Annotated in this window: 191 protein-coding genes and 2 tRNA genes (2 of these 193 running past the window's edge); 112 read left to right on the top strand and 81 right to left on the bottom strand. The window is 72.0% G+C overall.

The annotated features are described in order from the left end of the window. The 3 genes from WMF45_RS20620 to WMF45_RS20630 form a co-directional block, all read right to left on the bottom strand. Positions 1 to 878 carry the 5' portion of a hypothetical protein gene (locus WMF45_RS20620; RefSeq protein WP_437718589.1) on the bottom strand. 877 nt of this gene lie to the left of the window's left edge, so 878 of the gene's 1755 nt are visible here — the first part of the coding sequence; it begins with the start codon at positions 876 to 878; the stop codon falls past the left edge of the window. 108 nt (positions 879 to 986) lie between these two features. Then, entirely contained in the window at positions 987 to 4892 is a 3906-nt protein-coding gene (locus tag WMF45_RS20625) for a serine/threonine-protein kinase (RefSeq protein WP_437718590.1), read from the bottom strand. Positions 4893 to 5116: 224 nt separating this feature from the next. Next, positions 5117 to 6610, bottom strand: coding sequence for a hypothetical protein (locus tag WMF45_RS20630; RefSeq protein WP_437718591.1), 1494 nt, complete (start codon positions 6608 to 6610; stop codon positions 5117 to 5119). Between the two features lie 356 nt (positions 6611 to 6966). Here WMF45_RS20630 and WMF45_RS20635 point away from each other — a divergent pair, with 356 nt between their 5' ends. Next, complete coding sequence (locus WMF45_RS20635; protein ID WP_437553977.1) at positions 6967 to 7701, top strand: hypothetical protein; 735 nt, start codon at positions 6967 to 6969, stop codon at positions 7699 to 7701. A gap of 31 nt (positions 7702 to 7732) precedes the next feature. On the opposite strand, the gene WMF45_RS20640 is transcribed toward WMF45_RS20635, so the two are convergent. The 3 genes from WMF45_RS20640 to WMF45_RS20650 form a co-directional block, all read right to left on the bottom strand. After that, positions 7733 to 8695 (bottom strand): outer membrane protein assembly factor BamB family protein, encoded by a 963-nt coding sequence (locus tag WMF45_RS20640; protein WP_437718592.1) that lies wholly within the window; start codon positions 8693 to 8695, stop codon positions 7733 to 7735. Between the two features lie 265 nt (positions 8696 to 8960). Next, complete coding sequence (locus WMF45_RS20645) at positions 8961 to 9551, bottom strand: Uma2 family endonuclease (protein ID WP_437718593.1); 591 nt, start codon at positions 9549 to 9551, stop codon at positions 8961 to 8963. A 98-nt stretch (positions 9552 to 9649) separates the two neighbouring features. Beyond that, positions 9650 to 10276, bottom strand: a complete 627-nt coding sequence (locus tag WMF45_RS20650) for a CDP-alcohol phosphatidyltransferase family protein (protein WP_437718594.1) — start codon at positions 10274 to 10276, stop codon at positions 9650 to 9652. A 222-nt stretch (positions 10277 to 10498) separates the two neighbouring features. On the opposite strand from WMF45_RS20650, the gene WMF45_RS20655 reads away from it, so the two are divergent. Beyond that, positions 10499 to 12925, top strand: coding sequence for a PQQ-binding-like beta-propeller repeat protein (locus tag WMF45_RS20655; protein ID WP_437718595.1), 2427 nt, complete (start codon positions 10499 to 10501; stop codon positions 12923 to 12925). A 21-nt stretch (positions 12926 to 12946) separates the two neighbouring features. On the opposite strand, the gene WMF45_RS20660 is transcribed toward WMF45_RS20655, so the two are convergent. Together WMF45_RS20660 and WMF45_RS20665 are read right to left on the bottom strand one after the other, a co-directional pair. After that, positions 12947 to 13315, bottom strand: a complete 369-nt coding sequence (locus tag WMF45_RS20660; RefSeq protein WP_437719559.1) for a septal ring lytic transglycosylase RlpA family protein — start codon at positions 13313 to 13315, stop codon at positions 12947 to 12949. Positions 13316 to 13506: 191 nt separating this feature from the next. Next, positions 13507 to 14058 carry a hypothetical protein gene (locus WMF45_RS20665; protein WP_437718596.1) on the bottom strand — a complete coding sequence of 184 codons (552 nt, stop codon included), beginning with the start codon at positions 14056 to 14058 and terminating at the stop codon, positions 13507 to 13509. A 315-nt stretch (positions 14059 to 14373) separates the two neighbouring features. Between WMF45_RS20665 and WMF45_RS20670 the strand changes: the two genes are divergently transcribed. The 3 genes from WMF45_RS20670 to WMF45_RS20680 are packed head-to-tail and all read left to right on the top strand — an operon-like array spanning position 14374 to position 18440. Beyond that, a complete protein-coding gene (locus WMF45_RS20670) occupies positions 14374 to 15015 on the top strand; it encodes an RNA polymerase sigma factor (protein WP_437718597.1) in 642 nt (213 codons plus the stop codon). A 60-nt stretch (positions 15016 to 15075) separates the two neighbouring features. Beyond that, positions 15076 to 15948 (top strand): hypothetical protein, encoded by an 873-nt coding sequence (locus WMF45_RS20675; RefSeq protein WP_437718598.1) that lies wholly within the window; start codon positions 15076 to 15078, stop codon positions 15946 to 15948. Further along, positions 15936 to 18440: a hypothetical protein gene (locus tag WMF45_RS20680; RefSeq protein ID WP_437718599.1), complete on the top strand. Its 2505-nt coding sequence runs from the start codon at positions 15936 to 15938 to the stop codon at positions 18438 to 18440. The genes WMF45_RS20675 and WMF45_RS20680 overlap by 13 nt, the downstream gene beginning before the upstream one ends. Here the strand turns inward: WMF45_RS20680 and WMF45_RS20685 are convergent, their stop codons facing one another. Together WMF45_RS20685 and WMF45_RS20690 are read right to left on the bottom strand one after the other, a co-directional pair. Then, positions 18441 to 19229, bottom strand: a complete 789-nt coding sequence (locus WMF45_RS20685; RefSeq protein ID WP_437718600.1) for a sigma factor-like helix-turn-helix DNA-binding protein — start codon at positions 19227 to 19229, stop codon at positions 18441 to 18443. It abuts the gene before it with no gap. Positions 19230 to 19471: 242 nt separating this feature from the next. Then, positions 19472 to 19990 carry a MerR family transcriptional regulator gene (locus WMF45_RS20690; protein ID WP_437300694.1) on the bottom strand — a complete coding sequence of 173 codons (519 nt, stop codon included), beginning with the start codon at positions 19988 to 19990 and terminating at the stop codon, positions 19472 to 19474. Between the two features lie 455 nt (positions 19991 to 20445). Here WMF45_RS20690 and WMF45_RS20695 point away from each other — a divergent pair, with 455 nt between their 5' ends. Genes WMF45_RS20695 through WMF45_RS20705 form a run of 3 tightly spaced genes read left to right on the top strand, consistent with a single transcriptional unit; the run spans position 20446 to position 25021 of the window. Continuing rightward, on the top strand, positions 20446 to 21237 hold the full coding sequence (locus tag WMF45_RS20695; protein ID WP_437553997.1) for an alpha/beta fold hydrolase: 792 nt from the start codon (positions 20446 to 20448) through the stop codon (positions 21235 to 21237). Continuing rightward, a complete protein-coding gene (locus tag WMF45_RS20700; protein WP_437718601.1) occupies positions 21234 to 23924 on the top strand; it encodes an ABC transporter substrate-binding protein in 2691 nt (896 codons plus the stop codon). Before WMF45_RS20695 ends, WMF45_RS20700 begins: the two co-directional genes overlap by 4 nt. Beyond that, the gene (locus WMF45_RS20705) at positions 23921 to 25021 is read left to right on the top strand and encodes an ABC transporter permease (protein WP_437718602.1); all 1101 of its coding nucleotides are present in this window, start codon (positions 23921 to 23923) and stop codon (positions 25019 to 25021) included. Before WMF45_RS20700 ends, WMF45_RS20705 begins: the two co-directional genes overlap by 4 nt. Positions 25022 to 25036: 15 nt before the next feature. Here the strand turns inward: WMF45_RS20705 and WMF45_RS20710 are convergent, their stop codons facing one another. The 3 genes from WMF45_RS20710 to WMF45_RS20720 all read right to left on the bottom strand — a co-directional run bounded on the left by WMF45_RS20710 (position 25037) and on the right by WMF45_RS20720 (position 31458). Then, positions 25037 to 28072, bottom strand: a complete 3036-nt coding sequence (locus WMF45_RS20710) for a response regulator (RefSeq protein ID WP_437718603.1) — start codon at positions 28070 to 28072, stop codon at positions 25037 to 25039. A 181-nt stretch (positions 28073 to 28253) separates the two neighbouring features. Then, positions 28254 to 29930, bottom strand: coding sequence for a protein kinase domain-containing protein (locus tag WMF45_RS20715; RefSeq protein ID WP_437718604.1), 1677 nt, complete (start codon positions 29928 to 29930; stop codon positions 28254 to 28256). Between the two features lie 313 nt (positions 29931 to 30243). Further along, on the bottom strand, positions 30244 to 31458 hold the full coding sequence (locus WMF45_RS20720; RefSeq protein ID WP_437718605.1) for an SPFH domain-containing protein: 1215 nt from the start codon (positions 31456 to 31458) through the stop codon (positions 30244 to 30246). A gap of 359 nt (positions 31459 to 31817) precedes the next feature. Here WMF45_RS20720 and WMF45_RS20725 point away from each other — a divergent pair, with 359 nt between their 5' ends. Beyond that, the gene (locus WMF45_RS20725) at positions 31818 to 32936 is read left to right on the top strand and encodes a hypothetical protein (protein WP_437718606.1); all 1119 of its coding nucleotides are present in this window, start codon (positions 31818 to 31820) and stop codon (positions 32934 to 32936) included. A gap of 14 nt (positions 32937 to 32950) precedes the next feature. After that, the gene (gene nikR, locus WMF45_RS20730) at positions 32951 to 33373 is read left to right on the top strand and encodes a nickel-responsive transcriptional regulator NikR (RefSeq protein ID WP_437718607.1); all 423 of its coding nucleotides are present in this window, start codon (positions 32951 to 32953) and stop codon (positions 33371 to 33373) included. 47 nt (positions 33374 to 33420) lie between these two features. Here nikR and WMF45_RS20735 read toward each other — a convergent pair whose 3' ends face one another. Beyond that, positions 33421 to 34248, bottom strand: a complete 828-nt coding sequence (locus WMF45_RS20735) for an SPOR domain-containing protein (protein ID WP_437718608.1) — start codon at positions 34246 to 34248, stop codon at positions 33421 to 33423. A gap of 321 nt (positions 34249 to 34569) precedes the next feature. On the opposite strand from WMF45_RS20735, the gene WMF45_RS20740 reads away from it, so the two are divergent. The 9 genes from WMF45_RS20740 to WMF45_RS20780 all read left to right on the top strand — a co-directional run bounded on the left by WMF45_RS20740 (position 34570) and on the right by WMF45_RS20780 (position 47043). Continuing rightward, positions 34570 to 35193, top strand: a complete 624-nt coding sequence (locus tag WMF45_RS20740) for an RNA polymerase sigma factor (RefSeq protein ID WP_437718609.1) — start codon at positions 34570 to 34572, stop codon at positions 35191 to 35193. Next, on the top strand, positions 35190 to 36461 hold the full coding sequence (locus WMF45_RS20745) for a tetratricopeptide repeat protein (RefSeq protein WP_437718610.1): 1272 nt from the start codon (positions 35190 to 35192) through the stop codon (positions 36459 to 36461). Before WMF45_RS20740 ends, WMF45_RS20745 begins: the two co-directional genes overlap by 4 nt. Continuing rightward, on the top strand, positions 36462 to 37604 hold the full coding sequence (locus WMF45_RS20750; protein WP_437718611.1) for a hypothetical protein: 1143 nt from the start codon (positions 36462 to 36464) through the stop codon (positions 37602 to 37604). Between the two features lie 79 nt (positions 37605 to 37683). Continuing rightward, positions 37684 to 38184, top strand: a complete 501-nt coding sequence (locus WMF45_RS20755; RefSeq protein WP_437718612.1) for a hypothetical protein — start codon at positions 37684 to 37686, stop codon at positions 38182 to 38184. A 198-nt stretch (positions 38185 to 38382) separates the two neighbouring features. Then, entirely contained in the window at positions 38383 to 40389 is a 2007-nt protein-coding gene (locus WMF45_RS20760; RefSeq protein WP_437718613.1) for a potassium transporter Kup, read from the top strand. An 83-nt stretch (positions 40390 to 40472) separates the two neighbouring features. Then, positions 40473 to 41876, top strand: a complete 1404-nt coding sequence (locus WMF45_RS20765; RefSeq protein WP_437718614.1) for a hypothetical protein — start codon at positions 40473 to 40475, stop codon at positions 41874 to 41876. A gap of 251 nt (positions 41877 to 42127) precedes the next feature. Further along, on the top strand, positions 42128 to 42805 hold the full coding sequence (locus WMF45_RS20770; protein ID WP_437718615.1) for a putative quinol monooxygenase: 678 nt from the start codon (positions 42128 to 42130) through the stop codon (positions 42803 to 42805). 7 nt (positions 42806 to 42812) lie between these two features. After that, complete coding sequence (locus tag WMF45_RS20775; RefSeq protein ID WP_437718616.1) at positions 42813 to 44051, top strand: hypothetical protein; 1239 nt, start codon at positions 42813 to 42815, stop codon at positions 44049 to 44051. Next, positions 44044 to 47043, top strand: a complete 3000-nt coding sequence (locus WMF45_RS20780; RefSeq protein WP_437718617.1) for a tetratricopeptide repeat protein — start codon at positions 44044 to 44046, stop codon at positions 47041 to 47043. The genes WMF45_RS20775 and WMF45_RS20780 overlap by 8 nt, the downstream gene beginning before the upstream one ends. Positions 47044 to 47273: 230 nt before the next feature. On the opposite strand, the gene WMF45_RS20785 is transcribed toward WMF45_RS20780, so the two are convergent. Both WMF45_RS20785 and WMF45_RS20790 read right to left on the bottom strand, forming a co-directional pair. Further along, positions 47274 to 48062, bottom strand: a complete 789-nt coding sequence (locus WMF45_RS20785) for a formylglycine-generating enzyme family protein (protein ID WP_437718618.1) — start codon at positions 48060 to 48062, stop codon at positions 47274 to 47276. Next, positions 48053 to 49351 (bottom strand): protein kinase domain-containing protein, encoded by a 1299-nt coding sequence (locus WMF45_RS20790; protein ID WP_437718619.1) that lies wholly within the window; start codon positions 49349 to 49351, stop codon positions 48053 to 48055. Before WMF45_RS20790 ends, WMF45_RS20785 begins: the two co-directional genes overlap by 10 nt. Positions 49352 to 50269: 918 nt before the next feature. Between WMF45_RS20790 and WMF45_RS20795 the strand changes: the two genes are divergently transcribed. Next, positions 50270 to 53608 carry a DNRLRE domain-containing protein gene (locus WMF45_RS20795; RefSeq protein WP_437718620.1) on the top strand — a complete coding sequence of 1113 codons (3339 nt, stop codon included), beginning with the start codon at positions 50270 to 50272 and terminating at the stop codon, positions 53606 to 53608. A gap of 34 nt (positions 53609 to 53642) precedes the next feature. Here the strand turns inward: WMF45_RS20795 and WMF45_RS20800 are convergent, their stop codons facing one another. Beyond that, positions 53643 to 54653 (bottom strand): helix-turn-helix transcriptional regulator, encoded by a 1011-nt coding sequence (locus tag WMF45_RS20800; RefSeq protein ID WP_437718621.1) that lies wholly within the window; start codon positions 54651 to 54653, stop codon positions 53643 to 53645. A gap of 186 nt (positions 54654 to 54839) precedes the next feature. On the opposite strand from WMF45_RS20800, the gene WMF45_RS20805 reads away from it, so the two are divergent. After that, the gene (locus WMF45_RS20805; protein WP_437718622.1) at positions 54840 to 55793 is read left to right on the top strand and encodes an SDR family oxidoreductase; all 954 of its coding nucleotides are present in this window, start codon (positions 54840 to 54842) and stop codon (positions 55791 to 55793) included. Between the two features lie 34 nt (positions 55794 to 55827). Here WMF45_RS20805 and WMF45_RS20810 read toward each other — a convergent pair whose 3' ends face one another. The 3 genes from WMF45_RS20810 to WMF45_RS20820 are packed head-to-tail and all read right to left on the bottom strand — an operon-like array spanning position 55828 to position 58503. Next, on the bottom strand, positions 55828 to 56265 hold the full coding sequence (locus WMF45_RS20810) for a 23S rRNA (pseudouridine(1915)-N(3))-methyltransferase RlmH (RefSeq protein ID WP_437718623.1): 438 nt from the start codon (positions 56263 to 56265) through the stop codon (positions 55828 to 55830). Positions 56266 to 56272: 7 nt separating this feature from the next. Beyond that, on the bottom strand, positions 56273 to 57166 hold the full coding sequence (rsfS, locus tag WMF45_RS20815; protein ID WP_437718624.1) for a ribosome silencing factor: 894 nt from the start codon (positions 57164 to 57166) through the stop codon (positions 56273 to 56275). Positions 57167 to 57222: 56 nt separating this feature from the next. Further along, positions 57223 to 58503: a glutamate-5-semialdehyde dehydrogenase gene (locus WMF45_RS20820; RefSeq protein WP_437718625.1), complete on the bottom strand. Its 1281-nt coding sequence runs from the start codon at positions 58501 to 58503 to the stop codon at positions 57223 to 57225. Positions 58504 to 58573: 70 nt separating this feature from the next. On the opposite strand from WMF45_RS20820, the gene WMF45_RS20825 reads away from it, so the two are divergent. The 13 genes from WMF45_RS20825 (at position 58574) to WMF45_RS20885 (ending at position 70343) form a co-directional block, all read left to right on the top strand. Further along, positions 58574 to 58963, top strand: coding sequence for a hypothetical protein (locus tag WMF45_RS20825; protein WP_437718626.1), 390 nt, complete (start codon positions 58574 to 58576; stop codon positions 58961 to 58963). Next, the gene (locus tag WMF45_RS20830; protein WP_437718627.1) at positions 58960 to 59259 is read left to right on the top strand and encodes a hypothetical protein; all 300 of its coding nucleotides are present in this window, start codon (positions 58960 to 58962) and stop codon (positions 59257 to 59259) included. Before WMF45_RS20825 ends, WMF45_RS20830 begins: the two co-directional genes overlap by 4 nt. A gap of 69 nt (positions 59260 to 59328) precedes the next feature. Then, positions 59329 to 60903: a glutamine-hydrolyzing GMP synthase gene (gene guaA, locus WMF45_RS20835; protein WP_437718628.1), complete on the top strand. Its 1575-nt coding sequence runs from the start codon at positions 59329 to 59331 to the stop codon at positions 60901 to 60903. Between the two features lie 2 nt (positions 60904 to 60905). Then, positions 60906 to 61223, top strand: coding sequence for a PEGA domain-containing protein (locus tag WMF45_RS20840; protein WP_437300722.1), 318 nt, complete (start codon positions 60906 to 60908; stop codon positions 61221 to 61223). A 217-nt stretch (positions 61224 to 61440) separates the two neighbouring features. Continuing rightward, positions 61441 to 61818: a hypothetical protein gene (locus WMF45_RS20845; RefSeq protein WP_437554044.1), complete on the top strand. Its 378-nt coding sequence runs from the start codon at positions 61441 to 61443 to the stop codon at positions 61816 to 61818. Next, positions 61815 to 62645, top strand: a complete 831-nt coding sequence (locus WMF45_RS20850) for an RNA polymerase sigma factor (RefSeq protein WP_437718629.1) — start codon at positions 61815 to 61817, stop codon at positions 62643 to 62645. The genes WMF45_RS20845 and WMF45_RS20850 overlap by 4 nt, the downstream gene beginning before the upstream one ends. A 238-nt stretch (positions 62646 to 62883) precedes the next feature. Further along, entirely contained in the window at positions 62884 to 63054 is a 171-nt protein-coding gene (locus tag WMF45_RS20855) for a hypothetical protein (RefSeq protein WP_012236312.1), read from the top strand. A gap of 314 nt (positions 63055 to 63368) precedes the next feature. Then, positions 63369 to 65096 (top strand): serine/threonine-protein kinase, encoded by a 1728-nt coding sequence (locus WMF45_RS20860; protein ID WP_437718630.1) that lies wholly within the window; start codon positions 63369 to 63371, stop codon positions 65094 to 65096. 142 nt (positions 65097 to 65238) lie between these two features. Next, on the top strand, positions 65239 to 66141 hold the full coding sequence (locus WMF45_RS20865; RefSeq protein ID WP_437718631.1) for a hypothetical protein: 903 nt from the start codon (positions 65239 to 65241) through the stop codon (positions 66139 to 66141). Between the two features lie 152 nt (positions 66142 to 66293). Beyond that, a complete protein-coding gene (locus tag WMF45_RS20870; RefSeq protein WP_437718632.1) occupies positions 66294 to 67667 on the top strand; it encodes a 3-deoxy-7-phosphoheptulonate synthase class II in 1374 nt (457 codons plus the stop codon). Between the two features lie 212 nt (positions 67668 to 67879). Then, positions 67880 to 68452 (top strand): hypothetical protein, encoded by a 573-nt coding sequence (locus WMF45_RS20875; RefSeq protein ID WP_437718633.1) that lies wholly within the window; start codon positions 67880 to 67882, stop codon positions 68450 to 68452. 443 nt (positions 68453 to 68895) lie between these two features. After that, positions 68896 to 69219 carry a ribosome-binding factor A gene (locus tag WMF45_RS20880; RefSeq protein WP_437718634.1) on the top strand — a complete coding sequence of 108 codons (324 nt, stop codon included), beginning with the start codon at positions 68896 to 68898 and terminating at the stop codon, positions 69217 to 69219. Further along, entirely contained in the window at positions 69216 to 70343 is a 1128-nt protein-coding gene (locus tag WMF45_RS20885) for an RtcB family protein (RefSeq protein ID WP_437718635.1), read from the top strand. The genes WMF45_RS20880 and WMF45_RS20885 overlap by 4 nt, the downstream gene beginning before the upstream one ends. A gap of 9 nt (positions 70344 to 70352) precedes the next feature. Here the strand turns inward: WMF45_RS20885 and WMF45_RS20890 are convergent, their stop codons facing one another. Further along, complete coding sequence (locus WMF45_RS20890; protein WP_437718636.1) at positions 70353 to 72989, bottom strand: S8 family serine peptidase; 2637 nt, start codon at positions 72987 to 72989, stop codon at positions 70353 to 70355. Positions 72990 to 73400: 411 nt separating this feature from the next. Here WMF45_RS20890 and WMF45_RS20895 point away from each other — a divergent pair, with 411 nt between their 5' ends. The 4 genes from WMF45_RS20895 to WMF45_RS20910 all read left to right on the top strand — a co-directional run bounded on the left by WMF45_RS20895 (position 73401) and on the right by WMF45_RS20910 (position 77612). Further along, positions 73401 to 74051, top strand: coding sequence for a class I SAM-dependent methyltransferase (locus WMF45_RS20895; RefSeq protein ID WP_437718637.1), 651 nt, complete (start codon positions 73401 to 73403; stop codon positions 74049 to 74051). Next, complete coding sequence (locus tag WMF45_RS20900; RefSeq protein ID WP_437718638.1) at positions 74048 to 75019, top strand: NAD-dependent epimerase/dehydratase family protein; 972 nt, start codon at positions 74048 to 74050, stop codon at positions 75017 to 75019. Before WMF45_RS20895 ends, WMF45_RS20900 begins: the two co-directional genes overlap by 4 nt. A 57-nt stretch (positions 75020 to 75076) precedes the next feature. Continuing rightward, a complete protein-coding gene (locus WMF45_RS20905) occupies positions 75077 to 75751 on the top strand; it encodes a glutathione S-transferase family protein (protein ID WP_437718639.1) in 675 nt (224 codons plus the stop codon). Positions 75752 to 75866: 115 nt separating this feature from the next. Then, a complete protein-coding gene (locus tag WMF45_RS20910; protein ID WP_437718640.1) occupies positions 75867 to 77612 on the top strand; it encodes a cation:proton antiporter in 1746 nt (581 codons plus the stop codon). A gap of 59 nt (positions 77613 to 77671) precedes the next feature. On the opposite strand, the gene WMF45_RS20915 is transcribed toward WMF45_RS20910, so the two are convergent. Continuing rightward, positions 77672 to 78610, bottom strand: a complete 939-nt coding sequence (locus WMF45_RS20915; RefSeq protein ID WP_437718641.1) for a DMT family transporter — start codon at positions 78608 to 78610, stop codon at positions 77672 to 77674. Between the two features lie 289 nt (positions 78611 to 78899). On the opposite strand from WMF45_RS20915, the gene WMF45_RS20920 reads away from it, so the two are divergent. Further along, on the top strand, positions 78900 to 79790 hold the full coding sequence (locus tag WMF45_RS20920; protein ID WP_437718642.1) for an MlaE family ABC transporter permease: 891 nt from the start codon (positions 78900 to 78902) through the stop codon (positions 79788 to 79790). Between the two features lie 15 nt (positions 79791 to 79805). Beyond that, positions 79806 to 80663 (top strand): MlaE family ABC transporter permease, encoded by an 858-nt coding sequence (locus tag WMF45_RS20925; RefSeq protein ID WP_437718643.1) that lies wholly within the window; start codon positions 79806 to 79808, stop codon positions 80661 to 80663. A 31-nt stretch (positions 80664 to 80694) separates the two neighbouring features. On the opposite strand, the gene WMF45_RS20930 is transcribed toward WMF45_RS20925, so the two are convergent. Further along, positions 80695 to 81435 (bottom strand): ABC transporter ATP-binding protein, encoded by a 741-nt coding sequence (locus tag WMF45_RS20930; protein ID WP_272099386.1) that lies wholly within the window; start codon positions 81433 to 81435, stop codon positions 80695 to 80697. A gap of 200 nt (positions 81436 to 81635) precedes the next feature. Between WMF45_RS20930 and WMF45_RS20935 the strand changes: the two genes are divergently transcribed. Continuing rightward, positions 81636 to 82658, top strand: a complete 1023-nt coding sequence (locus WMF45_RS20935) for an MlaD family protein (protein ID WP_437718644.1) — start codon at positions 81636 to 81638, stop codon at positions 82656 to 82658. Positions 82659 to 82779: 121 nt separating this feature from the next. Here WMF45_RS20935 and WMF45_RS20940 read toward each other — a convergent pair whose 3' ends face one another. Continuing rightward, positions 82780 to 82995 carry an acetyl-CoA carboxylase biotin carboxyl carrier protein subunit gene (locus tag WMF45_RS20940; protein WP_437718645.1) on the bottom strand — a complete coding sequence of 72 codons (216 nt, stop codon included), beginning with the start codon at positions 82993 to 82995 and terminating at the stop codon, positions 82780 to 82782. 521 nt (positions 82996 to 83516) lie between these two features. Here WMF45_RS20940 and WMF45_RS20945 point away from each other — a divergent pair. Genes WMF45_RS20945 through WMF45_RS20955 form a run of 3 tightly spaced genes read left to right on the top strand, consistent with a single transcriptional unit; the run spans position 83517 to position 85826 of the window. Beyond that, complete coding sequence (locus WMF45_RS20945) at positions 83517 to 84281, top strand: hypothetical protein (protein ID WP_437554078.1); 765 nt, start codon at positions 83517 to 83519, stop codon at positions 84279 to 84281. Positions 84282 to 84300: 19 nt separating this feature from the next. Next, entirely contained in the window at positions 84301 to 85083 is a 783-nt protein-coding gene (gene pyrF, locus WMF45_RS20950; RefSeq protein ID WP_437718646.1) for an orotidine-5'-phosphate decarboxylase, read from the top strand. After that, the gene (locus tag WMF45_RS20955; RefSeq protein WP_437718647.1) at positions 85080 to 85826 is read left to right on the top strand and encodes a TrmH family RNA methyltransferase; all 747 of its coding nucleotides are present in this window, start codon (positions 85080 to 85082) and stop codon (positions 85824 to 85826) included. Before pyrF ends, WMF45_RS20955 begins: the two co-directional genes overlap by 4 nt. Before the next feature lie 476 nt (positions 85827 to 86302). Here WMF45_RS20955 and WMF45_RS20960 read toward each other — a convergent pair whose 3' ends face one another. After that, on the bottom strand, positions 86303 to 87475 hold the full coding sequence (locus tag WMF45_RS20960) for a cysteine desulfurase family protein (RefSeq protein WP_437718648.1): 1173 nt from the start codon (positions 87473 to 87475) through the stop codon (positions 86303 to 86305). Beyond that, complete coding sequence (locus WMF45_RS20965; RefSeq protein WP_437718649.1) at positions 87475 to 88746, bottom strand: hybrid sensor histidine kinase/response regulator; 1272 nt, start codon at positions 88744 to 88746, stop codon at positions 87475 to 87477. The genes WMF45_RS20960 and WMF45_RS20965 overlap by 1 nt, the downstream gene beginning before the upstream one ends. A gap of 409 nt (positions 88747 to 89155) precedes the next feature. Between WMF45_RS20965 and lnt the strand changes: the two genes are divergently transcribed. Next, the gene (lnt, locus tag WMF45_RS20970; RefSeq protein WP_437718650.1) at positions 89156 to 90871 is read left to right on the top strand and encodes an apolipoprotein N-acyltransferase; all 1716 of its coding nucleotides are present in this window, start codon (positions 89156 to 89158) and stop codon (positions 90869 to 90871) included. Positions 90872 to 91065: 194 nt separating this feature from the next. On the opposite strand, the gene WMF45_RS20975 is transcribed toward lnt, so the two are convergent. The 3 genes from WMF45_RS20975 to coaE form a co-directional block, all read right to left on the bottom strand. Continuing rightward, positions 91066 to 91716 carry a DUF72 domain-containing protein gene (locus tag WMF45_RS20975; RefSeq protein WP_437554090.1) on the bottom strand — a complete coding sequence of 217 codons (651 nt, stop codon included), beginning with the start codon at positions 91714 to 91716 and terminating at the stop codon, positions 91066 to 91068. 127 nt (positions 91717 to 91843) lie between these two features. Beyond that, complete coding sequence (locus WMF45_RS20980; RefSeq protein WP_437718651.1) at positions 91844 to 93400, bottom strand: ribonuclease H-like domain-containing protein; 1557 nt, start codon at positions 93398 to 93400, stop codon at positions 91844 to 91846. A 65-nt stretch (positions 93401 to 93465) separates the two neighbouring features. Continuing rightward, entirely contained in the window at positions 93466 to 94116 is a 651-nt protein-coding gene (gene coaE, locus WMF45_RS20985) for a dephospho-CoA kinase (protein WP_437718652.1), read from the bottom strand. A gap of 297 nt (positions 94117 to 94413) precedes the next feature. Here coaE and WMF45_RS20990 point away from each other — a divergent pair, with 297 nt between their 5' ends. After that, on the top strand, positions 94414 to 96420 hold the full coding sequence (locus tag WMF45_RS20990; protein ID WP_437718653.1) for an EAL domain-containing protein: 2007 nt from the start codon (positions 94414 to 94416) through the stop codon (positions 96418 to 96420). Positions 96421 to 96474: 54 nt separating this feature from the next. Here WMF45_RS20990 and WMF45_RS20995 read toward each other — a convergent pair whose 3' ends face one another. Both WMF45_RS20995 and WMF45_RS21000 read right to left on the bottom strand, forming a co-directional pair. Continuing rightward, positions 96475 to 97158 (bottom strand): cysteine hydrolase family protein, encoded by a 684-nt coding sequence (locus tag WMF45_RS20995; protein ID WP_437718654.1) that lies wholly within the window; start codon positions 97156 to 97158, stop codon positions 96475 to 96477. Positions 97159 to 97224: 66 nt separating this feature from the next. Next, a complete protein-coding gene (locus WMF45_RS21000) occupies positions 97225 to 98607 on the bottom strand; it encodes a nicotinate phosphoribosyltransferase (RefSeq protein WP_437718655.1) in 1383 nt (460 codons plus the stop codon). 146 nt (positions 98608 to 98753) lie between these two features. Between WMF45_RS21000 and WMF45_RS21005 the strand changes: the two genes are divergently transcribed. Continuing rightward, on the top strand, positions 98754 to 99617 hold the full coding sequence (locus WMF45_RS21005; RefSeq protein ID WP_437718656.1) for a bifunctional 5,10-methylenetetrahydrofolate dehydrogenase/5,10-methenyltetrahydrofolate cyclohydrolase: 864 nt from the start codon (positions 98754 to 98756) through the stop codon (positions 99615 to 99617). Positions 99618 to 99619: 2 nt separating this feature from the next. Then, a complete protein-coding gene (locus tag WMF45_RS21010; RefSeq protein WP_437718657.1) occupies positions 99620 to 100372 on the top strand; it encodes a class I SAM-dependent methyltransferase in 753 nt (250 codons plus the stop codon). 42 nt (positions 100373 to 100414) lie between these two features. Here the strand turns inward: WMF45_RS21010 and WMF45_RS21015 are convergent, their stop codons facing one another. After that, on the bottom strand, positions 100415 to 101053 hold the full coding sequence (locus WMF45_RS21015; protein ID WP_437718658.1) for an ATP-binding cassette domain-containing protein: 639 nt from the start codon (positions 101051 to 101053) through the stop codon (positions 100415 to 100417). Next, positions 101050 to 102330: a hypothetical protein gene (locus WMF45_RS21020; RefSeq protein WP_437718659.1), complete on the bottom strand. Its 1281-nt coding sequence runs from the start codon at positions 102328 to 102330 to the stop codon at positions 101050 to 101052. The genes WMF45_RS21015 and WMF45_RS21020 overlap by 4 nt, the downstream gene beginning before the upstream one ends. A 124-nt stretch (positions 102331 to 102454) precedes the next feature. Between WMF45_RS21020 and WMF45_RS21025 the strand changes: the two genes are divergently transcribed. From WMF45_RS21025 to WMF45_RS21035, 3 genes are all read left to right on the top strand, one after another. Then, positions 102455 to 103549 carry a DUF72 domain-containing protein gene (locus tag WMF45_RS21025; RefSeq protein ID WP_437718660.1) on the top strand — a complete coding sequence of 365 codons (1095 nt, stop codon included), beginning with the start codon at positions 102455 to 102457 and terminating at the stop codon, positions 103547 to 103549. A gap of 243 nt (positions 103550 to 103792) precedes the next feature. Beyond that, positions 103793 to 105358 (top strand): phytoene desaturase family protein, encoded by a 1566-nt coding sequence (locus WMF45_RS21030; protein WP_437718661.1) that lies wholly within the window; start codon positions 103793 to 103795, stop codon positions 105356 to 105358. Beyond that, positions 105355 to 105651 carry a hypothetical protein gene (locus WMF45_RS21035; RefSeq protein WP_437718662.1) on the top strand — a complete coding sequence of 99 codons (297 nt, stop codon included), beginning with the start codon at positions 105355 to 105357 and terminating at the stop codon, positions 105649 to 105651. Before WMF45_RS21030 ends, WMF45_RS21035 begins: the two co-directional genes overlap by 4 nt. Positions 105652 to 105694: 43 nt before the next feature. On the opposite strand, the gene WMF45_RS21040 is transcribed toward WMF45_RS21035, so the two are convergent. After that, entirely contained in the window at positions 105695 to 106621 is a 927-nt protein-coding gene (locus tag WMF45_RS21040; RefSeq protein ID WP_437718663.1) for a nucleotidyltransferase family protein, read from the bottom strand. Between the two features lie 86 nt (positions 106622 to 106707). Further along, entirely contained in the window at positions 106708 to 108258 is a 1551-nt protein-coding gene (locus WMF45_RS21045) for a protein kinase domain-containing protein (RefSeq protein WP_437718664.1), read from the bottom strand. A 133-nt stretch (positions 108259 to 108391) separates the two neighbouring features. On the opposite strand from WMF45_RS21045, the gene WMF45_RS21050 reads away from it, so the two are divergent. From WMF45_RS21050 to gyrA, 5 genes are all read left to right on the top strand, one after another. Beyond that, entirely contained in the window at positions 108392 to 109066 is a 675-nt protein-coding gene (locus WMF45_RS21050; RefSeq protein ID WP_437718665.1) for a hypothetical protein, read from the top strand. Between the two features lie 79 nt (positions 109067 to 109145). Next, positions 109146 to 109379, top strand: a complete 234-nt coding sequence (locus tag WMF45_RS21055) for a hypothetical protein (RefSeq protein ID WP_044965251.1) — start codon at positions 109146 to 109148, stop codon at positions 109377 to 109379. Next, positions 109376 to 109792: an HNH endonuclease gene (locus tag WMF45_RS21060; RefSeq protein ID WP_437718666.1), complete on the top strand. Its 417-nt coding sequence runs from the start codon at positions 109376 to 109378 to the stop codon at positions 109790 to 109792. Before WMF45_RS21055 ends, WMF45_RS21060 begins: the two co-directional genes overlap by 4 nt. Positions 109793 to 110015: 223 nt before the next feature. Then, complete coding sequence (locus tag WMF45_RS21065) at positions 110016 to 110588, top strand: hypothetical protein (protein WP_437718667.1); 573 nt, start codon at positions 110016 to 110018, stop codon at positions 110586 to 110588. Between the two features lie 427 nt (positions 110589 to 111015). After that, positions 111016 to 113664 carry a DNA gyrase subunit A gene (gene gyrA / locus WMF45_RS21070; RefSeq protein ID WP_437718668.1) on the top strand — a complete coding sequence of 883 codons (2649 nt, stop codon included), beginning with the start codon at positions 111016 to 111018 and terminating at the stop codon, positions 113662 to 113664. Positions 113665 to 113683: 19 nt separating this feature from the next. On the opposite strand, the gene WMF45_RS21075 is transcribed toward gyrA, so the two are convergent. The 4 genes from WMF45_RS21075 to WMF45_RS21090 all read right to left on the bottom strand — a co-directional run bounded on the left by WMF45_RS21075 (position 113684) and on the right by WMF45_RS21090 (position 118189). After that, positions 113684 to 114268: a gamma-glutamylcyclotransferase gene (locus tag WMF45_RS21075; RefSeq protein WP_437718669.1), complete on the bottom strand. Its 585-nt coding sequence runs from the start codon at positions 114266 to 114268 to the stop codon at positions 113684 to 113686. Positions 114269 to 114311: 43 nt separating this feature from the next. Continuing rightward, the gene (locus WMF45_RS21080; RefSeq protein WP_437718670.1) at positions 114312 to 115508 is read right to left on the bottom strand and encodes a saccharopine dehydrogenase family protein; all 1197 of its coding nucleotides are present in this window, start codon (positions 115506 to 115508) and stop codon (positions 114312 to 114314) included. 38 nt (positions 115509 to 115546) lie between these two features. Next, on the bottom strand, positions 115547 to 117007 hold the full coding sequence (locus tag WMF45_RS21085) for an amidase (RefSeq protein WP_437718671.1): 1461 nt from the start codon (positions 117005 to 117007) through the stop codon (positions 115547 to 115549). Between the two features lie 147 nt (positions 117008 to 117154). Further along, positions 117155 to 118189 (bottom strand): hypothetical protein, encoded by a 1035-nt coding sequence (locus WMF45_RS21090; RefSeq protein WP_437718672.1) that lies wholly within the window; start codon positions 118187 to 118189, stop codon positions 117155 to 117157. A 412-nt stretch (positions 118190 to 118601) separates the two neighbouring features. On the opposite strand from WMF45_RS21090, the gene WMF45_RS21095 reads away from it, so the two are divergent. The 9 genes from WMF45_RS21095 (at position 118602) to WMF45_RS21135 (ending at position 128949) form a co-directional block, all read left to right on the top strand. Continuing rightward, positions 118602 to 118832 carry a hypothetical protein gene (locus WMF45_RS21095; RefSeq protein ID WP_437718673.1) on the top strand — a complete coding sequence of 77 codons (231 nt, stop codon included), beginning with the start codon at positions 118602 to 118604 and terminating at the stop codon, positions 118830 to 118832. A gap of 106 nt (positions 118833 to 118938) precedes the next feature. Continuing rightward, a complete protein-coding gene (locus WMF45_RS21100) occupies positions 118939 to 119379 on the top strand; it encodes a hypothetical protein (RefSeq protein WP_437718674.1) in 441 nt (146 codons plus the stop codon). 93 nt (positions 119380 to 119472) lie between these two features. Beyond that, positions 119473 to 121182: a biosynthetic-type acetolactate synthase large subunit gene (gene ilvB / locus WMF45_RS21105; RefSeq protein ID WP_437718675.1), complete on the top strand. Its 1710-nt coding sequence runs from the start codon at positions 119473 to 119475 to the stop codon at positions 121180 to 121182. Between the two features lie 137 nt (positions 121183 to 121319). Continuing rightward, a complete protein-coding gene (gene ilvN, locus WMF45_RS21110; protein WP_437718676.1) occupies positions 121320 to 121868 on the top strand; it encodes an acetolactate synthase small subunit in 549 nt (182 codons plus the stop codon). A gap of 93 nt (positions 121869 to 121961) precedes the next feature. Next, positions 121962 to 122975 carry a ketol-acid reductoisomerase gene (ilvC, locus tag WMF45_RS21115; RefSeq protein ID WP_012236362.1) on the top strand — a complete coding sequence of 338 codons (1014 nt, stop codon included), beginning with the start codon at positions 121962 to 121964 and terminating at the stop codon, positions 122973 to 122975. A gap of 34 nt (positions 122976 to 123009) precedes the next feature. Further along, positions 123010 to 124704 (top strand): 2-isopropylmalate synthase, encoded by a 1695-nt coding sequence (locus WMF45_RS21120; RefSeq protein ID WP_437718677.1) that lies wholly within the window; start codon positions 123010 to 123012, stop codon positions 124702 to 124704. Between the two features lie 83 nt (positions 124705 to 124787). Then, positions 124788 to 126434, top strand: a complete 1647-nt coding sequence (cimA, locus tag WMF45_RS21125; RefSeq protein WP_437718678.1) for a citramalate synthase — start codon at positions 124788 to 124790, stop codon at positions 126432 to 126434. Further along, positions 126431 to 127495, top strand: coding sequence for a 3-isopropylmalate dehydrogenase (gene leuB / locus WMF45_RS21130; RefSeq protein ID WP_437554146.1), 1065 nt, complete (start codon positions 126431 to 126433; stop codon positions 127493 to 127495). The genes cimA and leuB overlap by 4 nt, the downstream gene beginning before the upstream one ends. A 920-nt stretch (positions 127496 to 128415) precedes the next feature. Further along, a complete protein-coding gene (locus WMF45_RS21135; protein WP_437718679.1) occupies positions 128416 to 128949 on the top strand; it encodes a hypothetical protein in 534 nt (177 codons plus the stop codon). Between the two features lie 364 nt (positions 128950 to 129313). On the opposite strand, the gene WMF45_RS21140 is transcribed toward WMF45_RS21135, so the two are convergent. After that, positions 129314 to 130969: a serine/threonine-protein kinase gene (locus WMF45_RS21140; RefSeq protein WP_437718680.1), complete on the bottom strand. Its 1656-nt coding sequence runs from the start codon at positions 130967 to 130969 to the stop codon at positions 129314 to 129316. Positions 130970 to 131389: 420 nt separating this feature from the next. Between WMF45_RS21140 and dusB the strand changes: the two genes are divergently transcribed. Then, positions 131390 to 132376, top strand: a complete 987-nt coding sequence (dusB, locus tag WMF45_RS21145) for a tRNA dihydrouridine synthase DusB (RefSeq protein ID WP_437718681.1) — start codon at positions 131390 to 131392, stop codon at positions 132374 to 132376. Positions 132377 to 132418: 42 nt separating this feature from the next. Here dusB and WMF45_RS21150 read toward each other — a convergent pair whose 3' ends face one another. The 6 genes from WMF45_RS21150 to WMF45_RS21175 all read right to left on the bottom strand — a co-directional run bounded on the left by WMF45_RS21150 (position 132419) and on the right by WMF45_RS21175 (position 137329). After that, complete coding sequence (locus tag WMF45_RS21150; RefSeq protein ID WP_437718682.1) at positions 132419 to 133924, bottom strand: HAD-IG family 5'-nucleotidase; 1506 nt, start codon at positions 133922 to 133924, stop codon at positions 132419 to 132421. 185 nt (positions 133925 to 134109) lie between these two features. Beyond that, on the bottom strand, positions 134110 to 134673 hold the full coding sequence (locus WMF45_RS21155) for an STAS domain-containing protein (protein WP_437718683.1): 564 nt from the start codon (positions 134671 to 134673) through the stop codon (positions 134110 to 134112). Positions 134674 to 134680: 7 nt separating this feature from the next. Next, positions 134681 to 135247 carry a SpoIIE family protein phosphatase gene (locus tag WMF45_RS21160; RefSeq protein WP_437718684.1) on the bottom strand — a complete coding sequence of 189 codons (567 nt, stop codon included), beginning with the start codon at positions 135245 to 135247 and terminating at the stop codon, positions 134681 to 134683. Continuing rightward, entirely contained in the window at positions 135244 to 135819 is a 576-nt protein-coding gene (locus WMF45_RS21165; RefSeq protein ID WP_437554160.1) for an ATP-binding protein, read from the bottom strand. Before WMF45_RS21165 ends, WMF45_RS21160 begins: the two co-directional genes overlap by 4 nt. A gap of 293 nt (positions 135820 to 136112) precedes the next feature. Then, entirely contained in the window at positions 136113 to 136712 is a 600-nt protein-coding gene (locus tag WMF45_RS21170) for a hypothetical protein (protein ID WP_437718685.1), read from the bottom strand. Between the two features lie 344 nt (positions 136713 to 137056). Beyond that, positions 137057 to 137329 carry a hypothetical protein gene (locus WMF45_RS21175; protein ID WP_437718686.1) on the bottom strand — a complete coding sequence of 91 codons (273 nt, stop codon included), beginning with the start codon at positions 137327 to 137329 and terminating at the stop codon, positions 137057 to 137059. 124 nt (positions 137330 to 137453) lie between these two features. Between WMF45_RS21175 and WMF45_RS21180 the strand changes: the two genes are divergently transcribed. The 5 genes from WMF45_RS21180 to WMF45_RS21200 all read left to right on the top strand — a co-directional run bounded on the left by WMF45_RS21180 (position 137454) and on the right by WMF45_RS21200 (position 141573). Beyond that, on the top strand, positions 137454 to 138200 hold the full coding sequence (locus tag WMF45_RS21180) for a nucleotidyltransferase family protein (RefSeq protein ID WP_437718687.1): 747 nt from the start codon (positions 137454 to 137456) through the stop codon (positions 138198 to 138200). Further along, on the top strand, positions 138197 to 139192 hold the full coding sequence (locus WMF45_RS21185) for a GHMP family kinase ATP-binding protein (protein WP_437718688.1): 996 nt from the start codon (positions 138197 to 138199) through the stop codon (positions 139190 to 139192). The genes WMF45_RS21180 and WMF45_RS21185 overlap by 4 nt, the downstream gene beginning before the upstream one ends. A gap of 63 nt (positions 139193 to 139255) precedes the next feature. Further along, positions 139256 to 139876: a D-sedoheptulose-7-phosphate isomerase gene (locus WMF45_RS21190; protein ID WP_437718689.1), complete on the top strand. Its 621-nt coding sequence runs from the start codon at positions 139256 to 139258 to the stop codon at positions 139874 to 139876. 7 nt (positions 139877 to 139883) lie between these two features. After that, entirely contained in the window at positions 139884 to 140498 is a 615-nt protein-coding gene (locus WMF45_RS21195; protein WP_437718690.1) for a D-glycero-alpha-D-manno-heptose-1,7-bisphosphate 7-phosphatase, read from the top strand. Positions 140499 to 140571: 73 nt separating this feature from the next. Continuing rightward, positions 140572 to 141573, top strand: coding sequence for an AAA family ATPase (locus tag WMF45_RS21200; protein ID WP_437718691.1), 1002 nt, complete (start codon positions 140572 to 140574; stop codon positions 141571 to 141573). Here WMF45_RS21200 and dnaE read toward each other — a convergent pair. After that, positions 141566 to 145204, bottom strand: a complete 3639-nt coding sequence (gene dnaE / locus WMF45_RS21205; protein WP_437718692.1) for a DNA polymerase III subunit alpha — start codon at positions 145202 to 145204, stop codon at positions 141566 to 141568. The two genes, WMF45_RS21200 and dnaE, sit on opposite strands and share 8 nt — an antisense overlap. 244 nt (positions 145205 to 145448) lie before the next feature. On the opposite strand from dnaE, the gene WMF45_RS21210 reads away from it, so the two are divergent. The 6 genes from WMF45_RS21210 to WMF45_RS21235 all read left to right on the top strand — a co-directional run bounded on the left by WMF45_RS21210 (position 145449) and on the right by WMF45_RS21235 (position 150569). Next, on the top strand, positions 145449 to 146522 hold the full coding sequence (locus tag WMF45_RS21210; RefSeq protein ID WP_437718693.1) for a hypothetical protein: 1074 nt from the start codon (positions 145449 to 145451) through the stop codon (positions 146520 to 146522). A gap of 466 nt (positions 146523 to 146988) precedes the next feature. Continuing rightward, entirely contained in the window at positions 146989 to 147612 is a 624-nt protein-coding gene (locus WMF45_RS21215; RefSeq protein ID WP_437718694.1) for an OmpA family protein, read from the top strand. Between the two features lie 186 nt (positions 147613 to 147798). Next, complete coding sequence (locus tag WMF45_RS21220) at positions 147799 to 148248, top strand: c-type cytochrome (RefSeq protein WP_437718695.1); 450 nt, start codon at positions 147799 to 147801, stop codon at positions 148246 to 148248. A gap of 6 nt (positions 148249 to 148254) precedes the next feature. Continuing rightward, on the top strand, positions 148255 to 148698 hold the full coding sequence (locus WMF45_RS21225) for a hypothetical protein (protein WP_437718696.1): 444 nt from the start codon (positions 148255 to 148257) through the stop codon (positions 148696 to 148698). Between the two features lie 506 nt (positions 148699 to 149204). Then, positions 149205 to 149384: a hypothetical protein gene (locus WMF45_RS21230; RefSeq protein ID WP_012236385.1), complete on the top strand. Its 180-nt coding sequence runs from the start codon at positions 149205 to 149207 to the stop codon at positions 149382 to 149384. A gap of 93 nt (positions 149385 to 149477) precedes the next feature. Then, positions 149478 to 150569: a TIGR04552 family protein gene (locus tag WMF45_RS21235; protein ID WP_437718697.1), complete on the top strand. Its 1092-nt coding sequence runs from the start codon at positions 149478 to 149480 to the stop codon at positions 150567 to 150569. A 399-nt stretch (positions 150570 to 150968) separates the two neighbouring features. Here WMF45_RS21235 and WMF45_RS21240 read toward each other — a convergent pair whose 3' ends face one another. After that, complete coding sequence (locus WMF45_RS21240; protein ID WP_272099495.1) at positions 150969 to 151709, bottom strand: Crp/Fnr family transcriptional regulator; 741 nt, start codon at positions 151707 to 151709, stop codon at positions 150969 to 150971. Positions 151710 to 151941: 232 nt separating this feature from the next. Between WMF45_RS21240 and WMF45_RS21245 the strand changes: the two genes are divergently transcribed. From WMF45_RS21245 to WMF45_RS21290, 10 genes are all read left to right on the top strand, one after another. Continuing rightward, positions 151942 to 152454 (top strand): DUF507 family protein, encoded by a 513-nt coding sequence (locus tag WMF45_RS21245; RefSeq protein WP_012236388.1) that lies wholly within the window; start codon positions 151942 to 151944, stop codon positions 152452 to 152454. Between the two features lie 205 nt (positions 152455 to 152659). After that, positions 152660 to 152977, top strand: coding sequence for a hypothetical protein (locus tag WMF45_RS21250; RefSeq protein WP_012236389.1), 318 nt, complete (start codon positions 152660 to 152662; stop codon positions 152975 to 152977). A gap of 23 nt (positions 152978 to 153000) precedes the next feature. Beyond that, positions 153001 to 154047: an SDR family oxidoreductase gene (locus WMF45_RS21255; RefSeq protein ID WP_437718698.1), complete on the top strand. Its 1047-nt coding sequence runs from the start codon at positions 153001 to 153003 to the stop codon at positions 154045 to 154047. Between the two features lie 26 nt (positions 154048 to 154073). Then, positions 154074 to 154943: a YicC/YloC family endoribonuclease gene (locus WMF45_RS21260; protein ID WP_437719560.1), complete on the top strand. Its 870-nt coding sequence runs from the start codon at positions 154074 to 154076 to the stop codon at positions 154941 to 154943. A 9-nt stretch (positions 154944 to 154952) separates the two neighbouring features. Further along, a complete protein-coding gene (gene gmk, locus WMF45_RS21265) occupies positions 154953 to 155591 on the top strand; it encodes a guanylate kinase (RefSeq protein ID WP_437718699.1) in 639 nt (212 codons plus the stop codon). Next, positions 155588 to 156475: an S-methyl-5'-thioadenosine phosphorylase gene (mtnP, locus tag WMF45_RS21270; RefSeq protein ID WP_437718700.1), complete on the top strand. Its 888-nt coding sequence runs from the start codon at positions 155588 to 155590 to the stop codon at positions 156473 to 156475. Before gmk ends, mtnP begins: the two co-directional genes overlap by 4 nt. A gap of 190 nt (positions 156476 to 156665) precedes the next feature. Next, positions 156666 to 157592, top strand: coding sequence for a PfkB family carbohydrate kinase (locus tag WMF45_RS21275; protein WP_437718701.1), 927 nt, complete (start codon positions 156666 to 156668; stop codon positions 157590 to 157592). A 97-nt stretch (positions 157593 to 157689) separates the two neighbouring features. Next, positions 157690 to 158337, top strand: a complete 648-nt coding sequence (locus WMF45_RS21280; RefSeq protein ID WP_437718702.1) for a hypothetical protein — start codon at positions 157690 to 157692, stop codon at positions 158335 to 158337. Positions 158338 to 158475: 138 nt separating this feature from the next. Then, entirely contained in the window at positions 158476 to 160119 is a 1644-nt protein-coding gene (locus WMF45_RS21285) for a serine/threonine protein kinase (RefSeq protein ID WP_437718703.1), read from the top strand. 389 nt (positions 160120 to 160508) lie between these two features. After that, complete coding sequence (locus WMF45_RS21290) at positions 160509 to 161171, top strand: hypothetical protein (protein WP_437718704.1); 663 nt, start codon at positions 160509 to 160511, stop codon at positions 161169 to 161171. Between the two features lie 80 nt (positions 161172 to 161251). On the opposite strand, the gene proS is transcribed toward WMF45_RS21290, so the two are convergent. Further along, positions 161252 to 162808, bottom strand: coding sequence for a proline--tRNA ligase (gene proS / locus WMF45_RS21295; RefSeq protein ID WP_437718705.1), 1557 nt, complete (start codon positions 162806 to 162808; stop codon positions 161252 to 161254). Positions 162809 to 163077: 269 nt separating this feature from the next. Here proS and WMF45_RS21300 point away from each other — a divergent pair, with 269 nt between their 5' ends. Both WMF45_RS21300 and WMF45_RS21305 read left to right on the top strand, forming a co-directional pair. Beyond that, a complete protein-coding gene (locus tag WMF45_RS21300; protein ID WP_437718706.1) occupies positions 163078 to 163974 on the top strand; it encodes an isoaspartyl peptidase/L-asparaginase in 897 nt (298 codons plus the stop codon). Positions 163975 to 163990: 16 nt separating this feature from the next. Then, a complete protein-coding gene (locus WMF45_RS21305) occupies positions 163991 to 165505 on the top strand; it encodes a phytoene desaturase family protein (RefSeq protein WP_437718707.1) in 1515 nt (504 codons plus the stop codon). 9 nt (positions 165506 to 165514) lie between these two features. Here the strand turns inward: WMF45_RS21305 and WMF45_RS21310 are convergent, their stop codons facing one another. Next, complete coding sequence (locus WMF45_RS21310) at positions 165515 to 167089, bottom strand: sigma 54-interacting transcriptional regulator (RefSeq protein WP_437718708.1); 1575 nt, start codon at positions 167087 to 167089, stop codon at positions 165515 to 165517. A gap of 417 nt (positions 167090 to 167506) precedes the next feature. Further along, a complete protein-coding gene (locus WMF45_RS21315) occupies positions 167507 to 168433 on the bottom strand; it encodes a hypothetical protein (RefSeq protein ID WP_437718709.1) in 927 nt (308 codons plus the stop codon). 471 nt (positions 168434 to 168904) lie between these two features. On the opposite strand from WMF45_RS21315, the gene WMF45_RS21320 reads away from it, so the two are divergent. Both WMF45_RS21320 and murJ read left to right on the top strand, forming a co-directional pair. Then, complete coding sequence (locus WMF45_RS21320) at positions 168905 to 170446, top strand: alkaline phosphatase family protein (protein WP_437718710.1); 1542 nt, start codon at positions 168905 to 168907, stop codon at positions 170444 to 170446. A gap of 60 nt (positions 170447 to 170506) precedes the next feature. Continuing rightward, a complete protein-coding gene (gene murJ / locus WMF45_RS21325) occupies positions 170507 to 172162 on the top strand; it encodes a murein biosynthesis integral membrane protein MurJ (RefSeq protein WP_437718711.1) in 1656 nt (551 codons plus the stop codon). Here murJ and WMF45_RS21330 read toward each other — a convergent pair. Continuing rightward, entirely contained in the window at positions 172131 to 172751 is a 621-nt protein-coding gene (locus WMF45_RS21330) for a protein-tyrosine phosphatase family protein (protein ID WP_437718712.1), read from the bottom strand. The genes murJ and WMF45_RS21330 overlap by 32 nt on opposite strands. 163 nt (positions 172752 to 172914) lie before the next feature. Here WMF45_RS21330 and WMF45_RS21335 point away from each other — a divergent pair, with 163 nt between their 5' ends. After that, a complete protein-coding gene (locus WMF45_RS21335) occupies positions 172915 to 174606 on the top strand; it encodes a L,D-transpeptidase (RefSeq protein ID WP_437718713.1) in 1692 nt (563 codons plus the stop codon). 59 nt (positions 174607 to 174665) lie between these two features. Here the strand turns inward: WMF45_RS21335 and WMF45_RS21340 are convergent. From WMF45_RS21340 to WMF45_RS21385, 10 genes are all read right to left on the bottom strand, one after another. Further along, positions 174666 to 174742 (bottom strand) — tRNA-Met (locus WMF45_RS21340). Positions 174743 to 174877: 135 nt separating this feature from the next. Next, positions 174878 to 176266 (bottom strand): TonB family protein, encoded by a 1389-nt coding sequence (locus tag WMF45_RS21345; protein ID WP_437718714.1) that lies wholly within the window; start codon positions 176264 to 176266, stop codon positions 174878 to 174880. A gap of 67 nt (positions 176267 to 176333) precedes the next feature. Continuing rightward, positions 176334 to 177128, bottom strand: coding sequence for a TatD family hydrolase (locus WMF45_RS21350; protein WP_437718715.1), 795 nt, complete (start codon positions 177126 to 177128; stop codon positions 176334 to 176336). A gap of 8 nt (positions 177129 to 177136) precedes the next feature. Next, positions 177137 to 179539, bottom strand: coding sequence for a PrkA family serine protein kinase (locus WMF45_RS21355; protein WP_437718716.1), 2403 nt, complete (start codon positions 179537 to 179539; stop codon positions 177137 to 177139). A gap of 24 nt (positions 179540 to 179563) precedes the next feature. Continuing rightward, on the bottom strand, positions 179564 to 180085 hold the full coding sequence (locus tag WMF45_RS21360) for a hypothetical protein (protein WP_437718717.1): 522 nt from the start codon (positions 180083 to 180085) through the stop codon (positions 179564 to 179566). Between the two features lie 153 nt (positions 180086 to 180238). Beyond that, complete coding sequence (locus WMF45_RS21365) at positions 180239 to 181510, bottom strand: serine/threonine-protein kinase (protein WP_437718718.1); 1272 nt, start codon at positions 181508 to 181510, stop codon at positions 180239 to 180241. Between the two features lie 13 nt (positions 181511 to 181523). After that, on the bottom strand, positions 181524 to 182279 hold the full coding sequence (locus WMF45_RS21370) for a zinc ribbon domain-containing protein (RefSeq protein WP_437718719.1): 756 nt from the start codon (positions 182277 to 182279) through the stop codon (positions 181524 to 181526). 35 nt (positions 182280 to 182314) lie between these two features. Further along, positions 182315 to 182388: transfer RNA gene (locus WMF45_RS21375), tRNA-Ile, on the bottom strand. A 351-nt stretch (positions 182389 to 182739) separates the two neighbouring features. After that, entirely contained in the window at positions 182740 to 183729 is a 990-nt protein-coding gene (locus tag WMF45_RS21380) for a formylglycine-generating enzyme family protein (RefSeq protein ID WP_437718720.1), read from the bottom strand. Between the two features lies 1 nt (position 183730). Beyond that, the gene (locus tag WMF45_RS21385) at positions 183731 to 184789 is read right to left on the bottom strand and encodes a formylglycine-generating enzyme family protein (protein ID WP_437718721.1); all 1059 of its coding nucleotides are present in this window, start codon (positions 184787 to 184789) and stop codon (positions 183731 to 183733) included. Between the two features lie 251 nt (positions 184790 to 185040). Here WMF45_RS21385 and uvrA point away from each other — a divergent pair, with 251 nt between their 5' ends. Beyond that, a complete protein-coding gene (gene uvrA / locus WMF45_RS21390) occupies positions 185041 to 188010 on the top strand; it encodes an excinuclease ABC subunit UvrA (protein WP_437718722.1) in 2970 nt (989 codons plus the stop codon). 126 nt (positions 188011 to 188136) lie between these two features. Here uvrA and WMF45_RS21395 read toward each other — a convergent pair whose 3' ends face one another. Continuing rightward, the gene (locus tag WMF45_RS21395; protein WP_012236416.1) at positions 188137 to 188499 is read right to left on the bottom strand and encodes a TraR/DksA family transcriptional regulator; all 363 of its coding nucleotides are present in this window, start codon (positions 188497 to 188499) and stop codon (positions 188137 to 188139) included. A 517-nt stretch (positions 188500 to 189016) separates the two neighbouring features. Here WMF45_RS21395 and WMF45_RS21400 point away from each other — a divergent pair. Together WMF45_RS21400 and WMF45_RS21405 are read left to right on the top strand one after the other, a co-directional pair. Continuing rightward, positions 189017 to 189934, top strand: a complete 918-nt coding sequence (locus WMF45_RS21400; RefSeq protein ID WP_437718723.1) for an NUDIX hydrolase — start codon at positions 189017 to 189019, stop codon at positions 189932 to 189934. Between the two features lie 3 nt (positions 189935 to 189937). Further along, positions 189938 to 190525: a response regulator gene (locus tag WMF45_RS21405; RefSeq protein WP_012236418.1), complete on the top strand. Its 588-nt coding sequence runs from the start codon at positions 189938 to 189940 to the stop codon at positions 190523 to 190525. A 55-nt stretch (positions 190526 to 190580) separates the two neighbouring features. Here the strand turns inward: WMF45_RS21405 and WMF45_RS21410 are convergent, their stop codons facing one another. Further along, the gene (locus WMF45_RS21410) at positions 190581 to 192419 is read right to left on the bottom strand and encodes an N-acetylmuramoyl-L-alanine amidase (protein WP_437718724.1); all 1839 of its coding nucleotides are present in this window, start codon (positions 192417 to 192419) and stop codon (positions 190581 to 190583) included. A 192-nt stretch (positions 192420 to 192611) separates the two neighbouring features. Here WMF45_RS21410 and WMF45_RS21415 point away from each other — a divergent pair, with 192 nt between their 5' ends. The 3 genes from WMF45_RS21415 to WMF45_RS21425 all read left to right on the top strand — a co-directional run bounded on the left by WMF45_RS21415 (position 192612) and on the right by WMF45_RS21425 (position 195896). Next, positions 192612 to 193028 carry a YbjN domain-containing protein gene (locus WMF45_RS21415; protein ID WP_437718725.1) on the top strand — a complete coding sequence of 139 codons (417 nt, stop codon included), beginning with the start codon at positions 192612 to 192614 and terminating at the stop codon, positions 193026 to 193028. A 351-nt stretch (positions 193029 to 193379) separates the two neighbouring features. After that, a complete protein-coding gene (locus tag WMF45_RS21420; RefSeq protein ID WP_437718726.1) occupies positions 193380 to 194444 on the top strand; it encodes a hypothetical protein in 1065 nt (354 codons plus the stop codon). 90 nt (positions 194445 to 194534) lie between these two features. Beyond that, the gene (locus WMF45_RS21425) at positions 194535 to 195896 is read left to right on the top strand and encodes a hypothetical protein (protein WP_437718727.1); all 1362 of its coding nucleotides are present in this window, start codon (positions 194535 to 194537) and stop codon (positions 195894 to 195896) included. Between the two features lie 36 nt (positions 195897 to 195932). Here WMF45_RS21425 and WMF45_RS21430 read toward each other — a convergent pair whose 3' ends face one another. Then, positions 195933 to 197384 (bottom strand): sigma 54-interacting transcriptional regulator, encoded by a 1452-nt coding sequence (locus WMF45_RS21430; protein WP_437718728.1) that lies wholly within the window; start codon positions 197382 to 197384, stop codon positions 195933 to 195935. 148 nt (positions 197385 to 197532) lie between these two features. On the opposite strand from WMF45_RS21430, the gene WMF45_RS21435 reads away from it, so the two are divergent. Both WMF45_RS21435 and WMF45_RS21440 read left to right on the top strand, forming a co-directional pair. After that, positions 197533 to 198312, top strand: a complete 780-nt coding sequence (locus WMF45_RS21435; protein WP_437718729.1) for a hypothetical protein — start codon at positions 197533 to 197535, stop codon at positions 198310 to 198312. A 53-nt stretch (positions 198313 to 198365) separates the two neighbouring features. Beyond that, positions 198366 to 199601: a Stp1/IreP family PP2C-type Ser/Thr phosphatase gene (locus tag WMF45_RS21440; RefSeq protein ID WP_437718730.1), complete on the top strand. Its 1236-nt coding sequence runs from the start codon at positions 198366 to 198368 to the stop codon at positions 199599 to 199601. Positions 199602 to 199709: 108 nt separating this feature from the next. Here WMF45_RS21440 and WMF45_RS21445 read toward each other — a convergent pair whose 3' ends face one another. Together WMF45_RS21445 and WMF45_RS21450 are read right to left on the bottom strand one after the other, a co-directional pair. Further along, the gene (locus tag WMF45_RS21445) at positions 199710 to 200042 is read right to left on the bottom strand and encodes an FKBP-type peptidyl-prolyl cis-trans isomerase (protein WP_272099563.1); all 333 of its coding nucleotides are present in this window, start codon (positions 200040 to 200042) and stop codon (positions 199710 to 199712) included. A gap of 116 nt (positions 200043 to 200158) precedes the next feature. Then, complete coding sequence (locus WMF45_RS21450) at positions 200159 to 201256, bottom strand: M48 family metalloprotease (RefSeq protein ID WP_437718731.1); 1098 nt, start codon at positions 201254 to 201256, stop codon at positions 200159 to 200161. A 144-nt stretch (positions 201257 to 201400) separates the two neighbouring features. On the opposite strand from WMF45_RS21450, the gene WMF45_RS21455 reads away from it, so the two are divergent. Beyond that, positions 201401 to 201964 carry a hypothetical protein gene (locus WMF45_RS21455; RefSeq protein WP_437718732.1) on the top strand — a complete coding sequence of 188 codons (564 nt, stop codon included), beginning with the start codon at positions 201401 to 201403 and terminating at the stop codon, positions 201962 to 201964. Between the two features lie 117 nt (positions 201965 to 202081). Here WMF45_RS21455 and WMF45_RS21460 read toward each other — a convergent pair whose 3' ends face one another. Beyond that, entirely contained in the window at positions 202082 to 203137 is a 1056-nt protein-coding gene (locus WMF45_RS21460) for a hypothetical protein (RefSeq protein WP_437718733.1), read from the bottom strand. Positions 203138 to 203316: 179 nt separating this feature from the next. Here WMF45_RS21460 and WMF45_RS21465 point away from each other — a divergent pair, with 179 nt between their 5' ends. From WMF45_RS21465 to WMF45_RS21480, 4 genes are all read left to right on the top strand, one after another. Next, positions 203317 to 204738, top strand: coding sequence for a protein kinase domain-containing protein (locus tag WMF45_RS21465; RefSeq protein WP_437718734.1), 1422 nt, complete (start codon positions 203317 to 203319; stop codon positions 204736 to 204738). Between the two features lie 198 nt (positions 204739 to 204936). Next, complete coding sequence (gene pdhA, locus WMF45_RS21470) at positions 204937 to 205914, top strand: pyruvate dehydrogenase (acetyl-transferring) E1 component subunit alpha (RefSeq protein ID WP_437554259.1); 978 nt, start codon at positions 204937 to 204939, stop codon at positions 205912 to 205914. Beyond that, a complete protein-coding gene (locus WMF45_RS21475) occupies positions 205911 to 206894 on the top strand; it encodes a pyruvate dehydrogenase complex E1 component subunit beta (protein WP_437718735.1) in 984 nt (327 codons plus the stop codon). The genes pdhA and WMF45_RS21475 overlap by 4 nt, the downstream gene beginning before the upstream one ends. A 39-nt stretch (positions 206895 to 206933) precedes the next feature. Next, complete coding sequence (locus WMF45_RS21480; RefSeq protein ID WP_437718736.1) at positions 206934 to 208250, top strand: pyruvate dehydrogenase complex dihydrolipoamide acetyltransferase; 1317 nt, start codon at positions 206934 to 206936, stop codon at positions 208248 to 208250. A gap of 1 nt (position 208251) precedes the next feature. On the opposite strand, the gene fxsT is transcribed toward WMF45_RS21480, so the two are convergent. The 3 genes from fxsT to WMF45_RS21495 form a co-directional block, all read right to left on the bottom strand. Continuing rightward, a complete protein-coding gene (gene fxsT, locus WMF45_RS21485; protein ID WP_437718737.1) occupies positions 208252 to 211122 on the bottom strand; it encodes an FxSxx-COOH system tetratricopeptide repeat protein in 2871 nt (956 codons plus the stop codon). Positions 211123 to 211269: 147 nt separating this feature from the next. Continuing rightward, the gene (locus tag WMF45_RS21490; RefSeq protein ID WP_437718738.1) at positions 211270 to 212346 is read right to left on the bottom strand and encodes an ATP/GTP-binding protein; all 1077 of its coding nucleotides are present in this window, start codon (positions 212344 to 212346) and stop codon (positions 211270 to 211272) included. A gap of 26 nt (positions 212347 to 212372) precedes the next feature. Next, entirely contained in the window at positions 212373 to 213875 is a 1503-nt protein-coding gene (locus WMF45_RS21495) for an SIR2 family protein (RefSeq protein WP_437718739.1), read from the bottom strand. A gap of 236 nt (positions 213876 to 214111) precedes the next feature. Between WMF45_RS21495 and WMF45_RS21500 the strand changes: the two genes are divergently transcribed. Together WMF45_RS21500 and WMF45_RS21505 are read left to right on the top strand one after the other, a co-directional pair. Further along, complete coding sequence (locus WMF45_RS21500) at positions 214112 to 215077, top strand: formylglycine-generating enzyme family protein (protein ID WP_437718740.1); 966 nt, start codon at positions 214112 to 214114, stop codon at positions 215075 to 215077. A 139-nt stretch (positions 215078 to 215216) separates the two neighbouring features. Next, positions 215217 to 216161 (top strand): metallophosphoesterase family protein, encoded by a 945-nt coding sequence (locus tag WMF45_RS21505; RefSeq protein WP_437718741.1) that lies wholly within the window; start codon positions 215217 to 215219, stop codon positions 216159 to 216161. A 176-nt stretch (positions 216162 to 216337) separates the two neighbouring features. Here the strand turns inward: WMF45_RS21505 and WMF45_RS21510 are convergent, their stop codons facing one another. Next, positions 216338 to 216544 (bottom strand): cold-shock protein, encoded by a 207-nt coding sequence (locus WMF45_RS21510; RefSeq protein ID WP_012236438.1) that lies wholly within the window; start codon positions 216542 to 216544, stop codon positions 216338 to 216340. Between the two features lie 912 nt (positions 216545 to 217456). On the opposite strand from WMF45_RS21510, the gene WMF45_RS21515 reads away from it, so the two are divergent. Together WMF45_RS21515 and def are read left to right on the top strand one after the other, a co-directional pair. Beyond that, positions 217457 to 219667, top strand: a complete 2211-nt coding sequence (locus WMF45_RS21515; protein ID WP_437718742.1) for an ATPase, T2SS/T4P/T4SS family — start codon at positions 217457 to 217459, stop codon at positions 219665 to 219667. A gap of 123 nt (positions 219668 to 219790) precedes the next feature. Next, positions 219791 to 220303: a peptide deformylase gene (gene def, locus WMF45_RS21520; RefSeq protein ID WP_437300843.1), complete on the top strand. Its 513-nt coding sequence runs from the start codon at positions 219791 to 219793 to the stop codon at positions 220301 to 220303. Positions 220304 to 220321: 18 nt separating this feature from the next. Here def and ribD read toward each other — a convergent pair whose 3' ends face one another. From ribD to WMF45_RS21565, 9 genes are all read right to left on the bottom strand, one after another. Further along, positions 220322 to 221467 (bottom strand): bifunctional diaminohydroxyphosphoribosylaminopyrimidine deaminase/5-amino-6-(5-phosphoribosylamino)uracil reductase RibD, encoded by a 1146-nt coding sequence (gene ribD / locus WMF45_RS21525; RefSeq protein WP_437718743.1) that lies wholly within the window; start codon positions 221465 to 221467, stop codon positions 220322 to 220324. Between the two features lie 16 nt (positions 221468 to 221483). Beyond that, positions 221484 to 221945 carry a transcriptional regulator NrdR gene (gene nrdR, locus WMF45_RS21530; protein WP_012236442.1) on the bottom strand — a complete coding sequence of 154 codons (462 nt, stop codon included), beginning with the start codon at positions 221943 to 221945 and terminating at the stop codon, positions 221484 to 221486. Positions 221946 to 221969: 24 nt separating this feature from the next. Then, positions 221970 to 223214, bottom strand: coding sequence for a beta-ketoacyl-ACP synthase II (gene fabF, locus WMF45_RS21535; RefSeq protein WP_437718744.1), 1245 nt, complete (start codon positions 223212 to 223214; stop codon positions 221970 to 221972). Between the two features lie 127 nt (positions 223215 to 223341). Continuing rightward, a complete protein-coding gene (gene acpP, locus WMF45_RS21540) occupies positions 223342 to 223596 on the bottom strand; it encodes an acyl carrier protein (RefSeq protein WP_012236444.1) in 255 nt (84 codons plus the stop codon). 146 nt (positions 223597 to 223742) lie between these two features. Continuing rightward, a complete protein-coding gene (locus WMF45_RS21545; RefSeq protein ID WP_437554280.1) occupies positions 223743 to 224489 on the bottom strand; it encodes a 3-oxoacyl-ACP reductase family protein in 747 nt (248 codons plus the stop codon). A 6-nt stretch (positions 224490 to 224495) separates the two neighbouring features. Next, entirely contained in the window at positions 224496 to 225437 is a 942-nt protein-coding gene (gene fabD / locus WMF45_RS21550; protein ID WP_437718745.1) for an ACP S-malonyltransferase, read from the bottom strand. A 159-nt stretch (positions 225438 to 225596) separates the two neighbouring features. Further along, on the bottom strand, positions 225597 to 226592 hold the full coding sequence (locus WMF45_RS21555; RefSeq protein ID WP_437718746.1) for a beta-ketoacyl-ACP synthase III: 996 nt from the start codon (positions 226590 to 226592) through the stop codon (positions 225597 to 225599). Between the two features lie 88 nt (positions 226593 to 226680). Continuing rightward, positions 226681 to 226875, bottom strand: a complete 195-nt coding sequence (gene rpmF, locus WMF45_RS21560) for a 50S ribosomal protein L32 (protein WP_012236448.1) — start codon at positions 226873 to 226875, stop codon at positions 226681 to 226683. Positions 226876 to 226879: 4 nt separating this feature from the next. Next, complete coding sequence (locus WMF45_RS21565; RefSeq protein WP_437718747.1) at positions 226880 to 227617, bottom strand: YceD family protein; 738 nt, start codon at positions 227615 to 227617, stop codon at positions 226880 to 226882. A gap of 107 nt (positions 227618 to 227724) precedes the next feature. Between WMF45_RS21565 and WMF45_RS21570 the strand changes: the two genes are divergently transcribed. The 3 genes from WMF45_RS21570 to WMF45_RS21580 all read left to right on the top strand — a co-directional run. Further along, entirely contained in the window at positions 227725 to 229068 is a 1344-nt protein-coding gene (locus WMF45_RS21570; RefSeq protein WP_437718748.1) for a hypothetical protein, read from the top strand. A gap of 165 nt (positions 229069 to 229233) precedes the next feature. Further along, positions 229234 to 229797 (top strand): bifunctional pyr operon transcriptional regulator/uracil phosphoribosyltransferase PyrR, encoded by a 564-nt coding sequence (pyrR, locus tag WMF45_RS21575; protein ID WP_437554289.1) that lies wholly within the window; start codon positions 229234 to 229236, stop codon positions 229795 to 229797. 8 nt (positions 229798 to 229805) lie between these two features. After that, positions 229806 to 230686, top strand: the 5' portion of a protein-coding gene (locus tag WMF45_RS21580) for an aspartate carbamoyltransferase catalytic subunit (protein ID WP_272099608.1). The gene runs 85 nt beyond the window's last position; 881 of the gene's 966 nt are visible here — the first part of the coding sequence; its start codon is at positions 229806 to 229808; its stop codon lies off the right edge, out of view.

Here is a 230686-nt window from a genome sequence, read left to right on the forward strand (position 1 = left end):
CAGACCGCGCGCCAGCGATCCGCGCCGACCCGGGGCCGCTTTCCATCGCGCCCGGTCCGCGGCTCGAACAGGCCGACGATCACCGGCACGCGGTGTCGTACCAGCTCCCCGCCCGCCAGGTGCTCGATCGTCACCTCCAGCGCGTACTCCAGGGCGACCTCGCGGAGGCTGAAGGACGGCGCGAGATCGCCCGGCAAGGAGATGCGGAAAGGCACCTCCGTTCCCTCGGCGATGCCTGTGACATCCTGGAAGAACACGTTCGGGCAGCTCTCGTACGAACCGCCGCGCGCGTTCACCTGCTCCACCCCGTTGCCGACCAGCGCGACGCGGAGCCCGAAGGGGTAGCGCCGCGGGAGACCCCCGAAGGCGACGGCCCCGGTCACGATCGCGCCCGGGGTGAGGGTCCGGCCCGGCAGCGACACCTCGACGAAGGCGCCGCGCCCCCGGTGGCTCGCGTCGATGAACGGCCCGTCTTCCGGCCGCTGAGCGGACCTGGGCCGGACGAGCACCTCCTGGCTCTCCCGCGCGTCGAGCCACCACGGAATGGAGACGTGCGCGCGGACCTCGCACCGGCACGCCTGGAAGGCGCCGGCGAACGTCGGCGGGAGATCACCGGGCAGCGCGAACGAGACCCGGTAGCGGTGAATCCCCTCGCCGAGCCGCCCTTCCCCGGCCACCTCCTCGCTGAGGAGGAGCAGGTCACGAACCTCGAAGGTCCCCTCGCCCGGAACCAGCCGCTCGTGCGTGTGCCGCAGGGCCACGCGCACGAAGTTGATGGGCGTCTTCGCGGCGCTTTCGAGCGAGAGCCCGACGTCGAACGCCTCGCCCGGATGAACGACCCTGGGGAGGCGCAGCGTGATGAAAGGGCGGCTCCTCATCGCCACCTCGCAGTGTAAACGACCTGGCCGACCGCTCTCCGATGGAGCATCGCCCCGCCCGCTCGTTCGCGGTCCGAAGGCCGCGCGTGGAGCGACGAGCGCGCTCGTCTACTCCGCCGCCTCGCCCAGCCACGCCCGCGCGAGCTCGAGCGTGCGCGCGTTGTCGACGGCCCGCTCCAGGAAGTGCGCCCGGAACGCGCCGTCGCTGATCTTCTCGGCGCGCGCGAGCAGGCGATCGCGCGCCTCGGCGATCGCCTGCGCGGCCTCGGGGCCGCGCCCGCAGACCGACAGCGCCTCGGCGTAGACCAGGCGCACCACCGACTCGCCCTCCTCCACGCCCACCTCGTCGAGCAGCGCGCGCGCACGCTCGGCGGCGGCGAGCGCGTCGCCAGGGCTGCCGAGGTGGAGCAGCGCGCGCCCGAGCACCGCGACGGCGTAGGCGCGCATCGGCGGGGCCCGCTCGAGGATCGCGTCCGCGGCCCGCGCCTCGCGCGCCGCCGCCTCGGGATCACCCCCGAGGAGCAGGATGCTCGCGAGGTAGACGCGCGCGCAGCCCTCCATCCGCACGTCGCCGTGGCGCTCCAGCATCGCGCACGCGGTCTCCTCGACCGACCTCGCCTCGTCGAGCCGGCCTCGGTACGAGAGCACCAGGCCGAGGTTCTGGAGGACGTACGCCGTGGTGCCGCGCAGCTCCATGCGCTCCGACTCGGCGAGCGCCTGGCGCAGCGCCGCCTCGGCCTCCTCGAGCTGACCCACCTGGCCGTACGAGTAGCCGAGGTTCATGCGCGCCATGCACGCCCGCCGCACGTCGCCGGCCTGCTCGAACGCCGCGAGCGCCGCTGCGATGCCTGCGAGGCTCGCGCCGGGGTCGCCGCCCGCGTGCGCGCGGATCGCGCGCGCCTCGTGGAGGTTCGCCACGGCCTCGAGATCCGGCGCCGGGGCGCCCTCGATCGCGCGCTCCGCGCCCTCGAGCAACGCGTCGGCCAGCGCATAGCGACCGCCGAAGATCAGCATGAGCGCGGCGGAGCTCAGGCAGGCGCTCTTGGCGGAGCTCCCGTCCTCGAGGGGCGCAGGCGTGTCGCGCGCGACGGCGGCCCAGCGCTCGACGCGCTCGAGGCCGCCCGTGGCGCCGGCGGCGATGATGATCCGGGTCAGCGCGGCGAACCAGGCGGCGGATCCCTCCGCGAGGTGCTCCGCGGAGGCCGCGGCGCGCTCCTCTGCGAGCGCGAGATCGCCGCGCCAGAAGTGCGCCTGGCTCTCGAGCAGGCGGAGCTCGCCCACGGTGGCGGGCGCCGGATCACACGCGACGCCGCGCGCCGCGCGCGCCAGCACCGCGCCGAGGTCGTTGCCCCGCAGCGCCTGCCGCGCCGCCGCGAGGTACGCCGTTGCCGCGCGCGCGGGCTCGCCGCCGCGCTCGAAGTGCTCGGCGAGCGCCATGGGATCGGCCTCGCCGCGCAGCGCGAGGAAGCCGCCCGCGAGCGCGTGGCCGAGCCGCCGATCGCCCTCGGTCAGCATGCCGTAGGCGGCCTCGCGGATGAGCGCGTGGCGGAACCGGAGCGCGGCGTCGCCGGCCGCGCTCCGCGGCCCGATGCGCACGATCGCCTCGTGCCGCACGAGCTCGTCGACCTCGCGCGCGACCTCCGACCGGCCCACGAGCGCGGCGACCCCCGCCTCGGAGAACGCCTCGCCGAAGACGCTCGCGGCGCGCAGCACGCGGCGCGCCTCCGGGTCGAGCGCGTCGAGCCCGGCCTGCACCATCGCGAGCACCGTCTCCGGCGGCGCCGCGGTCCGGCCGCGGGCGGCGGCGCGGATCTGCTCCTCCAGATAAAACACGTTGCCGTCGGCGCGCTCGACGAGCGTCCTCACGAGCTCCGCGCTCGCCCGGGCGCCGAGCGCCTCCCGCACGAGCCGCTCCCCGCCCGACGGCGCGAGCGGAGAGAGGCGGACCTCCCGGACGAGGTGAGGCCCCCAGAGCCCCGGGAAGAGCTCGTGCACGCCGGGCCGCGCCAGCGCGAGCACCGCGAACCGCCTGCCCTTCAGGTTGCGCAGCGCGGCCTCGACGAGCGTCACGGTCGGCAGATCGCCCCAGTGCAGGTCGTCGAGCACGAGGAGCACCGGCTGCGCGGCGCACTCGGCGTCGAGGAAATCCTCCCACGCGAGGCGCAGCTGGTCGCTCATCAGGAGCGGGTGCCGCCGGGCCACCCTGAGCTGCACGTCGTCGTCGTCCGGGAACGGCGCGCCCGCGAGCTCGCCGAGGAACGGCGCGACGCGCGCGGCCGCCGCGGCGCCGCAGCGGCGCTCGACGCGCGCGCGGATCTTGCGCCGCTTCGAGTCGATCGGCTCGCCGTCGCGCAGGCCCAGCCCGCGGCGGAGCGCGCGCTGGAGCAGCCCGAAGGCGGAGCCGGCGCTCATCGGATCCGCCTGGCCGAGCCACACCGCGAGGGGCTCGCTGCGCGACCGGAGCGCGCGGACGAGCTCGTAACAGAGGCGCGATTTGCCCGACCCCACCGCGCCAGTCACCAGCACCGCGCCCGGGGCCGCCCCCCGGACGCAGGCGTCGATCTCGGCCTCGATCAGCCCGAGCTCGCGCTCGCGCCCGACGTAGGGCGCCGGCCGGCCGAGGAGCGAGGGCTGCGTCTCGGGCTCCTCGCGCGCGCCGTGGAGCCAGCACCCCGACGCGTCCCGGGTGGCGTCGAACCGCGCGCCGAGCAGGCCCGCTGTCGTGTCGTCGATGCGGATGGCCGCCGGATGGTGGAGCTCGCGGCTGCCCTGGACGAGCTGCACGAGGCGATCGATCACCGCGCCGACCGGCAGCCGCGCGGCGACCTCGGCCCGGCCAATGACGAGCGAGAGGCGGGCGCCGCCGAGCAGCTCCCTGAGCGAGAGGGCGCAGCGGGCCGCCTGCGCCGCGAGGTCGGTCGGCGCGGCCGATCCCGAGAGCGTCACGAGCAGCCACCGCGCCTCCAGGAGCTCGATCCGGCCGCGGTGGCGCTCGACGATCTCGCGGATCGCCCGCGCCCTCGCCTCGTCCTCGACGTCGGAGAGCGTCGCCTCCGCGTCGGCGTGGCCCTCCCGGGCGAGGAGGAGGCACATGACCTTCCGCTCGCTGGTCGTGATCTCGCGGCCGCGCTGCGCCGGCGGGTGGGACGACGGGGGCTGCAGCGACGGCGGGCCCGCGTCGATGCGTGAATCCAGCGCCTCCGAGGCGAGCGCCGCCGCGACGACGCCCGCGTCGCGCGGCCGCGACTCCCGCGCCTTCGACAGCATCCGCGCGACGAGCCGATCGAGCCAGGCCGGGACGTCGTCGCGGAGCTCCCTGAGCCGCGGCGGCTCCTCGAGGAGGACCTTCATGAGGACCGAGAGCGGGTCGCTGCCGCCGAACGCGGCGCGCCCGGTGAGGCACTCGAAGAGCACGCTGCCGAGCGCGAACACGTCGGCGCGCGCGTCGATCTGCGGCTCGCCGCGGGCCTGCTCCGGGGCCATGTACTGGGGCGTGCCGCGGATGTCGCCGAGCGTCGGGAACTCCTCCTCGTCATCCCCGGAGAAGCGCGCGACGCCGAAGTCGATGAGCCGGACGCGCTGGAGGTCGCCGCCCTCGAGGATGAGGTTGCCCGGCTTCACGTCGCAGTGCACGAACCCCAGCTGGTGGACGGCGGCGAGCGTCTCGGCGATGCGCGCTGCGAGCGTGAGGCCCTCGGCGAGCGTGAGCGGGCCACGATCGAGCCGCTCCGAGAGGGTCTCGCCATCGAGCCACTCCATCGCGAGGTAGAGCCGCCCCCCGCCCGTCGCTCCGTGCGCGACGTAACGGGCGACGCCGGGGATCGCGAGCGTCGCGAGGGCGAGGTGCTCGCGCGCGAGGGCGCTCAGCGACGCGGTCGCGGCTGTCTGGAGGAGCTTGAGCGCGACGAGCTCACCGGAGCGGAGGTCGCGCGCGCGGTACACGCGCGCCGTCGCGCCCGAGGCGGCGTGCTCCTCGATCTCGAACCGGTCGTCGACGACCTCTCCTGACTGCATCGAGCTGACGCGCTCCTGGCGGGCGCTCTGCCTCTATTGCACAGCGTGCCAGCGGCGCGCGCCGTCCGTCCACTGTCACTTCGCTCGACGCCGCGCGGCGTGCGCGCCGGCTCACCGCGGCCGATCCCCTGGCCGAGCCACCTTGCAGGGACGCATGTCGCGGCGCAGGCGCTCGCGTCGGCGCGGTGCACACGCTGGCGCACCCGCGCGCCTCGCCGGCTCACCTACCTGTCGCGCTGCGCGCCCGCGTCAGGGGGCGCTTGGCCTGCCTCCGCGCCGCCCGCGCTCCGCCGCAGCACCACGTAGCGGAGGTGCGGGAGGCCGCTCACCGCCACGGGAGCGAACGTTTCGCCAGCGCCGGGCAGGCGCGCGACGCGCTGCTCCACCCCGCGCGCGAACCGCGACGCGGGCCACGGCGACGCGGGCGCCTCGCCCTCGGCGAGCAGCAGCACCAGCGCGTCCACCCGGCGCGCGTCGAGCAGCGCCCCGGGGATCCGCTTCGTTGTGTGCCCGCCGGGCAGCGCCGCGATCGCCGGATCCGTGACGCCCGCGAGATCGACGAGGGTCGCGCCCGTCGCCGCCCCGAGCCAGCCGATGTCGAGCGCCGCGACGACCTCCGCCCCGGCGAGCGCGCCGCGGAGCTCCTCGACGACACGCAGCCGGTCGCTTCCCACCCGCGCGGCGGTCGGCCCGACCCGGACCATCACGAAGAGCTCCCCCGCGAGCGCGAGCGCGAGCCGGAGCGCCGTGGCGCGCGCGTCGGCCACCGAGGCGACGTGGGCCGCCGCGAGCACCACGGCGGGGAGCGCCGGGACGACGAGCCGCGAGAGCGGCATCCAGTCGCCGCCCGCCGCCGCGACCGCGAGGAAGTGCACAGCGACCGCCGCGAGCAGCCCGCGCGGCCACGCGGGGAGCGCGCGCCACGCGGCCGGCGCGATCAGCGCCGCAGGCCCGGTCAGGAGGAAGCACGCGAGCGCGTACCGGGCCCCGAGCGCCGCGTCGGGCGCCTTCGCGAGCGCGGCGAGCGGCGCGGCCCGCCCGAAGATCGAGAGGCGCGCCAGGGCCACGGCGACGAAGGGGAGGCCCGCGAGCGCGAGCGCGGCGAGCGCGCGGGCCCACGCGGGCCGCGGCGGGGCGCCCCCTTCGGCGTCGCGACGCGGAGCCGCCTGGGCCGAGAGCGCGACGACGAGCGCGAACGGCAGGAGCTCCGGCCGGAGCGCCGCCGCGGCCCCGGCGCAGGCCGCGCCGCCGAGCGCGCGGCCGAGCGCCGGCAACGCGACGGCGAGCGCCCCGAGCGCCGCGACGACGCCCGTCTCCATGCCCGCCACGCTCCAGGCGGCGAGCGGCGCCGACGCCGGCACGAGCGCGAGCGCCGCGAACCGCACGGGCCGGGCGGACGCCCGATCGATCGCGAGCGCCAGGACGCCGGCGGCGAACGTCCACGCGAGGGCGCCGAGCGCCTTCGCGGCCGCGAGCGCGGCGAGCGGCCCGCCGGCCGCGAACGGCGCCAGCACGAACGCCCACCCGAGCGGCGTCACGCCGTCGGTCACCGGCCCGGCCGCGTTGAAGCGGTAGCCCAGCCCCCGGGCGAGGTGGTGCGCATAACGCGCCGTGATCAGGGCGTCGTCGACCGTGAACCCCGAGAGCGCTAGCGCCGGGAGCAGCGCCGAGAGCGCGCCGGCGAGCGCAACGAGCAGCGAACGCTCCCGTCCCGTCACGCCGCCTGTGCGTCCGCGCGGCACTCCGATGGACGCGAGGCGCTGACGCCCGCGCTGGACCGGAGCCCACGCCGCTCCGCGCGATCTCCATCGAGGACGCACCGGCAGCGGAGCAAGCGCTCAGGGTGTACGGCGATCAGCACGCAGCGATCCTGTGACAGGCGCACGAAGGACGCAATTGCGCTCGTCTGCTCGCAATCGTGCGAGCAGGCGAGATGCGAGGCGCGACCACGCGGACACGTGCGCGCGAACGTCGCGAACACCTGGGCTCGCCGCGGCGCGCACGCCTCGGACAATGGCGGCGGCGTTGCGCCTCGTGGCAGCCATGCGCCCTCGTGGACGGTATAGTTCCCCGCATGGCACTTCCCGCCGCGCTCCTGGCCGCCGTCGAGCGGCATTCGTGTTTTACCGGCTGCTATCGCAGCGAATCGGAAGTCCAGGTCTGCATCGATCCCGCGCAGGCGCTCGTGCCGACGGTGCCTGTCTGTTGCAGCGATTGCCTGAACTTCCACCCGGCGGCGCTCGTGAGCCTCTTGCCCCTCGGCATGACGTCGTACGCGCTCGCGAACGCGCTGACGACACACGTGCGCTCGCTGCGCGGGTACAAGTGGGCGACCGGCGGCTACCACACCGCGGGCACCGGCTTCTGGCTCAACGCCGCCTACTACGGCAATGGCCTCTTCCTGGTCGACGCCGCGCGCAACCGCAACGCGAGGACGGACGTCGACATGCTGATCGAGGCCTTCCAGCACGGCATCGTCCAGCCGGAGGACCCGCGCATGCTCGATCCGGCGCTCTACACGATCGAGCTCGCGTACATCAACATGTCGCGACCCATCCTGCCGGTCCGCAGCAAGCAGGATCTCCTGACGTCGCCGCAGCGCAGCGCCACGCCGAGGCAGGGGTTCTCGCGCGTGTCGATCGTGGAGTTCCAGCCGCTCGCCGTCGCGGGGACGTCCCCTTCCGCGCAGCCGGCGAAGCCGGCGCCGCAGCCCCGCGAGCTCAAGCTCGGCGACACGTGCCCGACGTGCGGCGCCGCCGTGATGGAGCGACCGCTGTTCTCGGGCACGTTCGTGGGCTGCCTCTGCTGAGGGCGCGCCGCGGGCCACGCCGGCGACCGGCTCACGGCGACGGCGGCGTGGTCGCGCGCCACGCGGTCTCTCCGGTCGCCGGGTCGACCGCGCGCAGCGCGGCGCCGCTCACCGCGGCGCCGCTGATGACGTAGACGTAGGGGCCGGACGCCTTCGCCGCCGTGAGCCGGTCGCCCAGGTAGGCCGCGGCGCGCTCGTACCGCGCGGCCCCGGACACCGGGTCGAGGGCGATGATCCGCGGCTCGGTGCCGTTCACCACGTCGACGCCGACGACGACGGCGGCGCCGCCGCTCGCGACGAGGAACAGGTCGGGCCGCCCGCCGGAGAGCGGCGCGCGCGCGGCGAGCTCCTTCTTCCAGAGCGACTCGCTGCCGCGCCGCCCCTCGGCGGTGAGCCGCGGCGGGCCGTCGGCCGGCGCGGTGAGCACGACCTCCACGCCGCCGGCCTGGACCACCTGGGGGTTCTTCTTGCGCTCCCAGAAGTGCCCCGTGATCGCCGACGGCTGCGGCGCCGTCGGGCAGTCGTCCGCCGCGCCCCCTTCGAGCTTGATCCCGGTCGCCGTGCCGTCCTTCATCACCACGGTCGCGCAGCCGTCGCCCCCCGCGATCTCGTCGGGGATCCCGGGCAGGTTCGCCACCCAGCGCTCCTTGCCGGTGCGGGCGTCGAGCGCGCGCAGCGCGGCGTCGCCCCCGCCCGCGAGCACGGTGTTCACGTCGGCGCAGGCGAGCGCGTCCGGCTCCTCGATCTCCTGCGAGGCCCAGATCCCCTGCCCGCTGCGCCCGTCGACGGCCACCACGCGCCCGCGGGTCTTGCCGTCCTGCCACAGCACCGGGTCGGGCGCGTCGTCGCCGTTCGCGTCCACGAAGCAGAGGGCGTCGAGCTGGGTGGACAGCGGGCGCGCGCGCGGCGCGGGCTCCTGCGGCGGCTCGACGCGCGCGAAGAACATCACCGCGAAGCCGATCCCGACCACGGCCATCGCCGCGGCGAGGAGCACCTTCGTCGCCCGGGATGGCCCCGGCGCGGGCGCGCCCCGCGGCGCAGCCGCGCCTGCGACGCCGGGGGCATCAGCGCCGCAGCGCGGGCATGCGATCCCATCACGACTCGCCTCCAGCGAGGCACCACAGCTCCTGCAGGGCCGCATCCGGACAGTCTATCGCCGCCGGGTGCCCGTGATCGAGAGCGACCGTGCGCCGCGCTCCTCGCCGCGGGGACGAAGGGGGAGGCTCGGAGCGCGCCGCCCTCGCGAGCGCGGCGGCCTGCTACTTCGCCCAGAGCACCGAGAGATCGAGCTCGATGGCCTCGAAGGGCACGACCCGGACCCGCGCCGCGTCGCGGTGGACGGGGCCGGGCTCCCAACCCCTGCCCGCGACGAGCGAGAAGACCTCGAGGGTGCGCCGGATCGGATCGACGAGCCACGCGTGGAGCACGCCTTCGCGCGCATAGAGGGGCATCTTCTCCGTGCGATCGACGTCCTCGGTCGACGGGCTCAAGACCTCGCAGATCCAGTCGGGAGCGAGCGGGAAGAAGGCCGTCTCGGGCAGCTCGGGCATGCGCTCGATCCGCCAGCCGGCGAGGTCGGGTACGAGCACGTCGAACTCACCAGGCGTGCGCGGGTCGGGGAGGTGCAGCTCAGGCTCGACCAGGAGGGTCCAGCCGCCGGGCCCGCCTTCGCCCAGGTCAAAGGGGCCGGACAGCTTCCCCCCGAGCCGGGACGCGGCCCGCGCATGCCGCGGCGCCGGGCGGGGGAACACGTGCAGGGTGCCGCGGACGAGCTCCGCCACCTTGTTCGACGGGACGGCTTCGAGCTCCGCGTACGTGGCGCGGGGCTGCTTCTCGGCGGGCTGGCCCATGACCGGAGCGTGCCTGGGCGCCCAGGGAGAGGCAAGGCGTGTGGCGCGCCGAACCTGGACGCTCGCGCGGCGCCGCGCGCCTGCCCCTCCCTCACACGTTACGGCTTCGGGATCCTCAACGTGCCGCTGACCATGGCGCTGCCGCTCACGACATAGACCAGACTGAGCGGGTGGAACGCCCAGGGTCCGAGCGCGATGGCCCCGAGCCACAGCTGCTCGTGCACGCGCTCCTTGGCGAAGAGCACCCCGAAGAGCAGCACGATGAGCAGGCTCGTGGGGATCGGCGTCCCCTCGTAGTAGCGCACCTTTCCTCGCTCGTCCGACAGCTCGGCCGCCGTCACGTTGTACCGCGCGAGGCGGCTGATCCCGCAGGCGACGAAGTAGACGAGGGCGGCGGCGTCCCACGGCCCGCGCAGGCCGAGCGCGTAGCCGAGCACCGCGGGCGCGACGCCGAACGAGACAACGTCGGCGAGGGAGTCGAGATCGGCCCCGAGCGGCGAGTGCTTGCGACGCCAGCGCGCGATCGTGCCGTCGAGGATGTCGCACGCCAGCGCGAACGGCAGGAGCCCGAACGCCACCCAGATATAGATGCGCTCGCGCTCGGCCACGTAGTTGAGGCAAAGCAGGATGCTCAGCGTGCCGCTCGCCGCGTTCGCCAGCGTGACGAAGTCGGCGAGCGCGAACGACCGGAGCATCGAGAAATGGGGCGGTCTCTCGGCAGGCATGGCGCTCGGGGTGCGCAGTGTCGCACGTCCGGTTCGATTGCCAACCATTCTGCGCGGCGCGCATCGCCGTTCTCGGGGCGTCCTCGCGTCGCAGGGCGCCTCGGGCCGCGGCGCGCCCGGCGCCGGCGCCGTCTAGCCAGGTGGCACGTGCTTGTCCACTCCGCGGCGATCCGCGCACAAAACTTAGGACCAGGCCGCGCGCTGCCTACCATCCGTCGGCGGATGCCCGGACTGTCACTTGTCGCCGACAACACCCGTTGCTCACCGGAGCCTGAGCGCACGTCGCTGCACGATGTGCTCGACTTCGTCCTGGAGGGGGCGCGCAACGCGTCTCCTCCGCTCGATGGAGCGGCGCTGCCGCTACGCGCCGAGGCCGAGGCGCTGCCGCTGCTCTGCGAGCTCGCAGAGGCCGCGGCGGAGCTCGCCTCCGGACGCCGCGCGCGCGCGGTCGTGCGCCTGTGCCTCGAGCCCGACCCCTGGGAGCTCGGGCTGGAGCGCGTGGGCCGCGACCTCCTCGTCACCGTCTTCCAGGGCGGGGACGTGCCCGAGGTCGCCCTGCACGAGCGGCGCTTCGACGGCGAAGCGCTCTGCGCGCGCCTCCTCGCGGCCATCGACCGGCTCGCCTCGCGCAGGGGCCCTGGCGCGCGCCGCGACGCCGCCTTCGCCGACAACGACGCGGATCTCGGCGGGCTCGGCGAGCAGCGGCTCCCGGCCGCGCGGCGGTGCCTCGCGGCCTCCCTGCCGTTCTCGCCCGACGAGGCGGGAGGAGAGCCCGCGATCGTGGGCGTCGAGCCGACCGGCGAGATCCCGATCGCCATCGCGGCCGAGGCGCTCCTGCGCACGTCGCAGGGCGCGGCGCTCACGCAGCCGGCCGTGCTCCGGGCCGACCTCTTCTCGCTCCTCTTCCGGGGCAAGATCCGCGTGCTCGTGGGCGAGGAAGCGCGGGAGCTGCCCGACGTCTTCGTCTTTCCGTTCGCCGAGCAGCTCGCGTCGCTGTCGCTCGAGTCGCTCGACGCGTGGGCGCGGCGCCAGCCCTACCACCGGCGGCTGACCGTCGGCGGCGCGATCCTCGGCGTCCGGCTGCACAGCGAGGGGGCGCTGTCGCTCACGCTCGGCGTGCCCCGCGTGGGCCGCGTCCCCTCCGCGGATCCCCGCGCGCCCGGCCCTGGCCGCGTACCCTCGTTCGCGGCCGCCGAGGAGCGGGCGCAGACCTGGACCTTCCCGGCCGTCGACGTGGCGGCGCTCGCCCAGGGCGTTGTCGCGTTCGGGCGGGCGCTCGCGCGCAGCCTGGTGCGCCGCGATCGCGGGCAGACGTCGAACCTGCGCCTGTTCGAGTTCCGGGGGCGCGTCCGCGCGCTCGCCGAGCGGCTCCGCGAGCTCACGCGCAACGACGCGAAGATCAACGTGGCCCCGGAGACGTACCGCGCCTTCGCGGCGGCGGCGCGCCCGCAGGCCGCGGCCGAGGACACGTTCGGGCGGACGCGCCTGCGCTTCACGGCCCGGTGGATCGCGGCGATCCCGTCGATCGATCTCCGCGCCACCTTCCTCTGCGGCGACGTGCTCGTGGTGGGCTCTACGCGCGAGCTGACGTGCATCGATCGGCGCACCGGCGAGTGCCTGTGGCGCAAGCCTGCGCCGCGCGCGGTCTCGGTGATGACGCCGGTCGGCCTCGGGCGGCTCCTGCCCGACGGCACGCTGCAGCTGCACGATCTGTCGAGCGGCGAGGTCGCCTGGTCGACGCGGCTCTCGCCGCGCGTGGGCGCGAACGCCTCGGGCGCGGTGGTGAGCGGCCCCGGGCTGCCGCGGATGCTCATCGTGAGCGAGGGGACGCGCCACCTCGCGGCCGTGGACCTCTACTCGGGCGAGGTGCGCTGGCGCTACGCCGCGCGGCGCGGCGAGAACTTCCGGCTCCGCCGCGCGGGCAAGCTCGTCCTCGTGGGCAGCGGCGAGCCGGCCCTCGCGGCGCTCGACGTGCTGAGCGGCGAGGTCGTGTGGCGCTTCTGCGACCGGCTCCCGTTCGCGTCGCCGGTGGCGGTCGATCAGGACGCGCTCTTCGCGCTGGCGGGCGACGGCGCCTTCGTCGGCCGCGGCGGGGCGCGGCTGCACCACCTCGACCCGTGGTCCGGCGAGGCGAGGTGGACGGTCGATCTGCCGAAGCACGTGGCGCCGGTCGGCGCGCCGCTGCTCGGGCCCGAGACGGTGTGCGTGGTGACCCACGGGCGGCGCGGCACGGGGCTCGTCGGGATCGATCGCCGCACCGGGGCGACGCGCTTCGATCTGACCGCGTGCGCGTCGACGGCCTCGTGCCTCATGGTGGACGATGTGGTCGTCGTGAACAGCGAGGCAGGCGAGATCGTCGGGGTCGGCGCGCACGACGGCGCGGTCCGGTACCGGCACGTCATCGCGGGCGGCGTCGAGGGCGACAGGCCGCGGCGCCTCGAGCCGGTGCTCCGCTCGGGCGCGCTGTTCGTGCCGCAGAGCGAGGTGCACGTCGTCCGGCCGCGCGACGGCGCGCTGCTCGGCAAGGTGCCGACGGACCTCATCCCGGATCTCCTGCGGGTCGACGAGCGGTGCGACGTCTACGTGGCCGAGGAGAGCGGCCACCTCGCGGCCTTCTCCGCGGCCCCGCGGCTCAGCCTCGTCCAGTAGCGGTGGCCGCGGCGGCGCGCGTCAGCGCGGCCGCCGCGCCGGCTTCCAGATGAGCTCGAGCGTCACCTGGGTGACGCCGTCCTCGATGAGCCCGATCCGCTCGGCGGCCTTGCGCGAAAGATCGATGATCCTGCCGCGCTTGAACGGGCCGCGGTCGTTGATCCGCACGCGCACGCGGCGGCCGTCCCGGCGGACCACGTCGACAACGGCGCCGAAGGGCAGCGTCCGGTGCGCGGCCGTGAGCGCGCGCGGGTTGTAGCGTTCGCCGCTCGCGGTGCGGCGGCCGTTGAACTTGTCGGCGTAGTAGGTGGCGCGCCCGCCCTGGATCGGCGTCCCCTTCGCCGCGCTCCGCGCGCTCGCGGGCGCGATCGGCGTGGAGACGCCGTCGATGTCCTCCGGATCGTCGTCCTCGGCCTGGTGCCGCGGGGGCGCCGGCGGGGTGCTCGGCGCGACGCCGATCGCGCTCGGCGCGTCGGCTCCGGTGCGGGGCGCTGCAGGCTGGTGAGCGGAGCAGGCGGGGGTGAAAGAGAGGAGGAGGAAGGCGAGCGTCCTCGCCACGCCGCGGCGTCCACCGGGCGTCATCACGTCGCCTCGGGCGCGGCGCGATCGGCCGACGAGGGGTCGATGTCGGCCGCGGGCGAGGTCACCGCGGCGACCAGGGCCAGGGCCGAGGGCTCGCCGCTCCCCGCCCCGTCCGCGGACGGCGCCGCCTGGGGCCTGGCCTTCGCCCGAACGAACCCGGCCAGCTCGCGGAACGGCACGCCGGTCGGGCAGATCCTCTCCTTCTCGGCGAGCACCTCCTCCGGCACGTGCGCGAGCGCGAGCGCCGCGGCGTCGAAGTCCGGCATGCTCCGCGACGACGCGAGCACCACGGTCATGAGGCCGCGGTAAGCCCCCCTGGAGGCCGCGATGCGCTCGGCCTCCCCGAGATCGCAGCGCCCGCACGCGATGCAGCGGGAGAAGCGGGGCAGGGCCGCGCGCTCGGCGGGCGAGAGCGGCGGCAGGCCATCGGCGTCGTAGTTCTCGCGGAAGAGCGCGAGCCCGCTCGGACCGTCGTCGAACAGACGGCGCACCGCGACCTTGAGGAGCGACCACGCGAGGACCGCGAGGGCCAGGGCACGACCGGAGAGCACGATCCGTCCATAACCCGAAACAGGCCCGCGCGCCGAGCCGATGCGCGCGGGGTCTCCAGATCGGCGCCGGGCGCGTGAACCCGCGTTAACAGCGCCTCGGGCACGCGCAGGTCCGGGGCGACCCGCCGCCGCTGCGATGACCCCTGCGACGCGCGCTCGTCGCCCGAGCTCCGCGGCTCCGGAGATCGCGTGCCGCGCCTGCGCTCCGCGAAAGATCGCGCGACGACGGCCGCCGCCGCGCGAGGACGCCGCGCGGGGGCGCGACGACTCCGCGCATCGGTCCTCGCTGGCACGTCGGGTGCACAGGAGCGAGGCATGCCCAACGACTTGCTTCTCTGCGACAACGGACGCTCCGAAGACCTCGGCGACCTCGCCGAAGGTGCGCTGGTGGAGGCGATGATCGCGGGGGACGAGCGCGCCTGGCGCGCCTTCCACGCCCGCTACGATCGGCTCGTCCACCGCTGCATCAGCGGCGTGATCGCCCGCTTCTCCGCTGTGGTCGCGCAGGACGACATCCGCGACATCCACGCCACGCTGCTCGTGCAGCTGCTCTCGAACGACATGCGCAAGCTGAGGACCTTCGACGCAGGCCGCGGCGCGCGGCTGAGCTCCTGGATCGGCACGCTCGCCGTCCACTGCGCGTACGACCATCTGCGCTCGAGGAGGCGCGCGCCGCGCTGTGCCCCGCTCGACGACGCGGCGGTCGAGCTCCCCTGCGAGCGCCCGTCGCCGCAGGAGCAGGCCGAGCGCCGCGAGCGCGCCGCGCTCGTGGGGCGGGTGCTCCACGCGTTCTCCAACAAGGACCGCGAGTTCGTCGCGCTCTACTTCGCCGAGGGCCTGCCCCCGGAGCAGATCGCGGCGCGGATGGGGATCAGCGTGAAGACGGTGTACTCGAAGCGCCACAAGATCCAGAGCCGCCTGGAGGCGATGCTGTCCAGCGTCAGCCTCGCGGCGTGACGTTTCCCTCCCCCGAAGGGGGCTCGGCGGCCGTCGGCCCTGTGGTATGAGCCGGAGAGGATGGCTCGCCCGCCCCGCACCTCCTCCGCGCTCCCGCTCATCGCGGCCGCCGCCCCGCTGCTCGGCGCGTGCGGCGGCGGCGACGGAGATGCCCCCGCGATCCCCCTCGCCGACGAGCGCGGCGGCGGCGCGCGCGTCGCCGAGATCGTCGGTGACGCCGGGTGGCTCGACCCGGAGGACGAAGAGAGCCGGCGCTGCGCCGCGCCGCCCGCTCGCCGCGCCCACGTCACCGGCGCCACCCTCGTCGCCATCGACAGCTTCGACGAGACCGGTGAGGGCGCGCGCGGCAACCACTACGTGCAAGACAGCGCCGACAAGCCGGTCCCCTACTCGGGGATGACGGTCTTCCAGCCCGCGTTCGACCCCCCGGATCTGCGGCTCATCCCCGGTGACGTTGTCGACGTGCTCGGCGAGCTCACCGAGTTCCTCGGCCCCTCCGCCGGCCGCTTCGGCGGCTGCCGCACCTTGCCCGAAATCGGCGGGACCATGAGCTTCCGCTTCGAGGACCACCCCGCCGTCCCGATCCGCGTGCCGCTCGACGACCTGAAGGGCTATGCGTCGGCGCGCCCGTACATCGGCATGCTCGTGCGGGTCGAGGGCGTCAGGATCGCCGGCGACCCCTCGAGCCGCGACGGCCGCTACGCGGCGTCGATCGACGTCGGGGCCGGCGTGCGCCCCGCCGACGTCCCGCGCCTCTCGAACGAGCTCTACGATCTCGAGCGCGAGGGGCCGCCCCTCGCGGACGGCGCTTCCTTCCGGTCCGTCACCGGCGTGCTCACCTACTTCTACGGCTTCAAGATCGCCCCGCGATGCCCGGCCGATTTCCAGCTGGAAGGCGCGCCGCTGCCCTCCGACGACGCATGCGCTCCCTGAGGCCCACGCTCCTCTCGCCGCTCGTCCTGCTCGCGGCCTGCGGCGGCGCGGCGCCCGGCGGCCCGCCGGCGCCGGGGCACGCCCTCGCCTCGACGCCCGAGGGCAGCGTCGGGCGCATCGAGGTGCGCCACCTCGACGCCCGGCCGCGGCTCGCGCTGGTCTCGCGCGACGGCGATCCCGCGCCCGCGCTCGTCGTCTCGGTCGCGACCGATCTCGGCTCGGTCGCGACGACGGCGCTCGCCAGCGTGGTCGAGGCGCGCCTGCTCGCCGCCGGCTTCGACGTGGACGCGCGCATCGACCGCGGCGCCTTCCGCGTGCGCCTGCTCGTCAGGGACGCGGCGCGCGTCGCGCCGTTCCTGGGCGCGCTGTCGGCGGCGTTCGCGCAGCCCATCGCGGCGGGAAGCCCGGAGGTCGCCCGGGCCGCGGAGCGGACGCAGGCGCTCCGATCGAGCCCGCTCGACGCGCCGGAGCTCTCGCCGATCGCGGCGTGCACCGGCCAGCTGGGCCTCGCGGGCGCCGAGCACGTGGTCGATCTGGCGACGCCCGCGGGCGCGCGGGAGCTCGAGGGGTGGCGCGCCGCCGCGCTGCACGCCGGGCGCACCTCGATCGCCGCCGTCGGCCCGGCCGCGTTCTGCGAGGAGGCGGCGCGCGCGGCGGAGGGCATCGACGCCTGGCCGGCAGGCGGCCCGACCACGGACCCCTGGCCGGCGGCGGACACGGTCGGCGTGTACACGACGAACCAGCTCGGAGGGCGCGCCGCCCGCGTGACCGTCGCCGCGCGCGTCGCGAGCCCCCAGGCGGCCGTCGCCGCGGCGGAGCGGCTCGGCGCGCCTGGGTCCCCGCTCCGCGCGCGCCTCTCGGCGCTCCCCTCCCCGTTTCGCGCCGTCGAGGTGCTCGGGGTCGCCCGCCCGCGCGGCGGCTGCGTGAGCGTGACCATCGAGGCCGCCGATCTGCCCACGGCCCCGCCCGTCGAGGCCTCGGCGGCGCTCGCGGCCGCGGTGGCGCGGCAGGAGATCCGCCGCGGCCTCTCGGCGCCGCCGAACCCCGACGTCGCCACGCGTCAGGTCCTCACCGCGCAGGACCCTCGCGACGCCGGCGCGCGCGCCTCGTGGTGGGCGCTCTCGGGGAGCGCCCCGGGCGCGCCGCCGGAGCGGTGGGCGACGGCGCTCGGCCTCCCTCCGAGCGCCGATCCGCCGAAGCCCGCGCCGCCGGGCGATGCCGGCGCTCGGCGGTTCGAGGCCGAGCTCTCGCGCGCGCTCGCGCCGGGAGCCCAGCCCTCCCTGGACCGGCGGGCGCTGGTCGAGCGCGGGCAAGGCGAGGTCTGGGTCCTGCTCGGGAGCCCGTGCGGCGTCGCCGAGGAAGGGCTGTACGACGCCGGCGCGACGGCGCTCGCCGCGCTCGCCGCCGTGCAGACCCGGCGGCGCGAGCTCGACGTCACGATCGAGCCGTGGGTCACGGCGGATGCCGTCGGCGTGATCGCGCACGCGCCGTTCCGCGACGAGCGCGAGACCCCGGCCGAGCTCGGGCGCCGCGTGGCGAACGCCGCCGCGCGCACGGTCGCGGCGACAACGCTGGGCCCCGAGGCGCTGACGCAGGCGCGCGCCGCGGCGCTCCAGCACCTGGAGCACCTCTCCGGAGGGCGGGCCGCGGCGCTCGAGGCCTTCGCCTCCGCGATCGCGCCCGACCACCCGTCCTGGATCGAGCCGTTCGGCGTCTGGGACCGGGTGGCGAGCGGCGCGCTCGAGACCGTGCAGCTCCGCTGGCAGGCCCTCGCGACCGGCCCGCTCCGGCTCGCCGTCCTCGCGAACGCCGACGCTTCCCAGGCGGCCGCCGCGGCGGAGGCCGCCGAGCGCTGGCTCGCGCCGCGGCTCACCCCGCGCGGGTGCGGCTCACCGGACGGCGCGGTGGTGCCCCGGCTCGGTCACCACGACGCCCGCCTGCCGGCCGGGGCGGCCCTGTCGCAGGCCGTCGTCGGCGCGCGGCTCCCTGCGGCGCGCGAGGCCTCTCCCACGGCGCGCGAGCTCGCCGAGCTCACGGTATCGGCCCTCAACGGCGAAGGCGGCCTGCTCGCGGCCGCGCTCTCTCCCGCGGCGAGCACGACGTCCCCGGCTCCAGCCAGCGCGGCGCCGGCGAAGCGGCCGCTCGCGGCCCGCGCGAGCGCGCGCGTCCTCGGCGGGACACGCGCCGCGGCGCTCGCCGTCGAGATCAGGGCAGAGGCCGGCGAGGTGAGCGAGGCATCGGCCCGCGTGAAGGAGCTCCTCGCCGGCCTGGCGCAGCGGGTGACCGACGCCGATCTCGGCCGCGCCGAGGCCCACCTCGCCCGGCGGGAGCGGGACGCGCTCGCGGAGCCGAGGCGCCGTCTCATCCACCTGTTCAACGGCCGCCCTTCCCGCGCGGCCGCCACGAAAATCACGCTGGCCGCGTGGCGCGCCTTCCTGGCGGGCGCGCTCGGCGCGGACGCGATGGTGACCGTCGAGGCCCGGCCCGACTGATCACTCCCCGCCGTCGAAGTCGCCGGCGTCCTCGAGCTCGGCCGGCCGCCCAGCGCGGGGCGCCTCGGGGCCCTCGTCGTCGGCGTCGGCATCGGCATCGCCGTCGCCGTCCGCGCCCGTGGCCTCGTCCTCGTCGACCTCGTCCTCGTCCTCGTCGTCATCCGGCTGGGTCAGCACGGGGAGCCGGCGCTTGCCGACCGGCCCCTCGTCGACGTAATCGCGCAGCGCCGACATGTCCTTCAGCGCCTCTAGCTTCGCGAGCGCCTTGACCTCGACCTGGCGGATGCGCTCGCGGGTCAGGTTCATGATCGCCCCGACGTCCTCGAGCGTCGTGCCGCCGCGATCCGCGACGTCGAGCGCGCACGTCTCGTTCATGTCCCAGACCTCGAGATCGGGGAAGTTCAGCTTGATCGCGCCCGTCCTGGCCGAGACGTCGAGATAGAGGTGGTGCTGGCACGAGACGTACGGGCACGGCCTCGGACCGTCGACGCACTCGGCGCGGGCCCGCGGCTTGTAGTAATCGGTCTCGGGGTAGAGCATCCGGCCGATCTCGAGCTCGCGCTTGGTCATGCGCTTGACGCTGATCGTCCGCGCCCGGATCTCGCGCTTCCGCCGCGACCTGCGCTGCTCGCGCGTGATGGCGTCCCCCGACTCCGCGGGGTCGACCTGGAGCGCGAGCGCGCCCTCCACGACGGGCTCGGTCGAGCCCGCTGGGTCGCGATCGCCCTCCGCCGCATCCGCACCGTCCAGGCCGAAGATCTCGAGCTCGCTGTCAGACACCGTCGCCATGCGCTGCCTCCGTTTGGTAGCGTCTCCGCTCTCAAGCGCGCGCGTCTCTCCCCGTACGTCCGAGTCCCAGCTCGAACGCAGAGGGATCCGCTCCTAAAGCCCGACGTAAAGCCGGATGCCGTCCCTAAAAAATTGCGACGAAACGAGCCGATGCCCGTCCCGTCGATCGCATCAAACCCAGGCGGGGCCGCGCCCGCGGCCCCATGTACTTCACGACGACGAAAGCCCCGCGACTCGGCCCCTCAAGAGGAAGCCGCCTGTTTCGTGAGCCGCGCTTGCGCCATCAAGCGCTCTTCTATCAACGCCAGCTTGGAGACGAGCTCCCTCGCGAGCGACTCTGCGCTCGCGAGGTCCTGGGCTATCGCCCTGCCGCTCGTCTCGCTCCGCCTCTCCTTGGCGGCATCCCTGAGCGCATTGAAGACCTTGGTCATCGTGCGCTCGAGCTCCTCGATATCACCTCTCACGAACAGGAATTCACGCTGGATCTCTTCGATGGTGTAGTCCTGGGCCATCATCTCTTTGATGCGCTGAACCTGGCGGACTACCGTGGCCGGATACATCCCCTGCGAGCCCTGGTGCTTGCCCTTGCGCCCTACCCGCACACTTCGCGGGAGCAAGCCGAGCTGCACGTACTTCCGGAGCGTCGCCTCGCTGAACTTGATGCCATGAGCCGCGAACAGCTCGAGGATATCGCTCGAAGTGATCCCCTGGGCGTGCTCCCGCTCGATGCGATCAAGCACCTCCTCAGGGATCCTCTGCACCGGTCCTCCCATCGATCGCCGGAGGCCCTACCCAACCGACGCGGGCGACTCTATTCCACTGAATGGAATACAGTCAATTGACGCGACTACGATTATTGTGTGGCTGTCGCGAGACGCGGTGCTTTGCCGGGGTTCTTGACAACCCTCGGACATTTTTCGTCCGTAGGAGCGACGCGTCGGCCCGCCCGGCACGACGCGGGTCGGGGGCCGGGGTGGGAAAAAAACGACGCGCGGTTCAATGGGTGCGAGCAGGGAGGCGCCCGACACCCAGCGGGCCTCGTGGAGCGGCATGCCCCGTACCCTGACACACATCGGTCCTTTCAGACAAAAGGGCTGATAGTCTCGCCGCCACCATGGCCAAAGCCCTCGCCAGCGAGGGTCGGGGCTCGGCCTCTCCCGCCGCCCCCCGACCCGTCGAACGCGTCATCAGGGATGTCACCGCCCGGGGTGTCAGGATGCGGGTCCTGGTCGCCGGCGCGGGCAACGGCCCGGCGCTGCTGCTGATCCACAGCTTCCTCGTCAGCCACCTGGAGTTCGACGACGTGATCGACACGCTGGCCCAGCGGTTCCACGTCATCGCCCCGGACCTGCCGGGCTTCGGCGAGAGCGAGAAGCCGAGCCCGGCGCGGTACGCTTACGGCATCGAGACGTTCTCCGAGGCCGTGGCCGACCTCATCGCCGCCTTCGGCGTCGGCCGCGCGCACCTCGTCGGCCACGCGATGGGCGCCGCCGTCGCGATCACGCTGGCCGCCAACCACCCGGAGCTCGTGCAGCGGCTCGTCCTGGAGGACGCGCTCTGTTACCCGTTCCCGATGAGCTTCAAGATGAAGCTCCCGCTCCTGCCGGTCGTGGGTGGCATCGTCTTCAAGCAGCTCCACGGCCGCGGCACGTTCCGGTCGTACTTCCGCGACGACGTGTTCCGGGCGGACGCGGCCGTGCCACTGTCGCGCGTCGACCGGCACTACGATCTCTTCAACGCCCCCTCGGCGCGCGAGAGCGCGCACGCGGTGATGCGCGCGGTGCTCGACGCGCGCCCCGTCGTGGCGCGCCTTACCCGGATCACGGCGCCGACGCTCGTCGTGTGGGGGCGCGACGATCGCATCTTCCCGGCGGCGAGCGCGCAGCGGCTCGCCCGCGAGATCTCCGGCGCGATGCTCGAGATCATGGACGCCGGGCACTCGCCCCACGAGGAGCGGCCGGGGGAGTTCGTCGCGCTCGTGACGCAGTTCCTCGAAGGGAAGCGGTGACGGCGACGGCGCGCTGGGCTCGGCTCTCGCGCGGCGCGGCACGAGCGGCCGGGCGCGCGGGGCGCGCCGTCCTCGGCGAGGACGCGGCGCGGCGGTTCCTGGGGGACCGCTCGGCGCTGCTCGGCCTCGGGATCGTCGCGCTGCTCTCGCTGTTCGCCGCCGTGGGGCCGGCCGTCATCCCCCACGACCCGAACGTGAGCGACTTCACCCTGGCCCGCGACGCCTCCGGCGCGCCGCCCGGGCCGTCGGCCGCCCACTGGCTCGGGACGGACCCGCTCTTCCGCGACCTGCTCGCGCGCCTCGCCCACGGCGCGCGGCTCTCCCTCGCCATCGCGCTCTCGTCCACGGCCCTCGCCACGGGGCTCGGCGCGCTCGTCGGCGTCACGGCCGGCATGGCCGCCGGCACGCGGGCGGACGCGCTCGACGGCGCGCTCATGCGGCTCGTCGATGTGATCCTCGCCCTGCCGTACCTCCTGTTCGTGACCGCGATCGGCGTCGCCGTGGGGCGCGCGGACGTGGGGACGATCCTGCTCGTGCTCGGCCTCACGGGGTGGACCGGGGCGGCGCGGGTCGTCCGGGCCAAGACGGCGGAGCTCGCGCAGCGCGATTTCGTGGCCTCGGCGCGCGCGCTCGGCGCGGGGCCGCTGCACATCGTCCGGCGGCACGTCCTGCCGAACGTGGGCGGGACCCTGCTCGCCCTCGCGACCATCAGCGCCGGGCAGATGATCCTCGCGGAGGCCGCCCTCGGCTACCTGGGCGTCGGCGCGCAGCCGCCGACCGCGACGTGGGGCCGCATGCTGCACGAGGCCGAGCCGTACCTCGGGGTAAGGCCGCTCCTTGTGGCCGCGCCGGGCTTCGCCATCGTGCTCGCCGTGCTCGGCTTCCACCGCGCGAGCGAGGGGCTCCGCGACGCGCTCGATCCGGCCGGCGCGGCGCTCCCGCGCGGCCGTCGCCTGCCGGTCGATCTGCTCGTCGCGGGCGCGGCGCTGCTCCTGCTCTCGGGCGGCTCGGCGGGCGGCGTCCGCGCGCCCCTCGGCGGCGAGCCGGCGCCCGCCGCGCCCGTGCGCGGCGGGACGCTGCGCCTCGCGACCACGGTCAACGCGCGCGCGCTCGATCCGGCGATCGCGTACGACGAGCTCTCGAGCACCGTCGCGGAGCTCGTCTTCGCCCGCCTCGTCACGTGGGATGAGGGCGGCCGCATCACGCCCGATCTCGCGCGCGCGATCGAGGTTTCGCGCGGCGGGCGGACGTACGTCTTCACGCTGCGCGAGGGCGTGCGGTTCCACGACGGCGCGGAGCTCCGCGCCGCCGACGTGAAGCGCTCGATCGAGCGGACGCTCCACCCGAGGACGCCGAGCCCGGGCGCGAGCCAGTACGACATGATCGAGGGCTTCGCCGAGTACCACGCGGGCGCGGCGCCGCACCTCGCCGGCGTGCGGGTGCTCGGCGATCACGCCGTCGCGATCGATCTGCGCGCGCCGGACGCGACGTTCCTGCCCCTCATGACGCTCGCGTTCATGGCGCCGGTGTGCCCCTCGTCCGGGGCCACGGTCGACGCGGCGAGCCCGCCGCCGCCGTGCGGCGCCGGCCCGTTCCGCGTCGCGCGGTGGGACCAGGACGGCAGCATCGGGCTCGCCCGCCACGAGGGGTACTTCCGGCCGGGCCTGCCGTACCTCGACGCCATCGCGTGGCAGACGGGCGTGCGCGCGACGACCCAGCGCTACAAGTTCGAGCAGGGCGAGCTCGACGTCCTGCGCGATCTGACGGCGATCGACGCGGCGGCCTACCGCGCCGCGCCCGGGTGGGAGGGGCAGAGGCGCTGGGTGACGCGGAACAGGACCAACGCCGTCTTCCTCAACACCGAGCTCGCGCCGTTCGACCAGCTCGCCGTCCGGCGCGCTGTCGCGTTCGCCCTCGACCCCACCGTGCTGGAGAAGGTACGCCCCGATCTGCTCGCGCTCGACCGGGTGCTGCCGCCGTCGATCCCGGGCCCCCCGCGCGACGCGCCGATGCGGCAGCACGACCTCCCGCGCGCGCTCGCGCAGATGGCCGAGGCCGGCTACCCGTACGACCCGGCGACCGGGAAGGGCGGCTACCCGGGCGTCATCGACTACATCGCGGTCCCGGACACGCTGGAGCAGGCGATCGGCGAGATCGTCCAGCAGCAGCTCGCCAGGATCGGCCTCCGCGTCCGCCTGCGGCTCGTCAGCTGGGCGACCTACCTCGCCGAGGCCTCGCGGCGCCGCGCCGTCCCCATGGGCTGGGTCGGGTGGCAGGCCGATTTCCCCGACCCGGCGAGCGTCTTCGAGCCGACGCTCTCCACGCGCGCCATCCGCGACGAGGGCTCGCAGAACTACGCCTTTTTCAGCGACGAGGAGCTCGATCGCACGCTCGACGCCGCCCACGCCGAGCAGGATGGCGCGCGGCGCCTCGCGCTCTACGACCGCGCCGAGCGCATCGTCCGCGATCGCGCGCCCTGGGTGCCCACCTACACGGCGCGGCAGCTCGAGCTCTGGCACCCCTACGTGCGCGGCCACGAGGGCGCCGCCGCGCTCACGTCCCGCCTCCACGAGGTCTGGCTCGACCCATCCGCGCGGGCCGCGGCCGGCGGAGGGCCGCGCGCGGCCGCGCCACGAACCGCGACGCCGCTCCGCGCGCTGCTCGCGCGCGCGGCCCTTCCCCGATGAGCACCACGCGCGCGCGCCGTGCCTCCACGCCCCGCCCGGGCCGCGCCTCCGCGGTGGGCACCGCGATCGCGCGCCTGCTCCGGCGCCTCGGCTGGGCCGCGATCGTCATCGCGGGGGTCACCGCCGTCTCGTTCGGGATAGCGTACCTCCTGCCGGGAGACGCCGGGCGGATGCTCGTCGGACCGCAGGCCTCGGCGGCGGACCTCGAGCGCGCGCGGGCCATCCACGGGCTGGATCGCCCGGTCCCCGTGCAGTTCGCGCGGTTCGTCCGGCGGCTCGTCCACCTCGGCCCCGCGGGGGTCGACGACGGCGGAGCCGCGGGCGCGCGCGCCGATCCGGAGCACCGCAGCTGCGCGGCGGGGCCGCTCGGCCTGCACGTCGACCTCGGCTACAGCTTCCATTACCGCAAGCCGGTCGTGGATCTGCTCGAGGCGAAGGTGCCGCGCTCCGTCGAGCTCGCGCTGGCCGCCCTGCTGGTGCAGCTCCTGCTCGGCCTCTCGCTCGGGATCGTCGCGGCGGTCCGCCGCGGGACGGCCTGGGAGGACGCGGCGCTCGGCGCCACCCTGCTCGGCGCGAGCGCGCCGACCTTCGTGATCGGCCCCGCGCTCCAGTACGTGCTCGCCTACAAGCTCCAGCTCTTGCCCTACGACGGGTACGGCGTCACGGCGGCCGATCACCTGCGCTCCCTCGTCCTGCCGGCGCTGACGCTCGGCGTGTTCGGCAGCGCCCTCTACGCGCGCATCGTCCGCGAGGAGCTCCGGACGCTGCTCCGCCAGGACTTCATCCGCACCGCGCGCGCCAAGGGCGCATCTCGCCTGCGCGCGCTCGTCGTCCATGCGCTGCGCAACGCGCTCTTGCCGCTCGCCACGCTCGCCGCGCTCGACCTCGGGGCGCTGGCGGGCGGCGCGATCGTCACGGAGAAGCTCTTCCGCTGGCCCGGCGTGGGGAGCATGGCGGTCGAGGCGCTCCAGAACCGGGACGGCCCGCTCATCGTCGGGACGGTGCTCTTCTCCGCGGCCGCCATCGTGCTCGCCACCGTGGCGCTCGATGTCGCGGCCCTGGCCCTCGATCCCCGGCTCAGGTCGCGATCGCGCTGAGCGCGGACCGCACGCTCACGGCATGCCGGCGAGCGCGCGGCACTCGGCGCCGAGCGAGGACTCGGGCGAGGAGAGCTCGGCGCACTTGCGGAACGAGGCCCGCCCACCGCGCCCGGCCGCCTGCTCTGCGGCGCCGCGCAGGTGCCACGCCGCGGCGCTCCCCGGGGAGGCGGCGGTGAGCTGCTGCGCGAGCTGCACCGCCTTGCCGGTCTGCCCCGACTCCAGCGCGCGCATCACGCGCGTCGAGAGGGGCCCGCCCTCGTCCGGCGCGGCAGGCGCGGACGCGGCAGGCGCGGACGCGGGCGGGGCAGCCGAGGGCTCCGGCTCCCGCGCCGGTGCGGCGGCCTGGCCCGCGGTCGCCGCCGCGCTCGGCGGCGCCGCGGGGGTGGTCGGCGCGTGCGAAGCGCGCTCGGAAGGCGCTCCGGCCGGCGCGGGGCTCGCCGCGGCAGGCTTCGCCCGCGCGCTCGCCGAGGCCGGCGCGGCCGGCTGGCCCGCCGGGGCGTCGGCGGGGGTCGCTGCGGAGAGCCCCGCCGCGGCGGCGGCCGCCGGCTCTCCTTCCGGCTCCGACGCGGCCAGAGCCGCTGCGGGCACCGCCGCGGAGTGCTGCGCCGCCGGTCCGTCCTCCGGCAAGGGCGCATGGACCGGGGCCGCTGGCACGGGGCGCCCCGTCTGGCCGACCAGCCACACGCCGGCGGCCCCGAGCGCGAGCGCGGTGACCAGGCCGGCGACGATCCGCGCGGTGCGGGCCCGGCGCTCCTCGTGGCGGGGCCCGAAGAGCGTGGCCTCGACCGCGCCGGCGGTCGTATCGGCGTCCTCGGCCGAGGGATGCTCCCGCGCCGCCATCCCCTCCGGCGCGTCCACCCCGCCGCCGAGGAAGAAGCGCTCGCTCTCGCTGATCGGCCCGCGGTCGCCAGGAGCCGCGTCGTCCGGCGCCGCCGCGAGGCTCGCCGCCGGGGCGGCGTCCGGCACCGGCAGCGGCGGCGGGGAGGCCTCGATCGGGCGCGTCTCCCCGGCCTTCGCTTCGACGGGCTGCGGCGCATGCGCACGCTCCGGCGCGCGCGGGATGGCGACAGGCGGCGGCGCGTCGCTCGGCGGGCGGGGGCGCAGCGTGGGGCTCGTCGACGCCGCCGGGGTGCGCTCCTCTCCGGCGGGCAGCGCGCCGCCCGCTGCCGCCGGAAGCGCAGGCGGCGCTGCCGCAGGCGCGGGCGGCGCCGCGGGCTCGGGAGGCGCCGCTGCGGGCGCCTCGGGGGGCGTGGAGCGAACGCGCTGCTCGGCGGAAGCGGCCGCGGGCCTGTCGCTCTTCGTGGAGCGCTGCTTCTGGGCGAAGCTGCGCGGCGTCACGAGCGGTCGCGTGAGCGGGGCCTCATCGCTGCTCGCGAGCGTGGTGTCCTTGTCGAGATCGACCTCGGCGCGCGGCCGCGCAATCCGGGCGGCCTCGGCAGGCGATGCGGCGTTCCGCGGCGGCTCCGACGGCGCGCGACCCCCCGCGGCCCCGGGCCGCACCGCGGTGTTCCGCGGCGGCTCCGACGGCGCGCGGCCCCCCGCGGCCCCGGGCCGCACCGCGGCGTTCCGCGGTGGATCCGACGGCGCGCGGCCCCCTGTCACGCCGGCGCGCGCCGCCGCGGCCGAGACGGTGCTCCGCGGCGGCTCCGACGGCGCGCGGCCACCCGCCGCGCCGGAGCGCGCCGTCGCGGCCGAGACGGCGCTCCGCGGCGGCTCCGACGGCGCGCGCGCCCCCTCCGGCGCGGAGCGCGCCACGGCGGCGCTCGCGCTGGCCGCTCGGCCGACCGCCCCCGGCCCGTGCACCGCGCTGCGGGTCGTCACGGGGCGCCCGGGGGACTCCGCGTCGGGGTCCCCCGCCGGCGCGTGCAGCTCGTGACCGGGCCGGGAGCGCGGGAGCACCGCCGGAGAGACCCGGTTCGAGAGCGGCGCCGGGACCACGGCGGCGTCCTCGAGGTCGTCGGAGCCGGCGTTCCCCGGGCTCCCCTCGGGGTAGTTGGAGTTGGAGCGCCGCGCGCTCGACGGCGACGAGAGCGGCGAGAACTCGTCGTGGAACGCCGCCTCCGGCTCGCTCGGCACCACGTCGTCGGGGGGGAGCGCCGCGGCGGGCACCAGCAGCCCCTCGAAGTAGAGCTTCGAGATGGTCGAGAGCGTCGAGAGATCCTCGAACGGGGACGCGTCGACCACCTGCATCAGCGTGCGCTTGCCGTCGAACAGGCGCAGGATCCCGTTCAGCTCGTCGGGGATCTCGTTCAGCCGCTCCAGGAGCTCCTCGCTGTCGACCTCGAAGACGGTCGCGAGCGACGGCAGCGCCTCGAGGAGCCGGCCCCACTCGTCGACGCGGCGCATGCCCTCCATGAGCAGGCCCTGCGTCGACGTCTCGATCCCGTCGGGGTTGTCGACCTTGCAGAACTCGACCTCGAACGTCCCCTCGTTCCACAGGAGCGCGCGGTAGACGGCCTCCTCGCCGCAGAGCCGGCCGAGCGTCGCGTCGACGACCTTGCCCTCGCGGAAGTAGACCTGCGCCTCGTTGTCCGCGTGCGACAGGTGGACGATCCCGCTCTTCCGGCTCACCTCGAACGTCTGCAGCAGATCCACGACGTTCATGTCGAGGATCGATCCGGAGAACCTGGTCCGCCCCGTCGTCGAGAAGTGGCGCGTCGTGATCCCCTCGCGCGTCCGCCGCGCGAGGAGCAGCGTCACGCGCGCGATGAGCTCGCGCACGAAGATCGGCTTGGTCAGGTAGTCCTCGACGCCGAGCTCCAGCCCGCGGATCTTGTCCTCGATGGACCTCTGGCTCGTGAGGAAGACGACCGGGATCGAGGCCCAGTCGGCGTGCTCCTTCATCTTGCGGACGAGGGCATACCCGTCCACGTTGGGGAGGCGCGTGTCGCTGAGGACGAGGTCCGGCGTGGAGACCTCGAGCTTCGCGAGAGCGTCCGCTCCGTCCTTCGCGGTGGTCACGCTGTAACCGGCCTTTTTCAGGCTGACCTCGAGGACCCGAACGCTTCGCGGATCCGCGTCGACCAGGAGGAGCTGTTGCTTGGCCACTAGAGGTTTCCGCCTCGCGAAGGATGGCGAGCCCGAACGGACGCTGTCAAGCGCTCCGCCCTGAGCGTCGCCGCTGCCGTCGATCGCTTGTCCCGCGGCCGCGGGCCCGGTGCTCGACGTCGTCCATCGTGCACACAGGACGGCTGCGAAGGCCAGGTTTCGTCGCGCGCCGATCGGGCGATCAGCGCTTCCAGGGATCGACGATATCGCCGGTTGCTTGCGGCCTTACCATGGAGGCCGTGGGCACCGCGGTCGCCGACGGACGGGCCGTCGCCGCCGTCGGCTTCGCCGGGATCGGGGCGGCTGTGCCCTGGGTGCGGGGCGGCTCCTGCGCGGTCGGCGCGGGCGCCGCCGTCGCGGCCGCGGTCGCGGCGGGCGGCTCGTCGATCGCCCTGGCGGGCGCCGTCTCCGCCGGGAGGGCGCCGCCGGGAGCCTCGACGGCGGCGACCTCGGGCGGCTCCTCGGGCGCCGAGGCGCGCAAGGCGCGGACGCCGAGGGCGATGACGATGGGCACGAGGACCGCCGCGAGCGCGATCGCCACGCGCGCGGCCATCGAGAGCGGCTCGGACGGCTCCGCGGGCGCCTGGACCGGGGCGAGCATCTCCTCGGTCGCGCGCGGCCGCATCGACTCGGTCGCGCGCGGCCGTATCGACTCGTACGCGCGCGGCCGCACCGACTCGTGGCGAGGCAGCTCGCCCGGGGGCGCGACCGAGGTCACGCGGCCCGGCGGATCGAGGGCGAGCTCGATGGCCTCGACGAGGTCCGCCATCGAGGAGAAGCGCTCCTCGGGGTTCTTCGCGAGGCAGCGCATGACGATCGGGCCGAACGCGCCGAGCGCGGTGGCGTCGGGCATCACCTGCTCGAGCGGCTCGGGCGACATGTACATGTGCTTGGTCAGCACGCCCATGTACGTGTCCGCCTCGAAGGGGACGCGCCCCGCGAAGCACTCGTACATGAGGACGCCGAGCGCATAGATGTCGGCGCGGGCGTCGATCCGCTTCCCCTCCGCCTGCTCCGGGCTCATGTAGTGCGGCGTCCCGAACACCATGCCGATGCGCGTGAGCCGCTTGCCGCCGGTCACCTTCGCCACGCCGAAATCGAGCAGCTTGACGAACTCCTGTTCGCCGTTGCGGACGAGGTACACGTTGTCGGGCTTCAGGTCGCGGTGGATGACGCCCGCCGAGTGCGCGGCCCCGAGCGCGGCGGCGCACTGGAGCATGATCTGCCCGACCCTGTCGGCCGGCAGCGTCTTCTCGGTGCGCAGCAGCGACGCGAGGGAGGTCCCGGAGAGGAACTCCATGACGAAGAACGGCAGCTCTGCCTGCCCCGTCTCGACCTCGATCGCGCCGAAGTCGCTCACCGCGACGATGTTGGGGTGGCCGATCGCCGCGGCCGCCTTGGCCTCCTGGATGAAGCGGGCGACGAGCTCGGCGTCCTGCGCGATGTCGTGCCGGAGCACCTTCAGGGCGAAGAGGCGGCCGAGCGACTTGTGGCGCACCTCGTACACCGTCCCCATCCCCCCTTCACCCACGACCGCCTGCACCTCGTAGCGGCCGTCGATGGTGCGCCCGAGCATCGGATCGGCCGATGGATTCCAGTCGGGCGCGTCGGCGAGCGGGTCGCCGTCGAACGGGCAGAAGCGGGAGTCGCCGGAGAAGGTCTGCTTGCAGGTCGGGCAGCGCCGCGCGCGCGGGGTCTGCTTCTTCCCCCGGCGCGCCGGCCCGTCGAAGCGCGCCGGCAACGGCGGGATCGCCGGGCGCGCATCGACGTGCGCTGGCAGTGGTTCCGCGCGCGGCGGCACGTCGCTGCGGAACGGCAACTCGCTGCGCGGCGGCGCGTCGCTGCGCGCTGGCGACACGTCGCTACGCCCTGCTGGTGGCACGTCACTGCGCGCTGGCGGCACATCGCTGTGCGCCGGAGGCTGAGCAAATGATTCGTCTCCGTGCAGCCGCGGGATGTCTTCCCGATGGAACAGCTCGGCAGCATCGGACTCGCCGGCGGTCATCTCGGGCTGAGCATCCCCGGCCATGCGGAGCGTCACTGGCACCCCATCGAGTCTAGCCGAAAGCGCGCTCAGTGGTTCGGATCAGATGGCGCCAGTTTGGCGACCGCCGTGGAGCGCCCCCCCCGCGGGTCGCCGCGTGCGGCGGCCGGCGCCGCCTGGTAAGGACTCAGATCTCTTCGAGAATCTTCGCCTTGCGGGCCTGGAACTCCTCGTCGGTGATGAGGCCCTTGCTCTTGAGCTCCCCGAGGCGCTCCAGGCGCTGCTCGATCGACGGCGCTGCGGCGGGGGCAGCCTGCGGCGCGCCCGGGTAGCCCTGCGGCGCGCCCGGGTAGCCCTGCGGCGCGCCCGGGTAGCCCTGCGGCGCCCCCGGCTGCTGCATGTGGGGCGGCACGAACTGGGGCTGACCCTGCGCGGCGAGCGCTGGGTTCATCGCCTGCGCCAGGCCGGCGCCGATCGCCACCTGGGCGCCCAGCCCCGCGACGCCGCTGCCGTCGCCGCCCTGCGCCATGCCCTGGCCGGCGCCCATCATCGCCTGGCCGGCGGCGTAGTTCTGCCAGTTGCCCGCCAGCTGCTGCACGTACCGCGCGTCCTGCTGGAACCGCTGATCGAGCTCGAACTGCTTCGCGCGGGCGGTGTCCTGCGCGATGCCGATGCCGCGGCGCGCGTCGCCGCGCCCCTTGTTCGCCTCGCGGAGGAGCTTCTGCTCCTCGGCGGAGAAGTTGATGTTGAAGTTGCCGATCTCGAGGATCTTGCAGCCGATCTCCTCGAGGTTCGGCGCGGATTGCACGATGCGGGCGCCGAGCTCCATGCTCATGCCGCCGAGGTTGAGCAGGCTCTTCTGCTGCTGCGCGCAGACCTGGCCGATCACGGTCTTCACGCTCATGAAGAACTTGCCCTTGATCCAGCTCAGGACGACGTCGTTGTCGCCGCTGCCGCCGCACTGCCCGTGGTACCCGACGACGAACCGGACCGGATCGACCACGACCAGCGAGAACTCACCGAAGATGCGCGGCGTCACGAACTCGTAGAGGACGGGGTCCTCCATCGACTCCAGCGGACCGCCGAACGGCACGCCGCGGACCGGCTGCGTCTTGACGAAGAAGATCTCGGCGATGAAGACGTCCCCGCCCGTGAACTTGTTGACGAGGTTGTTCAGGAACGGGATGTTCTGGGTCTGGAGGGTGTGGCGCCCTGTGGGCAGGTAACCCATGTACCTGCCGTCCTTGAAGAAGAGGGCACACTCATCGCTGTCGACCGTCAGCTGCGACCAGAAGGGGATGTTCTGGTCCGGGTGCTTGTAAACGATGAGATGCTTCGCCGCGTCCGGGCGCGCGATCATCATCTCGCGGACGCCGCTCTTCACGAAATCGAAAATCCCCATGTCGCGCTCCTCTTCGGTGTGCTGGGTGTGACGGACCTGCCGGTCCCCTGCCCCCCGGGACCTCGGGCTTCATTCCGGCAGACGGCGCGCAGGGCCCGCGCCGTTCGTTCTCCGTTGACGATCGCCGCGCCTTTCAGGCACACAGCGGCCTCAGGATAATCCGCAGATCGCAGGGCAGCAATGCCCGCCGGGGAGGACCGTATGCCCGTTGCTCCGCTTGCTCTGCTAGCTCTGGTCGAGCCGCTGGTGCCATCCGAGTCACCCGCGTGGCCCGCGTCCTCCGGGATCCCGAGCTCCGCCGTTCGGCAGCCGAAGGGCTCGTCCTCCTGGCACCGGGCCTCGCTGGCGAGGGCGTTGCGATGACCGCGCCGATCGACATCGGCGTCCTCTCGGCGCCCGCGCAGAAGCTGGCGCAGCCGGGCGCGCCGCAGAAGCTCAGGGAGATGGCGGCGCGGGGCATCGCCCCCGGGCTCAAACCGGGCGAGGTCGTGACGGTGCTCGTGCTGCTCGCGTCGCGCGAGGAGGAGCCGGCCCGCGAGACCGCGGAGAAGACGCTGGCGGCGCTCCCCGAGCCGCTGCTCCAGGGGGCGCTCGGCGCGGATCTGCAGCCGCCGGTCATCGATCGGCTGGCCCGCGCGTACGCGGATCGCCTCCCGGTCGTCGAGAGGCTCCTCGCGATGCCGGGCGTCGCCGCGGAGACGCTCGAGGAGCTCGCGCGGACCGGGGGCGAGGCGGTGACGGAGCTCATCGCCGTCAACGAGGAGCGGCTGCTCAGGAACCCGCGCGTCATCGAGAAGCTCTACCTCAACAAGAACACGCGGATGTCGACCGCCGACCGCCTCGTCGATCTCGCGTCCCGCAACGGGGTCGAGCTCACGGGCATCCCGGCGTGGCGCGAGGTCAGCGTCGCGATCAAGGACGAGCTCATCGCGGAGCCGTCGCCCGAGCCCACGCCGGACGACGTGCTGTTCAGCGAGACGCAGGCGCTCGCGGAGTCGCTCGCCGCGGACGAGCCGGTCGACACCCACGTCGAGGACGAGGAGGGCAAGGAGGAGCTCAAGGAGCAGTACGTCCCGCTCTACAAGCGGCTCGCCGACATGACGATGTCCCAGCGGATCCGGCGGGCGATGCTCGGCTCGCGCGAGGAGCGCATGCTGCTCGTGCGCGACTCGAACCGCCTCGTGGCCAGCGCCGCCGTGCGCAGCCCGCAGATGCAGGAGGAGGAGGTCGTCCTCATCAGCCGCAACCGGAACATCTCGGACGAGGTGCTGCGGATCATCTCGACGACGCCCGAGTGGCTGAAGAGCTACACGGTGAAGCGGAACCTCGTCGAGAACCCGAGGACGCCGGTGCTCGTCGCGACGCGGCTGGTCCAGCACCTGCGCGAGTCCGATCTCCGGGGCATCGCGAAGAGCAAGAACGTCACGTCGCCGGTGAAGGACGCCGCGAGGCGGCACCTCGAGCGGCGCAAGAGCTGAACGGGGGACGAGCGATGAGCGACCTTGTCCGCTTCGGCGTGGCGATGGATCGCGCGCTGCTGGCCGAGTTCGATCGGCGCATCACCGCGCAGGGCTACGAGAACCGCTCGGAGGCGCTGCGCGATCTGGTCCGCGCGGACCTGACGCGCGCCGCGCTGGACGAGGGGGCCGAGGTGGCGGCCACGCTGACGCTCGTCTACGAGCCCGAGGTGCGGGAGCTCGTGCTGCGGATCTCCGAGCTGGAGGAGCGGCGCGCGGGGTCTCTGGTCTCCAGCCTGCTGGTCCGCCTCGACGCGACCCGGCTGCTCCAGGTGATGGTGCTGAAGGGCCGCGGGCAGGAGCTGTCCGAGCTCGCCGGACAGCTCGCCGGGGCCAAGGGGGTGCTGTCCTGCGCGCTCACGCCGGCCGCGGCGCTCCCGGGGGCGGCGCGCCGGTAGCGGGGGGCGCATACGCCGATGGAGGAGGGCTCTCCAGAGCCCCTGATTTACGCGTCGTCGCCGGAGCTGTCGGCCACTTTGACCGTGGTCTTGGGCGGGTCGACGATGAACGTCACGAGGCGCTCCTTGGCCTCGAACTCCTGCCGGTAGATCACGGCCGAGCGCTTGTACTTGAAGGGGCCCACGCGCACCCGGTGCCAGAGCCCGCGGCCCTTGACGTACGCCGGCTCGACGTACGCCTTGTGCCCGCGCCGGCGCAGGGCCGCCGCGAAGTTCTCGGCGTCGGTGGGGTCCTTGAACGAGCTCACCTGGAGCTGGTAGCTGCCAGGCCCTCCCCGCTCGGTCTCGGGCCCCTCCTCGCGCGACACGTGGCGAGCCATCGCCGTGAGCGTGTCGTTCGGCGCGGCCTCGCCGCCGGAGGGCCCGAGCACGTGCTGCGCCGGCAGCGGGACCACGGGCAGCCGGTCCGCGGCAGGCGGCGGGAGGGGCTCCGCGGCAGGCGCCTCGGCGGAGGTGGCCGCCTTGGCCGCCCGCGGATCGCGCACGGCCTCGAGCGCGGTCGTCGGGTGCTCCGCGTCCGAGAGGACCGCGGGGAAGGTCACGTCCTCCCCGATCGTGGCAGGGCGCGGGGCCGGCTTCACGCCGGCCGGGTGGGTGCGCGCGACCAGATCGCCGAGCGGATCGGCGGTGACCGGCCGCTCGCGGTGCGGGGCGCGCAGGAGCGCCACCGCCGCGAAGACGATGCACGCCCCGCCGAGCGAGGCCAGCACCAGCGCGCCCGCGCGCGACGGGCGAGCCCCGGGATCCTCTTCCTGGATCTCCTCGAGGTTCCGCACCGCCCCGGTGTCCATGCTCTCGCCCTTGCTGCGCCTCATGCGTCCTCCTCGCCCCGTCTACCCTGCCCGGCCGGCGACCCACAACTTTCGTGTGCTACTTTATCCTACATCTCCCGGATGGGTCCGGTCTCTGGACGAGCGCTCTCGGGTGAGCGCGCGCTTCGGCGGGGCCGGGCAGCCTCGCATGCGTGGCGCGCGCGGAGAAAGTTCTCGGCTGGCGCCGGGCGCGCCCTGGCCGGCCGATCCCCGCGAGCTTCGTCCGCTGTGAGCCGTCTCGCGGCGCTGCCGTGACTCAAGGGGGCCGATCGGGTCACGAGGCGGCAGGAGGCGTTCGGTCATTCCCAGCGGAGCCCCACGGTCATGGTGATGCGCGCCGGCGCGCTCGCGCCCCCGCGAAGGCTCGGCGTGGTCGCGTATGCGAGCGACGAGGCGCTCGTGGAGGGCCTCCGCGCGAGGCATCCTGCCGCGCTCTCCGCCTTCCACGAGCGCTTCTCCGGGCACGTGCTCCGCGTCCTCGGCCGGCTGCTCGGCGGCAGCCGCGACCTCTCCGACGCGCATCACGACGCCTTCGTCCGCGCGCTGTCCTCCCTCGACACCCTGCGCGATCCGGCGGCGCTGAAGGCGTGGATCACCTCGGTCGCCGTGTTCACGGCGCGGACCTGCATCCAGCGGCGCGCGCGCCGGAGATGGCTCCTCTTCTTCGCCCCCGACGAGCTCCCACCCCTCGTGGAGCCCCCGTATGCAGGTGAAGCCCGCGAGGCGCTGCGCGCGACCTATCGCGCGCTGGAGCGGCTCCCGGCCGACGAGCGCATCGCGTTCGCGCTGCGGCGCATCGAGGGCATGGATCTCCAGGAGGTCGCCGGCGCGTGCGGCGTCTCGCTCGCGACCATCAAGCGAAGGCTGGCCCGCGCGGAGGTCCACTTCCTCGAGGCGGCGCGGGACCAACCCGCCCTCGAGGAGTGGCTGAGGGGAAGCGCGTCATGAGCGATCGTCCCTCGCTCGATCGCCTCCGTGAGCTCCGCCGGGCCCAGGACGAGCAGCTCGGGGCGCAGGATCTCGATGGGGCGCGCCTGCGGTTCCTGGAGATCGCGGCCGGCGGATCCGCCCGTCCCGCGGCTGCTCGCCTCGGCCCCCCGCGTCCCCGGTGGATCGCGCCCGCGGCCCTCGTGGCGCTGGCGGGAGCGTGTGCGGCGCTGCTCCTCGTCGTGCTCCCCTCGTCGCGATCGCTCTCGTTCGCGGTCGGCTCGGCGCAAGGTCAGGTCGGGGCGTGGATCGCCGCCGGCGCGGATGCTCCTCTGGCGGTCGCCTTCTCGGACGGCACGTCCCTCGCGCTGGACGCGAACGCCCGGGCGCGCGTGGTGGCCGCCGACGCGCGTGGCGCGCGCGTGCTGCTGGAAGGCGGCCGGCTCACGGCGGCGGTGACCCACACCGCGACGAGCGCCTGGAACTTCGACGTCGGCCCGTTCGACGTGCAGGTGACCGGCACGCGCTTCGAGCTGAGCTGGTCCCCGGCGAGCGAGCAGCTCAAGCTGGTGCTACGGGAAGGATCGGTCGCCGTGTCGGGGCCGCTCGTGGGGGGGCGGCGCGCCGTCGCTGCGGGAGAGACGCTCGAGGTCTTCTGCAAAGAGCAGCGCTTCGAGCTCACGCGCGGGGAGCAGCGCTCCGCCGCCCCACCGCCGCCGTCCGCCGCGCGCATCGATCAGGCGGCCTCCGAGCCGGCCCCCGCGGCGACCGGCGCCAGCGAGCGACCGATGGTCGCGAAGGCCGCGGACGCCGCCCCGCGCCGGCCGAGCTGGCGCGATCTCGTGGCCGACGACAGGTACCACGAGGCCATGACGGCGGCCGAGGCCGAGGGCTTCGACGGGCTCGTCGCCCGCGCGAACGCGGCGGATCTGCTGACGCTCGCGGACGTCGCGCGCTTCTCCGGGAAGCCGGATCGCGCCGCGGCGGCGCTCACCGCGGCGCGGAGCCGGTTCGCGGGCTCGGGCGAGGCGGCGAAGGCCGCCTTCCACCTCGGCCGGATGGCGTTCGACCAGCGGCGATCGTACGCCGAGGCCGAGCGCTGGTTCCTCGTGTACCTCGAAGAGCAACCGGGCGGCTCCTTTGCGCAGGAGGCGCTCGGGAGGGTCATCGAATGCCGGGAGTCGATGGGGTCGGCCAGCGAGGCCCGCGAGGCCGCGCGCCGCTACCTGGCGCGGTATCCGGCGGGGCCCCACGCCGCACACGCCAGGGATCTGCTCGAGGGGGAGTGAATGCCGCCTCGAAGGCCGGCTCGCGCGGCGCACGGCGGAGCCTGGGCGCTCGGGCTCTGCCTCCTCGTCGCACGTGAAGCGCGCGCGGCGCCGCCGGAGCCGCCGCCGGAGCCTCCACGCACGAAGGTCGTCCTGATCGCCGATCGCCGGTCGGACCGCATCATGGCCCGGGTCTATGCCGAGCTCGCCACGCTCGGATTCACCGTGGTGGTCGAGAGGGGCGGCGCCGAGCCGCCCTCCCAGGGGCCCCTCGAGACGAGCGCGCGCGAGGCCGGAGCGGCGGCGGAGATCCGGGTGACGGAGGTGCCGGGCGGCGTCGAGGTCTCGATCGCTCGTGGTGCGACGGGTCAATCGGTCCACAGCGCCGTGATGGCCGACGATCCAGCCACGGTCGCGGTTCGCGCGGTGGAGCTCCTGCGCGCGAGCCTCCTGGATGTGCGCTCGCCCCGTCCGTCGCAGGGCGAGGTCGAAGCCGATCCCGAGGCTCGCGCCGTCGTCGACATGCAAGAGCCGCCGCCGGCCAGGCCCGCGCCCGTCGCCGCCGCGCGCCCGCGAGCCGACGGCACCTCCCGCCCGCCCCCTCCCCCGGCCCCCGGGCCAGGCGCAATCCGAAGCACACCGATGACGTTCGGCGTCGGGGCGGCGCCGGCGATCCTGTGGAGCGCAGGCGGCGTGCCCGCCACCCCGATGCTGGACGTGTCGGGGTACGCGATGATCCGGTCTCGTCTGGGGCTCTCCGCCTTCGTCCAGATCCCGCTCGCCAGCGCGAGCCGTGAGGGCAAAGAGGGCACGCGGCACACGCGCATAGCGCTCGCCGCCCTGGGGATGCGCGTCCCGCTCGGCCCCACCGACGCCGCGTGGCTGCCATCGGCCGGCGCAGGGCTCGCCGCCGCCTGGCTGCACATCGAGGGCGAAGGCCGCTCGCCCCGGTACGCCGGCAGGTCGGAGGACGCGTACGCGGTCGCGGCGTACCTGCGCGCAGGGCTCTCGTTCGCGCCGACTCCACACCTGCGGATCAGCGAGCACCTGCTCGCCGGGATCGCGGTGCCGCGCCTCGTGATCGACGCCGCTGGTCGCGCGACCGACACGTGGGGTCGCCCGTTCCTGGGCGCGTCTCTCGGCGTGGAGGTCGTGTTGCCGTGAGCCGAAATGGGCAGCTGCCGTGACCTCAGCGCAGACCATCTTGACGCCGGGCGCGTCGGCGCGCGGCGTGGAGGACCCAATGAAGATCACGGCTACGAAGCTCTGGACTCTGGGCTTGTCGGCGGCCTTCGCGCCCGCACAGGCGGCGTGCGGCGACCGCCATGTCGATCCGATCGTGGAAGTCCACCTGGCGACCACCATCGAGGTACCCACCGAAGGGCCGTGGGCTGCCTGCATTTCCTCCGGGGACGAGGGCAACTTCGCCCTCCCCCACGTCTGTCCGGATCCCGAACCGAGCGGAGAAGAGCGCAGGTGCAGGGTGGCGTACGTGGCCGAGCGACAAGACGATGGATCGACGTGGTGCGATGTGGCGGCGCAATGCAACTATGAGTGCGAAACGGCGGAGGACTGCCCGCGACCGCCGAGCGGAACCGCCACGCCGGTGTGCAACTCGGTCTGCGAGCTGCCCTGCGACGCGAACACCACGTGCCCGAGCGGCATGGAGTGCTGGCACATGTTCCACGGGCCTGGCCTCCGGGACGAACAGGGCTTCTGCATGTGGAAGTACGAATGTGACTGAAGGCGGAGGTCGGCGAACCTGGCCAATCCATCTCGGTCTGCCCGCGGACCCACGCGGCGACGCGCAACCGCGATGACGGCTCCGGTCTCGCGACGAGGGCTTCCCCTCAACGCATCATTCATCATGCGCCGGCCCGCGCGAGCCGCCGCGGAGGATTCGATCCATCGGAACGCCACCGACGCGCTATGACTCCGCCCCATGGACAACCCCGACACCACGGCGCGCGCTCCCGGCGCTCGGCCTGCTCTCCGCGCAGCGGCGGATCCCGCGGCGCCCCGAGACGGCTCGTCGGAGGCCGGCGCGGCTCGGCGTGACGCGGACGCGACGCACGGCCACCACGGCGGCAAGGCAGCGCTCGCCCTGGCCGCGCTCGGGGTCGTCTTCGGCGACATCGGCACGAGCCCGCTCTACGCGCTCAAGGAGTGCGTGAGCGCGACGCACGGCGTCCCGCCGACGCCCGCCAACGTCCTCGGGCTGCTCTCGCTCCTCTTCTGGTCGCTGATGATGGTGGTCACGGTCAAGTACGTCACCTTCATCACGCGGGCCGACAACGACGGCGAGGGCGGCATCCTCGCCCTGCTCGCGCTGGTGCCGGAGCGGCTGCGCGCCAGCGGGACGCAGGGCGTCGGGTGGCTCGCCGGGCTCGTGGTGCTCGGCGCCGCGCTCCTCTACGGCGACGGCGTCATCACGCCCGCCATTTCGGTGCTGAGCGCCATGGAGGGGCTCGAGGTGGCGACGAGCGGGCTCAAGCCGTTCGTCGTGCCGCTCACCTGCGCGATCCTCGTCGGGCTCTTCAGCGTGCAGCGCTGGGGGACGGCGCGCGTCGGCAAGGTCTTCGGCCCCATCATGGTCCTCTGGTTCACCGCGCTCGCCTTGCTCGGGCTCGTGTTCATCGCCAGGAACCCGGCGGTGCTCGCCGCGCTGAACCCCGTGTACGCGGCGCGCTTCTTCGCCGCTCACGGCTTCCACGGGTTCGCGATCCTGGGGTCGGTCGTCCTCGTCATCACGGGGGGCGAGGCGCTCTACGCGGACATGGGGCACTTCGGACGCGGCCCGATCCGGCTCGCCTGGTACGCCGCCGCGCTCCCGGCGCTCGTGCTCAACTACTTCGGCCAGGGGGCGCTTCTGCTGCAGGAGCCCGAGGCCGCCGCGAACCCGTTCTTCGCGATGGTGCCGAAGGGCCCCCTCACCTACGCGCTGGTCGCGCTGGCCGCCATGGCCACCGTGATCGCGTCGCAGGCGCTGATCTCGGGCGCCTACTCGCTCACGCACCAGGCGATCCAGCTCGGGTACCTGCCGCGGACCCAGGTGCGCCACACGTCGAGCGAGGCCGCGGGGCAGATCTACATCCCCCTGACGAACTGGGCCCTCGCGGCCGGGTGCCTCGCGCTCGTGCTGATCTTCCAGCAGTCGAGCCGGCTGGCCGCGGCGTACGGCATCGCGGTGACCGGCACGATGGGGATCACGTCGATCGTCTTCTTCGTCGTGATGCGGCACACGTGGCGCGCCCCGCTCGCGAAGGCGCTGCCGCTGCTGATCCTGTTCCTCTCGTTCGATCTGCCGTTCTTCGGGGCCAACCTGATCAAGTTCTTCGACGGCGGGTACGTGCCGGCGGTCATCGCCGCGGTCCTGTTCACCATGATGGTGATCTGGAAGCGAGGCCGCGCGATCCTCGCCGAGCGCTTCACGCGGGCGGCCCCTTCGGTCGACGCCTTCGTGCGCGATCTCGACGCGAAATGCAGCGCGCGGGTCCCCGGCACGGCGGTGTTCCTGAGCGCGCGCGCGGGCAAGACACCTTACGCGCTGACGCACCACCTCAAGCACAACAAGGTGCTGCACGAGACGGTGGTGATCTTGACCGTGGTGACGGAGCACGTCCCGCGGGTCGCCGACAGGGAGCGCCTCGACGTGACGAGCCTCGACAAGGGGGTTCACCAGGTCGTCATCCGCTCGGGCTTCATGCAGTCGACCGACGTGCCGGCCCTCTTGCGGCGGGCCGCGGCGGCGCACGCGCTGCCCATCGATTTCGCGGACGTGGCGTATTACCTCGGCCGCGAGACCATCCTCGCCACCGACAGGGGCCGGATGGGCAGGATCACGGAGACGATCTTCGCGGTGATGGCGCGGAACGCCGGCGCCGTGCCCGACTACTTCAGGCTGCCGCCGGAGCGGGTGGTGGAGATCGGCGTGCAGGTCGACCTGTAGCGCTCGGTGGAGATCGGCGCGCGGCGCGATCGGCCCACCTCCGCTGGGCTTTCGCGCGCTCGAGGCGCTATGACTCGGCCCTCATGAAGATCCCTCTCCTGGGCCGTGTCCTTCCCGCGCTCGGCCTGTCGCTCCTCGGCTGCGCGGAAGGGCCGTGGACGCTCACGGTCGAGGTCGTGCCGGGGCACGAGGCGACCGCGTTCCAGGAAGATCCACCCGTCGCCCGGATCGAGGTGACCGCGACGGCGGCCGAGGGAGACGTCACCGTGTCGGCGGCGGCGGCGCCGGGCGGCGAGCTCGATTTCGGCGAGATCCCGGCGGAGCGGGCATACACGTTCGAGGTGCGCGGCCTCGACGCGGGCGGCGCGACCGTGGTGCGGGGGCGCTCCGCGGCGGGCATCTACCTCGCCGCGGTGACGGGCGACGTGCTGCCGCTCTTCGCCCAGCGGGCCGGCCGGTGGGCGCGGCCGCCGGGCGAGCTCGCGGCGTCGCGCGTCGGCGCGCCCGGGGCGGCGCTCGCGGAGCGCTACCTGATCCTCACGGGCGGGGCCGCGGCCGGGGGCGCCGCGGCGGGTGGCGTCGACCCGGCGCGGCTCGACGCATACGACCTCGCGGCGTGGGGCGGGAGCGCCTCCAGCGGCGCGCTGCCGCGGGCGGCGCGCTCGCTCGTGGTGCGGGGAGACCTGCTGCTCACGCTGGACGAAGAGGGCGCGAGCTGGACCGACGTCGCGGCGGGGCAGAGCGCCGAGGCGTCGCTGCCCGCGGGGCTCGGCTCGTTCGCGGAGGTGGCGGGCGGCCGGACGGTCGAGGCCTCGGACGGGCGCTCGTTCGTGGTCGGCGCGACGCGCGCGGGCGCGGCTACGGGGGCGGCGGGCGCGCCTTCGGACAAGGTGCTCGTCGTCGGCGCGGACGGGGCGCTCTCGGTGGCGAAGCTCCGCCACGCGCGGGCCGGCGCCGCGGCCGTATGGGTGGAAGGCCTGGGCCTGGTCGTCGCTGGCGGGAGCGCGGAGGGCGAGGGGCTGGAGCTGCTCGGCGACGGCGCGACCGAGTTCTCGCCGAGGCCGTTTCCGCCGGACGCCTCCGACGGCGCGGGCGCCGCGGTGACCGGTCCCGGGGAGATCACGCTCGTCGGCGGGGTCCAGGGCGGCACCGCGGCGCCGACGCGGCGGCTCGCGCCGGGGTGCGCCGCGACCTGCGCGGCCGTGGAGGTCGAGGGCGCCGCGCTGACCGCGGCCATCGGGGGCGTCGCCGCGTTCGCGCTGCCCGGCGGGCGCATCCTCGCGGTGGGCTCCGAGGCCGGCGAGGACGGGCTGACGCGGAGCTTCCTCGTCGACGTCGCCGCGGCGCAGGTCGAGGAGCTGCCGCTGCGGGAGCCGCGGCGCGGCGCGGCCGTGGTGCCCGCGCCGAACGGGACGCTCGCGCTGCTCGGCGGGGTCCACGCGGACGGGACGCCGGCGCTGACGATCGAGACGTTCTTCCCGGAGTGAGCGGTCCGCCGGAGGGTGTCGACAGCCTCCGGGTCGTTTTTTCTCGACGGAGGCCGTCGACACTCTCCGCGTCGAGATTTCCTTGGGGTTTTGGAGGCAGCCATTTCACCGATGGGTTTCGCCGGGAGATCGGGTGCAGCCCTCCGTCGGCCGTACGGCGCCTCCGAGGACAGCCACCGACGGATCGCAAGATCCTCCAAGTCGGCCGCCCCCGCCGGCGCGTAGCTTCCGCGAGGTCGGAAGGAGGACTCATGATCGGTGGTATCAAGCGCGCGCAGGCCAAGGCGGGTTCCGAGGCGGAGTTCGAGGCGATCTTCAGGACCCACGCGGCTGCGGTCCGAGCCCAGGAGCCGGGTACGCTCAGCTACGACCTGTTCAGGGACGGCGCGCCCGGGCGCTATGTGGTCCTGGACCGCTATCAAGACGGAGAGGCTCTGGCGGCCCACTGCGGCTCGCCCCATGGAGCCGCCTTGTTTCCGCGCATGCGTGCGCTGCTGGAGCGCCTGGAGGTGAGCTACTATCCGGGACACGAGCTTGGGGACACGCGATATACGGCCCTCGCCCTGACGCGCGCTCCCCTGGACACGGCGTTCCGTCTGGCCGCGGACATCCGCCTCCTGCCCCGCTGGGGCACGCGCTTCTGCCAGGGATTGCGACAGGAGGGGGAGCGCTGGATCGTGAGCTCCCCCCAGGGAGACGTGCGCTTCGGCTACGAGGCAGACCCGTCCGCGGGCGTCGTCTGGCACTGCGTGGATCCAGGCAGCGGAGAGCTGCGGATGCCCATGCGCATCGTGCGGCACGGCCCCGGGAGCCTGCTCCTCTTCACCATACAGCGGCCGCCGGGGTGTTCCGAGGCGGCGTTCGGCGAGCAGAGAGAATGGGTAGATCAGGAGCTGACTCAGCTGCGAGATCTGGTCGAGGGGTCTTAGAGACTACTTGGACCGAGCTGGCGAGCGCGCTTGGACCGAGCTGGCGAGCCCGCCGGCGCACTGCCGCGCGGAGCTCGCCGCCGACCGCCTCACGACGATCCTCGAGGGACCGCGGACCGCTCCTGTGATCGCGGCCCTCCGGCGGTTCGCCGCGCGGGCGGACAGCGGCATCAGCCTGCTCGCCGGCAACCACGATCCCGAGACCCTCCTGCCCGACGTGCGCGCCGGGTTCGAGAAGGCCATCGGCCGCGAAGGCTCGGTCCGCTATCCCGACGACGCGCCGCTCGCTGCCGGCCTCGGCGACCGCTGGCCCGTGTGGGGCCACGCGGTCGGCAACGGCGCGGGCTCGGTGTGGATCGTCCATGGCGACCGATGGGACCCGCACAACGCCGTGCACCGCGACGCGCTCCGCCGGGCCGTCGCCGCGGGCCGCCCGGTCGAGCTGCCCGTCGGCTCGCAGCTCGTCTACCGCGTGCTCAACCAGCTTCAGCCAGAGAACCGCTGGATCCCTGAGCTCAAGCCGGAGCTCCCCGTCGTCTTCCCCCTGCTGCTCTATCTCGACCCCCGCGTGACGCTCCCCTTTCTCCAGGAGCACTGGGGCCGCAGCGAGCGGCTCCTGTCCGGCTTCGTCGACGGGCGCCTGCGTCTGGGCCCACTCCTGGGCCCTGATGCCGGCGCGGCCCCGCCGGCGGCAGACGACCTGCCCCAGGTCCTCTCTGCGCTGATCGCCGAGGGCTTGCTCGGCGAGGCCCCGAACGCTCCCGGCGCGCAGCTCGCGGATCTCCGCAATCACCTCCGCCATGGCGCCGCACCGGCCGCGGGCGGCATGCTCGCCGCGCACGGAGGCGCGGGCCGTGCGCTGCTTCGTGCGTGGCTCATCGGGGTCCGCGGTCTGCTCCGGTGGTCCCCTGCGTCGCTGGAGGCGGACGATGGCGTGCTGGAGCCCGCGCGCCGGTGGCTCCCCGAAGGCCTCGTCGCGCTCGTCGCCGGGCACACGCACGGGCCCCGCCGCAGCACCGCCGGCGCGCCCGCCTACTTCAACAGCGGCACATGGATCCCCGTCGGGCGCCTGCCGGAGCACGAGATGGAGCGCTCCATCGACGAGATCGAGGCGGGGCGCTGGGAAGCCGACGCGCCGCGCACGTGGGTGATGATCACCTGCGACGATGGGCCCCCGCAGGTCGCGCTCTGGCGCTGCGACAAGGACGGCGCGCCATCACCTGTCGACGCGGCGCCGCATGCTTGAGGCCGAGATCCGGATCGAGGCCTCGGGGCCGTCGTGGCGCGTGGAGCTCGACGGCCCTGTAGGCCGCCGCAGCAAGGTCGTGCCGCCGCTCGTGGACGCCGATCTTGCCGCCGTGGAGGATCTCATCCCCGCCGCCCGCACCTGGACGGGCCTGGTGCAGCGGCTGCCTCCGAATCCGAGCGCGCCGTGGCGCGTGGGGCTCCGCGCGATCGAGCAGATCGGGCGCCTGATCCGCGATCGCCTCTTCGGCTGGGACGGCGCGTCTGCCTGGCTCATGCAGATGGAGAAGAAGGCGCGCGATCAGGGCAGGCTGCTCCGGTTCGTGATCGAGCTGGACGAGAGCGCGCCGGGCCTATGCGATATCCCGCTGGAGATCGCCTTTGACGGTACCGCCTTTCTCTTCAAGAACCGCCGCTGCCCGGCCGTGCGCTGCGACCCGGGCCTCGAGTGGGTCTCCGGTGCGCGGCTCGCCCGAGGGGACCGGCTGCTGGTCGTCACGGCGCACGAGGACCAGCGCTCGCCCACGCGCGACGAGCTGCGCACCCATGCGCAGGCCGTCCGGGAGGTCGCCGCGCGCGCCGGGCTCCGCACCGACTGGATCGAGGACGCCTCGCCGAAGGCCCTCGAGCAGGCGCTCACCGCGCGCAGCGCGCCGCCAGTGGACGCCCTCTACGTCGCCTGCCACGGCCGCGAGGATCACGATCACCGCGGCCGGCTGGCGCTCCGCGGCGGCGACGTCACGGGCACGCAGCTCGCCGAGTGGCTGGCCGACCACGCCTCACGGGTGCGCCCGGTAAAGGCGTCGATCCTCTGCGCCTGCTCCTCGGCCAGCCCGGGCGCGGACCTGGGCAATATCGGCATGGCTCACTGGCTCCTCCGGCGCGGCCAGGTGTTCGTGACCATGGGCTACCGGGCGCCCGTGCAGGTGGTCTGGGCGCTGTCGTTCACGGAGCGGATGTTCGAGGCGCTGGCGGACGGCGCCTCGCTCGAGGAGGCGTTCGCGGAGGCGCACGCGCGGCAGCCCAACGAGGAGCCGCAATGGCCGTTGCCGCTCCTGTTCGCGCGCCGGTGGGAGGGCGGGCCGGCCTCGGTCCGGCTCGAAGCGATGGCCTTCACGCGCGAAGCGAAGGCGCCGCTCACGTCGCGCCTGCCTCCTCGCGCTCCGCGGCCGTACTTCACGGCGCGCGAGGAGGAGCTGCGCCAGCTCGAGACCTGGCTGCGCGCGCCCGGCAGGGCGGTGATCACCGCGGTGGCTGGTGAAGGCGGGATCGGCAAGACCGAGCTCGCCACGTGCCTGGCTCACCGCGCCGCGAAGGCAGATCTGCCCGTGCTCTGGCTGGAGCGCCCGGACCGGGATCTCCGCGTCTCGGCCATCGTGCTGCTCGAGGCGGTCGATCCGGCGTTCCGCGCCAGCCCCGAGATGTCCACAGAGCAGCTGCTCGCGCGCGCCCGCGAGCAGCTCCGGCCGCACCGCGGCCTGCTCGTGCTGGACGACGTGACCAGCGGGAGCGACGCGAGCGCGCTGGTGCCGGGCGGCGGGTGGAACGTGCTGCTGACGACGCGGAGTTCTGGCCTGCTCGCGGGCGTGGCGGAGATCGCGCTGCAGCCGCTGGAGACGCGAGATGCGGTGCGGCTGCTCTTGCGGGTGGCGCGGGGCGAAGAAATGCCGCCCGAGGGCGAAGCCGAGGCGGCGGGGGCGCTGGTGGAGCGGCTCGGGCGGCTGCCGCTCGCGATCGAGGTGGCCGGCGGGACGCTGCGCGGCGAGGCGCTGAGCGCAACAGCATACCTCGAGGACCTGCGAGGGCGCGTGGGGTCCGCGGCGACGGACCTGGCGCACGTCGAGGCGGTGAGCACGCGCTCGCTGGAGGCGCTCGGTGACGATGCGCGGCGGACGCTGCAAGCGCTGGCGGTGCTGCCGGCGCCGGGGGAGCGGCTGGAGATGCTGGCGACGACGCTCGGAGAGCTGGAGCCGGCGGTCGCGCGGCGGCTGGACCGCCTGGTGCGGCGGCACCTGGCGAGCTTCGCGCCGGAGACGGGGCGGTACCAGCTGCACCCGCTGATGCGCGAGGCGATGCGCGCGGAGGCGAGGGCCGACGCAGCGCTGTGGGATGCGCTCCTGCGAGGGGTTGCGAGGGCGATGCAGAGGGTCGCGGCGGGGCTGGATCAGACATTGATGGGTTCCGTCGAGCGAGCGATCGAGCGATGGCGGGCGGAGCGCAATCTGTTCGATGCGATCGAGCTCGAGGAGTGGGCAGGCGGGGTGCACGGTGCCGATGCGCTCGCCTGGGCCGTGGCGTTCGTGGACCAGTTCCGGCAGTTCGACTGGACCGTGGGAGCCCGGCGAGAGGTTCTCGATACCGCCGAACAGATGGCGGCCTTAGGCGCAGACCAAGTGCACGCCTCGGTGCTGAGAAGGCGCGGCGACCTGCGGCGCAGGCAGGACGACCTCGCGGGCGCAGCGCTCGATTATCAGCGTGCTCTGCGACTCTTCGAAGCCATCGAAGATCGGCTTGGACAGGCCAACGTCCTCCACGCACGCGGCAACCTGCGGCGCAGACAGGACGACCTCGCGGGCGCAGCGCTCGACTACCAGCGCGCTCTCGAGCTCTTCGAGGCCGTCGAGTCCCGGCTCGGACAGGCCAATGTTCTCCACGCATGCGGCAACCTGCGGCACTTTCAAGCCGACTTCGCGGGCGCAGCGCTCGACTACCAGCGCGCTCTCGAGCTCTTCGAGACCGTCGAAGACCGGCTCGGACAGGCCAATGTCCTCCAAGTGCGCGGCGACATGACCAGGGAACAGGGCGACATCGAGGCGGCTCTGCCGCTCTACATGCAAGCGCTTAGACTTTACGAGCTGGTCGAGGATGCCGTCGGGCTCTCCAACGTCCTCGCCGAGGTTGCCCGCGTGCACGCCTCGGCAGACCGCCCCGAGTTCGGCAGACCGCCCCGAGGAGGCGCGCGCTGCTGCCGAGCAGGCGCTGCACGTCGTTGACCGTGCCCAAAACGACTACGCCCTGAATCTCGCCAGCGCCATCCTCACGCACCTCTCGAACCAGCACGGTTGACGCACGACAGGGACGGGAGCGCTGACTCGCAGACGTCAACCCCGGACATTTGAGCCTCTCGGCGCTCGTTCGATCCTCCTCGCGCACCTCTTCCCCGGCGCGGCCCGTCGGCGCGGACAGCAACCGGCGCGACGGTCCCTCGCGGGCGGCGCCGCCGTCAGCGGGCGGGCTGCCCGCCCGCCGGCTTCGCGCTGTGGGCTTGCATCGAGCCGCGGACGCAGCGGAAGCCGACGTCGGCGTTCTTCGCGCTGGCGAACATGAAGTGGCGCGCCGCGGCCCGCAGCCGGTTCTTCGCGACCACCCGCCACGAACCGCCGCGGAGCACGCGCCCGTAGCCGATGGAAGGCCCGACCGGATTGCTCACCGGCCCCTCGACGGCCTGGTAATCGCCGTACCAGTCCCAGCACCACTCCCAGACGTTGCCCGCCATATCGAGGATCCCGAACGGCGATGCCCCCTTCGGGTAGTACCCCACGGGGCTGGGTCCGGCCCGCATGGCGAGCACCGGGCTCTTGATGCGCGCGTCGCTCCAGGCGAGCTGGTCCGATGGCGGCTCATCACCCCACGGATACATGCGTCCGCGGGTCCCCCGCGCCGCGTACTCCCACTCTGCCTCTGTGGGGAGCCGATAGCCGTTCGCCTCGCGATTCCAGATCACGCCCTCTCCTTCGAGCTGGTATGCGGGCCCGAACCCTCGTAGCGCCGACAGACGGTTGCAGAACTCGATCGCGTCCCACCAGTTGACGTTGTTCACCGGGAGCTCGTCGCTCGCGGGAAGCCCCGGGTTCGTGCCCATCACCTCGCGGTAGAGCCGCTGCGTCGTCGGATAGACGCCCATCCTGAACGCCGCGACCAGCACCTGCCGCCGCGGGCGCTCATCGGGCCTCGCCGACACGTCTTCGTCCGCGCTGCCCATCCAGAAACGCCCGCCCACGATCACCGCCATCTCGATCTTGGGCGCGCTCCCGGCGCGGCCGGCGTCATCCTCGGCGTCCTCATCCCGAGGCCGTACACGTCGGCTCGCACGTCGGCGTCCTGCGGCCGGTCCATCGACTCGGGCGCGCTGTACACGTACGTGCCGAGCGCGCCCGTCCGCGTCCCGCCGGTCGTGTCCGCGGCCGCGACCAGGTCGAAGTCCGTGAGCCTCGGCTCGCCCGACGGCTCGAGCAGGATGTTCGCCGGCTTCACGTCGCGGTGCACGAGGCCCTTCGCGTGCGCCGCGCGGAGGGCGTCGCCGACGCGCAGGACGAGGGGGATCACCTGCGCCGCCGGGAGGCGCTGCTGGAGGACCGCCTGGTGCAGGTCGCCGCCGCCGACGAACTCCATGACGAAGAAGTGGAAGCCGCCGTCCTCGCCGTGCGGCTCGATCACGCGCACGACGCCGGGGTGATCGAGCCCCGCCATGCGCTGGGCCCCCCGGAAGAAGCGCTCGCGCCGGAGCGCGTCCTCCGCGAGGCTCGAGTGCAGCACCTTGATGGCGACGACGTGGCCCTGCTCGTCGTCGCGCGCGCGCCACACGTTGGCGAAGCCGCCTCGCCCGGCGCGATCGAGGAGCAGGTACCTGCCGCGCTGCCCCAGCCTGTCGCCGGCGCGGAGCTGGCCTCCCTCGCGCAGCTGCCGCCGGAGCTCCAGGACCTCGCGCTGCGCCTCGGCCGTGTCGCCGCCTGCGAGCTGCAGCGCCCCGAGCCGCACGCGCGCTCGCTCCAGCTCCTGGGCGAGCCTGCGGGTCTCGGCGTCCGGGTAGATCGGCCTGTGGCTCTGCGCGCGCGGGCGCCTCTTGTCGCTCTTCTCGTTCTTCTCGAGCGCGGCGCGGATGCCGAGCGCCACGTCGGTCCAGGCCTCGTCGCGATCGGCCCGGCCCTGGATGGGGCGCTCGTTATCCGGCAACGCCGCGAGGCGACCGAACGGCGCGCCCTTCCAGTCGCACGCCCTGAGCAGGATCGGGATGACGCGCGCCGAGCCGGCCGCGTGGCGGGCCATCGCGCGCTCCATCTCGACGTCCCAGCAGGACGGTGACGCGATGAAATCCGCGCTCACGAGCAGCAAGATGAGCTGCGCCGCCTCGAGGCGCTCGCGCACCTCTTCCTCCCATCGGGCGCCGGCCTCGAGCTCCCGGTCGTGCCACGCCCGCAGGATCCCCTGTCGCTGCATGGGCGCCAGGTGGGACACGAGCTCCCGGAGAGCAGATTCATCCCTGCGCGCGTAGGAGATGAATACGTCGATGGGTTTCTGCACGGACGTCCGCGGTGCCAGCCGGGAAGGCGCGTGATGCGGCGAGTCGCCCAGGGGAATCTACCAGGAAGAGCAAACGACCTCTTGGAAGTCAAGCCCATCGTCGCGCCCGCGGGGTTGTCTCTCGCGGGTCCGCGCGGCTCACACGTCTCGCACCGTTCCCGCGCCTCGCACGATTCTCGCGGGTTCGTACGGCTCGCCCCGACCTGAGCCCCTGGAATTGACTCTCAACGTAACCGCCCTGGCCTGGCCGACGACACTCTTTGCGACCTGCGCGACCTGCCTTCTCGCGCACCGAGCGGCAGCGCCCCACGGCTCGTGTCTCCGCGTGTTGCCCTCCAGGTGTCATGCAGTTCCTGGCGGGCGATCAAGCCGTGAACCTGCCTATTCAAACGACAACCGACCATCCGATCGGCCATCGATCGCCCATCGATCGCCCATCGATCGGCCATTGTTCGGCCATCGATCGGCCATTGTTCGGCCGGTCGGACTCGCACGCGGCTCATCTGCCGCTGCCTTGATGACAGCTTCGCAAAATGTTGCGAGCGATGCAGACGCGACGCAGTCGATGCAGACCGCGCAAACAATGCAATTCGCAAAATTTTTCGGTTGATGCGGGCGCGACGCAGCCGTTGCGGACCACGCAAACAATTGCAAATACGCAACGATGAACCAGCGGCCGGGTGCCGGCATCCCATGTCCGAAACACGGAATCGTCGTCTTCACGTCTTGACATGCATGCGTGAGCCGCGGACCATGGATGGATATTTGTCTTGGGCTTTTGCAGCGACTCACGCCGCACCTCGCCTCGTACCCAGCGCTCATGACCGTGGGGCTACACGACTCTGGCCTTGCGCGCGGCGAAGCCTTGCGCGGCGAACCACAACACCTGTCACGGAGAACCTTTGCATGAGAGATAGAATGAAAATACTCAGCGCCCTGTGCGCTGGTCTGGCGAGCGCCCTCGCGGCCTCATGCGGCGCCGATCCCGGCGGCGCGGGCGACGACGGTGACGAGAGCGTGGCGCGCGCCGCGCAGGAACTATCGACCGAAGGACAGGTGTGCACCACCGTCCAGCGCGGCGCCGGACCAGCGGGCGCGGCCGACGTCGTGCTCTGGCAGAACGCGCCGACGTGGAACGACGGCGCGAACGTGGCGCTCAGCTCGGGGACGAGCGCGAGCGGCGGGATCCGGCGCAGCTTGCTCCGGTTCGACCTCTCCGGCCTTCCATCGAACGCCGAGGTCGTGTCGGCGAACCTGTCGCTCTCGCAGATCTACAAGGCGGACACCAGCACGGTCCGCGTCCACCGCGTCACGAGCGCCTGGGCGGAGTCCACCGCGACCTGGGGGAGCTTCGGAGAGTCCTTCGATCCAGCGATCGTCGCGTCGTTCACCGGCGGCGGTGCGGCCGGCGTCCGCTCCTCCGACCTCACCGCGCTCGCGCGCTCGTGGGTGAGCGGCGAGGCCGAGAACCACGGCGTCCTCATCGAGGAAGATCCGGTCGTGAGGAGCGAGTTCAAGAGCAGCGAGCGGCCGGAGATCGCGAGCCGCCCGAAGCTCGACGTCTGCTACGTCACGTGCGACGACGGGATCCAGAACGGCAGCGAGAACGGCGTCGATTGCGGCGGCCCGTGCGCGCCCTGCGGCGGCGCGTCGTTCGAGGGGCCGCCGGGCGGGAGCCCCGTCGACCTCGAGGGCACCGGCGCGACCTATGGCTGGTCGGTCGGTGACCTCGACGAGCTGCCGGAGGCCGTCGCGCGGAAGGGCACGAACGAGCCGTGCACGACCGGCGAGGACTGCCAGTTCGACCAGCACTGCGACAACCCCGCGCAGGGCGCGTGCGCCCACGATCCTTGCGCGACGGGCGACTCGCTGCTGTCGACGTGCAGCGGCTGCGTCACGAAGGTCTGCGACGCCAACCCGAACTGCTGCACGCAGACGGCCGTACCGAGCGATTGCGCGCACGACGCCTGCGTGGCGGCTCCCGGCGCCGCGACCAACATGAACACGACCTGCGGCGACGCGTGCATCGCGACCATCTGCGCGAACCATCCGCGCTGCTGCGACATCACGTGCAGCACGACGGCGCAGTGCGCTGCGATGATCGGCACGGGCAGCACCTGCGTCTTCCCAGGCCGCTGCACCGCGCCCGGCGGCGTATGTCCCCCGGGAACTATCTTGCAAGGCGGCAGGTGCACGGGGGTCTGGAGCGCGACCTGCGCGGGTTATGTCGAAACGGAGTGCGCCCCCAAGACGTGCAGCGGAAGCACGCCACGATGGGACGCGAGCTGCGTCGCCCTGGCCGGGTCGTTGTGCGGCTCCAGCTGCGAGACCGATCCGGGCTGCGCGCACGACAAGTGTTACACCGGCGAGCGGCTGAACGCGGGCTGCAACTCGTGCGTGGCGCAGGTCTGCGATGTGTCGCCGAGCTGCTGCGCGCCGGGCGGTGCGTGGACACAGAGCTGCGTCGATCTCGTGGAGAGCGTCTGCGGAGAGACCTGCCCGGAGCAGGGCAGCTGCAATGCCTACCTGCCGGGCGAGACGAACCCCGAATGCTCCCTCCCGGACCTCACGATCGGCGTGCCCTGCGGCGGGACGATCCCCGTCTGCAACCGCGGCACCACGCAGGCGCCCGCGGGTATCGCCATCCACCGGTATGCTTCCACAGCAAACCAGCTGCCGTCCTCCGCCCCGAGCCGGGTCCTGAACGCGTGCAACCCGACCGGCGGTACCCTCGCGTGCACGACGACGGAGCCGATCGAGCCGGGCGAGTGCATCAGCGTGGCGGGCTGCACCGGCGTCGCCGACGGCATGGAGCTCATCGTGAATCCGCCGGGCGCGGGGCAGATCGCCGAGTGCCAGTGCGGCAACAACGGGAGCGTCTATCAATCGGGCGAGTGCGGGTCGCCCGCCTGCACCGCCACGGCCAGCACCACGCAGGTCAGGCCGGTCACCCTGTTCGTGGCGCTCGATCGATCCACCTCGATGCGGCAGACGCTGTCGGGCGTGGACGTGAGCGCGGATCGATGGATTCCGGCCACGAACGCGCTCAAGTCCTTCTTCCAGGATCCGGCGTCGGCGGGGCTCGGTGTCGCGTTCCGGTTCTGGCCGCTCGACAACCCGGGCCCTTGCAACGACACCCCTTCGTGTCCGCCTGCCGGCGGCGGCGGCTGCGCGCTGCCGCTCGTCCCGTTCAACGGCGCCGCGGCCGACAGGTTGACCGCGGCGTCTGCGGCGATGGGGGACCAGCAAGAGATCAAGCTCCTGCAGGCCTTCCTCAACTTCCCGACGCCCAACGGCGAAACGCCGATGTACCCGGCGCTGGACGGCGCCACGACCTGGGCGAACAACTACAAGGACGCCCATCCCGAGGAGGAGGTCGCGGTCGTTTTCCTCACCGACGGCGTCCCGTCGAGCTGCAACACCATCCCCAACGCCATCGGAAACCTGGCGCGAAACGCCTTCGTGAACCACGGCGTCCGCGTGCACGCGGTGGGCTTCGGCAACTCGAACGCGGAGATCATCAACCTCATCGCGGCTCAAGGCGGAGGACAGGCGTTCAACCTCAGCGCCGGCTCGACGCTGCAAGGGAACCTCCTCGATGCGCTGGTCTCGATCCGCGGAGAGGCGCAGCCCTGCGACGTCGCCGTCCCCCCCGCGGGCGTCTCGGATCCCACGTCGGTGTCCGTCGTCTACGAGAACGCCGCCGGCGTGGAGACGACGCTCACGCCCCGGGCCGGTATCGCCAGCTGCGGCGCGGGGGGCTGGTACTTCGATTCCGGAAACACGAACGTGAAGCTCTGCCCGGAGACCTGCTCCATCGTCCGCGAGAACCCCGGGGGCAAGGTCCAGGTGACCGTCCCGTGCGCTGACGAGACCCTCTCGCCCATCACCACGAGCTGGGAGCGTTACCACGGCGTCTGCCCGCCGGGGACCAAGGCCCGGTGGGAATACCTCACGTACAGCACGACCACGCCGGGCGACTCGAGCGTCGAGTTCTTCGTGCGATCGGCCGACGACACCGCCGATCTCGGCGCAGCGGCCGTGACGCTCGCCGCGACCGCCCACACGACGCCGGCCGATACCCAGGTGTGCGACGACACCTCGACGCCGCCGTGCGCCGTCGATCTCGGCGCGCTGCCTGGGGCGCAAGCCGATTACCTCGAGCTCCAGGTGACGCTGAATCCGACGAGCGACGGCGCCGGCGGAGTCCAGGTGCAGGACTGGGAGATCGGGTATTCGTGTCCTGACGTGGAATGAGCCTGGGCACGTTCGCGATCCCTCCGGTGCCGGCTCACCTCTTCCTGCCCCCACGCTGAGGCGCCGCCGCGCGGCGCGCCCCGTAAACCGCTCGTAGATCCTTCGCGATCTCCCGGAGCCGCGACCGCAGCGCCGCCGGATCGAGCACCTCGACGCCCCTGCCCAGCCCGACGATCTGCGAGATCGCGATCGACTCCCGCTCGAAGTCGACCGTCACGACGCTCGTCCCGTCGCGCCCGCACTGTTCCCGCCCCCACCGCTCGTGCTCGCCGCCGGGCCGGACCCGCCGGAGCGCCTCTTCGCCCTCCCCGGTCACGCGCAACGTCACCACGTAGCTCGCCCTCTGCTCCGCGAACCGCCGGCTCAAGGCCTTCCAGCACGCCGCCAGGTCGAACCCCTCCGGCCTGGCAAACACCGCGTCGAGGAGCCGCGCGCCCGCCACCCGCGCTCCGCGGAAGATGCTCGGCCCCCGCTCCGTCCCGGCGACGAGATACCAGCGGTCGGCCTTGATCACGAGCCCATACGGCTCCACCACCCGCTCGCTCGCCTCCCCGTCGAAGTCCCTGTACGCGAGCCACACCTTGCGATCCTGCCAGACCCCCTCCCGCAGGACGTCGAGGTGCGGCACCACCTCCCTGCCCTGGAACCACCCCGACGCGTCCACGTGGAGCCGCTGCCGCGCGTGCTCGGCCAGCGACCGGTGCACGGCCGGCAGCGCCGCCGACAGCTTGATCAGCCCGCTCTCCAGCGCCGCCGAGAGCCCGATGTCGGCCAGCGCCCCGGGCGCGGCGACCGCCGCGAGCGCCTGCACCTCGGGCTGCGTCAGCCCGGTCAGGCTCGTCTGCCACCCCTCCGCCAGCGCGATCCCGCCGCTCGGGCCGCGCTGCGCATAGACGGGCACGCCCGCGGACGACAGCGCGTCGAGGTCTCGGTAGATCGTCCGCGCCGAGACCTCCAGGCGGCGCGCCAGGTCCTCGGCCGTCAGCTGCCGGCTCTTCGCCCGCTGGAGGAGCAACATCAAGCTGAGCAGCCGATCCGCGCGCATGACCGTCCGTGGCTCCCGACCCCGAAATGACCTGCTCGAGAGGCTACGCGCAATTCATGACAGGAGACGTCAGGAATTGTCCCGTAGCGTCGCAGGACGATCGGAGCAGGCCGGAATGCAAGGGCGCGCGCGTCGCAGGAGCCCGCGCGCCCGCCGAGCCGCCGGTCCCCAAGGAGGAGACACGATATGAGACCGCTCGAAGGACAGATCGCCCTCGTCGCCGGAGCCACGCGCGGCGCGGGGCGCGCCATCGCATGCTCGCTCGGCGAGGCCGGCGCCACGGTCTATTGCACAGGACGCAGCGTCCGTGGCCGGCCCGCCACCGGCCAGCGCCCCGAGACCATCGAGGAGACCGCCGAGCTCGTGGGCGCGGCGGGAGGGCGCGGCGTCGCCGCGCAGGTCGACCACACCGTCGACGAGCAGGTCGAGGCGCTCTGCGCCCGGATCCGGCAGGAGCAAGGCAGGCTCGACGTCCTGGTCAACGATGTGTGGGGCGGCGATGAGCTCACCGAGTTCGGCCAGCCGTTCTGGAAGCTCTCCCTGCCCAGCGGGAAGGTCCTGCTCGAGCGGGCCGTCACCTCGCACATCATCACGAGCCGCCACGCGGTGCCGCTCATGCTCGAGCGCGATCGCGGCCTCATCGTCGAGATCACCGACGGCGACCACTTCGGCTACCGCGGCAACCTCTTCTACGACCTGGCGAAGATGTCGGTCATCCGCCTGGCCTTCGCCATGGCCTGGGAGCTGCGCCGCCACCCCGCCATGACGGCGCTCGCGGTGACGCCCGGCTTCCTGCGCTCGGAGGCCATGCTCGACCACTTCGGCGTCACCGAGGCGAACTGGCGAGACGCCGCCGAGAAGGACCCGCACTTCATCGAATCGGAGACGCCGTTCTACGTCGGCCGCGCCGTCGCGGCGCTCGCCGCCGATCCGCGCGTCGCGACGAAGGCCGGCCGCGTGTTCAGCTCGTGGGATCTCGCGAGGGAGTACGGGTTCACCGACGCCGACGGCCGGAGGCCCCACTGGGGCGAGTACTTCGAGCGGCACCTCGGCCGGTACAACAGAGCCGGCGAGGCGGCCTACGCGAGCTGGTTCAACGGCCCGATGGAGCTCGCGTGCCCCGACTGGCCCAGGGAGTGAACGGCGCGGCGGCCGCAGGGGCGGCGCGGCCGCCTCAGTGGGCGTAGGGCTCGCCGCGCAGCAGGGTCATCGCGCGGTAGAGCTGCTCGATCAGCACGAGCCGCGCGAGGCGGTGCGGGAACGTGAGCGGCGACAGGCTCCACCGGTCGTCCGCCGCTGCGGACACGTCGGGCGGCAGCCCGTCCGCGCCCCCGATCAGGAACGCCACGACCCCCTTGCCGCGCGAGCCCCAGCGCTCGACGCCGGCCGCGAACGCCTCGCTGCCGAGCGCCTTGCCGCCCACCTCCATGGCGATGACGTTCGCCCCCGCCGACGCGCGCGCAAGGAGCGGCCCGACCTTCGCCGGCGGGCCGTCCTGGATCTCGATCTCGTCGCACGCCACGTAGCGGCGGATGCGGCCGAGGTACTCGTCCATCGCCGCGCGCAGCGGCTTGTCTTTCACGCGCCCCACGGCGGCGACGACGAGTCGCACGGCGCCCTCAGCTCGGATCGAACCGCGGGGCGGGCTGCGCCCCCGGCGGCAGGCTCTCCTCCGGGACCGGGACGCGCCCCGCGTCGATCCAGAGCCCCTCGATGTCGTAGAGGCGGCGCGTCTCCTCCTGGAACACGTGCACCACCACGTCGCCGAAATCGATGAGCACCCAGGTCGCCGCGGCGAGGCCCTCCATCGAGAGCGGCGCGAGCTTCTGCTTGCGCACCGCCTCCTCCAGCCCCGTCGCGATCGCGTGGACGTGCCTGTCGGAGCGGCCGGTCATGATCACGAGGTAGTCCGCGTAGTCGACGCGCCCCACGACCTCCAGGATCTCGACGCCGATCGCCTTCTTGTCGAGCCCCGCCGCGGCCAGCGTCAGCGCGAGCTCACGCGCGGGGGCCGAAGGCTCGGGGACGGGCGGCGGCGTGCTCCGGCGCGAGCCGGCGCGCTTCGGGCCCGCGAGCGGCGACTTGGCGCGCGCCGGCGACCGCCCCGCGAGCGGCAGCACCGCCTTCGCGCCGCCCTCGCCGCCGCCACGCGCGACCCGCGGGGCCGGCGCGTCGCCGTCGTCGCGCGCCGGACGCCGCGCCCTCGAGGCCGGCCGATCCGCCGGGATCGGCCGCGCGGCGCGCTCCAGCGGCTCCGCCTCGCCGGCCGCGCGGCGCGCGCGGACCACCTTCTTCGCGCCGGGCTCGGCGACGCCCGCGTGGGAGGCGCGGATCCGGGGCGACGCCGGCCGCTTCGTCTTCGCGGCGGACGACGCTCGACCGGCCGCGCCCGCCTTGGCCGTGGTCGCCTTCTTCCGCGCCGGCGCGCGCGGCTCCGCGCCCTCGCTCGCCGAAGGCCCCGACTTCGCCCGCGGCTTCCTGCTCCCCTCGCCTGCGTCCTTCTTGCTCGCCAACGTTCTCTCGCTTTCTTGCGCCCGGTCGATGACCGGCGCCACTCGTCTCGCCCGCGTCAGCGGGTCTGGCCCTCGCCGTACGCGATCCACTTGAGCGTCGTCAGGCTCGCGAGCCCCATCGGGCCGTAGGCGTGGAGCTTCGTCGTGGAGATGCCGATCTCCGCGCCGAGGCCGAGCTCGCCGCCATCGTTGAACCGGGACGACGCGTTCACGAGCACGCAGCTCGCGTCGACCTCGCGCAGGAACCGCTGCGCGTTGTCGTAGCGGGGCGTGCAGATCACCTCGGTGTGCATCGAGCCGTAGCGGCCGATGTGCTCGATCGCCTCGTCGAGCGACCTCACGACCCGGACCGCGAGGATGGGCGCGAGGAACTCCCGCCCGTAGTCGTCCTCCGCGGCCTTGCGCGCCGACGGCACGAGCGCGCAGGTGGCGGCGTCGCCGCGCAGCTCGAGCCCGCGCTCCGAGAGGGCGGCCACGCGCCCGAGCAGCGGCGCGGCGACGCTCTCGTGGACGAGCAGGCACTCCAGCGCGTTGCAGACGCCGGGGCGCTGGAGCTTGCCGTTGTCGACGAGGCGGTAAGCCATCTCGACGTCGCAGCCGGCGTCGGCATAGAGGTGGTTCACGCCCTTGTAGTGCTGGATCACGGGGACGCGCGCGTTCTCGGCCACGAACCGGATGAGCCCCTCGCCGCCGCGCGGGATGGCCAGATCGATCATGCCGGTCAGCCCGAGCAGGACCCGCGTGGCCTCGCGGTCGAGCGAGGGGACCCTCTGCACGGCGTCGGCCGGCAGCCCGACCGAGCGCAGCGCGTCCGAGATCAGCTCGCCGAGGGCCGCGTTCGAGCGCGCCGCCTCCTTGCCGCCCCGGAGGATCGCGGCGTTGCCGCTCTTCAGGCAGAGCACGGCGGCGTCGACGGTCACGTTGGGGCGCGACTCGTAGATCATCGCGATCACGCCGAGCGGGACGCGCACCTGCCCGACGAGGAGCCCGTTCGGCCGCCGCTCCATCCCGACGACTTGCCCGACCGGATCGCTGGCGGCGGCGACCTCGAGCACCGCCCCGGCGATCGCCGCGAGCCGCGCCTCGTCGAGCACGAGCCGGTCGACGAGCGCCTCGGACACGCCGGCGGCGCGCGCCGCGGCCACGTCCTCGGCGTTCGCGACCAGCACCGGGGAGCGCTTGCCCTCGCCGGCCTCGGCGCGCAGCCGCTCGGCGATGGCGCGCAGCGCGCGGTCCTTCTGGGCCCGGTCCAGCGGGGCGAGGGCGCGGGCAGCCGTCCGGGCGCGCTGGCAGAGCGCGCGAAGCGTGCCCTCTAGATCGATGTTGCTCTGTTCCACAGCGGGAACCTAGCTCGCCTCCCTGCGCGGGCCAACCGTTCTCCTGCGCGTCCATGCTAGCGTACCCGCCGTGTCCGGCGATCTCCGAAGCTCGAGCCAGGCGTCGTTCGCACCCCGCTCCCGAGACGCCCGCCGCGCCCCCACGGGGAGCGCCGCTGCCCGCCCGCGGCGCGGCGCGGCGCTGCTCGCGGGGGCGCTCCTCGCCGTGATCGCGCCGGCGTGCCGCGGCTCGGACGCAGGCGCGGACGCGCCCGCCACGGCGAGCACGGGCATCCCCCTCGCGGCGCCGGGCGCGCTGGGGGCGCCGCTCGACGCGCCGCCGGCGGCCCCCTCCGTCCCCTCCTCGCCGTTCGCCGATCCGGAGGGGCTCCAGGTCCCGCCCGATCCCGCCGGCCCTCCCGAAATACCGCCGTATCGTGCTCCTCCCGGGAACACCGGGGGGAGCGGAGTGGAGCTATGAAACGCGCCCGCAACGCCTCGCCGATCGCCGCGCTCGCCGCGATCCTCGCCGCGCACCTCGCCGCTGCGTGCTCCTCCGCCGCGCCGAAGCCGCTCCCGCCCGGTCCGCCGCCCGAGTACGAGCGCCCGCGCGCGTACGACGGAGGCGTCGGCGACGCGCCGGCCGCGCCGCCGGATGAGCCGGACGCGCCCGACGCGACGCCGGGCGCGCCGCTGCTCGCCCCGTCGCCGGGCGCGCCGCCCGCGTCCACGCAGCCGCCGCCCACCACGCCGCCGCCGCCGCCCACGCAGCCGTAGCGCCGGGCGCCGCGAGCGGGCGTGCGGCGAGCGCCTCGGCCGCGCGACTCTGGCGGATCCAACCCCGCCATGCTAGCGGCAGCCATGCTCTCACCCCGGCGGGACTTCGTCGTCATCCTCGATTTCGGCTCTCAGTACACGCAGCTCATCGCCCGGCGCGTGCGCGAGTCTGGCGTCTACTGCGAGATCCACCGCTTCGACGTGCCCGTCGCCGAGCTGCGCCGGCTCGCCCCGCGGGCGCTCATCCTCTCGGGCGGCCCCGCCAGCGTGTACGGAGACAACGCGCCCCGCTGTTCCCGCGAGGTGCTGGAGCTCGGCGTCCCGACGCTGGGCATCTGCTACGGGCTCCAGCTCATGGCGTATCACCTCGGCGGCAAGGTCGAGCGCGCGCACACGGGGGGCGAGTACGGCCCCGCGGCGGTGCGCGTCGAGCGCCCGACGGGCATCTTCTCGCGCTTCGCCGAGGGCGACTCCATCGACGTGTGGATGAGCCACGGCGATCGGCTCACCGCGATGCCGGAGGGGTTCGTGTCGCTCGGCATCACGGCCGGCAGCCCGCTCTGCGCCGTCGCCCGCGAGCGCGACAAGCTCTACGGCCTCCAGTTCCACCCCGAGGTCGTCCACACGCCGCGCGGCAAGGAGATCCTCCAGTCCTTCCTGTTCGACGTCGCCGGCCTCTCGCCGACCTGGACGCCCGCGTCGTTCGTCGAGGAGGCGATCGCCGCGGTCCGCGAGAAGGCCGGGCCGAGCGACCGCGTCATCCTGGGCCTCTCGGGCGGGGTCGACTCGTCGGTCGCCGCCGTGCTCTGCCAGCGCGCCCTCGGCGACCGGCTGACGTGCATCTTCGTCGACAACGGCCTGCTTCGCGAGGGCGAGGCGGAGAGCGTCGAGCGGACCTTTCGCGGCCACTTCCACCTGAACCTCGACGCCGTCGACGCGTCGGCGCGGTTCCTCGAGGGGCTGCGCGGCGTCGTGGATCCCGAGCAGAAGCGCAAGGTGATCGGCCGCATCTTCATCGAGGTGTTCGAGGAGGAGGCGAAGCGGGTCCAGGGCGCGAAGTGGCTCGTCCAGGGCACGCTCTACCCCGACGTGATCGAGAGCGTCTCGTTCAAGGGGCCGAGCGCCGTCATCAAGAGCCACCACAACGTCGGCGGCCTGCCCGAGCGGATGAACCTCGGCCTGATCGAGCCCCTGCGGGAGCTCTTCAAGGACGAGGTGCGGGCCGCCGGCGAGGCGCTCGGCATGCCGCGGGACATCCTGTACCGCCAGCCGTTCCCCGGCCCGGGGCTCGCGGTGCGGTGCCTCGGCGAGGTGACGCCGGAGAAGCTCCGCGTGCTCAGGGCGGCCGACGCCATCTTCGACCAGGAGATCCGCGCCGCCGGGCTCTACGAGTCGCTCTGGCAGAGCTTCTGCGTGCTCCTCCCGGTGCGCTCCGTGGGCGTGATGGGCGACGAGCGCACCTACGACGAGGCGATCGCGCTCCGCGCGGTGCACTCGACCGACGGGATGACGGCCGACTGGGCGCGGCTGCCCTACGACCTCATCGCCCGGGTCAGCTCGCGCATCATCAACGAGGTGCGCGGCGTGAACCGCGTTGTGCTCGACGTGTCCTCGAAGCCGCCCTCGACGATCGAGTGGGAGTGACGATGGCCAGCGCGAGCGCGAAGCGGACGCGCGCCACGGCGGCGCTCCTGATGCTCGGGCTGTCGGCGTGCGTCGCGCGGGCTCCGGCGACGGTCTCGCTGCGGGTGAAGGGGAACGTGCCCGACGCGTCGGTCACCATCGACGATCAGTACATCGGCGCGCTCGCTTACGTCGCCGCCCACGGCGTCGCGCTGCCGCCCGGCGCGCACCGGATCACCGTGGAGAAGGCCGGCTACTTCGCCTGGGACCGGCTGGTCGAGGCCAGGAGCGGCGCCCCGCCGATCCACCTCCAGGTGCAGCTCACGCCCGTGCCGGATTGACGATCTCGCTGGGCCGGCGCCGGCCGGCCCTGGCGCAGCCGCACCCTCACCGGGGCGCACGCGCGAGAGCACAGGACGAAATCATCTCCACGCGGTCTCCGTAATCCATGGGGTGGATGCACGCGGCATCCATACCGATCTCCACTTTACGGGGGACCGAATCATGCCGAATCGGAGCAGTCCGAAGGCGCGCGTGACGAAGACGCGCGCGCCTTCGATGAACAAATCAGCTCGGCGCGCCCGCCGGTGCGCCACCCTCGAGGTGTGCGGCCCCGAGAGCTGTCGTCCGGGAGGCCGCCTGTTTCACGCCCTGTGCGATCTCGCCGATCGCTTCCTGCAACGCCGGGGAGATCCGCGGGCGATGCAGCTGGGCACCGTGCTGTTTTATGTCGCGTTCCACAGCGCTCGAGCCGCCGAGGACGACGACTTCCGCCTCTCCCTCCGGACCTCTCTGGACATGCTCGTGGAGCTCGAGCCGGTCGAGCGCTGGCTCCGGCCGCCGCCGGCGTTCGATGTGCCATCCGGACGGCCTGCGCCGCGCCCCTACCCCACCTGCGCCGGCGCGGAGATCCCGGCGCCACGAGGCTCCGGATGACGCCGCCGCGCTCCTCGCCGTCCGCGCCGCCGTCAGCGCCGCCGTCCGCGCCGGCGCGCCCGTCGTTCGAGACGGTCTACGCCGTGGGCTTGCCGTTCCTTCATCACGCGCTCCGCTGGCTGGGTGTCTCGGTGAACGATCTGGACGACATGCTCCAGGAGGTCTTCCTCGCGGCCTATCGTGGCCTGGCCAGCTACGAGCCATGGCGCTTCCACGCGGCCCCTGCGGGCGGGCTCGCCGCGGCAGGACCGCCACCCCTTCGCATCACGCCCGAGGCGGCGCTGCATCGATGGCTGTTCGGCATCGCATGGAGAAAGACGAGCCACTATCACGCGCGCGCTCACCGTCGTCGCGAGATCCCCTCCGGGGCCGGCGTGTCCTGGCCGTTCGACGGGCGCGCCCCGGCGCCGACGCCCGAGCAGTCGCTTGCGGGCGCGGACCGCGCCGAGATCGTGACGGCGCTGCTCCTGAAGATCGCGCCCGAGCGGCGCGTGATCCTCGTCATGTACGATCTCCTCGGCGTCGCGGTTGCCGACATCGCCGGCGAGCTCTCGCTCAACGAGAACACGGTCCGCTCCCGCCTGCGCCTCGCTCGCGAGGACTTCCGCGCCGCCGTCGCGCGCCAGTCGGCCGAGCGCCGCAGCGCCCTGTGCGCCCTCACCGCGTCGGAGCGCCCCCTCCACACGAGCGCCGCAACCATGCTCCACACCGTGCGCGCGTTCCCTCCCGTCTCCGCGCCCGCTGCACGCGCGCTCTGGCGCCGCCTCCAGCAGCGGATCGACGAGCGCGCTGCCATTGCCAGGACCGCCCCGCCGGCCCCGTGGTAAGGACCAGCGAGCCAGCGCCACCAACGCACGAACGATAGGGACAGAACACAACACACACGGCGCCGCACACACCCACGCGACCACGCGACGGCAGACGACAGAGACGTCACAGACGTCACAGACGTCACAGACGGCAAGACGAGAACGAAAAATACGAAGCGGGCGAACCCACTGACAGCTTGACGCCCCCGCACGTTTGTGTAGTCTCCGCCGCCCTCGCAGAGAAAGTCCTACGATCATGGCCAATACTCCGAAGTGGAATGTCCGTCTGCGTCACGAATGGCTCGCCACCCCGCTCAAGAAGAAGCGCCTGAAGCGCTGCCAGAAGGCGCGGATCGGCCTGCTCGATGCGGAGCAGCGCAAGGCTGCCAAGCAGAAGCCCGTCCAGGTCGAGCAGCCCGCGAGCTGACCGGCTGACCACCGTTACGCACCGCGCGACATTTGCCAGCCCGGCCGCGCGAACACCTCGACATCACGTGCCGATCGCGGTTCCGCAGGTCGGCGCCCTCGCGCGGCGCGATCCGTGGTAGCGTCGCCTCGCGGTGTTCGCCCGCGCGTTGGCGACGACTCGTCGATCCTCGCCTCTGGTGAGGTTCGACCCGGATCCATGGGAGCGAGGCCCTGAGCGTGTCGGATTCGAGCTTTTCGCCCGGTCGCTCGGGCACCCCTGCCGTGCCTTCGTCTCGCTCCGCAGGCGAGGAGGGCGACGGACCCACCCGCGTCATGAGCGACACGGAGCGGCAGGCCGCGCTTGCCGCCGTGCGCGGAGCGCAGGCCGCGGCCGCCGCCGCTGCGGTCACCTCCACGACCGCGGAGACGGTTCGCCCTCCGCCTCCCCCGCCCCCCGCGGGGGGCCCCCCTCCCTCCGCGTCGGGCGCGGCGGCGCACGAGCTGGCCGCCGAGACGGTCCGCCCCGCTGCGCTCCCCAAGGGGCTCGCAGCGGCGGCTGCGCACGACGCGACAGCCGACACGGTCCGTCCACCCGCTCCTCCCACGGGGAGCGCGGCGAGCCCTGCAGAGAGCGCGGCGGACGGCCAGCCGGCGGAGGCGGACCCGCTCGTCGGCACCACGGTGGCGGGCGCGTACCGCGTCATCCGCCTGCTCGGCGAAGGCGGCATGGGCCGCGTCTACGAGACGCACCACACCCGCATCCCGGGCAAGCGGTTCGCGCTGAAGACGCTCCACCCCGAGCTCGCCCAGCAGCCCACCGTCCTCGCGCGGTTCCAGCGCGAGGCCGAAGCCGCAGCGTCGATCCGGAGCCCGCACGTCGTCGAGATCTTCGACGTGAACCGGCTGAGCGACGGCCGGCCGTGCATCATCGCCGAGTACCTGGATGGCAAGGGCCTCGACGAGCTCCTCGCAGGGTCGGGAGGGCGGCTGCCTGCCGGCGCCGCGGTGCGGATCGCGCGCGAGGTGTGCGACGGCATCGCGGCCGCGCACGCCGCGGGCATCGTGCACCGGGACATCAAGCCGGAGAACATCTTCCTCACGGGCGACCCTGCGAGTCCGACCGTCAAGGTCCTCGATTTCGGGATCTCGAAGACCTCCGCGCCGTCCACGCTCACGAGGACCGGCATGGTGCTCGGAACGCCGGCGTACATGGCCCCGGAGCAGGCGAAGGGGGACGAGATCGACCCTCGAGCCGACATCTACGCCGTGGGGGCGGTCCTCTACCACGCGCTCACCGGGCAGCGCCCCTTCGAGCGCAGCGATCCGACGGCAGTGCTCCTCGCGGTCATGACGGAGGAGCCGCCGCCTCCGCGATCGCTGAACCCGGACATCCCGCCGGGCCTGGAGGCCGTCGTCCAGCGCGCCATGGCGAAGCAGAGAGAGGACCGCCACGCCTCGATGGGCGAGCTCGCCGGCGAGCTCGCGCCCTACGAGGAAGCGGCCGCACCCGGGCCGCCCAGCGCTCGCGCGTCGCTCGCGCGCGCGTCCGTCGCGCTCGGGCGGCCTTACGCGCTCTCGCACGCCTTCGGCCTGCCCGGCTCGGCCTCGTCCGAGGCGTACCTGACGCGGCAGATGGTCTTCCTCGCGGTGAGCCTCGGCCTCGGGTGGCTCGGCGCGGGCCTCGTCAGCTGCCTCGCCGGCTTCGCGCGCGCGGCGCGCGGCGACGCCGCCGCGCTGTCGGGCCAGGGCGCCACCCTGCTCACGCTCGGGATCCTGTGCGCCCTGTTCGGCGTCGGGCTTCTCGGCGGCTTCTTTATCTTTCGCCGTGTCTGGCGGGACGACGCCCGGATGAGCGCGCTCGCGCCTCGGCTCACGACGCCCGTCGTGCTCGCCCTCGTGGCCTACGGGACCGCGTCGCTGCTCGTGCGGCTCGTCGAGGCCGTGCTCCTCCAGCGCGCCATCGGCATCGCATGGCCGGTCTGGGACGCGCTGCTCTTCCTCATCAGCGTGCTCGCCGCGGGCGCTGCCGCCCTGTTCCAGTGGCGAGGACAGCGGCGATGAGCCCGCGGCCAGGCCGCCGGACGCGGGCCATGGGCCCGGGCGTGTATTAGGGGAGCAGGCTATGCCAGCGCAGGCATCTGGGACGAGCGCCCGCCAGGCCAGCACCCCCGACAGAGCGGGCACACAGGCGGGAACAACCACCGTGCTCGGCGCAGGCGGCAACGCCTCGGGCTCGCGCGCCTCCCTGCTGGCGCGGACGCCGCCCGCGGCGCTCTGGCTGGTCACGGGCGCGGCTGCGCTCGTGGCCGTCGTGTTCGCCGCGGCGCTGCTGCGCGACGGCGTCTCGCTCTCCCGTCTCGAGGCGGCCTCGCTCGCCGAGCGCGCGCCGCCGTCGAGCTCCGGCCTCCGGCGTCCGGTCGCGCCGCGCCCCTCCGATGCTGTCCCCGCCGACGAGCTCGCCACAGCGGCCGCGGGCGGCGTGCTCGCGCTGGAGGCGCTCGCCTCGCGCTACCCGAAGGATCCGGCGATCTTCCGCGCGCTGATGCTGCGCCACGCGCTCCCGCCGCCTTACCATGCCGCCGCGCTCGCCGCGGCGAAGCGGTTGCTGGAGCTCGATCCGGGGGCGGCGGCCGACGACGACGTGAAGCGCATCGTCTCGAGCGCCGCCGGCGGACCGCCCGAGGCGGCCTCGGCCGCGCTCGACCTGATGGCGAGCGGCATGGGGAGCCACGGGGCGGATCTGCTCTACGAGCTCGCGGTGGGCAGCTCCGCGCTGAAGGAGCGCGCCGCGAAGCGGCTCGCGGAGGCCGCGGTCCTGGGGCGGGCGACGCCCGCGCTGCGCATCGCCCACGAGCTCCGGATCGCGCCCTCCTGCAAGGCGAGGCAGGCCTTGCTGGCGCGCGCGACGACCGATGGCGATCGGCGCGCCGTCGATGTCCTCACGCCGCTCGTCACCAGCAAGGGCAAGGGCTGCGGCTTTCTGGGCATGAGCCGTTGCGCGGCGGCGTGCGCCTCGATCGCGGGAGAGATCAAGGCCGCGATCCAGGCGATCGAGGCGCGCACCGGGCCATCGCCCGGGGCGGCCGACTCGCCCGCGAGCCGATGACCGCGCCCGCGAGCCGATGACCGCGCCTGCGACCCGATCACCGCGCCTGCGAGCCGATCACCGCGCCTGCGAGCCCATCGTCTCACGCTCGAATCGATGACGTTGACCGAGGGTTGCGCAGGTGGGAGCCTTGCCATAATAGGGCTCAACTCATGTACGTTCCTGCTCAACCCTGGTCGCCGGATTCATGGCGTGAACGGTTCAACGCTGCGCCGCTCCCCTATGACGATCCCGACGCCGTCCAGGCGGCCGTCGAGAAGCTCCGGGCGCTACCGCCGCTCGTGACCTCGTGGGAGGTCGAGCGACTCAAAGGCTATCTGGCCGAAGCGCAGCTCGGCCGCCGGTTCGTGCTCCAGGGGGGAGACTGCGCGGAGACGCTCGACGACTGCCGCCCGAACATCGTCACGAACAAGCTCAAGATCCTGCTCCAGATGTCGCTCGTGCTGGTGCACGGCGCCCGCCGGCCGGTGGTGCGCCTCGGGCGCTTTGCCGGGCAGTACGCCAAGCCGCGCTCCAGCCCCGTCGAGACGCGCGATGGCGTGAGCTTGCCCAGCTATTTCGGGGATCTCATCAATCGCGCTCCCTTCGACGCCACCGCCCGGCGCCCCGAACCAAACCTGATGATCGCGGGATACCAGCACGCGGCGATCACCCTGAATTTCATCCGTTCCCTGTCGGAGGGCGGCTTCGCCGATCTGCATCACCCGGAGTACTGGGACCTGAGCTTCCTCGAGCGGGCGGATCTGCCCGGGGAGCTGCGCGAGCGATACCAGCGGATGACGGAGCAGGTCGGGGAGGCCCTTCGGTTCATGGAGGCGCTCGCGGAGGTGCCGGTCGGGGAGCTCTCGCGGGTCGAGTTCTTCACGAGCCATGAAGGGCTCAACCTGCACTACGAGTCCGCGCAGACGCGGAAGGTCGCGCGCCGGCCTGGCTTCTACGACCTGACGACCCACCTGCCCTGGATCGGCGAGCGCACGCGGCAGCCGGACGGCGCGCACGTCGAGTTCTTCAGCGGCGTGGAGAACCCGCTGGGCATCAAGCTCGGCCCGAAGACGCTCCGCGACGACGTGATCCGCCTCCTCGACCGGCTCAACCCGGCGGACGAGCCGGGCAAGATCGTGCTCATCGTGCGCATGGGCGCGGGCCGCGTGCGCGACGGGCTCCCGCCGCTCATCGAGGCGGTGCGGTCCGCGGGGCGCAAGGTGCTCTGGATGTCCGACCCGATGCACGGCAATACCCAGACGACGTCCAGCGGGATCAAGACACGGAATTTCGAGGATATCCTCACCGAGATCGAGGCGAGCTTCGAGGTGCACGAATCCATGGGATCCCACCTCGGCGGGGTCCACTTCGAGCTCACGGGCGACGATGTCACCGAGTGCGTCGGGGCGGGGCTCACGGAGTCCGATCTCGACCAGCGCTACGCCAGCCTGTGCGATCCGAGGCTGAACTACCGCCAGTCGCTCGAGATGGCGTTCCGCATCGCCCACCGCATGGCGGAGGCCTCCCGGCGCGCGAAGGGCTGAGTCGAGGGCAGGAGTCTCCTGCTGGCGTTCCGTCGAGGCTGCCCAATGAACACCCGCAGGGGGTATTCGCCATGCAGACCATCTCGACGGAACAGGGTGAGAGCCGACAGGGCGGAGAGCAAGCCGCGACGGATGCCTCGCACGAGTGTCCGCAGCGCTCCGGCGCCGGCCCTACGCTGCTCGAACATTTGCTGCCTGAGGCCGATATCGTCATGAACCACGCGATCGTGGTGATGGCGCCACCGGAGGTGACGTACGCCACGCTGAAGAGGGTGGATTTCGCGAGGAGCCGCTCTCTCTTGCTGCGCGCGGTCTTCGCGCTCCGCCTGGCCGCCGTGCGGCGCGCCCGGCGCAGGCTCCGCCTCGCGCCGCTCCCGGCGCGCGTGCGGATGTCGCTCCAGAACATCGAGGATTACGGCCAGTCGAGGCTTGCCGAAAAGGAGGGATCCGAGATCGTCATCGGCTCGATCGCGCGCCTGTTCAACGTGGAGAGCCTGTTCACGAGGCGGACCGCCGCCGAGTTCAAGTCGTTCGACTGCGCCGGTCACTTCAAGGCGGCGGCGAGCTTCGTCGTGATGCCCTACGGACACCGCCGGACGCTGCTCGCGTACGAGACGCGCATCCGCGCGACCGACACGCGGACGAGGCGGCGGCTGTTCCTCCTGGACGCGCTGACGGCGCCGCTCGGGAGGCTCGTCATGCGCCGGATGCTCCGCGTCGTCGCCAGGGTCGCCAAGTACCAGTGCGCGGCGCCGGCGCATCATCATCGCCAGCAGGCCATCTAGCGCGATCACTGGCGATCCGTCAGTTCAAGGCGTTCGATTGCCCCGGGCACATCAAGATGGCGGGGGGCTACATCGTTCAGGCCACGTAGTCCCCTCGGCGTGCCGGGCGCGGGCCCCCGGCCGCGCGCCGGCCACGAGCAGGCGCGCGCGGCTCGCGCCGCCGGGAGCGCTGCCGGGGCGCGCCTTGCGCCGCGGCCCTCGCTCGTGCACCCTGCGCGGCGAAGGAGGCCCGCCATGCACCCCATTGCATCGACGAGCCTCGGCCTGACGCGCCGCTGAGCGCGCCGACCAGGACGAGGCTCACATCCCCGAGCTCATCTCGCGTGTCGCTGGAACTGCGCGGCCGACGCGTAGGTGCGTCGCCGCGCCCTCGGGAGCATGGCATGGGCAAAGATCGATCGCGGAGCCGCGAACGCGCGCGCTCCGTCGTGGATGCAGGTTCGTTGTTCGGTGGGACGGCGGCGCGGAGCGCGCAGCGCAAGGAGCGCCAGCTCTGCCGTCAGGTGCAGGAGGCGGTGAGCGACGCGCTCGCCGCGCTCCGCGACGACGTCCTCCAGGACGTCTGGGTGATGGGTGTGGAGCCGGCGCCCGACGCCAGCCGGCTCGCGGTGCTCGTGCAGGTCAGGCCTGGCACGCCGCCGGAGGTGGCGGCGACGCGGCTGGAGAAGGTGGCGGGCTACGTGCGCGCGGAGGTCGCGGGGGCGATCACCCGCAAACGCGCGCCGACGCTCGCGTTTCAGGTGCTGCCGCCGGAGGGAGAGCCGTGAGCGCGCGCATCTCCGCGTGGCTCCCGGACGGCGCGAGCGCGGCGCTCGGCGCGTCGCTCTCGCGGCTCGCGCGCACCGACGACGTCGCGCACATCGCGGTCATGCCCGATGCGCACGTGGCCGACGACGTGTGCGTCGGCACGGTGACCGCCACGACACGTCGCCTCTTGCCGGCGGCGGTCGGCGGCGACATCGGCTGCGGCATGGTCGCGCTGCGGCTCCGCGCGGACGCCGATCTGCTCGCGGATCGCGATCGCGCGGCGCAGCTCCTCTCCGGGCTGTGCCGCCGCGTTCCGCACCTGCTGCGCCCGGCCACCGGCGCCCCGCCGCTGCCCGGCGATCTCGCCGAGGCGCGGCTCGGCGCGCCTCGCCTCGAGGCGATGAAGCACCGCGAGGGCCGGATGGAGCTGGGTACGCTCGGCCGGGGCAACCATTTCCTGGAGGTGCAGCGCGACGAGGAGGGCGCGCTGTGGCTGCTCCTCCACAGCGGCTCGCGCGCCATGGGCCCGGCGATCCGGCAGCACCACGAGGCGCTCGCGGCGCGGGATCCGTCGGGCGTCCGCTTCCTCGACGCCGACAGCGAGGCCGGGCGCGCGTACCTCGATGACGCAGCCTGGGCGGCGAGGTACGCGCGGGCGAGCCGCGCGCGGATGGTCAGCGAGGCCCTTTCGCTCTTCGCCGAGCTGTTCGGCGTCGACGCCGACGCGTCGTCGCGCGTCGAGATCGATCACAACCACGTCCGGCGCGAGGAGCACGGCGGACGCGCGCTGTGGGTGCACCGCAAGGGCGCCATGGGGCTCGCCGACGGGGAGCCCGGCGTCGTGCCCGGGTCGATGGGGAGCCCGAGCTTCCACGTCGAGGGGCGCGGCCACCCCGAGGCGCTCGGCTCGTCAGCGCACGGCGCCGGGCGCGCGCTGCCGCGGGGCGAGGCGCGCCGCCGCATCGGCGCGCGGCAGCTGCTGCGCGAGGCCGAGGGCGTGTGGTTCGATCACCGCATCGCGGACCGGCTGCGCGAGGAGGCGCCCTCGGCCTACAAGGACATCGGCGCGGTCATGCGGGCGCAACGCGACCTCGTGCGCGTCGTCCGCCGGCTCTGGCCGGTGCTCGTCTACAAGGCGCCATGAGCGGACCCGTCACGGCCGGTCGAGGGTGACGACGGGCGACGTCCACGTCTCCCAGTGCGCCTCGTTGTCCGGATCGCCGAGCGCCCGGAGCGCGCGGAGCTTGATCAGGTAATCCCCGTCCGGGACGACGGTGAGCCTCCCGTCGAGCTTCGTCGTGCCCTTCCATCCATACCGCGTGACCGCCGTCGCGGACGCGCTCTGACCGACGTGGGACAGCATCAGCGCGCGCCCCCACGGCTTCGCCGTGGCGGCGTCGACGATGTCCAGCGTCAGGATCTCCGCGCCGTGATCGAGGTGGACGACCACATACGGCGTGTCGTCCGACGCCAGCGTGTAGACCGCGCCGCGCGGCTGCTGGGTCAGGCGCGTCCCGCTCAGCTTGCCGAGCCACGGAGCCCCGAAACCCGACGGCTTGAGGAGGGGCAGGCTCTGGTAATCGCCCTTGAAGCCCGCATACGGCACCCGCAGCAGGCCGTCGGCCGCGCCGCCCCGCGGCGTGAACACGAGGTAGCCGCCGAACAGGCCGCCTTCCGCGAGCGCGTCGCTCGCCGTGACGGTGACGGAGACGGTCGCGCTCCCCGCGGCGGGCACCGTCACGCTCGGGGCGCTGAAATCGACGCGCGCGGCGCCGGTCGTGGCGCTCGCCGGCGCCCAGTGGTCGCCCCCGGTCGCGCACGCCGCGGGCGCGTGCGACAGGTCGTAGGTGACGTCGTGTCCGCTCGAGTTCTCGAGCGTCAGCGTGCGCGCGGCGGGGCCGGCCTCGCTCTCTCCCAGCGAGAGCTTTCCGGGGCTGATCACGGTGGTCGCGCGGATCGCCCGGTCGACGCGGATCACCCCTGCGCCCTGCCGGTGCGCGCTCTCCGGCACGCCGGCGCCCAGATCGCCGCTCCACGGCGCGGGGACCGCGGTGTTCTGGAGGACGTCGCGCACGCGCGCCGCGGACAGCTCCGGGCGCGCGGCGAGCAGGAGCGCGACGGCCCCGGCCACGTGCGGCGCCGCCATCGACGTCCCGCTGAGCGTGTCGTACGAACCTTGCTCGACAGGCACCGTCGAGTAGATCGTGCCGCCGGGCGCGGCGAGATCCGGCTTGAAGGACAGCGCCGCGCTCAGGCCGTGCGAGCTGAAGCGGGAGACGAGGCCCGCGGTGCTGTTCCGCGCGGCCACGGCCCGGTGGGTCCAGCTGTGGGTCACGGGCCCCGCGTCGAGGCGCGCGTTGAGGAGCTCGCCGTCGGCCTGCGCGATCCCCACGACCGGGATGGTGATCGGAACGTCGCCCTCCACGGACGGGCTCATCGCCCCGGACCGGTCGTTGTAGAACAGGACGGCGACGGCGCCCGCGGCCTGCGCGTGCGCGGCCTTCTGGTGGAACGAGCAGCCGCCGCGCCGGACGAGCGCGATCTGGCGCGCCAGGCTGCCGGCGGGGAGCTCGGCGCACGCGTCGCCGGCGCTGGTGGTCGTCCCCGTGCGCGCGAGGGCGGCGCTCCCCGAGAGCGGCGCGGGCGGGCTCCCGGCGCCGCGGGTGTAGCCGATCACGGCGTTGCCCGGCGCGACGGTGAACGACAGGGTGGTGACGCGCGTGCTGTCGACGGAGGCAGTGCCGATGACCGCCTCACCCACGCCGGGCGCGCCCGCGGCCCAGAGCCCCTTCTCACCGCTGTTGCCGATCGACGCGACGACCACGACACCGCGCTCGACGAGCGCGCTCGCCGCCGTCGCCGTCGGGTAGTCAGGCCACTGGAACGGCGTTCCGATGCTGATGTTGATGACGTGCATGCCGTCGCTGGCAGCCCGCTCCATCGCCTTGAGGATGATGTCGGCGCGCGAGCCGCCGCGGCAGCCGAACACGCGGTAAGCGCCGAAGGTCACGTCCGGGGCCACGCCCTGCACGACCCCGTTCGCCCCGATGATGCCCGCGACGTGCGTGCCATGACCCAGGCAATCGTCCGGCTCTCCGTCGGGCACGGGCGGCTTGGTCGCGTCACCGGCGACGAAATCGTCGCCGACGAAATCGTAGCCAAACGCCACGCGGCAGCCCGGGCCGAAGCAGCCTCCGAGATCGGGGTGATGGTAGTCGATGCCGCTGTCGATCACGCCGACGCGGATGTCCTCGCCGGTCACGCCGAGCTCTCGGCGCACGACGTCGGCGCCCGACATCTCGCCTGCGACGGCGAGGTCCGGGTCGACCGTCGGCGCGGCGCGCGTGGTGTCGAGCTCCACCGGCACCACGGGATAGACGGCCTTGACCCCGGGCATGTCCACGAGCGCAGCCGAGCTCTCCGCTGCGACCCGGACGGAGAGGCCGTTCCAGAGCTCCTCGAACGAGAATCGTTGTTTGTACCGGAGCCCGCGCGCCGCGGCAGCTCGCCGGAAGAGCTCCTGCTCCTCCTCGATAAGGCCCTTGACGCGGGCGCCCCCGATGCCCCTCGCGGCCGGTGCTCGCTCGAACTCCACGAACCAGAGCTCCGTGGCCTCCTCCGGCGCGAACGTCGCTTCGCCTGGCTCCGAGTCGTCCGGAGGGACAGTGTCCTGGCCCGCCTCCTTGTCTCCAGTCTCTCCGCTGCACCCTGAAATGGCGAACCAGAGAGATGCCAGAACGAGCCGACAACCACCGCACCTCACACGCCCCTTCCCGCGCGCTCCGATCATCGATTCAGCTATGTTCGATGACGCGAATCGGTCAAGCGTGAGCGGTGCGAGAACGGAGGGCGGCGCGCGCCACGGATCGTCATTGTCGCAGACCATGGAAGAGTGGTTGTTTCAGACCAGCCGCCCTTTCGGGTCGGGCATAACGAGAGTTGCGCTGTGCGGCCCTGCCACGCGCGGCGGCGCGGCGGCGCGGCGGCGCGGCGGCCACGGAGCCCAGGGCGCCCTCGAGAGGTCGTTATCTCGCGATGTCGTCGCTGTCCTGCCATGCCGCGACGTACGAGCTCGTCGCGCTCGGGACGCCGCATCGGCCTCCGGCGGCGCGGGTACGGCCCCGGACGTTGCCGGTCCTCGAGCGCTCGACTAGCGTGGCGCGGCTCTCCGGCGCGGGCGGCGCCGGGGCTCGGATGCACGATGACGGTCCTCGAGCGCGCCTTGTTCTCCTTGCACCATCGCCTGGTCCACGTGCCGCGCGTGGGCCGCGTCGCGCGGGCGCTCGCCGCGCAGGTGGGCCCCGCGGCGTCGCTGCTCGACGTGGGCGCGGGCGACGGCACGGTCGCGCTGGAGGTCGCGCGCCTGGTCGGGGCGCTCCGCGTCGTCGGCGTGGACGTGAAGACACGTCCCGGGGCGGCGCTGCCGGTCATCGGCTATGACGGCGAGCGCCTCCCCTTCCCTGACGCGGCGTTCGAGGCGGTGCTCCTCTCCGACGTGCTGCACCACGCTGCGCGCCCCGGCGCGCTGCTCGCCGAGGCGCTCCGGGTCGCGTCGCGCGTCGTCGCGCTCAAGGATCACTTCCGGTTCGGCCCGGGCTCGGAGCGCGTGCTGCTCTGGATGGATCTCGCCGGCAACGCCGCGCCGGGCGTCGAGGTCCGGGGCACGTACTTCACGCCGGGCGAGCTCGTCGCGCTCGTGCGCGGCGCGGGCGGCCGCATCACCCGCCTCGAGTGGCCGCTCCGGATCCACGATCTGCCGTTCCGCCTCGTGACCCAGGATCGCCTCCAGTTCGCGGCGCGGATCGAGCGCCTGGCCGCGGGAAGCGCGGGAATCACGCGAGGCGCGCGATGACGGAGCTCAGGTCGTTCGTCGTCGGCGGCGCAGGGTTCATCGGGAGCCACCTTACCGATCGCCTGGTCGAGCGCGGCCCCGTGACGATCTACGATAACCTCTCTGTCGGGCGCCGCGCGTTCGTGGCGTCGCACCTCGCCTCCGGGCGCGCGACGCTCGTCGAGGCCGACGCCCTCGACCTGGAGCGGCTCACCGAGGCCATGGCGGGCCACGACCTCGTCGTCCACCTCGCGGCGAACCCCGAGGCGCGCTGGGGGCTCGAGCGGACGCGGCTCGACCTCGATCAGGGCACCATCGCGACGTACAACGTGCTCGAGGCGATGCGACGGACGGCCGTCAGACAGCTGATCTTCTCGTCCTCCGGGACGGTCTACGGCGACACCGCGCGTCGGTGCGCGGAGGGCGATCTCGGCGCCCTGCCCATCTCGCTCTACGGCGCGAGCAAGCTCGCGGGCGAGGCGCTCATCAGCGCCTACGTCGAGTGCTTCGGCCTCACGGCGTGGATCTACCGCTTCGGCAACGTCGTCGGGCCGCGCGGGACGCACGGCGCGGCGCTCGATTTCCTGAAGAAGCTGCGCGAGCGGCGGACGGAGCTCGAGGTGCTCGGCGACGGGCGCCAGTCGAAGCCGTACCTCGATGTCCGGGACTGCGCGGAGGGGATCCTGTTCGGCTTCGACCAGGCCAGGGAGCGGCTCAACATCCACAACCTCGCGCCCGAGGACGCGACGAGCGTCTCGCGCATCGCGGAGCTGTGCGTGGCGGCGTCGCCCTATCCGGACGCGGTGATCCGGTATCAGGGAGGCGAGCGCGGCTGGCCTGGCGACGTGCCGCGATCGCGGATGGATCCTGGCAAGCTGGCGGCGCTGGGCTTCCGGGTGCGCCACACGAGCGACGAGGCGGTCCGGATCGCGGTGGAGGCGCTGGCGAGCGAGGTGTTCGGGGGCGAGCTGGCGCGACGAGCGCAGTGAGCGCGCCGTCGACGCGGCCGCCGCCGCGCGGGTCGGCCGCGGTGGTAGAGTCCGCGCATGTCTGAGCTCACCCTCTACCTCGGGAACAGGACCTATTCATCGTGGTCGCTCCGGGCCTGGCTCGTCCTGAAGCAGGCTGGCGCCGATTTCGAAGAGGTGGTGATCCCTCTCCAGGGGCCCGGCACGCGCACCCTGGAGATCCAGCGTTACTCTCCGTCGGGCAAGGTGCCGGCCTTGCAGCACGGGGCGCTCACGATCTGGGAGTCGCTCGCGATCGCCGAGTACGCGGCGGAGCTCTTCCCCGCGGCGACGCTCTGGCCGGAGGCGCGCGACGCGCGCGCCGTCGCGCGATCCGTGAGCGCCGAGATGGCGAGCAGCTTCACCGCGCTCCGCACCGCGCTGCCGATGAACGTGCGGCGGAAGATCCAGGGCGTGGCGCTCACCGACGCGGCGTCGCAGGACATCGCGCGCGTCCAGGCGATATGGAACGACTGCCGATCGCGCTTTGGCCAGGGAGGCGAGTTCCTGTTCGGGCGCTTCAGCGTGGCGGACGCCATGTACGCGCCGGTCGCGACGCGGTTCGACACGTACGGCGTCGAGCTCGACGCGGTCTCCCGGCGCTACGTGGCGTCGATCCTCGGGCTGCCCGCGATGCAGGCGTGGATCGCGAAGGCCAAGGAGGAGCCGCACATCATCGAGGAGTACGAGGCCATCGGCGTCGTGGGCGTGTAACACGTGAACAAGTAACACGTAAGTAGAGGCGAGCGCGGCCCACGCCGCGCTCGGGATCATCGACGGCGCCGCACCGCGAGGCGGCGGCCGGCGACGGAAAGCGCTGGACGGGGACATGCCGCACGAACTCGATCTTATCCTCACGATCACGGGCGGGCTCACCGGAGCCCTGGCGCTCGGCTTCGTCACCCAGCGCCTAAGGCTGTCCCCCATCGTGGGCTACCTGCTGGCCGGCATCCTCGTCGGCCCCTTCACCCCGGGGTTCGTGGCGGACAAGCGGCTCGCGGACCAGCTCGCGGAGATCGGGGTCATCCTGCTGATGTTCGGGGTCGGCCTGCAGTTCCACGTCCGCGAGCTCCTCGCCGTGCGCAAGGTCGCCGTGCCCGGCGCCCTCATCCAGATCGCGGTCGCCACGGCGCTCGGCGCCCTGGTCGGCCGCGCCGCGGGCTGGACGTGGGGCGCGGCGGTCGTCTTCGGCGTCGCCATCTCGGTGGCGAGCACCGTCGTGCTCACGCGGGTCCTCAGCGACAACGACGTCCTGCACACCCCCGCTGGCCACCTCGCCATCGGCTGGCTCGTGCTCGAGGACGTCTTCACCGTGCTGGTGCTCGTGCTGCTCCCCGCCGTGATGGGCGAAGCCGCGGGCGCGGGCGCGGCGGGCGTCGCCGTGTCCGTGGGGATCGCGGTCCTGAAGCTCTCCGGGCTCGTGGCGTTCATCTTCATCGTCGGACAGCGCGTCATCCCCGGGCTGCTGGGGTACGTGGCGAAGACCGGCTCGCGGGAGCTCTTCACGCTGACGGTGCTCGTCGTCGCGCTCGGCGTCGCCGTGGGCTCCGCCATGCTCTTCGGATCGTCGATGGCGCTCGGCGCCTTCCTCGGCGGCCTGGTCGTCGGCCAGTCCGACTTCAGCTCGCGCGCCGCGTCGGAGGCGCTCCCGATGCGCGACGCGTTCGCCGTGCTGTTCTTCGTCTCGGTGGGGATGCACCTCGACCCGGCGCAGCTCGCCGTGGGCTGGCAGCTGGCCGCGGGGACGCTCGCGGTCGTGCTGATCGGCAAGCCGCTCGCGGCGCTCGCGGTGACGGTGCTGCTCCGCCGCCCCCTCCAGACCGCCTTCGCCGTGGCCCTCTCGCTCGCGCAGATCGGGGAGTTCTCGTTCATCCTCGCGGCGCTCGGCAAGAAGCTCGGCGTCCTGCCGGTCGAGGCCGAGCAGACGCTCGTCGTCGCCGCCATCGTGTCGATCACGCTGAACCCGGTGCTCTTCGGCTTCCGCGATCGCCTCGCGCGGTCGACGTCCGCGCTCTTCCAGCAGCGCGACGCCGCCCTCGCGGAGGCCGAGGCCGCTTCGCTGGACGAGCACGCCCACCGCACCGTCGTGGTGGGCTACGGCCCTGTCGGGAAGACGCTGACGCGGCTGCTCCGTGAGAACGGCATCGCGCCGACCGTCGTCGAGCTGAACCTCGACACGGTGAAGCAGCTGCAGGACCAGGGCATCCGCGCGATCTACGGCGACGCCACGCAGCGGGAGATCCTCGAGCGGGCCGGGGTCGGGACGGCGGACAGCCTGCTGTTCACGGCGGCCGGCGCGCCCGGGGACGGGGTGATCGAGCAGGCGAAGGGCGTGAACCCGCGGCTGTTCGTCCTCGCCCGCGCCTTCTACCTGCGCGAGGTGACCGCGCTGAAGAAGGCGGGCGCGGACGTCGTGGTGACCGGCGAGGCGGAGGTCGCCTTCTCGATGACCGAGCGCCTCCTCGTGCGGCTGGGCGCGACGTCCGAGCAGCTCGAGCGCGAGCGCGATCGCGTCCGGAGCGAGCTCTTCGGCAGCGGCTCACCGGGGCCTCGCCCCGCCGCGCACGACGCCTGACCTCGCGGCGGGCATGCGCCGCGCCCCGTGGCCCCGGCGCTCCCGAGCGGGGCGCAGGTTCACTTCAACTTGCCGAGCCAGCTCACCCCGCCCACGACCAGCGTGAGCCCGACGACCTGCTGCCACGTGGCCGGCTCGCCCAGGATGACCCACGAGAAAGCGATCGTGAGCACCGGGCCCAGCGTCGAGAACGTCGCCGCGCGGCCCGCGCCGAGCCGCCGGATGGCGGCGGCGAGCAGCACGATGGGCAGCACCGTGCTGATCGTCGCCATCGCCGCCGCGTACCCCCATACCGACGCCGGGAGCTCGCCCAGCCTGACCGGGCTCCCCGCCGCCGCGTAGTGCGCGAGCACCATCAGGCACGATGCCGCCCCGCAGTACGCGGCGAGGCGCGTCGAGCCGACCCTGGAGGCGAGCTTGCCCACGCCGAGGTAATAGAGCGCGTAGGTCACCGAGCTCGCGAACACCCACGCTCCGCCGATGGCGACGGCCCGCACGTCCCCGGATTGCTCGAGATCGTGCCAGACGGCCGCCCCGAGCCCGAGATAACACACGGCGAGCGCTCCCCAGGCCTTGCCGTGCACCGGCTGCTTCAGCCACACCGCGCCGATCAGGAGGACGAGCGTCGGATACACGAACAGGATCAGCCGCTCGAGGCCGGTGCTGATGTACGTGAGCCCGATGAAGTCGAACAGGCTGGAGAGGTAATATCCGATGAACCCGACGATCAGCACACCTCCCCAGAGGCGAGGCGTCAGGGGCCCTTCGGCAGCGCCGCGCTCCCTCCGGGCGAGCCACAGGAAGAACGGCAGCGCGATGCCCATCCGCAGCGCGAGCAGCGTCACCGCGTCGACGGGGTGCGCGGCGTAGGCGAGCTTCACGAAGATCGCCTTGAGCGCGAACGTCGCCGCCGAGAGGACGGCGAACGTCCGGCCGTCGTCGAGGAGGCCAGTCCGGATCTCGCCCGTCAACGCGCCCACGCTCTCATGAGGGGACATCCCATCTGCTTCTCTGCTCTTCACCAGGCTCGCTCCACCAGGGGATCGGACATCGTCGCCGACAGCCCGCCTCCGGGCCGGCGCGCTCCTCCGCGGGAGGCGCGCCGGCATGGCGCGCCGGAGCGCGCGTTTGCCACCGCACGAGGCTGCCTCGGGGTGAGGCGGGCACATTTCACGTAGAGGACGATCTCCTGCTTGGGTAGCGGTCTCGACCACTCGGGCGCTGGCCTCCCGGGACGCCAGATCGCGCCGCGCTCCCCGGGAGCCTTGGGCTAAGCTCCCGTCTCCCATGACGTCTCCTGCTGGCCCAGGCACCGCCGCGCGCGCTCAGGGCGGCGGCGCGCTCGCCTCGTCCGGCGCGCCGCCCGCGCCCCCCGTGAAGCGGCCGCGCGCGCCGATCGCGCAGGAGCCCTCCGGCGTCCAACAGCTCGGCGGCTCGTTCCTCGAGATCGCCGCCACGGTGGGCGGCATGGCCGTGCTCGCGGGCAAGATCGCGGCGCGCGTGGCCACGCTCCGCGTCGACGGCGCCGAGTTCATGCGCAACCTCTACCGGATGGGCGTCAAGTCGATGCCCATCGTCGTCGTGACCGCCCTCTTCACCGGCGCGATCATGGTCATCCAGGCGGCGCCGCTGGTCGAGCGCTTCGGCGCGCACGGCCTGCTCGGCTGGGGCGCCGGCTTCGGCACGCTCCGCGAGATCGCCCCGCTGCTCACGGCGCTCATGATCAACGGCCGCGTCGGCGCCAACAACACCGCCGAGCTCGGCACCATGGTCGTCACCGAGCAGATCGACGCCCTCCGCGTCCTCGCGATCGACCCGGTGAGCTTCCTCATCGCCCCGCGCTTCCTCGCGATGGTGCTGACGCTGCTCCTCTCGGTGATCTTCGCCGACGCGCTCGCCCTGCTCGGCGCCGCGCTGACCGGCGACCTCCTCCTCGGCGTCGCCCCGGCCGTCTTCTACAACGGCCTCACGAGCGGGCTCCTCGACATCGGCGACGTCATGAGCGGCCTCGTCAAGAGCGTCGTCTTCGGCGTCGTGCTCGCGCTCTCGAGCTGCCAGTACGGCCTCGGCGTGACCGGCGGCGCGCCCGGCGTCGGCCGCGCCGTCAACGCGACCGTCGTCGCCTCGGCCGCCGGCATCTTCATCCTCGACTACTTCGTCTCCTTCACGCTCGACTGATCGGCGGCGCCGCGCATGCCCTCCCCGGACAAGAGCTCCTCCGACCGCCCGAGCGCCGGCCCGCCCTCGAGCGAGCTCAGGGATCTCGCGCCGGAGGCGTCCGGCGTCGCCGCGATCGGCGCCGCCGCGCTGTCCCTCTTCCAGTCGGCGCGCGAGCTCTACTCGGTATTTGTGAGGACGCTTTACTACTGCGCGAAGGGGCGCCGCGAGCCGGGCGCGGTGCTCCAGCAGATGTACGAGATCGGCAACAAATCGCTGTTCTTCCTGACGGTCGTGATGGGCTTCATCGGGATGATCATGGTCTTCCAGGCCGGCCAGCAGGCGAAGCGGGTCATCCCGGATCTGACCATGCTCGGCGCGACGTACCTCGAGCTGCTCGTCCGCGATCTCGCCGCGTCGATCGCCGCGCTGATGCTCGCCACGCGGGTCGGCGCGGGCATCGCCGCCGAGATCGGCTCGATGGTGGTGACCGAGCAGGTCGACGCGCTCCGCATGTGCGCGGCCGATCCGATCGACTACCTCATCAAGCCGCGGTTCATCGCGAGCCTCCTCATGACCACGTGCCTCATCGTCTGGAGCGCCGCGGTCTCCTTCACCACCGGGATGGTCACCGCGTACAGCATGTTCGATGTCAGCCCCGAGACGTTCATGAACGTCAGCCTCGTCGACGCGGGTGATCTCGCGACCGGCCTCGCGAAGTGCGTGGCCTACGGCGCCGCGATCCCGGTGGTCTCCGGCCACTCCGGGCTGTCGACCTTCGGCGGCAGCGAGGGCGTGGGCTGGGCGACGACGCGCGCGGTCGTGAACTCCTCGCTCGCGGTCATCGTGCTCAACATGCTGATCTCGGCGGCCGCTTTCATGATCTTCCGCTAGGCGAGCGGCGCCGCCGCGCCGCGCCCGCGCCTCACTCGATCGGCCCCTCGGCGCTGCCGGTGATGAACTGCTGCACGACCGGATCCGGCGAGCCCTGGAACGCCGCGCGATCTCCGAGCAGGCGCACCAGACCTTGATAGAGCATGACGATGCGGTCGGCGATCGTGAAGATGCTCACGAGGTCGTGGCTCACGACGATGCTCGTCACGCCGAGCGTGTCGCTGAGCTCGCGGATCAGCTTGTCGACGCGCCGCGCGCTCACCGGATCGAGGCTCGTGGTCGGCTCGTCGAAGAGCACGTAGCGCGGGTCGAGCGTGAGCGCGCGGGCGATGGCGACGCGCTTGCGCATCCCGTCGCCGAGCTCCGGCGGGAAGCGGTCCCCGAACTCGCGCATATGCACCTGCTCGAGCCGCCGCCGCGCCTCCGCGAGCGCCTCCTTCGGCCTGAGCCCCTTGTGCTTGCGGAGCGGGAGCGCGACGTTCTCGGCGCACGTCATCGAGTCGAACAGCGTCGAGTGCTGGAACACCATCGCGCACTTCATCCTCACCGGGTACATCCGGGCCTCGTCGAAGCGGCTCACTTCCTCTCCGTCCAGCCAGATCTCCCCGCCGTCCGGATAGAGCAGCCCCACGAGGTGCTTGATGAGCACGCTCTTCCCGACCCCCGACTGCCCGATGATGAAGAACACCTCGCCGTCCTCGACGTCGAACGAGACATCCTTGAGGACATCTTTGGGGCCAAAGGATTTTCGGACATTTCGGAACGAAATCATCGGGACCTGGCAATTCCGGGAAGACTCGAGAGAAGCGAGACAGGCGAGAGAAGCGAGAGAAGAAGCGAGAAGCGCGGTTGCGTCAAAGCAATGGCTGCGCGAAGCGTCACGCGGCCCGCTCTAATATCGCGCTGCGGCAGGTGGATCCTGGCCTATTTCCCTCACCCGGCCGCCGCCAGATCGGAGAAGATAACGAACTCATGGCAAGCCCGCGATCGATCGAGGTCAAGGTCGGGATCCTCATCCTGACGGCGCTCGGGCTCCTCGCCACGTTCATCCTCGTGATGGGCGGGGTCAACTTCCAGCCGAAGTACTCGATCTACGTCGAGTTCGACAACCCGGGCGGCCTCCAGACCGGGGCGCCGGTGAAGATCGCCGGCGTGGAGGTCGGCAAGCTGAGCGAGATCCAGTTCAGCGGCGGCAAGCTCGGCAAGGACGGCAAGCGCGAGCCGCTCGTGCGGATCCAGCTGCGCCTCGAGGAACGCTACCAGCAGAGCATCCACGACAACGCCACGTTTTACGTCACCACGCAGGGCGTGCTCGGCGAGCAGTTCCTCGCCATCGAGCCGGGCTCGACCGATCGGCCGGTGATCCCGCCGAACGCCGTCGTCCGGGGGCTCGATCCGCCGCGCCTCGACATGCTGCTCGCCGAGGGCTACGAGCTCCTGCACGCGACGGTCTCGGCGATGCGCGAGCACCGCGAAGAGGTCGGTGAGGCGTTCGACGGGCTCCGGAAGACGCTGAAGGGCACCGGCGACTTCATGCACCGAAACCAGGATCGGCTCGATCGCATCGCCGAGAACGTCGAGCAGATGAGCGTCGACGGCACCGATCTCGTGAAAGACGCCCGGCAGCGGTACGTGAACAACCCGCAGATCGACCGCATCCTCGCGAACACCGATCAGCTGACCGGGACGGCCGCGCGCGATCTGCCGCCGCTCATGGCGGACGCGCGCGAGACGCTGGCGAACGCGCGCCGCCTCTCGACGACCGTCGGCGGCGAGACCGAGCAGGTCAAGATCAGGAAGACGCTCGACGACATCGCCGAGATCGCGGGCAGGGCGAGGGCCGCGACCGCCGACGCCCAGGCGGTCCTCGCCCACGTGAAGCGCGGCAAGGGGACCGTCGGCGCGCTCGTGATGGATGAGCAACTGTTCGACGACCTGCAGGAGCTCGCGCGAGACCTCAAGCACAACCCCTGGAAGTTCTTCTGGCGCGAGTGATCGGCGCCGCGCGCGTCCTGCGAGGGCGCGCGACCGCGCCCCGCGCGCCGGGCGGATGACCCGGGCGTGAGCGCGATGTACGTCCGTGGGCCGTCGGGTCCCCGCCGGCGCTGACGGCCGCTCAGGCCAGCTTGACCAGCGGGGCGCCTTCCGTGACGGCGGCCCCCTCGGTGATGAGGATCTCCTCGACCGTGCCCTCTTCCTCGGCCTCGACGGGCATCTCCATCTTCATGGACTCGAGGATGACGACGACGGTCCCCTCTTCGACCCTGTCGCCCAGCTTGACCTCGATCTTCCAGACCGTACCGGTGATGTGCGCCTTGATGAGCTTCGCCATGGGCGCCCGACGCTACCGGAGAGCCACCGAGAATCCAACGGGGCCGTGGTGAGCGACGGGTGCCCGTCCTCGGGCGGTCCCTTCTCCATCATGCCCTGGGCGCCCTCCGCACCGGACCAGTTCGTCCGGCGACGGCGCAGGCGCGCGCTGACAACCGGGGGGAACGGAGGTGAACCAAGGAGGACCAAGGAGAAGAGAACCGAGGGCACCCGAGATGACCGCGGTGACCGAGGTGACTGAGGTGACCGAGGTGACCGAGGTGAAGACGTGGAGGTGAGGTGGAAGGGACGGAGCGCAACGATTTCCGCTGGTACCTGCGGTGCACCACGGCGATACTCTGGCTGGCGGCTCCGCGGCCCCTCGACATCACGAGGGTCGTGGCGTTCGCGAATAATTGCGTCAAAGCCGCTCTGCGGGTCAGAATCGTCCTGCTCGGTGGCCCTCCGAGGGCGACCTGCAGGTCCCCGCACCGCCCCTTGGTAGCCAAACCGCACGCGCTCGATTGAAGGAGCCACGAGGTCATGTCGGAACAGAAGGAAAGCTCGGTCCTGTTCTCGCTCAAGGAGCTGATGAACCTCGAGGAGGATCGCATCAAGAGCGAAGAGGCCCAGAAGGCCGCCGCCGCCGCCGCCGCCGAGAAGGCGCGCGTCGAGGCGGAGCGCGCCGCGCGCGATGCCGAGGAGCAGCGCATCCGCACCGAGGAGGAGCGTCGTCGCAACGAGGAGCGCCGGTCCCGCGAGGAGGCGGCGCGGCTCGAGGCGATCCGGCAGGCCGAGATCGAGAAGGCGCGCGTCGAGGCCGAGCAGAAGGCGCGGCTCGAGGCGATGGCCGCGCAGCAGCACCACGAGCGCTCGCTCGCTGCGCTGCAGCAGGACGAAGGGAAGAAGAAGCTGCGCAAGCTCCTCATCGGCGGCGCCATCGCGAGCGTGCTGGTGATCGGCATCGTCACGGTCGTCGCCGTCGACTCGGCGCAGAAGAACGAGGCGCGCATCCAGGCCGAGGCCGCGAGGGCCCGCGAGCTCGAGGAGGCGAACAAGCGCCTCGAGGCGCAGTTCAAGGAGTCCGAGGGCAAGATGGCCGGGCTGCGCGATCAGCTCGCGACCGCCAAGGACGAGGCGACGCGCCTCGCCCTGCAGAAGCAGCTCGAGGCCGAGCAGCAGAAGCAGGAGCAGCTGCGCCGCGGCGGCGGCGGACGCCCGGCCGCGGGCGGCGCGCCAGCGAGCGGCGGCGGCGCCAAGGCGCCCTGCAACTGCGCCCCTGGCGATCCGCTCTGCAGCTGCCTCTGACGCGGAACGGGGTCCCTGAATGGCTAACCACAGCTCCGTCAGGCAGAGAACGAGCCTCGGCAGCGGCTCGCTCGACGAGGCGCGCCGCAGGCTCGTCTTCCCGCTCGACTACGCGAACCTCGACGAGGCCAGGGCGGCGGCGACCCGCATCGCCCCCTCGATCGGCGTGCTCAAGGTCGGTCTGGAGCTGTTCGTCCGCGAGGGGCCGAGGGCGGTCGAGATGGGCAAGTCGCTCGGGCTCGACGTCTTCCTCGATCTGAAGCTGCACGACATCCCCGAGACGGTGGCGCGGGCGGTGGCGGGCGCCGCCGCGCTCGGGGTCCGGTACCTGACGGTGCACGCGGCAGGCGGCGTCGAGATGCTGAGGCGCGCGGCCAGCGAGGCGGCGCGCTCTCAGGACATGATCCTGCTCGCCGTCACCGTGCTCACGTCGCTCGACGACGGCGATCTCGCCGCGCAGGGCGTGCAGGGGAGCGCGTCCGAGCACGTGGTCCGGCTGGCGCAGCTCGCGCGCGGCGCGGGCGTCCACGGGTTCGTCGCCTCGCCGCACGAGGTCCCCGCGCTGCGGGAGGCGCTCGGGCGGGGCGAGCTCATCGTGACGCCGGGCATCCGCCTCGGTGCAGGCGAAGGCAGCGCACAAGGCGATGATCAGAAGCGCATCGCCACGCCCTCGGCCGCGATATCGGCCGGCGCAGATCTCCTCGTGGTCGGCCGGCCGATCCGCGACGCGGCCGATCCGCTCGCCACGGCGCGCTCGATCGTCCAGGAGATCGCGCACACTCTCCATCCTCCGCGCCCGTGAGCCGCCTCGTTTACGGTCTCCAGCCGGTTCGTGAGGCGATCCGCGCGCACGGCGCGCACGTCGGATGGGTCCTCGTCCAGCGCGACGGCGGCCCGAAGCTCGACGCGCTCGCGCGCCTCGCGGAGGGCCAGGGCATCCCGACCGAGCGCGCGCCCCGCAACGAGCTCGATCGCCGCAGCGCCGGCGGGCGCCATCAGGGGGCCGTGGCCTCGGCGCCCGAGCTCCGGATCGTCGGTGTCGACGAGATCCCGGTCGTCGAGGAGGGCCAGCCCGGCGCCGGCACGATCACGATGGCGCTCGACGGCGTCATGGACCCGCAGAACTTCGGCGCGGTGATCCGCAGCGCTGTCGCCCTGGGCGCCCGGGCCATCCTGTGGCCCGAGCACAGCTCGGCGCCGCTCACCCCGGCGACCTTCCGGGCGTCCGCGGGCGCGATCGAGCACGCGAGGCTGTGCCGCGTCCCCTCGTTGCCCGACGCCCTCGAGGCGCTCGCCGCCCGAGGCGTCGCCGCGATAGCGCTCGACGCCCAGGGTCCGGTGGAGCTCGGCGAGCTGCCCCTGACCGGCCCTGTCGCGATCGTCATCGGCGCCGAGGACAAGGGCACGCGCCGCTCGGTCCGCCGCGTCTGCCAGCACGTCGCCCGGCTCCCCATGACCGGCCCCATCTCCTCGCTGAACGCCTCGGTCGCAGGGGCGATCGCGCTCTACGAAGTCGTCCGGCAGCGCCGCGCATCGAACGCGTAGCCGGACAGCGCGCTCGGCCTCTCGCGGCGCGCCGCCCAGGTCCGGTCACCGGCACGCTCGCGCGCCGCGACGTGGCCTGGCAGCACCACCGCGCGTCGAGCGCGAGCTCATCCGAGAGCTGGCCTGGACGGCCCTCGATCGATGCGTCCGGAGCCGGCGTATTCGCGCGCCGCGAGGTCGCCGGGCAGCGCCGCAGGTCGACTTGTTACATCAACAAAATTTACAATAAATTCAAATAGATACAAGCAAAACCTGAAGCAGAATCGAGCACCCTGTCGAACGCTGAACAGGCTCACAGCGAGACGACCGATTCGATCCATTCAATGGATCGACCTAAAGAATCCACAGCCCCCCCAAAAAGCTCAATCGCTACGAATAGATACCCCTGTGGACTCATCCTTCTCTGCGCGCTTATCCGGAATGGCTCGAGGGATGGTTCAAGAATCGACGGGTTCCCGGTAAGCGACGGGATCGGCTCAGCTTCCGGCTCGAAGCGATCGCAGGCGGGAGAGCACGCGGGCCACGCGGCGCGTGGCCTCGACGAGGTCGGCCTCGGTCGTGTCCTCGCCGATCGAGAAGCGCACGGCGGACGCTGCGCGCTCTGGCCCGAGCATCGCCGTGAGGACGGGGGAAGGCTCGGCGGTCCCGGCGCTGCAGGCCGATCCGCTGGACACGGCGACGCCCTCCAGGTCGAGCGCGGCGCAGAGCTCGTCGCCGCGCCAGCCGGGCCAGGAGAGGTTCGTGATGTGGGGAGCGCGGTCGTCGTCCCCGTTGCGGATCGGCGCGGCGCCGGCCGCGCGCCCGATCTCGACGAGCTCGGCCTCGAGGCGATCGCGGAGCGGCGCGAGCGCTGCGTAGCGGGCAGGACCGCCGATCGCGCGCCGGGCGGCCACGGCAAAGCCAGCCGCGGCGAGCGGGTCCTGCGTCCCGGGCCGCAGCCCGCGCTCCTGAGCGCCTCCGAGCAGGACGGGCCGGAGCCGGATGCCCGGCCGGACCGCGAGGGCGCCGATCCCCTTCGGCCCGCGGATCTTGTGGGCCGCGATCGACGCGAGATCCGCCCCGGCCCACGCCTCCGGCGGGAGGCGTCCCACCGCCTGGACGGCGTCCACATGGAGGCGCGCCCCGCGGGCGTGGACGATCGCCGCCGCCTCGGCGATCGGCTGGATGATCCCCGTCTCGTGGTTCACCGCCTGGAGGCTCACGAGCCGCACGGGCGCGACGGCCGCCGCTCGATCCAAGGCGGCAGCGATCGCCTCCGGCGCGACCCGGCCGGACGGCTCGGGATCGATCCACGCGACGTGTATGCCGCGGCCGGCGAGCGCCTCGGCGGCGCGGGTCACCGACGGGTGCTCGATCCGCGAGACGACGAGCGCCCCGGATCGCTCGTCGAACGCGTGGCAGAGCGCGAGGTTGTTGGCCTCGGTGCCGCCCGAGGTGAGGATCACGTCGCGCGCGTCGAAGCCCGTCAGCCGGGCGACCGCCTCCCGCGCCTGCTCGATGAACGCGCGCGCCCGACGCCCGGGTCCGTGGACGCTCGCGGGGTTGGCCCAGGCCACCTCCGCCGCGGACTGCATCGCGGCCAGGACCTCGGGGTGCGGCGGCGTCGTGGCGTTCCAGTCGAGGTAGATGGCGCGAGCGGCCGGGTGCATCAGATGGACGACGAGGGATCGGGAGGCGACGAGGGCGGGCCGAGCCGTCCGGGGGAGCTGCCGTCGTCCTGGAAGGGCGCTCGCCGGGCGACCGTCAGGTAGAACGCGGCCCCGGTCAGCGTCTCCCCCTCGATGATCTCGTTGCCGGGAGACGCGACGCGCACGTCGCCGCCGAGCCCACGGGCGGTGCGCCGCGCGATCGCGAGCCCGACGCCGACGCCGCCGTAGGCGCGCGTGGCCGAGCCGTCGACCTGATAGAACGGCTCGAAGATGCGCGACTGGCGGTCCGCCTTGACCCCGGGCCCGCTGTCGGCGACGCAGAGCTCGTAGTGCCCCGACTGGAGCACGGTGACCCGCACGCCCGCGGTGCCGCCGGCCGGCGTGAACTTCGCCGCGTTCTCGAACAGCTGGATCATCGCCCGCTGCAGGCGTCCTGCGTCGCCCCACGCGGGGAGCGGGCCGCGCGGCAGATCCTCGACGAGCTGGACCTTCCCCTCGGCGAAGCGGTCGGCGACCTGGGCGAGGGCGCGCCGGGTGGTGTCGAGGAAGTCGTACTCGGAGTGCATGAAGCGCATCCGGCCCGTCTCGATGCCGGTGACGTCGAGGAGGTTGTCGATGAGCGAGCGGAGCCTGCGGACGCAGTCCTCCATCGCGAGGAGCGCCTTCTTCTGCGCCTTGTTGAGCGGGCCGAGCTCCTCATCGGCGAGCAGCTTCACGTACCCGACGATCGGGGTCATCGGGGTCGCGAGCTCGTGGGAGATGTTGCGGTAGAACTCGGTGCGCGCGGCGTCGAGCTCGCGGAGCCGGGCGTTGGCGCGCGAGAGCTCGGCCACCTTCTGCTCCAGATGAGCGACGATGCGCTGGCTCTGCTCGCGCAGCCGGAGCGGCCCCTGGGACGCGGGGAGCTCCTCGCGCGCGCCGCTGAGGTAGCGGGCGATGATCGACGGGAAGGAGCGCGCGTCGATCGGCTTCTGGAGGAAGCCGTCACAGCCGACGGCGAGGCTCGTGTCCCGGTCGCCCTCCGCGGTGATCGCCACGATGGGGACGCCGGCGAGCGACGCCTCGCCGCGCAGGCGCAGGGTGACCTCGAACCCATCGAGGCCTGGGATGTTCAGGTCGACGAGGACGAGGTCGGGGTGCTGCGTACAGGCGAGACGTACCCCCTCGAGCCCGTCGGCGGCCTCTAGGACCTCGTAGCCCGCGTTCTGGAGCAGCTTGCGGACGAGCAGGCGGTTCGCGGGATCGTCCTCGATGTGAAGGATCTTCGACATGGGCTCTGCGTGCGCATAGTAGTCGCGATCGTGGGGGTTCAGGCACGTTCTGCGCGAACTTCCACCGCCTGCCCAGGCTGCGCGGGCGCGCCCAGCGCCGGGGTCGTCCGCCCGGAGCGCTCGTTTGCGGTGCGGGTTGCCTGGCGCGCGCCGAGCGGGTTGCCTGGCTCGCGCCGAGCGGGTTGCCTGGCTCGCGCCGAGCGGGTTGCCTGGCTCGCGCCGAGCGGGTTGCCTGGCTCGCGCCGAGCGGGTTGCCTGGCTCGCGCCGAGCGGGTTGCCTGGCTCGCGCCGAGCGGGTTGACGGAGCGACAGCGTCCCTTCAATACGGGGCCGCCATGCTCGGCCCTTCCAGGTTCCACCGCGCCGCCGTCACGACGGCGCGCTGCCTTCCCTTCCCCGGGCGCTCCCGATGACGACCGCGCACCAGCAAGAGAGCGAGGCTGCCGTCGCAGACGCCGAGGGTGGAGAGACCGCCAGCCTCCCTCTACCGGACGCGCCGCGCAGCGCGGGGGACCCCCCGGCGAGCGCGGGAAGAGCAGCGCGCGCGCTGCCCGCGCGCCTCGCCTATGCGCTCGCGGCCCTCAGCGGGCTCTTCTACTTTCTCGGGTTTCCTGGGATGGATCTCTGGCCGATCTCGTTCTTCGGCCTCGTCCCGCTGATCGTCGCGCTGCGCGGACAGACGCCCGGGCGCGCGGCGCTGCTCGGCTGGATCGCCGGCTTCGTCATGACGATGACCGGCTTCTACTGGCTGCTCGAGATGCTGCGGGTGTTCAGCGGATTCCCCACGATCCTCTGCGCGCTCTTCATGGCCATCCTCTGCGGCTACCAGGCCGGGAGGATCGCGCTGTGCGGCTGGCTCTACGGGCGGGCCGAGGCGCGCGGATGGCCGGGCTCGGTGGCCTTCGCGCTCGCGTTCGTGACGAGCGAGCTCGTCTTTCCGCTCCTCTTCCCCTGGTACTACGGCGCCTCGGTCCACAACGCGCCGGTGATGGGCCAGGTCGCGGATCTCGGCGGCCCCTACCTCGTCGGCCTGGTGCTTGTCGCCGCGAACCTCGCGATCGCCGAGCTCGTGACGCACCGGCTGGATCGCGCGAGCCCCGCGCCGGGCGAAGCCGGCCGAGACGCCGGCCCGCCGCGACGCGGTCGCCCGCTGAACCGCGCGGTCCTCGCGGTGGGGGTCGCCGCCCCCGCGCTCGCCGCCGTGTATGGCGTCCTCCGGATCCGCGCCGTGGACGCGGCCGCCGCCGCGGCCGAGCCGATCAAGATCGGGATCGTCCAGCCGAACCTCGCGCTCTTCGACCGGCGGAACGCGCTCAAGATCCACGTGAGCCGGACCCGGGAGCTCGCTCAGCAGGGCGCGGAGCTCGTCGTGTGGAGCGAGGCGGGCGTGCCGCAAGCCTTCCGCGAGTCCGCCTACCAGCGCGAGGTCCAGCGGTCGCTCACGAGCCGCCTCGGCGTCCCCACGGTGGTCGGCACCGTCATCCACCGGCTACCGGCTGACCGGAACGAGCGCGGCGTGAGCTTCAACACGGCGCTCATGGCCGGCAAGGACGGCGAGATCCTCGGTCGATACGACAAGCAATACCTGCTCGCGTTCGGCGAGTACCTCCCGTTCGGCGAGATGTTCCCGTACCTCTACAAGCTGTCGCCGAACTCGGGCCGCTTCAGCGCCGGCACGTCGCTCGCTCCGCTCGAGTGGGACGGCCACAGGCTCGCGACGATGATCTGTTACGAGGACATCCTGCCGCACTTCGTGAACAAGCTGGTCGCCCAGGGCGACCCCGACCTCCTCGTCAACCTCACGAACGACGCCTGGTTCGGCGACTCGACGGAGCCGTGGATCCACCTCGCGCTCGCGAAGATGCGCTCCATCGAGCACCGCCGCTACCTCGTGCGCGCGACGAACAGCGGCGTCTCCGCGATCGTCGACCCGGTCGGGCGGGTCGTCGCGCACAGCGACACGTTCAAGGAGCAGTCGCTCCTCGGCGAGGCCCGTTTCATGCGCGCGCAGACCGTCTACGGGACCGTGAAGGACATCCCGTGGTACCTCGCCGCGCTCGCGAGCGCCGCCATGGCGCTGTTCACGCGGCCGAAGCGCTGGCGGCTCGGGCGCGGCGAAGGCTGAGCCGCCCCGCATTCGCGTGGCACACGCCGACGCCGCCCGCGGGCGGCGCGGCGGACGCTCGATCGACCCAAGAGCGGCGGTCGCCCGCACAGGAGACGGGCCCAGCTCGGCGTTTTCTGCGCGGAAGCGTACTCACGTACGCTGAGCACAGAAAACGTCGAGATGGGCCCGTATCCGAAGCGGGCGACCGCCGCTCAGAGCTTCATCGCCTTTTTGAAGCGCTTCGCGTCGGCGAACATGTCGACGTTCGTGAACACGTACGTCGCGTCGTCGTGCTTCGCGCCGCGCGCGATCTCCGCGAGCCGCTCGATCGCCGGATCCTCGTAGCGCGACTTGTGCCCCGCGGGACCGTGCAGGCGGTAGTAGGCCACCTTCAGCCGCGAGAGCCCCGCGTTCAGCGGATCGCGCGCGGCGAGCGCGCCGACCTCCTGGGTGAGCTCGTCGCACTCGTCCGGATCCCACCCGGGCGGAGGCTCGAAGACGACGCGCTCGAAGCGCTTCTTCACGTTGACGAGGAATTCGCGCAGGATGGCCTTGTTCGCGCGCGTCGGCGTGAACTCCGGGGGGCCGACGAAGACGGCGAGCTTCGCCTCGAGCTCATCCGCGACCGCCTCGATGCTCTTGAGCGCCGTCTCGATGACCTTGCCGTCCCTAAAACCCTCCTGCCCGATCTCGCGCGGACCGAGCAGGGCGAAGCGAAAGCCGCCTGGAGCTTCGCGCCGCCAGCGCCGGATCGTTCCAGGTCCCGGGAGGGACACATGGGTCTCCTGCACCTCCACGAACATGAACTCGCGGAAATAGCGCGTCGCTGGGACGGGAAAACCGGCGCAGCCGACGGTAATCATCGCCCCCACCCTAGCCCACGCGCGCGCTGGCGAGAAGCCAGACCGATGGATTTCTCGATCGGCTCGCCCGGACGCCCGAACGATGACGCTGGGGCGCGAGGACGTGGTGGACGAAGTGCATGCCCGCTCACTCCTCCCTCCCCCTCGCGTCCCCCTCGCGCCGCGGCGCCGCTGGCTCGGAGCACGGGCGCTCAGGAGCGCCGTCGACCGCGCCCGCGCCAGCGCCAGCGGCTTGCCCGAACGGCAGCGCGAGCGCCGCGGCGCTGCGATCGACCTTGCGCTGCAGGCGGGCCCGGCGGCGGGCCTGCGCGGGCTCGGGCTCCGCGGTCCCCTGGTCGGCCAGCTCGAGGGCGCGGGCGAAGGAGCGCACGTGGTGCTCGTAGAGCTTCGCAAGCTCGAGGCGCACCGAGGGATCGTCTATCTCGGCCGCGAGGACCTCGTAGTCCGCGAGCGCTCGCGCCTTGTCCCCGCGCGCCTTCGCGATGTCGCCGCGCGCCCGCCGCGCGACCGCGCCGCCGCCGCGCTCGACGGCCGCGTCCGCGAGCTCGGCCGCGCGCTCGAGCGCGCCCGCCCGCCGGAGCGTCGCGGCCGCCCCGGCGAGATCGCCGGCGGCGAGGCTGCCGAGCGGCTCGCCGTAGAGGCCGACCAGCGCGACCATCGCGAGCACGTCGGCGGCGTTGTGCTCGACGACCCCGATCAGCGCCTCCTCATCGCCGGTGCGCAGGAAGTGGGCGTAACACGCGACGATCTCGCCGCCGGGCACGTCGCCGACGCGCACCCGACCGAGCACGTCGTGCTCGAGGGCGATGAGGGTGCGGCTCTTCAGGCGGGCCTTGTGGATGCGGCGCGCGACGTGGACGAGATCGAGGTGCGGCAGCTCCGGCGGCGGCGGCAGGCGGTTCATCACGTACCGCGCGCGCAGGAGCGGCATGTCGAACGCCTTGCCGTTGTACGTGACGATCATCGAGGCGCCGGCGAGGCGCTCGGCGAGGCGGCGCAGGATGGGCTCCTCCTCGCCGAGGCGGCGCAGGAGGAGCTGCTCCATGACGAAGCCGTCGGACGAAGGCTCGCCGAGCGGCCCCGCGCTGTCCGCCCCGGGGTCGAACCAGGCGAGGCCGATCAGGAACGGCACGGTGCCCGTGCCGCCCGCGAGGCCCGTGGTCTCCGTATCGAGGAACAGCGCCCGCCGCACGTCGCAGCCGGCGAGCCCCGGATCGAGCGAGAGGAGCGCGAGCATGGCCGGATCGGCGTCGCGCGCGGCGACGAGCGGCGCGCGGCCGACGCGGGCCGCCGCGAGCGAGCGGGTGCGGCTCGCATAGAGCGGCCCCCCGGGCGTCTGCTCGACATGGAAGGGGAGCTCGCCGCGCGCGGGATCGGCCCTGGGGGTCGGCGGCGCGCCCCGGGCGACGATGCGGGAAATGCGCTCGCGCAGATCGTCGAGCGACGGTCGAGCGACGCCCGTCGGGGGCGATGCAGACGCCGCGGCAGGCGCCACCGCGGCCGGCGCCGCGTCGGTCGGAGCCGGCGCCGCGGCCGGCGGTGCGAGAGGAGCTCCGGAGGGGCCGACGCCGTCCACGGCGGGACCGCGATCCTGCGACGCCTGCGCGGGGGCGAGCGGCGCAGCGCCGCGCCGCTCCGCCGGGAGCGGTCCGAGCCGCGCGAGCTTCGACTTGAACGACGTCATCGGCCGGTCGCGAGGTTTCCACGCCGGGCACTGCGCATCAAGTCAGTGGTCCAGCGGAGGCCGCGTCAGGGATCCTGGCCCGACCCCTGGCGCGCGGCGCTGGGACCGACGCCGAGCTTCGCCCGGATCGAGGCGAGCACCTCGTCGGCTTGCCGCTCGGTCTCGGCGCGATCGCCGGAGTTCTCGATGACGTAGTCGGCCACCGCGACCTTGCTGGCGAGCGGGAGCTGCGCGGCGAGCCGGGCGCGTACGTGGTGTTCGGCCGCGCCGTCCCGCGCCATCGCGCGGGCGATCTGGACCGCCTCGGGCACAGCGACCACGACGAGCGGGCGGAACGCATCGGCGACCCCGTTCTCGACGAGGAGCGCCGCCTCGTAGCAGGCCAGCGGCTCGCCCTGCGCCTGGAGCTCGGCGGCGCGCTCCAGCGTGAGCGCCGTGATGCGCGGGTGCACGATCGCGTTCAGCTGGCGGCGCTTGTCCGGATCCGCGAACACCACCGCGGCGACGCGCGCGCGATCGAGCGAGCCGTCCGGCGAGACCACCTCCGGGCCCAGGGCGCGCACCACCGCGTCGAGCCCCTCGGTTCCCTTCGCCACCACCTCGCGGGCGAGCGCGTCGGCGTCGATGACCGGAAGCCCCCGCGCGCGAAAATGAGCCGCCACCGTGCTCTTGCCGGATCCCAGGCCGCCGGTGAGCCCGAACAGGACGATCCCCATGGCCGCCTCAACCCCCTACCTGGAGCGGCCAGCCCGCCTCTCCGCTGCCTGATCTCGACCCAGCATCACAACGCATTGCGTCAGAACCTACCTTTGTCGCCTCTGCGGTCGAGCGCGGCCGGCGCCGGGAGAAGGTGCGACCTGCGCCGGCGCCCACGTCTGCCCGGAGCGCCTGCTCGCCTCGTGACCACCACGACCCGAGCCTACCTCCAAGGGGGGTCTGCGACCGTCGAGTTTCCTCGCCGTCGGCGCTTAAGAAGTCCGCTTCTCCGGGAATGCAACTACCATAACGGGGTGGTGGCAAAGATCGATGACCGGCCGGAGTCGAGCCTGCACGCCGCGTTCGATCGCTCGGACGCGCACCGTGGCTCGCCGGACAAGCAAGTCGCCGCGTGGCTGTCCGAGCTCGACGTCGGCGTGATCGAAGTCGACGCCGAGCAGCGCGTGGTGCGCGTGAACGGGGCAGCGGAGCGGCTGACCGGCTGGTCGATCGTCGAGGCGCGCGGCGCGCTGCTCGATCGCGTGCTCCGGCTGATCCCGGCGGCGGGGACGACGAGCGGAGATCCGGACATCGACGTCGGAGAGATGACCGAGCTGTTCGACGAGGGCGCGCCGGCGAAGGCCGCTCCGCAGCCCGCGCTCACGCCGCGGCGCGAGCCGGTGGCGCCGCTCGCGCCCGTGATCATCGACGAGGGCGCGCTGCGCACGCCGGGCGCGCCGCTCGCCGGCCCCGAGGCGGCCACGGCTCCTCGACCGACGTCCGCGCGGTACACCGCCCTGCTCGAGCGCCGCGACGGCTCGGTCATCCCCGTCGTCCACACGATCGGCACGCTCACGGGGCGACCCACGCGCGAGAGCCAGCGCGACTCGAGGCCGCCGCCGCCCGCCCCCGGGCAGCTCATCCTCTTCCGCGAGCTCGGCGCGCCGGGGCCCTTGCCGATCCACCCGGCCAAGCCCCGCTACGACGCGCTGACGCGGCTCCTCGATCGGTACGCGATCATCGATCGCATCGAGGAGGCGCTGAACGACTGCAGGGCGAACAACACGCCGTACGCGCTCTGCTACATCGACCTGGATCGCTTCCGGCTCGTGAACGCCACGTGCGGGCACGAGGCGGGCGACGATCTGCTCCAGTGGGTCGCGACGCGCGTGCACGAGATCGTCGGCCCGAAGGACGCGGCCGGGCGGATCGGCGGCGACGAGTTCGTCCTCTTGCTCGCGGACAAGAACGAGCGGGAAGCGGAGCGGATCGCGCGCGACCTGCAGATCTGCCTGCTCGAGTTCCGGTTCGGGTGGGCGGAGAAGACGTTCTCGATCGGCGCGAGCATCGGGCTCGTGGTGCTGACCCCGCACTTCGAGCGGGCCGTCGACGTGCTCGGCGCCGCCGATCACGCGTGCCGCATCGCGAAGGAGAACGGGCGCGGGAGGCTGCAGGTCTACCTCGACGACCAGCAGATGACGACGAGCCGGCGCTCGATGCAGTGGGTCGCGAGCCTGCAGCGCCACCTCGCCGAGGGGCGGCTCCGGCTCTACTCGCAGGGCATCCACCCGCTCATCAAGCCGGGCGCGGCGCACACGCCCCGCGGCGCGCACTTCGAGGTGCTCGTGCGGCAGCTCGGCGAGGACGGCCGGTTCTACTCGCCGGTCGGCATCATCCAGGCGGCGGAGCAGAGCGGCCTGATCCACGTGATCGATCGCTACGTCGCGCGCCAGGCGTTCCGGCTCATCGGCGCGCTGCCGCAGCACGCGCTGAGGCGCCTCGACACGTGCTCGATCAACCTGTCGGGCGTGTCGCTGCTGCGCGAGGGCCTGCTCGACTTCATCGTCGAGCAGCTGCACCGGGCGCAGGTGCCGCCGAGCAAGATCTGCTTCGAGATCACCGAGACGGCGGCGCTCGCCAACCTCGGCGAGGTGCTGTGGTTCATGCAGGAGCTCGGCGCCATGGGGTGCCGGTTCGCGATCGACGACTTCGGCAGCGGGCACGCGTCGTACGGCTACCTGGAGAGCCTGCCGGTCGACTACGTCAAGATCGACGGCATGTTCGTGCGCGATCTGAAGGACAACTCGCTCCACCGCGCGATCGTGGAGTCGGTGCACCGCATCGGCGACACGCTCGGCATCAAGACCGTCGCCGAGCAGGTGGAGAACCAGGAGATCGCCGAGCTGCTCACGTCGATGGGCATCCACTACGCGCAGGGGTGGCACTTCGACAAGCCGCAGCCGCTCGTGGACCTCTGCGGGTCCCTGCGCGCCCAGGGCGAGCCGAGCATCCCGGACACGACCGGCTCGCCGGAAGGCCGCTGACGCGATCGCGGCAGGAGCCCGCGCGGGCTCGCCGCGCGATCCGCTGGATCCTGCCTAGAAAAGAAGCGCTGACGACGTCGTGAGCGCGACGCCGGCGGCCTGCATCTCGGCGAGCGCGGCGGCGACCCCGGCGTCGGTGATGCCGGCGACGGCGTCGGTCAGGAGCACCGTGCTGTAGCCGCGCTGGGCGAGGCCGAGGGCGGCGGCGCGGACGCAGTAGTCGGTCGCCACGCCGTAGACCACGAGCTCCGGCGCATCGCCGAGCGCCGCGGCGAGCTCGCGCAGGAACGCCTCGGCGAGCGGGTTCGCGAAGAGGCTGTAGACCTCCTTCTCGAAGTAGACGGCGTGGCTCCTGCGCGCCGCGAGCTCGCGCACCGCCGCGTCGATGGGCGCGCGCTCCACGTTGGGGAGGAAGCGGTAGCGCGGCGGCAGCGTCCCCTCGACCTTCAGCCAGCCAGGCGTCCCCTTCACGCAGTGGTCAGGGAAGCCCGGCTTGCCGCCCTCGGGGGCCGGCGTGTCGTTCGACGCGAACTCCCACGCGTCCCACGCGTGCGAGTCGACCGAGCCGACGATCGGGATCCCGTGCGCGACGGCGTGCTCGGTGAGCCTCCGGAACAGCGCGTTCGGCGAGCCCTTCACGTACAGCGCGCCGGTCTCCTCACAGAAGTCCCGCTGGACGTCGACGTCGATGAACACCCTCGGGGGCGAAGATTGTCGGGGCCATTTACCGCTCGCCATGTCGTCGTCTCCTGTCGTGGGGGGCGCGCGGCCTCTCGCGGCCGCGCTCGCCAGGGGTCTCGCTCGCTACCGCTGTCCTGCGCCAGAGACGACGCGGGCGCGCACGGTCTCCACGAGCGCGCCGAGCCGCGGCGACACGTCGGCCGCGAAGGGCGCGCCCTGCTCGGGCTCGTCGTCGATGGAGAGGAGCGCGTCCGGGAGCCCGGCGAGCTGCGCGCGCGCGCGCAGCCGGACGGCGTCGAGCCCCTCGGGCGGCGCGACCCGGGCGCCGCGCGCCATCACGGGCGCGAGCAGCGGCTCGGCGTCGGGGCTCATCGGCTCGCCCTCGAGCGCGATCACGTCGCGGGCGAGCTTCCCCGATCGATCGCGGAAGCGGTGCACCTGGTGCGCGCCGGGCAGGGTCGCCTTCCCTTCCGAGAACTTCGCGATGGGCGTGCGCTCTGCTCCCGCGCCCCGCTCGACGTCGCCGATCTCCACGAGCTTGTAGACGCCGCCCAGCGCCGGGGCGTCGATCGACGTCACGAGGTCCGTCCCGACGCCGTAGAGGTCGATGGGCGCCCCGACGCGCCGGAGCTCGGTGATGCGGTGCTCGTTCAGATCGCCGGAGGCGACGATCTTCGCCGACCTGCAGCCTGCGTCGTCGAGGATCCTCCGCACGGCCACGCTGAGCGCGGCGAGGTCGCCGGAGTCGAGCCGGACCCCCTTCAGCTTGTCGCGCGCGATCGCCGCGGCGCGCGCCGCGCCGACGAGCGTGTCGTAGGTGTCGACGAGCAGGATCGCCGCGCTCGGGAAGACGGCGACGTAGGCCTCGAACGCGGCCTGCTCCGTCGGGTGAGCCATGGTCCACATGTGCGCGGCCGTCCCGAGCACAGGGATGCCGAAGCGCATCCCGGCCTCGACGTTGGAGGTGCCGACACAGCCGACCGCGTACGCGGCCCGCGCAGCGTCGATCGCCGCCTCCGGGTGCGCCCTGCGGCTGCCGAACTCGATGACCCCCGCGTCGCCGGCGGCCAGGACGATGCGCGCGGCCTTCGACGCGATCGCGGTGGCGTGGTTGATGGCGGACAGGGCGAACGTCTCGATGAGCTGCGCCTCGATGAGCGGCGCCGTGACGCGCAGGACCGGCTCGTTCGCGAAGAACGCGGTCCCCTCGGGGATGGCCCAGACGTCGCCGTGGAAGCGGAAGTCCCGCAGGTAGCCGCAGAACGCCGGCGTCATCGCGTCCGCGAGGGCGGGCAGCGCGCTCAGGTAGGCGATCTGCTCCTCGGTGAAGCGGAGCTCCTCGAGGTAGCGCACGACCCGCGCGAGGCCCATCGCGACAAGGAAGCGCCGGTGCCGGGGCAGCCGCCGCACGAAGAGCTCGCACGTCGCGACGCGCGAGGCCATGCCGCGGTGGAAATAGCCCGCCGCCATGGTCAGCTGGTAGAGATCGGTGTGCAGCGCGTCCACAGATCATGGCTAGAGACGCTGGACGTACGGGTCAACCGGAAGATCGCGTGGCGTGAGGCGGTGTGCCGGCCATCCTCCCGATCGCTCCCCGGGCCGCTGCGGGCAGCGCCCCCGCGACGGCCGCGGCTGGACTAAGCTCCGCGGCCATGGCGGCGAAGATCCTGGACGGCAAGGCGATCGCGCAGAAGGTCCGCGACGAGGTGCGGGAGGGGGCGGCGCGCTTCGTGGCCGCCCACGGTCGGCCCCCCGGCCTCGAGGTGGTGCTCGTCGGTGAGGACCCGGCCAGCGTGACGCACACGCGGAGCAAGGAGCGGATGTCGAACGAGGTCGGCATTCGAGGACGGCTCCGCACGCTCGCGGCCGCGACGACCGAGGCCGAGCTGCTCGCGTGCGTCGCGGAGCTCGACGCGGACGACACCGTCGACGGGATCCTCGTCCAGCTGCCGCTGCCGGCGCACATCCGCGCGCACGCCGTGCTCGACGCCATCGATCCCGCGAAGGACGTCGACGGCCTCCACCCGGTGAACGCAGGGCTGCTCGCGATGGGCCGCCCGGGCGGCATCGCGCCGTGCACGCCGGTCGGCTGCATGCGCCTGCTCGCGGAGGCGGGCGTCGAGCTCGCCGGCGCCCGCGCGGTGGTGGTGGGACGGAGCAACCTCGTCGGCAGGCCGATGGCGCAGCTGCTGCTCGCGCGGAACGCGACGGTCGCGATCGCCCACACGCGCACGCGCCATCTGAAGGCGCTCTGCCGCGAGGCGGACGTCCTCGTGGCGGCGGCGGGCAAGGCGAAGCTCATCGGCGGCGACTGGATCAAGGAAGGGGCCACGGTGATCGACGTCGGCATGAACCGCGACGACGCGGGCAAGCTGGTGGGCGACGTCGATTTCGACGCCGTCAGGGAGCGGGCCGCCTGGATCACGCCGGTGCCCGGCGGCGTCGGCCCCATGACGATCGCGTCGCTGCTCGAGACGACGCTGCGCGCCGCGGAAGCGCGCGTCGCGAAGCGGTAACGATGGCCGTGACGAGGGGGCTCGCTCCCGCGCCGCAGCCTGACGCCTCCGCGGAGGCCGCCTCCGCGGCCGAGCGCGCGGCGGCGTTCGTCGCGCGCGAGACGGCCGTCGCCTGCCCGCCGTTCGTCCCCGAGGTCAGGCTCCACCTGGCGACCGAGGTCACGCCGCTCTGGCACGCGACCGAGGCGGCGCTCGCGCGCGCGGGCGTGCCGCCGCCGTACTGGGCGTTCGCGTGGGCGGGCGGGCAGGCGCTCGCGCGGTACCTCCTCGATCATCCCGAGACGGTCTCGGGCAAGCGCGTCCTCGACCTCGCCTCCGGCGGCGGCGTCGTCGCGATCGCCGCGGTGCTCGCCGGCGCCGCGCGCGTGAGCGCCGCCGACATCGATCCGTTCGCCGCGGCGGCGCTCCGGCTGAACGCGGCCCTGAACGGCGTCACCGTCGACGTGACCACCGAGGATCTCACGGCGAGCGCCGCGACGCCCGCGTGGGACGTCATCGTGGCGGGCGACGTCTGCTACGAGCGCGCGATGGTCGACCGCGTGCTCCCGTGGCTGCGCCAAGAGGCCGCGCGCGCCACCGCGGTGATCGTCGGCGATCCCGGGCGCGCCTATTGCCCCGCGGAGGCGGTCGAGGAGCTCGCGCTGTACCAGGTCCCCACGTCGCTCGATCTCGAAGGTCGCGAGCAGCGCGAGACGCGGGTGCTGCGGCTGCTGCCGCACCCTTGGGGCCGCGAGGAGGGGCAGCCCGGCCGGTAGGCGGCGTCCGGAGGCGCGGCGCCTCACGGGCCGAGGCGCCGCCTACTCCGCGCCGAGCCGCCCTCCGTTCAGCCGGCGCACGTGCCCCCCGATCGCCGCGGCGAAGGCCGCGTCGTTGGTCGTGAGGAGCGTCGCCTTCCCCTCCGCGCGGCGCTGCTCGATGAGCTCCAGCACCGCGCGCGCCCCCTCGGCGTCCAGCCCGTTGGTCGGCTCGTCGATCACGAGCAGCCAAGGATCGCCCACCAGCGCCGCGAGCAGGAGCGCGCGCTTGCGCTGACCGAACGACAGCCCGGAGAGCCGCTGTTGGTAGAAGGCGGCCGCGCCGAGCCGCTCGATCGACGCGCGCCACGCGCCGTCGAGCGGCGGCGCCTGCTTGAGCGCACGCACGAGGGCGCAGAGCTCCGCGACCTGGAGATCGGGCAGCGCATCGGTCGCGTCGGGCGCGTAGCCGAGCCGGCGCCGCGCCGAGGCCGCGGCGCCGTGGACGGCCTCCCCCGAGAGCGTCACGGCGCCGCGATCGGGCTCCAGCAACCCGACGACGACCCGCAGCAAGGTCGACTTGCCGGCGCCGTTCTCGCCCATCACGACCGCCACCGCCGAAGGTCCGCAGCGGAGGTCGACGCCCGAGAGCACGTCCCTGCCCGAGAGCCGCTTGTGGATCCCCGTCGCCTCCAGCGTCACAGCGCCCTCCCCTCTCCTGCCGCCGCGCCGCGCCCGCGGCCTGGCGAGAGCCAGCGCGCACCGGCGGGCCCCGCGAGCAGCGCGGCCGCCGGAGCGAAGGCCGCGAGCGCGAGATCTCCCAGCGTCCACGCGGCCGCGATCGACGCCGCGATCGCCGCGAGCACCGAGAGCAGCACCCGGCTGCTGTCGCGGCCGTCTTGACGAACGGACCACCGGACGCAGCCGAGCGCGATCGCGGCGAGGAGCAGCCCCGCGAGCCCCGCGCCACCGACCAGGCGCAGCGTCACCGAGGGGGCCGCGCCGGTGAGCGCGCCGACCACCGCGCCGTGTCCGAGCGCGAGCGCGACGAGCGGCGCGGCCACCGCTGCGGCGACGGCGCCCGCGCGGAGCCCGGCCGCCGTGCCGCACGCGTCGAGGAGCCACGCGAGCCGCCGCTCTTCGCGCAGGACCGGACCGGAGAGGCCAGCGCCCGCGCAGAGCGCGACCGGCGCGAGCACGACGAGCGACGCCGCGGCGAGCGGCCCGCCCTCGATCCGCCCGCTGTTCCGGGCCCAGGCCGCCGCGGCGAGCGCGCCGATCGCCGCGAGCGCGAGGCCTCGCACGAGCACCGCGCGGTGGCCACGGACGATCGCCGCCAGGTAGGCGAGCGCGAGCGCGACGAGGGCGGGCGCCGCCGATGGGATCATCGAGCGCTCGCGGCCGGCGGGGATCTCTGGCGCGCGGGCGACGGCCGCGCGCAGCCCGACGGCCAGCGCGGGCGCGGCGCACGCGAGCAGCACCGACGCCGGGGCCCCGAGCGCGATGGCGCCCGCGAGCAGCGCGAGGGCCGAGAGCTCGCGCGCGCCGCGCGGACGGGCGAGGAGCATGCAGCGCGCCGCGAGCGCCGCGGCGCCGGCGGCGCAGCCGGCGAGCGCGCCAGCGCCGACCGCCCAGAGCGCCACCCACGGGAGCTCCGCGACGGCGAGGAGCAGCGCGTGAGCCGAGAGCAGCTCGCGGCGCGGGACCGGCAGCGCGCGGAGAAAGAACGTCGCCGGAGCGCGGAGCAGCGCGCGCGCCGCCGGCGTCCCGACGAGCAACCATGCCCCCCACAGCGCGACCCGGAACAGGGGCGACTCACCCGCGATGCCCGTGAGCTGCGAGGGGTGCATCCCGTTGCCGCCGAACACGACCGCCGCGACGAGGCCCATGCCCATGTACAGCGGCATGGCGCGCGCGAAAGCGTCCTTCCCGGCCGTCGAGACCAGGACGCGCACGACGAGGGCGAAGCGGCGCAGCACGTCACGTGCTTCTACCGCACGGCCGGCCGGATGCTCCCCTCGGAAGCGCATGGCCAGCGCGACGGTCGCCCCCGCCCGCGCGGCCGGTGTCGCGGAGCGCGCCGGAAGCAGTAGACTCGACCGGGTGAGCCGCTCCCCTGGGCGCCGTGGCCCCGACCCATCGCAGCTCTCGCTGTTCGGTTCAGCGCCGGAGCCCGCCGCTGCCGAGGCGGCGCGCGAGCGCGACGCGATGGCGGCGGTCTACGACGACGCCGCCCGCCTGGCGGCGCGGCTGCCACCGGGGCTCCACCTCGGCACGAGCTCGTGGAGCTTCCCCGGCTGGCAGGGCCTCGTCTACGCCGCGCGGCACAGCACCGAGGAGCTCGCGCGCGACGGCCTCGCCGAGTACGCCCGGCACCCGCTGCTCACGACGGTCGGAATCGACCGCAGCTTCTACGCCCCCGTCCCCGACAGCGACTTCCGCCGTTACGCAGCGCAGCTGCCGGAGGGCTTCCGCTGCGTATCGAAGGCGCTGCACGCCGTCGTGTCCCAGACGCTCGAGCGATCGCAGACGCCGCCGGCCGAGGACGAGGGACGCGGCGCGAGCCCTCCTCGCCTCGATCCAAACCCGGATTTCCTCTCGGTGGCGCTCTTCCTCTCGCGCGTCGCCGCGCCGCTGCTCACGGTGTTCCGGGCGCACGCGGGGCCGGTGCTGCTCGAGCTGCCCCCGGTCGGCCCGCCCCACCGGCTCCCGCCGCGCGCGTTCTTCGAGCGGCTCGACGCGTTCCTCGGCGCGCTGCCGCGCGAGCTCTCCTGCGCGGTCGAGCTCAGGGAGCGCGCCTATTTCACCGGCGAGTACCGGGAGATCCTCGGCGCGCACGGCGTCGCCCACGCGTACAGCTACTGGCGCAACATGCCGTCTCCCGGGGCCCAGGCCGAGGTGGTGCCCGTCTCGAACGCCCCGTTCGCGGTCGTCCGGCTCTCGCTCAAGCCCGGCCGCCGCTACGAGGCGGAGAAGCGCCGGTTCCACCCGTTCAACCGGGTGGTCGAGCCGGATCCCGAGATGCGCGCGGAGGTCGCGCGGATCCTCTGCGAGGCCGCGGCGCTGCGCATCGAGAGCTTCACGCTCGTGAACAACAAGGCCGAGGGCTCGGCGCCCCTGACCGTGCGCGCCGTCGCCGAGGAGGTCGCCGCGGCGTGGCGCGCGCCCGCGTCGCCGACGACGACCGCCGGCGGGTGAGCCCGACCAGGGCAGGACGGAGCGGGCCGGCGCGACGCGCGCGCGCCAGCGCCGCGGAGACGACAGGCTGGAAAGGGTCGCCGTGCGGGCGGCCTCGGGGCCGGCGCGGCGCGCCCCTCCCGGCCACCGCGCGCGAAAAGCGCTCTCCTCGCCGTACCATCCGTGCAACACCTCGTGCGCCATGGCCCGAGCGCCAGCGCGCCGGCCGCGGCAGAGGACGCGCACAGCGCTTGGAGGTGCCCAATGAAACGCAGTGAAGCTCCGGCCCGCGCCGATGTGGTCATCGTCGGCGCCGGCCACAACGGTCTCGTCGCCGCCGTCCTCCTTGCCCGCCGCGGGCTCGACGTGGTGGTGCTCGAGGAGAAGGACGCGGTCGGCGGCGCGGTGAAGACCGAGCACCCCTTCCGGAAGGCGCCGGGCCTCGGCGTCTCGAGCGGCGCCTACCTGCTCGGGCTCGCCCCCCCCGAGCTGCTCCGCGAGGTCGGCGTCGCCCTCCCCCTGCGGCGGCGCGATCCGCACTATTTCCTCCCGACCACGGACCGGCGCTACCTGCTCTTCGGCTCGGATCAGGCCGCGATGAAGCGGCAGTTCCTGGAGTTCTTCTCCCAGGCGGACTGGGACGCGAACAGCGCGCTCCAGGCCGAGCTCGCCGCGCTCCGGGACGACATCGCCCCGACGTGGCTCGAGGAGCCGCTCTCCATCGAGGAGACGGCGGAGCGTTACGTGCGGCCCGCCCTCCGGCAGACGTTCGTGGCGCTCTGCCGGGGCACGATCTCCGACTACCTCGCCCGGTTCGGCTGGAAGAGCGATCTCCTCCAGGCGATGTACGCCGTGACCGACGCCTTCTCGGGGCTCGCGGGCGGCTTCGAGTCGCCCGGCACCGGCATGAACTTCCTCATCCACAACATGTGCCGCCTCCCCGGCGCCGACGGGACCTGGATGATCGTCGAGGGCGGAATGGGCACGATCTCCCGCCTCTTCGCCGAGAAGGCGAGGGCCGAGGGCGCGACGATCGTCACCGGCGCCCGCGTCGCGCGGATCGAGTCGTCCGGGGGCGCCGTCTCCGGCGTGCTCCTCGAGGACGGCGCGCGCATCGCCGCGAAGGTGGTCGTCTCGAACGCCGATCCGTACCGCACCCGCGCGCTCGCCGGCGAGGCGGCGATCGGGGCCTCGCTCTCGGCGCGGCTCGACGCGCTCGCGAAGGACGGCTCGACGCTCAAGGTCAACATGGCGCTGACCGGCCTGCCCAAGTTCATGTGCCTCCCGGAGGACCGCGGGCAGTTCGGGCCGACCATCCACCTCCTGCCGGACGAGGACGTCGTGATGGACACGCTGCGGCAGGCCCACCGCGACGCGATGAGCGGGCGCCTCCCGGAGTTCCCCGCGATCGAGTGGTACTTCCACACGCCGATCGACCCGAGCCTGCGCGACGCGGAGGGCCACCACAACGCGGCGCTCTTCGTGCAGTGGGTGCCCTACGCGCTCGCGGGCGGCGAGACGTGGGACCAGGCCGCGCCGCGCTACGTGAAGCACCTCCTCGCGATCTGCGATCGCTTCGCGCCTGGGATGAGCGACCTCGTGCTGGAGACGTTCACGCTGGCGCCGCCGGACATCGAGCGGCACTTCGGGATCACGAAGGGGCACATCCACCACATCGACAACAGCTTCGGCTTCGCCGATCGCGTCCCCTACCGGTTCGGGCTCGCCGGGCTTTACTCGTGCAGCGCGGGGACGCACCCGGCCGGGTCGGTCATCGGCGCGGCGGGGCACAACGCCGCGAAGGCCGCGCTCGCCGACCTCGGGAAATGAAGTTGCACCTCGCGGCGATGGGAGCGCTCGCCGTGGCGGCGGGGTGCAGCAGGGAGCCGCCTGCTCCGGACGGCTCGCCGGGCGCGCCGACGATCAGCGAGGCGGAGGTGATCCTGCACGAGTACCTGGAGCGACATCATCCATCCATCCGACCTGGCACTCCGGAGTACGGCGTCTTCATCAAGGACGTCCTCTGGGGTGTCTACCCCGAGCTGTCCGAGCACCGGAAAGTGGATGAGATCCGCAGGTTTGCGGCCGACTACGTGAATCGCCCCGACGCACCGGCGCGGTGAAGCTCGCCCCTCCCTGCTCGCAGGGACTTTTCCACCCACGTGCTCACACGGCCGCGCGCGCGACCGTCCCCTTCGTCGTCACCACCGCCCGATCGAGCGGCGCTCGGGCCAGCGCGCCCGGCCACACCACGCACCCGCGCAGCGCGCCGGCCCCCTCGACCCGCGCCCCCGCGCCGACCACGCTGCCCGCCACGTCAACGCCCTCCGCGACGAACGCCCCCGGGCCGACGTAGCTCCGGTGGCCGTGCTGCGAGAGCCAGCGCGCGTTCGCCGCGAGGTATGCGGCCGTCGCGCCGATGTCGTGCCACACGGCGGGCGCCGCGAACGTCGCGAGCGAGCGCCCCTCGCGCAGCCACGGCAGGTACACGTCGCCCACCATGCACCCGAGCGGCGGCAGCCTTCGCCGGAGCGCCTCGCCGACCATGTGGACGCCCACGAAATCGCCGCCCGCGACCTCGTCGCCGAAGCGCTCGCCGCGGAGCCGCACCACCTCGCCCCGCGCGCCGACGCCCACCGTCCCCTCCCCGGCCGGCCGCGGCGCGACCGCGAGCGTCGCGCCCGCGCCGTGATGGCCGTGCGCCGCCGAGAGCGCCGCCACATCGAGATCGATCAGGATGTCGCCGTTCCAGAGGACCACGTCGCCCTCGCCGAGCGCGCCCGCCGCGTTCGCGAGGCCCCCGGCGGTGCCGAGGGGCTCCGGCTCGTGCAGCACCTCGACGGGCATCGGGAACGCCGCGAGCAGATCGCGCGAGAATCGCTCCGCGAGGTGGGACTTGTTCACCGCGACGCGGACGACACCGCCCGCGGCGAGCCGCTCGGCGATGTGCGCGATGAGCGGCCGATCGCCGAGCCACAGGAGCGGCTTCGGCATCTCGTCCGTGAGCGGGCGGAGCCGGGTCCCGAGCCCCGCCGCGAGGATCATGGCAGAGGCCATGGCCGCGAGGATCGCCCCTTCACGCTGAACGTTCAAGAAATCGAGGTCGCTACGGCGCGACCGCGCAGCCGCGCGACCGAGCCAGCGGAGATCGCGGCCATCGGCCCGCTCCCTCGTTCAGCTCACTCCCCCCGCTCGGGAAGCTCCCGCGCCGCGCGCTCGAGCAGCTCGTGCCCCGTAGCGTCCCCCTCCTCGATGTGCGCGGCGCCGATGCGGAGGGTCATCCGGAAGGGCGTCGTGGCCGCTCGCCGGAAGCGGTGCTGGCGCACCTTCTCGCCGAGCACCTTCGCGAACGCGGACGCCCGCGTCCGGCCGATCCCGGGGCAGACGATCGCGAGGGTGTCGCGGCGGTAGCGCCCGAGCAGCCCGCCTTCCGGCACGTAGATCCTGACGATGCGCGCGAGATCGCCGAGGATGCGATCGACCCCGGCTCGGCCCTGCGCCTCCTCGACGCCCTGGAGCCCCTCCACGCTGAGCAGCAGCAGCGAGAGCCGCCTCGTCCGCTGCTCCTTGGCGCGCTGCACCTCCTTCTTCAGGAAGGCCCGGAGCCGCTCCTCGTGGACGACCGCGGCGAGGTCCTCGTCGCGCTGGCGTGGCTCGCCGGCCTTGGGCCCTGGCTCCGGGGGCTTTGGCCCGGGGTCCGACGGCGAGCTGGCGCGCCGATCGTCGGCGGCGCGCCGGTCGTCCGCCTCGACCCCGCGGGTCTCGACCCCGCGGCGGGACGACGGCGGCGGGTTCGTGGGCCGCTCGGCCGGGGGCGGCGTCGACGGGGCGGGCGCGCCGAGCGCCTCCGCCATCAGCGTGACGGCCGCCGTGGCGCGCTCGAAGCGGTCCTTCGGGTCGATCGCGGTCGCCTGCTGGAACCACGCGTCGAAGGCGGGCGGCAGCCGGATGCTGCTGCGGCGCCGCGCGGCGCGGGCGCTCGGAGGCTCGGGCAACCCCGCCACCATCCGCTGGAGGAGCGCGTAGACCGACGGCAGGACGTTGGCCTCGGTCAGCCAGTACGGGCTGCCCACGAGCAGCGCGAAGGCGACATGCGCGAGCGCATGGATGTCGGTCTTCGGCCCGACGGCGACGTCGCCGCGGATCTGCTCGGGCGCCATGTAGAGGGGCGTCCCGACCATCGCCGTGCGGTCCGCCATGCTGCGGTGCGCCACGACCTTCGCCAGCCCAAAATCAAGGACCTTCACGCAGGGGGAGCCGTCATCCCGCCTCGTCAGGAAGAGGTTCGCCGGCTTGAGGTCCCGGTGGACGATGGCGGCCGCGTGCATCTTGTCGAGCGCGCGCGCGACCTGGCCCAGGTAGAGCACCACCTCGGCCGGCGGCAGCGGGCCGCGGCGCGCCGACAGGCTCGCGAGCTCCTCGCCCTGGAGCAGGTCCATGACGAGGAACGGCATCCCCGAGTCGGCGTCGATGCCGGCATCGGAGATGTGAACGATGTGGTCGCTCTCGATCCCGCCCGTGATCTTGGCTTCCTGGGCGAACCGGGCGCGCTGGGCCGGGTCCTGGATGGATCCGGGGAGCATCACCTTGAGCGCTCGGCGGCGGTCCGTGACCACGTCCACGACCTCGTACACCGCCCCCATCCCGCCCGTCTTGATGGGGCGCACGACGCGGTACCGCCCATGGAAAGGCGTGTCGGGTCGGAGCTGCGCGAGGCTCGGCGGATCCATAGGGTGATCGCGGCCCTGGGAGCATAGATCGGACCGGCCTTGTCCGGTCGCCGTTCGCGCCCCCGAGGTGGGGTGGACAGCTGGTGTGCCGGAAAACTCGACGCCTCCGGCGGCCGCGTGGTAGCTCCGCCGGGTGGGTTCGTCTGCGCTCGCCGTCCTCTCCGCCGCGAGGCGGAGCTCCGCGTCCTGGGCCGCGGCCGCGTTGCTCGGTCTCGGCGCCGTAACCCTCATCACAGCGCCGAGCTGCGGCAACGACGCTGTGGGCGTCGACGCCTGCCGGCGGATCGAGCAGGCCCGGTGCGAGGCGGCCTCCGTGTGCCCGGAGTGGATCGGCTCCGGGGACGCCGAAGAGCGGGTGAACACCTGCGTCGAGTTCTATTGGGACCAGTGCCTGCACGGCATCGAGAACGGCGCCGGCGGTGGCCAGACCGTGGAAGAGCCGACGACCTTCCAGGTCGATGCCTGCGTTGCCGCCGTCGGCGAGGCGCGCGCCTGCGCCAGCGCCAAGGTCGCGTCCATGGCGGCGTGCTCTGCGGCGCCGCTCGCCGCGGGCGTGGACCGCGCGATCACCCCCTGCAAGGTGATCACCGCGCAGGCGGAGGCGCTCGAGGCCTGCGCGTTCGTCGCCGCCCCGAACAGCGGCGGCGCCGGCAGCGGCAGCTCTGGCAACGCGAGCAGCGGCGGCTCCGGCGGCGGCAGCGCGGGCAATGGCGGCGGCAGCGATGTCTCCGGCGGCAGCGGCGGCTCCGGCGGCGGCAGCGCGGGCAGCGGCGGCAGCGCGGGCAGCGGCGGCAACGGCGGGCCCTAATACAGCTGCGGGAAGCTCGCTCGGACTGACTGATCGCCGACGTCGCACCAACCTGCTAGGTTCAGGGAGGACTTCGACGATGGCTACGCCGGCAACAGTCCACGTTGATGTGGAGCTCCCCTCCGATCTCGCACAGCTCCGCCTCCCGGCGGGGGTCGATCGAAGGCTGCAGGCGCTCCTGGACAAGCAGGATCGCGGGGAGAAGCTATCGGCGGATGAGGCCATCGAAGCCGAGGGGCTCGTCGATCTCGCCGAGCTGCTCAGCTTGCTGCGCCTCCGCGCATCGCGGAAGGAGCCTGCGCTGACGCGATGAGCGGCGACGGCGTGCCCGCGGCGCTTCAGCGTCGCGTCCGCAAGCGTGCTGCCGATCGATGCGAGTATTGCCGGCTCTCCCAGGTCAGCCAGGAGGCCACGTTCCATGTCGATCACATCCAGCCACGGCACGCAGGTGGCCTGACCGCCCTGGAGAACCTGGCGCTCGCCTGTGTTTCGTGCTCCCTGCGCAAGGGAGCGCGGACCCAGGGAGAGGACCCGACAACGGGCGACCACGCGAGCCTCTTCCACCCTCGCTGGGGTCGCTGGGAAGACCACTTCGACGTCACGGGCGAGCTGTTGATCGCCGGGAAGACACCGACAGGCCGCGCCACGGTCGCGCTCCTCCGGATGAATCGGCCTCTCGTCATCGAGATTCGACGTGAAGAGGCGTTGCGGGGTCGGTTCCCGTAGAGGGCGGGCGCCCGCAGCTTCCGCGAGCTCATCACCGCCTCGCGAGCGCGAGCGGCGCATCCGGCAGCTCGCCCGCGAGCGCCGCCGCCAGCGTCTCCTCTCGCGGGCCTCGCTCGGCCGCGCGCCGTGCGCGCGCAGCTGGGCCGCGTTTCATGTGGCGCCGTTCCCCGGCTTGGACTAGTGCCCCCTGCCGATGGGCCGAGCTCGAGCTGGTTTCGGAACCTTGTTCGCCGCGGATCGCGCGCGCGGGCGCTCCCCACGACCCCGGGCCGGCCGGTGCGCCCTGGCGCTCGCCGTCCTCGCGCTCACGGCCTGCGCCGACGGGTCCAACAGCGACGACGACCTGCAGCTCGGGACGTCGGTGACCATCGACCCGCTCGCCTTCCTGGGCGACGTCCAGTGCTCGGGCTCGGACGAGCCGGAAGCCATCCGCAGCTACGTCGCCACGCTCACCGACAACAGCGCGGAGGGCGGGCCGTCCCCCCTCGCCTCGTCGCCGCCGATCTCCTGTGCGTGGAGCGTGTCGTTCACCTCCGTCGTCGAGGGGCACGAGTACACGGTCAGGATCGACGGCTACGGGGGGGAGCTCGCCGATGAGCTCACGCCCAAAGGTGGCGAGACCTCCGGGAACCCCGAAATGCTGCTCCCCAACGGTGACAAGGCCCACCCGACCTGGACGTGGGCGTGCCCCGGCCCCGACCCCGACGCCCCGGGCGGCGCCGGCTCGATCGTGGCGGAGAAGGACGTTGAAATCGTCGTCCGGACCTGCGCCCAGCCCACCCGCGTCGAGCCCTGACCCTTCCGGCGCTCCCGTTGCGCCGCCTCACGCTCCCGCCGCGCCGTCCAGCGCCCCCGCCCAGGACGCCCCCGCGCTCCCGCCGCGCTGTCCGGCCCCCCTGATGCGCCCTCGCGGCGTCCGCCGAGGAGCCGGCGGCAGACCGCGATCCGCGCCCGCGCGCGCGGGCAGGAACGCCCTCTGAGGCCGGCAAACCCTTTGCGCCGGCCTGCCCCTTGGAGTACCTGAACGCATCCGTCGCATCCCCTGAACAGCGTGGGTCATAGGGCGGGCGGCGAAGGCCGGACTCCACCTCGTCGCTCATCGTTCGAGGCCAGGGCCGCTTCTGCTGCTCCGCTCGACGCTCGAGCCGCGCTGGGATGGGCCTCTACGACGGGGGCCGAGCGCGCGCCGCGCCCGCCCCCCGCGCCTCGGGTGCAGGTCCCCCATGGAAGAGACGTCGAACATCCAGCAGAAGGTTCCGGTCAGCATCCAGGACGAGCTCCGGACGAGCTACCTCGACTACGCGATGAGCGTGATCATCGGCCGCGCGATCCCGGACGTGCGCGACGGCCTGAAGCCGGTGCACCGCCGGATCCTCTACTCGATGAACGAGCAGAAGATCGGCCCCACCGGCTCGCACAAGAAGTGCGCGCGCGTCGTCGGAGACGTCCTCGGCAAGTACCACCCGCACGGCGATCTCGCGGTCTACGACGCGCTCGTCCGGATGGGGCAGACCTTCAGCCTGCGCTACCCGCTCATCGACGGGCAGGGCAACTACGGCTCGGTCGACGGCGACTCGCCCGCGGCCATGCGGTACACGGAGTCGCGCCTGTCGCGGATGGCCGTCGAGCTGCTCGCCGATCTCGACAAGGACACCGTCGACTTCGTCCCGAACTACGACGACTCGGAGCTCGAGCCGAGCGTCCTGCCGGCGAAGTTCCCGCAGCTCCTGGTGAACGGCTCCGGCGGCATCGCCGTCGGCATGGCGACGAACATCCCGCCGCACAACCTCGGCGAGATCATCGACGCGACGATCGCCATCATCCGCAACCCCGACATCACCCTGGAGGAGCTGCTCCACCTCGTCCCGGGCCCCGATTTCCCGACCGGCGGCCTCATCTACGGCAAGAGCGGGATCGTGCAGGCGTACACGACGGGCCGCGGCTCGATCACGATGCGCGGGCGCCACCAGGTCGAGAAGACGATGAAGGGCGACCGCGAGCAGATCGTCTTCACCGAGATCCCCTACCAGGTGAACAAGGCCCGGCTGGTCGCGAAGATCGCCGAGTGCATGAAGGAGAAGCGCATCGAGGGGATCAGCGAGGTGCGCGACGAGAGCGACCGCGAGGGGATGCGGATCGTCATCGAGCTGAAGAAGGACATCTTCCCGCAGGTGGTCGTCAACCAGCTCTACCGGTTGACGGATCTCCAGGCGACGTTCGGCGTCATCAACCTGTCCATCGCGAACGGCCGCCCCGCGGTGCTGAGCCTGAAGGACACGCTCTCGCACTTCATCGAGCACCGGCGCGAGGTCGTGACGCGGCGCTGTCGGTTCGAGCTCCGGCAGGCCGAGGCGCAGCGCGAGCTCGTCGAGGGGCTCGGGATGGCGACGAGCGACATCGATCGCATCGTCGCGACGATCCGGGCCTCGAGCGATCCGGACGACGCGCGGGAGAACCTGCAGAAGCTGCCGCTCCGGGGGCTCGGCGAGTTCCTCCGGCGCGCCGGCCGGCCGGAGCCCGAGTGCGCCGAGGCCGACACGCGCGGCGACTACTTCCTGTCGGAGCGGCAGGCCAAGGCGATCCTCGAGATGCGGCTGTCGCGCCTGACCGGCCTCGAGCGGGAGAAGCTCGCGAAGGAGTACGGCGAGCTGTCGCAGACCATCGAGCGGCTCCGGGCGATCCTGGCCGACATGGGGCTGCTCATGAACGTGATCGTGATGGAGCTCGAGGAGATCAAGGAGCGCTTCGGCGACAAGCGGCGCACCGAGATCGTGCCGGCCGAGGCCGAGATCCAGATGGAGGACCTGATCCAGGAAGAGGACATGGTCGTGACCATCTCGCATGCCGGCTACCTGAAGCGGACGCCGACCTCGACGTACCGGGCGCAGCGCCGCGGCGGCAAGGGGATGGTCGGGATGGAGGCGCGCGAGGAGGACTGGGTGAGCCAGCTCTTCGTGGCATCGACGCACTCGTACGTCTTCTTCTTCAGCGACAAGGGCAAGGTCTTCGTCAAGAAGGTCTACGAGATCCCGCAGGCGCCTCGGAACGCGAAGGGCCGGGCGATCGTGAACTTCGTCGGGATGGAGCCGGGGGAGAAGGTCGCGGCGATCACGCCGGTGCCGAGCTTCGACGGCGAGACGTTCGTTGTGACGCTGACCCGCCGCGGGCAGATCAAGAAGACGGCGCTCAACGAGTACGAGAACTACCGGGACAAGGGGATCATCGGCGTGCGGATCGAGGAGGGCGATCAGCTCTTCACGGCGGCGCTCACCGACGGCAAGCGTGAGCTCGTGATCGCGACGCGGAGCGGGATGAGCATCCGCTTCCCCGAGGACCAGGTGCGCCCGACGGGCCGCGCGACGATGGGCGTGAAGGGCATCGAGCTCGACGAGGGCGACGTGGTGGTGGGCCTCGGCGTGAGCGGCGACGGGCGCGACCGGGTGCTCGCGGTGTGCGAGCGCGGGTACGGCAAGCAGACGCCGCTCGAGGAGTTCCGGCTCCAGAGCCGCGGCGGCAAGGGCGTCATCCTCATCGACGCGAGCGAGCGGAACGGGCCGGTCGTGGGCGTCGCCATGGTGAGCCCGAGCGACGAGGTGCTGATCGTGACCGATCGCGGGCAGATGATCCGCACCAAGACGAGCGAGATCCGCGAGACGGGGCGCAACGCGCAGGGCGTGCGGATCATGCACGTCGGCCAGGACGAGCGGGTCGTCGCCGTCGAGGCCTTCGCGGCGGACGCGGCCGAGGCCGAGGAGGGCGGGTCGACGCCGCCGGGCGCGGGCGCGGACGGGACCAACGGGGTCGCGGATCACGCGGGCGGGAACGAGAGCAGCGAGGTCAGCGAGGTCAGCGAGGTCAGCGAGGTCAACTAGAGGTCGACCGGGCGGGGATCTAGGGGCCTACGGTGGTTGTCGGGTCGACCGGTCGGGGAGCTCGATGGCCGACGAGGGCCGCCAGCTCGGTCACGTGCTCGTCGTGGGCGCCCATCGCGACGAGCGCGTCGGCGAGCTGAAGGACATACTCGACGTTCGAGCCGCTCGGGCCGTGCGATGCAAGCACCTGAGCGGCAATCTCCGGGAGCGGCGCAGCGCCCAGGTAGTCGGGGTTATCCGGCGTGGCCAGGTACACGATGGCCGACCGGGCCGTGATCTCCGCGCGCGCCGCCGCCCCGTCCGCCAGGTGGAGCGGCACGTCGTGGCGCGCATAGCCGCCCTTCTCGCGGTGATCCAGCGCGCGAAGCACCTCGTCGAGCTCGGCCACGGCAACGCGATAGGCCATCCCCCAGCAGCGCGCGCCAGGTGACGGAATCAGCGTGACCACCCGCCCGGGCGCCCCGGGGACGCCCCGATGATCGGTGGACCCCTGCCAGAAGCGGCGGGCCCACCCCGTGATGTACCCGGGCACCATCTGCTCGAAGCGGAAGGCAGGCCGCCAGATCAACGAGCCGTAACCGAAGATCCACGTCTCGCGGTGCACGGGGCGATTGTACCAAACCGCGCCGGCCGTCAGCCGCCGCAGCTCACCCCTCGAGCAGCTCGAACCGGATCCCCGCCGCCTGAAGCCGCTCGATGAGCCGCTCCCCCATCGCGACGACCGGCGTGATGACCCCGGCGCGCGCCGGCAGCCGCTCGCGGTCGAACGCCATGCAGAGCGCCGACTCTGCCACCATCTTGGCCGTCTCCGAGTAACCGGGATCGCCGCCGCTCACCCGCGTCAACACCTTGCGCGACGCGCTCTTCCCCTGGAAGGTCACCTGGAACCAGCTGCGCGCCCGCTCCTCCGCGCTCGGCCCCTCCCCCGGACTCCGCACCTTGCGGAGCAGCTCCCGCGTCGGTCCCACCTTGGCCAGCGCCGTGACCGCGCCGAAGCCGGCGATCCCCATCACGAGCTGCAGCCCGGACTTGACCTGCACGTTGTGGCTGTACTGGAAGTCGGGGCCGTAGGCGTCGAGCTCCCGCGCGCTCCGCAGCACGACGAGCGGATCGATGCTGGGCATCGGACAGAGCCATGCGCGCAGCCCCTTCTCGTAGCGGATGCGCGTCTTGAGCCCCCGCACCCTGCGCGCCCCGTGCGCGTCCTCGCCGCGCGCGGCGCCCTTCCTGGGGCCCGGGCGCGCCATGATCTCGAGCAGCGACTGCCAGGTGCCGCCGGAGAAGCTGCCGTGCGCGCGCACGATGCCCTCCACCACGATCGGCTCGCCCGCGGGGAGCTTCGTCACCGTGAAGAGCACCCCGAGGTCGTGCGGGATGCTGTCGAAGCCGCAGCAGTTGACGATCCTCACGCCCCGCGCGCGGGCAGCCTCGTGGTGGCGCTCGATGAGGCGGTCGACGAACCCGGGCTCGCCGGTGAGATCCGCGTAGTCGGTGCCCGCGCGGATGCACGCCTCGACGAGCGGCTCGCCGAGCGCCGTGTAAGGACCGACCGTCGTGATGACGACGCGCGCCTGTCGGGCCATGCGCTCGAGCGACGCCGCGTCGTCCGACGCCGCCTCGATGACGCCCAGCGAGGAGCACGCCGGATCGATCGCCTCCATCGCCGCCTTCACCTCGGCGAGGCGCCCCGCGTTCCGGCCAGCGATCGCCCAGCGGATGGGCCGCTCTTCTGCGCCGCGGGCAGAGGCGTCCTTGCCCTTGGTGGCGAGATACTCGGCGACGAGGCGACCGGTGAAGCCGGTCGCTCCGAAGACGATCACGTCGTACGCGCGGTCGCTGGTCATGGGGGGCAGCCTTGATACCACGACCGCGGGCGGGAACGTCAGCGCCGGCACCACGAGAGCGACGGCGGCACCCAGCCGCCGAACGAGCGCTCCAGGTGCTCCGCCACGGCGATCGTCACGTGATCGTTGCCGTGGATCGCCGCCACCTGGACGCCGAGCGGCAGCCCCTCGCCGTTGAGGCCCAGCGGCACCTGCGTCGCCGGCATCTCCATGACGTTGAGCACCGCGGTGTAGGTCCACTGGAAGGGCGGCAGGAGCGGCGCGTAGTGCCGCGGCGCGGGGCTCGGATACGACGGGTAGAGCATCACGCCCCGCTCGCCGATGCGCGACACGAGCTCGGCGCGCAGCGCCTTGCCGAGCTCCAGGGCTCGCTCGACGCGCGCCGGCAGCAGCCCGCCGACGTCCTCCAGCAACGCGAGCCCCAGCGCCGGCAGCGTGTGCGGCGAGCGGCGGACCGACCAGCGGGCGAGCTCGCGCGGCAGGCTGACCGGGCGGCCATCACCGAGCAACGCCCGGAACGTGACGCCACCGGACGTGCCCACCATCGCCGTCCAGATGTCGAGCGCCCGCGCGAAGAGGTCGACCTTCGCCTCGATCACCGTCGCCCCGCAGGCGGCGAGCGCCTCCGCCGCCCTCCGCTGCGCGGCCACGAGATCGGCGCTCACCCTGCGCACACCGTCGTGCTCGACGGAGAGCACCGTCAGCGTGCCGAGATCGACCGAGGCCGGATCGCCGAGCGGCAGCGGCGCACAGCCCGGATCGCGCGCGTCGGGGCCGGCGAGGATGCGGAGCACCGGCATCAGATCCTCGGCGCGCCGAGCGATCGGCCCCGTCGTCATGAAGCGGAGCCCCCGCTCGCCCGGCAGCGGGAACTGGCCCGAGGTCGGCACGAGCCCGCCGGTCGGCTTGTGGCCGAAGACGCCGTTGAAGAACGCGGGCATGCGGATGGATCCGCCGATGTCCGAGCCGAGCCCGAGCGGCGCGCCGCCCGCGCCGACCACCGCGGCCTCCCCTCCCGAGCTGCCGCCCGCGGTGCGCGCCGGGTCGTAGGGGTTGTTCGTCCGGCCGTAGAGCCGGTTGTTCGTCTCCATCCACATGCAGAGCTCCGACACGTTGGTGACGCCGAGCGGGATGAAGCCGGCCGCGCGCAGGCGCGTCACCGTCACGGCGTCCTCCTCCGCGCGCACGCCAGCGCGGGCGACGAGTCCCGCGGAGTTCGGCATGCCGGCGACGGCGAAGCTCTCCTTGATGGAGCACGGGACGCCGAGGAACGGCGGCGCGCCCGCGGCCCCGCCCTGTTCGAGGAGGGCATCGGCCGCGCGCGCCTCGGCGCGGGCGGCCTCGAACCGGTCCGCCACCATCGCGTTGAGCGTCGGGTTCACGCGCTCGATGTGCCGGATATGGGCCTCCACGACCTCGGCCGACGTCACGGCGCGTTCGCGGATCAGCGCGGCGAGCCGGGTCGCGGAGAGCAGGAGCAGCGGATCTCGTGACAGCATGCGTGCGACCGAGGATCAGGCTCGGGACGACGACCCAGGTCAAGGGTCCGCCACCCCGGATCCGTCGATCGCCCCCCGCCCCATCCCGGGCGCGAGCCGCGCGCGGCCCTCGCCGGGCGTCCCTTGGACGCCGGAGGCGCGAGCCGCCTACTCCTCCGTGGCCTGCTGCGCGCCTGCCGCCTGCCCCGCGCCCGCGGCCTGCTCCGTACCCGTGCGCTGCACCGGCGCGGCGGCGACCGCGCGCGCCCGCGCTCGCTGCGGGAAGGCCCACCTCACCGCCCCGGTGACCAGCCAGTCGACCGCCCCCCGGTCATCGACCTGGACGCCGGGATCGACGTACACCTGCACCCGTTCGCTGAGCTCTGCGCCGACCTCCAGCACGCTCGTCGACACGACGCGGTGCGCGCCGCGGTGGTCGATCGAGAACGCCTGGTCCGGGCTCACCCAGAACCCGTGCGGCAGCTCGATGATCGCGAATTCCCTGATCGTCGACTTCTGGATGGCGTTCCGCTCCGGGTCGCCGCCGAACGACACCGCGTGCTGCAGCTGGGCCCCGAGCCGCGCGGGCCGCGCCACGCGGAAGTACGCCTGGACGAGGGGCGCCACCTGGTTCTTTCCCGCGCCGAGCGCGCGCTTCGTCGCCGAGTCGAGGAGGAGATCCGTGCCCAGGACCAGCGCGAACCGCGGCGTGCCGACCACGCGGACGAGCGGCCGGATCAGGATGTCGCCGAGCCCCACGTCGCGCTGGCCCTCGATGTCGCCCGCGTACGCGAGCGGCAGGTCTGCGCGCAGCGAGAACGTCCTGGTGAAGGCGTAGTCCCCGCGGAGCACCGCTGCGTTGAAGAAGCCGTTCTTGCCGCTGGAGTAATCGTTCCGGAGCTCGAGGAACGTGCTGAAGTTGGCGGCCGCCCTCGGTTGCGTCCGGGGCGCTGCAGCGGCGGGCCGCTCCGGTGCAGCAGGTGGCTGCGCAGGCGGCGCGGGTGGAAGCGACGGCCGCGCGGGCTGTGCACCGGCGAGCCCCGTGGGATCCACTGGTTGCGCAGGATCGGCGCGGGCCGCCGCGGCGCCGCTCAGCGCGAGGAGCCCGACCGTACCGAGAGAGGCCACGCGGCGGCGCTTCAGACCCCAGGGCGAGACCGTTCGATCGGCAGGGCGCGCCTGCGCGACGCGATGCGCTTGCATGCCAGGTTCATGGGTGTGTCGCGCGATCTGGCGGCAGTCAGTTCAAGACAGCAGTCTGCACTTCGGAGGCGCATGAGCCGACGTCCGGTGTTTGCGCACCTCTCTCCCGGCGCCCCAGCATCCTGGCCGCGCCCTCGCTGGCGCGCGCTCCACGCGACGCGCTCTGCGCGCCTCGCTCGACTCGTCCTGCATCGCGCTCGAGCGACGCAGCCGTGCACATCGAGCACAGTGCATCTCCGTTCGAGCCACCGCAGATCGAGCTCCCGGACAGCACCGGTCCGTGCTGAACATCACGCGGCTCACGTGCGCGCGCTCGAACAAAAAACTGCACGAAATGCCGCAGAAACAAGCGATCTGTAAAGAAACAACTTGACGCGACGCAGCAGCTCTGTAGGGTAGAAGCATCTACGCCATGCAGAAGTCGATGTGCACCGCCAGCGCCCACGCCTCCGGCGATGGGACCCTCGCTGAGAAGGTTGTGCACCACGCTTCGTTGGCGTCCTCGACGGCGCGTTCGTTCGTCGTCGTCGAAGGCGGCATGTCCGTCGGGCTCCTAGCGGGCCTAGCCATTCCTGCGCTCATCAGCCTAGTTGACGTCGTCGGGCTGATTCGCGTCGGGAACGGTTGCGGGCCGCCGCTCTGAGCTGAAACAGCATGGAGATAGGCCCCCGCACCGAGATGGTCCGGGGGCTTTCGTTTTTTTCGGCCTGAGGGTTCACGGAGAGCAGCCGTCGTCGAAGGAGGATCAGGTGAGCAAGGAACATTCGAGGAAAAATCGGGAGGACGCCTCGATCGAGGCCGTCGGCCAGCGCATCGCGGAGCTCGCCGAGCTCGTCGCCGCGGGATGTGGGGTGCCCGTCGCGTCGAGCGCCGTGCGAGAGGAGTTCGAGGCGCTCGTCGACGAGATCCGCGCCCGAGCCAGCGGGGGTGCCGTCCGCGCGCCCCAGCGTTCCTCGACGCACCTCAAGGGCGCGCACCCGCACGGCGACGCCGCGGAGGCCTCGTTCGAGTTCCATGCTGACCCGCCCTCCGCGCGCTCCAACGTGGACCAGCGCGCCAAGCCGGCGAGCGCGCCGGGCAGCTCGCGTGTCGTGTCGCTCGACGACGCGCGCAGGGTGCTCGACGCGATCCGCCGCGAGGAGAGCAGCGGCGGCGGCCCTCGGGAGGATCTGCAGCGCGCGATCGCCTAAGTTGCTGAGCCTCTGAGAAACGGCGGAACCCCGCGGCCAAGGCGCCCCCATGGGCCCCACCTTCACCCGCATGACTCGATGGAGTCGGGAATTATGAAACGAACCGGTGCACAGATTATCTGGGAAGTCCTCGTCCGCGAAGGCGTGGACGTGGTCTTTGGCTATCCGGGCGGCGCGATCATGCCCGCCTACGACACGATCCTCGGTTACCCGATCCGCCATGTGCTCGTCCGGCACGAGCAGGGCGCAGCGCACATGGCAGACGGGTACGCCCGCGCCTCGGGCAAGGTCGGCGTGTGCGTCGCCACCTCGGGGCCGGGCGCGACGAACCTCGTCACCGGGATCGCGACGGCGATGCTCGACTCCTCGCCGATCGTCTGTATCACCGGGCAGGTGCCGTCCAAGCTGCTCGGGACCGACGCGTTCCAGGAGACGGACATCACGGGCGTCACCCTGCCCATCACCAAGCACAACTACCTCGTGACCGACGTCCGGGACATCGCCCCTGCCCTCCGCGAGGCGTTCTACATCGCGCGCTCGGGCCGCCCGGGCCCTGTGCTCGTGGACATCACCAAGGACGCCCAGCAGGCGTCGATCGACTTCGAGCCGCCGAAGGGCGAGGTCCGCTTGCCCGGCTACCGCCCCTCGCAGCACGCCGTCCAGACGGACATCGAGAAGGCGATCGACCTCATCGACGAGGCCGAGCGGCCGCTCATCCTGGCCGGTCAGGGCATCGTCAGGGCCGAGGCGACGCGCGAGCTCCTCGCCTTCGTGGAGAAGACGGGGATCCCCGTCGCCTCCACGCTGCTCGGCCTCGGCGGCTTCCCGGCGACGCACCCCCTCAGCCTCGGCATGATGGGGATGCACGGCGAGGCGTGGGTGAACACCGCCATCCAGGAGGCCGACCTCCTCATCGCGCTCGGGATGCGCTTCGACGACCGCGTGACCGGCAACCTCAAGACCTACGCCGTCAAGGCGAAGAAGATCCACGTCGAGATCGACCGGTCAGAGATCAACAAGAATGTCAAGGTCGATGTCGGCCTGATCGGCGACGTCCGGGACACGCTGCTGTCGCTCATCCCCGGGTGCAAGCAGCGCAACCGGGGCCCGTGGGTCGAGCGCATCAACCTGCTGAAGGGCGACTCGGCGGTCCGTGACATTCAACAATTGCCGTACAACGACAAATTGTACGCCGCGCACGTGATGCACGACCTCTGGCGGCTCACCGACGGCAAGGCGCTTGTGGTAACCGACGTCGGCCAGCACCAGATGTGGGAAGCGCAGTACTACAAGCACGATCACCCGCGGAAGCTCATCACCTCCGGCGGGCTCGGCACGATGGGCTTCTCCCTGCCGGCGGCGATCGGCGCGCGCTTCGCGAAGCCGGAGGACGAGATCTGGGTCGTCGTGGGCGACGGCGGCTTCCAGATGACCGCGTGCGAGCTCTCGACCTGCGCGCAGGAGGGGCTGAAGGTCCACGTGGCCGTCATCAACAACGGCTACCTCGGCATGGTGCGGCAGTGGCAGGAGTTCTTCTACAACCGGCGCTACTCGGCGACCCCGATGCGCAGCCCGGATTTCGTGAAGCTCGCCGAGGCCCACGGGCTGACCGGCATCCGCGTCACGAAGCGCGAGGAGATCGCCGCGGCCGTGGAGCGCGCCCGCGCCACGCCGGGCACCGTGGTCGTCGACTTCCGCGTGGAGCAGGAGGATAGCGTCTATCCGATGGTCCCCGCCGGCGCCGACCTGAACGACATGATCCGGCGCCCGAGCCCCATCGTGGAGACCGGGGAGGACCCGTGAACGCGCCAGCAGACCCACGCGCCCTGGGCGCGCGCTCCAGCGTGAGCGTGCGCCCGTCGGACGGGCGGGGCGCGCCCGAGCGCGCCGCGGCCGGAGCCGGGCGCACCACAGACAAGAGGGACTTTCAAGAGGCATCCATGGATCGACCCATCCTGCGCACGTTCATCGCCTACGTCGAAGACCGCCCCGGCGTGCTCAACCGCGTCGCGTCCCTCTTCCGGCGGCGCGCCTACAACATCGAGTCGCTGAGCGTCGGGCGCACCCACATCGCCGGGATCTCGCGCCTGACCCTGGTCCTCGAGGCGGACGAGGACGGGGCGCGGCGCCTGGAGGCGAACCTCTACAAGCTGGTCAACACCCTCTGGGTCCGGGACGTCACCCACACCGCCTCGGTCGCGCGCGACCTCGCGCTCATCAAGGTGAAGGCGGACGCGACGAGCCGGGCGCAGGTGCTCCAGCTCTGCGAGGTGTTCCGCGCGCGCACCGTCGATGTCGCCCCCGAGGCGCTGACCATCGAGATCACCGGGACCGGCGACAAGATCGAGGGCCTGCTCGAGGTGCTCCGCCCGTTCGGGATCATCGAGATGGTGCGGACAGGGATGATCGTGATGACCCGCGGCGCCGAGGAGGCAGAGGCCAGGTTCGACTCGATCCCCGCGCGCACGGCCGAGAACGGCGCCACCTGACGTTGCAAGACGGTGTAAATAGCGCGCGCGAGACGTGAATGACGTGAAGGACGGGAGCCGCGAGGTGCGGGTCCCGGTTGTAAGGAGAGAGAGATGGCTAAGATTTTTTACGATAACGACGCGGATCTTTCGCTCATCCAGAGCAAGAAGGTCGCGATCGTCGGCTATGGCTCCCAGGGGCACGCGCACGCGCTGAACCTGCGCGACAGCGGCGTCACGGTGATCGTCGCCCTGCCCGAGGGCAGCAAGAGCCGGCCCAAGGCGCAGGCCGCGGGGCTGCAGGTAGCCACGGTGTCCGAGGCCGCGAAGGCCGCCGACGTCATCATGATCCTCGCCCCCGACACGTCGCAGGCGCGCATCTACAACGAGCAGATCGCGCCGCACCTCGGCCCCGGCAAGACGCTCATGTTCGCGCACGGGTTCAACATCCGCTTCAACACGATCACGCCCCCCCCGTCGGTCGACGTGTCGATGATCGCCCCGAAGGGCCCCGGCCACCGGGTGCGCGAGACGTTCGAGGCCGGCGGCGGCGTCCCGGCCCTCCTCGCCGTCCACCAGGACGCGAGCGGCAAGGCGGAGGCCCAGGCGCTGGCCTACGCGAAGGGCATCGGCGCGACGCGCGCCGGGGTGCTCCTCACGACGTTCGCGGAGGAGACCGAGACCGACCTCTTCGGCGAGCAGGCGGTGCTCTGCGGCGGCGCGAGCGAGCTCGTGAAGGCCGGCTTCGAGACGCTCGTCAACGCGGGCTACCAGCCGGAGATCGCGTACTTCGAGTGTCTGCACGAGCTCAAGCTCATCGTCGACCTCATGTACCGCGGCGGCCTCAACTACATGCGGTACTCGATCAGCGACACCGCCGAGCACGGCGACTACGTGTCCGGCCCGCGGGTCATCACCGACAAGACGCGCGAGGAGATGAAGCGCATCCTCGCCGAGATCCAGAGCGGCGAGTTCGCGCGCAAGTGGATCGCGGAGAACGAGGCGGGCCGGCCGAAGTTCGAGGCGACGCGGGCGAAGGAGCGGGAGCAGCGGCTCGAGATCGTGGGCGCCAACCTGCGCAAGATGATGCCGTTCATCGATCCCGTCACCATCAAGCCCGGCGACTGAGCCTCTCCACTCGTGGGAGGCGGCGGAGAACACCATGCCTGAGATGATTGCGAATCAAGCGATGCCCCCGTCCGATTACGTCCGCATCTTCGACACGACGCTGCGCGACGGCGAGCAGTCGCCGGGCGCGACGATGACATCGTCGGAGAAGCTCGAGATCGCGCTCGCGCTGGCGAAGCTCGGCGTCGACGTCATCGAGACGGGCTTCCCCGCCGCTTCCCCCGACGATCTGCTCGCCGTCCAGACGATCGCCGAGCGCGTGGGATCGGCCGCGGTCACCGGCCGCCCCGCCGCGACCCCGCCGATCATCTGCGCCCTCGCCCGCGCCACCAAGGTCGACATCGACAAGGCGTGGGAGGGCGTCGCCCGGGCCGCGCACCCCCGGATCCACACCTTCCTCGCCACGAGCGACATCCACCTCAAGCACAAGCTCCGGATGACCCGGGCCGAGGTGCTCGACCGCGTGCGGGCCATGGTCGCGTACGCGCGCGACCTGTGCGCCGACGTGGAGTTCAGCCCCGAGGACGCCGGCCGGAGCGAGCCGGAGTTCCTCTACCAGGTGCTCGAGGCCGCGATCGCCGCCGGGGCCACCACGCTCAACATCCCGGACACCGTCGGGTACACCATCCCGAGCGAGTTCGGCGCGCTCATCGCCGGGATCCGCAAGAACGTCCCGGGGATCGACCGCGCCATCGTCTCGGTCCACTGCCACAACGACCTCGGGCTCGCGACGGCCAACGCGCTGGAGGGCATCCGCGCGGGCGCGCGCCAGGCCGAGGTGACCATCAACGGCATCGGCGAGCGCGCCGGCAACACCGCGCTCGAGGAGATCGTCATGGCGCTCGCCACGCGCCGGGCCGTCTTCGGGCTGCGCACCGGGATCGACACGACCCAGATCGCCACCGTGAGCCGCCTCGTCAGCGCGGCCACGGGCTTCAACGTCCAGCCGAACAAGGCGATCGTCGGTGCCAACGCCTTCGCGCACGAGTCCGGCATCCACCAGGACGGGATGCTGAAGCACCAGGAGACGTACGAGATCATGCGGCCGGAGATGGTCGGGGTGACGCAGACCCGGCTCGTCCTCGGCAAGCACTCGGGCAGGCACGCGCTCCGCAACCGGCTGGAGGAGCTCGGCTACCACCTCGACGAGGCCCAGCTCGCGGCGGCGTTCGCCAGCTTCAAGGCGCTCGCGGACAAGAAGAAGCACGTCACCGATCCCGATATCGAGGCGATCGTCTCGACCACGCGGGCGCAGGCCGACGATCTCTACACGCTCGACGCGCTCCAGGTCGCCTGCGGGAGCACCGGCATGCCCACCGCCACCGTCCGCCTCCGCGGGCCGGACGGGGCGCTGCACGTCCGCGCCGCGATCGGCACCGGGCCGGTGGACGCCGCCTACCGGGCGATCGACGAGATCGTCCGCGTTCCGAGCAGCCTCCTCGAGTTCTCTGTGCACGCGGTGACCGAAGGCATCGACGCGCTCGGCGAGGTGAGCGTCCGCGTCCGGGCGGACGCGACGTCGAGCAAGCGGCACCCGCAGCACGACGCCGCGGCGCGCGTCTTCCACGGCCACGGCGCTGACACCGACATCCTGGTGGCCAGCGCGAAGGCGTACCTCACCGCCCTGAACCGGCTCCTCGCGACCTACGGCGTCGAGCCCAAGGACGACGCGGCGGCGTCAGAGAGCAACCAGAGCGGCCACGGCGCCGCCGTCGAGACCGCGAGGTAGGGCCGTGCGCCGAGCGCAGGAGGCCCCCCAGGGGGGCGACGAGCTCGGCGACCCGATCTCGCTGCACAAGGAAGTCGAACCTTATGAATCCGCCTCATAACGGCGCGGAGCAGGGCGCCCGCCCCTCGGACCGCGTCGACGTCTACGACACAACGCTACGGGACGGCACCCAGCGCGAGGGCATCTCGCTCGCGTGCGAGGACAAGCTGAGCATCGCGCGCCACCTCGACGCGTTCGGCCTGACCTTCATCGAGGGCGGGTGGCCCGGCTCGAACCCGAAGGACGCGCAGTTCTTCGAGCGGGCGAAGGACATCGAGTGGAAGCACGCGAAGATCGCCGCGTTCGGCTCGACGCGCCGGGCCTCGCTGGCCCCCGAGGACGACCCCGGGCTGCGCGCGCTGCTCGCCGCCGGGACGAGCGTCTGTACGATCTTCGGCAAGAGCTCGGTCCAGCACGTGACGGCGGTGCTGCGCACGACGCTCGACGAGAACCTCCGGATGATCGAGGAGACGATCGCCTTCCTGCGCGCGCACGGCCGCCGCGTGATCTACGACGCCGAGCACTTCTTCGACGGGTTCGCGCTCGACCGGTCGTACGCGACCGAGACGCTGCGCGCCGCCGTGCGCGGCGGGGCGGAGGTGGTCACGCTCTGCGACACGAACGGCGGCTCGATGCCCTGGCAGATCGAGGCGGTGGTGGCCGAGATGAAGGCGGCGCTGGGCCACCCGCTCGGCATCCACGCGCACAACGACGGCGAGTGCGCGGTCGCCAACTCGATCGCCGCCGTGCGCGGAGGCGCCCGCCACGTCCAGGGCACGATCAACGGCTATGGCGAGCGCTGCGGGAACGCGAACCTCTGCGCGATCATCCCGAACCTGGAGCTGAAGCTCGACCTCCGGGCGCTCCCGGAGGGGGCGCTCCGCGGGCTCACCGAGCTCTCGCACTACGTCGCCGAGGTGGCGAACCTCTCCCCCGACGATCACATGGCCTACGTCGGGCGGAGCGCCTTCGCGCACAAGGGCGGCGTGCACGTCGCGGCGATGCGGCGCGAGCCTGCGTCCTACCAGCACATCGATCCCGCGCTCGTCGGCAACGCGATGCGGACCGTGGTCAGCGAGCTGTCGGGCCGCGGCAACCTCCTCAGCAAGGCCGAGGAGTTCGGGCTCGAGGTGCCGACGGGCGCCGAGGTCGAGGTGCTGGAGCAGATCAAGGAGCGCGAGGCGCGCGGATCGTCGTTCGAGGCGGCCGAGGCGTCCGTCGCGCTGCTGCTCCGCCGGAGCGCGCCGGGCTACAAGCCGCCGTTCCGGCTGCTCGACTTCAAGGTCATCGCGGGCCAGCGCGAGGGCGTCGGCACCTTCGCCGAGGCGATGATCAAGATCGCTGTCGACGACGAGGTGGTGATCACGGCAGCCGAGGGGTCCGGCCCCGTCAACGCGCTCGACGGCGCGCTCCGCAAGGCGCTCGCGCCCGTGTTCCCGGCCGTGCGTGACATCCAGCTCGTCGACTACAAGGTGCGCATCCTCGACGGGCGCGACGGCACCTCGGCGACGACGCGCGTGCTCATCAACAGCCGCGACGCGCACCGCCAGTGGAGCACCGTCGGCGCGTCGACGAACATCATCGATGCGTCCTGGCATGCGCTCGCGGACGGGATCGAGTATGGGCTCACGCTCGCAGCGAGAGAGCCACAGCAGTACACATCCACGTTGCCTGCCAGCGAGGTCGCATGAAGGCCAATATCGTTCTTTTGCCCGGCGACGGCATCGGCGTCGAAGTGGTCGCCGAAACCCGCGCCACCCTCGACGCTGTCGCCGCCCAGTTCGGCCACAGCTTCAGCTACTCGGAGCACCTCATCGGCGGGTGCGCCATCGACGCGACCGGCACGGCGCTGACGCAGGAGACGCTCGACGCGTGCCGCGCGGCGGATGCCGTCCTGCTCGGCGCCGTCGGCGGCCCCAAGTGGGACAACCCGAGCGCGAGCGTCCGCCCCGAGCAGGGGTTGCTCGCGCTGCGCCAGGGGCTCGGCCTGTACGCCAACCTGCGGCCGATCCGCCTGTTCCCGGAGCTCATCCAGGCCTCTCCCCTCAAGGCAGAGCGGCTCGCGGACGTCGACATCCTGGTCGTCCGTGAGCTGACGGGCGGGCTCTACTTCGGCAAGCCGCGCCTCCGCGAGGAGGTGAACGGGCGCCGGCGCGCGGTCGACACACTCGAGTACACGGACGAGGAGATCCAGCGCGTCGTCGAGCTCGCGTTCCGCCTCGCGTCGTCGCGCAGGCGCCTCGTCACGTCCGTCGACAAGGCGAACGTCCTCGAGTCGTCGCGGCTCTGGCGCACGGTGGCGACCGAGGTCGCCGCCCGCCACCCGGAGATCCGCATCGAGCACCAGCTCGTCGACTCGTGCGCGATGCGGCTCATCACCGCGGCCGCGGCGTTCGACGTCATCGTCACCGAGAACATGTTCGGCGACATCCTGACCGACGAGGCCGCCGTGCTCGCCGGCTCGCTGGGGCTCTGCCCGAGCGCGTCGCTGGGCGATGGGACGCGCGGGGTCTACGAGCCGATCCATGGCTCGGCGCCCGACATCGCCGGCAAGGGGCTCGCCAACCCGATCGGGACGATCCTGAGCGCCGCGATGCTGCTCCGGCACTCGCTGCGGCTCGACAAGGAGGCGGCCGTGCTCGAGCGCGCGGTGGCGCAGGCCATCGCCGGCGGCGCGCGGACGGCGGACCTCGGCGGCAAGCTGTCGACCCAGGGGATGGGCGAGGCGGTCCGCGCGAAGCTCGCGGGCTGAGCGCTCCCTCCAGGCGGCCTCGGGCGAGCCCCTCACCGGGGCTCGCCGCGCGCGATCGACGGCGCTCGCGCTCTTCTCGCCCCCTTCCCTGCACGGCCATCGACGCGTAGACACAAGGCCCCTTCGCGGGCCCCCCTGCGCGTTGCTCCCAGGCTGTCCAGTCCACCGCTTTCCTCGCTCGAATCCATCGCTCTTCGCACCCGGCCATCGACCAGGACGGGACGGTATGTGTCGTGGACGGGTCCGTTGGGGGCCCTGACGATCTCCTGTGCGAACCGCGGGAGCATGTGCTCCGGAGACGCAATCGCGCGGATCTCCCCCATCACCCTTCACGCTGGAGATCCTGGCGGACGACGCGATCGTGCGAGCCTTCATGAAGCATCCTTCGCCGCGCGACGCCACGCTCGCGGCCGACGCCTGGGTGCTCCGCGCCATCCGATTCATCTCCGTTGATCGTGCTGTTCGCATTCTAGGCACCACGCCCGAAGCCTCATAAGGACAGGCCTCCCCGCGCCCGGTCCTCGCCAGCATCGCAGTCCGGCGCGCCTGCGCTCCTCTGCGCTGGCCAGCCAGAGCGATGGCGCTGCGTCCGGCGCCCTGCATCTGCGAAGAGCGCGCGTAGCCCTTGGAGCACGTGGGAGGCCGGCGAGCGCCGCGCAGCCGCGGCTTGCGCTCTCCCGGGTGGCCGCGGCTCGCTCCCTCCCGGAAGGAGCGCGTGCGCGTCCCTCGCGGCGCGCGCGGCCCCGCAGAAAGCGTCCATGGTGTCTCAGGTGTCCTGTCTGCGGTAATCGACATCACCACCCGAACACCACACATGATCGTGCGGCGGGGGATCTCAGGTCCCCGCGTGTCAAAGCTCGTCGCCGTGACGGGCGATGACTCCATTCGACATGGATTGATGTGCACAGGAGAACGGGAACATGAGCCAATTGACGAAGTTCGCATCGCTCATCGCCCTCTCGACGGCCCTCTCCGCGGCCGGTTGCATGGCCGAGGCGACGACGTCGGACGCGCCCACCGACGACGTGATGAGCGAGACCGACGAGGCGAAGCAGGCGTTCCAGGCCGAAGAGACGGATTCCGCTGATCAGGAGTCGAGCGCGAATCCGGCGATGGACGAGAGCGCCACGGACCCCAGCGCAGCAAGCGCCAGCGCGCCGGCCCCCGGCGCGCCCGATGTCGGCGCCGTGGACCCCGGCTCGGCGACCCCGACGGGCGAGGAGGGCGTCGGCGAGAAGCCCGATGCGGCGCGCTGGTGGGGCGGCGGCTGGGGCTTCCGGCCCTGGGGCGGCTGGGGCGGCGGCTGGGGCTTCCGGCCCTGGGGCGGCTGGGGCGGCTGGGGCTTCCGGCCCTGGGGCGGCTGGGGCGGCTGGGGCGGCTGGGGCTTCCGGCCCTGGGGCGGCTGGGGCGGCGGCTGCGGCTGGGGCGGCTGGGGCGGCGGCTGCGGCTGGTAGGACGCCGCGCTAGCACGGTTCGCTTGAGAAGGCCCTGCTGACGCCCGCTCCGCGCCCCTGGTGCGGCGCCGCCGCGGCTCGGTCCTCGCCACGGCGGGACGCTGGCAAGGTGAGCGGACGGCGAAGCGACGGGCCCCCTGACGGGTCGAGGCTCCCTCACGCGGCCGCGGAGGGGCCTCGACCGCCACCGCGGTGCCCCCGGATCGCCCGCACGGGTCTGCGAGCGGTCCCGGGGTACCCGGGGCCAGGCGTCGGCCTCGACGAGGCTCGGGACGCGGCTCACGAGGAAGCGAGTCCTCGTGGAGCACCACCACGTGACCCCCATGCAGGTGAGAGCGGAGGCCGCGCGCGCGGCGTGACGGCCCTATCGAGCGGAGGCCGTCCGCGTCGAGCCCCCGCGCGCCGCGGTGGAGCGCTCGGGCGGCGCTTCCGGGCGGCCGAGCTTCTCCGCGCGCTCGGTCACCCAGAAGCGCTCCGCGTCGGCCGCGGTCCAGGCAGACTCGTCGAGCAGCGGGAGGAGCGCATCGGACAGCGCCCGCGCGCTCTGGAAACGGTGGCGCGGGTCCTTGGCGAGGCACCGCAGGACGAGGCGGTCGACCGCGCGAGGGACGGTCGGGCCGCGCCGCACGGAAGGCGCGAGGGGCGCCTTCGTCATGTGGGCGGCGAAGAGCTGCCCCGACGACGAGCCCTCGAACGGCAGCTCCCCCGTGAGCAGGAAGTAGAGCGTGCCCCCGAGCGAGTAGATGTCGCTGCGCGCATCCGCCCGATCGCCGCGACACACCTCCGGTGCCATGTAGGCGGGCGTCCCGCAGAGCATGCCGCTGTTCGTGAGCTCGGCGTCGCGGCCGCCCTCGACCATCCGCGCGACGCCGAAGTCGAGCAGCTTGAGGAAGTCGTGATCGTCGCCAACGCGGGTGACGAAGAGGTTCTGCGGCTTGATGTCCCGGTGGATGATCCCGGCCTCGTGCGCCTCGATGAGCGAGCGGCAGGCCTGCAGGGCGAAGCGCAGGGCGCGCGCCACGGGCATGGGGCCGTAGCTGCGCACGATCGCGGCGAGATCGGCCCCGCGCAGGTGCTCCATGGCGATGTAGTAGATGCCGTCGTCGCTCGCTCCGAAGTCGAAGATCCGGATGGTGTGCGGATCGCTGAGCTTGCTCGCCGCGTGCGCCTCCTGCTCGAAGCGCTTCGGCACCGCCGGGTCCGGCGCGTCCCGCGTCCGGAGGAGCTTGAGGGCGACGTCGCGGTGGAGCGTCTCGTCCCACGCGAGCCAGACCTCGCTCATCCCCCCTTTGCCGATCGGCGCCTCGAGCCGGTACCTGCCCAGCTTGCGCGCCTGATAGACCTGCTGCTGCGCGGCCCACACGACGTGGCTCGACAGCGCCCCGATCACCCCCGAGGCAGGGACGAAGATGTAATGGCTCGCGGCCGTGAGCAGCGTCGTCGGATCGAGCCACGCCGCGTGGATGGATGGGGAGAAGATCGCGGCGATGCCCATCGTCGCCGGGAAGGCGAGGAACATCGCCGCGGAGGCGAGGAGGGCCTTGCTGAACGGCGCGGGCACGAGCGCCGTGCGGAGCAGCACGACGATGGAGAGCCCGTGCATGTATGCGCTCGTCAGGCCGCCGAAATCGAGCGCCATCAGCGAGATGAAGATCGCGGCGGTGAGGAACGCGGCCTCGTACCCGAGGAGCACGACGCGCCCCGAGAGCGTCGGGCGCCCCGAGAGCCGGTACACGGCGAGGGAGAGCGCCTGCTCGACGACGCGCAGGACGATGCAGCGCCACACCGGCGCCGCGGGGTACAGCACGGTCGCCATGAACACGTCGACAAGCGTGAACGCCGGCCATATCCAGAGCGCGACCCGGAAAGCGCGGCGGACCGCGCGACGGACGCTCTCCGTGTCGTGGGCGCCCGGAGCGCTGCGCCGCGTGCCGAGCGGGCGAGTCTCGCGCTCTCTGAGCGTGCGCGCCGCGGCCGAGCGCTCAGCGCGGAGAGCCTCTCGGAGCAGCGCACGCTTCATGGCAATCTCGAGGGTCGCCAGAGCCACGCCGAACGTCAAGCGAGCGTTGTTGGCTTCTCGTGCGGCAGGTTTCCTCGGCCACGATGCCGGGCTGCGCTGCCCGCCGTCTCCCACCCCGGATGTCGTACCAACATGACCGTTCGCCGCCCCACATGCCGTGTTCGTCCGCCGTGCACACACATGCCCGTGAGGTCATGAATCCTGTCAGCGCCTCGGGGGGAGCGGCGTGGCGGGTCGCCGAGGCGCGGCGAGGTGACCGGGGCGCCTGGGGGCTGGGGTCTCGCTCGTCGCCTTGGCCGCCGGCCCGCGGCGCCGCTCGCGCCCGGCGCCGCGGGCTCGAGCTCAGCGGGCCCCTTACGCCTCGGGCCGCGGCGGTCGCCCTGGTCAACCGGCCGGATCCATGCTTGAAAGCTCGCCACTGTGCCGCTCTCGCCCGAAAGCTTTCGCCGGCTGTTCGCAAGCCGCCCCGTCGTCCTCGCGCCCATGGAGGACGTGACGGACGCGGTGTTCCGCCGCATCGGCCGGGAGCTCGGCGCCGAGCTGTGCGTGACGGAGTTCGTCAACGTCGAGGGGCTGCTGCGCGGGTGCAAGACCGCGCGGCGCAAGCTCGCCCTGGCCGACGGCGATCAGCCGACGGCGATCCAGATCTACGGCGCCAACCCGGAGCGCCTCGCCGAGGCCGCGCGCGTCGCCGAGCAGGCCGGACCGGCGTTCCTGGACATCAACTGCGGCTGCTGGGTGCCGAAGATCGCCGGACGAGGCGCGGGCGCGGGCTGGCTCCGCGATCCGGAGGCGATGGTGGCGATGGCCCGCCTCGTGACGCGCTCGGTCGCCCTCCCGGTCACCGTGAAGACGCGCATCGGCTGGGGACCGGAGTCCCATATGCCGATCGTCGACCTCGCGCGCCGCCTCGAGGACACCGGCGTCGCCGCGCTCACGATCCACTGCCGCACGGCCCAGATGGGGCACAGCGGCGCGGCCGACTGGAGCTGGGCCGCCCGGGCGCGCGAGGTCGTGTCCATCCCTGTCGTGGTGAACGGCGACATCAAGACCGCTGACGACGCGGCCCGCGCCCTCCGCGAGACGGGCTGCGCCGGCGTGATGGTCGGCCGCGCCGCCATCGACCACCCCTGGATCTTCCGCGAGGCTCGGGCCCTCCTCGACGATGGCGTGCACCTCCCGCCGCCGACGGCCGAGGAGCGGCTCGCCCTGTGCCGCGCGCACCTCATCGCGAACACCGAGGCGCGCGGCGAGCCGCACGGCGTGCGCGTGACCCGGCGCCACCTGACCGGCTATCTCCGCGGCCTCCCCGGCGCGTCGGCCCTCCGGCGCGAGCTGCTCTTCTGCGACAGCCTGTCGGGGTGCCTCGACATCCTCGACAGCGCCGCGCAGCGGCTCGCGGCCTGAGGCGCGGCAGCCTGAGGCGCGGCAGGCCGGCGGCGGCGCCGTCTACATGCCCACGGGCGTCGCGTCGTCGACCGGCGCGGGCTCGCCGTTCGGCCGCTCGGCGCCCGGCGGCGCGCCCATGGGATCGTGCGGCAGGCTCCCGCGGTGCGAGCGGAGCAGCACGTGAGGCGTCGCCAGGAGGAAATTGGAGACGCGGGACGTGTAAATGTCCGCCGAACGCTCGATCTGCCGGGCCAGGTGGCTCTTGTCGTTGCCCGTGCGGAGGAGCAGCCCCCACCTCGGGTTCAACGTCTCGGCCGACGCCTTCGCGAGCGGCGCGATCCGCGCGTCGAGCGCCGCCAGGCTCGCCTTGAGCTCGTTCATCTTCGCCTGGATCTCGCCCTCCGTCGCCCCGGCGACCGGCCCGTAGCCGGCGCGCATCCGCTGGAGCTCCAGGCGCAGCCTGGCATAGACGCGCTCCGCGTCCTCCTTCTCCCGCATCCAGAGATCGAGGCGCGCCTCGGCCCCGCGCGCCTCCTCGATCGCGAGGATCTCGTCCTCGAGCTCCCGGATGATGAGCGCCGTGCGCCAACGCAAGGCGCTCTTCGACACATGCACATCCCCATAGATGTGATCGCCGATGTAGAGGATCTCGTCGCCGGACAGCCCCAGGTGGTGCTCGACGAGCCCCGCGTTGCCGCCCAGGTAGTGCCCGCCCACGCGCAACCGGCCGGCCGGGCGCAGGAGGCCATCCTCCGTGACCACCTCGAAGAGCGGGCTGCGGCTCGAGAAGAACTCCGGCTTCCGCGCGGAGACGATGACCACGTCGAACAGGTCGCGCCACGTCATGCCGCCCGGCAGGAAGCGGTCGAACGCGTAGCTCATCATCGCGCGCGTGTAGACCCACTCCGAGTTCGTGATCAGGACGAGCTTCTTGCCCGCCTCCCGCTGGTCGAGCAGCGTGAGCGGGATCTCCGGATCGAGCAGCACGAACCGGTCCGGATCCCCGATGATCTCGGCCTTCAGCTGCCCCTCCATGTGCGTCGCGTCGAGGCGATCCTTCACGCGGCGATAGAGGTCGCTGTAGCCGAGCACCTCGGGCAGCCGGCGCTGATCGAGCAGATCGACCAGCTTCGCGTACATGCACCCTTCCGACAGGGAGAAGAGCGTGTTCAGGAAGACGTAGCGCCCGTCCGCGAGGTCGACGATCGTCCGCGCGTAGGTCGCGCGCTGGGTCTCGAAGTCGATCGGCTTCGTGCCGTGGAAGGCCCGCTTCACATAGCCGAACCGATTCACCTTGAGCAGATTGCCGAGCTCGGTGTCCAGGATGAGCCCTCGGATCACGAGGTCCGGCTCGAACGTCAGGTCCCCGACCGGCCAGCCCTCGCTCTCCAGGAGATGCCGGAGGTGCTCATAGGCCCGACGCTCCCACGCCTCCACCCGGTAGTGGATCAGCGTGTAATCCATGTCGTATCCGATCGCCTTGATCGAACGGAGATTCAGCGTCCGGTTGCAGAAGATCCCCCGCTGCTTGGGCGGCGGGGCGGCGAGGCAATCCAGCTTGTCCATGGTGATCGCCCGGAGAGCGGTCGTGAGGCATACCAGGGACCCACGGCGTTGCCCACCCGGACAATCACCGTCACCCCGCCGTCAGGAGGGCGCGTTCGGCGTGTCGATGTCGTCGTGGGCGCGCACGCGCATGCACGGCCTCGGTCGTCGTGGCGTCGTGGCGTCGTGGACGCGCACGCGCGGCCTCAGCGGCGCCTGAGCCGGCTCTTCGCGCTCTGCCGCCGATCGATGCTCGTCGCGGGCCGAGCGGACCGCCCGTTCGTCGGCGCTCGACGGGGGTCGCCGCGGTCGTCCGCCTCCCACCCGTCGTCTTCCTCGTCTTCGTCGTCCTCGTCGTCGAACAGGTCGTCGTCGTCCTCGTCGTCGTCCTCGTCGCGCGCCTCGGCCCGGCGCACCTCGAGCCCGAGCATCGTGAGCGCCTGCTCGAGCGTCAGCGCCGTCTTCACGGCCTCGAGCTCGACCCCCATGGCCTGGAGCGTCATCGCTATCTCGGGGCTCAGCCCGGACAGGATCGTCGGTGTGCCCATGAGCCGCGCGGCGGAGGCCAGGTTCGAGAGCACCGCGCACAGGTGGCTATCCATGATCCAGACGGCCGTGAGATCGATGACCAGCCCCTTCGCGCCGCTCTCGTGGATGGCCCGCAGCACCTCGGTGTTCAGCTGCTCCGCGAGGTCATCGGTCACGTCCCCCTGGATGGGCACCAGGATCCGGTCCCACAGGTTGATGATGGGAAGGCGCTTGAGCTCCATGGTCATCCTAAGGTTCGATGTCGGCGATCAAGACCGTTGAGTCATCGTGCGAGCGCCGGTGTCGGCTCATGAGGGCGCGGCAGGCATCCGCGGCCTTCATTCCACGAAACAGCGATAGATCGAAGCGAGGGGAGACCCCGTCGGTGAACACGACGAGCCGGTCGCCCCGCGCGAGCTGCGCATCGAAGATCCGGACCTTGCTGAGCGATGCGCCGAGGATGCCCGGGCTCTGGAGCCACTGCACGCGCGTGCCGTGCGACATCAGCTCGACATTGCCGATGCCGCAGCCCTGGAGCCGCCCCTCCCGGAAGCGACAGATCATGCCGGCGGCGCCGCGGGTGCCGCGGAGCCGCACGTGGAGACGATCGATGAGGGCGCGGACGTCCTCGCCGCTCGGCGCGTCGGCGAGCGTCTTGAGCGCGACGTTCGCCGCGGCCGCCGCGTGCTCGCCGTGGCCGAGGGCGTCGATGACCGCGAAGAGGACGCCGTCTTCCCCGGCCCGCACGAACGCGGCGTCACCGCTCACGAGCTCTCCGTCCTTGGGGAGGATCGCGTACTCCACGGAGAGCTTCACAGGTGGACCTCGATCTCCACCCGCGTGCCCTTCGGCCCCGAGTCGATATGAAAGCGATCGGCAAGCCGCTTGACCCCGATGATGCCGCGCCCCATACCGGTCTTGCTCTTGTAGCGCCCGGCGAGGATCTCCTGCAGGTTCTGGATGCCTGCGCCCTCATCCACGGCGACGATGAGGAAGCGGACCGGGCTGTCGCGCTGCACCGCGAGCTCGATCGTCCCGCCAGGGGTATAATGGACGATATTTCGCGCGAGCTCGCTGACGATGGTCGCGACCTTGTGCGACGTGAAGCTCTTTGCGCCTGCCGCATCGCAAACGGCCTTCGCGCTCAGGCGCGCCTCGCTGATGTCGGCCTCCACGTTGATGACCATGACCTTCGAGCGCCGCGAAGGTCGTTCGCCGCCAATCGCCGAAATTTCCGACCTGAGCCGACCCAGCCGCGTCGGATCCACATAGAGTCGGGCTCGGCGCTCGATGCTCGGAAGGATGTCGGGGAGGTCGTCGAGCGAGAACGCCTCGGGCTGGATCTCCGCCTCCCGCATGGCCCGAAGCAGGACTCCCTCTGCGTTCATCGCCGAGAGATAGCCGAGCAGGACGTTGAGAATCTGTTCGTGCGCGGGAGTCATCCGGAAAGCGCCTGGACCGGCAGGGTACCGGGGCCCCGGGTCCGCGTCGAGTGCGCGGCGACGGCATCGCCGGGTTCGCCAGCTGTGAGGCGGAAACCGCCGAGCTCCGGACGGACAGCGCCAGCAGGGCTCGCTCGGTCCATCGCCCGCATCGCCCAGCCCGTGCCCGAGCTGACCGGACGACCTACGGCCGGCTCCAAGCAACGCTCGTGCCTGGCTGACCAGCCCACCGAGATCGCTCAGGCCGGGTAGTACGACGCCTGGCCTTGACGCAGCTCCTCGGTGATCTTGTTCTCCGCAAGGAGCTTCTTGAGTGGCTCCTGGAGCTCCGCCGCAGGGGTCCCCATCGCCAGCGCAAGGTCGTCGATCCCTTGCCCAGGCTCGATCTCCACATGGGCGAGCAGCGCCTCGGCAATCTCGTCCCCGGAGCTCCCGGACGACAGGCTCGCCGGGTTCGCTGGGTTCACCGGAGCGGCCTGTTCGGCGGCTTTCACGGGGGCCGTGACGGCGGGCGCCGGGGTGCGCGCGGCGCGCGACTTCGGCGCTGCGACGGCCGGACGCGCGCCGCCTCCGCTCGTCCGCGACGCGGCCGCCTTCTTGCGCGGCGCAGCGCGCGTCGGCGTCTTGGTCGGCGTCTTGGCCGACGGGGCGTTGCGAGGAGGCGCGGCCGGACGGCTCGGCGCCGGAGCGCGCTCGCCCTTCCGGACCGGCTTGGCGGGAGTCGCGGCCGGCCCGGTCGATATCCCAGCGGCGCTGATGTCGACTTGCAGGTACCGCCCAGCGGTCCGGAGAACGTCCTTACGGACCAGCGCTCTCAGGCCCTCCAGGAACTCGGCCACGGAAGCACGAATCTCATTCTCGATCTCGACATCGGATATCACGCTGCCGCCGTCTCATGAATCCCTCGGAATGTCAACGTCTTCCACGCACAGTGGCCCGCACAGGCCGGAGAAACCAGGTGTTCCTGCGCCGGTCGGCGCTCGCGACCGGACGCCGGATCCCTGGCTGGGGCCGCGCGCGTCCAGTGTGAATTTGCCGTTTTATCAAATGAAATGCTGGCAAGATCTGAAACGCATCGAGAGATCATCTCGGGCCCCTCCGTCCGCACGCACGGGCCTCGCGCTCGGGCAGAGATCGACTCGCCGCTCACGGCCGCGCCAGGGTGGCGGCCCTGTAGGTGTGCTCAAGCAGCCTTGACGGCGCGGAGCGACGCGCGGCGCAACGGGCGGAGCTGCGACGCCGTGAAGGCCGCGCCGAGGGCGAGCCCGCGGAGCGTCAGCCGCATGTGGAGGACATCGAGATACCCCTCGCGGTGCAGGGCGGTGATCGCCCGGCGAACGTCGGTCCGACGCACCTGAAGGGCCGTGGTCAATGTGTCGAGGGTCACCGTCTTGCCCTCGCTCTGGAGGGCAACCAGCGTCCGGAGAAGATGCGGAGCGATGTCCTTGTTGGTCATGGCGCGCACCGTAACCGCCCCCTGAACAGCCGTACAGTTTGTGGCGACGTTTTTCTCCGAGTCGCCTGCGAGGAGCGCTGGAGACGCCCCGAAGGCAGCCGTCGTCTATGGTAGGTCCTCCCCCGTGCGCGCCGACGCCTCACCTCCTCAAGCCGTGATCCTCGCCGGCGGACTCGGCACCCGGATGCGCCCCCGGACGGAGCGCACCCCGAAATTCCTGCTGCCCGTGGCCGGGCGGCCGTTCGGGGCGTGGCTCCTCGAGCGGCTCGCCGCAGCGGGCTTTGGTGAGGTGGTCCTCTGCGTGGGTCACCTCGGCGACGCCGTTCGACGGGCGATGGGCGACCGGTTCGCCGGCCTGCCGCTCCATTATGCCGACGACGGCCCCGATCTCCTGGGCACGGCTGGCGCGCTGCGCCGCGCGCTGCCCCAGCTGGCTCCTGTGTTCCTCATGACCTACGGCGACTCCTACCTCCCCTTCGATTACCTGGCCCCGCTCCGGGACCTCTGCACACACCCCGGTGCGCTCGGCACGATGGCCGTGTACCGGAACGAGGGTCGGTTCGACGCGTCGAACGCCGCGGTCTCGGGCGACCTGGTGGTGCGTTACGAGAAGCGGCGCGCGGGCGCGCCGCCCGACCCTGCGCTCGACCACATCGATTACGGCGCGACCGCGCTCCGCCGCGAGGTCGTCGAGGCGCTGCCGGCCGACGCGCCGCTCGGCTTCGAGGTGGTGCAGCGCGACCTCGCGGCGCGCGGCGTCCTCCGGGCCTTCGCGGTCGCGGCGCGCTTCCACGAGATCGGCTCGGAGCAGGGCCTCCGCGATCTCGAGGCCGCCCTCACGACCTCGGCCGCGACGGAGGAGCGGAGATGATCGTCTCTCGCGCCCCGGTCCGCTTCTCCCTCGGCGGCGGCGGGACCGATCTGCCCGCGTACTCCGGCCGCTTCGGCGGCTACCTCGTGTCGGCCGCCATCGACAAGTACATCTATGTGACGGCCAACAAGCGCTTCCACCGGGACATCCGCCTCGCGTACTCCAAGACCGAGATCGTCCCCTCGGTCGACGCGATCGAGCACCCGATCTTCCGGGAAGCGCTCCGGATGCTGGGAATCGAGCACTCGATCGAGCTCACGAGCGTCGCGGATCTCCCCGCGAACTCGGGCCTCGGCTCGTCGAGCTCGTTCACGGTCGCCCTCCTCAACGCCCTGCACACGTACAAGCGCGACTTCGTCTCGTCCGAGCAGCTCGCTCGCGAGGCCTGCTCCATCGAGATCGAGCGCCTCGGAGAGCCGATCGGCAAGCAGGACCAGTACATCGCCGCTTACGGCAACGTCACGGCGTTCACGTTCTCTCCGGACGGCTCGGTGCACGTCGAGCCCGTCCCGGTCCGCGACGAGGTGCTGGACGAGCTCGAGAGCAACCTGCTCATCGTGTGGAGCGGCGTCGAAAGAGCGGCCAGGATCGTGCTCTCGGAGCAGGGCCGGCGGCTGCAAGACCTGGAGCCCGCGGTGGTCGAGCGGATGCACCGCATCAAGGAGATCGGCCGCGACGTGCACCGCATCCTCGTCACGGGCAGGCTCGACGACTACGGCGAGCTCCTCCACGCCCACTGGACCCAGAAGCGTAAGCTCGCGTCCAAGATGACCGACGAGGTCCTCGACGAGATCTACGAGATCGCTCGAGGCGCGGGGGCGCTCGGCGGCAAGCTGATGGGGGCCGGCGGCGGAGGCTTCTTCATGTTCTACGTCCGGCCGGCGGAGCGGCGCCGGGTGCTGGAGGCGCTCGCCGGGAAGGGCCTGCGCGTCCTGCGCTTCCGCTTCGATCTCGACGGCGCGCGCATCGTCGCGAACCTGCACCGATCGTGAGCGGGCGCGCCGGCGCACCCCTCCTGCTGGGCATTTCAACGGGACTCTGGCTATAGATCGGCCATGCCTCAGAGCACGCACGACTTCGTCGAAAAGTACCTCCGCGAGACGTCCGAGATCGCCCTCGCGACGAGCCCCGACGACATGGCTCGCGTCATCGAGATCCTCTTCGATGCGTACCGGAGCGATCGCACCATCTACACGTGCGGCAACGGCGGCTCCGCGGCCAACGCGAGCCACCTCGCCTGCGACATCGCCAAGTTCACGTGGGTCGATGGCAAGCGGCGCTTCAAGTGCACCTCGCTCTGCGACAACGCGGCGCTCCTCAGCGCCCTCACCAACGACGTCGGCTTCAACCGCATCTTCCTCGAGCAGCTCGACGGCCGCATGGTCGCGGGCGACGTGCTCGTGTGCCTGAGCGTGCACGGCGGCTCGGGCGCCGATCGCGCCGGCCCCTGGTCGCAGAACCTCGTCGCCGCCGCGGATTTCGCCAAGAAGACGGGCGCCAAGGTGATCGCGCTCGTCGGCTACGACGGCGGCGCCCTGCGCCAGATGGCCGACGCCAGCGTGATCGTGCCGAGGACGCGGGCGGGCTACACGTCGACGCCGCACGTGGAGGGCTTCCACGAGGTCTACCACCACCTCATCTGCGAGCGGCTCCTCCAGCTCGTGGCCGAGAGCTGAGCCCCGCGTGGCGAGGCGCGGGATCCTGCTCGACCGCGACGGCACGCTCATCGACGTGGTGCGCGATCACGAGCTCGGCGTCGTCGTGACCGCGTTTCATCCGGATCAGATCCGCCTCCTCCCCGGCGCGATCGAGGGCCTGCGGCGCCTCGCGGACGCGGGGTTCCTGCTGGCGATCGCGACCAACCAGCCGGGCGCGGCGAAGGGCCAGGTCCCGTGGGGGGCGATCGAGCGCACGAACCGCGCGCTCGTCGATCGCCTCCGCGAGGCCGGCGTCGCGATCGCGGCCCTCGCGGTGTGCCCTCACCACCCCGAGGGCGGGCCGGGCGGCGATCCGGCGCTCATCGGCCCGTGCGATTGCAGGAAGCCCAAGCCGGGCATGCTCACGGCGCTCGCGCGCGATCTCGATCTCGACGTCGCGGAGAGCTGGATGATCGGCGACGCGCCGAGCGACGTGGCGGCCGCGCGCGCGGCGGGCATGCGGGCGGGCCTCGTCATGGATGGACGCCGCTGCGAGCTGTGCCCGCTCCGCGGCGAGGCTGATCTCCCCTGCCCCGATCGCGCGGCGCCGCGCCTCGATCTCCTGGCCGCCGAGATCCTCCTCGCCGAGCCGCGCGGCTAGCGGACTCGGGCGCGCCGCGCCGCGCCGCGCTGCACCGCCCGATAGCCCGCGCGCGGCGTGCTACCGTCCCGCCGTGACCCCTCCTCCGGATCACGACCGCGGCGCGCTCGACGATGGGGGCGCCCGCGACGACACCCCGGCCACCGCGGCCGAGCTCGACGCCCGCCTCTCGGCGGCCCGCTACATTTCCGATCCGGCGACCTCTCTCGCGCTCTGGCTCGCCCTCCGGATGGCGCGGCCGCTGCTGCTCGAGGGGCCGGCCGGCGTCGGCAAGACCGATCTCGCCCGCGCTGCCGCCGAGGCGCTCGGCCGAGGGCTCATCCGGCTCCAGTGCTACGAGGGCCTCGACGAGGCGAAGGCGCTCTACGAGTGGGACTACGCGAAGCAGATGCTCTACACGCAGCTGCTGCGCGACGCCGTCGCGAAGGAGATCGCTGGCGCGGCGAGCCTCGCCGCGGCCGCGCGCGCGATCGCGGGGAGCGAGGCGTCGTTCTTCAGCGAGCATTTCCTGATCGCGCGCCCGCTCCTCGCGGCGCTGCGGAGCGCCGCGCCGGTCGTCCTGCTCATCGACGAGGTCGATCGCGCGGACCCTGAGTTCGAGGCGTTCTTGCTCGAGGTGCTCTCCGACATGCAGGTCACGATCCCCGAGCTCGGCACGATCCGCGCCGCGCACCCGCCGCTCGTCCTGCTGACGACGAACGCGACGCGCGAGATGACCGAGGCGCTGCGCCGCCGGTGCCTGCACGCGTTCCTGGACTACCCGCCTCCGTCGCGCGAGGTCGCCATCCTCAAGGTCGCCCTCCCGGGGATCGAGCCCCGCCTCGCGGCGCAGATCGTGGCGTTCGTCGGCGCCCTGCGGGCCATGGATCTGCGGAAATCTCCCGCGATCAGCGAGACGATCGACTGGGCCCGCGCGCTGCTCCTGCTCGGCAAGCGCGCGGTGACGCCGGAGCTCGCGCGCGACACGCTCGGCGTCCTGCTCAAGCACCAGAGCGACCGCGGCGACGCGGAGGCGAAGCTCGGCACCCTCGTGCGGACCGCCGAGCACGCGGGCGCGGACGAGCCGGCTACCTGAGCTCGGCCACCTTCTCGCCGAACAGCTTCTCGAGCCGCCCGAGCATGGCGTCGTTCGGCTCGACGCGCAGATCACGCCCCAGCGACAGCACCGCCTCTGCACCATCGTCGAGCTGGATCACGAGCTGCACCGGGCACACCCCGGGGCTCGCCCGCAGGAGCGCCCCGAGCCGATCGATGTGCTCGCGCCGGGCGCTGCGCGACTTCAGCGTGATCGCCACGCTCCGGGTCTGCGCGAGGATGGCGTCGGCGAGCGGCTGCACCTCGTCGAGCATCAAGGTCGGCTCGCGCGGCGCGGCCTCGGCCTCCTCGGCCCCCTCGTCCACCATCGGGAAGCTGATCTTCCCCGAGATCAGGACCGGCTCCCCCCGGTTCAGGAGGTCCGCGTAGCTCTCGATCTGCTTCTCGCGCACCTTGACCTCGACCCGGCCCGTCGTGTCCTCGAGCACGAAGAACGCGATCTTGCCGCCTCCCCCCTTGAAGATGCGCTCTCGGTAGCCCTCGACCATCCCGCCGACGCGCACCCTGGCCCAGGCATCCATGCCGGCCAGCGCGCTCACCGCGGTCACGTCGAAGCGGTTCATGTCGACGCCGTACCGATCAAGCGGGTGCCCCGAGACGTAGAACCCGAGGGACTGCTTCTCCCGCGACAGCGTCTCGCGCAGATCCCAGTCCTCGGCCGTCGGGTAATCGTCCAGCCTCACCTCGCTCTTGGACGCCACCGCCGCGAACAGGCCGATCTGCGCGCTGTTCCGCTCCTTGCTCGCGGAGCGCGAGCGCTCGAGCGCCCTGTCGATGCCTGTGAACGCCCGCGCCCGCGAGATGCCCCGCGCGTGGAGGCTCGCGTCGAACGCGCCGCACTGCACGAGCGCCTCGAACACGCCCTTGTTGACCCGCCGCGGATCGACCCGCTCGGCGAAGTCGAACAGATCCGCGAACGCGCCGCCCGCGTCCCGCGCCTCGAGGATCGCCTCGAGCGCCGACTCGCCGACGCCGCGGATCGCGCCCATTCCGAAGCGGATCTTCGGGTCGTACGGGTCCCTCACCCGCGAGCCTCCGCGCCGGGTGCCGGCCATGCGCTTGCCGTTCGTCGCCGGCTTTGCGCTGTAGACGACGGTGAAGTCGGTCTTGGACTCGTTGATCTCCGGCGGGAGGATCTCGACCCCCCACGCGCGCCCCTCCGCGATGATCCGGACGACCTTCTCTATCTTGTCGCGGTCGGCCGTCATCAGCGCACAGAGGAACTCGACCGGGTAGTGCGCCTTGAGGTAGGCCGTCTGGTAGGTCAGCAGCGCGTACGCCGCCGAGTGGCTCTTGTTGAAGCCGTAGCCCGCGAAGTACTCGAGGAGCCCGAAGATGCGCTCGGCGTCCTCGGCCTTCACCCCGTTCTTGAGCGAGCCGTCGACGAACGTCGCCTTCTGCTTCGCCATCTCCTCGGGCTTCTTCTTGCCCATGGCGCGCCGGAGCAGATCGGCGCCGCCGAGCGTGTAGCCCGCGAGCTTCTGCGCGATCTGCATGACCTGCTCCTGGTAGACGATGACGCCGTACGTCGGCTGGAGGAGCTCGTCGACGAGCGGGTGCATCTTCTCGATCGGCTTGCGGCCGTGCTTGCAGTCGACGAAGTCCTTCACCATGCCGGTGCCGAGCGGCCCGGGCCGGTAGAGCGCCACCGCGGCGACGATGTCCTCGAAGGCGTCCGGCTTGAGGTCCTTGAAGAGCTGCTGCATGCCGCTCGACTCGAGCTGGAACACCCCGGTGGTCTCGCCCGACTGGAGGAGCGCGTAGGTGGCGGTGTCGTCGAGCGGCACCGTGTTCACGTCGAAGCGCGTGCCCTCCTTGCCCGCGAGGTCGGGCCGCGCGTTCACGAGCCGCACCGCGATGTCGATGACGGTGAGCGTCTTCAGCCCGAGGAAGTCGAACTTCACGAGCCCGGCCAGCTCGGCGTCGTCCTTGTAGTATTGCGTGACGAGCTGCTCGCCGTTCTTGAAGCAGGGGACGTGGTCCCAGAGCGGCCCCTCGCTGATCACGACGCCGGCGGCGTGCATGCCCGCGTGCCGCGTCAGGCCCTCGAGCTTCTGCGCCTGCTTCAGGAGCTCCGCGACCGTGGGGTCGCTCTCCTTGAGGGCCTTGAGCTTCGGCTCGATCTCGAGCGCCTCGGGGATCGTGTACATGATCCCCGGGCTCTTCTGCGGGATGAGGCTCGCGATCTTCTGCGCCTCGTTCGCGGGGAACGCCATCGCCCGCGCGACGTCCTTGATCACGCTCCGCGCCTTGAGCTCGTGGAACGTCGCGATCTGGCCGACGGAGGGTTTGTCGGCCTCCTTGCTGTACTTCTTGGTGACGTAGGAGATGACCTCGTCGCGCCGGTCCATGCAGAAGTCGACGTCGAAGTCAGGCATGCTCACGCGCTCCGGGTTCAGGAAGCGCTCGAACAGCAGGTTGTACGGGAGCGGATCGAGATCGGTGATCTCCATGGCATAGGCGACGAGCGAGCCCGCGCCCGATCCGCGGCCCGGCCCGACCGGGATGCCGTGGTCCTTGGCGTACTTGATGAAGTCCCAGACGATGAGGAAGTAGCCCGGGAAGTCCATCTGGACGATGACGTTGAGCTCGATGTCGAGCCGCGCGCGGTAGGTCGCCTCGTCCACTCTCCTGCCCGTCTGCGCGATCTGGGCGAGCCGCTTCGTGAGGCCGTCGTGCGCCACGTGCCGGAAGTACGAGGCCGAGTCCGAGAACCCGCCCGGCAGCGGGAACGTCGGGAGCATCGGCTTGCCGAGCTTGAGCTTCAGCGTCGAGCACCGCTCGGCGATCTCGAGCGTCGACCGCACCGCCTGCGGGTGGTCGCGGAACAGGTGCATCATCTCGTCGGCGGGCTTGAGGAACATCTCGAAGCTGCCGTGGTGCGCGGCGCTCGCCTCCGCGAACGTGCGGTTGGCCGCGATGCACGACAGGTAGAGCTGCCCCTCGCCGTCCTCGCGCGCGCCGAAGTGCGCGTCGTTGGTCGCGACGAGCGGGAGCCCCAGATCGCCCGCCGCCCGCGCCAGGATGCCGTTGAGCACCGACTGCTCGACCAGCCCGTGGTCCTGCAGCTCGACGTAGAGGCTCCCCGGCTGGAAGCAGTCCCTGAGCCGGCTGAGCGCCTCGCGCCCCTCCCCCTCGCCCTGCTCGAGGATCCGCTGGGCGACCACGCCGCCCATGCAGCCGGTCAAGCCGATGAGCCCCGCGTTGTACTGCGCCACCGTGTCGAGCCGCACGCTCGGCGCGAGCCCGCTCGCGGGATCGACGTGCCCCTTGGAGACGATGCGGACGAGGTTCTTGTAGCCCTCCTCGGACGCGGCGAGCAGCACGAGGTGATCGACGGGCGTCTCGTCCACGCCCGAGCGCGACACCTGCCCCGCGGCCGCGCCCCAGCTGCGGGCGACGTTGACCTCGCAGCCGATGATCGCGCCGATGCCCTGGTCCTTGCAGGCCTTGTAGTGCTGAATGGCCCCGAACATGTTCCCGTGATCGGTCAGGGCGACGGCGCGCATTCCAAGCGTTTTGGCGCGCGCGGCCAGGTCCTTGACGCGCAGCGAGCCGTCGAGGAGCGAGTACTGCGAATGCACGTGGAGGTGGATGAACTCAGCGGTCACAGCAGGCTTCCAGGTGGCTTCTCATCGTGGTGGTAATCGGGAAAGACAGGTAATCGGGGAGAGGGCGCGGACAGCGAGATCGGGAGGCGCAGGGACAATCTACCAGCGCTCGCTGGCGGGCTCACATATAGCGCATTGCGCTGCGGGGATCGCCCTTGATGAGCCGCGCAGGCCGGCGCTAGCATGTGCGCCCGTCCGAGAGCACTTGCCTGATCCGGGGTGGGGTTTCCAGAAAGTGAGGTCGATGATGCGTCAATCCCGTATCGCCGTCGCGGTGTATTTGGCGACCGCGCTCCTGTCCGCTGCCGGTTGTGGCTCCGAGGCCACGGCGCCTGTCGTTCAAGACGTCGACCTCGGTCAGCCGCCCGCGCCGGGGCCGGAGCAGGCAGGGGATGGCGAGGGCGTCGCGTTCGCGATCGACCGGCTCTTCCTCGGCGATACGGATCGCGACGGGAAGAAGGCGGCCGGCAGCTGGAAGCAGTACGGATTCAACCTCGACGGCAAGGTGTCCAGCACCCTATCACAGGACCTGTGCAAGCCGGTGGATGACACCGCTCCTTCGGAGGTCTATCCGGACGGCGCCGACGGGATCGACAACGCCTTTGGCAGCAAGCTCGTCGGCCTCATCTCCAACCTCCTGACCGACCCGTCGACCCGGGTCAGCGACGCCATCGGCAAGGGCGATTTCACGGTGATCTTCAAGGTCGACGGGCTCGGCGAGCGGTCGTCCTACAACCCCCTCACCGCGAAGCTCTACGGCGGCGCCACGCTGGGTGGGGCGCCCACCTGGGATGGCGCCGACCGGTGGCCTGTCGTACCGGAGCTCCTCGACGACGCTCAGGACGTCGAGAGCTCCAAGGTGGTGTTCCCGGCCAGCTACGTCGTCGACGACACCTGGGTTTCGGGTCCGGATTCACAGGTCACGTTCCAGCTGAACCTGACGGTCTCGGACACCATCATCGGTCTCACGATCCGCAACGTGAGGATCGCGATGGAGCTCGCGACCGATCACAGATCGGTGGTCAAAGGGACCATTGCGGGCGTGCTCGAGACGGGTGTCCTCGTCGAGGAGCTCCGCGGCGTCATCGGCGCCGTACAGCCGAATTTCTGCGAAGGCCCCGCGCTGGAGACGATCCTCGACCAGGTCCGCCGCGCCTCGGACATCATGAAGGATGGCAGCCAGGACCCGAGCAAGGAGTGCGACGCCATCTCCATCGGCATCGGGTTCACCGCGAAGGCGGTCCAGCTGGGCGAGATCGCGCCGCCTGCCGAGACGACCGGCGTGCCGTGCCAGCCGGCGCCCGCAGACGAAGGCTGATCGCCGCGCGACTCCCATCGACCGGCGGCCGCCGCGTCGCGCACGCCTCCTGGGCTCCGTGGGCACCTCCCGGGTGCCCGCGCCCGCCGGCATCCCCACAGCCTGCGACGTGCAACCTGCTCCGCTGGGTCCGACCACCCGCGAAGATCGTGCTCGCGCTTGAGCCGTCGCGCCCCCCGCGAGCGTCTCAAGGAGCGACCCCACCCGTCCAGGGTACGCGCTGAGGCAAGGGAGGTCTTGCCAGCGCGCTCTCTCGGTCCGCCCGCTGGTGGGCGGGCCGCGAGGCGCCCTCTTCCTGGTTTCGTTCGTCCTGACTTTTCGCTAGAAGTCGGCATCGCTTCGAGCGTCCATCACGGAAGTACCCGATGGCGGTGAAGATTCATGGCGAGCTGCCGTCCAAGGGCGTCAGCCCGGCGGGTCGCCGATGCGAGCTCTGGCTCGTGCCCCTCAGAGGAGAACAAGGTCCATGCGTAGATACGTCGCTTCCGTTCTGTGCGCCGTGATGATGATTGGCGCTGCCGCCGCGACGGCGGGTTGCACGGCCAGCGCCTCGTTCAACGCCGGCAAGGAGCCGGTGGCCGAGCCCCCGCCCCCGCCCCCGCCGGAGCCGAAGCCCGAGCCGAAGGAGGAGAAGAAGCCCCGCCCGCGCTTCAAGCTGACGTTCAAGCTCAAGGGCAACGAGGTCTCTCTCCCCGGCCCGGTGGTCTTCGAGACGAACAGCGACAAGCTCCTGCCCGAGAGCGACGAGGTCCTCAACCTCGTCGACGACTTCCTGAAGCAGCGGGAGGATGTCAGCCTGCTCCGCGTCGAGGGCCATACCGACTCGGACGGTGAGGACGCCGCGAACCAGACGCTGTCCGAGAAGCGCGCGATGGCAGTCGCTCGCTGGCTCGTCGCGAAGGGGAACGACTGCAAGCGCTTGATCGCCGTCGGGTTCGGCGAGACCAAGCCGGTCGCCGACAACAACACGCCCGAGGGCAAGGCCCAGAACCGCCGCACCGGGTTCTTCATCGCGGCCATCAAGGGCAAGGCGGTCGACAAGCAGCCCGTGGACGGCGGCGGCAAGGTCGCCGGCGACGCCTGCAAGTGACGCCGCTGCGCCCGGGCGCGCTTCGGGCCGCGCACCGCGATCACCGCGGGCCCGGGCGAGTCGGGGCGCTCCCCTTCTGCTGACGGCGGAGCCCAGTGGCCGGCGCGCGCCGGCGGCCGGCGTCGCCCTGCGATCCTTCTTTTCTTGCCTCCCCCACCAGCTTCACTATCGGTACGTCTCCACGACATGCGGAGACGTCACGACAGGACCCTGGGTCGCCTCCTTTCCATCGCCCTCCTCTCGGTCGGCCTCTTCGGCTGCACCTCCGGGGCGGGCGACGTCCGCCCGTGGACGCGGGACGACCACGATCCGCCGAACCCCGGCGAGGGGCAGGGCCAGGGCGGCAAGGTAGCCGCGCGGCCGGTCGCGTCCGATGAGACCGATCCAGGGCTGATCGAGCTCGCCTGGCAGCGAAACTGCTCCACCTGCCACGGCAGGGCCGGGCGAGGCGACGGCCCGCAAGGCCCGATGGTCCGCGCCCCGGACCTCACCGACGCGGCATGGCAGGATCGGGTGACCGACGCCCAGATGGCCGACACGATCAGGAAGGGCAAGAACAAGATGCCCGCGTTCGACCTGCCGCAGCCGGTGATCGAGGGCCTCGTGAAGCGCGTCCGCACCAACCGAGCGCGCTGAAGCCTGATGAGCTCGACCTCGCAGCACGATCTCGATGAGGCGCCGGAGGAGAGGCCGGCGGAGCCGGAGGCCCGGCCGCCGTGGCTCCGGCGTCTCGCGCCAGCGATCCTCCTGCTGGGTGCGCTGGTCGCGGGGAGCATCCTCGTCAAGCGCCTGCCCGAAGAGCGGGAAATCGAGCTGCGGCTCGACGATGCAGCGACGGTCGTGCAGCTCGACGTGACGTGGACGGATTCTTCTTCGGGCGACCGTGCGGACGACACGGCGACGGTCATCGACAGCTCATGGCGCTTCGCCGAGGGCACGGCCCCACGGGCTGTACTCACGAAGGTGTCGCTCCCGGATGGCCTCTACCAGGTGGAGATCGCGGTCGGTAGGAAGGGCAGGCACGACGTGACGAGCCGGGCCATCACGCTCGCGGACGAGTCCCGGATCACGCTGTTTGTGCACTGACGGCGCCCCGCGCGTTCCCGCTGGCCTCGCGGAGCGCGCTTCGGCCGGCGCTCCTGGAGCGAGCCCAACAGCATCCGGATGCGCCGGAGACCTGCTGCCGCTCATTGCGGCCGCCCGGCGCACGAGACCGTTGACTCCCGGAATCCGACAAGCAAGGCAGCGCCGTGAGTTGGACGCGTGTCTCTGAGGTACCACCTCGCGTCCGGCAAGCCGCACGCAGCCCTTGATGAAAGACCTTCGTCTTCAAATATAAACTGTTGTTATTGTTGACATTTTCTTGCTTCCAGTAGCAGCGTTTCGGGTGGGAATGGAATGTGAGAACGAATTCCCTTGATGCGTTCCCCCCGAAACCGCTACTTCTTGGCCCGCGGAAGCAGGGCGTGGCACCTTATCCTACAACCACTTACACGCTCTGACTGGGACGACCGTGGTGCATCGTGGTGCCCCCCCGGAGGGAGCGACCATGCGGCCTGTACAGTGCCGCTGGAGGCGGAGAAGGAGAACCGATGAGGATCACCCCGTGGTATCTGGCTGCGCTCGCCCCGTTCGCCGCCATTGGTTGCAGTGGCGCGTACCTCGGTCACGCCGCTGTCGTCGCATTGACGATCGGCATCTTCCTCGGGACCCTTTCGCTCGGCCGCACCCCGAGCTCGAGCCCCGCCCCGCCGAACGCCCCTGTCTCCTGACTTTCTCGCCCAGCTGCCGCCTGCTGCACCTCGACGCGAGGGTTTCCCGAGCGCGCGACAGCGCTGGCGCTTACGCTCGGGGAGCGTGAGGTCATGACGCAAGACGCCTCGGTCGGCCGGCTCAAGCGGCTCGAAGAGTTCACGCTCATGGACCTCGAGTCCGTGCACCTCATCCTGCGCGGCGACTCGGTCATCGACTGGAGGAGGCTCAACCTCCAGGGCGAGCAGGCGGCGCGCGACCTCTTGCTGGCGCAGGAGTTCCGCCCGGACGAGCCGGGGGATCGCGCCCACCTCGAGAGCGTCAAGAACGAGGCGATCGCGTACCTGCGCCGCCATTTCGAGTTCCCGATCCCGAGCCCGGTCGCCCGGGCCTCGGTCGAGGAGATCCTGCTGCTCGCCTCGGGCAAGGGCCATCGCCAGCTCTGCGCCTGCACGATCCTCAAGGCGATGCACATCATCCATCACCTGGCCGGACGCGAGCTCCTCTTCTCGATCCCCATGTCGGACCAGGACGTCTTCCACCTCGTCGAGGAGAAGGTGTACCGGGTGATCGGCGGCATGCTCGCGGCGGGCTTCCCGATCACCGAGTTCATCGGCGGGCGGAAGAACAAGGACTCGCTCTACACGAAGCTCCTGTCGAAGACCGACACGACCGCGGCGGCCATCTACGACAAGCTCCGCTTCCGCATCGTCTGCCGCACCGTGGACGATCTGCTGCCGGTGCTCCTGTACCTGTCCGAACGGCTGTTTCCGTTCAATTACGTCGTGCCAGGCGAGAGCACCAACACGATCCTGCGGTTCCGGAGCTACTGCGAGACGCGGCCCTACCTTCAGCCGATGCTCGACGCGTTGCAGACCGACGTCGACGACGGGCTCACGGCAGGCGACAACAGCTTCAGCGATCGGAGCTACCGCGTGATCCACTTCGTCGTCGATCTGCCGGTGCGACTCCCCGCCGAGATCCTCGACATGGCGCCGCCCGCGGCCTGGGCGCTCGGGCCGATCATCTTCGTCCTGTGCGAGTTCCAGCTGATCGACCGCGAGACCGAGGCGGCGAACGAGGTCGGCGAGGCGAGCCACGCCAGGTACAAGGAACGGCAGAAGCACGCCGTCATGCGCAGGCTCAAGCTCGGGGTTCGCTCCACCCGGGATCCGGCGAGCGGCGGGCCCAAGCGAGATCGCTAGGCGCCGCGGTCGGCGCGGGGCACCGTCCTGACGCCGTGACGACGAGGCCGCTGGCGCGCAGGACCCTGGACCGTGCAGCCAGACTGGACCGCGCGGCGAGGCCAGACCCCGCAGCACACCCGACCGCGCAGCGCGCACGGACAGAACGGCCGCGGCTGCGGCGGATGCGTGAGCAACACCGCGACCCATCGAGCGGGCAGACGGGAGAGTTCCGCGAGACATCCGGGGTGGGTCCCCGGAGAGCGGCACGCATGAGCAGGGCGGCGAACGCCGCTGCGACGCCGGGAGCAGTCGGGCTATCGAAGCAGAGGCCGCCGAGCGAACAGTCTGGACGGTGACCGACGGCGCTCGATCGAGGAGGCTTGCCAGCTCCTCAAGGACACCACCGGACGAGCGGGCTCAGATGCGGCCCTTCAGCGCGTCGCGATCGAGGACGACGATCCGGCGGCGATCGATCTCGATCACCCCCTTGCGCCGGAGATCGCCCAGGGTGAGCGTGACCGTCTCGCGCGTGGAGCCGATCATGCTCGCCATCTCCTGATGGGTGAACGGCGCGGAGATGAGCACCCCGCGCGGATCGGGGATGCCCCAGCGCGTCGCGGCTTTGAGCAGGAACTCACAGAGGCGGGCCTCCACATTGCGGAAGAGCATGGACGCCAGGCGCTCCTCGGTGTCCGTGTGCCGCTCGACCAGCGTGGTCACGATGGCAGCGGCGAAGTTGGCGTCGCTCGCCATCAGGTTGCGCACCGTCGCGAGGGGGACGAGGAGCGCCTCGACGTCCTCCGTGGCGATCGCGCTCTCCCGGTGGGCCGTAACACCCCCGAGCGCAGCCTCGCCTAGCACGTCGCCGGCCCCTCTGTAGCCGAGCGACAGGCTGCGCCCGTCGCTCATCCCACGCACCAGCCGGACTCGGCCGAGGCTGAGCATGGCAAGCGCGGTCGCTGCGTCGCCCTGCGTCACCAGGTGACGCCCTTTCGCGACGCGTTGGATCGTCCCTCCGTCCGCCAGCGCCGACTGCGTGGCCGGGGAGGCCGCGTTGCCGATCGCGCCGCGCCGGACAACCCGCCGTTTGCGGGAGTCCAGGTCGAGTCCACCGTCGTTCCCGAGCGCGCCAGGCTGGACCCTGACGCTCCGTGCCATCGCATCCTTACCCATCATCATCGCGGCTGCTCCTGCGGTTTGCGGTGTCGCGGTCCTACTGTTCCGGGGGGGCCCACCGGCTGGGGGGGGCCCGACTTGTGCCGGAACCTCCCACTTGCGTTGACATCCTGGATACCCGGCCCGTACCTTTCGGTTCGAGCCGGGCACGCCCCGTGAATGAACCCCTGCACGGGGGAGCCAGTTCGACCGCTCCTCCAGCTACGGACGTTGGATGCGCCTCTTTAGCGGCAAAATTACTCCCCTCACAGAAGAACTCGTCCGCGCGCTCGTGGACAACCGCGATATCGAGTGCGAATCGAAGAAAGAGGTCGCGCTCGACGTCGAGTCCGTCTTCACGAGCTACCTGCACGCAGAGCGGGAAGCGACCGAGCGGGCGAAAGAGATCCTCCAGGCACGCGGACTGCCTCAAGGCGAGTTCAACCGGGTCAAGCGCCTGGCCGCGGAGCAGAAAGGGATCAAGACCGGCGAGGAAACCATGGATTATCTCCTCGACCAGCTGCTCGAGATGCTGATGCACTCGAACAACGTCGAGGAGGTGTTCGTCGAGGACCACGACCTGCGCCGCCGGATAAGGCCCATCCTTCGGAAGTACCTCGAGATGGACGAGGCGCTCGACACCGAGGTGCGCGGCAAGCTCCGCCACGTGCAGGAGGGCTCCCGCACCTGGGAAATCGAATACCAGCGCGTCATGGGCGAGATCCAGCGGCGCAAGGGGCTGCTGTAATCGCCGCCAGGCAGGCGGGCTCTCAGCCGAGCAAGCGAGCCGTCTGCGGCGTTTGGTGGTCCAGCGAGACGCCGTCCGCCCATGGCCTCGACGCCCGGTCCGCAGGGATATCGATTGTGGGATAAGCGCGCACCATCTGCGACCATGCCCGCGGCGGATCGTTCCTTCTGCCAGATCGGGCGTCGTCGTGGTACCGGAGGACATCATGAGCTGGATTCCGAAGGTCGAGGCGAAGCGCCACTTCTGTCATAAATGCAAGAACGAGCTCATCTTCGAGGTGAAGCTCCAGCGCGCGGACACCTGTCCCCACTGCGGTGTCGACCTCCACTGCTGCAGGAACTGCGAGAACTGGGACCCGGCCGCGCACAACCAGTGCAAGGAGCACATCGCCGAGTACATCCCGGATCGGGAGAGAGCGAATTATTGTACTTTCTTCACGTTCAAGAACGGCGTACCGGAAGACAACTCGAAGCGCATCGCGGATTCTCGCTCCAAGCTCGACAACCTTTTCAAGAAGAAGTAGGCGCCCGCTGGGGGAGCACGCACATGTCCACGCCTCGCTACTTGATCACCGGCGGTGCCGGGTTCATCGGAAGCAACCTCGTCGCGGCGCTGACCGCCGCCGGCGAGCGGGTCCGCGTCCTCGATAACCTCGCGACTGGGCGATGGGAGAACCTCGACGGGCTCCCCCACCAGTCGCTGATCGAGCGCATCACGGGGGACATCCGGGACGCGGCGGCGGTCGCGACGGCGGCCAAGGGGGTCGAGGTCATTCTCCACCAGGCCGCGCTCGGCTCGGTCCCGCGCAGCGTCGAGTCGCCCATCGAGTCGAACTCCGTCAACGTCGGCGGCACGGTCACGGTGCTCGACGTGGCGCGCCGCCAGGGCGTGCGCCGGGTGCTCTTCGCCGCGTCGTCCAGCGCGTACGGCGAGACGCCCGTCCTCCCGAAGCACGAAGGCATGGAGCCGATGCCGCTGTCGCCGTACGCGGTCACGAAGCTCGCCTGCGAGCACTACATGAAGGTCTTCGCGGGCATCTACGGCATCGAGACCCTGAGCCTGCGTTACTTCAACGTCTTCGGGCCGAACCAGACGCCGGACGGCGCCTACGCCGCGGCGATCCCGCGGTTCGTCGACGCCGCCCTGCAGAACCGGCCGATCCCGATCTTCGGCGACGGCGAGCAGACGCGCGACTTCTGCTTCATCGAGAACACCGTCCTCGCGAACCTCCTCGGCGCGACCTCGTCGAAGAAGTTCAAGGGTGAGGTCATCAACATCGCCGGCGGACGCAGGATCGGGCTGAATGAGCTCTGCAAGGAGATCTCGCGGGCCCTCGGGCGGGACGTCGCGGTCGAGCACCTCCCCGCCCGCGCCGGGGACATACGCCACTCGCTCGCCGACATCTCGCGCGCTGCCGAGCTCATCGGGTACGAGCCCCGCGTACGCTGGGAGGACGGCATCGTCCCCACGGTCACGTACCTGCGGACGCTCCGTGAGAAGGGCCCCGCGGCCGCGTCGGCCACGGTGACCTGTGGCAAGGTTCCGCTGCCCAAGGCCCAAGGGGCCTCGGACAGCGGACCAAAGGCGAGCTAGGTAGAGCGGGGCGGCTCGTGCGGAGCATGACCGGCTTCGGGCTCGGTGACGCTTCGCTCACCGATGGGCGCGTCGTCGCCGAGATCCGCTCGGTGAACCAGCGCTTCCTCGACGTGCGCGCGCGGCTCCCGCGCGAGCTCGTCGATCTGACGATGTTCGCCGAGCAGGTGGCGCGCGAGCGCCTGCGGCGGGGACGCATCGAGATCATCGTGCGCACCGAGGGCGCGGTGCTGGCCCCGAGCACGCTCGACAAATCGAAGGCGCGCGCGGCGTTCCGCGCCTTGGCGGAGCTCCGCGACGAGCTCGCGCCGGGCGCCGACGTGCCGCTCTCGCTGCTCTGCGCCGTGCCGGACCTCTTCGCGCCCGCCGGCGGCCACGAGATCGCGGCCGTCCGCGCGGCGCTCAAGCTGGGCATCGAGCGCGCGATCGACGCGATGGAGGGCATGTGCCTGCGCGAAGGCGAGGCGCTCGCCAGCGACATGCGCGGGCGGGTGGCCACGTTGCGCGCGCTGTCGTCCGAGGTCGTGGCGCGCGCGGACGAGGCGCGCGAGGCGCTCAGGCGCCGCCTGCGCGAGCGGGTCGAGCGCCTGCTCCAGGGGGTCGAGGCCGGCTTCGAGGCGACGCGGATCGAGGCGGAGGTGATGCTGCTCGCCGAGCGCAGCGACATCACCGAGGAGGTCACCCGCCTCCGGAGCCACCTCGACCAGTTCGGCGGCGCGCTCGCGGCCCCGAGCGGCGACCCTTGCGGAAGGAGGCTCGACTTTCTGCTTCAGGAGATGGTACGCGAGGCGAACACGCTGGGCTCCAAGGCGCAGGACGCCGCCATCTCCCATCACGTCGTGGCGATGAAGGTGGAGCTCGAACGCCTGCGGGAGCAGGTCCAGAACATCGAGTGACAGGAGAGCATGTCGACCGAAGCACTCAGTGACGACTTCCTCCTCCTCATCGTGTCGTCCCCGTCCGGCGCGGGGAAGACGACGCTCTGCGGGAGGCTGCGCAGCGAGTTCCCCGACCTGCGCTTCTCGGTCTCCCACACGACCCGGCGCCCGCGCCCGAACGAGGTCGACGGCCGGGAGTATCACTTCGTCGACCCGAACACGTTCGAGCAGATGATCCGCATCGGCGCGTTCGCCGAGTGGGCCAGGGTGCACGATCACCTCTACGGCACGAGCCTGAAGGAGATCGAGATCGCCCGCGCCACCGCGCGCGGCGTGCTCTTCGACATCGACCACCAGGGCGCGCGGCAGATCAAGGCGAGCCTGCCCGAGGCGGTCGCCGTGTTCATCCTTCCCCCGTCGCTCGCCGAGCTCGAGCGGCGCCTGCGCGGGCGCGGCACCGAGGACGAGCCCACGACGCTCCGCCGCCTCCGCAACGCGAAGGGCGAGATCGAGCATTACGGCTTCTTCGACTACGTGATCGTGAACGACGAGATCAACCGCGCCTACGAGCAGCTGCGGTCGCTCGTCTTCTCCGAGCGGTGCCGCCGCCAGCGGCGCGCGGCCCTCTGCGAGCGGCTGCTCTCGGAGCGGAGGTTCGAGCGATGAGCGCCAGCGCGACGCGCGACGTGCTCGCGATCATCGGCGGCAGCGGCGTCTACGAGATGGGGTGGCTGGAGGACGTCGAGGAGGTCTCGGTCTCCACCCCCTTCGGGCTGCCGAGCGACGTGGTGCTGCGCGGGCAGGTCAAGGGCGGCGACGCGACGGTGCTCTTCCTGCCGCGCCACGGCCGCGGGCATCGCTTCTCGCCGTCGACGATCAACTACCGCGCGAACATCTGCGCGCTGAAGATGCTCGGCGCCACGCACGTGCTCAGCGTGAGCGCCGTCGGCTCCCTGCGCGAGGACATCGCGCCTGGCGACCTCGTCGTCGTCGACCAGTTCATCGATTTCACGAAGCGCCGGATCTCGACGTTCTTCGATGAAGGGCTCGTCGCCCACGTACCGTTCGCCGATCCGGTGTGCCCGATCCTGGCGAGCGCGGTCCACGACGCGGCGCTCGCCACCGGCGCGCGCGTCCACCGCGGCGGCACCTATGTCTGCATCGAGGGCCCTCAGTTCTCGACGCGGGCCGAAAGCCGCATGTTCCGTACGTTCGGCGCGCATGTCATCGGGATGACCAACCTGCCCGAGGCGAAGCTCGCCCGCGAGGCGGAGCTCCCCTACGCCACGCTCGCGCTCACCACCGACTTCGACTGCTGGCACGTCAGCGAGGAGGCGGTGAGCGTCGAGGCGGTCATCGCCGTACTCAACCGCAATATCGGGTATGCGCGGGACGTGGCGAAATCCCTCGCCCGCAATCTCCCCGACGTGTCTCAGAGCCCGGCTCGTCATGCGCTGGAGAAGTGCATCATGACCACGGCCGGCGCGTCGTCGCCCGACGCAGAGGCGCGGCTCGAGTGGCTCATCGGCCCTCGGCGGAAGGCCGACTGAGCTGACCTCAGGGCCCCTCGGAGCTGCGCCTGCTCCTCCGCGCAGCGGGTGGGAGGGGGCGCGGGTGCGACGGGCGCGAGGGGCAAGGCGGGCTCTGCTGGGGTCGGGTGCGGCCGCGGCGCAGCGGCGCCGTCGCAGAAACGAAACGCGCGGCTAGCGGCTACGCACAAACCTGGCTAAGAGGCGTCCTGTGACGACCTCATCCGCGATCCTCATCATCGGCTCGATGGCGTTCGACGACCTCGAGCTCCCCGCCGGCAACGAAAGAGACGTCGTCGGTGGCTCGGCCACCTACTCGGCGTTCGCTGCCTCGTGCTTCGCTCCGGTGCGCACCGTGGCCGTGGTGGGCGATGATTTCCCCGAAGAGACCCTCGCGGCGATGCGATCCCGAGGGATCTCGATCGAGGGCGTCGAGCGCGCTCCCGGGAAGACGTTCCGCTGGGCCGGGCGCTACGATGTGGATCTCATCCATCGCACGACGCTCGACACGCAGCTCAACGTGTTCGCGTCGTTCGCGCCGAAGCTGCCGGAGACCTACCGCGACACGCCCTTCCTCCTGCTCGGCAACATCCATCCCGCGCTCCAGCTCGACGTCCTCGAGCAGGTCCGCGCGCCGCGCTTCGTCCTCGCCGACACGATGAATTTCTGGATCGAGGGGGAGCCGAAGGCGGTCGCGGCGATGCTGCGCCGCATCGACACGCTCGTGGTCAACGACGAGGAGGCGCGCCAGCTCTCGGGCAAGTACAACATCCGCCGCGCCGCGAAGGAGATCCTGTCCCGTGGTCCGCGCCGGCTGATCATCAAGCGCGGAGAGCACGGCGCGCTGCTCTTCGACGAGGAGGGCGTGTTCGCCGCGCCCGGCTTCCCGCTCGAGGACGTCATCGACCCCACGGGCGCGGGCGACGCCTTCGCCGGCGGGCTCATCGGTTACCTGGCGTGCCAGCCGGAGATCACGCCGCTCGCGCTCCGGCGCGGCATGCTCCATGCGACGGCGACGGCGTCCTTCTGCGTCGAAGCGGTTGGCACGCGGCGGATCGCGACGGTGACTCGCGCCGACATCGCGGCGCGACTGACCGAGATCCGGGCGCTGTACGAGTTCGGCGCAAGCACCATGTGAAGCCCGCCTGGGGGCGGCGCTGGCCCGAGCGCCTGCCGTGTGCGGTCGCTGTTCACCTTCCGGCGCATAGCCGTGCTAGACGACCGTCAAAGTGAACATGAACCTCACCACCCGTACATTCGCAGGCATCGCCTTGCTGGCCCCCCTCGTCTTCGGTTGCGCGGCCCGTACGGCGCCGTTCGATGAGATGGACAAGGCGCAGATCACGGTCCTCCGCCTCCAGGGGCAGGAGCTGGCCCCGACGCCCGCGGCGACGACCGGGGCCCCCACCCTCATCCCGGGCATCCCGCCCGAGCTCCAGCAGATGGGGCAGGCCGCACTGCAGGGGCTGCAGCAGGCGCTGCCCGGGCTCATCCCGCCCAACCTCATCCCGGGGCAGACCGCCAGCACGCCGGTCCTGCCCGCGCAGCCGCGCTTCAAGAACTTCGTCATCCTCCAGCAGCGTCAGCTCACGACCAGCGACGCCGACGCGGAGCTCACGGACCAGATCCTCGACGTCTTCGGCGACGAGGACAGCTTCACCGCGGACCGCGGCAACTGCTTCTATCCCGGCCTGGGCATCTCGATGGTGCGGCCGAACAACCCCACGCCTGTCGACCTGCTCATCTCCTTCTCGTGCAACCAGGCCATGGGAGACGGCTTCCGCTGGCCTTACGCGACCAACGGCTTCTCGGCCGAGACCCACAAGAAGCTGAGCGAGATCTACCAGCAGCTCTGGGGACAGGCGGTCCCGCCCGGCGCGTGATCCCCTGCCGCGGCGAGGATCTGCGCTGCTCTGATTTGTAATCAGCACCACATATCGTGACCGCAGGGTCCGGATGGCTAGACTTGATCGAGCTTCCGAGGTCCACGCGTATCGGTCAGGAGCGCGCCGCACGACATCATGATCCCCCAACCCCAGCTGTTGCCGGGAAAGGAGCTCGGGCACTACGAGCTCCTCCTGCCCATCGCGCAGGGGGGAATGGCCACGGTGTGGGCCGCGCGCCACAAGGGCCGTCGTGGCTTCCAGAAGACGGTCGCCATCAAGACGATGCTGCCGTCGCTCTCGGATGATCCCCAGTTCGAGAAGATGTTCCTGGAGGAGGCGAGGCTCGCCTCGGGGATCCATCACCCGAACGTCGCCGAGATCCTCGACCTCGGCGAGCAGGACGACGTCCTCTACATCGTGATGGAGTGGGTCGACGGCGAGGCGCTGTCGGTCATCGCGAAGGCGGCGAACAAGAGCGGCGTGGCCATCCCGCTGCGCATCGCGCTCCGCGTCCTCGGCCGCGCTTGCCTCGGCCTGCACGCCGCGCACGAGCTCCGGGACCCGCAGAACGACGACCAGCTGCTCGGGCTCGTGCACCGCGACGTGTCACCCCAGAACATCCTCGTGACGTACGACGGCCACGTGAAGCTCGTGGACTTCGGGGTCGCCAAGGCCACCAACCGCACGCACAACGACACGACCGCGGGACAGATCAAGGGCAAGGTGCCGTACATGTCCCCGGAGCAGGCGCGAGGCGAGCGGGTCGATCGGCGCACCGACGTCTTCGCGATGGGGATCGTGCTCTACAAGTTGACGACGGGAGAGCACCCCTTCGCCGCAGAGAACGACCTCCTCACGCTCAAGTACATCACCTCGCGACCGGCGCTCTCGCCTCGCCTGAAGAACCCGGATTTCCCGCCCGAGCTGGACCAGGTCGTGATGAAGTGCCTGCAGAAGGAGCCGGAGCGGCGATACCAGACGATGCTCGAGCTGGAGAGGGCCCTGGAGGCCGTGCTGGCCAAGGAGCCGACGGTGACGGACCACGACGTCGGGGCGTTCGTGCGCGGGCTCCTGGGAGAGCGCAACCAGCGCCGGCGCGCAGCGCTGCGCGACACGGTCCGCATGCTCGACGAGCGCGCCTCCCACCCGCCCGAGGTGATGCTCGTTCGCGACAGCATCAGCGAGCTCTTCTTCACGCAGCTGCCTCCTGTTCACCCGAGCGGCCAGCTCCCCGCGCCCCGCCGGAGCACCCCCGCGCCCTCGCGATCGACGCTGCCATCGCTGCCATCCGAGTCGCTGATCCCGAGCTCGCCTGGCCAGGACACTCAGCTGGGCCCGATCGAGGTCCCGGCGGCGCGCCGCCGCTCGGGGACGCGGCTGGCGGCCGCTGCGCTCGCGCTCATCACGTTGCTGGGCGCCGGGGTGATGTGGCTCCGACGGCCCGCGCCGCAGCAGAGCGCGTCCGAGCAGCTCACGGTGCACGCCCACGGCGCTGGCCCGGCGGCGACCGCAGCCACGACGGGCGCAACGCCAGGGCCGGACGGCGCGCCCACGCTCCTGGCCGACCACGGCGGCGTGGGTGCTCGGTCCACCCCCGAGGCGAGCGAGCCGGAGGGGCGCGGGGCGAGCGCTCCGGACCCGACGGCCAAAGGCTCGACGGCCGCCGCGACGCCGAGCGCGACAGCGGCTGGATCGAGCGCCACCAGCGCGCGCAGAACAACCCCGGGCAAGCGTCCCTCGACGAAGTGGATACCGACCGTGACCAACCCCGGGTTCTGAGCGGCCGCAGGGCGCGGCAGCTCCGCGACGCGCTCCTCCTGGCAGCAAGCCTGGGCGTCGTAGGCGGCGCCCTGCTGTTGCGGCGGAGCCGAGCGTCCAGCGCCTCGCCAGCCCCGGCGCAGGCGATCGCGCCCGCGGAACCGTCGCCCCTGCCCAGCGGCGGTGAGCCCGAGCGCGCGGCGCTTGATCAGCACGAAACGCAGCACGAAGCGCAAGCGGGGTGCGGCTTTGCCGACCAAGGGTTCGGCGTCTCCGAGCGATGGCGCCCGCTTCCGCTGGGAAAGCTCCTCGTCCCGCCGGCGCACGCGATTCGCTCGGATGGCGGCTACGATCTTCTGATCCACTTCCACGGCGCCGAGCCTGTCCGGAAGGTGCTGGCTCCCAGGGACATGGATCTGGTCATCGCCGGGGTCGACGTGGGGACCCGCTCGAGCGAATACGCGCGCGCGCTCGATGGCGGCAGCTGGGACGCGCTGCTCCAGGCGATCGACCGCGAGGTCGAGAGCGCATCCGGGAGCGCGGGCGCGCACATGCGCCGCCTGGTGCTGTCGTCCTGGAGCGCCGGGTCCGGCGCGATCGGGAGGATCATCGAGCGCGGGAGCAGCCACGTGGATGCGCTGATCCTGCTCGACTCCCTCTATGGCTCCTACATGCCGGGGCAGACGTCGCTCGCGCAGGGGCAGCTCGCCCCCTACGTGGCGCTGGCCAACGCCGCCGCGCGCGGCGCGCCGGTCTTCTACCTGACGCACACCGACGTCCCGACCAGCGGCTACGCGTCCACGAAAGAGGCGGCCACGTTCCTTCTTCGCGAGCTCGGAGCCACCCCCATCGCGGTGACCTCGAGCGTGGGCGAGGCCCCCTCCGCCGCGCCCGGCGCGCCGGGCGACCGCGCTGCGGAGGCAGGAGACGCGCTGCGGCTCACCCGGATGTACGACGGCGGCAGCCTCTACGTGCGCGGCTACGCGGGAGCGGGCCCCGGGGAGCACTGCGCGCAGCTGCGGCTGCTCCCCGCGATCCTGGCGGAGCACGTGCTCCCGGCCCTTCGCCGTTGAGGCGCCGCCGCCGCGAGGAAGCGCGCGGCGCCTTTTCGGTGAGGGAACGCGCCGACGCGCGCCCGGCGAACCGCCGCGGCTCAGTACGACTTCGCGAACACCACGCGCCGCGGGCTGGGCTTGCCGGTGAAGATGCACTGCCCTTCACCCTTCAGCGCGTCGGCCCAAGGCGCCCCTTCGAACCCCCCGGTCGGGATGCAGCGGATGGTCACCTTGTGCGCATCCTTCACCGCCGTCTCGATCTCCGGATCGCCGGACCAGTGCGCCAGCGCGAAGCCGCCTTGCGCCTCCTTGCCCCCGGTCGACGCGAAGAACGCGTCGAAATCTGCGCGGCTGTTGATGACGTGCGTGTTGCTGTCGCGCACGGCGAGCGCGCGCGCGTAGAGGGTCGCCTGAATGTCGCCAAGGATCTCCGTGATGCGGCCCACGAGCTCCGCGCGCGCCATGCTCGCCTTGTCCTTCGGCGAGCGGTCCCTGCGCATCACCATGGCCACGCTGGCGTCGACGTCGCGCGGCCCGATCTCGATGCGCAGGGGGACGCCCTTCTTCACCCACTCCCACTGCTTGTCGCCGCCGCGGATGTCCCGCCGATCGATCTCGACCTCCACGCGGCGCTCGCCGAAGCGCTGCGCCCGGAGCTCCTTCGCGAGCCCGTCGATGTACTCGTCGATCTTGGCGCGCGTGTCGTCGCCCCGGTAAACGGGCAGGATCACGACGTGCGCGGGCGCGAGGCGCGGCGGGAGCACCAGGCCGTCGTCGTCGCTGTGGGTCATGATCAGCCCGCCGACGAGGCGCGTCGATACGCCCCAGGACGTCGTCCAGGCGTGCTCTTCGGTCTCCTCCTTGGTCTGGAACTTGATGCCGCTCGCCCTCGCGAAGTTCTGCCCGAGGAAGTGGCTCGTCCCGGCCTGCAGGGCCTTCCGGTCCTGCATCATCGCCTCGATCGCATAGGTGTCGACCGCCCCGGGGAAGCGCTCGCTCGCCGTCTTCGGCCCCTCGAGGACGGGCATGGCCATGAAGTCGCGCGCAAACGTCGCGTAGACCCCGAGCATGCGCAGCGTCTCCTCGCGCGCCTCGGCCTCGCTCGCGTGCGCCGTGTGCCCCTCCTGCCACAGGAACTCCGCCGTCCTCAGGAACAGGCGCGTCCGGAGCTCCCAGCGCACGACGTTCGCCCACTGGTTGATCAACAAGGGGAGATCGCGGTAGCTCTGCACCCAGCTCGCGAACGCCGCGCCGATGATCGTCTCGGACGTGGGGCGTACGATGAGCGGCTCCTCCAGCCGGGCCTGGGGGTCGGGAATGAGCCCGCCGCCAGGGCCGGGGACGAGCCGGTGGTGGGTGACCACGGCGCACTCCTTCGCGAACCCCTCGACGTGCTCCGCTTCCTTTTCGAGGAACGACTTCGGGATGAACAGCGGGAAGTAGGCGTTCTTGTGCCCGGTCGCCTTGAACATGCTGTCGAGCTCGCGCTGGATGTTCTCCCAGATCGCGTAGCCCCACGGCTTGATGACCATGCAGCCGCGGACCGGGGAGCTCTCCGCGAGGTCGGCCGCGCGCACGACCTGCTGGTACCACTCCGGGTAGTCCTCGTTGCGGGTGGGCGTAATGGCGGTCTTCGGCGCTTCGTTCTTGGCCACGGTCTCTGCTCTCCTCGATGGGCGGCTTGGCCGGCGGCCTTCGACCGGGCCGCCTTCGTCCCGCTGCGGACGGTCGGCTGGCGCCGGCCCCGCTCCGGGGTGAGCGCGCGACGTATCAGGAGCGCGGCAGGGTGTCGAGCGAAGCGGTCCCAGCGCCGGAGCCGCGCCGCCCTCCCGCTGGCTGGAGCGATGCCGCTCGCCTCGCCGGCCGCCGCGCGCCACGCTGCCTTCGCGGCGGCGCGCCGTCGTGGTACGCGCAGGAGAACGACGTGAACTACGTCATCCTCACGCACGGCGGGGTGACCGCGCCGCAGAGCGGCTCGGAGAGCTGCGCCAGGGCCGCCGACGAGGCGCGCCGCGCGCTCGACGGGGGCGGAGAGGCGCTAGCCGCGGCGATCGCGGCGACCGTGCGCCTCGAGGACGACCCGCGCTTCAACGCCGGGACGGGCTCGAACCTCCGCCTCGACGGGCGGACGGTCGAGATGGATGCGGCCGTGATGGCCAGCGACGGACGGTTCGGCGCAGTGGCGTGCATCGAGCGGGTGAAGAACCCCGTCCTGGTCGCCGCGAAGGTGACGGAGACGCCGCACCTGCTCCTCGCCGGCGCCGGCGCGACGGCGTTCGCTCGCCGGCTGGGGTTCGCCGACCATGAGCCGATCACCGAGGAGGCGCGCTGGAAGCACGCCCGCGCCCTCGCCGCGCTGCGCGGCGAGGGAGGAGACGACGAAACCACGAACGACGCGGCGCGCTTCCGCGCGCTCACGGCGACGCGGTTCTGGAACTTCGACGCCGAGCCGATCGAGTGCGACACCGTCGGGGCCGTCGTGCGTGACACGCACGGCCGGTTCGCCGCCGCGGCGTCGACGGGCGGATCGACCTACTCGCTCCGCGGCCGCGTCGGGGACGTGCCGCTCCTGGGCGCAGGGATCTACGCCGGCCCGCACGGCGCCGTGGCGGCGACCGGCGTCGGCGAGGAGATCGCGCGCCGCTTCCTCGCGCGGACCGTCTATGACTGGCTCGCCGATGGCGTCGCGCCCGCGCGCGCCGCGCAGCGCGGCGTCGCGATGTTCCCCGACGTGCTCGCCGTCGGCGTGCTCGTGGTGGGGCGGAGCGGCCAGGCGATCGCATCGAACCGCACCATGGCAAGCGCGCAGCTCGTGGGCTGAGGAGCCGCAGACGACGATGCAAAGTGGAGACCCTGATGCGATCGTGGTGGGCGCGGGACCGAACGGCCTCACCGCGGCGGCGTACCTCGCCCGCGCGGGCTTCTCGGTCCTCGTGCTGGAAGCCGAGCGAGAGCCTGGCGGCGCGGTCCGCACGCGCGAGGTGACCCTCCCGGGGTTCCGCCACGATCTCGGCGCGGCGTTCTTCCCCTTCGGGCAGACGAGCCCGGCGCTGGTGCCGCTCGATTTGCCGGGGGCCGGCCTCGTGTGGCGGCACGCGCCGATCGACAGCGCTCACCCGGCGCCCGATGGGACGTGCGCCTCCATCGCGCGGGACGTCGAGGCGACGGCGCGGTCGCTCGGCGAAGATGGCCCCGCGTGGCGCCGGATCGCCGGCTGGCACGCGGCCACCCGCGAGCGGCTGCTGAACGCGCTCCTCTCCACGCCGCCCGCCCTCGGACCGCTGCTCCGGCTCGGGCCCCTCAACCTGCTCCGCCTCGCTCAGGTGGCCCTCTCGAGCGGACGTGGCTTCGCGACGCGCACCTTCCGGACAGAGGCGGCACGGCGCGTTGTCCCCGGGCTCGCGCTCCACACCGACGTGGGCCCGGACGATCCCTGCGGAGCGATCGTCGGCTTCATGCTCACCGTGCTCGCCTCGAGCGGCGGCTTCGCGGTGCCCGAGGGCGGCGCCGGCGCGATCACGAGCGCGTTGCTCAGGCGCGTCGAGGAGCGCGGGGGCGCCCTCCGCTGCGGCGCCCGCGTCGATCAGATCATCGCCAGGGAGGGACGGGCGGTCGCGGTCCGGCTCGAGGACGGCCAGGAGCTCCGCGCTCGTCGCGCGATCGTCGCCGACCTCGCCGCGCCGACGCTCTACCTCCGCCTGCTCGCGTCAGAGCTGGTTCCCGAGCGGGTGCAGCGCGCCATGCGCCGGTTCCGCCAGGGGTTCGGCACCTTCAAGATGGACTGGGCGCTCGACGGCCCGACGCCGTGGTCCCACGAGGACCCCGCGCGCGCGGCGGTCGTGCACGCGGGCGACAGCCTCGACGACCTCTCGGCCTTCACGCGGCAGGTGCGCGCCGGGGCGCTCCCCGAGCACCCCTATCTCGTGATCGGGCAGCAGTCGCTGGTCGATCCGACGCGCGCGCCGGCCGGCCGCCACACCCTGTGGGCCTACTCCCGCGTCCCCTCCTCCATCGAGGGCGGCTGGGCGGGCTCGCGCGAGCGCTTCGCCGATCGCATCGAGGCGCGTATCGAGGAGCTCGCCCCTGGCTTCCGGCAGAGGATCATCGCCCGGACGATCTGGGCGCCGGACGATCTCGAGGCGATGGATGCAAACCTCATCGGCGGCGATCTCGGCGGAGGCTCGGCCGACATCCGGCACCAGCTCATCTTCCGGCCGGTGTTCCCCTATTTCCGCTACCGCACGCCGCTCCGCGGCCTGTATCTGGGCTCGTCCTATGCGCACCCCGGCGCCGGGGTCCACGGCGCGTGCGGGCGCAATGCAGCCCTGGCGGTGCTGGAGGACGAAAGCTAACGCGCTTCGCTACTTCGACCGCGACGACGGGCCGTCCCGGTAGTCGGAGCGCTTCAGGCCGTGGCTCGCGATCTTCTCCTGGAGCGTGCGCAGCGGCATCCTGAGCCGCCGAGCGGCCATCGCCAGGTTGCCGTTGGTGCCGCGGAGGGCATCGAGGATGATCTCCGTCTCCAGACGGTCCATCTGCGCCTTGAGCCCGATCGTCGGCGCGGAGCTGGGCGGCCCTGCGAGCTCGACGGGAGTCCGATCAGGCGGCGGCGTGGTGCGTTTGGGCGCCGAGAGGGAGTGGATGCTCTCCGGCAGGTCGAGCGGGGTGATGACATGCCCCCGCGCGATGACGACGGCGCGCTCGATGGCGCTGCGCAGCTCGCGCACGTTGCCCGGCCAGGGGTACTGCTCCAGGAGCGCGAGCGTCTCCGGATCGAGCGAGCGCACGTTCCTGCGGTGCAACTCGCTCGCCTGCCGGAGGAAGCGCTGCGCCAGCGGTCCGATGTCCTCCCGCCGCTCGCAGAGCGGCGGGATGCGCAGCGGCGCCGCGTTGAGCCGGTAGAGCAGATCCGAACGGAACGTGCCCGCCTCGCACATCGCCTCGAGATCGCGGTACGTAGTCGCGACGATCCGCACGTCCACCTCGACCTCCTTGGTCGAACCGACGCGGACCATGCGACCGGTGTCGAGGACGTGCAGCAGCGCGGCCTGGCAGGAGGGCGGGAGGTCGCCGACCTCGTCGAGCACCACGGTGCCGCCCGCGCACGCCTCGAAGACGCCCTCTTGCGCGTGGACCGCGCCGGGGAAGGCGTCGGCCTCGTGACCGAAGAGCGTGCTCTCGAGGAGCTGGGCGGGCACGCCGCTGCATCCTACGCGGATCATCTGCATCTTGTGGCGAGGGCCAGCCTCGTGGATCAGCCGCGCGAGCACGTCCTTGCCGGTCCCCGTCTCGCCCTGGAGCAGCACGGGCGCGGAGGAGCGCGCGAGGCGCATCGCGGTCTCGAGCACCGGCCGCATCGCGGGGCTGCGCATCACGAGTCCCTCGTCGCCGACCGTGCGCAGCCCACCCACCGGCGTGGGTCCGCCCACCAGGTTCTCGATGCTCGGCATCTTTCTCCGCTCCGAGGCGCCACGACGCCCGTCGAGCGCGTCGAGGTTCAGCACCGGCAGCTCGGCGCTCGCGATCACGCGCAGCGACGCCGTGATTTCCCCGAGCATCACCTCGTCGCCGGGCTTCAAGACGCCGTGCTCGACGCGCTGCCCGCTCAGGAAGGTGCCGTTCGTGGAGCCGAGATCCTGGATGAGCACGTCGCCGCGCTGGAACGTGAAGCGCGCGTGGCGTCGCGACAGGCTGCGCTCGGGGATCGCGACATCGGCGCTCGGATCGCGGCCGATGACGACGCCGACCCCCTCGATCAGCCGCACCGTCTCCGCGCCTTGCCGGTGGTAGATGATGAGCAGCACGTGCGGCTGCGTCCCGCGCTCGCGGCTCAGCTGCGTCAACGCATCACGGACCTGCGACATGGCGATCGGGTCCGTCACGCCCAGCTGCGACTCAACCTGGACCTCCTGTGCCCCGAGGTCGTCGTGCGGCATGGATGGCCGTACACCCTTGGGCTCCACAGGCAAGTCGACGCCAGCGTGGCCTTCCTCAGACGCGCCCGGCTCGCGGACGTCCGGCGAAGATAGGCTCGTCGGAGCGGCCGGACGCGAGTGATTCATGCGTTCTCTCTCATGCGTGCCCGAGGAGCCTCCGGCTCCAAATGTTGGCCCGCGAGCCCTGCTCGCGCTCGTCCCGTTATCCTATGACCATAAGCCAGAGGTTGCTCGGCGCGCAAGGCGCGAGCAGCACTTCGTCGGGGCTGCGTCGGTAGCTTTGTTTTCTTCGCTTCCTCCCCTTCCCCTTCTCCTCTCCCTCGCTGCCTTTGCTGCCTCTACATCCCAGTTCTCTTTCTTTCGTTTCTGCAGTGTAGCCCTCGGACGCATCCTCTGCAGGCTGCTTCGGCGCTCCGCTCAGATCTCGCGCACAACGCGCTCGCCAGAGGCGAGCGATCGCGCGGATGGCTCCTCGGCGCTGCAGTGTGCGCTGAAGCGAGAGCACGGGAGGTCCTCGAGCGATGGGAGCTCCGCATAGCCGCGGGGACCGGCGATCTCGTTGAAGCAGCGCCCGAGCCAGCCCGGAATGACGAGCGCGTAGGTGCGCGCAAGCCGTCGAGGATCGTCCAGTGTGCGCAGCATCGCAAGGTAGGTCACTTCTCCATAGGTCGCCTTGAAGGCAGCCGCCTGCTCGGGGCGTGCCAACCAGCTCATGACGCCGGCGCGATCCGCTTCTGGGTGGAACTGGACCGCCTCGACGCCGGGCGCGACCTGCAACCCGAGGATCGCCCGCCCCTTCGAGATGCCGTCACGGCTCTCGCGGGCGAGGAGCTGGCCGCCGAGGGAGCTCAGCTGGCGCTCGTCGAGGTTCACCGCCTCCCAGTTGCGGTGCTCGAACGCGAAGAGACGGTCCCCAAACGGCGCCAGCAGCGGGTGTTGCTGGCCGACGGGGGTCGTGTAGATCGGCATGACGCCGAACTTGCGATCGGCGCGGGGCACGACGTCGGCCAGCTTGTAGTGATGGACGACGAGCTCGAACGAGTAGCAGATCGCGAAGAGAGCACGCCGGCGCGCGCCCCCCTGGATCGCCGACTCGACCACGCCGTCCACGAAGCGCGCAAAATCCCGCGTCCAGGGCTCGCCCTCCCCATCAAAGGGAGAGCCGGGCCCCCCTGACGCGAGGTACAGATCGCAGTCCGTGGGGATGGGTGCGTCGGTGTCTCTGGGAGACACCTCGACGACCTCGCAGGATAGGCCCGGATTGCGCGCCTGAACGCGTTCGAAGAACCCCGCGGCGAGCCCGCGTAGACAGCGCATCGCCTGGTTCACGTGGCCATTGTTCATGTCCACGATGCACAACCGCAGCGGCCGGCCGTTCGCGACGGTAGCTTGCCGGCCGGGAGTAGGTGGAAGTGGATTGGAGCTCATCGGAAGGTGGCAGTTTGCGGACGTAAACCCCCGCGTTTTCTACCCATACCACCCCGCTGACCTCGCGAAAAGAATGGTTTTCTCCGGTACGCCGGTTACGCCCGCTACCACCGTTACGCCCGTCACGCCGGTTGCTCCCGCCACTTCAACTTCATCGGCTGATCCGTTTGCGTTCACGTCGCCCACCTCCGTCACATCCGTCATGTCTGTCACATCCGTTGCGCTTGTTATGTCCATCACGCCAGTTATGTCCATTACAGCGCTTACATCAGCTTCAGTTACGTCCGCTACGTCCGCCACATCAATTTCGCAGCGGACGATTCGTCACCTTCTGGAGGAGACCAAAACTCCTTCCTCGTACGCGCGTTCGTGGGAATCCTGTGCGTGATGAACAAACGGAATGGTTCGACCCATGATCCTCTGACCCGCCGCCATGTGCTGACGGGGCTCGGCGCTGCGCTCGGCGCCTCGGCCTTCGGATGCAGCACCCCAGAGGGCGCGATGTTGCTCGGCAACGCGCCGCCCATCGCAGGCAGCGCGGGCAGCGCGGACGAGACCGACGGAGCCGGCGGTGCGGGTGGCTCAGAAGGAGCGGTCGGCTCAGAAGGAACGGTCGGCTCAGGACGGCCGGAAGGTGGCGAGGCCGGCGGCGCTCCGGATCGCTGCGCGGAGACGGGAGGTCTGAGCCCGGCGGAGCTGCTGGCGCCCATCAACACCATCGTCGTTCTCTGTATGGAGAACCGCTCCTTCGACCACTATCTCGGCTCGCTGCTGCTGAAAGAGGGCCGGCAGATCGACGGTCTGACAGGCACAGAGTCGAACCGAGCGCTCGATGGGACGCGGATCTCGCCCTTCCAGCTCGACAACTTCACGCCCGCCGACCCGCCGCACAGCTGGGACGCTGCCCACACGCAGTGGAATCAAGGGATGAACGACGGGTTCGTCATCGCGCACGCAGGGCCGTACCAGCGCGACGTCATGGGCTATCACGTGCGGGAGCATCTGCCGGTCCTCTACGCGCTCGCAGACGCGTCGACGATCTGCGAGCGCTGGTTCTCCTCGGTGCTCGGCCCGACCTGGCCGAACCGGTTTTACCTGCACGGCGCCACGTCGAGGGGCGTCTCGAGGAACGTGCCGGTCACCGGCTTCACGAGCGTGTTCGAGCTGCTGAGCGACGCAGGGATCTCGAGCAGGAACTACTTCCACGACGTCCCGTGGTGCTCGGGTGCGTACTTCAAATTCAAGGGCGTCTCCGGGATCGAGCGCTTCTTCGAGGACGCGGCCGCGGGGCTCCTCCCCTCGTTCTCCGTCATCGATCCCCAGTTCTTCGGCGCCACCGCGAACGACGATCACCCGGACCACGACGTGCAGCTCGGGCAGGTGCTCATCGCCAGCATCTACAACGCGCTGGCGAAGAGCCCCCAGTGGGGCCAGTGCCTCCTCGTGATCACCTACGACGAGCACGGGGGCTTCTTCGACCACGTCGCGCCGCCGACGACCACGGACGCCGACCCCCTGTTCACCCAGCTCGGGTTCCGGGTGCCGTCGATCGTGGCAGGCCCGTTCGTCCGGAGGGGCTGCGCGGTGAGCACCGTGCTCGACCACGCGTCGGTGATCCGCACGCTGGAAGCGCGCTTCGATCTCCCCGCGCTGAACGCGCGCTCCGCCGGCGCGAACGACCTCTCATGCTGCATCGATCCGGCGCTCCTCCGCGATCCTCAGGAGCCGATCGTGCTGCCCGAGATGGACATCTCCCTGTCGCGGCTGCGCTCGCGCACCGAGTCCGGGATCTCTCAACCGGAGCTGTGGGAGGCCGCGGAGCGCGGGCTCATCCCGCGGCACCTCGATCGCCGGGGCGAGGGTCCGGCCATCACCCGGCGGGTGCTGGCGCACGCGGAGCGGCTCGGCACGGCGAGGCTCAGGGACTGAGGCGCCGGCCAGCCGGCGCCGAGGTCGCCCGGGGGCGGGAGGTCTGATAGAAGCGCCGCCGTGCCGCCCGATCTCAATCCGCCCGCCTCCCTACAGGCCGGGACCACGCCGGCGAGCGCAGCCCCGGGCGCGCCCCCGGCGACCAGCGCAAGCCCGCCGGCGGCCGGGCAGGAGAAGGCGACCAGCGCGGCGCGCTCGTCGGCGATGGTCACCGCTGGGATCATCCTCTCGCGGCTCGTCGGGCTGCTCCGCCAGCGGGTGACGGCGCACTTCTTCGGGACATCCGAGCTCGCCGACGTGCTCGCCGCGGCGTTCCGCGCGGGGAACATCACCCAGAACCTGCTCGGCGAGGGGACGCTCTCCGCGACCTTCATCCCCGTCTACGCGCGCCTCCGTGCGGCCGGCGACGCGCGACGCGCGGCGCACTTCGCGCTCTCCGCCCTCGGGATCCTGATCGTCGCCGCCGCGGTCGCGTCGCTCGTCGGCGTGCTCGCGGCGCCGTGGCTGTCCTTCCTGGTCGCGGCGGGCTTCGACGACGACAAGCTCGCCAGCACGACCCGGATCGTCCGGATCGTCTTCCCGATGACCGGCCTGCTCGTGCTGTCCGCGTGGGGGCTCGGTGTGCTCAACGCGCACCGGCGGTTCTTCCTCCCGTACGCGGCGCCCGTCGCGTGGAGCGCCGCCCAGATCGCGGGGCTGCTCGCGTGCGGCGCGTGGCTCGGCATGCGCGGGGAGCCGCTCGCCGAGGCGCTCGCGTGGAGCGCGCTCGCGGGCGCGGCGCTGCAAGCTTCGCTCTTGCTTCCATCGGCGCGCTCGCTTCTCGGCAGGCTCACGCCGCGCCTCGACATGAGCGACCCGAGCGTCCGAGAGGCCGGCAGCAAGCTGCCCGCCGCGCTGCTCGGTCGCGGGATCATCCAGGTGTCCGGGCTCGTCGACACGCTCCTCGTGAGCTTCCTCGGCGCCGGCGCGAACGCAGCGTTCAACTACGCGCAGACGGTCTACCTCCTGCCGATGAGCATCCTCGGAGTCGGCGAGGCCGCGGTCGCGTTGCCAGAGATGGCGCGCGACACGGCCGAAGCCGACGTCTCGCGGCGCAACGAGGCGCTGTCGCGCCGGCTCGGGGCGTCGCTCGCGCGGATCACGGTGCTGACCGTGCCGGCCACGGCCGTGTTCATGGTGCTCGGGCGAGAGCTCATCACGCTGCTGCTGCAGACCGGGACGTTCGACCAGGCGTCGACGGCGAGGGTCGAGCCGCTCGTCTGCGCCTACGGGCTCGCGCTGCTCGGGAACGCCGCCGGGCGCGTGCTGATCACCGCGTCGTTCGCGCTGGGGGACACGAGGACCCCGGCCCGCTACGCGCTCTATCGCGTGGTCGTCAGCACCGCCGTCGCGCTCGTCCTGATGCAGTGGCTCGACGTGCTCGGCGTGGTGCTCGGCGCCGTCATCGCAGGGTGGGTCGAGGCGATCGCCCTCGGGTACCGCGTGCGGCGCGAGATCGGCGGGCTCGGGCTGGAGCAGATCCAGATCGGCCGCGTGGCCTTGCTCGCGGCGATATCGGTCGGCTGCGGCGCCGCGTTGAAGGCGGCGCTGCCCGAGGCGGTGGCCGCTGCGCCGTGGGGTGCCGCGCTCATCCTCGCTGCGTGCGGCGGCGCCTTCGCCGTCGCAGCGCCCGCGCTCGGGCTCTTCAGCCTGAAGTCCCTCCTCCGCCGGAGGTGATCACGGGCGGCGCCGCGCGCGCACGGCGCTCAGCGTGCGCACGGTGCCACGCGACGTAGCGCTCGACGAACGCGCGCTGCACGGGGCGCAGCGCGACGCGCGGGCGCCGTCGCTCGATCAGGGCGAGCGCCTCGCCCACCTCGATGCCGCCGCGGGTGGCGAGGTAGCAGAGCGCGAGCGTGACGCTCCTGCCCACGCCGCTCGCGCAATGGACGTGGACACGGTGGCCAGCGACGATATGCCGCTCGAGGAACGCCACGCCGCGCGCGGCCTCCTCGAGCGTGGGAGCGCCCATGTCCCAGCAGGGGATGCGCAGGTACTCGACCCCCGCCGCGCGCAGCGCGAGCACCGGATCGTACAGCTCGCGCGACACGTTGATCACGGCGCGGACGCCGAGGCGACGAAGCTCGACGACGTCGCCTGGAAGAAGGAACCCCCCGATCAGGAGGTTCGGGCTCACCCACGTGCGCCACGGGTGCCGCGGCCGGAGCGACGCGGAGGCGCGGCGCAACGCCAGGAATGCATAGAAAACGAGGGCGTACGGCGCGAGCAGGAGGAACACCAGCGCAGGGCGAAAGCGCACGCTCACGTCATGGCGTCGACGCTGGCGCCGTGCCAGCGGCCGGGCGGCGCGCGCGCCGATGACGCGCGCCCACGACACGCGCGCCGAGCGCACCGACGATGCGCAGACGATGCGCCGGCGACGCCATGGAACTTGGCCCAGCGCGCGCGAGCCGGGCATGCATCGGCAGATGCCGCTCGCTTCCTTGCCGACGGATCTCTCCCGCTCGGTCTCGCCTCCGCGCCTCCGGACGCCGCTGCCCTGCGCGCCACGGCGCCTCGAGGGCGGCCCCCGCTCGCGACGCGTCGATGGGCGGCTCGCGACCTTGCTCGTCGCGCTGACCGTGTGCGGATGCAAGCCGTCAGGCGCGGCGGTGGAGCTGTCGAAGGAGGGGGCGAGCGACGATGCGCTCGAGGTCGCCGCGCTGCCAGCGGACGGCCCCAAGCTGGTCGCGCTTCGCGCAGGGACGCCCGTGCTCGCGCGCCCGCAGGCGGGCGCACGCAAGCTGGGCGAGCTCTATCCTGGCGCCGCCGTCGTGAGGTCCTCGGAGCTGTACGGACGCGCGGGGTGCAGCGGCGGTTGGTATGCGATCCGCCCCCGCGGGTTCGTCTGCGCAGGCGACGGCGCGACGCTGAACACCGACGTGCTCGCGCTCCTGCCGGCTCTGCCCGACACGTCGCGGCCCCTCCCCTACCGCTATGGCCGCGCGCGAACCCAGGGCGCCCCGGTGTATTTCGGGGTGCCCAGCCGCGAGGAGCTGCAGCACGCCGAGCCGGATCTCGATCGCCATCTCGAGCGTGTGCAGCGCAGCGACGCGCAGCTCGGCGCGTCAGCCAACGACGTCCCGCTGGACGCGCGCGGCGTCTCCTCCGGGCCCCCGGTGCTGCTGCCGCGAGGCGACGGCATCGGCGAGGACGGGCGCAGGACCGAGGCCGGATACTTCCGCTTCCCGACCGACGCGATCGCGCCGCTCCCGCCCGTCGCCGCGCTCGGCATCGACATCGGCGGAAAGGACGGCGCCCGCGTCGATCTGCGCGCCGCGCTGAAGACGGTGGCGCTGCGCAAAGGCAGCGGGGTCGCGATCACCCGCACGTTCACGGCGGGAGCGACCGACGGACGCAGGTTCGGCGTGACGCCGGAAGGACGGCTCATCCCGACCGACCGGCTCCAGGCCGCGCTCGGATCACCGTGGCACGGCCTCGATGTCGAGAAGCTCGGGCTGCCTGTGGCGTTCGTCCATCGCCACGACGTCCACACGTGGTCGCTCGGCCGCGGCAAGGCGAACGCGAACGACGAGGAGCTCGAGCGCCACACGGGCGTGCCGCTCACGGGCAGGTTCAGGACGGTGGACGGCGTCCGCTTCGAGGAGGCGCGCGACGGCTTCTGGCTGCGCGCGCAGGACCTTGTCGTCATCGTGCGTCGTACCAAGCTCCCCGACTTCGCCAAAGGCGCGCAGCGCTGGCTCGACGTCAGCCTGGTGAACCAGACGCTGACGGCCTACGAGGGGCAGAAGCCGATCTACGCCACGCTGATCTCGTCCGGACGCGACCAGCTGCGCGACCCTGAATCGACAGCGTCCACCGCGCGCGGCACCTTCCGCATGCGGAGCAAGCACGTCACGCGCAACATCGATCCGCGCGAGGTCGCCGAGAGCTTCGACGTCACCGACGCCCCGTGGGTGATGGACCTCGCGCCGGGCCAGGCGATCACCGGCATGTACTGGGGCGCCGGGGTCGGCGAAGCGCAAGGCTTCCACGACATCGCGCTGACGCCCATCGATGCGCGGCGTATCTTCCTGTGGGCCGAGCCGGAGCTCCCTGAAGGCTGGCACGCTGTGTACAGCAACGACGAGGAAGGAACCCTCGTCCACGTGCGGCCTTGATGTTCACGCAGCCACCGCTGGCCCTCCGAGGGAGGCCAGCGGCCGACTGTCACCATTGCTGGTGCCGAAGGAGGGAATCGAACCCCCGACCCGGCGCGTATGAAACGCCTGCTCTAGCCAGCTGAGCTACTTCGGCAAAAGTGAGGGCGGACTAGTACCGCCCCGTCTCCGCTCTGTCAAGCGAGGTCGTGCGCGTTGCGACGCGTGATCGTCAAGGTCATCTCCGCCTTCTCGGTCATCCATCCCGGTCATCCCAGAAGATTTCTCTGGATCACCGTTCGCGCTCTCGTTGCTTCGGCAGGACCGCGGGGTTCCTCGCCTCGAACGGCATCGACCACCGGAAGCTCTCGCCGAGCTCGGGCGGCACCGGGGGGTACGGCGAACCGCGCAGCACCGCGCGCCGGCAGTTCTCATCGAACTCGGGGATGCCGCTCGGCCGCGTCACCGACGCGCTCCCCACGGTCCCATCGGCGTGGATCACGAAGGTCACGATCACGGTCCCCTGAAGCCCCTCGCCTGCGGCCCACTTGGGAAACGCGTCGGCCCACAGCGGGTGCAGCTTGGCCATGACCTGCCTCATGTAATGGCTGCGCCTGCGATCGAGGGGATCGTTGTCGAGCAGCCGGCCGCGCCCTGAGCCGAGCGCGCTGGAACGCGCACCGCGGCCCGCCACGCCACCCGCGCCGGTCGCGCCTGGTCCTGCCTGTCCGCCTGGCCCGAACCCACGCGCCCCTCCGGCCGAGCTGGCGTGAACGAGCGACTGGATCGCCGTCGCCACCTCCTGCTCGCTGTCCAGCGTGTCGTTCGGGTGCCCCACGGCGTCGGCGGGGATGGATGGCGTGCCCACCGCGACCATCGGCCGCGCCAGCGGAACCGCCGCGCTCTCGCGGTGATCCTCGCCGGGCCGCCCATCGCGAACGCCCAGCCCCCCCGACGCGCGCTCGCCTCCCTCCACGGCGCCGCCGGCGGCGCGCGGGCTCGCCCCCAGGGAAAGCGCCGCGTCGCGCGCAGCGGACACGTCGGTCGCGCCGTCGATGCCTGCAGGCTGGGCCGCTGCGCCGAGCACGCCGCCGCGACGCTCGGGCGCGCCGCCATCGCGCGCCCCGAGCGACGGATCGCGTTCGGCCGACGTGCGTCGCTCGGCCCGATGGCCGACCCGCCCCCCCGCGAGGAACGTGAGCTCCATGGGCTCCCGGCTGGCGCGCCAGTCCTCGCGCGATGCGCGCTGGGACGACGAGCGGATGCGCTGGATCTGGCTCCTGTCGAGGCGCGAGCGGATCTCTGGAGACAGAAAGGTCGCGTCGTCCCTGTCGGCGAGGTTCAACGCGGGCAGCTCCGCCGCGTCGGTACCACCACGCCCGCTCGTCCCCGTGTCCGGCCGCGGCGCGTCTTCCCCTCCGCCGCGCGAAAGGCGGACGGCCAGCTCGGACGCGGTCGCCGCCGCGCGGTCGAGCGTGCCGTCCGTGACGACGGGCAGCTCGATCTCGATCGGCGCGCTCATCGCGGCTGGCGACCCGACCGTCCGCGCGCGCGCTACCTCCGGTGCCGAGAACGAGCCTGCGACGACCAGCGCGCCCGCGCCCACAAGCCCTGCGTGGGCTGCGACGGAGAGGGCCCACGCGGATGCGATCCGGCGGCCGTCGCGAGACCTCTGCGCCATCGTGCTGTCACTATGCCTCGAGACGTGCCTGGGGCGAGCCCGCAGGCGCGGGCCGCGCGCGCTCGTCTCAACCGACGAGCGCGCCGTCCTGCGGGAGCCGCAGCCGCCTGCGGGTGTTCTCCGCGGTGCGCGCGGCCAGCGCCTCGAAGGGCTCGCCCCGGAGCTCCGCGACGAAGCGCGCCGTGTGCAGCACGTGTCCTGGCTCGCACCGTTTCCCCCGGAACGGCACCGGCGCGAGGTAAGGGCTGTCCGTCTCGACCAGGATCCGATTCCCCGGAGCCCAGGCGGCGACCTCCTGGATCGCGCGCGCGGCCTTGAAGGTTACGATGCCCGAGAACGAGAGGTCGAAATCGAGCGCGAGCGCCCGCTCGGCGAACGCGCGATCCTCGGAGAAGCAATGGATGATGCCGCCCACGTCGCTCGCCTGGGCGCGCTCCAGGATCGCGAGCGTGTCTTCTGGCGCCTCGCGCGTGTGGATGACGATGGGCTTCTCCACCCTACGAGCGAGGGCGACGAGGTCGGCGAAGACGCGCTGCTGTGTGTCCTTCGGCGAGTGCATGTAGTGGTAGTCGAGGCCGATCTCGCCGACGGCCACGACCTCGGGCCGGCGCGCGAGGACCTCGAGCTCCGCGAGCATCCGGTCGTCCAAGGCAGAGGCATCGTGCGGATGAACGCCGACCGCGGCGTGCACGTCAGCGCGCCGCGCCGCGAGATCCGCGGCGAAGCGCGCCGCGGAGAGATCCGCGTCCACGCCGACGACCACGAACGCGTCCACGCCGGCGGCCCGCGCGCGGTCCAGGACGGCGTCGGCTCCCTCGCGGAAATGACGCGGATCGACGTGGCAATGCGAGTCGATGATCATGCTTCGCTTCAGGTGACGAGCTCCGCGAAGCGCGCGCGGAGCAGCGCGCTCGCGGCGTCGAGCGCGCAGCGGTCGCAGTAGCCCATCCCGCGCAGGCGCTCGAGCGCGCGCGTCGCGTTCCTGCGCTCCTCCTCGCGCAGCTCGCCCCAGCCCTTCTCGGACTTGCCGTCGCTCTGCGCGTCGCGGAGGAGCGCGACGAGATCGCGAACCAGGAGCGCCACGCCCTTGCGCCGCTCCGTGAACACCGCCTCCCGCAGCTTGCGGATCTGCTGCGGGAACACGACGGCGTTGACGATCTTCTGGCCAGGGTGGTCGATGGCCCACGCCGCGATGGCCGAGATCAGGCCGCGCCGGTGATCGTCGTGCTTCGTGCGGACCCCGAGGAGCGCCTCCACCTCGCGCATCATGCGCTCGTCCGGGTTCTCGAAGTCGCCGGTGTGCGGGTTCCTGATCTTCTCCCCCTTCACCCAGACGCCGACGTGGGAGACGTACCGGTCGAACAGCTCGGCGTAGCGCGTCTCGTCGACGAGGCCGCTGGCCGTCCGCATCTCCTCCTCGGTCGTGTCGAGCAGGCGCGTGCGCACGACCTCACGGAAGAGCCGGTGATCGTGGTAGCCGCCCGCGAGCTGCTTCTCCTTGAGCCAGTCGTACTCCGCCTGCCGCTTGCAGAGCGCGTCGAGCTCCGAGAGCACCGCGAACGGGGAGAGGCACGCGTGATCCTCGCTCTGGGCCGCGTCGAGCAGGAGCGTCCGCACCTCCCGCGGCGAGACGCCGAGGCGCCCCTCGAAGTCCACGGACGCGTCGCTCTCGTGGTAGATCGCCTCGATGCCAGCGCGCAGGACCTTCTGCGCCTCCGCGTCGAACCGCTCGGGCGCCGTGCCCGTCGCGAACAGCTCCATCTTCTCGACGGCGGTGAGGCTCGAGACGAGCGGCGCGAGCGCGTCGGGGTACCGCTTCGCCTCCGGCTGCCGCATGCGGGTGAGCACGGCGAACTGCGCGGCGACGCGCGTCGCGTGCGGGGCGACGTGGCGGGTCACGAACGGGACGATCTGCGTGTCGTAGATCGCCTGCTCGTCGGGGTAGCTCCGGAGGTAGGGCGCGCGCAGGAGCTCGAAGCGCCCGCGGAAGCTCGGGAACTCCGGGTGCTCCCGGAAGGCGTTGAGGTGCACGTCGTTGGCGCTGCCGATCATCACGACGTTCGTCTGCACCGTCTGCTGCGGCAGGCTGACCTCCCCCGTCTCCAGCGTGAGCTGGAGGTACCGGAAGGCGTCGAGCGGTCGCTTGAGGAGATCGCTGAACTCGAGCACGCCCCCGGCGGCCTCGATGAGCTCACCGTGCGCCTCGAAGAGCGTCGTCGCCTGGAGTGAGGTCGGGAGCGAGGCGAGCGAGCGATCTGCCGTGATCTGCCTCTCGCCGGCGTCGACCGAGAGCTCCGGGCCGATCGTGACGGCGCCGACGCGGTAGCGGCGGGAGATGAAGTACCGCTCGACCTGGACGTGCCGCAACGTCTCGACGAGCGAGCCGCCGCTCGCCACGAGGAGCGCCTCGAAGACCTGCTGGTTCTTGTGGGACAGCTTGCCGCTCATCAGCCACTCGGGCGGCGGCTCCGTCGCGCCGGCGTCCTCGTAGAGCTTCAGGATGAGCGCCCGCCGCTCTCGCACCGGGAGCAGGAACAGCGGGTGATCCCTGAGCTCGATCACGAGCCGGGCGTCGATCTGATCGTCCTCGAGGTGGGCGTAGCTCGTGCCATCCGCGGCGCTCGCCTTCTCGTCGCCGCCGAAGCCGATCGAGCCGCGCATCGTCTTGCGGCTCGGGAACACCCAGTGGAAGCGGTACACGGCCCCCTCATCGAGGGTCGAGTAGTGCTCCAGGGCGCGCAGGATGCAGGCGGCGAGCGTGCTCTTCGCCGAGCCGTTCGGACCGTGCATCAGGACGAGCCTGTTGGCCCTGCCCTCGCGCACGAAGTTGCAGAGCACCCGGTAGACCTCGGCCTGGAGCTCTTCGTGGCCGATCAGCGCGAAGTCCCGCCCGTGATAGGACGCCGCGGCCGGCGCGCCCTGCTGCGCGGGCTCGGTTGCGGGGAGCTCCCACGGCAGATCGAAGAGCTGGAACCGGGTCAGCTCCCCCCAGGGCTTCTTGATCGTCCGCGTGCCGAAATGGTCGAACATGTCGCGGACGTAGCGAGCCGCGTCGCGTCCGAAGCGGACCGGATTGGAAGCGAAGAGCTCCAGGTACTGCTGGAAGGAGAGGACCCGCTGCTCTTCGTTGAACCGCCTGGCCATCGAGGAGGCGATGGCATCGAGCTCGGAGAGGGCCTTTCGAGCCCGCTCAGCCGCACTGCCTTGGACCGTCTGGCTGGGGCCGACCTCGCCGGGCTGGCCCCCCCGGTAACCGGAGGTGTCGTTGTTCACGTGAGGCTGAGTTTACCGTTCCGCCTACTGCACGTCGACGACCGCCTCGAGCTCCTGCTTCTGCATCAAACAATTCGCGGCGCTGCAGATGCTGAAGGAGAGCACGCCCGCCACCTTGGTCTTGCCCTTCTTGGCCGCCACGAACGGGACCTTGAGGAGGCCCTTGGTCTCCTCGAACGCGCCGTCCTCGCGCTTGAGCAAGGGCTTCGGGTACGAAACGCCCTCGGCGGCCGCCTCGGTGACCTTGAACTTGATGGGGTACTTGTCGTTGATGTGGTAGTCGCCCTTGGACAGGAGCGACACCTCCACGAGCCCCTCTTGGCCGGCCTTGTACGTCCCAGTCGGCTTCATTTCGAGGGTGTAGACCGCATCCTCGACCTTCGATTTGCCGCCCTGGGGGGGGGCCGCAGGTGCTGCCTCGGTGGCGCCGCGAGAGGTCGCCGCTTCGCTCTGGCTACAGCCGAGGACGGGGAGCCCGGAGAGCGCGATCAGGCACATCGCGGCGGAGAGGGGCTTGCCGGTCCGAGTTGAAGGATGAGTGCTCATGGTCAACACAAATAACACAGCGGCGGCGCCAGCGCGAACGCGGGGCCCCAGCGCCCAGGACGATGGCGCACTGAACCGGAGCGCGCGCGCCTCACGCCTCCGCCGCTGCACGTAAGGCGCAACGTCGCACGAGCGCACGGCCCGGCGCCGCCGTCAGCGCGAAATCAGCAGCGCGACGAGCGCACAGAGCAGCACCGCCACGCCGGCCACGGCAGGGATGACCCACCGCGGCAAGCGCTGTGGCACGCCCATCACGATGTCCTCGGCGAACGCCTCGGAGGCGGCCGGCGAGGGCGCGATGACCGCGGCGGCGATCGCCCCGCCGCTCGCACCGGCGGGGACCGCGCCCACGCTCGCCGAGACATGCGGCTGGCGGGCCAGGACCGACGGCAGCGCGGCGCGGATCCGGGCCGCGAGCTCCTTCTGCGGTAGGGACGCCCAGTCGCGGTGCGACCCCGCGAGGCCGTACGCCTGGCCCACGCGATCGGCGAGCAGGCCGACCGAGGGCAGACGCGCCTCCGGGCTCTTCATGAAGGCCTCCTCCATCACCGGATCGAGCGAGGCCGGCGCCCCGTACGCCTTGCCCGCCACGCTCGGAGGCAGCGGATTGTTGCCCATGATGGCCACGAGGATCATCGGACCGGTCGGCGCGTGGAACGGGACCTGCCCCGTGACGCACTCGAACACGATCGCTGCGACCGACCAGACGTCGGCGCGATGGTCGAGCGCGAGCAGCCCCTGCGCCTGCTCGGGGGACATGTAGAAGGGCGACCCGATCGTCGTGCCGACGACGGTCAGCTTCTTCGCGCCCTCGCTGTTGTCGCGCACGCTGCCGAAGTCGAGGATCTTCACCATGTCGCCGTCGTGCGTGCCGACCAGGAAGATGTTGTCCGGCTTGAGATCGCGGTGCACGACCTTGCGCTTGTGCGCCTCCTCGAGGCCGAGCGCGATCTGCGACAGCATCCGCACCAGGCGCTCGGGGGGCAGCACCTTGTCGCGCTTGAGGACCGTCCGCAGCTCCTCGCCCTCGAGGTACTCCATGACCAGCGCGAAGCTGTGGTCCTCGGTCTTCTCGAACGCGAGCACGTCGACGATCTGCTCGTGGGGCAGCGACCTGCTGACCTCGAACTCGCGATGAAAGCGCTCGACGCTCACCTCGTCGAGCGCGACCTCGGGGTGGAGGATCTTCAAGGCGACGCTGCGGCCGGTCCGAAGATCGAGCGCCTGGTAGACGCGCCCCATGCCCCCGTCGGCGACGATTCGCCAGATCTGGTAGCGCCCGCCGCAGAGGGTCGCGCCGACGCGCCTGTCCGCCGGGTGGACCGGCGGCGATACCTCAGCGACCGGGATGAGGCGCTGCCCGTCGACCGGACAGAACCCACTGTCGTGCGAGAAGAGCCTGAAGCAGGCGGAGCACGTCTTCAAGCCGCCCCCGGGATCAGGCGCGGGAGGGGTCCGCGGCCGGCGTGCTGCCCGTCGCGGGCTCCGGCGGCATGTAGTAGAGGATCCGGTTGCAGTTCGGGCACCGCTCGAACTCGTCCTGGCGGCGCATCTTCTGGAACATCATCGGCGGCACGGACAGGTGGCAGCCGAGGCATGTGCCGTCGTAGGTGCGCGCGATCGCGACGGGCCTGCGCGTCCGGATCGACTCGTAGCGGCGGTACAGGACGACCGGCAGCTTGCCGACCACCTGCTCGCGCGCCTCGGCCCGCTGAGCGCGCTCGGCCTCGAGCGCGGCCAGCGACGCCTGCGTCCCCGGCGCGCTGCCGTCTATCGCCCCCGCCAGCTCGACGCGCTTCGCCTCCGCCACATCGATCGCCGAGCGCGCCCCCTCGGAGGCCGAGTTCAGCCGCTCGATCTCTTCCTCGCGATCGCGGTGCAGCTTGCGCAGCTCCTCGATCTCGCGCTGCGCCGCGTTGGACTCGCGCTCGTTCCGGGAGCGCTGCAGCTTCTCCCGCGAGCGCTCGATCTGGCTCGACATCTGGCGGAGCTCGACGGCGAGCTCGGAGCGCGTCTTCTCCATCGCCGCCAGGGTCTCCCGATCGCCCTTCAGCCGGTCCTCCAGCCGCTTCAGGTCGGACCGCATCCCTTCCAGGCTGCCGCGCTGCTTGTCGAGCTGCTCATCGATGCGGCGGATCTCGCTGTCGATGGCCGACAGCTCTTCGAGGAATGCGATCTGCTCGCGGATGCTCACGTGCTTCCTTGTCTCCTTCTGTTTCGTGGCTTTCGTGGGCCCACCTGGACTCGAACCAGGAACAGCCCGGTTATGAGCCGGGGGCTCTGACCGATTGAGCTATAGGCCCTGGTACAAGGGCGAACCCTCGATCGGGTCCGCCCACTTTCGCACCGGCGGACAACGTAGTCCAAGCGGCGCGCAGTTGGAAGGGGAGCGGTTCGGCTGGACCGGGTTCCACGTTGGCGCCGCGGCGGTCCGGGGGTGGCTCGGCCGTGAGGGAAGCCCGTCCGCAGACGGGGCGCAGCGCGAGGGGGCCTCGCCGGGCATGGCGCAGGGACATTGCGCCGGCGTGCGCGGTCGGTCCACGCCGGAGGCCACGCCGGAGGCCACGCCGGAGGCCACGCCGGAGGCCACGCCGGAGGCCACGCCGGAGGCCACGCCGGAGGCCACGCCACAGGCCCGCTCGGGCTGCGGGCCCTCACGGCCGCTGCCGCCCGCCCGGATCGACCATCGGGCTGCGGCGCGGGATGCGCGCTGTCTTGGCCGCCGGGGTCACGGCCTTGCCCCCGTCGAGCGCGTCGGAGCAGCACCGGAACCCGACCTGATAGAAGCGGAACCACCGGTTGTGCGTCGACGTGACCGGGCGGCATCGCGAGCGGATCGGCCCCCAGTACCCCCCTTTCAGCGTCGATCGAAACGGCTTCTCGTCCAGCGTGCCGAGCTCATTGTTCACCCACTCGTCGACGTTGCCGGTCATGTCGCGCACGCCGAAGGGGCTGATGCACCGGTGCATCTCCCCGGACGCAACCCGGCGATCGAGCCGCTCGACCTCCGCCGAGATCTTCCATGGGTCCGCGAACGTCTCGAGCACCGGCATCGAGATCTTCCTGTCGATGTTGCAGGCGTCGGGATCGCGAGCGATCCCGTAAGGATAGGGCCACATCTGCGGCCCTTCGCACGCGAACTCCCACTCCTCGCCGGAGCAGAGCCGCTTGCCCTCGATCTCGCAGGCGCGCTTCGCCTCCAGCCAGTTGACCATCACCACCGGGCGGACGCCCTCGATGTTCGGGTACTCGAAGACGTCGATGCAGAAGCGCCGGTGCTGAAGGCGCCCCTCGCAGAGGACCTCCGGCTCGAACCGCGCGCAGATGTCCTTCTCCTCGTCGATGTAAGCGGCGCAGTGGTGCCCGACGTACGGGCAATAGATGCCGTCGACGAGCACCATCCCGCCGAGGCACGCCGCGCGGCTCTCCGGGTCGACGCGCACGTACGCAGGCAGCGGCGGAGGCGCCGGAGGCGCCAGCGCGGGCGCGGGCGGGGCCGGCTCCGGCGGGGCGATGCTCGCAGCCGGGGCCGCGCTCGCCGCGTCGAGCGGGCCAGGCGGCCTCTGGAAGCGGGGGGCAAAGAGGAGCGCGCTCACCAGGGCGGCGACGACGAGGGCGGCGATGAAGGCGATGCGCTCGCGCATGTCAGTCGTACACGCCGTCCTTCTCGCGGTCGCGCTCGATGAAGGGCCGCGGCGGCGGCGTGACGACGCCGTCGACCGTGTCCGAGCAGCAGCGGAAGCCGACCTGGTAGAACTTGAACGTCGGCCCGTGCCCTCCGGTCGTGAGGCGGCAGGTGTTCCGAACAGGACCCCAGTAGCCGCCGTTGAGCGTGGCCGGGCGCGACGTGCCCGGATCGTCGGCGAGGTTGTCGGTCCACTCGTCGACGTTGCCGGAGAGATCGTACGCCCCGTAGGCGCTGATGCAGTTCGGGTGCGATCCGATGGGATCGGCCTGCCACAGACGGGCGATCTCGCCCTCGCGGGTCGCCTCGTCCACCATGGCGTCGATGTCGAACTCGATCGCGGCGCGGTCGATGTTGCAAGGGCTGGGCGTGCGCACGAAGCCCCAAGGATACGGCAGGCGCTTCGGTCCTTCGCAAGCGAGCATCCACTCGGAGCGCCGGCACAGCCGCCTGCCGATCGAGGCGCAGAGCGACTTCGCTTCGTACCAGTCGACGTAGACGCGCGGGAGCTCGCCCACCCGGTTCGGCCACTCGTGGCGGTCGATGCAGAAGCGCCGGTGATCCACCGGAGCCCGGCAGCGGGCGCCGCGCCCGTACTCGGGGCAGCCATGGCCGGCTCCGTCGCCGCTGCGGGTGCAGACATACGGGAGGGATGGACAGAAATCCCCCTCCACGAGGCTCATGTCGGCGGGACACGCAGCGCGCGCCACCGGATCCGCCGCGAAGGGATCGACCAGCGGGGCCGCGGCGGCGGCCTGCTGGCTCGCGCTTCGCGGGACCGGGGCTGCACCGGGAGGCGAGCCCGGAGCGGGCGCTGCAGCCCCCCCCTGACCAGCGGCCGTGGCGGGTGCAGGCGTGGACGATGCTGGTGCCGCGGGCCCGACAGAACGCGCCGCAGCGGGGCCGGGCTCGGAGCGCCCGGACGGAGAGGGCGGCTCGAGCAGCAGCGCGTCGAGCTCAGGGGCGTACCGCGCAAGGAGCGCGACCACGCCGAGCGCAGCGCCGGCGCCGACCGCCATCAGGACACTCCTTGCACGCTCTTTCACCTGCGCGCCCTCTCATAGTCCAGCTCGCAGCGCAGCGACGTGAGAAGAATTGCAAGACAACCGGAAGACCCGGCGCGCGCCGTGCGCGGCGCATCGCGGTGCGCGGCGCGCGACGGGGCGGGGCCACGAGGGCGACAGGGGCAACAGAGCCAACAGAGCAGCGAGCGACGAGCAGGAGCGGCGCCACGCCCGCTTCCGTGTGTGATAGCTCTCCGGTTCCCCCTATGGATCGACTGGTCGTTCGAGGCGCCCGGCAGCACAACCTCAAGAACGTCAGCGTGTCGCTTCCGCGCGACCGCCTGGTGGTGATCACCGGCCCGAGCGGCTCGGGCAAGTCGTCCCTGGCGTTCGACACCATCTACGCGGAAGGGCAGCGCCGCTATGTCGAGTCGCTCTCCGCCTACGCGCGGCAGTTCCTCGAGCAGCTGTCCAAACCGGACGTCGAGTCCATCGAGGGCCTCTCGCCCGCCATCGCGATCGAGCAGCGCGCGCTGGCGAAGAGCCCGCGATCGACCGTCGGCACGGTGACCGAGATCTCGGACTACCTCCGCCTGCTCTTCGCGCGGGTCGGCACCCCGCACTGCCCCGCGTGCGGCAAGCGGATCGAGGCCCAGACGGTGCAGCAGATCGTCGACCGCATCCTGGATTTCGGCGACAAGACGCGGGTCACGATCATGGCGCCCATCGCGCGAGGCCGCCGCGGAGAGCTGAAGCTCGACATCGAGCGGCTGCGCCGGGAGGGCTTCGTGCGAGCGCGCATCGACGGCGAGATCGTCGATCTCGGCGACGAGATCGTCCTCGACCGGACCCGCGCGCACGACCTCGACGTGGTCGTGGACCGGATCGTGGTCAAGGACGGCATCAAGGGCCGGCTCACCGACTCCGTCGAGCTCGCGCTCAAGCTGGGCGAGGGCAGGCTGCTCGTCGACATCTCCAGCGACGGCATGAAGATCGAGCCCCTCTGGATGAGCGAGCGCTTCGCGTGCATCGACTGCGGCATCTCGCTGCCGCCCATCGAGCCGCGGATGTTCTCCTTCAACGGCCCGCACGGCGCGTGCCCCGCCTGCGACGGCATCGGCGCGAGGACCCGCATCGATCCGGACCGCGTCATCCCCGATCCTCGGCGCACGCTCCGCGAGGGCGCGGTGGTGGCCTGGGGGCGCCGCGGCTCGCTCTCGCTCGCCACGGAGACGGAGCGGGCCGTCAGCGCGCTCGGCTGCGATCCCGACGTCCCGTGGGCGAAGCTGCCGGCGGCGGTGCGGCAGGCGATCCTCGAGGGGAGCGACGCCCAGGGCGCCGGCGGCCGGGGGAAGAAGAGGGCCGCCTATGAGGGGATCATCCCGCGGCTCGAGCGCCTGCTGAGCAGCGGCGAGCCCGCCCTCGCCGACGAGGAGGAGGCCGATCCCGACGAGGACAGCGCCGCGCTCTCCGACGAGATCGGCCGCTTCGTCATCACGCGCGTGTGCGACGCCTGCGACGGCAGGCGCCTGCGCCCGGAGGCGCTCGCCGTGCGCCTCGGGGATCGCAACATCGCGGACGTCGGCACCCTGCCGCTGCGCACGCTGCGCGTCTTCCTCGAGGGCCTCATGCCGCCGAAGGAAGGCGCGCCGCGGGCCCCCGCCGATGGGCAGGCCGCGGGGGAGGCCCACGTCGACGGCGCGCTCGCGCCGCGCGAGCGCGCGATCGCCGAGCCGCTGCTCCGGGCGGTGATCGCCCGCCTCGGGTTCCTCATCGACGTCGGGCTCGACTACCTCACGCTCGACCGCTCCGCGCAGACCCTCTCCGGCGGCGAGGGCCAGCGCATCCGCCTCGCGACGCAGATCGGGGCCGCGCTCGTCGGCGTGCTCTACGTGCTCGACGAGCCCTCGGTGGGCCTGCACGCGCGCGACAACACGCGCCTGCTCGAAGCGCTCAGGCGGCTCGTGGACCTCGGCAACACCGTGGTCGTCGTCGAGCACGACCGCGACGCCATCCTCGCGGCCGACCACATCGTGGACATGGGCCCGGGCGCGGGCGTGCACGGCGGCAACGTGGTGGCGCAGGGCACGCCGGAGGAGCTGAGCGCCGATCCGGCGTCGATCACCGGCCCGTACCTCAGCGGCAAGAAGCAGCTGGCGATCCCCACGAAGCGCCAGCGCCCCGACGGGCGCTTCATCCGCGTGAGCGGCGCGCGGGCCCACAACCTCCTCAACGTCACGGCCGAGATCCCCGTCGGCCTCTTCTGCACGGTCACCGGCGTGTCGGGCTCGGGCAAGTCGAGCCTCATCGTCGACACGCTGCTGCCGGCCGCGAAGAACGAGCTGTACAGGAGCTCCGCCCCGATCGGCGCGTGCGACGGCATCGAGGGCCTCTCGCACATCGACAAGGTCATCTCGATCGATCAAGCCCCGATCGGCCGCACGCCGCGCTCGAACCCGGCGACGTACACGGGGGTCTTCGGGCTCCTCCGCGAGCTCTACGCGGGCCTCCCGGAGGCGAGGACGCGCGGGTACAAGGCGGGCCGCTTCTCGTTCAACGTGAAGGGCGGACGGTGCGAGGCCTGCCAGGGCGACGGCGTGCTCCGGATCGAGATGCACTTCCTGCCCGACATCTTCGTGACGTGCGAGACGTGCGGCGGCCGCCGGTACAACCGCGAGACGCTCGAGGTGCTCTACCGCGGGATGTCGATCGCCGACGCGCTCGACCTGACGGTCGAGCAGGCGATCGACCAGTTCGAGGCGCTCCCCCGCGTCCGGGAGCGGCTCGCCGCGCTCGCGCGGGTCGGCCTCGGCTACATCACGCTGGGGCAGCCCGCGACGACGCTCTCGGGCGGCGAGGCGCAGCGCGTGAAGCTCGCGCGCGAGCTCGCGCGCAAGGCCACCGGCCGCACGCTCTACGTGCTCGACGAGCCGACGACGGGCCTGCACTTCTCCGACATCGAGGTGCTCACCGCGAGCCTGATGAGCCTGCGCGACGCCGGGAACACCGTCCTCGTGATCGAGCACAACCTCGACGTGATCGCCTGCAGCGACTGGGTGATCGACCTCGGCCCCGAGGGCGGCGAGCGCGGCGGGACGATCGTCGCCGCTGGCACCCCGGAGGACATCGCGCAGGAGGAGGCGTCCTTCACCGGCGCGTACCTGCGCGAGGTGCTCGTGGCGTCGAAGCGTCGCACCCCGCAGCCGCCGCGCAGCCGCGCGGCCGCCCGCAAATAGCAGAACGGGCGTGGCCCCTCCCGGTCCGCGCGAGGTGGACCGGGAGCAGGAGCGCACGCCCGACGGCGCCGAGGCACGCTCGCGCAAGGAGGCGACCGGCGGCCGGCCTCCTCGCGCGGCGCAGCGTCAGCCGTAGTCCTTCTCGACCCGCTCCTGATCCTCTTTGCAGCGGATGCACAGGGTCGTCTCGGGGCGCGCCTCGAGGCGCTTCGCCGAGATCTCCTCCTCACACTCCTCGCACTTGCCGAACGAGCCGTCCTCGATCTTCACGAGCGCCTTCTGGATCTTGTCGAGGAACGACTTCTCGCGGCCACGGAGCCGGAAGGTGAACGACTGCAGGTACTCGCTCGACGCGAGGTCCATCTCGTCAGGGAGATCGTTCGCGTCGAGCATCATGTCCTCGGTCAGCGTTTGCTTGGCCTTCTTGACGATCTCGTCGCGCTTCGTCTCAAGCAGGGTCTTGAACTTTTTCAGCTGGGCCTTGTTCATAGGTCCTCTCGCGTCGAATGCGCCGTTCGGCGCTGCCGTCTGAGCTCCCTGGCGCATGCAAGCCGCGGGGCGCTGACCCCGGCTGCCGGGACTTACGGCTCCGCGACATGTCCGGAGAGGCCAGACAGCCCCCCGAAATTGCGAGGCGCGGGATTCTAGGCGTGGGCGCCGAGCCCGTCAACGACGCCTCCGTCGCAGGCAGAGATCGCCCGAATTCACTGCGGCCGATGCCTCTCGATTCGCCATCAAGCGCCCTCACGCCCGCGACCGACCGGACGCTGCGGCATCAATCGGCATCGGTTGTCGGGACAGCGTGGAAAGCATCTGCGGGAAGTCCCCGAGCCGCCGGAAAAGGCGGCGGACTTGGCCTCAAACCCGCATGCTCACCCCAGAGCACGCCGGAAATGAGACGCAGCGGACGGTTTGACGAAAGGCAGCTCACGTGGAACAAATTTATCCCATATTGCTGGATTTCGATCAGAACCGAACCCCGGTCCGTCCCCGCGATGCCTCGACGGTGATCGTCCTCCGTGACGGTCACGCTGGAATCGAGGTGTTCTGCGTTCGCCGCCACGCGAGCTCGAGCTTCATGGGGGGCGCCGTTGTCTTCCCTGGTGGGAAGGTGGACGCGCAGGACGGCGCGGAAGTCTGGAGGGATCGGGCGACCGAGCCACCGGCGCGCGCCGCTGCGTTCGCGACGGGCGATACGCCGGCGCGAGCGCTGTGTGTGGCCGCATGCCGCGAGACGCTGGAGGAAGGGGGCATCCTGCCGACCGATCTGCCGCTGTCGGGCGACAAGGTCGACGCGGTGGGGCGGGAGCTCGCCGCCGGGGCGCCGCTCGACGCGGTGCTCGCGCGGCGCGGCCTGAAGCTCGCTCTCTCGGCGCTCGTCCCGTGGGCGCGGTGGATCACGCCCCTCGCCGAGGCGCGGCGCTTCGACGCGCGCTTCTTCCTGCTGCCGCTACCGCCGGGCCAGATCGGGCGACACGACGGGTACGAGACGACGATGAGCTTCTGGGCAACGCCGTCCGAGGTCCTGGAGCGCGCCGCGCGTGGGGAGATCCTTCTCGCTCCGCCGACTTCACGCACGCTCGAGCTCCTCGCCGCGGTCGCGGACGTGCGCAGCGCCGTGGCGCTCGCGGAACGCCAGTCGCTCTTGCCGATCTGTCCGCGCTTCGTCCCGGGCGATGGGGCCGAGCCGCCCTACCTGGCGCTGCCAGGCGACCCTTCGCACGAGACGCGCGATCGGCGCACCGAGGGTCCGACCCGTTATGTCCTGCGCAACGGGCGCTTCGTCGCCGAAGAATGCTGCGCACATGGATCCCTGATCCACATCAAACAGGAACGAGAGCCAGATCCACCCGTGCCGACCAGCTTCGACGCCCCCCAGACGAATGCCCCCTCCGTGCCGGCGACGCCTGATCTCGAGGAGTGAGCCATGGAAACGAACCCGAAAGAGAACACGACGCAGCCCGAGCTGTTCACCGCGAGCGACGTCGCGCGCTTCTGTCAGGTGGACCTCAAGACCATCCACAATTGGGCGGACAAGGGGGAGATCCGCCACTTCCGCACGCCAGGACGGCACCTCCGTTTCCGGCGGCTGGACGTGCTCGATTTCCTCCGAAAGTACGGCTACCCGATCCCGGAGATCCTCCGGATGGGCAAGCCGAAGGTCGTCGTGGTCGACGACGACCCCTCCGTCCTCGCCGCGCTCCGCAAGACGCTGTCGCGGAGGTTCGACCTGACGACGTTCCAGGATCCGTTCGACGCGCTCGTCGCGGTGGGCAACCTCCAGCCCGACGCGCTCATCCTGGACATCATGATGCCGGGCCTCGACGGCGTGCGCTGCCTGGAGCGGCTCCGCTCCATCGACGCGACCTCGCACATCCGCTGCATCGTGTACTCGAACCACGAGGACATGAAGAAGAACGCGACCGAGGCCGGCGCCTACGACTTCATCAAGAAGGGCGAGGCCGGCGAGCTGCGCGACTCGCTCGAGCGGCTCATGGGCCTCGAGCGAGGGTGACGCCTGCGCGGGTGACGCCTGCGCGGGCGACGCCCGCGCAGGCCAGCGGCCCCCCTCACTTGCCCTCGCGGTAGGCGCGGATCGCGTTCACGATGGCGTCCGCCATCTTCTGTCGGAAGTCGGCGGTCGCGAGGCGAGCCTCGTCCTCGGGGTTCGAGATGAACGCGGTCTCGAACAGCGCGGCCGGCATGTCAGCGCCCGCGAGGACGAAGAAGCCCGCGCCCCTGACGCCCTGATCCTTCGTGTCGGGGTAGCGGGGCGAGAGCGAGGCGAGCGACGACCGCTGGAGGAGCTCGGCGAAGTGGCGCGAGCGGGCCGCCATGTCGCCGACGTTGAGGTTCGACAGGATCGCCGCCACCTCGAGGCGGGCGCCGGGATCACCTGGATCCACGCCCTGCCCTGCCCGCCCGGCGCGGGCGGCGTTCTCGCGCGCCGCGAGCTGCGCCGACGTCGCCTCGCCGTCGTGAGGGGCCGCGAGCGAGAACGTCTGGACCCCACGAGCGCGGCCGTTCTCGCTCGCGTTGCAGTGGACCGAGACGAACAGGTCGGCGTGGAACGCGTTCGCGCGCGCGGTGCGGAGCTCCAGCGGGACGTAGGTGTCGCTGTCGCGCGTGAGGAGCGTCTCGATCTTGAGCTCGCGCGCGAGGAGCGGGGCGACGCGGTGGGCGACGTCGAGCGTCACGTCCTTCTCCTTCAACCCGGTGGGGCCGACGGCGCCGGTGTCGTTGCCGCCGTGCCCCGGATCGATCGCGACACGCCGGACCTCTCGCGCGCCGCCGGGGCTGTCCTTGTCATCGCGCAACGGAGGGCGGGTGCTCACGTCGACGACGATCCGGAACGGATCGGGGAGGTAGAAGATCCGGCGGTGCAGGTTGGCGGCGAGATCGAGGACGACGCGCGTTCCATCCGGCTGGACGCCGACGCGCACCCGCCGCAGGACGCCGCCGACCTCGATCTCCCTCGCGATGCCGCGCGACGTCGCCCTCGCGATGTCGACGAACACGCGCGCGTCCTTGCCGGCGCTCTCGTTCGCCGCGAGCGTGCCGACGTCGAACGTCGTCGGCGCGGAGAGCTCGACCACGACGCGCGCCCCTTTGTCCGAGCCGTGCCGCTCGATCGAGGTGATCTTCACCGGGCCGGTGGGCGCGGCCGGCGCCCGGGGGGCGACGACGAGATCGCCGGTGGCCTCGGCGGTCGTCACCTGCACCGGCGCCGCGCCCGCGGAGCTCGCGGGCGCGGCGGAGGAGCCCGGCGCCGGGCTCGATGCGAGCGCGAGCGCGAGCGCGACGCCCTCGACGCGGTGTCCCTCGTGCTCCAGCGCGCGCAGCGCATCCCCGCTCGGCCGGTAGGCAGCGGCTTGCGCGAGCGCGAGCGCGAGCGCGCCCAGGCACTGCGAGCGCGGCGCGCCGCCGGACGGCGCGGGCGGGGCGAGGGCCGCGTAGCGCCGCGAGACCAGGTAGAGCTCGCGGTACGCGACGGCCGCGTCGTGAGCGAGCTCGCCGGCGAGCAGCGCGCGGCGGCGCTCGGCCTGGCACGCGCGCTCGACGTTGGCCGGATCGGCCGAGGCGCGGAAGGCCGTCGCCGCCGCGCTGTAGAGCTCCATCGCCTCGCGCGCGTCGGTGACCGCCTGATCGAGGCGGAAGAGCCGCACGCGCAGGTCGCCGGCCAGCTCCGCGAGCGAGGCCGCCTGCGCCGGCGCCCCGGCGCGCGATGACGCGATGGCGACGGCATCGGCGAGGGCGACCGTCTCAGCGCGGGGTGGGAGGAGCGCAGCCGGATCGAGCAGCGCGGCGGCGCGCTCCTCGTCGGAGATGCCGGCGGGCGCAGCCGGCGCGCTGCCCTCCGCGCTGCACCCGAGGGTGGCGTGCGCCACCACTGCAAAAAGCGCGATCACCGCGAACGCCGAGGCGCTACGATGCAACCACGCCGGGCTGGAGTGCTGTCGGTTCGCCAGTTCAGCCCCGCGCGCCGAGCGACTGGCGATGCGTCCAGGAGGTTTCACGTGCCCGACCTCACGCCCACTTCATCCACAGGACCCCTCTACGCGGACCGCGTGTCGGGGGAGAGGTTTGCCGACGCGACGAGCATGGTCAACGCGTATCTCGCCCGGTACAACGCGAGCTCTCAGGGCGGGGCCAGATCGCCGAGCGGCGCTGGCGCCAGCACGCTCGACGAGACGGGGTACGCGCAGCTTCAGCACGGGAGCGCGACGATCGGCGTCAACGTGCTGGAGGCTCAAGGCGTCCTGATGGTCTTCTCTCCCATCATGGCCGTGCCCCTGAGCGGGCGCGAGGCCTTCTACAGGCGTCTCCTGGAGCTCAGCTTCGTCATCACCTCCGACGCGGCCTTCGCGATCGACAAGTCGCGCAACGAGGTCGTGGTGCGCTGCCTGCGGCGCCTCAGCGCGCTCGAGTACGAAGAGTTCGAGGATATCGTCACGACGGTGAGCCAGGTCGCCGACACCTGGGATGACGCGTTGCTGCGCGAGGCGCGCGGCGGATGACCCGTTCGCCGTGGTTTCCGGGGGCACCAGGGGGCGCGCGCTCCCGCCGTGCGCGGCAGGTGGTGATGCGCCGATCCGTCGCGAGATTGCGGTGCAGCAGACGCGGATGGTAAGTTCCTCACCGCGATGACTGCGGGGGAGCAACCGACGACCGCGGAACCTGGTGAGCGCTCCCTCTCTGCTGAGGAGGCGGAACGGATCGCGTCGTCGATCCGGCCATCCTGGGAGGGGTTCGACGAGCTGTCGGGCGCCCGAGGCGACCCGCGCGGCGGCGCCGTTGCTCAGGAGCCCGGCGCATCCGCTGCGAGATCGTCGGAAGCCCAGGCGGCCTCCCCCGCCGAAGCGCCGGCGGTGAAGCCTGGACCCGCGGTGGGGCCTTCTCCTGCTGCACCTGCGGCGCCCACGACGCGCGTCATCGAGGCCCCACCAGCCGGCGCGTCCGGCGTGTCCGACACCGTGATCGAGGGGGTCCCGACCATCGCGATCGGCGAGGACCCGCCGGGGCCGCCCGCGGTGGAGGCGACGTCCCGCGACGCGGGAGCGGCGGGGGGCGGTGAGCAGGCCAGCCCCTCGCCTCAGCCGCTCATCGACGCCCGGACGGCCGGCGGCGCGTCGGACGCGGGCGCCCCGGTCGCGCTCGAGGGCGGCGCGGTGACGCGGGGCCAGCCCCCCGCGCCGGCAGGGAAAACACAGGTAGGAATGGGTGAGCCGGCGGCCGCGGCCGGCGCGCACGCCGCTGAGCCGCAGCCGCAGGTGGACCGGTCCCGCTCCCCTTCCCCGGAGAACGAACCGCCGTCGGCACGGCCGGCGCGCAGAGGCTCCCGCTCCCGCGCGGCGCATCCGGCGAGGGAGAGCGCTGATTCCGTGGCCGCGTCCGGCGTCCGCACGGAAGACCAGGATCCGATCGAGATCCCCGTGTCCACGCCGAACAAGACGGCGCTGCGGATCGTGCTCGCCCTCGCGGGCGTGGCCTTGCTGCTCGTCGTCGTTCGCACCTTGCGTCAAGACGACGCCGGAGAGGATCCAGGGCCCCCGGCGGCATCGTCGATGGCGGAGACACCCGCCGCAGCGACCACGCCCCCAGCCGCCTTGCAGGCGCCGACCGCCGCCACCGCTGCCGACGACGGCGCCTCGCCGGCGCCGAGCGCCTCAGCGTCGCCTCCGGCTCCCACGGCGACGACATCTGCCGCCGCGGCAGCGCCTACCTCTGTCACGACGCCTCCTGCGGCCACGGCGCCTGCATCGGCCACGGCGCCTGCTTCCGCCGGGAGCGCAGCGACGCCCGCGGTGCCAGCGACCAGGCCGAAGGCAGCCCCCCCTGCACAGAGGCCCGCGCCTCCAACACCGGCGCAGCGTGGCACGAGCTCGACCGGAGGCAGCAAGGGCGGCGGCATCATCCGCGATGCGCCGTTCTGAAGCGCACCTCTTTCTCGCCTCGGCAGCGAGGCCTGCTGCAATCGTACCCTTTCGCGGACGCCGACGAGGCGAAGCCCGATCTGAGGAGCCATGAAAACACGCGCCTGCGCCCCAGTCCTCCTGCTCTCGCTGATCGCTCCCGCCGTGCTCACGGAGGCCGGGCTCCCCCCTTCTCTCTTCAGCGAGCCGCTGAGCTTCGCGCAACCGTCCGATCCCGTGACCGAGGTCGCGCGCCAGCGCTACGAGGAGGGGGTCAAGGCGTACGACACCGGTCGGTTCGAGGAGGCACGCACCGCGTTCCTTCAGGTGTACGCGCTCAAGCGACACCCGGCAGTGCTGCTCAACCTCGGGCAGAGCGAGCTTCGCTCCAATCACCTCGAAGACGCCGGCAAGCACCTGCAGCAGTTCCTGCGCGAGCACGCCGCGGCGACGCCGGAGCAGCGCGCCGCAGCGGAGAAGGCGATCGCCGATGTGAAACGGAAGACCGGCTTCCTCGTCGTGACCGCCGACGCGAATGGCGCGGACATCAGCGTTGACGGCGTCCTCATCGGCAAGGCGCCGCTGCTCGATCCGGTGTTCGTGACGCCCGGCAAGCACACCCTGTTCGCGACCTACCTGGACCGATCAGCGACCACGCAGGTGGACGCGAAGATCGGCATAGCCACAGCCGCGACGCTCACGCTGGGGACGACCGGCGCGACGCCCGCGACGCCGCCTGTCGGCGCGCCAACGCCGGCCACGCCGACCGGTGCGCTCACCTCGACCCCGCCGGCTGCCGTGCCGCCACCGCCAGCGCAGCCTCCGGCGACGGGCGTCGCGCAGCCGGCGCCGGGCGCGCCCGCTGCCGGCGCGATGCCTCCTGGCGCGGCCGCGCCGAGCCCCTCACCGGGAGCGCCGACGAGCTCCGGCACCGTCAGCGTCTCGACGAGCGGCACGATGGGCTCGATGGGCCCAGCGCAGACCTCCGGCGGACGCGAGCCGTTCTTCCACTGGTACGCCCGCAAGCCGCTCGCCTGGGCAGGGACCGGCGTCGCCGGGGTCGGCCTGGTCATGGGGATCGTCGGCTCGGCCATCACGGTGGACGCGCGCAGCAGCGCCGACGACATCGGGCAGCAGATCGAGGCGTACGTCGCGGGTCACCAGAGCGCGATCCCCGCGAACCGCAGATCTCAGCCCTGTGGCGCGCGCGAAGATCCGTCCGGCGACCTCCCCGACTTCAGGAACGCGTGCGGAAAGCTCCGCGAGAAGCTCGACCGCTTTGACGGCGCGGTCCCCTGGGCGATCACGGGGTGGGTCCTCTTCGGCGTCGGGGTCGTCGGCACTGCGACCTACGCCATGATCGATTGGTACCCGCAGAAGCAGCAGACCGCGGCCGACGGGCCGCGCATCACCGCGATCGCGCCGTTCGTGGCGCCAGGTCAGGCCACGCTCAGCGTCGCAGGCGCCTTTTAGCGCTGCGGTCCGGTGCGCGCGCGCCGCGGATCGAGCTCACGTATCCCTCGCGACACGAAGCAGATCCCGCATCGTCGACCGCGGGACATCCGCGAGCCGCGCCGCGGCGCTGACGTTGCCGCCGACCTCCTCGAAGGCGCGGAGCGCATCGGCGGGCGTGATCTTCCGGCGGACCGGGGGCTCACGATCGGCGATGACCGCGGTGATGTGCTCGGGCAGCACACGGCCATGCGCGCGCAGCGCGGCCTGGATGAGCACGTTGCGGAGCTCCCGGACGTTGCCTTGCCAGCGGTGCGCCCTCAGCGCGGCGAGCGCCCCAGGGGACAGCTGGCGCCGGCCAATTTCGGAGCTCGCCAGGAGGTGCTCGGCCAGGAGCGGGATGTCGTCGGGCCGATCGCGCAGCGCGGGGAGCTGAAGACGGCACACCGCCAGGCGCTCGTAGAGATCCGCGCGGAAGCGACGCTCACTGACGAGGGTCTCCAGGGGCTCGCAGGTGGCGACGACGAGCCGCACGTTGACCTGCGTCGCCCTCTCCGCGCCCAGAGGGCGGACCATCCCCTCCTCCACGACGCGCAGCAGCTTCGCCTGGACCTCCAGCGAGAGCGCCGCGATCTCGTCGAGGAAGAGCGTCCCATGGCTGGCCTCGACGAACGCCCCCTGACGCTCCCGAACCGCGCCGGTGAACGCGCCCCGACGATGGCCGAACAGCTCGGACTCGGCGAGCTCCCGCAGGATCGTGGCGGCGTTCAGGACCACGAACGGCCGGTCGGCCCGGGTGCTCTCCGCGTGGATCGCCCGGGCCACGAGGTCCTTGCCCGTGCCCGACTCGCCGCGCAACAGCACGGGGAGCTGGAGCGGCGCCACCCGCCGCACCGCCGCGGCGAGCTGCCGCATGGGCCGCGAGCGGCCGATGAGCCCGGGGAGCGGCGGCCCATCCTCCTCGATCACCGGGATTTTTCGGGCCGCCTCGACGCACATCGCCGTGCGACCGATCTCGAAGCAGCCGCCAGGAACGAGCATCGCCTGCCGCACGCGGACGCCGCCGACGCGAACGCCGTTGCGAGAGCCGAGGTCCGTCACCTCGATCGATGCGCCGCGGTGCGCGACGCGGCAGTGCTGGGCGCTCACCGCGACATCGTCAAGCCTCACGTCCACAGCCGGAGCGCTGCCCAGGATGAGCTCGGCCCCCGGCGCGACGGCGATGCGCACTGGAGCGCCTCCGCCGGGATGCTCGCAGCGGAGCCACACCGTGGCGAGCGCGTCGCTATCGTCAACGATCTCCACGGTGACGTCCCGGATCGAGAGTGGCTCACCGCCGCGCGCGCCGGGGTCCGATCGACCGCCGGGCGCTCCGACGAGCGCTCCCGGCAGCGCCACGAGGGGCGCGGCCGGCGCCGCAGGCGGCGCGGACGCCGCCCTATCGCCGTGAGCCGAGGTGAGGGGTCTGGAAGGGCTGTCGTGGTCGCTGCGGGTCTGTGCGTCGTCCATGTCCAGGAGGTTTGTCGTCGGCGCGCGAGGCGCAGTTGCGTCGCCCGGACGACATTCCTGCTCGTCGGCACGCGCCCCCTTTGCGCTCTGGACCGCGCTGTTCTAGAGGCCGTTCGTGAGATCGCGCTCGACAAGGTGGACCGCGCCGATGCTCGGCGTGGCGGCAGCGGGCTGGGTGCTCTCGGCCAACCAGGCCCTCGCCCAGCCCGCAGATCAGACGACGGCCGCAGCCGAGGAAGAAGAGGAGGCCGGTCCGGAAGCCGGGGTGAAGCGCCCCGCCGGGCCCGACGAGCGAAGCGGACACCTCCTGCTCCAGGGACGGGCCGGGTACAGCCAGCCCTTCGGCGGCATGGCCGCCGGTCAACCGGTCACCGACACGGTCTCGGGCGGGTTCGCCTTCGGCGCCAACCTCGGCATCGGCTTGAGCCGCGTGACCGTCCTGGAAGCAAGCGGCTCCTATACCCTGCTCCCGGCAGCGGCAGGCTGCAGCGACTGCTCCGGCCGAAGCCTCGACCTGGGTCTGGGGTTCGTCTATCACGTCGCCCAGGGGATCGCGGTCGACCCCTGGATCAGCTACGGCGTGGGGTACCGGCGAGCGGTCTTCACATGGCCGGAGGCCTCGGCGGCCAGTCCAACCGGGACCGATCATGTGTTCCACGGTCTCGATGTCGCCCGCATCGCGCTGGGCGCCGACTTCTACCCGGCGCCGAGCTTCGGCGTCGGTGTGTTCGCAGAGCTCGACGCCGGCACCTACCTCTCGCGCCCTGACAAGGGTTCCGACCCAACGGCCTACGGATTCTTCCAGTTCGGTGTGCGCCTCTCGCTGGATCCCCTACCCCGGGGCACGCGACCACCGGCAGCCTCGGCCGGTACGTCACCGAGGATCGCCGCTCAAGCGACCGGCTTCCAGGGAGCAGCCCGCCGCTAAAGCAGCCGGAATGTGGGCGGTGCAGAGCGAGGGGCAGGTATAATCTGCCGCGAATGGGCGAGTTCAGGACGAGCAGCCGCACCCGACCCGTCGCGGCTGCCGTGACCGACGTAGGTCGCCAGCGAAAGCACAACGAGGACAACGTCCTCGTGAAGTCCGAGCTCGGCCTCTTCGTCGTGGCGGACGGCATGGGCGGGCACAACGCGGGCAACGTCGCCAGCGCGCTCGCGACCAAATCGCTCGACAACTTCTTCGAGGCGACCCGCGCCGGCAGCTTGCCAGGCCCCGTCCCGGCCGACGAACAGGAGCTCGATCCGGAAGCACGGCGCGTCGTAGCGGCGATCCGCAAGGCGAACCACGATGTGTTCGTCATCTCGAACACGTACACCCAGCACCAGGGCATGGGCTCGACGGTGGTCGCCGCCTACGTGTCGTGCGAAACGGAGCAGATCCACGTCGGGCACGTCGGCGACAGCCGCTGCTACCGGATCCGACACGGCGAGATCGAGCAGCTCACGAAGGACCACTCGCTCATCAACGACGCCCTCGCGCTCAAGCCCGACCTGAGCCAGGACGAGCTGGCGAGGCTCCCGAAGAACATCATCACGCGTGCGCTCGGCATGAAGGACGCGGTGAAGGTCGACATCCGCTCGGAGAACACCCAGCCCGGCGACGTCTTCCTGCTCTGCTCGGACGGGTTGAGCGGGATGATCTCGGAGCAGCAGATGCTCGATGTGTTCGACGTCACCCAGGATCCGCACGAGGCCTGCGAGCTCCTCATCGAGATGGCCAACGAGGCGGGCGGGACCGACAACATCTCGGCGCTGATCGTCCGCATCCAGCTCGACGCGCAGGACGAGCGGCAACCGAACAGCGCCGAGCTCGACGACACCCGGCCCCTCCACGTCGATGAGTTCGGCGAGACGGTTCCGCCCGCGGCGGTCCAAGAGGGACAGCTCCAGGTCGACGACGTCGATCTCGACGTCGCGGCGCAGCAGGTCCACTCCATCGCGGACAGCAGCCTGCGGAGCCAGGCCCACAGCGCGTCAGGCACGGTGGCGCGCGTGGCCGCCGCGCCGTTCACGGATCGGCGGTCGCGGGCCGCCGCTGGCTCCGGTCGCTACACCGCGGTGACGACGGCGGCGAGGCCTCCCGCGAAGGATGCCCCGCCATCGAAGTCCGCAAAGCGCGCGACCGAGGTGCGGGTCGCGCGGTGCGCGCACTGCAAGCACGAACTCTTCATCGGCAACCGGTTTTGCGTCGAGTGTGGCGCCCCCATCAAGCCGTGAGCAGCACCGCGGGCCCTCGATGCGCGGCGCGTCGTCAACGTCGACCTGCGCCCCGCCCCGAGCGCCGGTCGCTAGCAGCGGCCGACGCAGCGGGGCCGACGCCGCACGTCACTTGACCGCGAGCAGCTCGACCTCGAAGACGAGGGTCGAGTTCGGCGGGATCACGGGCGGGAAGCCGCGAGCGCCGTAGCCGAGCTCCGGCGGGATCGTCAGCTTGCGGAGGCCGCCGATCTTCATGCCGGCGACGCCCTGATCCCATCCCTTGATCACCTGCCCGGCCCCCAGCTTGAACGAGAAGCCCTGGCCCGGGCGGTCGCGCGAGCTGTCGAACTTGTTGCCGTTGGTCAGCGTGCCGACGTAGTGCACCGTCACGAGCTGGCCGTGCTTCGCCTCCGCGCCTGTGCCTTCCTTGAGGTCCTCGATCCCGAGCTCTGCTTGCATGGTCGACTCCTTTCGGCGCGATGGGAGGAGCGCTGCACGGTCGCGTCAAGCCGAAGCAGCAGATGAGCCCTCCGGACGGGCGCCCGCGAGCGCAAAGACGCTCGGATAATCGTGGCTCAGCCGCCGAAACCAGGGAACGTGAACACGGGCGCGCCTCCGGTCATCCGCCAGGTGTTGGCGGTCTGCTGGACGACGGGCTGCCGCAGTAGCGGGTGCGGGTGCGTCTGTTCGAAGGCAAACAGGATCGTGGCGGGCGTGAGCTGATCGAGCGACGCGAAGAAGCCGAGCGTGAGCATCGCGCCGCCCTCGGTCCAGCGGTACCCCTGCTGCCGCGCGCCAGCGGCGAGCAGGTTGTTCACGCCCGCCACGTCCGCCGCGATCTCGTTCGGCTGGTTGAAGATGGGGAGCGTGCGCGACAGCATCCGCCCGAGATCCGCGGGCGTGACGCCCCGGCTCCCCCCCTGCCCGTTCGCGCAGCCCGTGTGCCCGAGGTGATGGTGGCCGAGCTCATGGCCGAGAACGAACGCGAGCTGCTCGTGGTAGAGCTGGCGCTGCCGCTCGACCTTGCGCGCGTCCGTGTGCTGCACCGGATCGACGAAGCCCACCGGCGGCCGGACGATCGGCTGCCCAGGCCGCTGTCGCTGCGCGAGCATCCGCAGGAACTCGTCGAGCTTCCTCGTCCCGAAGACCTCGTCGGTCGCCTTGAACTGCGCGATCTGCGCCTCGACCTCGAGCAGCCCGTCGGTGATCGCCATGAACGGCATCCGCTGGTCGTCACAGCCGGCGAACGCGTTCACCTCGCCCACCGTCGGATCGGCGATGAACGGGATGCCCCTCACCTTCTGCTGCGAGGCCGCCGGCAGCGCGCCGATCAACGCGCCCATGACGACGCCGGCCTCGGACTGGAGCCAGCCGACGTTGATGTCGTTGATGGGATCGCCGAGCACCGGCAGCCCCGGCATCGTGGGCACGTTGAAGGTAGGCGCCGGCACAGGCCCGGTCTGCGCAGGCGGGTACCCGGGCTGCTGCGGGTACCCGGGCTGCTGCGGGTACCCGGGCTGCTGTGGAGGAGCACCCTGCTGGGGCGCGCCGTACGGAGGATAGGCCTGGCCGTACGACGGCTGAGACGCAGGCCGGCGCGAGCTGCCTCGCTGACAGCCTGCGACCAGTCCGAGAGCCAGAACGAGGGCGCCGATCGGTCGAAGCAGATTCATCGCCGCGAGCATAGCGCACCGCGAGGGGGTCAACCTCGCCGCGCCGCACGCAAGATCTCGGCGCGCGGTCGCGGTCCGCGGCGCACGCCGCGGCGCCGCGATGAGCCGAAAGCCGGGCGCCGGGCGTCAGGCGCAGGAGGACCGATGAACAGACACCGTGCCTGGTCTGCCGCCGCCACCCTGTGGATCAGCGCCGCCGCGCTCTCGGGCTGCGGCGGCGCCTCCGTCGCGCAAGCCCCGGTCGCGCCGGAGCCCGCCGGTGCGACCTCGATGGCGCCGCACAAGGGGAGCGCCGTCGAGACGGCCGATGATGCGCTCGCGGAGCTCGAGCGCGCGGAGGACGAGCTCGATCAGGCGATCGGCACGCCCGCACACGACGAGGGCCGGGCCGTGGCGGAAGCGGCGCAGCCGGGAGCGCCGCCAGCGGCTTCACCGCCGAGTCCGAGCGTGCCCGACAGCCGCGCCGCGCCGTCACCGCGGGCGACGGCCGCCGGCGGCGAGCCCCCGGCCAAGAAGATCGAGGCCGAGCCGACGTCCACGCCGCCGTGCGAAACCGCGTGCCGCGCACTCGCGTCCATGAGCCGCGCCGCGCAGCACCTCTGCGGGCTCGCCGGCGACGCGGACCAGCGGTGCGATTCCGCACGCGCCCGGGTCAAGAGCGCGACAGACCGGGTCGAGGCGCGGTGCCCGCGCTGCGCCGAGCTCTGAGCCTCGACCAGGGACGCACGGCCGGCCGCTCCAGCTCGACATGAGCGGTGCTGCCGTCGCGCACAGCTGTGCCCACCTCGATACGGGCCGAGCGCGCCTTCCGCTCAGACGACGGCCTCACGGGCCCGGCGCGAGGAGCTGAAGCAGCCGCACATTTTTGTACATATCCCCGAGCGAGCCCGCCGCCGCATGGCCGGCCTTCGCGAGCAGCTCGATCTCCTCCGGGCGCACCTCCACCTGCACCGTCAGCCGGCCGGCGCCCGGCTCCACGGCGAGGGTCGCGCGCTTCGCGATCTCGGCGAGCGCGGCCCCGGACTCCGGGCCAACGAGCGCCTTCAGCGCATCGACGTTCGCGCGCTTCTCCTCGAGGAGCTTCCGGAGCTCTTCGGCCGCCTCGGCCGACGCCGCGTCGATCGCGACGGTCGCCGAGAGCCCGCCCTTCGTCGAGACGCCGACGGTGACGGCGCGCGGACCCGTGGAGCCGGTGAGGATCGCGCGGAGGCTCGGCTTGCTCTCGGAAAGGAGGACGACGCCCAGGAGCGGACGATCCCACCCGATGTGCGCGAGGCGCGACGTCGCCTCGTCCCGGCTCGCCAGCGACGTCCCGGCCTCCTCGGCGTCGATGCTCGCGCGGATCTCCGGCTCGGCGCCATACAGCAGGATGGACCCGTCGCGCACGGCGATCGCGTCCTCGCCGGCGCGGAGCAGGTACTTCACGCCTTTGTACTCTGCCTGGACGTAGCTGTGCGTCGCCAGGCGCTCCGCGAGCTTCTGCTCGTTGAAACGCCCGCGCGCGACCACGAGCGACGGGGCGACGACCAGCTTGTCGACGTCGAACCCGAGATCGATGCCCGTCGCCTTCTTGATGTCGTCACGGGTGCGCTCGATGTGCAGCCGCACCGCGCCCCCCTCCGCGCCGAGCGCCTGCAGGTGGATCTGATGAGGGTCGACGATCACCACGCCGGGGACGTTGCCTTGGACATATTCGAGCAGCGACTCGTCTCTCGGGAAGGTCGCGGCGCGGAGGTGCGCCACGCCGAAGCCGAGGAGCCCCGTCTGCTGGGCGAGGACGATGATGAGCACGAGGCCGACGAGCACGATGTACTTGGCCTTGCCTCGCTTCTTCGTAGCTCCGGCGACCTGGACCGGCTTCGACGCGCTCTCGGTGCTCATCTGTGCTCGCTGCGCCCTCTCTGGCATGCCGCACGCCGCCAGGGCCCTGCGGGAACCGCCTCCGCAGAACCGCAAGCGCCGCTCATGCACCCGGGGCGCGCTGCGGCAGAGCATAACCGGAAGCGAGACGCCGGCCAGGCCTTCCGCCGGGGCCGCCGGCCGGATAGAACCGACGCGACGTGCCTCGATCCTCGTCCCCCGATGGCGGCGGCGCGCTCGCACAGCCGAGCGATAGCTCCGTGCTGCCCGCCGCCCTCGGCCGCTACCACGTGCAGCGCCTCCTCGGCGAGGGCGCGATGGGGCGCGTGCTGCTCGCGCACGATCCGCTGCTCGATCGCGACGTCGCGCTGAAGCACCTGCGCGACGACCTGCGCATCCCGCGCGACGTCCGCGAGCAGCTCATCGTGAGGATGCGCCACGAAGCGCGCGCCGCCGCCCGGGTGACCCACCCGAACCTCGTCACGCTCCACGACGTCGGCGAGGACCCGGACTTCGGGCTCTACCTCGTCTTCGAGTACGTCGAGGGGCCGACGCTCAAGCAGCACCTCCTCGAGCGGCCGCTCTCGGCGTCGCAGGCGGCGCGCCTCGCGTGCGAGCTCGGCGAGGCCCTCACGATCGCGCACCGGGCAGGCATCGTCCACCGCGACATCAAGCCGGAGAACATCATCCTCTCCGCGAACGGCGGCAAGATCGCCGACTTCGGCATCGCGCGGATCCCGGACTCGACGCTGACGCACCAGGGAGGGCTCATGGGGACGCCCGCGTACAGCGCGCCGGAGACGTTCCGCGTCGGGAAGTTCTCGCCCGAGAGCGATCAGTTCTCGCTCGCCGCCGTCATGTACGAGGCGATCTCCGGGAGCCGCGCGTTCCCGGGCGACGACGCTGTCTCGGTCGCCTCGAAGATCGCGAGCGACGAGCCGCCGCCGATCGCGAAGGAGCTCGGCCTCCCGCCGTCGCTCGATCAGGTGCTCGCGCGCGGGCTGTCGAAGCGACCCGAGGACAGGTACCCGAGCTGCGACGAGTTCGGCGCCGCGTTCGCGAACAGCCTCGAGTGGGCCGCCTCCAGCCAGATGCCGAGGCGGATGCTGGACAGCGCCGTCACGGCGACGCCGGCGCCGCCAGCCGAGCCAGCCGCGGTGCGCGCAGATCCGCTCGACGCCGACTTCCCTCCCCGCGAGCGGAAGGCGGGGCAGATCGCCGTGGGCGCGGCCGTGGTCGTGGCCACGGCCGCGCTGCTCCTCCACACCGCGCTGCGATCTGCAGACGCGCCCGCCGAGGAGCCCGCCGTCGGAGCAGCGCCGATCGCCTCGTCGGCGACGACGGCGCCACGACCGCGCCCTGTCCCGTCGGCGCGGCCCGCGCGCCCGAAGCACGACCCCGCCGACACCACGGCGCGCGCGACGGTCAGCGCGGAGCCCAGTGCCGCGGAGCCCAGCGCGAGCGCGCCGGGCAGCGCCACGACCTCGCCCGTGCCGACCGCGCTTCCCGAGGACGAGCAAGGCGCGGACGCCGGAACACCGGAGACCGACGATCTCGACGTGCCAGAGACCACAGAGCCCGGCACGCAGGACGCCGGTGGTGCCGATGCTGCTGCGCGTTGAACGGGTGACATCGCGGATGCGTTGTCACGCGGAAAAAACTCCCGTAAAGGAGCCCGAGTAAGCACCGTCGCTGTCCTGCACGGCCGACGTCAAGCGCCTCGCTGGGTCCGTCGCAAGCTCCGGAGAGGCCCTGGAATCACGCCGATCGCTGCCCTAGCGACTGTCTGAATTGCTGTTCTGCCCCGTGAGATCCCCGCGATGACTACCCTGACAAACGGCGACGATCTCCATCTGTCGCTCTACCGAAAGATGTTTCAGATACGCCGCTTCGAGGAAGAAGCGGCCCGCGCGTACGCGCAGAGCAAGATCGGCGGGTTCCTTCACCTGTACATCGGTCAGGAGCCCATCGCCGTCGGTGCTTCCGCGGCGCTCCGCCCCGACGACTACGTGATGACCACCTACCGCGATCACGGGCTCGCGCTCGCCCGCGGGATGAGCTCGCGCGCCGCGATGGCCGAGCTCTACGGCAAGGTCACCGGGTGCTCGAAGGGGCTCGGCGGCTCGATGCACTTCTTCGACAAAGAGCACAACATGCTCGGCGGCTACGGCATCGTCGGCGGGCACATCCCCATCGCCGTCGGGACCGCGTTCGCGTCGAAGTACCGCGGCGAGGACCGGGTCTCGATGGTGTTCTTCGGCGAGGGCGCGGTGAGCATCGGCGACTTCCACGAAGGGATGTCGCTCGCGGCGCTGTGGAAGCTGCCGATCGTGTTCGTCTGCGAGAACAACGAGTACGCGATGGGGACGCCGCTCTCCCGGACGCTCTCGGTCGAGGACGTCTCGCTCAAGGCGCTCGCCTACGGGATGGAGCGCGATCGCTTCAACTCCGAGCACGTCCTCCAGGTGCGCGATCGCCTCGCCGAGGCCGTCGCGCGGGCGCGCACGAACTCGGAGCCGACGCTGGTCGAGATCAGGACGTACCGCTTCCGGGGCCACTCGATGAGCGATCCCGGCAAGTACCGGACGAAGGAGGAGCTCGACGAGCGCAAGAAGAAGGACGTGCTCCTTCGCTCGCGCATCGAGCTCGAGGAGAAGGGCCACAAGGCCGCCCTCGAGGCGATCGAGAAAGAGGTGGAAGACGAGATCACCGACGCGATCCGCTTCGCCGAGGAGAGCCCCGAACCCGGGCCCGAGGTGCTCGAGCCCACAACCTATGCAGGACCTTTTGCGCGATGACCGTCCTAAGATTCCGTGAGGCGGTTCGCGCCGCCATGGTCGAAGAAATGGAGCGCGACGAGCGGGTGTACCTCGTCGGCGAGGAGGTCGGGCACTACCAGGGCGCCTACAAGGTGACCGAGGGGATGCTCGACAAGTTCGGGAGCAAGCGCGTGATCGACGCGCCCATCACCGAGAGCGGGTTCACCGGCATCTCGATCGGCGCGGCGATGGTCGGGCTCCGGCCGATCGTCGAGTACATGACGTGGAACTTCTCCGCCGTGGCGTTCGACCAGATCCTCAACAACGCGGCGAAGCTCCGGCAGATGTCCGGCGGGCAGCTCTGCATCCCGCTCGTGCTGCGGGCGCCGAACGGCTCGGCGAAGCAGGTCGGCTCGCAGCACTCACACTCCATGGAGCACTTCTACGCGCACGTCCCCGGCCTCAAGGTCCTCGCGCCCGCGATGCCGGCGGACGCCAAGGGTCTCCTGAAGTCGGCGATCCGGGACGACAACCCGGTGCTCTTCATGGAGAGCGAGACGCTCTACGGCGTGAAGGGCGAGGTGCCCGACGACCCGGATTTCATCGTGCCGATCGGGGTCGCCTCGATCGTGCGCGAGGGGACCGACGTCTCGATCATCGCGTGGAGCCGGATGGTGCACGTCGCGCTCGAGGCGGCCGCGGAGCTGGAGAAGGAGGGCATCAGCGCGGAGATCGTGGACCTGCGATCGCTGCGCCCGCTCGACGAGGAGACGATCGTGAAGAGCGTCACGAAGACGCACCGCGCGGTCGTGGCGCACGAGGGTTGGCCGTACGGCGGCGTCGGCGCGGAGATCGCCGATCGCATCCAGCGGCTCGCGTTCGACGATCTGGACGCGCCCGTGCTGCGCGCGACGACGCTCGACGTCCCGATGCCCTACAACGCGCGGCTGGAGCAGTACGTGATCCCGCAGGCGTCGCGGATCATCGAAAATGTTCACCGCGTTCTCTACAAAAGCTGACTGAGCGGACCCACATCCCCGATCAAGGTTGATAGACCCATGGCGAAGGTTCTGGAACTTCCGAAGCTGTCCCCGACCATGGAGGAGGGGCAGATCAGTGCCTGGCACAAGAAGGAAGGCGACGCGATCGACATCGACGATCTGCTCGCAGAGGTCGAGACCGACAAGGCGACCATGGAGTACAAGTCCTTCGATCGAGGGACGTTGCTCAAGATCCTCGTGCCTGCGGGCAGCGTGGTTCAGCTCGGCCAGCCTGTCGCGATCATCGGCACCCCGGGCGAGGACGTAAGCGCCCTCGCCGGCGGAGGCGGCGGTGCCGCCGCGAAGCCGAGCGCGGCGGAGGCTCAGCCCAAGGGAGAGCGCGCCGCGCCGCCGGCCGGCAGCGAGGCGCCCGTGACGAGCCCGCCGCCTGCGGCGCGCGGCGAGGCGGTCTCGCCGCCCACGCAGCCGGCCGCACCGCAGCCGTCGTCGAACGGGCGCGTGAAGGCGTCGCCCTACGTACGGAAGCTCGGCCGAGAGCGCGGGCTCGACCTCAGCAGCGTCGCTGGCAGCGGTCCGCGCGGGCGCATCGTCGCGCGCGACCTCGAGGGGCTGAAGCCGGCGCCGGCCGCCGGGCCGGCCAAGGCGACCGCCCCCGGCGAGCTCGCTGCGCCGGAGGTGAGGCCGCTCAGCATGATGCGCAAGGCGATCGCCCGGCGCCTCACCGAGTCCAAGCAGACGGTCCCGCACTTCTATCTCTCGATCGACGTCGACGCCGATCCGCTGAACGCGCTTCGCGAGCAGATCAACGCGGATCTCGCGGCGACCGCCGCCGAGGGGGAGAAGCCGGTCAAGGTCAGCTTCAACGATCTCCTCGTCAAGGCGTGCGCCATCGCGCTCGTGCGCGTCCCGGAGTGCAACGCGCAGTTCACCCCGGACGCCATCCTCATTCACCAGCGCGTCGACATCTCGGTCGCGGTCGCCGTCCCCGAGGGCCTCGTCACGCCGGTGGTGCGCGACGTCGATCGCAAGCAGGTGCTCGACATCGCGGCCGAGGTGCGCGAGCTCGCCGGGCGAGCCAAGGCGAAGAAGCTGCGGCCCGAGGAGATGGCGAACGGCACGTTCTCCATCTCGAACCTCGGCATGTATGGGATCGACAACTTCGGCGCCGTCATCAACCCGCCCGAGGGAGCGATCCTCGCCGTGGGCCAGGTCCGTCGCGAGCCCGTCGTGCGCGGCGAGCACATCGTGCCGGGCCGCCGCCTGAGCATGACGCTCTCCTGCGATCATCGCGTCGTCGACGGCGCGGTCGGCGCGACCTTCCTCAAGGTCCTGCGCCAGCTCCTGGAGCACCCGACGCAGATCCTGATCGGCTAGCTCAGGTCGCCTCGGCGCTGCTCCCCAGGGCGTCGCCGAGGCGCGCCAGGTTCCGCGAGAAGATCTGCACGGACGGGTGCGACGGCCCGAGCGCCTTCGTGGCGATCGCCACGGCGCGCTCGATCTGCTGCCACGCGCCCGACAGATCGCCGAGCGCCTGCAAGACACGCCCGAGGTTGTTCACGATGCTCGCCACGACCGGGTGATCCGGACCGTACGTGGTTTGCGCGATGCCGAGCGCGCGCTCCAGCTGTTCGCGCGCCCCAGGCAGCTCGCCGAGCGCTTGCAGCACGCTGCCGAGGTTGTTGCAGCCGATCGCCACCGCCGGGTGGTCCGGGCCGTAGGTCGCCTCGGCGATCTTCAGCACGCGCGCGAAGTTCGCGCGCGCGCCCTCGAGATCGCCGAGGTCGCGCAGCACGCTGCCGAGGTTGTTGATGTCCCGCGCCACGTCGGGGTGATCCGGCCCGTAGGTGTCCTCGACGATCGCGAGCGCGCGCTCGAAGTCGGCGCGTGCCCCGGCCAGATCTCCGAGATCGCGCAGCACGCGCCCGCGGTTGTTCAGCGCGAGCGCGAAGCGCGGGTGGTAGAGGCCGTAGCTGTGCTCATCGATCTTGAGCGCCTCCTCGAACTGCTCGCGCGCTCCCTTGAGATCGCCGAGATCGTGGAGCAGCCGACCGAGGTTCGTGCGCCCGATCGCGACCGTCGGGTGGTCCGGGCCGTAGGCGCGGATGTCGATCGCGAGCGCCCGCTCGAGGTGCACGCGCGCGCCCGCGAAGTCGCCGAGGTCGCGGAAGAGGGCGCCCAGGTTGTTGAGCCGTATCGCGACGCTCGGATCGTCGGGGCCGTACGTCGCCTCGTCGATGGCGAGGGCGCGCTCCAGGTGCTTGCGGGCGCCCGGTAGATCGCCCTGATCCATGAGCACGCTGCCGAGGTCGTTCACGTCGCGCGCGACGTCCGGGTGATCGGGGCCGAAGCTCGCGATGTCGATCGCCAGCGCGCGCTCCTGGTGCGCCCGCGCGCCGCCGAGATCGCCGAGGTCGTGGAGGACGCTGCCGAGGCTGCGCAGCACGGCCGCGACCTTCGGATCGTCGTGGCCGAACACCGCCTCGTGGAGCGCGAGCGCCCGCTCCAGGTACCCCTTCGCCTCCGCGAACGCGGCGCGCCCCTGCAGGTAGACGGCGAACCGGGCGAGGAGCCGGCCGCGCACCTCCCGCGCGACGTCGTGCGCTTCGGCCTGGCTCGCCGCGGCGAGCGCGTGCGGCAGCCATCGGGCGCAGAAGGGCCACGTCTCCACCTCGTCGCTGCTCTCGGGGAACGCGTGGTCGACGAGCCGGACCGCCGCCTCGGCCCACACCTTCCGGTCCTCGGGCGAGAGGCGATCGCGGACCACCGCCTGGACGAGCCGGTGCACGGAGAGCGCGCCTTCGTGCACGTCGATGAACGAGTAGCGGCGGAGCGCGGCGACCGCCTCGTCGAGCCTCAGCGGATCGCTCAGCGCCTCCGCGAGCGCCGCCGGCAGGTGCGGCGCGGCGTCGGCGAGGCCCTCGCGTGGGATGTCATCGGGCGCCAGGTACGCGCACAAGCTCAAGAGGTCGACCGCGACGGGCGAGAAGCGCTGCGCCTCCTGGAACGCGAGGCCCCACGTCGTGGCGATCGGCGTCGGGTAGTCCATCGGCATGCCGCGGAGGAGGAGCCCGCGCTGGTGATCACCGAAGGCGTCGTGGTAGGTCGCGATGGACGATCCCGTCTCTTTGATGGTCGCCGCCGCCTGCACCAGCGCGAGGGGGAGATCCCCGAGCGTCTCAGCGAGCTTCTCCGCGGCGCGCGCGTCGCTCTGCCCGGTTCGATCGAGCAGGTACTTCACCGAGTCGGCGCGATCGAGCGCCGGCACGGTGAGCGGGGTGGCGATGCCGCGGAAGCTCGGGTTGCGCGAGGTGATAAGGATGTGCCCGGTGCGGGGGTGCGGGAGGTACGGGGCGACGTCCTGCGGGTCGTTCACGTTGTCGAAGATGAGGAGCCACTTGTCGTTGCGCGACAGCCACGATCGGGCCGCCTCGATCGCGATCCGCTGGTCGGCCTCGTTCTGCTCTGGCAGGTCGAGGGCCGCGGCGAGGCGCGCGAAGTCCTCGGCCGCCGTGGCCGGCTCCTCGGCGCGGATCCACCAGACGACGTTGTACTGGCTCGCGTACCGGTGCGCGTACTCGGCGACGAGCTGCGTCTTGCCGACGCCGCCGAGGCCGCTGATGGACTGCGTGAGCGCAGCGGGCCCCCCCGTGGTGAGCGTGCTCCGCAGCTCGCTCAGGAGCTGGTCGCGCCCGGTGAAGCCCGGGTTCCGCGGCGGCAGCTTCTTGATGTGAGGCTCCGCGTCGGGCGAGCTCGACGGCCTTCGAGCGGTTGGCCGCTGCGTCGGCGGCTCCGTCTCGCGGACGGCGCTCCGGATCCCCTTCGCGATCTCCGTGAACGCCTCGCTCTGGTTGGGGTAGCTCGTCACCGGCCGCGCGCGGCTCGGCAGCGGCTGCAGCTCGCCGAGCAGCGTCTTCTCCCAGGCGCAGGGCCGCAGGATCACGGGGATGACCCGGCACTCGCCGGCCTCGTGGCGAGCGATCGCCTCGCGCATCTCTGGAGAGAGCCACGCGTCGGTGGAGAGGAAATCAGCGCTCACGAGCAGCAGCACGACCCGCGCCTCGCGCAGCCTCGCCGCGGTCGCCTCTCGCCGCTCCCTCCCTCCGCCGAGCGCGAAGCCCTGGTAATTCCGGATGACCCCCTGCCGTTTCAGCGCGTCGAGGTGGGTCTCGATCTTGGGCCGCAGGTCCTCGTCCCTCGGTGAGTAGGAGAAGAACACATCGGCGGGGCTCGTCGCCAAGGCAACCATAGTTCCTCTCGCGGGCCTTAAAGTCTCACGACGGACCTGACGCGCAACGAGAATACGCGGTCGGAAAAGACCCAGGAAGAGACGGTAGTTGTCGCTCTCGGCGGATACATGCGGGTCGAACCTCCATCGTCTCGTGGGGGGTTTGCCTTACCCCGACTCCGGCTCCGTCCTACCTTCGCGCTCCTCTTCCGTGCTCGGGGAGATCCGGCCGGAAGCCTGAACGATGCGGCGCGCCGCTTCCATCCATCGCCGCCGGTCGTCCCGCCGCAGCTGGTTGCGGACGACGATCTTCACGAGGCGGTGGACGCTGAGCGCGTGCGGCCGCACCTCGATCAGCGAGTGCAGCCGCAGCATCGCGATGGCGTCGTCGAGCGCGAGCGGATCGTATTCGCCGAGCGACCGCCGAGGGATCGCGTCCATCGGCAGGAACGAGCACAAGCTGAGGAGCTCCGCCGCTGCCTGGTGGCTGAACACGGCCGCGAGCGAGCTCTCCCAGGCGGTCGCGACCGTCACCGGGAAGCTGACGGGGCGCTCCAGGAGCGCGGCCGGCCGCTGCCGGAACAGGGCGAGGTACTCCGCGAGCGGGCGTCCGGTCTCCTCGATGTAAGCGCCGGCCTGCGCCAGGGCGAGCGGCAAATCGCCGAGCTCCTCTGCGAGCGCGTCGGCCGACTCCGCGTCGGTCTCGCCCGTGCGCTGGAGCAGGAAGCGCACCGACTCGGCGCGCTCGATGCCGCGGACGTTCACCGTCGTGAGACCGCGCCAGATAGGGTTCTGCGACGTCGTGAGGATGTGGCCGCCGTGGGAGACGCTCGGGATGTAGGGCTCGACCTCGCTCGGGTCGCGCACGCCATCGAAGAGGAGGAGCCAGCGACCCCGGCGCCCGAGCTTGCTGCGCACCACGCCGACCGCGCGAGCGGGATCCAGCTGCTCGTGCTCGGGCAGCCTCATCTCCGCGGCGAGCGTGACGAAGGAGGCGTCCATCGTCGCCTGGCTCTGACCGTCGATCAGGAAGACGGTGTCGTAGGCGCCGGCGTTGCGGTACGCGTACTCGATCGCGAGCTTGGTCTTGCCGGTGCCGCCGAGCCCGCAGAGCGGCGCCACGCCGCGCCTGGCGAGCGCGGCGCCGATCTCGGCGAGCAGATCGTCGCGCGCGGCCAGGTTCCGGCTGGTCGACGCAGGGATGCTCCAGATCCCGGGCGGCGGTGGCACCTCTGAATGGCTCACCGGCTGGGCGCCGGCGCTCGGTGAGCTCAGGAGGGGTTTTGGGTGAGCTGCTCGACCTGCTTTCGGATGCCCTTTGCGATGTCGGTGAACGCCTCGCTCTGGTTGACCCAGCTCGTCACGGGGCGCCCGCCCCGCGGCAAGCTGGCCAGCCTGCCGAAGGGCGCGCCCTCCCAGTCGCAGGCGTCGAGGATGACGGGGATGACGCGCGCCTCACCCCGTTCGTGGCGCTCGATCGCCTTCTGCATCTCGACGTCGTAGCAGAAGTCCGACGCGAGGAAGTCCGCGCTGATGAGCAGGAGGATGACCTTCGCGGTCTCGAGGTGCTCGGCGAGCGCCGTGTCGCGCTCCTCGCCGGCGCCGATCTCGCCGTCGTGCCAGCCGCGGATGACGCCCTTCCGCTTGAGGATGGCGAGGTGCGTCTCGAGCTTGTCGCGCAGCTCGCGGTTGCTCTCCGAGTACGAGAAGAACACCTCGATCGGGCTCGCCGGAGGCTCGGAGACGCGCTCGCGCCGCGACGCTTCGAGCGCCCCTGTCATCGTGACCGTGTCGTCGTACGCGGCCGAGTCCGGCGGGAGGTCGTACGGCGCGCCGAGCGGCGACGACGACGAGGGCGGGAGCTCGAGATCGGGGATCGGGGGCGGAAGGATCGAGCGGCCGCGCGACGTGATCGCGCGCGGCCGGGGCGCGCACGTGCGCTCGAGGATCGCGAGCACCCGGTCGTGGCTGCCGTCGGGGGTGTCGTAAGGCAGGAGCAGGAACCCCATGTCCGCGAGCGTCTTGCGGCGGAGCGGCGTCAGGCTAGAGCCCGGGGCGATGACGAAGCGGGGCGGCGGCGAGGCGCCCGAGAGCGCGTGGATGTCCGCCAGCATCTCGTCGAAGTTCCCGTCGGCGCGCCCGAAGCCGATGAAGAGCACGGGGCACCGCGAGAGCACGGTCGTGAGCGACTTGCGCACGTCGGGCGGCGCGATCGACGCGAGGAAGCGCTCGCGCGCGAACACCCAGCTGTGCGGCTCCTTCAGCGTGCCGTGCAGCTTGAGGATGAACCGTCGCCGCCACGCGACCTCGTCGGTGACGCGCCACATGGGGTCCCACTCGAAGCCGAAGGCGCGCTCGAGCAGGTGGTTCAGGTTCGTGGTGAGCACGGCGCGCAGCTTGTCTCGCAGCGCGGCGATCGCGATCGCGATCCGCGGCGGATCGAGCCCCTCGTCGTCGAGCGCACCCTCGACGAACGCGTTGAACTCCGCTGGGCCGAGCGCCTGCTCCGCCGCGCCCAGCGCCTCGCTGTAGCGCTGCGATCGCGCGAGGGCCGCGACCTCGGCGATCGCGACCTCGTCGCTGGTCTGCTCGCGCACCCTCTCGACGAGCAGGTCGACGAGCTGACGCCATGTCGGCAGCCCGGCCGCGGCCGAGATGCCTCCCCCCACGAAGAGCACGAGCTCTCCGCTCTCGAGCGCCTCATGCAGCGCTTCGATCACCGCGGCGTCGACCTCCGCGCCCACCGTGTTCGCGTTGTCCATAAGGGTTGACATCGAGCCCCTCGAGTCTATCGCTCCTCGGCGCGCAGCGCACTTTTGCGGCGCGTCGCGCGGTCCGCCTTCGCCGCGTCGCGCGACGCGCCGCAAATGTGCGCCGCGCGGCGCAGGGTCGAACGCTCGCCCAGGCGGCCCGCTGCGGTCATGACGTCCGAGACGACTGACCGCCGCATCGAGCGAGGTCGGAAGATGCGGAAACAGTCCGCGAGGCTGGAGCATGCTACGTCTCCGACATGCGTCCGGCGGCCCTCTTCACGCTGGCCACGGTGGCCTCGCTCGTCGCCTTCTCCCTGGCCGGCGTGGCCGCTCCACCACCCCGCGCGCGGCGCGCCCCGCGCCTCCCGGCGCGCGCGGAGGCCGCGCTCTCGGCGGCCGCCGCGGGCCAGCCCGCGCGCTCGCCCGCGAGCGTCGTCGCGCTGCGCGCGCCCGGTCCGCCTGCCGTCCTCGTGCGCGCGGGGAGCTTCATGATGGGATCGAGCGAGGTCGAGATCGCGCACGCGGTGACGCTCTGCAAGCTCGAGCCGGCCGGTGAGCTGTGCGTCGACGAGACCGAGGCGAGCTTCGCGAACGAGCTCGTGCCCCACGAGGTGTACCTGTCGGATTTCTGGATCGACCGAACCGAGGTGACCGTCGCGAGCTACCGCCGGTGCGTCTCGGCCGGCGTCTGCGCCGAACCTCCGTATGCCTCCGGCGGGCAGCGGTTCGATCGGCCCGAGGTTCCGGTGGTGCTCGTCTCGTGGAGCGACGCGCAGCGCTACTGCGTCTGGGCGGGCGGTCGCCTGCCGACCGAGGCCGAATGGGAGCGGGCGGCGCGGGGCGTGGCCGGGCGCCGCTACCCCTGGGGCCATGTCTACAACCCATTCCACGCGAACCACGGGAGGCTGTCGTTCGACGAGCTCGACGAAGGCGACGGCTTCCTCGAGCTCGCGCCGGTCGGCTCGCTCGTGGCCGGCCGCACCCCCGACGGCATCGACGACCTCGCCGGCAACGTCGAGGAGTGGGTCGCGGACTACTACCATCCCGAGTATCCAAGCGGCAGCGCGAAGAACCCGCGGGGGCCCGACATGGGGGAGGAGCGCGTGCTGCGCGGCGGAAGCTACATCCTGGGTCGGCCCTGGCTGCGTGGCGCCGCGCGGGGGCACGACTCGCCGACCAGCCGCCGCGCGTGGCGCGGCTTCCGCTGCGCGCGCGACGCCTGAGCCGCGACGGGCGACGCTCGAGCCGAGGCGCGCGGCGCGCGGCGCGCGACGAGCGCTCGAGGAGCGAGGCGGTCGGCCGCTGCGCGGGCCGAGGCGCGCGGCGGTTGGCCGCCGCGCCGGAAGAGCCCATACTGGGCCCGTGAGGATCGCGCACCTCTCTGACCTGCACCTCCTCTCCCTCGAGGGGGCTGTCCCGTTCCGGCTCCTGAACAAGCGTCTCACGGGCTACCTCAACCTCCGCTTCCGGCGCCACGCCATCCACAAGCCGCACGCGGTGCACGCAGCGGCGCGGGAGATACGGCGGCTCGGCGTGGACCACGTCGTCATCACCGGCGATGTCTCGAACCTCGCGCTCGAACGAGAGTTCGTCCTGGTCCGCGACTTCTTGCAGGGCGAGCTCGGTCTTCCGCCCGAGCGGGTGAGCATCGTCCCGGGGAACCACGACGCGTACACGAAGGGCGCGCACCGCTCGCAGCGCTTCTCTCAGTACTTTGCGCCGTACCTGCGCTCCGACCTCGTCCTCGACGCGCCTGGGAAGAGCGACGACGGTGGGGCCTCCGGCGACGGCGGAGGCTCGGCGTTCCCCTTCGTGCACCTGCGCGGGCCCGTCGCGATCATCGGCCTCTCGACCGCCTGGCCGCGTCCCCCGCTGGTGGCATCAGGGCGGCTAGGCCCGGCCCAGCTGCGCGCGCTCGAGCGAGCGCTGGCACACCCGGAGGTGCGACGGCGAACGCCGGTCGTGCTCCAGCACCACCCCTTCCATAACCCGGCGAGCCGGGCGAAGACGTTGCTGGAAGGCCTGGGTGATGCCGCGGCAGAGGGGCGGCTTCTGCGTCAGGTGCGCCGCGGCTTGCTGCTGCATGGGCACCTGCACCGGCGCATTCACCGCAAGCTGCACACCGAGCGGGGTCATATCGACGCCGTGGGCGCCACCAGCGCTTCGCTCCTTCACGACAGCGACGAACGGATGGCCGGGTTCAACGTCTACGAGATCGACGACGCGGGGACGATCGGGGGCATCACGTCACACCGCTTCGTCCCGGGTCAAGACGCGTTCCGCGAGGTCCCGGTCCCCGAGCGATGAGCCCGCCGCGCGCTCGGCGCTCCGCCGAGCGCCCCACCGGAGCCGCGCACAATCCATCCGCCGCACGCAGGACCCTTCAGGCGGGCGCGCGATGTTCGGGGCTCGGCAATGCCGTGACTCGAGCGCAGCGGGGGCGCCGCGCGGGCAGTCCGGTGGGGCTCTGGTCAGGAGGAAAGTCAGGCGGTGGCGCGGATCACGTTGACCGCCTGCAGACCTTTGGGACCTTCTTTGATCTCAAATTCAACGGTCTCGTCCTCGAACAGACGACGGCGCCCCTCCCCGTTGATCTGCGAATAGTGAACGAAGACGTCGGGGCCAGTCTCTTGCTTGATGAAGCCCCAACCCTTCTCGTCGTTGAACCACTTGACCTTGCCAACTGCCATATTTCCTCCACTTCAGAGCTCGTCGATACCCGAGGCGCGCAAGCTGGCAGTCGGGAGGTGACCACGGCTGCGGTCCCTGATTCCGATGCGGGCTTGGCTGCATGCAGCAAACCCCCCTCGTAGACAGATCCAGCTTGCGCAGGGCGGCTGCCCAGCCGCTGGTTGATGTGCATGCGCGGCGACTTCGACGATTCTCCCCGGTCCGAGCGGGCGCCAACGTAAACGGCTCGATGCGCCAAGGTCAAGCAGCGATGATGGTTCGGCGAGCGCTTGCGCGAGGCAGTACCGCTTCACCGGCAGTCTCCGGTTGCAGCAGCCGCCGATGAGAATTTCGCGCCGTACAGCCGATCCTGACGGCGAGTACACGATCACGCGCGGTGTCGGCGCGCCGTAGGGTGCGAAGCGGAATTCGCGTAGCCGTCAAGATTTGCGCTCTTATCGAAGAACCTTGTCCTTCGGCCCGCGCAGGGCGTCGCGGTCCGTGAGGGCTTCGCCATGTCACGTAACGAGCCTCGCACGTCGGGCAGCGAGCTCCTGGCCTCCGGCGCAATGGCCCGGCGACTCGGGCGCGCTCCTCGTGCTGCGCGCGTCGTGGGAGCGAGCGACGCAGCGCGCTCCGGGCGCTATCCGAGCGCAGGCCAGGCGCTTGCGGCGCTTTGCCGAGAACATCGATCGAGCCTCGCAGCGGAGCAGGCGACCTGCTCGAAGGACATCACGCGCGCCGGCTCAGCCTGTTCGCCGACGTTCCCCCTGCGCGCGCTGGCGCGACAGCTCGGCGGATCGATCCCCGGACCGGCATCGCGCGCTCGACCTGCGCCGCGCGGCCCGTGCGCTCAGCGCGCGCAGGCGGCGCAGTCCCGGGCTCGAGCCCGCTCGCCGCCCGGGAGCAGGAATCGAAGGCATCTCGTTGACATGTCTGTTCGAGCTTGCTCGTATGGCGTGGCGAGGGCATCGGGTCTCACCTCCGCCCTGGCCCCGCGAGGCGACGAGATGTTCTCGGTGATCATCAGCGAGAAAGGGGGCGCGGAGCGCCGCGAAACCTTCGACCGGACAGAGATCAACGTCGGCCGCGTGCAGGGCAACGACCTGATGCTGCCGAAGGGCAACGTGTCGAAGCGACACGCTCGGCTGCTCTTCCGCGACGGGCGCTTCATCGTCACCGATCTCAAGAGCACGAACGGCACGTACGTCAACGGCCGGAAGATCGCTCAGGCGACGATCGTTCGCGAAGGCGACAAGATCTACATCGGCGACTTCGTGCTGCGGATCGAGACGGCGGCGGCCGGGACGGCCCCTCCGGACAGCACGTCGCCTCCGCGCGTGCCGGAAGAGATGTCCGGCGAGGCGGGACCTCTGCCCGATCGCGGGCCGCCGCCGTCCGCCGAGAAGGGGCTGCACCGGTCGGCGCCGTTGCCGCTGATCAACGAGCGGGGGGAGCCGTCGCGCACCAGCCAGGGCGTGATCAGCCACTTCCCCCTCGAGAACGATCCGGACGAGTCGGTCGACGCGGCCGCGGCCATCCCCGTCCCCGGTCCGCCGCGCATCCCCTCGCCTCGTCCGCCCCTCACGCCGGGCTCGCAGGGCGGTGCGTCCGTCCCTCCGCTGCCTGCGCACCCGGCGATGACCACCGCACCGCCGGCGCGCGACGGCCGCGCCGTCAACGCCGCCACCCCGCCCCCACAGGCGCCGCGCCCGTACGCGACCGCGACCCCGCTGCCTGCACAGAGCGCGACGAGCACCGCCGCCGTGTCGCCGCAGGGCGCCTCGAACGTCGCCGTCCATCCGAGCGTGGTCCCCATCCCGAGCCGGCGCGCCATCCCGCCCGTCTCGGATCGGGTCGACCGGGGACAGGGCGACTCGACGCAAGCCGTGGCGCACCGCCGGGCGCTCGGGCGCCTGATGGACCGGCTCGTCGACATGGTCGACCTCACGCCGCTCGACAGCGGCGCGCAGCCGGACAGCGCGCTCGCCCAGCGCATCGCGCAGGCGACCTCCGCGGGCGCGGAGGCGCTCCGCGCAGCGGGCGAGCTCCCCCCCGAGATCGACGTCGAGGCGCTCGTGGCCGACGCGCAGCGGGAGCTCCTCTCGCTCGGCCCGCTCGACCGCTTGCTCGAAGACGCCGAGGTGAGCGAGATCCAGGTGTTCCGGTACGACCACGTGATCGCGATGCACGGGCGCCGGCGCGTTATCGCGGAGGTCGGGTTCAGCAGCGAGCGCGCGGTCGGCCGGGCCATCCGCCGGCTCTGCATGGCGGCCGGCCAGCCGATCGAGGCGGGCGCGAGCTTCGTCGAGCGACCCCTGCCGAAGGGGCGCCGCCTGTTCGCGGTGCTGCCGCCGGCCGCGACGTACACCCTGGTGATCCGGAAGCCGCAGCGCCCCGACGTCACGCTGGACGACCTGGTGCGCAACGGGACGATCTCGCGCGCGATGGCCGGGCTGCTCGCCCAGTGCGTGCTCGGTCGCGGCAACCTCCTCGTCACCGGGACGCGGGACGCCGGGGCGGGCTGGCTGCTCGGCGCGCTCGCCGCCGCGGCGCAGCCCGACGACCGGTTCGTGGTGCTCCAGGAGGAGGACGAGCTCGCCCTCGATCAGCCGAACACGCTGTCCATCGCGCTCGGGGCCACGACAGACGAACGCAGCCGGGCCGTGCGGGCGGCCGTACGCATCCGGCCGGAGCGGGTCGTGGTGAGCTCGTTCTCTGGCCACGTCGCGGCCGAAATCGTGGACGCCATCGGCGGCGGTATGGACGGCGTGCTCGCGGCCTCCCGCGCGCCGACGCTGCGGCAGGCAGTGACGAGGCTCCCCGCCGACATCGCCGCGACCCGCCCCGGGATCACGCCGGAGACGGCGCGCGAGTGGCTCGCCTCGTCCTTCGACCTCGCGATCGAGATCGCGCTGCTCCGCGACGGTCGCCACCGGGTGCTCCGCATCGCGGAGCTCGCGGTAGAGGGCGGGCAGATCGCCATTCGCGACGTCTTCACGTTCGTGGTCGAGCGGACGGCCGCCGGCGGCGCGCTCGAGGGGACATTTCACCCCTCCGGGCTGGTGCCGGACATCGTGGAAGATCTTCAGTCCCGCGGGCTCAGCGTCGATACGTCGACCTCGTTCCGTCGAAATCGCTAGCGGCTGGCCGCGCGAAGGCTGGCCAGCGCGAAGCGCGGCAACCCGCGCAACCCACGCAACACGCGAGCTGAGAGCGTCTTGACGGGCGCCAGCTAGAAACGGAGGTTATGATGCTCAGTAGCCATGGCCATCCGCACCATCCTCCACTATCCCGACCCGCGCCTGCGTCAGAAGGCACAGCCGGTCGGGGACATCACGCCCGAAATCACGAAGCTTATCGACGACATGGCCGAGACCATGTACGCGGCGCCCGGCGTCGGCCTCGCGGCCACGCAGATCGGGGAGCCACACCGCGTCTTCCTCGTTGACATCGCCGCGGACAACGAGCCGAGCAACCTCCTCGTGTTCATCAACCCGGAGATCGTGCGGCAAGAGGGGCAGCTGACCGGCCCCGAAGGGTGCCTCTCGTTCCCTGGCATCAGCGAGGACATCAAGCGGGCCGAGCGCGTCACCGTCCGCGCCCGCGGGCGCGACGGCGCGACGTTCGAGATCGCGGCCGACGGCCTGCTCGCCGTGGCCATCCAGCATGAGCTCGATCACCTCGACGGCGTGCTGATGATCGACCGGATGGGCACGCTCAAGAAGCGCATCGTCCAGCGGAAGATGCAGAAGCGCGGCGCAGAAGCCGCGAGCTGACCTGCCCGGGCGCGCCGATCAGCTGCGCGCCGGGAAGGCGAGAGGGCCGCTGACGTACGCGTCGCGGCCGCAGAGCTCCCAGCGCGGATCGACGATCCGGGGCGCGTCGCCTGGCGTGTCCGGACCCGCCCAGTCGACCGCGCCCGGCCGGCCGCGGGGGCCGAGCAGGATCGGGGCGACGAAGGCGTGCAGCTCGTCGGGCAGGCGCGACGCGAGCAGGCTGCCGGCGAGCTCGGCGCCACCTTCGACCAGGATGGAGACGATCCCCTGCGAGGCGCAGAGGCGCATCGCGGCGGTCACGTCGACCCGGCCCTCGGCCGAGGTTGGCGCGCGCAGGACGACGCAGCCAGCGTCGACGAGCACCTGCTCCGCCTCCTCGGGCGCGTCGGCGCCCGTGAGCACCCAGGTCGGCACCTCCCGCGCCGTCTGGGCGAGGCGCGTGTGGAGCGGCAGCCTCAGCCGCGTGTCGAAGACGAGCCGGATGGGGCTCCGCCCTCCGGGCGCGAGCGCAGGCTCGCGCAGGGTGAGCCGAGGGTCGTCGGCGAGCGCCGTGCCGATCCCGATCGCCACCGCGTCGTGCCGCGAGCGGAGCTCCTGGACCTTGGCGCGCGCCTCGGGGCCAGTGACCCACTTCGAGGCCCCTGTGCGGGTCGCGATGCGGCCGTCCAGCGACAGGGCGAGCTTGAGCGCGATGTGGGGGATGCCCGTCGTGATGAACTTGGTCCAGGGCGCGATCAGCGCGCGAGCCTCGGCGCCGGCGACGCCGAGGTCCACGGCGAGCCCGGCGTCGCTGAGCCGCTGCGCCCCGCCGCCGACCACCGCGGGGTTCGGATCGGGCGCGCCGACGACGACGCGCTTGATGCCGGCGCTCAGAACCGCGTCCACGCAGGGCGGCGTACGCCCCTCGTGATTGCAGGGCTCCAGCGTCACGTAGAGCGTCCCTCCGCGCGCCGCGTCGCCGGCGGCCGCGAGCGCCAGCCCCTCGGCGTGCTCCTCACCAGCGCGCGCGTGGTGCGCGACGGCGACGACCTCCCCCGCGGCGTTCAGCACCACGGCGCCGACCGGGGGGTTCGGCGACGGCATCGCCTTGTGCGCCTCCTCGATGGCGAGGCGCATCATCGCGACGTCGAGCTCGGGATCGGGGCTGGGGGGCTTCGCAGACATCGAAGTGCCGGATCTACTAGGGCGCCTTGGCCTTCACAAGCTTGCCAAGCTCGACCATGAACTGGTCAATGTCCCGAAAGGAACGATAAACGCTTGCGAACCGGACATAGGCGACCTCATCGAGGGTACGCAGGTGGTTCATCACCCGCTCGCCCAGCTCGGTCGACAAGATCTCCCGCCGCTCGGACTCCTGCGCCTCGCGCTCGATCGCGTCGGCGATGGCCTCGATCTGGTCGGTGGACACGGGCCGCTTGTTGCATGCGATCCGGAGCCCTCGCACGAGCTTCTGCCGGTCGAACGACTCGCGCCGACCGTCCTTCTTGACGACCGTCGGCAGGATGTCCTCGACGCGCTCGTACGTCGTGAACCGGCGCTCGCACGAGGCGCACTCGCGCCGGCGCCGGATCACCTCCCCCGCGCCGCCAGCGCGGGAGTCGATGACCCGGTCCTCGAGATGGCCGCAAAATGGGCACTTCATCGAGCCATCCAGCGCGGCGCGCGATCAGCCGTCGAACTGGGAGAACACGAGCGACACGTTGGTGCCACCGAAGCCGAAGGAGTTCGACATCACGTGCTTCATGCGGCGCTCGCGAGCGGTGAACGGGACGTAGTCGAGGGTGCACTCAGGGTCGGGATCGTCCAGGTTGAGCGTCGGCGGCACCGCGCCGTCGCGCAGGGCGAGGGCGCAGACCGCCGCCTCGACCCCACCTGCGCCCCCGAGCAGGTGGCCCATCGCGGACTTCGTCGAGCTCACCCAGAGGCGCTTCGACGCCGCGTGATCGCCGAAGGTCTTGAGGATCGCCCGGGTCTCCTCGATATCCCCCTGCGGGGTCGAGGTGCCGTGAGCGTTGATGTAGTCGATCGCGTCCGGCGCGAGCTTGGCGTCGTCGAGCGCCATCTTCATCGCTCGCTGCGCCCCGGCGCCATCGGGCGCCGGCTTCGTGATGTGGTACGCGTCGCACGAGGCGCCGTACCCGACGACCTCGGCGTAGATCTTCGCGCCGCGCTTCTTCGCGTGGGAGAGCGACTCGAGCAGCAGCGAACCGGCGCCCTCGGCGCAGACGAAGCCGTCGCGTCCCTTGTCCCAGGGGCGGCTCGCCCGCTGCGGCTCGTCGTTGCGCCTCGAGAGGGCGAACATCGCGCAGAAGCCGCCGATGCCGAGGCCGGTGATCGTCGCCTCCGCGCCGCCCGTGAGCATGATGTGCGAGCGACCTCGGCGGATCCACTCGAACGCCTCGCCGAGCGAGTGCGCGCTCGACGAGCACGCGCTCGTGTTGCAGTAGCTCGCGCCCCGCAGGTCGAGCGCCATCGCCACCTGCCCAGCGGCGAGGTTGGCGATGACCGTCGGGATGAAGTAGGGGCTGACCTTTTGGGGGCCCTTCTCGTGCAGCGTGATCGAGTGCTGGAACAGGTACTCGAGGCCCCCGAGGCCGACACCGATGAACGTGCCGCACTGATCGCGGTCCTCGTCGGTGAGCTCGATCCCCGCGTCCTGCATGCACAGCTGCGATGCGGCGACGGAGAGCTGGGCGAAGCGGCCCATCTCCTTCACCTTCTTCTTGGGGATGTACTCTTCCGGCACGAAGCCCTTCACCTCGCCGGCGAAGCGCGTAGGAAACGTGCTCGCGTCGAAGAGGGTGATGGGTGCGATACCAGACTGACCAGCCAGCAAAGATTGCCAGGTGGCCTGCGTCCCGAGGCCGTTGGGCGTGACGAGCCCGATACCGGTGATGACAACGCGTTCCATGGCTCTTCTTGCCCTAGCGCCACCACAGAGGTGAGAGCACGTGCATCGGCGAAGAGCAGAGCCTTCGCTGGCTCACGCGCCAACCCACCTCCATGGTGACGCCGCGTCCGGTAGGGCGGTGGGGACGCTACTTCTTGTCCTTGGCATTCCTTTCGATGTAGTCAATCGCGTCCTGGACAGTCCGGATCTTCTCCGTGTCCTCGTCCGGAATGTCGATCTCGAACGCCTCCTCGAACGCGAGGACAAGCTCCACCAGGCCCAGCGAATCGGCGCCCAGATCGTCGATGAAACTCGCCTCAGGCTTGATGTCCTTCTCGTCGACGTCGAGCTGTTCCTTGATGATCCGCTTTACTTCGGCCGTGATGTCGCGACCTTCAGCCATGGTATTCCTCCCGGGAAAACGGAACCCCTAGTAGCCCATCGCCATCAGCGTTGCACCATCGAATTACCTGCGACCGCTTTTTTCGTGTGCGCCTGGTTTGCCGCTGTGCGTGACGCCTGGCAACCGGGGTCCTCAAGCCAGCGCTCTCACACGTACATCCCACCGTTGACGCGCAGCGTCTCACCCGTCACGTAGCTCGCCTCGTCGGAGCATAGGAATGCGATCGCCGCGGCGACCTCCTCTGCTCGGCCCGTGCGCCCGAGCGGGACCATCTTCGTCAGCCCCTCTTTCATCTCCGCGCTGATCGTCGTCGTCATGTCGGTGTCGATGAACCCGGGCGCCACGGCGTTGACGGTGATGCCGCGCCCCGCGTACTCGCGGGCGAGCGACTTCGTCACGCCGAGCAGGGCCGCCTTCGTCGCGGCATAGGCCGTCTGGCCGACGTTGCCCATCTCCGCCACAACGCTGGAGAGGAAGACGATGCGGCCCGTGCGCGCGCGCATCATGACCTTGGTCGCCGCGCGCGCGGACGCGATCGAGCCCTTCACGTTCACGGCGAAGAGGCGATCGAGGTCTTCCTCCTTGATCCGCAGGAGCAGGCCGTCGATCGCAATCCCCGCGTTCGCGACGAGGATGTCCAGCCGGCCAAGGCGCTTCGCCGCCTCGGCGATGGCGGCCTCGGTCGCCGGCAGGTCCGCGACGTCGAACCCGAGCGCCTCGGCCTTCCCGCCGCGCGCGGTGATCGCGTCGACGACCGCGCGCGCCTCGGCCTCTCCGCGCACGTAGTTGACGATCACGTGCGCGCCCTGCGCCGCGAGCGCCTCCGACGCGGCACGCCCGATCCCCCGCGATCCACCCGTGACGATCGCAACTTTGCCCGTAAGGTCGAACATCGATGCCTATGCCTCCGAAAGGAACGCGCTCACGCGCTCAATCCCCGCCATGTCGCTCACGCTGAGCACCTTGATCTGCTTCGTGATCCGCTTCACCAGCCCGGCCAGCACCTTGCCAGGGCCGATCTCGAGGGCGTGCGTCACGCCATCCTCTGCCATGCGCTCGATCGTCCGCATCCACTGCACGGTGCCATCGATCTGGCGCAGGAGGAGCGACCGTACCCGCTCCGGATCGGCGTTCGGCGCGGCGTCGACGTTCGCGATCACGGGGAAGGCGAGCGGCATCAGCTGCGTGCGCTCCAGCTCGGGACGCAAGCGTTCGGCCGCAGGCCGCATCAGCGCGCAGTGGAAGGGAGCGCTCACCTTGAGCGGGATGGCCTTGCCGCCGCGGGCGACGGCGAGCTCGCCCGCGCGCGCGACCGCGCCGGCGTGCCCGGCGATCACGATCTGCCCCGGCCCGTTGTAGTTCGCCGGAGCGACCACCTCGCCCAGCGCCGCCTCGGCGCAGATCGCGAGCACCACCTCCTGGTCGAGCGCGATGAGCGCCGCCATGGCCCCCTGGCCCGCCGGTACGGCCTCCTGCATGGCGCTGCCCCGGATCCGGCAGAGCCGTACCGCATCCTCGATCTCGAGCGCGCCGGCAGCGACCAGCGCGCTGTACTCGCCGAGCGAGTGGCCGGCCGCGTACAGCGGCGGATCGAGGTTGGGCAGGTGCTCGATGAGGGCCGCGGCCACGGCGCAGCTCGTCGCGACGATGGCGGGCTGGGTGTTGCTCGTCTGCGTCAGCGCCTCCATCGGCCCCTCGAAGCAAAGCCGCGAGATCGGCTCGCCGAGCGCCGCGTCCGCTCGCGCGAACGCGCCGCGCGCGGCCGCCGAGACCTCCGCGAGGGCCTTGCCCATCCCCACCTCTTGCGCCCCTTGCCCTGGAAACAGCCAAGCGATTTTCACGTTTGCCCTCAATTCCAAGCCAGGGAGGCGGACGTCGTCCGTCCCCCGAACCACGTCATGCGGCCGGCGCGCGCGAGACTACCTCAGGCCGGATCGGGCGGCGAGCTCTAGCGGATGCGCAGGCCTCGACTCCGACGCAGGCATACGCGCATGGCCCGCTCACATCCGGATGACGGACGCGCCCCAGGAGATGCCAGCGCCGAGCGCGCAGAACAGGACGTTTTGCCCCGGCTTGATGCGCCCGTCGCGCACCGCCTCGTCGAGGGCGATGGGGATCGATGCGCTCGACGTGTTGCCGTACTCCTCGATGTTGAGCACGAACCTCTCCAGAGGGAGGCTGAGGCGCGCGGCGACCTGGCTGATGATCCGCAGGTTCGCCTGATGGGCGACGACCCAGTCCAGGTCGCCGGCCGCCATGCCCGCCGTGTCGAGCGCGATCAGCGAGGCGCTGGAGAGGTTCTTCACGGCGACCTTGAAGATGTCCTGCCCCACCATGTGGACCTTGTTGCGGCTCTGCTCGATGCCCTCGGGCGTCAGCGGCTCGGCCGTGCCGCCGCCCGGGATGACCAGCGAGTTCGCGAGCGTGCCGTCGCTGAAGATCCGCGTCGAGATGATGCCCCTGCCGTCGCCCGACGCAGGCCCGAGCACGACCGCGCCCGCGCCGTCGCCGAACAGGACGCACGTCGTGCGATCCTTCCAGTTCAGGATGCGCGAGAGCAGCTCGACGCCGATCACGAGGACGTGCCGGACCACTCCGTTCGCGATGAACTGATCGGCGATCGTGAGGCCGTAGACGAAGCCGGCGCAGGCCGCCGAGATGTCGAACGCGGGGATCTCCTGAGCGCCGAGCTTCTGCTGCACGTACACGGCGCAGGAGGGCATCGGGGTGTCGCCGCTGATCGTCCCGACGATGATCATGTCGAGGTCAGCCGCCGAGAGCCCGGCGGCCTCCAGCGCAGAGCGGCCGGCCGCGGCGGCCATGTCGCTCGTGAGCTCTCCCTCGGCAGCGATATGACGTCGACGAATCCCCGTTCTCTCGCTGATCCAGCTGTCGGAGGTGTCGACGATCTTCTCGAGATCGGTGTTGTGCACGACTCGGGCGGGCGCGTAGCTGCCCGTCCCGAGGATGCGGCTCCTCGGCTGCGGGGAGCTCATGCGACGGCCCCTCGCGCGTCCGCGCGAGCCGGCGCCGCGCCCAGGTGCGCGGGCGCAGCGTTCGCGCGCGCCGGCGCACCCGCGCCCGTCATGAGGCCGCGGTCGCCTTGGTCGCCTTCGCCTTGCGCCCGTTGTAGTGCCCGCAGGCGCCACAGGCGCGGTGCGGGAGCCGGGCTTCCCCGCAGTTCTCGCAAGAGACGAGCTGGACGGGGGTCACCTTGTCGTGGTTGGCGCGCCGCATGTCGCGCTTGCTGGGGGTGGTTTTCCTCTTGGGGACGGCCACGGCACTACTCCTTCTTGGTCTTCTTCTTCGGTGTCCCGGCCTTGGCCGGGGGGGTCGATGCAGGTTGCGCGCGCCTGTCAGAGCCGCTGGGCTTCTGTCCAAGCTTCTCTCGGAGCGCGCTGAGCGGCGCGAGCCGCGGGTCGAGGCCTAGAGTGGCCTCATCCTCCTCCGCCGCCCCGCGGACGAGGGACGAGGAGCCGCCTTCGCGGTCCTCTCGGGACGCGGCAGGACCGATACCCGGGCAAGCCTCCGAGCACAAGGGGAAGTTCGGCATCTCGAGGAGAATGGCCTCGCGGATGAACGGATCGAGCTCGACCGTCTCGCCGTCGTACGTGTCGACGTCGGCCTCGTCCGCCGTGAACTCGTACTCCGGCTCCTTCACCTTGCTGGCCCCAGGCTTCGCCGCGCCGTTGCGGGCAGCGTCGTCCCGCCGGGGGCCGCGACCGTGGCCGTGGCCGTCCGCCTTCGGGGCAGGGCGCAAGAGGAGCGAGAGCTCGGCGTCGACGTCCAGCGCGGCAGGGGCAAGGCACCGCGCGCAGGGCGTGGCGACGGGCGCCTTGACGCGGCCGCGCACGACGATCTCGTTCCCCGTCCGCGAGAGGCGGGCCGAGAGGTGGCCTGGCGCGCGCCCGGTGACGTCGGCGTCAGCGAGCGCCGCGTTCATCCAGTCGAGCGGCAGCGGCATGTCCAGCGAAATACCGGAGATGTCGATGTCATTGGCAGAGACGGCAAACTGGGACATGGGGTTCCGGGCCAGTGAAAGCGGAGCGTTTAGCGCGGGGTGCGTTGGCTCGCAAGAACGACCCGCGGCCGCCGTCACATCAGGCTGCATGGTAGCGTCGCCCGCGCATGGACCGTAGCGCCACGCCCGAGGCCCGGCCCTCGTCGCCGCCGGGCGCCGCCGATCGGCGGCCGGAACCTTCAGGGGAAGCACGGCGCGCAGGCCGCCGCGCAGCGGTCGCGATCGCCCTCTACGCGCTCGTGACGCTCGCGTACGCCGCGAGCTCCTCCCGCGAGATCTTCACGGCCCACACGCCCTACAACCACTACGCGTTGCTCGCGGAGGCGTGGCTCCACGGCCGCCTCGATCTCGGCGGACCGCCGCCGGCGTACGCGGGCGGCAACGACTTCGCCGTGTTCGACGACCGCTACTACGTCAGCTTCCCCCCCTTCCCCGCGGTCCTCATCGCGCCGCTCGTCAAGCTCGCCGGCGGCGCGGAGCGCGTGCGCGACGGGCAGTTCTTCCTGGCCTTCGCCGGCGTCGGGCCCGCTGTCCTCTTCCTCGCGCTGGAGAAGCTCTCGGCCTCGCGCCGCAGCCACCGCACGCAGGCCGAGAACGTCGCGCTCTCGCTGCTCTTCGCGCTCGGGAGCGTCTACTGGTTCAGCGCGGTGCAAGGAACGGTGTGGTTCGCGGCCCACGTCGTCGGCGTCGCGCTGGCGTGCGTCTACCTCTACTGCGCGCTCGAAGCCGCCCATCCGCTCGCGGCGGGCCTCGCCCTGGGCCTCGGCTTCGCGACCCGCACGCCGCTCGGCTTCGCCCTGCCGCTGTTCTTGTTCGAGGCGCTCCGCGTGGATCGCTCGGATCCGCGCGCCCTCGTGCGCCGGCTCGCCCTGTTCGCCGCGCCGGCGGCGCTCGTGCTCTCGGTGCTGCTCTGGCACAACCACGCGCGCTTCGGCGACGCGACCGAGTTCGGCCACCGGTACCTCCACATCGCGTGGCGCGCGCGGATCGAGAAATGGGGGCTGTTCTCGTACCACTACCTGCCGCGCAACCTCGCGGTGGTGCTCACCGGCCTGCCGTACACCCACGTGCAGGGCGCCCCCTTCCAGATCAACGCTCACGGGCTCGCGCTCTGGGTGACCACGCCGATCTACGCGTGGGCCCTCTGGCCCCGACGCACGCCGCCCCCGTTCTGGGCGCTCGCCGCCACGGTGTCCGCGGTCGCGCTGCCGAGCCTCCTCTACCAGAACACCGGCTGGCTCCAGTTCGGCTACCGCTTCTCCAACGATTTCGCCCCGTTTCTCTTCGCGATGATCGCCGTCTCCGGCCGCCGCTTCGGCGCGCCGTTCTACGCCCTCGGCGCGGCCGCGATCGCCGTCAACGGGTTCGGCGCGCTCACGTTCCAGCGCGCGGGCTTCGAGCGGTTCTACTTCGTCGAGCGCACCCAGCGGGTCCTGCATCAGCCCGACTGAGGCCGCCCGCGCCTCCGCGCCGCTGCCGCGACGCCGCGCCGAGCACGCTCCCCCTCCTCAGCACGGCCGGAGGGGGCGCGCTCCCTCGGGCGCGCGGGCGATCCGGCGGGCGGCGCACGCGGGCCTTGGGTGCAGGGCGCTCGCCGTGCTAGCCCTCGCCGCGCCATGGAAGCTCTGCTCGACCCGGCCGCCATCGGGCGCGGCCTGCGGCGTATCGCGCTCCAGATCGCCGAGCGCGGCCGCGGCGTGGAAGATCTGGCGCTCATCGGGATCCGACGGGGCGGTGAGCCGCTGGCCAAGCGGCTGGCCGCGCTGCTGCTCGAGATCGAGGGGCACGCGCCGCCGGTCGGCGCCGTCGACATCACGCTCTACCGCGACGACGCCGCGACCGCCCTGCCGAACCCGCGCATCGGGCCCAGTCACATCTCCTTCCCCGTCGACGGCCGGCGCATCGTGCTGATCGACGACGTGGTCTACACCGGTCGCACCATCCGCGCGGCGCTCGACGCGGTGCTCGACTACGGGCGACCGCAGCGGATCGAGCTCGTCGCGCTCGTCGATCGCGGCGGCAGGGAGTTGCCGATTCACCCCGACTACATCGTCCGCGCGGTCGAGCTCGCCCCCGGGCAGCGCATCGACGTCGTGGAGCGCGCGGGCGAGCTCTGGGCTCTCGTCACCGCCGCCGGCACAAAGCTCTCGGAGCCCCCACCGCCACCGGAAGGAACGTAAGCCAGCGCATGAGGAGGATCTACCCGCACCGACACCTGCTCGGCATCGAGGGTCTCTCGCGTACCGAGATCGTGGCCCTCCTGGACGCCGCCGAGTCGCTCTTCGACGTCTCCCGGCGGAGCGTGCGCAAGGTGCCCACGCTCCGCGGCAAGACGGTCGTGAACCTCTTCTACGAGCCGTCGACCCGCACGCGGACGTCGTTCGAGCTCGCGGGCAAGCGGCTCAGCGCCGACGTCATCAACATCAGCGTCTCCACCTCGAGCGCGGTCAAGGGGGAGTCGCTGCTCGACACGGTGCAGAACCTCCAGGCGATGCAGCCGGACGTGCTGGTCATCCGGCACGCCGCCTCGGGCGCGCCGCACCACGTCGCCGCGCACACGCGCGCCGCGGTCGTGAACGCGGGGGACGGCACGCACGAGCACCCGACGCAGGCGCTGCTCGACGCGTTCACGATCCGGCGCGCCAAAGGCCGACTCGAAGGGCTGGAGGTCGCCATCTGCGGCGACATCGTCCACAGCCGCGTGGCCCGGTCGAACGCGCACCTGCTCACGACGATGGGCGCGCGGGTCCGCTTCGCCGGCCCGCGCACGCTCCTGCCGATCGCGGGCGAGTCGCTCGGCGCGACGGTCTACGATCGGATCGAGCCCGCCCTCGAAGGAGCCGACGTGGTCATGATGCTGCGCGTGCAACGCGAGCGGCTGAGCGGCAGTTTCCTGCCCAGCACGCGCGAGTACAGCCGCACGTTCGGGCTGAACCCGGCCCGGCTCGCGCTCGCCAAGCCGGACGCGATCGTGATGCACCCGGGGCCGATGAACCGCGGCGTGGAGATCGATCCGCGTGTCGCGGACGGCGCACAGAGCGTGATCCTCGACCAGGTCGAGGCCGGCGT

The sequence above is a fragment of the Sorangium sp. So ce448 genome (assembly GCF_051520915.1).
In the GTDB taxonomy this organism is placed as follows: domain Bacteria; phylum Myxococcota_A; class Polyangia; order Polyangiales; family Polyangiaceae; genus Sorangium; species Sorangium cellulosum_B.

Coding starts and splice junctions, on each gene's coding strand:
- WMF45_RS21440 (WP_437718730.1), top strand. CDS start 198,366: ATGGGCGAGTTCAGGACGAGCAGCCGCACCCGACCCGTCGCGGCTGCC.
- WMF45_RS20740 (WP_437718609.1), top strand. CDS start 34,570: ATGGTGATGCGCGCCGGCGCGCTCGCGCCCCCGCGAAGGCTCGGCGTG.
- WMF45_RS20680 (WP_437718599.1), top strand. CDS start 15,936: ATGCGCTCCCTGAGGCCCACGCTCCTCTCGCCGCTCGTCCTGCTCGCG.
- WMF45_RS20695 (WP_437553997.1), top strand. CDS start 20,446: ATGCGGGTCCTGGTCGCCGGCGCGGGCAACGGCCCGGCGCTGCTGCTG.
- WMF45_RS20980 (WP_437718651.1), bottom strand. CDS start 93,400: ATGACGTCGTTCAAGTCGAAGCTCGCGCGGCTCGGACCGCTCCCGGCG.
- WMF45_RS21495 (WP_437718739.1), bottom strand. CDS start 213,875: ATGTCAACCCTTATGGACAACGCGAACACGGTGGGCGCGGAGGTCGAC.
- WMF45_RS20645 (WP_437718593.1), bottom strand. CDS start 9,551: ATGGGCCAGCCCGCCGAGAAGCAGCCCCGCGCCACGTACGCGGAGCTC.
- WMF45_RS20780 (WP_437718617.1), top strand. CDS start 44,044: ATGCTTGAGGCCGAGATCCGGATCGAGGCCTCGGGGCCGTCGTGGCGC.
- WMF45_RS21210 (WP_437718693.1), top strand. CDS start 145,449: ATGATGCGTCAATCCCGTATCGCCGTCGCGGTGTATTTGGCGACCGCG.
- WMF45_RS21360 (WP_437718717.1), bottom strand. CDS start 180,085: ATGAGCACTCATCCTTCAACTCGGACCGGCAAGCCCCTCTCCGCCGCG.
- WMF45_RS20765 (WP_437718614.1), top strand. CDS start 40,473: ATGAAGATCCCTCTCCTGGGCCGTGTCCTTCCCGCGCTCGGCCTGTCG.
- WMF45_RS21080 (WP_437718670.1), bottom strand. CDS start 115,508: ATGACCAGCGACCGCGCGTACGACGTGATCGTCTTCGGAGCGACCGGC.
- WMF45_RS20800 (WP_437718621.1), bottom strand. CDS start 54,653: ATGCGCGCGGATCGGCTGCTCAGCTTGATGTTGCTCCTCCAGCGGGCG.
- WMF45_RS20930 (WP_272099386.1), bottom strand. CDS start 81,435: ATGATTTCGTTCCGAAATGTCCGAAAATCCTTTGGCCCCAAAGATGTC.
- WMF45_RS21150 (WP_437718682.1), bottom strand. CDS start 133,924: ATGGACAAGCTGGATTGCCTCGCCGCCCCGCCGCCCAAGCAGCGGGGG.
- WMF45_RS21460 (WP_437718733.1), bottom strand. CDS start 203,137: ATGAGCACCGAGAGCGCGTCGAAGCCGGTCCAGGTCGCCGGAGCTACG.
- WMF45_RS21095 (WP_437718673.1), top strand. CDS start 118,602: ATGCAGAAGTCGATGTGCACCGCCAGCGCCCACGCCTCCGGCGATGGG.
- WMF45_RS21280 (WP_437718702.1), top strand. CDS start 157,690: ATGAACCTCACCACCCGTACATTCGCAGGCATCGCCTTGCTGGCCCCC.
- WMF45_RS21135 (WP_437718679.1), top strand. CDS start 128,416: ATGAGCCAATTGACGAAGTTCGCATCGCTCATCGCCCTCTCGACGGCC.
- lnt (WP_437718650.1), top strand. CDS start 89,156: ATGACGACCGCGCACCAGCAAGAGAGCGAGGCTGCCGTCGCAGACGCC.
- WMF45_RS21555 (WP_437718746.1), bottom strand. CDS start 226,592: ATGAGCTCCCCGCAGCCGAGGAGCCGCATCCTCGGGACGGGCAGCTAC.
- WMF45_RS21320 (WP_437718710.1), top strand. CDS start 168,905: ATGAACAAACGGAATGGTTCGACCCATGATCCTCTGACCCGCCGCCAT.
- WMF45_RS21515 (WP_437718742.1), top strand. CDS start 217,457: ATGTCTGTTCGAGCTTGCTCGTATGGCGTGGCGAGGGCATCGGGTCTC.
- WMF45_RS21310 (WP_437718708.1), bottom strand. CDS start 167,089: ATGCCGCACGACGACCTCGGGGCACAGGAGGTCCAGGTTGAGTCGCAG.
- WMF45_RS20975 (WP_437554090.1), bottom strand. CDS start 91,716: ATGATTACCGTCGGCTGCGCCGGTTTTCCCGTCCCAGCGACGCGCTAT.
- WMF45_RS21190 (WP_437718689.1), top strand. CDS start 139,256: ATGCCTCAGAGCACGCACGACTTCGTCGAAAAGTACCTCCGCGAGACG.
- WMF45_RS21480 (WP_437718736.1), top strand. CDS start 206,934: ATGGCGAAGGTTCTGGAACTTCCGAAGCTGTCCCCGACCATGGAGGAG.
- WMF45_RS20840 (WP_437300722.1), top strand. CDS start 60,906: ATGGCCAGCGCGAGCGCGAAGCGGACGCGCGCCACGGCGGCGCTCCTG.
- WMF45_RS21245 (WP_012236388.1), top strand. CDS start 151,942: ATGCGCCTCTTTAGCGGCAAAATTACTCCCCTCACAGAAGAACTCGTC.
- WMF45_RS20625 (WP_437718590.1), bottom strand. CDS start 4,892: ATGCAGTCAGGAGAGGTCGTCGACGACCGGTTCGAGATCGAGGAGCAC.
- WMF45_RS20795 (WP_437718620.1), top strand. CDS start 50,270: ATGAAAATACTCAGCGCCCTGTGCGCTGGTCTGGCGAGCGCCCTCGCG.
- ilvB (WP_437718675.1), top strand. CDS start 119,473: ATGAAACGAACCGGTGCACAGATTATCTGGGAAGTCCTCGTCCGCGAA.
- WMF45_RS20675 (WP_437718598.1), top strand. CDS start 15,076: ATGGCTCGCCCGCCCCGCACCTCCTCCGCGCTCCCGCTCATCGCGGCC.
- WMF45_RS21445 (WP_272099563.1), bottom strand. CDS start 200,042: ATGCAAGCAGAGCTCGGGATCGAGGACCTCAAGGAAGGCACAGGCGCG.
- WMF45_RS20750 (WP_437718611.1), top strand. CDS start 36,462: ATGCCGCCTCGAAGGCCGGCTCGCGCGGCGCACGGCGGAGCCTGGGCG.
- pyrF (WP_437718646.1), top strand. CDS start 84,301: ATGGCTAACCACAGCTCCGTCAGGCAGAGAACGAGCCTCGGCAGCGGC.
- WMF45_RS20960 (WP_437718648.1), bottom strand. CDS start 87,475: ATGCACCCGGCCGCTCGCGCCATCTACCTCGACTGGAACGCCACGACG.
- WMF45_RS21380 (WP_437718720.1), bottom strand. CDS start 183,729: ATGCGCGAGCGCATCGCCTTCATCGCCGCCCTCGTCGTCGCCGCCCTG.
- WMF45_RS21565 (WP_437718747.1), bottom strand. CDS start 227,617: ATGTCCCAGTTTGCCGTCTCTGCCAATGACATCGACATCTCCGGTATT.
- def (WP_437300843.1), top strand. CDS start 219,791: ATGGCCATCCGCACCATCCTCCACTATCCCGACCCGCGCCTGCGTCAG.
- WMF45_RS21085 (WP_437718671.1), bottom strand. CDS start 117,007: ATGCTGTCACGAGATCCGCTGCTCCTGCTCTCCGCGACCCGGCTCGCC.
- acpP (WP_012236444.1), bottom strand. CDS start 223,596: ATGGCTGAAGGTCGCGACATCACGGCCGAAGTAAAGCGGATCATCAAG.
- WMF45_RS20720 (WP_437718605.1), bottom strand. CDS start 31,458: ATGGGGATTTTCGATTTCGTGAAGAGCGGCGTCCGCGAGATGATGATC.
- WMF45_RS20890 (WP_437718636.1), bottom strand. CDS start 72,989: ATGATCGGAGCGCGCGGGAAGGGGCGTGTGAGGTGCGGTGGTTGTCGG.
- WMF45_RS21255 (WP_437718698.1), top strand. CDS start 153,001: ATGTCCACGCCTCGCTACTTGATCACCGGCGGTGCCGGGTTCATCGGA.
- WMF45_RS21335 (WP_437718713.1), top strand. CDS start 172,915: ATGCCGCTCGCTTCCTTGCCGACGGATCTCTCCCGCTCGGTCTCGCCT.
- WMF45_RS20915 (WP_437718641.1), bottom strand. CDS start 78,610: ATGTCCCCTCATGAGAGCGTGGGCGCGTTGACGGGCGAGATCCGGACT.
- WMF45_RS21425 (WP_437718727.1), top strand. CDS start 194,535: ATGAAAACACGCGCCTGCGCCCCAGTCCTCCTGCTCTCGCTGATCGCT.
- pdhA (WP_437554259.1), top strand. CDS start 204,937: ATGACTACCCTGACAAACGGCGACGATCTCCATCTGTCGCTCTACCGA.
- uvrA (WP_437718722.1), top strand. CDS start 185,041: ATGGATCGACTGGTCGTTCGAGGCGCCCGGCAGCACAACCTCAAGAAC.
- WMF45_RS21155 (WP_437718683.1), bottom strand. CDS start 134,673: ATGGAGCTCAAGCGCCTTCCCATCATCAACCTGTGGGACCGGATCCTG.
- WMF45_RS20910 (WP_437718640.1), top strand. CDS start 75,867: ATGCCGCACGAACTCGATCTTATCCTCACGATCACGGGCGGGCTCACC.
- WMF45_RS20945 (WP_437554078.1), top strand. CDS start 83,517: ATGTCGGAACAGAAGGAAAGCTCGGTCCTGTTCTCGCTCAAGGAGCTG.
- WMF45_RS21405 (WP_012236418.1), top strand. CDS start 189,938: ATGGAAACGAACCCGAAAGAGAACACGACGCAGCCCGAGCTGTTCACC.
- WMF45_RS20850 (WP_437718629.1), top strand. CDS start 61,815: ATGACGCCGCCGCGCTCCTCGCCGTCCGCGCCGCCGTCAGCGCCGCCG.
- WMF45_RS20770 (WP_437718615.1), top strand. CDS start 42,128: ATGATCGGTGGTATCAAGCGCGCGCAGGCCAAGGCGGGTTCCGAGGCG.
- WMF45_RS21385 (WP_437718721.1), bottom strand. CDS start 184,789: ATGGCGGTCGGCGCCGGCGCTGCGCTCGGCGTGGTCGCGCTCCTTGCG.
- WMF45_RS20845 (WP_437554044.1), top strand. CDS start 61,441: ATGAACAAATCAGCTCGGCGCGCCCGCCGGTGCGCCACCCTCGAGGTG.
- WMF45_RS20745 (WP_437718610.1), top strand. CDS start 35,190: ATGAGCGATCGTCCCTCGCTCGATCGCCTCCGTGAGCTCCGCCGGGCC.
- WMF45_RS21140 (WP_437718680.1), bottom strand. CDS start 130,969: ATGAAGCGTGCGCTGCTCCGAGAGGCTCTCCGCGCTGAGCGCTCGGCC.
- WMF45_RS20705 (WP_437718602.1), top strand. CDS start 23,921: ATGAGCACCACGCGCGCGCGCCGTGCCTCCACGCCCCGCCCGGGCCGC.
- WMF45_RS20920 (WP_437718642.1), top strand. CDS start 78,900: ATGACGTCTCCTGCTGGCCCAGGCACCGCCGCGCGCGCTCAGGGCGGC.
- WMF45_RS20685 (WP_437718600.1), bottom strand. CDS start 19,229: ATGGCGACGGTGTCTGACAGCGAGCTCGAGATCTTCGGCCTGGACGGT.
- WMF45_RS20635 (WP_437553977.1), top strand. CDS start 6,967: ATGGCACTTCCCGCCGCGCTCCTGGCCGCCGTCGAGCGGCATTCGTGT.
- WMF45_RS21350 (WP_437718715.1), bottom strand. CDS start 177,128: ATGATCATCGACTCGCATTGCCACGTCGATCCGCGTCATTTCCGCGAG.
- WMF45_RS21215 (WP_437718694.1), top strand. CDS start 146,989: ATGCGTAGATACGTCGCTTCCGTTCTGTGCGCCGTGATGATGATTGGC.
- WMF45_RS20925 (WP_437718643.1), top strand. CDS start 79,806: ATGCCCTCCCCGGACAAGAGCTCCTCCGACCGCCCGAGCGCCGGCCCG.
- fxsT (WP_437718737.1), bottom strand. CDS start 211,122: ATGGTTGCCTTGGCGACGAGCCCCGCCGATGTGTTCTTCTCCTACTCA.
- WMF45_RS21290 (WP_437718704.1), top strand. CDS start 160,509: ATGGATCTGGTCATCGCCGGGGTCGACGTGGGGACCCGCTCGAGCGAA.
- ilvN (WP_437718676.1), top strand. CDS start 121,320: ATGGATCGACCCATCCTGCGCACGTTCATCGCCTACGTCGAAGACCGC.
- leuB (WP_437554146.1), top strand. CDS start 126,431: ATGAAGGCCAATATCGTTCTTTTGCCCGGCGACGGCATCGGCGTCGAA.
- WMF45_RS21500 (WP_437718740.1), top strand. CDS start 214,112: ATGCGTCCGGCGGCCCTCTTCACGCTGGCCACGGTGGCCTCGCTCGTC.
- WMF45_RS21120 (WP_437718677.1), top strand. CDS start 123,010: ATGCCTGAGATGATTGCGAATCAAGCGATGCCCCCGTCCGATTACGTC.
- WMF45_RS20895 (WP_437718637.1), top strand. CDS start 73,401: ATGACGGTCCTCGAGCGCGCCTTGTTCTCCTTGCACCATCGCCTGGTC.
- WMF45_RS21430 (WP_437718728.1), bottom strand. CDS start 197,384: ATGGACGACGCACAGACCCGCAGCGACCACGACAGCCCTTCCAGACCC.
- WMF45_RS20830 (WP_437718627.1), top strand. CDS start 58,960: ATGAAACGCGCCCGCAACGCCTCGCCGATCGCCGCGCTCGCCGCGATC.
- WMF45_RS21250 (WP_012236389.1), top strand. CDS start 152,660: ATGAGCTGGATTCCGAAGGTCGAGGCGAAGCGCCACTTCTGTCATAAA.
- gmk (WP_437718699.1), top strand. CDS start 154,953: ATGTCGACCGAAGCACTCAGTGACGACTTCCTCCTCCTCATCGTGTCG.
- WMF45_RS20900 (WP_437718638.1), top strand. CDS start 74,048: ATGACGGAGCTCAGGTCGTTCGTCGTCGGCGGCGCAGGGTTCATCGGG.
- WMF45_RS21045 (WP_437718664.1), bottom strand. CDS start 108,258: ATGGATCCGCCGAGCCTCGCGCAGCTCCGACCCGACACGCCTTTCCAT.
- ribD (WP_437718743.1), bottom strand. CDS start 221,467: ATGTCTGCGAAGCCCCCCAGCCCCGATCCCGAGCTCGACGTCGCGATG.
- WMF45_RS21510 (WP_012236438.1), bottom strand. CDS start 216,544: ATGGCAGTTGGCAAGGTCAAGTGGTTCAACGACGAGAAGGGTTGGGGC.
- WMF45_RS21435 (WP_437718729.1), top strand. CDS start 197,533: ATGCTCGGCGTGGCGGCAGCGGGCTGGGTGCTCTCGGCCAACCAGGCC.
- WMF45_RS20940 (WP_437718645.1), bottom strand. CDS start 82,995: ATGGCGAAGCTCATCAAGGCGCACATCACCGGTACGGTCTGGAAGATC.
- WMF45_RS21455 (WP_437718732.1), top strand. CDS start 201,401: ATGAACAGACACCGTGCCTGGTCTGCCGCCGCCACCCTGTGGATCAGC.
- WMF45_RS20670 (WP_437718597.1), top strand. CDS start 14,374: ATGCCCAACGACTTGCTTCTCTGCGACAACGGACGCTCCGAAGACCTC.
- WMF45_RS20875 (WP_437718633.1), top strand. CDS start 67,880: ATGAACCACGCGATCGTGGTGATGGCGCCACCGGAGGTGACGTACGCC.
- WMF45_RS21260 (WP_437719560.1), top strand. CDS start 154,074: ATGACCGGCTTCGGGCTCGGTGACGCTTCGCTCACCGATGGGCGCGTC.
- WMF45_RS20965 (WP_437718649.1), bottom strand. CDS start 88,746: ATGTCGAAGATCCTTCACATCGAGGACGATCCCGCGAACCGCCTGCTC.
- mtnP (WP_437718700.1), top strand. CDS start 155,588: ATGAGCGCCAGCGCGACGCGCGACGTGCTCGCGATCATCGGCGGCAGC.
- WMF45_RS21185 (WP_437718688.1), top strand. CDS start 138,197: ATGATCGTCTCTCGCGCCCCGGTCCGCTTCTCCCTCGGCGGCGGCGGG.
- WMF45_RS21415 (WP_437718725.1), top strand. CDS start 192,612: ATGGTCAACGCGTATCTCGCCCGGTACAACGCGAGCTCTCAGGGCGGG.
- cimA (WP_437718678.1), top strand. CDS start 124,788: ATGAATCCGCCTCATAACGGCGCGGAGCAGGGCGCCCGCCCCTCGGAC.
- nikR (WP_437718607.1), top strand. CDS start 32,951: ATGAGCGACCTTGTCCGCTTCGGCGTGGCGATGGATCGCGCGCTGCTG.
- gyrA (WP_437718668.1), top strand. CDS start 111,016: ATGGAAGAGACGTCGAACATCCAGCAGAAGGTTCCGGTCAGCATCCAG.
- WMF45_RS21395 (WP_012236416.1), bottom strand. CDS start 188,499: ATGAACAAGGCCCAGCTGAAAAAGTTCAAGACCCTGCTTGAGACGAAG.
- WMF45_RS20735 (WP_437718608.1), bottom strand. CDS start 34,248: ATGAGGCGCAGCAAGGGCGAGAGCATGGACACCGGGGCGGTGCGGAAC.
- WMF45_RS20855 (WP_012236312.1), top strand. CDS start 62,884: ATGGCCAATACTCCGAAGTGGAATGTCCGTCTGCGTCACGAATGGCTC.
- ilvC (WP_012236362.1), top strand. CDS start 121,962: ATGGCTAAGATTTTTTACGATAACGACGCGGATCTTTCGCTCATCCAG.
- WMF45_RS20760 (WP_437718613.1), top strand. CDS start 38,383: ATGGACAACCCCGACACCACGGCGCGCGCTCCCGGCGCTCGGCCTGCT.
- WMF45_RS21035 (WP_437718662.1), top strand. CDS start 105,355: ATGAAGTTGCACCTCGCGGCGATGGGAGCGCTCGCCGTGGCGGCGGGG.
- WMF45_RS21175 (WP_437718686.1), bottom strand. CDS start 137,329: ATGACCAACAAGGACATCGCTCCGCATCTTCTCCGGACGCTGGTTGCC.
- WMF45_RS20755 (WP_437718612.1), top strand. CDS start 37,684: ATGAAGATCACGGCTACGAAGCTCTGGACTCTGGGCTTGTCGGCGGCC.
- WMF45_RS20805 (WP_437718622.1), top strand. CDS start 54,840: ATGAGACCGCTCGAAGGACAGATCGCCCTCGTCGCCGGAGCCACGCGC.
- WMF45_RS21305 (WP_437718707.1), top strand. CDS start 163,991: ATGCAAAGTGGAGACCCTGATGCGATCGTGGTGGGCGCGGGACCGAAC.
- fabF (WP_437718744.1), bottom strand. CDS start 223,214: ATGGAACGCGTTGTCATCACCGGTATCGGGCTCGTCACGCCCAACGGC.
- WMF45_RS20725 (WP_437718606.1), top strand. CDS start 31,818: ATGACCGCGCCGATCGACATCGGCGTCCTCTCGGCGCCCGCGCAGAAG.
- WMF45_RS21285 (WP_437718703.1), top strand. CDS start 158,476: ATGATCCCCCAACCCCAGCTGTTGCCGGGAAAGGAGCTCGGGCACTAC.
- coaE (WP_437718652.1), bottom strand. CDS start 94,116: ATGGGGATCGTCCTGTTCGGGCTCACCGGCGGCCTGGGATCCGGCAAG.
- WMF45_RS21060 (WP_437718666.1), top strand. CDS start 109,376: ATGAGCGGCGACGGCGTGCCCGCGGCGCTTCAGCGTCGCGTCCGCAAG.
- WMF45_RS20935 (WP_437718644.1), top strand. CDS start 81,636: ATGGCAAGCCCGCGATCGATCGAGGTCAAGGTCGGGATCCTCATCCTG.
- WMF45_RS20905 (WP_437718639.1), top strand. CDS start 75,077: ATGTCTGAGCTCACCCTCTACCTCGGGAACAGGACCTATTCATCGTGG.
- WMF45_RS21450 (WP_437718731.1), bottom strand. CDS start 201,256: ATGAATCTGCTTCGACCGATCGGCGCCCTCGTTCTGGCTCTCGGACTG.
- WMF45_RS21220 (WP_437718695.1), top strand. CDS start 147,799: ATGCGGAGACGTCACGACAGGACCCTGGGTCGCCTCCTTTCCATCGCC.
- WMF45_RS21475 (WP_437718735.1), top strand. CDS start 205,911: ATGACCGTCCTAAGATTCCGTGAGGCGGTTCGCGCCGCCATGGTCGAA.
- WMF45_RS20655 (WP_437718595.1), top strand. CDS start 10,499: ATGCCCGGACTGTCACTTGTCGCCGACAACACCCGTTGCTCACCGGAG.
- guaA (WP_437718628.1), top strand. CDS start 59,329: ATGCTAGCGGCAGCCATGCTCTCACCCCGGCGGGACTTCGTCGTCATC.
- WMF45_RS21005 (WP_437718656.1), top strand. CDS start 98,754: ATGGCGGCGAAGATCCTGGACGGCAAGGCGATCGCGCAGAAGGTCCGC.
- WMF45_RS21315 (WP_437718709.1), bottom strand. CDS start 168,433: ATGAACAATGGCCACGTGAACCAGGCGATGCGCTGTCTACGCGGGCTC.
- WMF45_RS21545 (WP_437554280.1), bottom strand. CDS start 224,489: ATGTTCGACCTTACGGGCAAAGTTGCGATCGTCACGGGTGGATCGCGG.
- WMF45_RS21235 (WP_437718697.1), top strand. CDS start 149,478: ATGACGCAAGACGCCTCGGTCGGCCGGCTCAAGCGGCTCGAAGAGTTC.
- WMF45_RS21570 (WP_437718748.1), top strand. CDS start 227,725: ATGGACCGTAGCGCCACGCCCGAGGCCCGGCCCTCGTCGCCGCCGGGC.
- WMF45_RS21230 (WP_012236385.1), top strand. CDS start 149,205: ATGAGGATCACCCCGTGGTATCTGGCTGCGCTCGCCCCGTTCGCCGCC.
- WMF45_RS20870 (WP_437718632.1), top strand. CDS start 66,294: ATGTACGTTCCTGCTCAACCCTGGTCGCCGGATTCATGGCGTGAACGG.
- pyrR (WP_437554289.1), top strand. CDS start 229,234: ATGGAAGCTCTGCTCGACCCGGCCGCCATCGGGCGCGGCCTGCGGCGT.
- WMF45_RS20650 (WP_437718594.1), bottom strand. CDS start 10,276: ATGCCTGCCGAGAGACCGCCCCATTTCTCGATGCTCCGGTCGTTCGCG.
- WMF45_RS21240 (WP_272099495.1), bottom strand. CDS start 151,709: ATGGCACGGAGCGTCAGGGTCCAGCCTGGCGCGCTCGGGAACGACGGT.
- WMF45_RS21225 (WP_437718696.1), top strand. CDS start 148,255: ATGAGCTCGACCTCGCAGCACGATCTCGATGAGGCGCCGGAGGAGAGG.
- WMF45_RS20785 (WP_437718618.1), bottom strand. CDS start 48,062: ATGGCGGTGATCGTGGGCGGGCGTTTCTGGATGGGCAGCGCGGACGAA.
- nrdR (WP_012236442.1), bottom strand. CDS start 221,945: ATGAAGTGCCCATTTTGCGGCCATCTCGAGGACCGGGTCATCGACTCC.
- WMF45_RS20995 (WP_437718654.1), bottom strand. CDS start 97,158: ATGGCGAGCGGTAAATGGCCCCGACAATCTTCGCCCCCGAGGGTGTTC.
- WMF45_RS21090 (WP_437718672.1), bottom strand. CDS start 118,189: ATGCAAGCGCATCGCGTCGCGCAGGCGCGCCCTGCCGATCGAACGGTC.
- WMF45_RS21010 (WP_437718657.1), top strand. CDS start 99,620: ATGGCCGTGACGAGGGGGCTCGCTCCCGCGCCGCAGCCTGACGCCTCC.
- WMF45_RS21165 (WP_437554160.1), bottom strand. CDS start 135,819: ATGAACGCAGAGGGAGTCCTGCTTCGGGCCATGCGGGAGGCGGAGATC.
- WMF45_RS21055 (WP_044965251.1), top strand. CDS start 109,146: ATGGCTACGCCGGCAACAGTCCACGTTGATGTGGAGCTCCCCTCCGAT.
- WMF45_RS21030 (WP_437718661.1), top strand. CDS start 103,793: ATGAAACGCAGTGAAGCTCCGGCCCGCGCCGATGTGGTCATCGTCGGC.
- WMF45_RS21345 (WP_437718714.1), bottom strand. CDS start 176,266: ATGGCGCAGAGGTCTCGCGACGGCCGCCGGATCGCATCCGCGTGGGCC.
- WMF45_RS20860 (WP_437718630.1), top strand. CDS start 63,369: ATGAGCGACACGGAGCGGCAGGCCGCGCTTGCCGCCGTGCGCGGAGCG.